Source organism: Anoxybacillus sp. FSL W8-0382 (assembly GCF_038003845.1).
Taxonomy (GTDB): Bacteria; Bacillota; Bacilli; order Bacillales; family Anoxybacillaceae; genus Anoxybacillus; species Anoxybacillus flavithermus_G.
Genome location: NZ_JBBOPX010000001.1, coordinates 2,532,002 through 2,762,687, shown reverse-complemented (window position 1 = coordinate 2,762,687; position 230,686 = coordinate 2,532,002). Strand labels below are relative to the sequence as shown.

Below are 230,686 nucleotides of genomic sequence, written 5' to 3'. Positions count from 1 at the left end.
AATTGTCGTAGGTGAACGTCGCTTTCGAGCGGCACAACTAGCAGGATTAAAAACTGTCCCGGCCGTTGTACGTGAACTTTCGGATGAAAAAATGATGGAAATTGCATTGCTTGAAAATTTACAGCGTGAAGACTTAAATCCGATTGAGGAAGCGACAGCATATCAATTATTGCTTACAAAATGCAAATTGACGCAGGAAGAGTTGGCGAAACGATTAGGGAAGAGCCGTCCACATATTGCCAACCATCTACGCCTTCTTTCACTTCCAAGTGATGTGCAACAAATGATTGAAGAAGGTACATTATCGATGGGGCACGGTCGAGCATTACTTGCATTAAAAAACAAACAAAAACTTTCAGCGGTTATTGAACGAGTTATTCAACAATCGCTCAATGTTCGCCAACTTGAGGCGCTTATTCAACAATTGAATGAAAATGTTCCACGTGAAACATTGAAAAAGAAAGAAGAGAAAAATATATTTTTAACGCAAAGCGAAGCGCTGTTACGCGAACGGTTAGGAACGTCAGTATCCATTAAAAAACATCGAAAAAAAGGGAAAATTGAAATCGAATTTTTCTCTGAGGAAGATTTAACACGTATTTTACAATTGTTGAACGCATATGACGAATATATGGATGAATGAGGGATGTGAAACATTTTGGTTTTGCTCGGTACGGTTGTGAACGGCATATGTATTCTTATTGGAGCACTGTTAGGGGCCATATTTCGGAATATTCCTGAACGCATAAAATCAACGGTAATGAGTGGGATTGGGCTTTCTGTCGTCGTTCTTGGTGTCAAAATGGGATTAGAAAGCAATCAGTTTTTAATTGTAATTATTAGTTTAGTTGTCGGTGGGGTATTAGGAGAAATATGGGACATTGAAGAAAAACTCGAAAGGCTAGGGAAATGGGTGGAGAAACGAGCAGGATATGGAGCAGAAGGAGCGATTTCTAAAGGATTTGTGAGCGCTACGCTCCTGTTTGTCGTCGGTTCGATGGCCATTGTCGGTGCGTTACATAGCGGGTTAAGAGGTGATCATCTCGTATTGTATACAAAGTCGATTTTGGACGGCTTTGCGAGCATCATCTTAACCGCTACGTTTGGCATCGGTGTTATTTTTTCCGCTATTCCTGTTGTCGTTTATCAAGGCTCCATCGCCTTAATGGCTACGCAAATCGATCGGTTCATTCCGCCAAGCGCCCTTGAGGCATTTATCGCTGAATCGACCGCGACAGGCGGAATTTTAATTGTTGCGATCGGATTGAACATGTTGAATCTTACATCTGTTCGTGTAGCGAACTTATTGCCAAGCATTTTAGTCAATGCCTTGATCGTTGCGTTTATGCATGTGTTATTCGAATAACTTATATTTCAGTTCATTTGTCTGCAATGATGCAAGCCGCTGATGTTTCTTTAGTTGCATACCTGCTTCATAAATACCTGTGGCGATCGTTTCCGCCATACTCATGACTAAATGAAGTCTCGTGTTTTGTAATACGAAAAATTCCATAAATCCACTCACATTGACGATCCCAGTAATGTGAGCATCGCCGACAGACGGGAGATTTTTATTGACAGCCGCCCCTGGTTTTAATGACCCTTTTTCAACTGTGACCATCCCAACGTTTTTCACACGACCAAGGCAAGCATCGACAGCGATGATAAATGAATGTTTATGTTGTTGTTGAATATCTTTTAGTCGATCTTCTAAATTAACAGCATGAATCGGATCTTTTAACGTTCCGTACACATAAAACGGCAACGCTCCTTTTTGTTCCAGCATTGTACCGACAAGTGGTCCGAGCGAATCGCCAGTTGAACGATCTGTACCGATACACATGATGATAATTGGTGTATGTATAGAAGCTGGTAGTAAGCGTAAAATGGATGATGAAAGTTGAACTGCCGCGTTTGGCCCATCGTAAAAAAATTTATTTTGCATATGTCCGTTCCCTCCTCCGGTTAAATAACGTGGTAACAGTATACGGAAAAATGTGAATATATATACATTGGGCGATGTAGAAAGTTCGTGCGCTACAAATGTAAGCAAAATACTGTTACAATAACTTATGCGCAAACAAAGAAGCTTGTATAGGTTATTTTGCTACAGCGGAGGTGGCTTGAATGGAGCAAACGAAAAAAATATATGACCGTATTGTTGAACAAATATTAGAAGGTGACTGGCTCGTCACAGTTGGTGTTAGCTTGTTTAAAATCATAGCGATTATTTTATTGGCTTCGATTTTGTTAAAGGTGATCAAATTGACGATTACCAAATTTTTCGCCGTTCGTCAAAAGGCGCCGATTCGGTTATCGGAACGAAGAGAAGCAACGTTAATGCGACTGCTGAACAATATGGCGACGTATACCATTTACTTTATTACGTTTGTGATGATTTTAGACGCTGTAGGCGTCGATATTCGTGCGATTTTAGCGGGAGCTGGAATCGTTGGATTGGCGGTTGGATTTGGGGCGCAAAACCTTGTTCGTGATATTATTACAGGATTTTTTATTATCCTTGAAGATCAGTTTGCCGTCGGAGATTATGTGCGCATCGGAACATTTGAAGGGCATGTTGAGGAAATCGGATTGCGCACAACGAAGTTAAAAAGTTTTACAGGTGAAGTGCATATTTTGCCGAATGGAACGATTACACAAGTGACGAACTTTTCTTTGAATAATAGTGTGGCAGTTGTCGATGTAAGTATTGCGTATGAAGGTGATTTAGAGCAGGCAGAGGCTGTTATTCGCGAAGTGTTAGAGGAAATGCCAAGTAAATATGAAGACATCGTCAGTCCACCAGAGTTGTTAGGAGTACAAAATTTAGGACCGTCTGAAGTGGTCATGCGCATTACATGCGAGACGAAGCCGATGCGTCATTGGCACATCGCACGTGCGTTGCGAAAAGAGATTAAGCTTCGCTTGGACGAGCGTGGAATTGAAATCCCGTTTCCTCGTTTAGTTCTCTATAGTCGCGAACAACAAGCGGAACGTGCTTAAACAACGGAAAGGAGTGTGCTATATTGAATAAGGAGTATGGCATGCATGATATCGTTGAAATGAAAAAGGAACATCCTTGCGGTACAAATCGCTGGAAAATTATTCGGATGGGTATGGATATTCGAATTAAGTGTGAAGGATGCGGTCATAGCGTATTGCTGCCGCGAAAAGAGTTTGAGAAAAAAATGAAAAAAGTGCTCATAAAGCACGAGGAATAGACGAAGAGAGGAGTTTCATTATGGGTTTAACAGCAGGAATTGTTGGTCTTCCGAACGTCGGAAAATCAACGTTATTTAATGCAATCACAAAAGCGGGCGCTGAGTCTGCAAACTATCCGTTTTGTACGATCGAACCAAACGTTGGCATTGTTGAAGTGCCAGATGAGCGTCTAAAAACATTGACGGAATTATTTAATCCAAAACGTACGGTTCCAACTGTATTTGAGTTTACGGATATCGCAGGAATCGTGAAAGGTGCAAGTAAAGGTGAAGGATTAGGAAATAAGTTTTTATCGCACATCCGCCAAGTTGATGCCATTTGTCAAGTTGTGCGATGCTTTGCTGACGAAAATATTACGCATGTGGCGGGGAAAGTAGACCCGATTGCTGACATTGAAACAATTAACTTAGAACTTATTTTTGCTGATCTAGAGACGGTAGATAAGCGGATAGATCGCGTTGGGAAAATGGCAAAACAAAAAGATAAAGAAGCAGTATTTGAATATGACATTTTAAGTCGCTTGAAAGAAACATTCGAAGCAGGAAAACCAGCTAGAACGCTTTCATTTACGGAAGAAGAAATGAAAGTCGTGAAGCAATTGCATTTATTAACGATCAAACCGATGTTATACGTCGCTAACGTCGGAGAAGAAGATTTAGCGGATCCGAACAGCAATGAGTACGTGCAACAAGTAAAAGCATTTGCGAAAGAAGATAATGCAGAAGTCATCGTTGTATGTGCTAAAGTTGAGGCGGAGATGGCGGAGTTAGATGATGAAGAAAAAGAGTTATTTTTACAAGAACTTGGCATTGAACAATCAGGATTAGACCAACTTATTCGTGCATCATACAGCTTGCTCGGGCTTGCTACGTACTTCACAGCGGGCGAACAAGAAGTGCGGGCATGGACGTTCCGGAAAGGAATGAAAGCACCGCAATGTGCGGGAATTATTCACTCTGATTTTGAACGAGGATTTATTCGTGCAGAAACGGTATCATATGACGATTTAGTTGCGGCAGGATCGATGGCGGCTGCGCGTGAAGCAGGAAAAGTACGACTAGAAGGAAAAGATTATGAAGTGCAAGATGGCGATATTATTCATTTCCGTTTTAACGTCTAATCTTGCATATGGACGACGTTCATGATATAATCATCAAATGTGAGTAATGATATATTGCTCCTTGCTCTGTAGAGAGCCGTGTAGACCAAAAGGAGGTGACTGTGTCGTGATGAGAAAGTACGAAATTATGTACATTATCCGTCCAAACATGGAAGAAGAAGCGAGAAAAGCAGTTGTTGAACGTTTTAACAACGTTTTAACTGAAAATGGCGCGGAAATTACGAACGTAAAAGAATGGGGTAAGCGTCGTCTCGCTTATGAAATTCAAAAATTCCGTGACGGTTACTACATGATTTTAAACGTTGTTGCGAAGCCAGCGGCAGTTCAGGAATTTGACCGTTTAGCACGCATCAGCGAAGATATCATTCGTCATATCGTCGTGAAGGAAGAAGAATAATTTCCTCATGAATAGGAGTGGTTCTGATGATTAATCGCGTAATTCTCGTCGGAAGACTGACGAAAGATCCAGAATTACGCTATACTCCAAATGGAGTTGCTGTTGCCACGTTTACGCTAGCGGTGAACCGAACATATACAAACCAACAAGGTGAACGTGAAGCAGATTTTATTAACTGTATCGTTTGGCGCCGACAAGCTGAAAATGTGGCCAACTACTTGAAAAAAGGTAGTTTAGCTGGAGTAGAAGGTCGAATTCAAACGAGATCGTACGAAAACCAAGAAGGAAAACGAGTATATGTGACAGAGGTTGTCGCCGATAGCGTGCAGTTTTTAGAGCCGCGAGGTGGCGGTGAGCAACGTGGCATGGCATCAGGCAGCTATGGCGAGCCGTTTCCATTTGGATCAAATCAGAACCCGAACCAAGGACGTAACAGCGGATTTAGTCGAATTGATGATGATCCATTTGCGAACGATGGACAACCAATCGACATATCGGATGATGATTTGCCGTTTTAATATAATATTAATTGGAGAAAGGAGGATATATGATGGCAGGACGTAAAGGTGGACGCACAAAACGTCGTAAAGTTTGCTACTTTACAGCAAACGGAATTACGCACATCGACTACAAAGATGTAGACACATTAAAGAAATTCATTTCTGAGCGCGGTAAAATTTTACCTCGTCGCGTAACAGGTACGAGTGCAAAATATCAACGTAAGTTAACGATTGCGATTAAGCGTGCTCGTCAGATGGCTTTACTACCATACGTTGCGGGCGAATAAAAAGAGAAAGCAGTAAGGGGGACGGAGCCTTACTGCTTTTTGTTTTCAAGGAGGGAAAAAGATGAAAAACGCTCGTGTATTGACGGAAGGAGCGGTGCAACTTGCCATTTTTACAGTGCTCCTTTTACTTAGTTTATATATGCCGGTTTTTGGAATGGTCACTACGTTTTTTTTGGCGATCCCCTTTCTTTTATTTACGATGCGCCATACATATAAAAATGGCTTGCTTTTACTTGCTGCATCATTTGTCCCATCCATTTGGTTCGGTTCGTTTTTGTCTATTCCGATGACGTTTATGTTTGCAAGTAGCGGAGTTGCGATGGGGCATGTTTGGCGCAAAAAGGGTGGAAAATATGCTGTTTTACTTGTTGGCACCCTTTCTTTTTTACTTAGTATGATTATAATTTATGCGGGCTCTGTTTTGTTTTTCGATATTCACATTGGCAAACAAATTGAAGAAATAATGCAACAATCATTTCAAAGTGCAAAAGCGGTGTTAGAGCAACTAGGACAGCCGGTAAATGAGCAGTTTGAAAAAACGATGAAACAAACGATGGACGTTGTCATCGATTTATTGCCGACTGCGTTCGTTTTCGCCGCTGCATGTTTTGCTTGGATTACTCAACAAGCTGCCTTACCTATTTTAAAACGCTTAAACATGCCGATCGGTAATTGGCAGCCGTTTCGCGAGCTCGTTTTACCGAAAAGTTTGTTATGGTACTATTTAGCGGTTATGCTTTTGTTATTTTTCCCAATCGAGCACGGTTCATTTCCTTATGTTGCGTTGCTTAATTTGTTTCAAGTTTTACAGCTACTTATGACCATTCAAGGATTTTCGTTCGTTTTTTATTGGATGCACCATAAAAAAATGGGGCGTAAAGGCGCTATTGCCATTGTCGTTCTATCGCTATTTTTCCCTTTTTTACTTCACCTCGTGCGAATATTAGGTATAATTGATTTAGGATTTGATTTACGAAAGAAGCTGAAAGATTAATGATGCAAGGAGCTGACGTTCATGTCGAGTTTATATGAAAAGCAGAGGCATCGCTATCCCTTGTATGTTTTAATCGGTATTACGTTTGTACTGCTTATCATTGTTACGTATTTTGAATGGATGATTGGGATAGTCGCTGCTGTGCTCCTTGGCCCTACGTTATTTCACGTATTTCGATCGTATAAAGTTGCTCAAGAGGAAATTGAAGATTACATTTCTACTCTCTCTTACCGGATAAAAAAAGTTGGGGAAGAAGCGTTAATGGGGATGCCAATTGGTATTATGCTCATTAACGATGAGTTAGAAATTGAATGGACGAACTCTTTTTTATCTTCTTGTTTCGGAGTGGATACGCTCGTTGGACAATCATTATATGATGTTGCTGAGCAACTCGTTCCACTCATAAAAACAGAGGCAACAGAAGAAGTCATTACATTTCGTGATCGAACGTTTAAAGTCATTATTCGCCGAGAAGAACGATTGCTTTACTTTTTTGATATTACCGAGCAAGCACAATTAGAGCAAAAATATGAGCAGGAAAAAATCGTATTAGGTGTCATTTTCCTTGATAATTACGATGATGTGACGCAAGGGATGGATGATCAAACGAAAAGCCAACTCAATAGTCAAGTGACATCCATCTTAAATAGATGGGCGAGCGAATATGGTCTATTTTTGAAACGGACATCATCGGACCGCTTTGTTGCTGTGTTAAACGAACATATTTTACAGCAACTCGAAAAAAATAAATTTTCTATTTTAGATGAAGTGCGTGAGCAGACAGCGAAAAATCATGTGCCGTTAACACTAAGTATCGGAATAGGGACAAACTCCCCGTCTTTGCCAGAACTCGGTACGTTAGCACAGTCTAGTTTAGATTTAGCGCTTGGACGCGGTGGTGATCAAGTCGCGATTAAACAACCGAATGGAAAAGTAAAATTTTATGGTGGCAAAACGAATCCGATGGAAAAGCGGACAAGGGTTCGAGCTCGCGTTATATCACATGCATTGAAGGAGCTCATTTTAGAAAGTGAACAAGTGTTTATTATGGGGCATAAATATCCTGATATGGATGCGATCGGTTCGGCGATCGGTATTTTAAAAGTGGCTCAAATGAATGAGAAAGAAGCGTTTATTGTTATTGATACGAGCCGAATTGATTCCGGTGTACAACGATTGCTTGAAGAAGTGAAAAAGCAAACGGAGCTCTGGTCGCGGTTTATTTCCCCCGAGCAAGCGTTAGAGTTGGCGACAGAAGATACGTTGCTTGTTGTCGTAGATACGCATAAACCTTCGCTCGTTATAGAAGAACGGTTGTTGTTACGATTAGATCGGGTTGTTGTGATTGACCATCATCGTCGTGGCGAAGAGTTCATTGAAGATCCGATTCTCGTATATATGGAGCCATATGCTTCGTCTACATCAGAGCTCGTAACAGAATTGTTACAATACCAACCAAAGCTTTCAAAATTATCTATGCTCGAGGCAACAGCTTTGCTAGCAGGCATCGTTGTCGATACGAAAAGTTTCACATTACGCACAGGATCAAGAACGTTTGATGCAGCTTCATATTTACGCGCACAAGGGGCGGATACGACACTTGTCCAAAAACTGTTAAAAGAAAATATTGAGCATTACATTAAGCGTGCTAAAATAATTGAGAACGCTATCATTGATGAGCACGGGTTTGCGATTGCAAAGGGAAGCGCCAATGAAACATATGATCCCGTTTTAATTGCTCAAGCAGCGGATACGCTATTATCTCTAAATGGTGTTGTCGCTTCGTTTGTTATTTCGAAGCGAAACGATCAAATGATCGGAATTAGTGCCCGTTCGTTAGGAGATGTGAATGTGCAGTTAATTATGGAAAAACTTGATGGTGGTGGTCATCTCACGAATGCGGCCACTCAGCTTGCCAATATTACAATCGATGAAGCAGAAAAGCGATTGAAGGAAGCCATTCGAGAATATATTGCAGGAGGTAAGGACACATGAAAGTGATCTTTTTAAAAGATGTGAAAGGAAAAGGAAAAAAAGGGGAAGTAAAAAACGTTGCTGATGGTTATGCGCAAAACTTTTTATTTAAACAAGGATTAGCGGTCGAGGCAACCCCAGCCAACTTAAAAGCATTAGAAGCGCAAAAAAATAAACAAAAGAAAGAAGCGGAAGAAGAGTTAGCGCGAGCGAAGCAACTGAAAGAAAAAATTGATACGTTAACCGTCGCATTGTTTGCGAAAGCTGGTGAAGGTGGTCGTCTATTCGGTTCAATTACGAGCAAGCAAATTGCGGAGGCGCTTCAGCAACAACATGATATTAAAATTGATAAACGAAAAATTGAATTAGATGACGCCATTCGAGCGCTTGGCTATACAAATGTACCAATTAAACTTCATCCAGAAGTAACTGCTACATTAAAAGTACATGTACAAGAGCAAAAGTAATGAAATGTGATTTTATGCCGGATTTTTTCCGTGCATATAATCACATTTTTCTTATGAGAAAGGACGGTGAGCGTACATGACAGACATATTTGCTGATCGACTCCCCCCACAAAATATCGAAGCTGAACAAGCTGTGCTCGGAGCGATTTTACTAGAGCCATCCGCGCTCACAACCGCTTCAGAAATATTAATTCCCGAAGATTTTTATCGAGCGGCACATCAAAAAATTTTCCGAACGATGTTACAACTATCTGATCGTGGCGAGCCCGTTGATTTAGTGACGGTTACATCGGAACTAGCAGATGCAAATGCGCTTGAAGAAGTAGGAGGCGTGTCATATTTAACAGAACTTGCCAATTCCGTTCCAACAGCGGCGAATGTGCACTATTATGCAAAAATTGTAGAAGAAAAATCCATTTTGCGCCGTTTAATTCGCACGGCTACATCGATTGCTCAAGACGGTTATACGCGTGAAGATGAAGTCGAAGATGTGTTAAATGAAGCTGAACGTAAAATTTTAGAAGTATCGCAACGAAAAAATACGACGGGATTTCAAAATATAAAAGATGTGCTTGTTCAAGCGTATGACAACATCGAAATGCTTCATAACCGAAAAGGTGAGATCACGGGAATTCCAACAGGTTTTATTGAACTTGATCGAATGACAGCAGGATTTCAACGAAGCGATTTTATTATTGTTGCTGCTCGTCCGTCTGTCGGGAAAACAGCGTTTGCATTAAATATTGCCCAAAATGTGGCGACACGTACAGGTGAGAACGTGGCCATTTTCAGCTTAGAAATGGGAGCACAACAGCTTGTGATGCGTATGCTTTGTGCAGAAGGAAACATTAATGCGCAAAACTTGCGGACCGGCAAACTTACGCCAGAAGATTGGGGAAAGTTGACGATGGCGATGGGAAGTCTTTCGAATGCTGGTATTTTTATTGACGATACGCCGAACATTCGTGTTAGTGAAATTCGTGCCAAATGCCGTCGCTTAAAACAAGAACAAGGACTTGGTATGATATTGATCGACTACTTGCAGCTCATTCAAGGAAGTGGACGCAATCGTGAAAATCGTCAACAAGAAGTATCGGAAATTTCCCGCTCGCTAAAAGCGCTAGCTCGTGAATTAGATGTTCCTGTTATCGCTTTATCTCAGCTTTCGCGTAGCGTGGAGCAACGTCAAGATAAGCGACCGATGATGTCTGACTTGCGCGAATCGGGAAGTATTGAACAAGACGCGGATATTGTTGCTTTTTTATATCGTGATGATTATTACGACAAAGAATCAGAAAACAAAAACATTATCGAAATTATTATTGCGAAACAACGGAACGGTCCTGTTGGTACTGTACAACTTGCTTTTGTAAAAGAGTACAACAAGTTTGTCAACTTAGAGCGCCGCTTCGATGATGCAAACGTTCCACCTGGAGCTTAATTTATACGAATAAAAAACATAAATGAATATATAAACGTTCGGTTTTTTATTGATTTTTCGTAGTTGATTTGGTACACTTACTATGTTTGGAATTGATGAAGCGGAGGTGCTCGCTATGTCTTCAGTTGTTGTTGTTGGAACACAATGGGGCGATGAGGGAAAAGGAAAGATTACAGACTTTTTATCACAGCATGCAGAAGTGATTGCGCGATATCAAGGTGGAAATAACGCCGGACATACGATTGTATTTAACGGCGAAAAGTATAAATTACATTTAATCCCTTCTGGTATTTTTTATAAAGATAAAATTTGTGTGATTGGAAATGGAATGGTTGTCGATCCGAAAGCGCTCGTGCAAGAATTAGCGTATTTGCATGAGCGTGGTGTAAGCACAGACAATTTACGCATTAGCAATCGCGCACATGTGATTTTGCCTTATCATTTAAAGCTTGATGAAGTAGAAGAAGAACGAAAAGGGGCTAACAAAATCGGAACGACGAAAAAAGGCATTGGCCCTGCTTATATGGATAAAGCGGCACGTGTCGGCATTCGAATCGCAGATTTGCTCGACCGCGAAGTGTTTGAAGAAAAATTAGCGCGCAATTTAGCAGAGAAAAATGTGCTTTTTGAAAAAGTGTACGGTGTTGAAGGATTTAAATTAGAACACATTCTTGATGAATATTACGAATATGGACAGCAAATTGCCAAATATGTTTGTGACACATCTGTCGTATTAAACGATGCACTTGATGAAGGGCGACGCGTTTTATTTGAAGGCGCGCAAGGCGTTATGTTAGATATTGATCAAGGAACGTATCCGTTTGTTACGTCATCAAATCCTGTTGCTGGTGGGGTTACGATTGGTGCAGGTGTTGGTCCGACAAAAATTAAACATGTTGTTGGTGTAGCTAAAGCATATACAACACGTGTTGGTGACGGTCCGTTTCCAACAGAGTTAAACAACGAAATTGGTGATCGCATTCGTGAAGTAGGTCGTGAATACGGAACGACAACCGGGCGTCCACGCCGTGTCGGTTGGTTTGATAGCGTCGTTGTTCGTCATGCGCGTCGTGTTAGTGGAATTACAGATTTATCATTAAACTCGATCGACGTGTTAACAGGTATTGAAACGTTGAAAATTTGTGTTGCTTATCGTTACAAAGGACAAATCATAGAGGAGTTTCCGGCGAGTTTGAAAGTATTAGCGGAATGTGAGCCGGTATATGAAGAATTGCCGGGATGGACGGAAGATATTACGGGTGTAAAAAGTTTAGACGAGCTTCCAGCTAATGCACGTCGTTATGTTGAGCGCATTTCGCAATTAACGGGTATTCCGCTTTCGATTTTCTCGGTCGGACCAGACCGCTCTCAAACGAATGTTGTCCGCAACGTATATGCATAAGAAAAACGTCGATGACTCGTTCGTCGGCGTTTTTTTAAAAAAACTATTGTCTTATTACTAATTATATAATAGAATAATAGATGTCTGTTGAAATACGGTTCCGTGGTGTAGGGGTTAACATGCCTGCCTGTCACGCAGGAGATCGCGGGTTCGAATCCCGTCGGAACCGCCATTTTTATTGAAATAGCAATGCGATAAAAATTGGGAAGTTAGTTATACATATGGCTCGGTAGCTCAGTCGGTAGAGCAAAGGACTGAAAATCCTTGTGTCGGCGGTTCGATTCCGTCCCGAGCCACTTGCAAGCATAGATACGTATATGTGTCTATGCTTTTTTGTTTTATAATGGTGACATGGTACACTATATGTAAATATGCCTTTGGGGAGTGAACGTACATGGAAAAAAAAATTTTAGTTGTCGACGATGAAAAGCCAATTGCTGATATTTTGCAATTTAATTTAAGAAAAGAAGGGTACGACGTACATTGTGCATATGACGGTGTAGAAGCGCTGCAAAAAGTAGAAGACATTCAACCGGATTTAATTTTATTAGATATTATGCTACCTCAAAAAGATGGCATGGAAGTATGTCGTGAAATTCGTAAAAAATACGATATGCCTATTATTATGCTAACAGCAAAGGACTCTGAAATAGATAAAGTGCTTGGGCTAGAACTTGGCGCAGACGATTACGTGACGAAACCATTTAGCACACGCGAGCTGTTAGCGCGCGTCAAAGCGAATTTACGTCGCCACCAACAAAGACAAGAACAAGATGTAAAAGAAATGAGCGAAATAAAAATTGGTCCGCTCACGATTCACCCAGATGCTTACACGGTATCGAGACGAGGAGAACAAATTGAGTTAACCCATCGAGAATTTGAACTACTTCACTATTTAGCAAAGCATATCGGACAAGTGATGACGCGCGAACATTTACTGCAAACGGTATGGGGATATGACTATTTTGGCGATGTGCGTACCGTGGATGTCACCGTTCGACGTTTGCGTGAAAAAATCGAAGATAACCCTTCGCACCCGACATGGATTGTAACAAGACGAGGGGTCGGGTATTACTTACGAAATCCGGAACAGGAGTAACCGCATGAGAAAAGTGAGCATATTTCAATCGATTCATGTGAAATTTGCCTTGATTTACATTTTACTTATTTTAATTGCGATGCAAATTATTGGGGCTTATTTTGTACGTCAGTTGGAAGCGCAGCTTGTTGAAAACTTTAAAAATTCATTAAACGAGCGCGTTATTTTACTTGCTTATAACATTGAACAAGAAATGAACAAAGAACGCGATAAAAAGAGTCCGACGATCGAGGAAGAAATTCGTTCTATTTTACAAGACTTCGTTTCGCAAGATATTTCCGAAGTGCGCGTCATTGATCATAAAAGTAAAGTGTTAGGGACATCGAACCCATATAATCAAAATATTGTCGGAAAGCGCATGACAGACTTATTAATTAAACGAACGTTAGTGGCCGGTGAAATGACAGAAAAAATGCGCGTTGACCCGAAAACAGGTCATCGCATGTATATTTCTTCTACGCCTATTAAAGTGAAAAATGAAATTAAAGGGGCGATTTATGTCATCGCCTCGATGGAGAACGTTTTTGCGCAAATGAGGCAAATTAATAACATTTTAGCGACTGGAACGGGCATTGCTTTAGTCATTACGGCGTTATTAGGCATTTTATTAGCACAGACGATTACACGACCAATTTCAGATATGCGTAAACAAGCATTGGCAATGGCAAAAGGTAATTTTTCTCGAAAAGTAAAAGTGTATGGATACGATGAAATTGGACAACTCGCGCTCAGTTTTAACAACTTAACGAAAAAATTGCAAGAAGCGCAAGCAACGACAGAAGGAGAGCGACGTAAATTAGAATCGGTATTAACACATATGACAGATGGGGTTATTGCAACAGACCGAAAAGGACGAATCATTTTAATTAACGATGCCGCCCTCAACATTTTAAATGTTTCACGTGAAACAGTGCTTTCAGCACCGATTGTGACGGTATTAGGATTAGATGAACAATATACGTTCGAAACGTTAATTGAAGAACGTGAAACGTTAATTTTAGACTTTAGTACGGACGACGAAATGTATATTTTGCGCGCTTCTTTATCTGTCATTCAAAAAGAAAAAGGGCTTGTGAATGGCTTAATTGTCGTACTGCATGACATTACAGAGCATGAAAAAATTGACCGTGATCGTCGCGAGTTTGTAGCCAATGTGTCCCATGAATTGCGAACGCCGTTAACAACGATGCGCAGTTATTTAGAGGCACTGGCGGACGGAGCGTGGCGAGATGAAGAAATTGCTCCGAGATTTATTGAAGTGACACAAAACGAAACAGAACGAATGATTCGTCTCGTTAATGATTTGTTACAGCTTTCTAAGCTCGACAGTAAAGACTATAAATTGAAAAAAACACGTGTACATTTTATTCCATATTTCCATAAAGTCATTGATCGATTTGAATTAACAAAAAAAGAAAATGTTTCGTTTGTTCGTGACTTTCCAGATGAAAAAATAATTGTTTATATGGATGAAGATAAAATTACTCAAGTGCTTGATAATATTATTTCGAACGCGCTTAAATACTCGCCACAAGGCGGAACAATTACGTTTCGTGTTGAAAAAGTAGAAGATTACATTCAAGTAAGTGTGAAAGATGAAGGAGTCGGCATTCCGAAATCCGATTTATCGAAAATTTTTGAGCGTTTTTATCGTGTCGACAAGGCACGTTCGCGTAAGCTCGGCGGAACAGGATTAGGTCTTGCGATTGCAAAAGAGGTTGTCGTTGCACATGGTGGGCGTATTTGGGCAGAAAGTCAAGAAAGAAAAGGGACAACCATTTACTTTACTTTGCCGATTGAACAACAGAAAAAAGGATGAAAACGATGAAATACGAAACGATCAAGTCAATTGTATTGACGATTCTTGTATGTACGAGCGTTTTTTTAACGTGGAGTTTATGGACGTATCAACCGAAATATGATTTCATCGAAAACGCAAAATACATTCAAAATGTTCCTGTCAGTAATGTCGCCGTTGATTATGGCACAGTCATTCAGCCTCGTTATATTTTCATTCATAAAAATGAACAACATTATGGGATAACACATCATTCGGACATTTATAAATTTATGAAAGAGATGAAAAATTGGACATTCGATCATTTCGAAAACATATCAAGCACGATAAAGAAAGAACAATTTCTTTCCAGGCGTGTTGATTAACCAATAATATCCATAAAAAACATAGAAAAAAGAGCACCTTTCCTGTAGAATGTAAGTAACAACACAAACAAACCTAGGAGGTGCTCTCTATGCACAAGCATACCACACTCCCAAATTTGATGCAAAAAATTGTTTCTGATGAAGATCTCCAGTCGATTACCGAAGCCGTTGGCTACCATGACACTTCGCGGACGTTTACGGTGCGCACGTTGGTTGATTTTTTTCTGCTGGCGGCACTTCACGAATGGAAAAGTTTCCGTCATGGTGCCGATGTGGCGAAAATGTACGGATTGCCGACGTTTCATTACTCGACGGTTTCTAAGAAAGCGAAAGAAGTTCCGTACGAGGTGATGAAGCGCTTATTTGCTTTGGTTGTTTCTAAGTGCAATCGCCAAACCCGCCGTTCGCTTCGCTTTCCAAAAGCATTGCGTATAGTAGACTCCACGACCGTCACCGTGGGGAAAAACCGCCTGACATGGGCACCCTATCATGGGGAACGATCCGGAGTGAAAATGCACGTCGCGTATTCCCCTGAGCAACAAATGCCGAGCGACATCGTAGAAACCGTAGGGTTGCGCCACGATGGACCGGTGGGAGAGCGGCTCACAGACGTACAAACGGTTCTTGTCGAAGATCGAGCGTACTTTAAAATTGAACGCCTCGATCGGTTTGTCGAACAGAAGCAACCGTTTGTGATTCGGATGAAAGACAATGTCGAGATCCATCAAAAAAAGAGCCTAAAGCGCCTTTCTTCCTCCTCTTCTTCTATTGTGGCGGATTTTACTTGCCAGTTAGGAACGAAACAATGTCGTTCCAAAAAGCGCCATCGCGTCGTGATCTTTCAGGATGCGAACGGGCATGAAATCCGTGTGGTCACGAACGTCTTAGAGGCATCGGCGGAAAAGATTGCCGAGATGTATCAAGAACGTTGGACAGTGGAAGTGTTTTTCCGATGGATCAAGCAATATCTAAACGTTCCGACCTTATTTGGCAACAACGAGCATGCGGTATACAACCAACTTTTTGCGGCATTTATCGCTTATGTGTTACTGAGATGGCTATATCATCGAACGGAAAAACGGACAACCTCGTCCCTTACCTTTCTTTCGTTTGTCCGTCGTTTTTTCTCTGGGCAACTTCCTCTCGAATGGAAATCCGAGATGGCAGCTGTCTTATTTGAGTATGCCCGAATATATGGGAGGAGTATGCCTAATTTTGGATAATCAACAGCCGTGATTTCTTTCCTTTATCCGTGGAAAAGGAAAAATTGAAATTATTTATCCCGATGACATACCGATTGAAATGTATCGAACGATGTTTCAGTTTGAAGATCAAGATGTCGAAAAAGTTCAGTTCGATCGCATCATCATTCCGATGAATGAAAACGAAGGAGAGGTGACTGTCTATTTCGTATCTGTCAATGAAAAGCGTATATATAAAGCGGTTGTTCAAGATGCAGCAATCGAAAATTTGAAACAAACATATTATGCGCGGGCAGAACGTTATACCCCGTTTTTATCTTATGACATTAGCGAAACAAAATCGTTGTTTTTACCAGCGCGTCCGCTCGTATTAAACCGATTGCAATATTATATGGATGAGTTAAGTACAGATCGTTTTAAAGATGCATTATTTACAGACCCAAGTTTTGTGAAAAAAGATGTACTCGATTTTGGCGAGGAATACACAGATGGATCACGCTTAATGGACGTTGATTTATCTAAAAAATTACTGTTGTACGTCAATCCAGCAGCTCGTGGTGAAACACAAACGTTTGACCCAACTATTTTGCAAAAAAGTATTGATTTTGTGAACGATCATGGCGGTTGGACAGACACGTATTATTTTGATCGCTTAGACGAAAACGGGAGAAAAGTAACTTTTCGTTTGTTCGCCAATGGCTACCCTGTATTTAATCGTTACGGAATGGCGGAAATTGTGCAAATATGGGGGGAAAACGAGATTATAAATTACCAACGTCCGTTATTCACATTAGCGATTCCCGACCGCGTGAGTTTGCCAATTACACTTTCGTCTGGATACGAAGTCATCGATCAGTTGAAAAAACAAAAAAATATTCAACATGAATTTATTGACGACATTTCAATTGGCTACGAACTTGTTCGCGATTCAGAGCGAGAAAATATCGTCGTTTTAGAACCATCTTGGTATTGTTTGTATAACGGAACGTGGCGGAAAATTGTGATGACGACAGATGAACGAAGAGGGGATATCATTGGATTGGAGTAAAACGAAAACCATTTTTATTATTACATTCCTCATTCTTGATATATTTTTAGGTTATCAATTTATCCAGAAAAAAAATAGTAGCCAGCTTGATGTCATTTTAGAAGCGACAATCGAGGAACAGCTCGAAGCGGATGGCATTACATATGTCGATTTACCAAAAGAGATCACAAAATCGACATATGTGAGTGGGAAAAGTAAAACATTCACAGAAGATGAAGTGAAAAAATTAACGAACCAACAAGTCGAAGCTGCAAATGAAACGGTGCTACAAGCCCATTTTATTAAACCCATTCCCCTACAAGACCCGAAAGATGGCTATCGGTTAACGGAATTTTTAAAGCAAAATATAATTGCTGGTGATCAATATACGTTTTGGAAATATGATGAGCATTTACAAGCGCTCATTTATTTTCAGCAATATGACGGAAAAACAATTTATAAAAATATGAGCAGTATGTTACTTATTTATGTGAACGACAAAAATGAGATGGTCGGTTATGAACAAACATTGCTCATCGACTTAGAAAAGGATGAGAAAAAGCAAGAGATTTTACCAGCGATTAAAGCGTTAGAAACGTTGTATAAACGAAATTACTTAAAGCCGGGCGATCGAGTAACAAAAATCGATCTTGGCTATTATGCACTTGTCCAATTTACTGCTTCGCAAGTATTAACACCGACGTGGCATGTTGTTGTGAATGGAGAAACGGATTATTATGTCAAATGCATTTGAAGGACAAGTGATTAGTGATGAAAATAAAGTGTTGGAGTGAATTAGATGAGGTTTAGCGTTCTAGCAAGTGGTAGCACAGGAAATGCCTTTTATGTAGAAACGGAACGTGAACGATTGCTTGTTGATGCTGGATTAAGCGGGAAACAATTAGAACAACTATTTGCCGACATTGATCGTCATATTGAAGATATAACCGGTGTTTTAGTAACGCATGAACATAGCGACCATATTAAAGGACTAGGTGTGATCGCCCGTAAGTATTGCCTCCCGATTTATGCGAATGAAAAAACGTGGAGAGCGATGGAAAGTCTTATTGGTGATATCCCATCTGAACAAAAATTTATTTTTCCGACAGGTTCTGTTCGTACGTTCGGAGATTTGGATGTGGAATCGTTCGGTGTGTCTCACGATGCTGCAGAGCCGATGTTTTATGTGTTTCATTATGAAGGAAAAAAGTTAGCTCTCATTACAGATACAGGATATGTGAGTGAACGCGTGAAAGGTGTCATTCGGCATGCCGATGTATTTGTATTTGAAAGTAACCATGATGTAGAAATGTTACGTATGGGAAAATATCCTTGGAACATTAAACGGCGTATTTTAAGCGATGTTGGACATGTATCGAATGAAGACGCAGGTCTCGCTCTAGCAGATGTCATTGGTGACAAAACAAAGCGCATTTATTTAGCGCATTTAAGCCAAGATAACAATATGAAAGAATTAGCACGCATGACGGTCGCTCAGACGCTTGAAAGAAAAGGGATCATTGTAGGGGAATCTTTTCAACTGTACGATACAGATCCGGCTCGTCCAACGGAGCTTATTTCTGTATAAATTTCATCGTTTTTTCACCAATATATTGTATGTATATCATTAGATTAGGTAGTTAGGAAAAAAGAGTATTATAATGAAAAAGGGAGCAACATGTTATAAAGAAAGGATGGGTGAAAGATGGGTTATTATGATGATCATTATGAACATATTCGTCAAAAACAAAAAGGAAATCGTAGAGGAACGTTCTTAGCAGGTTTTGTTGGAGCTGTATTAGGTGGAATGCTTGTTATCGTTGCCGTTCCTTCTTTAGTGAAATGGGATGTCTTGCCTTATGAGCTCGAACAAACGGAAGAAAAACAAGTGACTGTAACAGAGCAACCAAAAGTAGATAAAAGTGTAGCTGTCGATGTTGTGACTCAAGTAACAAAAGCGGTGAATAGAGTATCGGATGCTGTTGTTGGCATTGTCAATATTCAAGAGGCGAGCTTTTGGTCGGAAGGTGGAGAAGCAGGAACTGGTTCGGGGGTCATTTATAAAAAAGAAGGAAATAAGGCATATATCGTAACGAACCATCACGTTATTGAAGGTGCAAGTCGTGTGGAAGTAAGTTTAAGCGACGGAGCAAAAGTACAAGCGCGCCTGCTTGGAAGCGATGTGTGGACGGATTTAGCTGTATTAGAAATCGATGCGAAACATGTCACAAACGTAGCCGAATTTGGCAACTCCGACGTCGTAAAAGTAGGAGAACCGGTCATTGCGGTCGGAAACCCACTTGGCTTGCAATTTGCAGGTTCTGTGACACAAGGAATTATTTCTGGCGTAAATCGTACAATCCCAATTGATATTGATCAAGACGGTATTCCGGATTGGCATGCAGAAGTACTACAAACAGACGCTGCCATTAACCCAGGAAACAGTGGGGGCGCACTCGTAAATATCGAAGGTCAAGTCATTGGAATCAACTCGATGAAAATTGCCCAAGAAGCTGTGGAAGGAATCGGATTATCGATACCGATTAACTATGCCAAACCAATTATTGCGGATTTAGAGAAGTTTGGGCAAGTTCGCCGTCCGTATATGGGCGTAGAATTGCGCTCGTTAAGTGATATTCCAGCCTATCATTGGCAACAGACGCTTCATTTGCCTCCTAACGTCACGGAAGGAGTAGCTATTTTACAAGTCGAACCGGGATCACCAGCTGCCCAAGCTGGTTTGCGTGAATTTGATGTCATTGTGGCATTAGATGACGAAAAAATTGCCGATGTGATCGCGTTAAGAAAGCATTTATATAATCGCAAACAAATTGGCGATACGATGAAAGTAACATTTTACCGTGATGGCAAAAAGAAAACAGTCACATTGAAATTAGCAAAACATTCGTTATAATGAAACGTCAGGGAATTCCCTGTCGTTTCATTCATGAATAAGGAGTGATGCATTGTGTGGAAATGTTGTGAACAACATGTTGAACTCGCTATTGATATGTATGTGGATGAAAAACAACAAGCACCTGAAATATCAACAATTTCTGTGGATAAAAAAGAAGAAATATGCGATTTTTGTGAACAACGCGCTGTATATATAGTAGGGAACTAATGTTTCTACACAATATGTGGATTCGTGTTGTGGATATGTGGATAAAACTTGTGGATATTATGTTTGTAAAGTGGGGATCACTTGTGAATATATACATTATTGCCGTGGGTAAGTTAAAAGAGAAATATTTAAAACAAGGCATCGAAGAGTATATGAAGCGCTTATCAACATATGCGAAAATGGACATCGTTGAAGTAGCTGATGAAAAAGCGCCAGAACAGTTAAGCGAACAACAAATGGAGCTCGTCAAAAAGAAAGAAGGCGAGCGTATTTTAGCAAAAGTTACGGATGACATGCATGTGATCGCCTTAGCGATTGAAGGAAAAATGATGTCTTCTGAGCAGTTCGCTCAAACGCTTGATCGGTTAGCGACATATGGAAAAAGCAAAATTGCTTTTGTCATCGGTGGGTCGCTCGGCTTAAGCGATGACGTCATGAAACGGGCAAACGAATCGCTTTCGTTTTCAAAAATGACCTTTCCACATCAACTCATGCGTCTTATTTTAACCGAGCAAATTTACCGCGCATTCCGTATCAATCGCGGAGAACCGTATCACAAGTAAAATAAGCGGCCGAATCCAGCCGCTTATTTTACCCCTTTCATAAAGCTTTCAATTTTTGGTGAGATGATGAAAAGAATGAGGCTAAAGACGATGGCGATTCCACCGATCGTTCCGAAATAAGCCATTTCTGTTTCTGGTGTATAAAACTTTACGATTTGCGCGTTAATCGCTTGAGCGGCTGCGCTTGATAAAAACCATAAGCTCATCGTTTGAGCTGAAAATGCCGCTGGAGCGAGCTTTGTCGTTGCCGATAAGCCGACCGGTGATAAACATAGCTCACCAAACACAACGATTAAGTAGCTTAGCACGAGCCAAAGAGGGCTCACTAATGAGTCGTTTCCACCGAGATAAGCCGGCAATAAAATGACGACAAACGATAACCCAGCAAACAATAAAGCTAAAGAAAATTTCTTTGGAATGGATGGTTGTTTATCTCCTAGCTTCACCCATAGCCAAGCGAAAATCGGCGCAAACGTAATAACAAACAACGGATTCAACGATTGGAACCAAGCTGGTGAAAGATCGATACCAGCAAAATGTAACTGCGTTCGTTTATCTGCATACGTTGCTAAAATAGTGGAACCTTGTTCTTGAATCGACCAAAACATCGCTGATGCGATGAATAACGGGATATAAGCAATAATGCGTGAACGTTCCACATCTGTCGTTTTCGGACTACGATACATTACGACGAAATAAATCGTTGGAATGACGATACCGAAAATGCCAACGAGTGAGACGAACAAATCGATCGTTAATATATTCATTGATGAGCCGATGAAAACGAGTAAAGCGATGATCGCTGCGCCAATTGCTCCCCATGTGAACACTTTTTTCTTTTCATCTGCAGATAATGGGTTTGGTACATGCGTTCCCGCAAGACCGAGATTTTTCTTTTTCGTTGCGACAAATACGAGAAGTCCGAAAAACATTCCGATCGCGGCAATCCCAAAACCGAGATGGAAATTATATTTCATGCCAACCGTTCCGACAACGAGCGGAGCTAAAAAGGCACCGAGGTTAATCCCCATGTAGAAAATGCTAAACCCCGCATCGCGACGGTGGTCCCCTTCAGCATATAAATCTCCAACGACGCTTGAAACGTTTGGTTTAAGCAATCCTGTCCCAAGAACGATTAACACCATCGAAACAAAAAACATTGTCACACTTCCCGGAACAGCTAGAGCAATGTGGCCGAGCATAATTAAAATGCCCCCGTAAAACACAGCTTTTGCCGTTCCAAACAATCGGTCAGCAACCCATCCGCCAATGATTCCTGACATATAAACGAGAGAACCGTAAATCGACATAATTGCCAGAGCAGTCGTTTGATCCAGCCCTAAACCGCCCTTTGATACTTCATAGTACATGTAAAACACGAGAATGGCGCGCATGCCATAGTAGGAGAAGCGCTCCCAAAACTCCGTAAAAAATAATGTAAAAAGTCCTTTTGGGTGGCCGAAAAAACCGCGTTGGGGAACGCTCTCGATCATGCGTTGTCTGCTTTGTGACATAACGAAACCCCTTCCATTTTTGAAAATAATAACTTTTATTTTCTGTATTTTCTATATGAAGCCAATCCTTAGTAATAAAAAGGCTTCACAAATAATGATTTTAAAACAATATACAGATTAAGTAAATAAAAAATTCTAAAATAATATAAGAGGATAGCTTTTCGCCATCCTCTTATTTGCGATGCATTTTAAACTGTAAAAACAATTCATTGTAATACGCAAGCGTGCTTTTACCGGGGTTTTCATATACTTCAAGCTTATCAGCAAGCTGTTCACTTGGATAAAAACGTTCGTCTTCAACGATCTCTTTCGGCAAGTATTCAAGCGCTTTTTTATTTGGTGTCGAGTAGCCGACGTATTCGGCATTTTGGGCAGCGTTTTTCGGGTCAAGCATAAAGTTAATAAATTGATGAGCACCTTCAATGTTTTTCGCTGTCTTTGGAATGACCATATTATCAAACCATAAATTTGTTCCTTCTTTTGGGATCACATAATCAAGCCGTTCGTTTTCCCACATGATTTCTGCCGCATCTCCCGACCAAACAATGCCGATGGCTGCCTCTTCATTTGCAAGAAGCATTTTAATTTCGTCACCAACGATCGCTTTTACGTTTGGCGTTAGCTTATCGAGTTTTTGTTTTGCTTGTTGTAAATGAGCCCTGTTCGTATCGTTCAGGGAATAATGCAAACTATTTAACGCCATGCCCATAATTTCGCGTGCGCCATCGATGAGCAAAACTTGATTTTTAAACGATGGATCCCATAAATCGTTCCAACTTGTAATTTCTTTTCCACCAAGTAGTGCGCGGTTATAGACGATGCCGAATGTTCCCCAAAAGTAAGGAATGGAATGTTCATTGCCCGGATCGAATGACAAGTTCAAAAAACGTTCATCAATATAGCGTAAGTTTGGGATTTTCGAATGATCGATCGGCAACAATAACCCTTCCTCTTTCATTTTGCTGATGGCGTATTCTGACGGCACAGCGACATCAAATGTCGCGCCACCTTGGGAAATTTTTGTCATCATTGCCTCGTTCGAATCAAACGTTTGGTAAATGACTTTTAATCCGGTTTCTTTTTCAAATTTTTTAATGAGCGCAGGATCAATATAATCGCCCCAGTTATAAATCGTTAACGTATTATTTCCGCCGTACCCTTCAGATGATTCGATCATTTTTGTCGCATAAAGCAAACTAAAAGAGGCGAGCCAAACAAGCACAAAAAGCGACAGTAATTTTTTCATTTTTTCCCCCCCTTAACGCTAGCACGTTGTGTCATTATGTAATACACAACGACGAGGAAAAGCGTAAATAAGAAAAGAAGGGTAGATAAAGCGTTAACTGATAACGAAATCCCTTGACGCGCACGTGAATAAATTTCAACAGACAACGTCGAAAAGCCATTGCCCGTCACGAAAAACGTGACCGCAAAGTCATCAAACGAGTACGTGAGCGCCATGAAAAAGCCGGCAAAAATGCCTGGTGTAATGTATGGGAGGACGACTTTCGTTAAGACGTTCCATTCGTTTGCCCCTAAATCGCGTGCTGCATCGATCAACGTCGGGCTCATTTCCTGCAGCTTTGGCAACACCATTAACACGACAATCGGAATGCTGAAAGCGATATGAGACAATAAGACAGACGTAAATCCGAGCTGAATGCCCGCAATCGTAAATAAGATCAGGAACGATGCCCCGATAATGACGTCAGGGCTGACGATTAAAACGTTATTTAGCGTAAGCAACGTTTGCTTCCAGCGATGTTTTGCATAATAAATGGCGATCGCTCCTAAAACGCCAATGATTGTCGCAAGCGATGACGATAATAAGGCAATAATAATCGTATGCAAAACGATAATAAGCAAGCGTGTATCAGCAAACACTTCCTTATACCAGTCAAGCGTAAACGATTCAAAATGATGCATCGTTCCGCCGCTGTTGAACGAGTAGTAAATTAAATAAAATATGGGCATGTATAACACGAAAAACACAAACGCTAAATAGAGGCGAGAAACTTTCATTGTCTCACCCCCCATTTTTTATTTCCTGTTAAAGCCATGATGCCGGCCATGGCAATCATTAAAAAGACAGCGATTGTCGCACCCATTCCCCAGTTTTGCGTCACGAGAAAATGCTGCTCGACAGCGGTGCCGAGCGTAATGACGCGGTTTCCAGCGATTAATCGCGTCAACATAAAGAGCGAGAGCGACGGAATGAACACTGCTTGACAGCCTGCTTTCACGCCATCAAGCGTAAGCGGAAAAATGACGCGACGAAATGTCGTCCATTCGCTTGCTCCTAAGTCGCGCGCTGCATCGATCAAAGAAGGGTTTAATTTTTCAAGCGCATTAAAAATCGGCAAAATCATAAATGGGATAAAAATATAAACAGATACAAAAACAAAACTAAAGTCCGTAAACAATAGTTGTTTCGTTCCAATTCCAATCGCTTCAAATAGTGCATTGACTGCCCCATACGTGCCAAACAAACCGAGAAAGGCGTATGCCTTCAACAATAAATTGACCCATGTCGGTAAAATAATAAGCAATAACCATAGCTGCTTATGCTTCGTTTTCGTTAACAAATAGGCAGTCGGATAAGCGATAAGAAGTGAGCATGCTGTAATTAAAAATGCATACCAAAACGAATTTAATGTCATTCGTAAATAAACTGGCGTAAAAAAAGTTTGATAATTGACGAGCGAGAAATGTCCTTCGATATCGAAGAACGAATAGTACACAATAAGAATAATCGGCGCAATGACGAACAAACCGATCCATAACCAATACGGGATGGCATAAGCGTAGCGGCGCATGTTATTCCCCCCCGCTTCTTTTCATAACATGGATAGCTTCTGGCTCAAAATGGAGGCCGATTTCTTCCCCGATTTCTGCCTTTTTCGTCGAGTGAACGAGCCACTCGTTACCATATGCATCATAACAACAAAGCTCATAATGTACACCGCGAAATAAAACAGAATCAACACGCACGCGCAACTTGCCGCGTTCAGCGGTTGTTAATTCTAAGTCTTCAGGGCGAATGACAATATCGACTCGTTCATTTTTCGCAAACCCGCGATCGACGCACGTAAATTGTTGATTCGCAAACTCTACAACGAAGTCATCAATCATCGTCCCGACAATGATGTTTGACTCCCCGATAAAATCAGCGACAAAGCGATTGACGGGCTCATCGTAAATGTCTTTTGGCGTGCCGCGTTGTTCAATTTTTCCTTTGTTTAACACGAAAATTTCATCAGACATCGCAAGCGCTTCTTCTTGATCGTGAGTAACGAAAATAAACGTAATACCGAGCCTCCGCTGCAATTCACGCAACTCATATTGCATCTCTGTTCGAAGCTTTAAATCGAGCGCAGAAAGCGGTTCATCTAGCAACAGTACGTCCGGTTCGTTGACGATGGCGCGAGCGATGGCGACGCGCTGCCGTTGTCCCCCTGACATTTCATGAATCGCGCGTTGCTCGTATCCTTCTAAGTTGACGAAACGAAGCGCTTCTTTTACTTTTCGTTCAATGTCTGCCTCCGGTATTTTTTTAATACGTAAGCCAAAAGCGACGTTTTCAAATACGTTTAAGTGAGGAAAAAGTGCGTAATCTTGAAACACCGTATTCACTCGTCGTTTATTTGAAGGCACGTGGTTTATCCGTTGGCCATGAAAATAAATATCGCCTTTTGTCGGTTCGATAAAACCAGCAATTAAGCGGAGAATGGTCGTTTTTCCGCAGCCGGACGGACCGAGAAGCGTATAAAATTTCCCGCGCTCGATGTCAAAACTAACATCATCAAGCACAGGGAGATCATCATCGTATTGTTTTGTGACATGGTTAAAGCGAATGATGACGCGATCGTCCATTTTGTTTTTCCCACCTCATTTATCCATTTTTTAAGTCCATTATGAACGATCATTTTATATTCAGCAACATTTTATTGAAGCGCGTGCGTATAAGACAAAACCGATCGGATCCACCTCATATGTTTGTAATTTTTTACGACCGATTCGAGCTGTTTTTGTATTTCCTTTGCGAGCAATTTTTCAACTTTCTCCTTTCATTATACATCCCCTTCAATCCGCTGGAGCGGTTCGATGGCAGGTCCTTCTAAAACTTTTCCGGTAAAACAAAAGCGAGAGCCATGACATGGGCAATCCCAAGAGTGTTCACTGTTGTTCCATTCAAGCTCGCACCCCATATGTGTACAAGTCGTGTCGACGACATAAAGCGTACCTTGTTCGTCGCGGTATGCACCTGCCCGTTTTCCGTCTACATTGACTACAGCTCCTTCTCCTGGCGATATGTCGCGAGGGGTACGAAGGGCGTATTCAAGCTTTCCGGTTAAGAAATGTTTAGCGACATCGATTCCTTCTGTCACGAAGTTTTGAAGCGATGGATGAGCGATAAATCGTGACGGCGTAAATAGATGGGCATAGCTGTTCTCTTTTTGCAACGTTAAATCGGTTAAAAGGTGGGCTGCGACAGTGCCTGTCGTCATTCCCCACTTTCGATATCCTGTCGCGACAAGCACGTTTGGATAACTAGCACGGACAGGGCCGATGTAAGGAAGATGATCTAACGTTACTAAGTCTTGTGCTGACCAACGATATAATACATTTGATAATCCAAACGTGTGGTTACAAAATGACTGTAATGCTTCGTAATGTTGCATCATGTTTGTTCCTTGTCCGACTTTATGCGACTCGCCTCCAATCAAGAGAAGCGGTCTGTTGTTCAGCACGGCAGATCGAAGCGAGCGCTTTGGCTCATTTGCGCTTAAATACATGCCTTGCAATCGTTCATGCGACTCGACTGCAATAACGTATGACCGTTCGGCATGTAAACGAGCAAAATAAAAAGAAGGATCAAAAAATGGAAAGTGAGTACAAATGACAACGGTGTCACAAGTGATCGTTGCTCCATTTTTCGTTTGTACAACCGGTCTTGTCGATGTCTCAATATGTTGTGCAACGGTTTGTTCATAAAAAGATGCCCCATGTTTGACAGCGAGTTCCACTAATGTTTTTAAATAATGGAGCGGATGGAATTGCGTTTGGTTGCGCATCATGATTGCACCTTGAACGGAAAAAGGAAGCGACAGTTGGTCGACATATGCTCCGTCAATGCCGATCGTTTCATACGCTTTCCACTCTGCTTCGAGCGCATGTAATTTTGTTTCTTCTGTCGTATACACGCATGCGTCTTCAATCGACAAGTCGCAACGAATGTCGTTTTCTTTCACTATGTGTATAATCTCGTGCAAAGCTTTTTCATTTGCTTCGTAATATTTCCGAGCGTTCTCTTCCCCGACATGTGAAATAAGTTCGTGGTAAATAAGATCGTGCTGGGCAGTAATTTTTGCCGTCGTATGCCCTGTTGTGCCGTTACATAGCCGGTCTGCTTCGATGACAGCGACACGCACGCCTTGTTTAGCGAGCAAATAAGCGGTTGTAATACCTGTTATTCCTCCACCAATAATTGCTACATCCGTTTTAATCGGCTTTGTCAAAGGCGGAAAGGATGGTATTGTTGTTGTTTGTAGCCAATACGATTGAGACAACCTTGGTAAAGACATGAGTTTGTTCCTCCATATCCATGTTTTTCTTAATTTTCCCCAAATCGAAAAGTTTATGATGAACATTTGTAAAGATGATAAAATGGAAATAGACGAGTATAGAAATGTTTTTACAACATAACGTAAGAGGGAGAGTTAAAGTGAATAAAGATGCAAGTGTTCGTTTACAAGATAACATCGTATTAGAGCATTACGGACTGAATGAACTGCATTTAGAGTCTGTCCGCCATTATCGCGAGCAGTTTGCGAAAGTAAAGCCAAACCACCCATGGAACGGTTTAGAAACGAAAGATTTTTTATATAAGATTGGAGCATGGGGAAAAATACGAAACACAAGCAAAGAGGGTCTCACACTCGCAGGACTTCTTATGTTTAGCGAAGAGCGAATGATTACAGAAGTTTTACCACAATATTTTTTAGAATATCGCGAATATGATGACGATATGCTTTGGTCAAATCGTTTCACATCCCAAGACGGAACGTGGTCGGGAAATATTTACGATTTTTATTTTAAAGTAATGAACGAGCTAAAAGATGGATCAGAAGCTGAAAAAGAAGCTATGCATGAGGCGCTCGTTAATGCGATTGTTCATGCCGATTACAACGGTGATGGGGGCATTATTGTCGAACGGCAACGCTCATATGTGCAATTTTCTAATCCCGGGCTTTTCGGTATTCCTTTAGAACAAGCATTTAGCGGCGGTGTTAGCCATTTGCGTAATCCGAATGTGTTTAAAATGTTTATTTACATTCATTTTTGCAAACGAGCTGGAGTCGGTTTGAAAACGATCGAAACGATTTGCTTGCAACAACCTGTCATTGATCAATACGATTTCCAGGAGCGGACGGTCATAACATTACCAATCGTGTCCTTTCCAGAAAGACATAAACAAGACGATGATCTAGAGATGATATGTGATTGGTCAGACAATCTAGAGCTAGCCGACTCCATAAATAACGACGAAAACTCCTATAATAGCGACGAAAACTCCATAAATAGTGAGTTAGAGTCCATAAATAAAGAGTTAGAGTCCGTAAACAAAGAATCTAACTGCGTAAATAGCGGACCTAACTCCGTAATTAGCGAAAATAACTCCTGTAATAGCGACCAAAACTCTATAAATAATCTAACCAACTCCGTAAATAATGAAGAAGAAACGAATATCGATCAAGAGCTCTGGAGTATTGCTGAGATTGCGCGTAAGAAAAAAAGGCTTGCACCGGCAAAGATGGAAGAAGTCATTTTGCAACTATGTGCCCATCGGCCATTAATGTTAAAAGAATTAGCTTATTTATTAGATCGAACGCCAGACGGGCTGCGCAACAATTATTTAGGAAAGTTATTAGCGGAAGGGAAAATGCGTTTGAAGTATCCAGAACAACTGAATCACCCGAGACAGGCATATATAACGAATAAGTAATATTCATGATTTGTTCAATGTTTCACAATCTAAAAATAAAAAATCATGTTACAATGATGGTAACAACAGAAAAGTTGAGGTGACGGCTGATGCTTATATGTGAATGGAGAGACTTTTCGACAGATGCAGAAACATATACATTGGGATTATTCGAAAAGATGATTGGCGATGAATTTGAAGCGATGATGTTTGAAGATGATCAAGATATTCCTTCTTATATATGGACGGTTAACTACGTCGTGATCGTTAAACGGAATACGCGTATGTACAACGATATTTCGTTTACGAAGATTCCACGCAATCCCGTATGTGAATAGCTGCTTCTTTTCCAAGAAGCAGTTTTCTTACAAAATACATTTGCTCAATATTTCACAAAGTTGACACACACAAACAAAACCTAATTCATTAAAATAAAAATGTGAAAACAATCACATTTTTATTTTCAACTAATTTGTGAATCTTTTCACAAAAATGATTATGGGAGGGGCTTATATGGCTGTGGAGGAAAAAGTATTAGACCAAAAGAAAGAAGTTACAAAAATGATTGATACGCTCGTTGCTAATGCTCAAAAAGCGCTTAAAGCGTTTCGTGATTACGATCAAGAAACGATTGATCATATTGTTAAACAAATGGCGTTAGCTGGGCTTGATAAACATATGTATTTAGCGAAACTAGCCATTGAAGAAACAAAGCGCGGCGTGTATGAAGATAAAATTATTAAAAACATTTTTGCGACAGAATACATTTATCATAACATCAAATATGATAAAACCGTCGGCGTTATTCGCGAAAATGAACAGGAAGGCGTCATTGAAATTGCAGAGCCAGTAGGCGTCATCGCCGGGGTAACCCCAGTCACGAACCCGACTTCAACAACAATGTTTAAAGCGCTCATTTCTATTAAAACGCGCAATCCAATCATTTTTGCGTTCCACCCATCTGCGCAAAAATGTAGCAGTGAAGCAGCACGTATTTTGCGCGATGCAGCCATTGCTGCGGGTGCGCCAGAACATTGTATTCAATGGATTGAAACTCCTTCTGTCGAAGCGACGCAACAATTGATGCATCACCCTGGTGTTTCGCTTATTCTTGCGACAGGTGGAGCAGGCATGGTGAAAGCGGCATATAGCTCAGGAAAGCCAGCATTAGGGGTTGGACCTGGTAACGTGCCTTGCTATATTGAGAAAACAGCAAATATTAAACGCGCGGTGAACGACCTTATTCTTTCAAAAACGTTTGATAACGGAATGATTTGTGCATCTGAACAAGCGGTCATTATTGATAAAGAGATTTATGATGCGGTGAAAAACGAAATGATCGCAAATAAGTGCTATTTCTTAAACGAAGAAGAAAAGAAAAAAGTTGAAAAGCTTGTTATCAATGAAAATACGTGTGCAGTCAATCCGAATATTGTCGGTAAACCAGCATATGAAATTGCAAAAATGGCCGGTGTGGACGTTCCAGTTGATACGAAAATTCTTGTCGCAGAATTAAAAAGCGTCGGTCCGCAAGAGCCGCTTTCTCGTGAAAAATTAAGTCCTGTATTGGCGTGCTATAAGGTGAATAGCACAGAAGAAGGGTTAAAACGAGCAGAAGAAATGCTTGAGTTCGGTGGACTTGGCCACTCCGCTGTCATTCATTCAGAAAATCAAGACGTCATTCTTGAATTCGGTAAGCGAATGAAAGCAGGACGAATCATCTCTAATGCACCATCTTCACAAGGGGCGATCGGTGATATTTACAACGCATACATTCCGTCATTGACGCTCGGTTGCGGTACGTTCGGAGGCAACTCGGTTTCGACAAACGTCGGTGCGACACATTTAATTAACATTAAAAAATTAGCGAGAAGGAATGTAAACATGCAATGGTTTAAAGTTCCGCCAAAAATTTACTTTGAAAAACATGCGACACAATATTTAGCGAAAATGCCAAACATCTCACGTGCCTTTATCGTTACAGACCCAGGTATGGTGAAGCTCGGCTATGTCGATAAAGTGTTATACTATTTGCGTAAACGTCCAGATTATGTGCATTGCGAAATTTTCTCAGAAGTTGAACCAGATCCATCAATTGAAACAGTGATGAAAGGTGCCGACATGATGCATGCGTTCCAGCCAGACGTCATCATCGCGCTCGGCGGTGGTTCGGCGATGGACGCGGCGAAAGCGATGTGGCTGTTCTATGAACATCCAAATACCGACTTTAATGGCTTAAAACAAAAGTTTTTAGATATTCGTAAACGCGTATTTAAATATCCAAAACTCGGTCAAAAAGCGCAATTTGTCGCGATTCCAACAACGTCTGGTACAGGTTCAGAAGTGACATCGTTTGCGGTCATTACAGATAAGAAAAATAACGTCAAATATCCGCTCGCTGATTATGAGTTAACACCAGATGTCGCCATCGTTGACCCACAATTCGTCATGACGATGCCAAAACATATTACAGCGGATACAGGTATGGACGTATTAACACATGCGATTGAAGCGTACGTATCGAACATGGCGAACGACTATACAGACGGATTAGCATTAAAAGCGATTCAACTCGTCTTTGAATACTTGCCGCGCGCATATAAAAACGGCAACGATGAAGTCGCGCGTGAAAAAATGCATAACGCATCAACGATCGCTGGTATGGCATTTGCGAACGCATTTTTAGGCATTAACCATAGTTTAGCGCATAAACTTGGGGCAGAATTCCATATCCCACACGGACGTGCGAACACAATTTTAATGCCGCATGTCATTCGTTACAACGCGCAAAAACCGAAGAAGTTTACAGCGTTTCCGAAGTATGAACATTTCGTAGCTGATCAACGTTATGCTCAAATTGCTCGCCTGCTTGGATTGCCAGCAAAAACGACAGAAGAAGGTGTCGAAAGCCTTGTTCAAGCAATCATTAAGCTCGCGAAAGAACTCGATATGCCGCTAAGCATCGCAGCTACAGGTGTGAAAAAAGAAGAGTTTGAAAGCAAAGTCGAACAACTCGCTGAATTAGCGTTTGAAGATCAATGTACAACAGCCAATCCAAAATTGCCGTTAGTGAGCGACCTCGCTGACATTTATCGTCAAGCGTATAAAGGGGTTTAGCAGTTAGTTAAATACGGAAGAATTTAAAGTTGTTCTTCTGTCAAGTATAGTATTTTATATGTGTGACCCGTGGTGCTAGATAAAATCGAGTAAGCATAAAAATAGCTCTTGCTTGTGGATGTCCTGTAGAATGAAAGTGCGATCCAACATTCCGATCCAACATTCGAAAGGAGAATCCTCATGCAAGAGCACTTTCGTTTTACTACAGATCAAGCGAAGATTCAAAAACAATATGCAGTCATTTTCTTTTTTGTTTCTGCCCAGCTGTCACAAATTCAATTCTATCTTCAACGTCGCAATCGTCATTTGGCGAAACAAGAAGACGCGGTGATCATGGCCATTCATCTTTTGGGAAAGCTACTTGGCTGCTCTTCCGAACGCGCATGGCATCGCTTTGTGGAGGGAAATTTATTTACCGATGGGCAGTTTATCGAACGATCCCGATACAATCGCCGTTGCCGAGCGCTGCGCTTTGCGATCAAATGGATTCGTCATGAACTAGCGAAACGTGGTCAACACCATGCCTATGCGGTAGTAGATAGCATGCCACTCGAGTTGTGCCATGCCGCAAGAATGTACCGTGTCAAACGATTCCAAGGGATCGCGGACATCGGACTTTGTGCGTCGAAAAAGCAGTGGTACTATGGGTTTAAGTTTCATCTTCAAGTGACCGACCAAGGACTACCTATGGGATACGTGGTAACGGAGGCGTCCTGTCACGATCGAACCGCAGCGGAAACCGTCATGACTCAAATTCCTCACCCCTATTCATACAGGGGCTACATTTTATAGTTCAATCATTCCTTCCTTTATTGCTTTGACGACTGCACCAACACGAGAATCAACACGGAGCTTTTTTATAATTGAAGAAACATGGTGTTCTACTGTTCTCTTACTTACATTCAATGAATTACTAATGTCTTCATTCGTTTTATCTTGAGCAATTAATTTTAGAATAATTAGCTCCATTTTTGTTAGCGGGGTGTTGCTACTTTCATCTATGTTGCTCGGGAAAAATGAAAACCCTTGATGTGCTTGTCGAATGGCAGTTGCTAAATGAAGAATCGAATCTTCTTTTGTAACAAATGCGGAAGCACCCGCTTGTTTAGCAGCGCGTATGTACTCATTATAATTGTAGCCGGATAAGACGACCACGTGGCGATCTGGATACAACAATTTTATCTTTTTTGTCCATTCTAAACCATTCCCGTCTTTTAAACGAATATCCATAACAACAACATGAGGATTTAACGTTTCGATTGCTTCTTGTAAACAAGATAACTGCAAAACTGTGCCAACAATTTTTATATCCTCTTCTCTTTCGAGTAATTCTGCCATGCCGTCCATCACAAGTATATGATCATCGACTAATAGCACTCTAATCATCATATTTTTCCACCTCGTCAAATGGAATCATTATAAAAATTCTCGTGCCAAGTTGTTGGTCGGAATAAATATCCCATCTTCCGCCTAACGTATGTAGTTGCTTTTCAACTGAAGCTAATCCGAAGTGATGTTGTTTAATTGCGTCATATGTGTTTATAGGGATAGAAAACCCTTTCCCATCATCTTCAACAGAAATGTGCAAAATATCATCTTCTTCGCATATGGAAATAATGATGGATGTAGCTTCTGCGTGTTTGACAGCGTTATAAGTAAGCTCACGAATAATCCGGTAAAGAGTGACTTGCAATGTCGAAGGAATAATTCGTAATCCTAAGTCATAATACACTTCAATATCAAGATGACTCTCCATGCGAATTTTATTTCGTAACTCATATAAGCTATTTTCTAAGCCTATATCTTCAACAAACATCGGATATAAATGTTCACACATGTTACGTACTTCACGAATTTTACTTTGTAATAAATTGTGAATTTGTTTCTCGCTTTCTTCATTTTTTCCCAATTGAATCCTTTGCCAAATGGCGATAAGCCCTTGCAATATTTCATCATGCAAAAACATGGCAAGCTTCCATTTTTCATATTCTTGAATGGAATATGCCTGTTTATTAGTCAAACGATCCGTTGTTTGTTCTGTTCGGTGTGTGAAGTACACTTGAATAGTTTGATATATAGTAATAGAAAAGATAAGAAATATGTTTACAGGAAATAAAGGGATATGGTGATCGATCACTAACAGTACAACATTACAAATAATTAAACTTATACATAAAACGGCAATTTTTCTACCCATCTTCTTTGCAGCAACACGCCAATTTGCAATCCCTTGCTTAGTTAATAAGTATGAAAGAACTAGAGGAAAGAAAATCATACTTGTTAGCGTGTAATAAAACGAAAGAAACGAAACACCAAATAACATGTTTGGAAGGAGGCTTAAAAGTATAACAGGTGAAAATGATAAACATAGTCCAACAATAAGTACAAACAATTCGTTTTTTATTTTTTTCGAGTTCGAGCGAAGATGGAACGTAATTAATGCGACGCATGTGCCAACAGCCATAACAATATTTAGTACGATAAACAATCGAGCAATGGTTTTTATAGATGTCTCATCTGCAGCTACACTTCCTCCAACATAAGTGACGAAACAAATGATACTCGTCCACTTTGTAATAGAGGAAACATAGTGGAAAGTTCTTGGTCTCGTTGAACTTGGAAAATATTTAAAAAATTCGAGAAGTGCGTAAGGCGCTAAACAAACAGCGAAAGCTTCAACCATTTGTGCTGTCTGCACACCTCGACTTGAAGGAATGGCAGATATGATTGCAATGGCACTAACACACATTAAAGCAAAAAAACGTTGTACAACGATGGATGTTGGTTTTTGAATATACGTATATTTACCAATTAACAAGAAAAACATCCCGATGAATAGAACAATATAATACGGGTGTTTCATATATTTTTCATGTGATTCGATCAAAATATAAGTAATAAGGAGAAGTGAGAAAAACCAAATCATTGTAAAATGTCTATTCATTGTATCACGAACTTTCTAAGTATGTTTTTAGTTCATAAATGGCTTCTTGTTTTGTTGGAAAGCAAATTTCTACTTGTTTTATTGCACGTTTCATGTATATATCAGAGAGAACAAAACAGTAGTCCAATGCCCCCGTTTTTTGTATATAATTTCTTATTAATGAAATATGGTCTGTAAAATTAGGGCAATTTAGTTTGTTCAATAACCACCCATTATCATGCATCAAACTGTATTCTAAGGCCTTAATAAGAGGCAAAGTCGCTTTTTTACATGTCAAGTCATTTTTTTGGTCACGAAACTTACGCAAGGAAGCCCCTGCCTTTAGGCACGACGAGGAATTGCACCTTACGCAAGTTCCGCCCCCCCTTTCCATAAGCATATCCGTCAAATCGCTGAATGACTTGGACATATCTATAATTTATTCCTTGTGCGATACGCTTTCCGTCCTTGCCTTTAATATCGAAACTTCCAGTCTTTCTACATGCGACTTCGCCAAACCAAACGCCTTGATATTTCCCTCTTGGGACAACAGCCTTAACCATGTCCCCTGTTTGGAAGCCAAAGAAGAACTTTTGTCTTGCAAGATAACCTCTTGGGAAGCCATATCTATCTAGGTTTGTACGAGAGCGACTACCACGCCCTTTTGCCTTGATAAATAACACTTCTTTTGTTTTGAAATATAAGTGATTTGTTGTGCTTTCGCCTACACAACAAGCGTCAAAATAATGTGTTTTCGGCAAGTCTAAACGAATACGATTCATTTTTGTTCGTGCACCTGTTCCACACTCGACATCTAATCCTGTCTGCTTTAACACTTCATACGCTTTCCATCTTGTCGAGTTGATAGCACTTGCATCCTTTAATGATTCTTTGACTTGCTTTTGAATGTGCGGATACCCGAATTCTTCTGCTGTCTTACTTCCTTTGCGCTGATTACAGTCATGACAGGCAAGACATAGGTTATCCACTCGGTCTGTTCCACCTCTCGATTTTGGAATGATATGCTCCACTTCAAGTGGAACATTTTCTTTTCCGCAATAACAACACTTCCGCCCAAACTTTTCAAGCAAATACTCCCGTACTTCATATCCTTGTAGCGTGCCTTGTTGATACTCTACACCATTGATTTCAGGATTTCGCATGAGTTGCGTGTCGAATTTGGCATTTTCGTATGATATATACCCAATGGGGCATAACTTCTTTAGGCGGTTAACCCATGTTTGGATATTTTGCACACGACTCTCTAGTGATGACGGCAACCACCCCTCCTTTCGCTTGCGGTTCAGAAAGCGTGGTTTTCTGTATCTTGTTTTTCGATTTCGTCTTGCTCGACGAAAAGCACGCCTTTTATCTATTCTTTCCTTGATGTCTGTGCGATGGTCAAGTTGCCCTAACCATACCACTTCTTGTCCTCGCAAAATCGCTAATCCTGTATGCCTGCTTCCATAGTCGATTTTTAGCCGATATGTTGCTTTAATTTCTGATTCGTCTACTGATTTTTTCAAGATGATGGTAAATGGAAATCGCCTGTAAATCGCCGCCTTCCCTTGTTTCAACAGCTTTCTTGCAACTGCTTCGTGACAAGGAGCAAGCGGACGTTTGTTTGTGTCTAACACAAAAACCATAGGGTTCTCCCCTTTCCTCTGCATAAAGCAGGTCATATTCTCCTCGACCATGTTATAGATGCTTGTTATGTGCAAGACACTAGCGCTACCCACCACGCTTGTTTAACCTTGCACGACAGAGGAACGGGCTGGAGAAGCACCCGAACGTGTCATGACATCTATAACGTAGGCTCTGTTTCAAGCCTTGGTCTGGTCAACATGGGGCTTACAAGCCCATGACTTTAGTCATTGGGTTGTTGACATAAAATATCCTTTGCATCATTACGCAGTTGACCACTTATTCCAATATATGTTGCAATATCGTACCACTTGTACGCCAAAGAACCAGCTCCTAGTTGACAAACAAGTCTTGTTAATGATGATGATTTTTGCGAGATTAGTTTAAAATATTGTTCTTCTGTTGGAACGGATGTGTCAATAGTAAAGTGCAAATCGCTCCATTGTCCATTACATGCTTCCTTCAGTTCTTTCATCATGCGACATATTTCTCTTTTTAAGTTTCGAGGTGTATGCAAAGCAATTAAATGTATGGCCTCGACAAATAATGTATTAGCTATCGTAATCATTTCACCCATAGATGCGTGTTCTCTCACATTATTGTTTTTTTCTTCGTCTGCAATATCATCAAATAGATCTGTTGCTAAAATTAAAAATTCAATGGCAACAGCATATGGAATAACCATTTCAGTTTGTACATGGTTGTGAAATTTCGCGATATAAGTATAGAACTCCCCCCAGCAAAAACGTGTATGTTCATGAAATAATTTTCCAGGGGAATGGAGTAAAAATTGAATACGTTCACATATTTCTTTTTGAATGAGAGAGTATTCGTCTAAATAGTGCAGCATAAATGACTGCATTTCTCTTCTTCCTATATAAGTCAAAGCCACTGATCTCCTTTTTCTTTAGTTATCCCTTGATTGTTAAAATACTCTGTAAGTGAAAGAAACGCGTCAGAAGAAAGCTGTACTCTTGCGTTATCCCAGTCTTCTTGTGTAATAACTTTTTTCGTATATAGCTGCTGAATAACTGTCCATAAGTTCTTTTCCATCTCTTATCTTCCCCTCTTTTTATACAAAATTCTACTTTATAATGAAACATTTGTCATTTATTTTTTGAAAAATAGGTATTTTCCGGTATGAGTAAAATGTTTGTGGGAGAAAAAAAGACAGGTTCCTGATTTGGTATAATAAGGAACCTGTCAGATATGTAAGCAAAATAGATGAAAAACGGGCTCTCCTCCTGGTAAGGTAGTAAGTGTGAAAAAAAAATACAACCAAAGAAAGGAGTGGAGCCCATGCAGGATTATATCACAAACGGCTTGACATTAAAAGAGATCGAACAGTCTTTATTTAGACATATGCAAAAACAATATGGTCATCTCCTTCAACAGGTGTTGGAGGAGATCGACCGCACATTGGCAGAACAGCGGGACAAGAAACGATATGCGCTCAAAGATAAGCGGACGATCCGACTCCAAACGCTATTTGGAGAGGTGGAAGTGAAGCGAAACTACTACTTTGACCGTGAAAAAAAGGTGTATACGTCTTTACTCGATGTCTTTCTTCAGTTCGATGGGGCGCATGGAGTGAGTCCGCTATTAGAGGAGACAGCGATTCATCTCGCCGTGACGGGTTCTTCGTATCGACAGGCTGCGCAGTCGCTTGAAAAGCTGGTGGGGTATGCATGTATGAGTCACGAAACGATTCGCCAGTCCATCATCGAGGCAGAGGTGGAAGGGCACCGTGCGATGGAGAAAAAAGGGCGCGTGTTTTTTATCGAAGCAGACGGGTTGTACGTGAAACGTCAACGAAGCCGCATCAAAGGAAAAGAAGAAAAGATCATCACGATTCACCAAGGATGGGAGAAAAACGGGAAACGCGTATCCTTAGTGAATCGACGGTATATGGTTCATCAAACGAATGAACCGATTTGGGAAGCTGTAGAGAATTTTCTGATGAAGGAATACAGCTATGATCCGTTTGAGGATTGGGTGGTCATCAATGGAGATGGAGCCCCATGGATTACAGCGTGTCGAGAATATTTCGGGGACAGGGGGTACTTTCAGCTTGATCGGTTCCATGTGGCAAGAGAGATTCGTCAATTGTTCCGAGGTCATGCGAGATATCGGGTGATTCGAAAGAAGTTAGCATCATGGGATGAAGAAGGTGTGTTACGAGAACTCACAAGTGCCATCGGTACGTTAGAACATGAGGAGAAGGAAAAGCAACTCGAGGCGCTTGTTCGTCGAATCGAGGAGATACCAGGATGTTTACGTGACTATCGCGTATGGTTGAAGGAAAAAGGGATTGACACGACAAACATGAGGGCGATGGGGAGTGCGGAAGGAACGATGCATGTGTTTGCGAAACGAAGTAAAAACGGTCGAAGTTGGAGGGATGCAGGGATTGAAGCGATGTTGCGAGCGATCGTCGCGATAAAAGATACGTTACTCATTCGGACACGCGATGGAGTGATGTATGGCGTGGAAGAACGAGAAGAAACGAAACGAGAAACGATCGTGAAAAAGGCACTGAAGCGCGTGCAAACGCAAATGACAGAAGTGGTACGAGATAACATCCCATACCTTCGCCAATCTTCAGGGACACCGATTTACGAGGCATTGCAAGCATTGAAAGGTTTTTAAAACGAGAGAAAACGCACATACCTACAGGATGAGAGTAAGTAAAAGCGCTTACATATAACGATTTTATAAAACCATATATAACCAAAAAAATCGGTCGAGAAAAAAATCTCCCACAAAGTCTTGACTCAAACTATTTTCCGCAATGAAATTTGCGGAAAATACGGATATGATAGGATGGAAGTTTGTGATAGACTGAAAGCGAGCCGGCTCAGAAGAGAATATTTCGTAAGGGAGGATGTTGAATTGAAAATGAAGACTAAGACTGCCCTTGCATCTTTAGGTCTTTGTACGGCTTTACTATCAGGTGCGCATGTATATGCTGAGGTTCAGAGCGGGATATTAGAATACAAAGGTTTGCAAGCAAATTATAAGTTGGATGTTGATTGGAATTTATTTGATAATGATAATGCAGTAGCGGAGACAAAATTTGTCAATCCTAAGAGTGGTTACAAAGTAGCTGTAAGGTTAGAAATGTGGAAAAATAATAAAATGCAAGGATACAAATATCAAGAGGATAAGGAATGGGCTCAAGCAACTTACTCTTGGACAGGTGTAGATGTCTATCAAAGTCGCCATTCCATTAATGATACAGCTACGAACAAAGAGTTAGTTGTCCGTTCATTACGTGATGATTGATACCTTCTGTAAAGCGAAAATAAATAAGCCTAATGCTTATTTATTTTCGTTTCATTTTGATTTATCGTGTTTGTGGAAGGTGGTTTTTATATGTCCTTTCAATCTTTTAAGAGTCAATGGCGTGCTCATCCATTTACAACTGCCTTTGCCGTTTTAGGTTTAGTTATATCACTACTGATGATTTCAATCGGTATTTCTAGCATAAATTATTCTCATTTACTTCAAAGACAGCTTGAACAGTATGCTCCGCCACATGCAACAAAGCTAATGGTGACATTTTCACATGAACCAACATGGAATGATCTTTTTCGATTGTTTGACAATATAGATCAGGAAACAGGGATTATATTAGAAGGTGTGGCTCTTTTGCATGATGGCATGCCTATCATGGTGACCCTGGAACATGTAAGGGAGTCTGTTGAGCCCCGTCTACCTATAAAGGAAGGACGTTATTTTACTGAGAAAGAAATAAGAACGGGAGAGAAAGTAGCTCTTATAGGATCCGAATGGGAAAAAGATACAACGATCATTGGGAATGAGCGCTATATTGTCTTATCGGGTGAGCGATACAAGTGTATTGGGATAATTGGGCTAACGGGAGAAAATTCAAGATTATTGGATTCACAAGTTCTTATTCCAATGACGTCATTACCCCCGAGTGTTATTAGTAAATTATTAAGTCAGCAGCAAATTACATTGACACTCTATAATGCTAAAAAAGATACGTACAAGGATGAAAAATCTATTCGTATGCAAGCAGAGAAGTTATTTCCACAAGCAAGCATTGATTCTTTTCCATACGAAGCACAGTTATCGTTCCGAATTGATATTGGTGATCGCCTAATGCTTATCGTTCTTATTTACTTACTTTCTTTAGTTAATGTTGTGAATTTATCGTTTTATTGGGTACAAGAGAGAATATATGAAATTGGAATAAGGAAAGCGTTCGGATATACGAATCGCGACATCGTTTTTATGATTTTTAGTGAAATGGTTGTATTATGTAGTATTGCAGTCGTTTTTGGGTATGGTGTGCAATGGCTATTTCAGCATATATTTGAAAAATGGGTAGGATTCCCATTACGCATTTCTTTGTTGCACTTTTCAGCAGCAATTGGATTTGTTTTTTGCTCATCACTAATTGCAATTATCGTTCCAGCTTTTCGTGTTTTTCGTGTGCAACCTATTCATGTCATACATAAAAAGTAGAAATTGAGGAGATAAAAAATGAAGTATATGCTACTCAATTTGAAAAGCATGTGGCAAAGAAAATGGATCATAGTATTAATGATCGTTCAACTCATTGTATCATTTTGGGTCATCAATCATGCGCTGATCACAATCGAGACAATTCGTTATCAACAAAAACAACTATTTTCTGTTACGCATATGAAAGAAGAAACGACCATTCGATTGTTTATTCCAGATGGTGACGATAGTCAATGGTTTGTAGAGAGATTTCGCAAACTTGAAAAATTTATAAAAACAATACCAAATGTAAAGGGATACGGATCTTTTGAAGAAACGACGATTAGTCCACAAAACTTCGTAAATAAAAAACGATACATGCGAAAAAATGAACAATTGTATGCAAATACTCGTATGGAATCATATACAGATAGTACAAAAATTATATATTTCGACTATGACATATATCGTCTTTTTTCAAAGTTTCAATTAATGAAAGGAAGGGAACTAAGCAAAGAGGACTTTGAGAAAACAAACAAAGATGTGATTCCTATTTTAATAGGATATGATTATCACGATGTATTTCACATTGGAGATCGGTTTCAAGCTCTAGCTGGATTAGGAGAGAATGCGTTTTTTGTTACATACGAAGTCGTTGGGATATTGGAACAAGGGGCGAAATGGTTATCCGCCAATGATTATCTTATTGATCACGCGAATGAGCTAGATCGTTTTTTTGTCGCTCCATATTTTCCTGAGGAAAGAGATGGAAGACCGATGGATGTTGCAGTGCGGCTAAACAACCTATTTTTGCAGTTATCTGATAAGCGGGAGTTTTCATCTGTCGAGAAAACTATCGAACAGAAAGGGAAAGAGCTTGGTATTTATCCGACGTTAAAAACAATTTCCAATGAGATGAAAGAGTATAAAAATAATACAAAACAAAGCGCCCGATTTACTTTTATGGTTGGCTTGTTTTTCGTTGTTGTTACACTCATTGGGGTAATTTCTGTGATGATATCTTCTATCCAAGCACGTAAATACGATATTGGGGTCATGATGGTGACTGGGGCAAGCAAACGTGATATCAGGCGAATAGTTGTGATGGAATTGTTTTTACTTGTGATGACTTCAGCCATTATCGGTGTTGTGCTAAGTTATTGGACAGAATGGCAAGATACATTTTTTGAATATAACATTCGTTTGCAAGCGTTCACTTGGTCGTTGTACGTAAAAATTATGGTTGTTTCATGTTTTATAGTTTTGCTATCTTCATTTATTCCACTTTGGAACGTAAATAAATTAGTATTGCGCAATTTGGTGGAAGGGAGGGAATAAATAGATGTTCATTGAATTACAAAATGTAACAAAAATATATGGTAAGGATGAATACGCGACGAAGGCACTAAGTCAGGTAAGTCTACAAATTGAACGTGGAGAGTTTATTTCAATTATGGGACCTTCTGGATCGGGAAAATCGACTTTATTAAATATTATCGGATGTATGGATGTCCCGACAGAAGGAGTATATCGACTTGAAGGGGAAGATGTAACGAGATTAAATGACAGACAGCTAAGCGATATTCGCAATAAAAAGGTTAGCTTCATTTTCCAACAATTCGCATTAATGACAAACTTCACTGTATTTGAAAACGTTGAACTCCCATTATTAAAACGAAACATGTCAAAAAAGGAGCGACGCGAAAAAGTTGAATATTACTTAAACAAGCTTGGCATTTTTCATTTGCGACAAAAGAATGTTTCTAAGCTATCGGGGGGACAAAAACAACGTGTTGCCATTGCAAGGGCGATGGTAGCGGAAACGAACATCGTTTTAGCTGATGAACCGACAGGATCGCTTGATCGTCAAAATGGTGAGAAAGTAACGGAGCTCCTTCAACAAATGAACGAAGAGGGGAAATGTATCATTGTCATTACACATGATGAAAAAATAGCTTCTTATGCTAATCGGATGATTTATCTTAGTGATGGATGCATTCAGCTAGATAAGGGAAAGGGGTAGTGTGAATGAGCAAAAAGTTGTTGCTTTTGTTCGGCAGTCTTACGTTTATTGTTTTGTTAGGCATATTGTATTATACGTTCATATACAAAGAGACATTTGAATCATCCGCAGAAGGATTATTTTTACCTGAACAGTATGAGGAAAAATATCGTGTTTTCGAAGCAACCATTGAGGTGAATAAAATAAAGTACGAAAAGTTGCATATTGACCATCGCATTCAGCTCAAAGGCGGTAGTTTGACATATGAGCTGTACGATCCAAAAGGAAATATCATCGATCGAGGAGAAGTCACGGCTACGCAACCGTTAAATAAGCAATTGAATATAACACCACAAAAAGGAGTATGGAGGGCGAAATATTACACAAACAAAGATACAGATGGAAAATATATACTCTTATTAAAAAGCATTGAATGAGACGGTCGCGCTTCGATGGTTGTTCTTTCGTAACTATTCACCCCGATAGTAGTATGTAAAGAAACCCAACACAAATAGGGCATCCCCGTAATAGAAAATGCCCTAAGTGGTAGAAAGAACGCGATAGAGCGTGTCACCCGTCAACAGAAGACATAACGAATCCCACACGTTTTTTTCGTGTTTCGTCAGTGTGGAAACGATGCTTCTTGTGATACAAAAAGACTGGGCGAATGTTTCTTCGCGAAACGTACCCGAAATGTTCTCTTTGACTTTAACCATGCGAAGATCGCGTTCGGCTTGGTTGTTGTCAAAGGGAACATGTACTTCACGTAAGAAACGCAACGCTTCTTCCTTTCGTTTCTGAAGCCGTCGAACAAAAGCGAGTGCTTTTTTCGGAAGAGGCGTCGCCGTTTCCAATCGGTGTTGTGCTCTTTCTAGGATGCGATCATACACTCGTTCCCATCGTTTCGCTTCTTCTTCGGAAAGCGCACCGTGATGAGCTTCGACGGCCTGTTTGGCGGCTAACAGAAACGTCGTCATGCGCGATGCCCATGTATGCCCTTGTTCGATGAAGCCTTTTAACTCACGCAAATGATGGGTGTGACAAAGGGCATGGGTGACTTGCGTGTATTTTGGATACGTACCGAATCCATCGTGCATCATCGTCCCTTGATACCGCGGAAGAATCCCGATATCATCGGTCGCTTTCTTTCCACGAGAAACGTGAGGAGCCAAGTACGTATATTTCGATGTACACGCGACATGCACCCATGCGAGTTTCCCATTGATGCGCAAACTCGTTTCATCGACATGCAGGATGTTGGATTCAAGTAAGTCGTCTTCGATGATGTCCATATTTGATTCCAGCGCTTCGCGTCCTCGTTTCACCATATTGGCAAGAGTTCCCGTACTAATCGAGTGTTGATATAACGCTTCGATTGTATCACTTAAACGCTTGTACGGGATCAATTGGATATGATGTAAATAAACAACGAGCGCAGTAAGGCGTGGACCGTATTGCACATGATTCGTGACATGGGATGGGAATTCGGCTTGTTGCACGCATCGACAATGCGGACACGATTTCACTTCACGTTCATGTTGTGTCACCTCGATCGCCACAGGAGGGACATCAAACACTTGACGGATATCGACTTTGAACGGTTTGACGTCACGCAAAGAAACCCCACATCCTTGACACGTATGCACACGGTGGACGACACGATGATGTGGATGTTCCACTTGACGGAGCGTCGTTCCTTGATGTCCTTCTTGTCCGCCTGGCTTGTTGCCAGATGGTTGACGAGAAGAACGTGTGTTGGCAAAACGGTCAGAAGATGGGGGCAAATGGCTATTGGAGCTGTTTTTTTTCGTGCGTGCTTCCAGCTCTTGAACACGGTACTTCAGTTGTTCATTTTCTTTGCGTAGCTGTTTGTTTTCTTTCAACAGTTGCTCAATGACTTGTTGTTGGTGAGTAATGAGCTGCTTTTGTTGTTGGACTTTGCTGATTAAGCTTTCAACTGTAAATACAGCTTGTTGTACCGTCAACATGCGATTCACCTCCTTGTCTATCAATATTCACATCATGGACAGGAAAAGCAAAAAATATTCAGCTCACTTTATGATGTGGCTGAATAGTTACGTTCTTTCAATAGAAATATATTTGTTTAATAAACATGTATGGGAGGTACCTGTAAGAAACCTCTTTTTTTATTTTTAAAAATTTTATAGATAAAACTTTTTGCATATGTAGATTGTCCTTAATTATAGAAGATGATGCGCATCATCGAGTAAAAAGATTGGAGGAAGCTATAGTACTATGACGGGTGAAAGGAATGAGCAACATATCATTGATTTTATTATGCAAAATCAAGAGCGGTGTTATAGACTTGCGTACAGCTACGTACAAAACGAGCAAGATGCGCTTGACGTTGTACACGATTCAATAGTGAAAGCTCTTCGCTATTCAAAGACATTGAAAGATATCGGATCTCTAAAGACGTGGTTTTATAAAATTGTCGTTCATACATCACTCGATTACTTAAAAAAAAGAAAGAAAATGTACGTTTCTGATTGTAAAGTAGAAAAATGGTATTTGGTAGACTATTCCACTTCTCTGTGCGTCACGGAAGCGATATCTATGTTATCACCTATCGAACAAACAATTATCAAGCTACGATTTTTTGAAGATATGAGAATTGAAGATATTTCTGAAATTCTCGACATGAACAAAAGTACTGTAAAAACAAAACTGTATGCGGCTCTAAGAAAAATGAAAGGAAAGGTGAGCGAATCATATGAAACGGATAAATGATTGGAAAAATGAGTATGAGCGCATTTCGATTCCTCCACTATTGAATGAAACTGTAAATAAAGCTGTTTTGCTTCATCACAAAAAGCGCTCAAGAAAAAAGGTTGCTAAAATGTTTTTTTTATCAGCAGCAGCAATTGTTTTTTCATTTGTGGGAGCTGTCAACGCATCGCCTTCTATGGCAAAAGCGATGGTTAGAGAGCTGCCCATATTAAGAGATATTATTAAGGTAGTGACTTTCTATTCTATCCATTTCGAAAGTGATAATGAAAAATACGCTGTGCATATGAGTACACCACATATCGAAGGACTGGAAAACGAAAAGTTGTCAAATTTTTTGAATGAGAAGTACATATTGGAGAATAAACAATTATATGATCAGTTTATGAAAGAAATCGATGAAATAAGAAGGAGCAGTACACAAGTCAATCGGTCTCTTGATATGGGATATGAGATAAAAACAGATGATGATGGAATTTTATCTATTGCTAGATATGTAACTGAAGTAGCTGCTTCCGCGTCTACTAAGATGCGTTTCGATACCGTTGATAAAAGAAGAGAGATTTTAATTACTCTTCCTAGTTTATTCAAAAATGATGAATATGTGAATGTCATTAGCAGATATATTAAAAAGAAGATGATGGTAGATATGAAGGAGGATGAAAATAAAGTATACTGGATTGATCAATTTACAAATATAGATCCGAATCAATCGTTTTATATCAACAAAGACCGCAAACTTGTCATCGTATTTGATGAGTATACAATCGCTCCGGGATATATGGGTGTGCTAGAGTTTGTTGTCCCGACAGAGCTACTAAAGCACTTGCTGGTTAGCAACGAATATATCTACTAATGGAAGTGGTTTAGAGATGTGTCCCTTCTTTTTGTTTATGGTACACTAATAGGGGAAAGCGAGGGACGGATGGTGAAACAAACGAAGACGAATGCTGTGCGCATGCTCGATCGCGCACGTGTGCCATATGAATTGCTCACTTATGACTATGACGATGGGCAAATTGATGGGAGATCGGTTGCGAAAAAAATTGGACAACGTGAAGAGATTGTATATAAAACGCTTGTGACAAAAGGGACGAGCGGACAACTTTATGTGTTCGTCATCCCTGTCGCAGCGGAGTTGGATTTGAAGAAAGCGGCGGCTGTTGTCGGTGAAAAAAGCGTGCATATGTTGCCTGTGGCGGACATTGAAAAAATGACAGGGTATGTGCGTGGCGGTTGCTCGCCAATTGGGATGAAAAAACTATATGCCACATATGTCGACGAATCGGCGCTTTTGCACGAGCAAATCATTGTGAGCGCAGGGAAAATCGGCATGCAAATGAAACTTTCTGTTCAAGACTTATTAAAGTTGACAAATGGGAAAACCGCACATGTCATTAAAGTGTAGGAGGGTTGACGCATGCGAATGGCAAAAGAGGAAGAACAACAATGGTTAGCACAACGTATAGAAGAAGGATTGTTAACTGACGACAATCGCTTGCTTTGGGAAATGATTTTGCCAAGTCGCTTAAAGCGGATGTACGATGTGTTAAGCGAACGGACGAGGTACATTACCATTTTGACGGAAGCGGTAGACGACCCACACAATCAAGCAGCCGTGTTGCGTTCAGCGGAAGCGTTCGGTATTCAAGACGTTCATGTCGTCACCGGAACGGCTCCATTTGAACCGAATAAATGGGTGACGCGACATGCGGACAAATGGTTAACCGTGCATAAACATTCATCGATTGAGCGGGCAATTCACCATCTCCAACAAAACGGCTATCAAGTATATGCGAGTTATTTAGGAGAAGGAACAATTCCGCTTGAACAAATTGACGTAGCGAAGCCGACAGTGCTTTTGTTCGGAAATGAGCATCGTGGCGTATCAGAAGAGGCGCTTGCTTTGGCAGATGGAAAGTTCGTCATTCCGATGAATGGATTTGTGCAAAGTTTCAATATTTCCGTTGCAGCAGCTATTTCTCTTTACGATGTGACGAAGCGGGCGAAACAAGTGGTGAACGAGCGCTATCATCTGTCGCTAGCGGAAAAGAAAGAAATATATGAACATTGGATGAAGCTTTCACTTAGCCCACGACTAAGAAAAATGGTGGAAAGTCAAATGGGAGGACGCAATGATTAAAGCAGTTATTTTTGATTTAGATGGCGTCATTGCAGATACGGTTGAGCTATATTATATCGCGACAAAACGTGTCGCCGATGAAATCGGAGTGCCGTTTGATCGACAGCTCAATCAAAAGCTTCAAGGTATGAGCAGACAGGCGATGGTTGAGGCGCTTCTTGGAGAAAAGGCGCGTGAATGGTCGGAAGAAGAAAAGCGAGCCCTTGGCGACCGGCGCGGTCAATATTATCGTGTGTTGATCGAGCAATTGTCGCCGAGCGACGTGTTGCCGGGAATGTGGGATCTTCTTTGCGACATTCAGCGCGACGGCGTCCCGATGGCGCTCGCATCGTCAAGTTCAAATGCAAGTGTAGTTGTTGAGCGGCTTGGTGTGCGTTCATTTTTCGACGTCATCGTCGACGTAAAAACAATTACGCGCATGAAGCCCGATCCAGAAATCTTTTTAACGGCCGCTAAACATCTTTATGTCGATCCGCGCTTTTGTGTTGCCATTGAAGATGGTGAGGCAGGAATGAAAGCGATTAAGCAAACAAATATGTTTTCCGTCGGTATCGGGAATCATTTAGCATCTTTATCTCCAGACTGGCTCGTGCAACAGACAACACAATTGACGTGGGACGAGTTAAAAAAACGGTTTATGCAAAAAGCTGGTCAATGACGACCAGCTTATTTTACGCCTAATATTTGTTTTGCTTTTTCAACACTTTCTTCTGATGGTGTCGGGATGCCTTCAAGCGGATACGTCAGTCCGAGCGCTTTCCATTTGTATACACCTAGTTGATGATATGGGAGCACTTCAATTTTTTCGACGTTGTCTAATGTGCGAATGAATGCAGCTAAGCGACGTAAATCTTCTTCATCGTCTGTGACGGTTGGAACGAGCACATGACGAATCCAAACGGGTACGTTTCGCTCTGATAGTAGGCGCGCAAACGCTAAAATATGTTCATTCGTTTTTCCTGTTAGTTTACGATGTTTTTTTTCATCGATATGTTTTAAATCTAGCAAAATTAAATCCGTATACTTCAGCAACTCATCTAGCTTTCGTTGGAACGTTTCTTCCTCGGTATAACAGCCGCCTGAAGAATCAATCGTTGTATGAATGCCAAGCTCTTTACATCGTTTAAATAATTCAATGAGAAAATCGATTTGTAAAAGCGGTTCGCCACCGCTGACCGTTATTCCACCACCGGATGCTTGCATAAAAGGCAAGTATGTTTGGGCATCAGCGATGATTTCATCGACGGACATTTGCTTTCCTTTGCCAATTTCCCACGTATCTGCGTTGTGGCAATATTGACAACGCAATAAACAGCCTTGGGTGAAAATGACATAACGAATGCCAGGACCATCAACTGTTCCGCACGATTCAATCGAATGAATAAATCCGTTCATGATGTTTGCCTCCTAGGTAGAAAGCTCCCACGCATCGTGGGAGCTTCCGCGTCACATTGTTTCATGGAACGTCCGATTAATGACATCAATTTGTTGTTCACGTGTTAATTTAATAAAGTTCACCGCATAACCTGATACGCGAATCGTTAGTTGCGGATATTTTTCAGGATGTTCCATCGCATCGAGCAACGTTTCGCGGTTAAAGACGTTGATGTTCAAATGGTGACCGCGTTTTTTAGCATATCCGTCTAAAATTGCCACAAGGTTTTGAACGCGTGTTGCATCATCTTTACCGAGTGCTTTTGGCACGATTGAGAACGTGTTTGAAATGCCATCTAATGCATATTCATACGGTAATTTTGCGACAGAGCTTAACGACGCAAGCGCACCTTTTGTGTCGCGGCCGTGCAACGGGTTAGCGCCAGGTGCAAACGGTTCGCCTGCGCGACGGCCGTCAGGTGTATTTCCTGTCTTTTTCCCATAGACGACGTTTGACGTGATTGTTAAGATCGATGTTGTATGTTTTGAATCGCGATACGTTTTATGTTTGCGCAATTTTGTCATAAAGCGCTCAACAATATCGACTGCAATTGAATCGACGCGATCATCGTTGTTTCCATATTTCGGGAAGTCGCCTTCAATTTCAAAGTCGACCGCTAAGCCATTTTCGTCGCGAATCGTTTTTACTTTTGCATATTTAATTGCGCTAAGTGAGTCAGCGACGACAGAAAGACCAGCAATTCCCGTTGCCATCGTGCGCATGACGTTTGTATCATGAAGCGCCATTTCAATGCGCTCATAACAATATTTATCGTGCATGTAGTGGATGACGTTTAACGTATTAATGTACAACTCAGCTAGCCATTCCATGACGTTGTCAAATTTGCGCATCACTTCATCGTAATCTAAGTATTCAGATGTGATTGGCGCAAATTCTGGACCGATTTGCACTTTTAATTTTTCATCTACGCCGCCATTAATCGCATATAATAATGCTTTCGCAAGGTTTGCGCGCGCGCCGAAAAATTGCATTTGTTTACCGATGCGCATCGCGGATACGCAGCACGCAATGCCGTAGTCATCGCCGAACTCAGGGCGCATTAAATCGTCATTTTCATATTGGATAGAGCTTGTTTGAATCGACATTTTCGCGCAATATTTTTTGAACGCTTCTGGTAATTTTGTCGACCAAAGAACCGTTAAGTTTGGTTCTGGCGCTGGACCTAAGTTATCAAGCGTATGCAAGAAGCGGAATGAGTTTTTCGTCACAAGCGGACGGCCGTCAATCGCGACACCGCCGATCGACTCGGTTACCCACGTTGGGTCGCCGCTAAATAGCTCATTATATTCTGGTGTTCGCGCGAATTTGACGAGGCGTAACTTCATAACGAAATGGTCAACGAGCTCTTGTGCTTCCCGTTCTGTTAATGTCCCTTCTTGCAAGTCGCGTTCGATATAAATATCTAAAAACGTAGAAACGCGACCTAAACTCATTGCTGCACCGTTTTGTTCTTTAATCGCCGCAAGATAAGCGAAATATAACCATTGGAACGCTTCGTGTGCGTTGCGCGCCGGCTTTGAAATATCGTAGCCGTAGCTTGCCGCCATTTCTTTTAGTTCTTGGAGGGCGCGAATTTGCTCTGCTAGTTCTTCGCGGAGACGAATAATGTCTTCGCTCATTGTACGCGCACCTGTATTTCGTAAGTCTTTTTTCTTTTCTTCAATTAAACGATCAACGCCGTATAAAGCAACGCGGCGATAGTCTCCGATAATGCGGCCGCGTCCATAGGCGTCAGGAAGCCCTGTAATGATGCCTGCTTTGCGCGCCGCTTTCATTTCGTCCGTATACACGTCAAATACGCCTTGGTTATGCGTTTTACGATATTGAGTAAAAATTTTCTTTACGTCATCGCTCACTTCATATCCGTAAGCTTCGCACGCCTGCTCCGCCATGCGAATGCCACCAAATGGCATAAGTGCCCGTTTAAACGGTTCGTCTGTTTGAAAACCGACAACTTTTTCAAGTTCTTTATTTAAATAGCCAGGTCCGTGCGATGTAATGGTCGATACGATTTCCGTATCCATATTGAGAACGCCGCCTTTTTCGCGTTCAAGTTTTGAAAGTTTCATCACTTGTTCCCAAAGTGTTTTTGTCGCTTCAGTTGGACCTTGTAAAAACGATTCATCCCCTGTGTAAACGGTTACGTTATTTAAAATAAAATCGCGAACGTCAATTTCTTTTTTCCACTTATCGCCTTTGAACGTTCTCCAAGCGTCCATTAAAGCTTCGTTCACAGTAAGTAGCGCCATCATAATCTCCTCCCAATCATTATCATTAAGGAATAGTACCCCCTATATAAAGAATACTACTTCTTTACAAAGATGGAGGGATGAAATGATGACAAATTTGTGAAATGTTGATCAAAAACATTTTCTAAAATAAATATTTTTCAAAAAATTATTTTTATAAAATTTGTTGCATAAAAAATAAAAAGCTGATAATATGTGAAACATGAAGAACATAGCATGTTTATACAAAGATACTCATTGTTTTACAGCAAATAGTAAGGGGGAGTAACAATGATAAAAAAAGGAATGATTGCAACACTTGTTTTTATACTTATGTTCGCGCTTGTCGGATGCGGCGGTTCGACAGAAAAGACGACATCAAAGGAACAGAAAAAGAAAATTACCGTTGTGACAAATCCATCATTTGCGCCGTTTGAGTACATGGATAAAGGAGAAATTGTCGGTTTTGATATTGATTTATTAAAAGCGGTAATGGACGAGGCTGGACTAGAATATGAATTAAAAGGCATCGGTTGGGATCCGTTATTTGCAGCCATTCAAGGAAAAACAGCGGATATGGCCGTTTCCGGTATTACGATCAACGATGATCGGAAAAAAACATACGACTTCTCTATTCCGTACTTTGAATCGACACATATGATTCTTGTCAAAGAAGGAAGTTCGATTAAAAGCGCGAAAGATTTACAAGGAAAAGTAGTCGGTGTGCAAAACGGGACAACAGGACAAGAAGCGGTTGAAAAAATTTTAGGAAAAGAGAATAAAAATATTAAAAAGTTCGAGGATACAGTCGTCGCAATTATGGACTTATTAAACGGCGGTGTGGAAGCTGTTGTGACGGACAATGCTGTCGCAAACGAATATATAAAAAATAATCCAGATGCAAAAATCGTGGCATTTGAAGATCCAGATCATTTTGAATCCGAATTTTACGGTTTTATGTTCCCGAAAGGTAGCGAACTCAAACAAAAAGTAGACGAAGCGTTGAAAAAAGTCATTGAAAATGGCACGTATACAGAAATTTATAAAAAGTGGTTTGGCACAGAGCCGAATATTGAATCATTACAACAACAGCAATAACATGGATGTAAAAGTTGCGTAACTGTCCCCGGTTACGCAACTTTTTCAAAGGGAAAGGTGAGACATATGGATTTTCGTTTTGATATTGTAGTTGAATATGCGCCGTTCTTTCTTAAAGGGGTATTGTGGACGATCGGCCTATCATTAGTCGGTATCGTCTTTGGTACGGTGCTCGGGTTAGTGATTGGGCTTGGAAAAATGGTTCAAAACCGCTTCATTCGTCTTCCGTTTGATTGGTACGTTCATTTTTTCCGTGGCACGCCATTATTTGTACAAATTTTACTTATTCATTTCGGTGTGATGCCTATTTTTACCTCTCAACCGAATCCTCTCGTATCAGGAGCGATTTCCTTATCTTTAAATGCCGCTGCGTATATCGCAGAAATTTTTCGGGCCGGCATTCAATCGATCGATCGTGGTCAAATGGAAGCAGCTCGCTCGCTCGGTATGACACATGTACAAGCGATGCGTTACATCATTTTACCGCAAGCGATTAAGCGAATGATTCCGCCGCTTGGCAACGAATTTGTCGTTCTTATTAAAGATTCATCACTTGCAGCAATTATTGCGGCACCTGAGCTTATGTATTGGGGACGAGCGATGCAAGGGCAATATTATCGCGTTTGGGAGCCTTACTTAACTGTTGCCCTTATTTATTTAATTCTCACTCTTTCGCTAAGCAAGTTGCTACACTGGTTAGAAAGAAGGTATGATGCATGATTCAAGTGACCAACTTAAAAAAATCGTACGGATCGCTACATGTGTTAAAAGGAATTGACGTGCATATTCGTGAAAAAGAAGTTGTCGTTGTCATTGGTCCTTCCGGTTCAGGAAAATCGACATTTTTACGTTGTTTAAACATGCTTGAAGATTTCGATGAAGGCGATATTATCATCGATGGATTTCGTTTAAAAGATCCGAAAACGGATTTAAATAAAGTGCGCGAAGAAGTAGGAATGGTATTTCAACGATTCAATTTATTTCCGCATATGACGGTGCTGGATAACATCACACTCGCCCCGATGAAAGTGCGCAAATGGCCAAAGGAAAAAGCGGAAGAAAAAGCGCTACAATTGCTTGCGAAAGTCGGTTTACAAGATAAGGCGAACGTATATCCAGATTCATTATCAGGTGGACAGGCACAGCGTGTCGCGATCGCTCGTGCGCTTGCGATGGAGCCGAAGGTGATGTTATTTGACGAGCCGACGTCTGCGCTCGATCCCGAAATGGTCGGGGAAGTGCTTGCCGTCATGAAACAACTAGCAAAAGAAGGAATGACGATGGTCGTCGTGACACATGAAATGGGATTTGCTCGTGAAGTTGGGGATCGTGTGCTCTTCATGGACGGTGGAGTGATCGTAGAAGAAGGAACGCCACAACAAATTTTTGATGCGCCACAACATGAGCGAACGAAGTCGTTTTTATCCAAAGTGTTATAGGAAAAAGGTGTCCAGTTTGTCAAGACACCTTTTGTTTTTTTATGCTAATAGTTGCTTTTCCAAAGCTACTTCGACCGGAACGTAATCGTAACCGAGGTCGCGTGCGACTGCTTCGTATGTGATTTCTCCGTTTGCGACGTTTACACCGAGGCGTAATGCCGGGTTGTCCGCAACAGCTTTTTGCACGCCCTTGTTTGCAATTTGTAGTGCGTACGGCATTGTGACGTTTGTCAATGCGAGTGTAGAGGTGCGTGGAACCGCCCCTGGCATGTTCGCGACTGCATAGTGAACGACGCCGTGCTTCACGTATGTTGGGTTGTCGTGTGTTGTCACATGGTCGCTCGTTTCCGCAATGCCACCTTGGTCGATCGCTACGTCAACGATGACAGAGCCTGGTTGCATCGCTTTTACCATTTCTTCTGTCACAAGTTTTGGCGCTTTCGCCCCAGGAATTAATACGGCACCGATCACAAGGTCGGACTCGGCGACAGCTTGCGCGATGTTCATTGGATTAGACATAAGCGTATTAATTTGGCTTCCGAAAATATCATCAAGTTCACGTAAACGTTCGGCGCTTAAGTCGATAATTGTTACGTTTGCGCCTAAGCCGATCGCAACTTTCGCAGCGTTTGTTCCAACGACACCACCGCCGATAATCGTTACTTTTCCACGACTAACGCCAGGAACGCCTGAAAGAAGAATTCCTTTTCCGCCTTTTGGTTTTTCAAGGAATTGTGCACCGATTTGTGCTGCCATGCGTCCTGCTACTTCGCTCATCGGTGTTAAAAGTGGCAACGTACGACCAACTTGTACTGTTTCATAAGCGATCGCAATGACACCCTTTTCTTTCAATGCACGTGCCAACTCTGGCTCAGCAGCAAGATGTAAGTATGTGAATAGCACTAATCCTGGACGGAAATACTCGTATTCGCTCGGTAGCGGCTCTTTTACTTTCATAACCATATCCGCTTGCGCCCAAACGTCTGCAGCGCGCTCAATGATTTGTGCCCCTGCATTCACATATGCTTCATTTGTAAAACCGCTTCCAACTCCTGCATCTTTCTCAATGATAACAGTATGTCCATTGCTGACAAATGACATAACGCCAGCAGGTGTAATGGCAACACGATTTTCGTTATTTTTAATTTCCTTTGGAACACCAATAATCATAAGCTGTTTCCCCTTTCATGTTGTCTTTTTGTATTATCTACAGTATAAACGGTTTTTATCATTTGTTGTTTGTTAAGAAGGGAGAAAGAAAAAACGAGCTTTTGTGGATTTCCACAAAAGCTATGTTGTCCGATATTTGTCTAATTTCATATCGATATATAGTTTCACTTTTTCGCTCATGTTCCCTAGGTCGATGTTTCCGATTTCATTGATTCGCTTCAGACGGTAAGCGAGCGTATTCGGGTGAATATTGAGCGTTTTCGCCGTTTCGTTGACGTTGCTGTCACAGTCGAGATACGTTTCGATCGTCTCAACTAAGTTTGTATGATGCTGTGCATCGTATTGTTTCAGCTTTTCGAGTGCTGCGTTGTGGAAATCCCCATGTCGTTTTTTCTCAAAAAGTAAATCAAAAAATTGATACATGCCTAGATGTTGATAACTTTGAATATTCGCAAGTTGATGAGGAAAGGCGCGTTTCATTTTCAATACCGTTTGCGCTTCTTCGTAGCTTTTAGCAATTTTTGTATAGCATTCATATACATTTCCGAATGCTCCCATCATAATGTCAACGCGAAATCGTTCTTTCATTTGCGTCATAAATGAACGGAAAAATCGTTCAATATGTACTTCTCCATAGACGTTCGAACTTGGCGCAACGAGCACAATTAACCGCTGATGATCAATCGTATAAAGCGGAATAGCGAGTTGTTGCGTCGTTTTTAATAAGTAATCAATTTGCCGCTCTACTTGCGTTTGAATGTGTTGTTGAAATTGAAAAATGCCGACAGAAAAAAACGGATACACATGTACGTTTAGTTGATGGCATTGTTCAACGATGTCATGGGAAGATGAAAAATGTCCGGTGAGTAGTTTCCAAAAAAACTCTTGAATGCGCTCTTCTTTTTTATGTTTGCGAATTTGTAATTGCAACAATAAATTTTTTGCTGCTTTCGCTGCTTGTTTTAACAAATCAAACTGATGTTCTGTCCACGGCTCATTCATTTCAATTGCCCAAATAAATCCGAGCACCTCTTTATTTTTCCAAATCGAGATAGCGATGCGATTGCCTAGCCCTACTTCTGAAATTTCGGCGACACGAACAGGCTCCTCACTTTGTAAAAGTTTTGGAATCACCCCTTCGCGCCATAAACTATTAATGACGCGCTCGGGCACACGACGATGAATGATGGTCGCTGTACGGGCGGGATCGGTATAATGCTCATGTCCACTGTAAGCAATTAAGCGATGGTTTGCATCTTCAATCGTAATCGGACATTGCAATAACTCGCTCACACGATCGGCAAACTCCTCTAAACTTTCAAAATGAGTGGCAAAAGGGTTCACAAACATCCACTCCGTTTCGTATGTTGTTTTACGATCATTGTAGCACGTTTTATTTTTGTGCGTTGCATTTGCATAATTAAACGTATTACGATGGAATGGGAGGGATGATGATGAAGCAAGGAGTTATTAGTCTTGGTGAAGCGTTAATTGATTTTATTCCGCTCGATGCAACAAATCGGGTTTACCAAAAAAGTCCTGGTGGGGCGCCAGCGAATGTCGCGGTCGGTGTTGCACGGCTCGGTGTTCCAGCGACGTTTTTAGGGAAAGTTGGTCGCGATGTATTAGGCGTTTTTCTAAAAGAAACGCTTGATGCATATGGAGTGAATACATCTTTCCTTCAATTTAGTGATGATGTTCGCACAGGTGTCGTTTTTGTAACGTTAGCTGAAAACGGAGAACGAAGCTTTGATTTTTACATTAATCCGAGTGCCGATCGCTTTTTAAGCGAAAAGGAAGTGGATGAGTCGTTATTTTTGACGCATCGCATTTTCCATTTTGGTTCTATTTCACTTATTAGCGAACCAGCACGAAGCGCGACAAAGCGGGCTGTTATGTTAGCTAAAGAAAATGGAATGATCGTCTCGTATGACCCGAATTTACGTCTCGGTCTGTGGGAAAACGAACAACAAGCTCGCGAAATGATTATATCTATGTTAACTGAAGCGGACGTATTGAAAATTTCCGAAGAGGAATTGACATTTATTACAGGGGAAGAAGATATTCAAAAAGGTGTAGATGCCCTTGCTTCCTACAACATTCCACTTATTGTCGTCACGCTAGGAGAAAACGGAAGTTATGCGTTCACGAGGGAAGGATCGGTATTTACCCCAGCGCTTAAAGTAGAGGCGGTGGATACGACAGGGGCAGGAGATGCGTTTGTTTCCGGTATGCTTTATTGCTTGCATGAGCAAGAAGGGGCGATCGACGACTTGTCGCTTGCGGAAGTTGAACAAATGGCGCGTTTTGCGAGTGTTTCAGGGGCGCTAGCTGCATCAACAAAAGGGGCGATGACAGCTTTACCGACGCGTGATGAAGTCGAACGAATTTTACGAGAAGGTTGGTCGAAATAATAGAAATTATGTTAAAACTTTTGCTTGTCAAATGATCAACTGCTTTCGTATGATGAAAGAAAAGGGAGTATTCCTTCAAATATGGAAGGTTGCTCCTTTTTCATTCAATGACAAAAGGTGATGAAGCGATGGAGCAAGATAAGTTAAAAAAAGTAGTGGAAGCAGCGAAATTGTATTATTTACTAGACTACAATCAAAACGATATTGCGAAAAAGCTTGGCGTATCGCGGCCGACGGTGTCACGTTTACTACAACAAGCAAAAGAAGAAGGAATTGTAGAAATTAAAATTAATGATCCTGCCGAAGATATTCAACAGCTAGCAACACAACTTGAACAAAAGTTCAATTTAAAAAAAGCAATTGTTGTATCCGTTCCTGAACATCAAGATGGCATTATTAAAAAATATTTAGGGAAAGAGGCGGCTGAATATTTACGTTCGATTGTAAAAGACGGAGATGTCATCGGCGTCACATGGGGGACGACGCTGTATCATGTTGCGTTACAGCTTAAACATAAGCATGTGAAAGACGTCAAAGTCGTTCAATTAAAAGGTGGCGTCAGCTTGTCGGAAACGAATACGTTCGCTTCTGATATTTTACATTTGTTTGGAAGCGCATTCAATGCAACGGTACATCACTTGCCTCTCCCGGCCATCGTCGATCATGTCGTTGTTAAGCAGGCAATGGAGGCAGATCGCCATATTCGCAAAATTCTCGATCTCGGTCGACAAGCGAATATTGCTGTATTTACGATTGGATCAATTAAATCGGAGTCGCTATTGTTCCAGCTTGGTTATTTTACAGAAGAAGATTTGCAAACGATTTATTCAAAAGCAGTCGGTGACATTTGTTCACGCTTTTTTGATCAAAACGGAAAGCTATGCAGCGAGGAGTTAAATGCCCGCACGCTTGGCATTGAGTTAGAAGAGTTGAAAAATAAGGAATACTCGATTGTGATTGCGGGAGGTATTCATAAAGTGGCAGGCATATACGGAGCATTGAAAGGAAAATATGCAAACGTATTAGTAACAGATCAATTTACTGCCGAATGTTTGTTAGAAAAAGAATAAAAAACGACAAACGGGGGAAAAGAAGAAAGCCCCCTTTATTTATGCAAAGAAGGAAGAAAGATGGAGCAAAAACGTGAATTTTATTTTACGTTTGTTCATGCTAACGTTTACATATGTTCGTTTTCCTGTTATATTGATGATGTAATCAAAAATTCAACTTAGTAAGATGATTGTAGCTATATTTATTTAAAAATAGGGAGGAACGAATGGTCAACTACCCCCACTTAGCTAACGCTTGAAGTGAGGGCTTGCAACTCCCCAGAAGTGCAAACGGATTTCGTCCTCCTTCCTTGACTTGGGGTTGCATCAGGGGCAGGTTGACGACTACCCAACGACGCAGGTCATGCCTGCATCGTTACCGATTCTCTCGGTGTGTCTGTTGGCAGTACTTGGCTTCCACACACAACAGACGGACCTACGCTCGATGTTTTACGGTTACAACGTTTCCTGTAACCAACTCCATACATCGAGTAGCAGTTATTGGAGTGCCTTTATTGAACGGTTTTCTCCACGCCTTTATTATATCATACACAAAAGAAAGGGGGAACGCGCATTCCTCTCCCACTTACTCCCTTTGGTCGTTGAAGTGGGAGTCTCCTGCGCGAAATAGGATGAACATTGCCCGTATGATTGATCATACGTTATTAAAGCCAGAAGCGACGAAAGTGCAAATTGAAAAGTTAGTAGAAGAAGCGAAAAAGTACGAATTCGCATCAGTATGCGTTAACCCAACGTGGGTAAAGCTTGCTGCTGAACGTTTGCAAGGAACAAAAGTAAAAGTATGTACCGTCATTGGCTTCCCGTTAGGAGCGACAACGCCAGAAGTGAAAGCTTTTGAAACAAAACAAGCGATTGAAAATGGTGCGCAAGAAGTCGATATGGTCATCAATATTGGTGCGTTAAAGGATGGTGACGATGATCTTGTAGAGCGCGACATTCGTGCGGTCGTCGAGGCTGCAAAAGGAAAAGCGTTAACAAAAGTTATTATCGAAACAGCGTTGTTAACAGATGAAGAAAAAGTGCGCGCATGCGAAGTTGCTGTTCGCGCAGGCGCTGATTTTGTGAAAACATCAACGGGATTTGCCAGCGGCGGTGCGACAGTAGAAGATGTCGCATTAATGCGCAAAACGGTTGGTCCAAATGTCGGTGTGAAAGCATCTGGCGGTGTGCGCAGCGCAGCGGATGCAAAAGCGATGATTGACGCTGGAGCAAATCGGATCGGTACAAGTTCTGGACCTGCTATTATGGAAGGAACAACTTCAAACGAAGCATACTAATGGAGGCATTCGCATATGAAAGAAGTATTACTAAGCTTACTTGCTGGGCTTGTCGTTGGAATTTTGTTTAAATTTTTACGTTTGCCGTTGCCAGCCCCGCCTGTGTTGGCAGGAGTGATAGGGATTTTTGGCGTATATTTAGGTGGCGTCGTCGCTGACTGGTTAATGAAGACGTTTTTTAACTAAATAGCCCAAGAAGGGATGATCAACAATGAATAAACAACTATTAATTGAAGCGGCAAAACAAGCGAGAGAGCGGGCGTACGTTCCGTATTCAAAGTTTAAAGTTGGGGCAGCGCTATTAACGAAAGATGGGAAAGTGTATGGAGGTTGCAACATCGAAAACGCATCATACGGTTTATGTAACTGTGCTGAACGTACAGCTTTATTTAAAGCGTACTCAGAAGGAGACCTTGAGTATGCGATGTTAGCTGTTGTTGCGGATACGGAGCGTCCTGTTCCGCCATGTGGCGCATGCCGTCAAGTCATTGTTGAATTGTGTGACCCGAATATGCCTGTCATTTTAGCCAATATGAAAGGCGATGTACAGGAAACGACGGTGAAAGAACTTCTCCCTGGAGCTTTTTCAAAAGAAGATTTGCGATAAGCGTCGGCTTTTCCGACGCTTTTTGCATTGATACATAACAAAAAAGGAAATATAATCGTGTAGAGGATAATTTGACAGCTGACAACGGAGGTGTGACATGAGTCAAGATGTATCAAGAAACAAGTTGCTTTGGATCGCGGGGCTTGGATGGTTGTTTGATGCGATGGATGTCGGGATGCTTTCATTCATTCTTGCGGCTTTGCAAAAGGAATGGGGATTAACAGCTGAGCAAATGGGTTGGATTGGGAGCGTGAACTCGATCGGTATGGCCGTCGGTGCTCTTGTGTTTGGATTGTTAGCTGATCGTATCGGTCGAAAGCAAGTATTTATTATTACGCTTTTATTATTTTCGATCGGAAGCGGCTTATCTGCTTTTGCGACAACGTTAACGGTATTTTTAATTTTACGCTTTTTTATCGGTATGGGACTTGGCGGTGAACTTCCGGTTGCTTCCACGCTCGTATCGGAAAGCGTACCCGCTCATGAGCGCGGGAAAGTTGTCGTTTTATTAGAAAGCTTTTGGGCAGGTGGCTGGCTATTAGCTGCGCTCATTTCATTTTTCATTATTCCGACGTACGGTTGGCAAATGGCACTCATTTTAGGGGCTTTACCTGCGTTATACGCCATTTATTTGCGTATTAACTTGCCCGATTCACAAAAGTTTATTGCGGTAAAAACGGCAGAACGTCGTTCTGTTTGGCGCAATATCGCAGACGTATGGGCAAAACCTTATGCGAAGCAAACGACGATGCTTTGGATTTTATGGTTTGCGGTCGTCTTTTCGTACTACGGCATGTTTTTATGGCTGCCGAGCGTGATGGTGATGAAAGGATTTAGTTTAATTAAAAGCTTTGAATATGTGCTAATTATGACGTTAGCGCAATTGCCAGGTTATTTTAGCGTCGCGTGGTTAATCGAACGCATCGGAAGAAAAGCGGTGCTCATTATTTATTTAGTTGGGACAGCGTTAAGCGCTTATTTCTTCGGAAATGCCGAGTCGGTTGCGATGTTAGTGACGTTTGGAGCGCTGTTATCATTCTTTAATCTCGGCGCATGGGGAGCGCTTTATGCCTACACGCCAGAACAATACCCAACGGTTATTCGCGCGACAGGGGCAGGCATGGCCGCTTCATTTGGACGTATTGGTGGCATTTTAGGACCGCTTCTTGTCGGTTATCTCGTTGCACAAAAAGTATCAATTACGATGATTTTTGCTGTATTTTGTATCGCGATTTTCATTGGTGCACTTGCCGTTCTTTTCCTCGGCAAAGAAACGAAACAACAAGAACTCGCATAATCATTCGAAAAGAAGCTATAATGGTATCATTGTAGCTTCTTTTTTGAAAGGGGATTTTCTTTTGGGCGTTTCTGTAGTTATTGCGACATATAATCGGCTACTTCCGCTGGCAGAATTGCTAGAGTCGTTAAGCAAACAAACGTATAAGCCAACGCAAGTTATTATTGTCAACGATGGGGGCTCATCGGTACAAGCTGCTGTCGATGCATATCCTGAGCTTTCTATTGAGCTCATGGAATTAAGCGAAAATGTCGGGCACGTCGAAGCTCGGAATATCGGTGTGCGTGCGGCGACAGAAGACTTTATTATGCTGTGTGATGATGACGATTTACTATTGCCGTGCCATATGGAGCGAATGATTGCAAATATGAACGACGCGGACTTTGTATATAGCGATGTAGAAATTTTTCATTATCGCACGGAAAATGGTATGCGTATACCGACCGATCGCTTTTTATTTGCATATGAATATGATTTACAAGCAATGCGTACATTTTCGACGTATGTTCCTTCAGGGAGCATGTATCGGCGCACCATTCATGATGTAATCGGGTATTTTGATTCATACGTTCATAATTATTGGGATTGGGATTTCTTTTTACGTGTAGCGAAAGAGTTTTGTGTCAAACGCGTACCGACAGCGAGTGTTCTTTATGCTTTTTCCAATGAAGGAGATCATTTATCGAAACAAATGAATGAAACGAGACAAATGTATTTAAACCGATTAAGTGAAAAACATGAACTTGGCAACCTACCAACGAAAAACTTTTGGCTCCTTTTATCAGAGCCGGATGTGCAAAAACGGCAAGCAAAGAGTGAAGTCATATGGGATGGTGAACCGTTTCGTTCGCGGCTCGCTCATCTCGTTCGTTGTTAGGGGATATGTACAGAGTCTTTGCGAAGGCTCTGTTTTTTTGTTTATAGAAAAAGGAATAAAGAAGAAATGTGTCGAAAAACTAACAAGGTTAAGTAGTTTCTACTTGACAAATAAAAATTACTATATGATAATTTATATCGAATTATAATTGTTATAATTTGATTTGTCAGTCATATTTTCTATATGGCTGGATCATACTACTAACATACAAAAAAATGATGCAGGAGGATGATGAAGCATGTCATTAGTAGGAAAACAAGTACAACCATTTAAAGCGATGGCGTACCATAACGGTGAATTTATCGAGGTAACAGAAGAAAACTTAAAAGGAAAATGGAGCGTCGTTTGCTTCTATCCAGCAGACTTTACGTTCGTTTGCCCAACAGAATTAGAAGATTTACAAAACGAATATCCGAAATTAAAAGAGTTTGGTGTTGAAGTATACTCTGTTTCAACAGATACACACTTCACGCATAAAGCATGGCACGATCATTCGCCAGCTATTAGCAAAATTGAATACGTAATGATCGGCGACCCTTCACAAAAATTATCACGCATGTTCGAAGTGCTTGATGAAGAAACAGGTCTTGCGCAACGCGGTACGTTCATTATCGATCCAGACGGTGTTATCCAAGCAGTTGAAATTAACGCTGACGGCATCGGTCGCGACGCAAGCACAATTGTAAACAAAATTAAAGCTGCACAATATGTGCGCAACAACCCTGGCGAAGTATGCCCAGCAAAATGGCAAGAAGGTGGGCAAACATTGAAGCCAAGTCTTGACCTTGTAGGTAAAATTTAAGGAGGCTTACGTCAATGGTATTGGATGCTGAAATTAAAGCACAGCTCGCCCAATATCTACAATTGATGGAAAATGACATTGTGTTAAAAGTGAGCGCGGGAGACGATTCAGTTTCCCGCGATATGCTTGCTTTAGTCGATGAGCTTGCAACGATGTCATCGAAAATCAAAGTAGAAAAAACAACGTTAGAGAGAACGCCAAGCTTTAGCGTCAATCGCGTTGGCGAAGAAACGGGCGTTGTGTTCGCAGGAGTGCCTTTAGGACATGAATTTACTTCCCTCGTGCTTGCGTTGCTTCAAGTGAGTGGACGTCCGCCAAAGGTCGATCAAGCGGTCATTGATCAAATTAAAGGTTTACAAGGAACGTACCGTTTTGAAACATACGTCAGCTTAACGTGCCATAACTGTCCGGACGTCGTTCAAGCATTAAACGTCATGAGCGTACTAAATCCGAATATTTCACATACGATGATTGATGGAGCAGCATTTAAAGAAGAAGTCGAACAAAAAGACATTATGGCGGTGCCAACTGTCTTTTTAAATGGCGAACCGTTCGCAAGCGGTCGGATGTCGCTTGAAGAAATTCTTGCGAAGTTAGGAAGCACGCCAGATGCTTCAACGTTCGCAAACAAAGACCCGTTCGACGTGCTTGTCATCGGTGGCGGACCTGCCGGTGCAACAGCAGCCATTTATGCTGCGCGTAAAGGCATTCGCACGGGAATTGTCGCTGAACGTTTTGGTGGTCAAATTTTAGATACACTAGGCATTGAAAACTTTATTAGCGTCAAATATACAGAAGGTCCAAAGCTCGCGGCAAGCCTTGAAGAACATGTGAAACATTACAATGTTGACATTATGAACTTGCAGCGTGCGAAACGGTTGGAAAAGAAAGACCTCATTGAAGTTGAACTTGAAAACGGCGCCGTTTTAAAAAGTAAAGCGGTCATTATCGCGACAGGTGCGCGTTGGCGCAATCTCGGCGTCCCTGGCGAAGCGGAGTTCAAAAATAAAGGGGTTGCTTACTGCCCGCATTGCGACGGTCCGTTGTTCGAAGGAAAGCATGTCGCGGTCATTGGCGGTGGTAACTCTGGGGTCGAAGCGGCAATTGACCTGGCGGGAATTGCTAAGCATGTGACCGTTCTTGAGTTTGCGCCAGAATTAAAAGCGGATGCTGTGTTGCAAGATCGTTTGTACAGCTTACCGAACGTAACAGTCATTAAAAATGCGCAAACGAAAGAAATTACAGGTACAGACAAAGTAAACGGTCTCACATATATTGATCGCGCAACAGGCGAAGAGCACCATATTGAACTTCAAGGTGTATTCGTGCAAATCGGGCTTGTACCGAATACAGAATGGTTAGAAGGAACGGTAGAGCGCAATCGCTTCGGTGAAATTATCGTCGATAAACGCGGTGCAACAAACGTTCCTGGTGTCTTCGCTGCTGGCGATTGTACAGATAGCGCATATAAACAGATTATCATTTCCATGGGCTCAGGCGCAACAGCTTCTTTAGGTGCGTTTGACTACTTAATTCGGAATTAACCGGTTTCCCTCCCCTTGACGCTCGTATTGTCGTTTGATACAATATTAGCCAAACGAAATACAGGTGCAACGATGAAAGATGGATAGTAGCTAAGATCGTTCTTTTATAGCGAGCTAGGGAGGGTGGAAGCCTAGCAAAGACGCTTAGCGAAACGGCAGTCTGGAGTTGCTTCACGCAAAAAGTGGATGCGTTACGCATCAACTAGGGTGGAACCGCGGGAGTTACGCTCTCGTCCCTAGGCGAAAGGCCTAAGGACGAGAGCGTTTTTTGTTTACACTTCGTAAGAGGAGGATGAAATATGTCGGTAACGATGGATCAAATTGTGGCACATGCGAAACATCGCGGTTTTGTTTTTCCTGGCTCAGAAATTTACGGCGGGTTAGCGAATACGTGGGATTACGGTCCGCTAGGGACAGAATTAAAAAACAATATTAAGCGCGCATGGTGGAAAAAGTTTGTCCAACAATCGCCGTACAATGTCGGATTAGATGCAGCGATTTTAATGAACCCGCGCACGTGGGAAGCGTCAGGTCATTTAGGGAACTTCAACGATCCGATGATTGACTGTAAACAATGTAAAGCGCGTCACCGGGCAGACAAACTTATCGAAAGCGCCCTTGAAGCGAAAGGCATTGAAATGGTTGTCGATGGGCTTCCATTTGAAAAAATGGAGCAGCTCATTCAAGAGCACGACATCGCTTGTCCGGATTGCGGCAGTCGCGACTTTACGAACATTCGCCAATTTAACTTAATGTTTAAAACGTTCCAAGGTGTGACGGAATCGAGCGCGAACGAAATTTATCTTCGTCCTGAAACGGCACAAGGCATTTTTGTAAACTTTAAAAACGTGCAGCGGACAATGCGCAAAAAATTGCCGTTTGGTATTGCGCAAATCGGAAAAAGTTTTCGGAACGAAATTACACCTGGAAACTTCACATTCCGTACGCGCGAATTTGAGCAAATGGAGCTTGAATTTTTCTGCAAGCCAGGAGAAGAATTGCAATGGTTTGATTATTGGAAACAATATTGCGAACAGTGGCTTTTATCGCTTGGCATGAAGCGTGAAAACATTCGTTTGCGCGATCATTCCGAAGACGAACTATCTCACTACAGCAACGCGACAACAGATATTGAATATAAGTTCCCGTTCGGTTGGGGCGAGCTATGGGGCATTGCATCGCGCACCGATTACGATTTGCGCCGTCATATGGAATATTCAGGAGAAGATTTCCATTACCTCGATCAAGAGACGAATGAGCGTTTCATTCCGTACTGCATTGAACCTTCACTCGGTGCAGACCGCGTGACGCTTGCCTTTATGATTGATGCATATGAAGAAGAACAACTTGCGGACGGCACAACGCGTACCGTCATGCATCTTCATCCGGCATTAGCGCCGTACAAGGCCGCGATATTGCCGTTATCGAAAAAGTTATCAGAAGGTGCACGTGAGATCTTTGAACAATTGTCACAACACTTTATGGTTGATTACGACGAGTCAGGATCAATCGGTAAACGTTATCGCCGCCAAGATGAAATTGGTACACCGTTCTGTATTACGTATGATTTCGACTCAGAACAAGATCAAATGGTAACTGTGCGCGATCGCGACACGATGGAACAAACACGCATTCCAATTGTACAATTAAAAAGCTTCTTGGAAGAAAAAATTCAGTTTTAGACGAAAACAGGCTATCCTATGTAGTAGGGTAGCCTTTGTATTAGAAAGGAGTGAAAAGATGAGCATATTGAAAAACGATTGGGCTCCTTTATTAGAAGAGGAGTTTCAAAAACCGTATTATTTGAAGTTGCGTCAGTTTTTAAAAGAAGAATATCGAACGAAAACGATTTATCCCGATATGCACGATATTTTCAACGCCCTTCATTACACGCCATATGCCGATGTGAAAGTCGTTATTTTAGGACAAGATCCGTATCACGGGCCGAATCAAGCGCACGGATTAAGTTTTTCTGTCAAACCGGGCGTCGCTTTGCCTCCGTCACTATTAAATATTTTTAAAGAGCTACACGATGACCTCGGGTGTTATATTCCAAACAACGGTTATTTATTAAAATGGGCGAAGCAGGGAGTGTTATTGTTAAATACGGTATTAACGGTACGGCAAGGGGAAGCAAACTCGCACAAAGGAAAAGGATGGGAACATTTTACGGATCGCATCATTGAACTTGTGAATGAAAAGACGGAGCCGGTCGTCTTTATTTTATGGGGGCGTCATGCCCAAGCGAAAAAAGCGCTCATTACAAATGAACATCATTATCTTATTGAAGCCCCGCATCCGAGCCCACTTTCAGCCGCGCGAGGCTTTTTCGGCAGCCGCCCGTTTTCGAAAACGAACGCGTTTTTACAACGAACAGGGAGAGAGACGATTGACTGGCAAATCGAAAACATTTGATACTCGAATAAACTGTTATGCATGCAAACATTTTTACGTCACGTGGGACCCGCAGCTGCCGCGCGGTTGTCGTGCGTTCGGTTTTAAAAGCGTCGCGTTGCCGTCTATTGTCGTTAAGCAATCATCTGGCGCGCCTTGCATGAAGTTTGTAAAAAAAGGACATAAGGGGAGAAACGGATGAGTTCGTCGCGCTCTATCGTCGTTTCCGTTGTGGCGATGCTCTTCGCCATTGCTGCAGGAACGATAGGGTTTATGTTTTCTGAGCAATTAACGTTTTTTGATGCTCTTTGGTTGACTGTTGTTACGATTTTAACGGTTGGCTATGGCGATACAGTTCCACAAACGTTTTATGGGAAAATGTTTGCACTGATCATTATTCCCGTCGGTATTAGCATCGTGACATACGCGACAGGGGCGGTTGCTTCGATGATGATGGAAGGGGAATTTTCGAAAACAGTGCGGAGGCGAAAAATGAAAAAGAAAGTTGAAACGATGAGAAATCATATTATCGTATGTGGGTATGGACGAGTGGGAGAACAAGTCGTGCGCGAGCTTGTCAAAAACGGGACACCTGTCGTTGTTATTGAGCGAAACACGGATTGGCTCGAAGAAATGGACGACCCTCTTCCGTGCGTCGAAGGGGATGCGACAGAAGATGACGTATTGATCGCGGCAGGCATTGAACGGGCGGCTGGCTTAATTGCCGCGTTGCCATCTGATGCTGATAACGTCTTTATTGCCTTAACAGCAAAAGGAATAAACCGCGACATTCAAGTTGTCGCGCGTGCCGAACGAACGGAATCGGAAGAAAAATTGCGACGTGCTGGTGCGGACAAGGTGATTAACCCTTCGTTTTTGGGCGGCCGGCGCATGGCGATGACGATGTTAAAGCCTGTGAGTGTCGATTATGTTGATACGATTTTTCATGACCATGCAGAACAATATGCGATTGAAGAAATTACGATTGAACCTCATTCCCCATTTGTCGAGACATCTGTTCGCGATCAAGCGGTGCGTACGCGCTTTGGTGTGACGATTATTGCCATTCAACGTCAAAACGACATTATTGGCAATCCGATGCCAGAGGAGCGATTTTATGTTGGAGATGTCATCATTGTATTCGGTGAGAAACGAGCATTAGATGCGTTTGAACAGGCAGTAAACAAAAAGTAAGCAGCCATATCGGCTGCTTACTGTAATGCATAAATTCTCGCTTCGTGTGGGCGCATATGAAGCGTCGTTCCTTCTTCTTTGACGTCTGTATAGTTGCCGAGCAAGAGGCGGCGACTTGCAGAGCTGATCTCTTCTGGCAATGTATATACGTTGTCGCTGTCGCAATGATTTAAAACGATAAGCCAGCGAACGCCATCGAGCTCGCGTGTATAAGCATAAATATACGGCTCATTTTCTGAAAGATCGCGGAACGTGCCGTACACCATTACCGGATTTTGTTTGCGTAATTGAATAAGCTTTTTATAGTAATAATATACTGAGTTTGGATCAGCTAACGCTTGTTTCACGTTAATTTCTTTATAATTCGGATTCACTTTTAACCAAGGCGTTCCCGTCGTAAATCCTGCATGTTCGCTATCGTCCCACTGCATTGGTGTCCGAGAATTATCGCGGCTTAATAGCTGCAAGCTTTCTAGCACTTCTTTCGGATCGCGACCTTTCGCGACTTCTTCCGCATATTTGTTTTTCATCGCAATGTCGTTATAGTCATCAATTGAGTCAAATTTGACGCCCGTCATGCCGATTTCTTCTCCTTGATAAATGTAAGGCGTTCCAGGCAACGTATGCACGAGCGTAGCGAGCAATTTCGCTGATTCAACACGGAACTGTTTATCGTTTCCGTAGCGCGTCACTTGTCGCGTATGGTCGTGGTTGTTTAAAAATTGTGAGTTCCATCCTTTCCCCCACAACCCTTCATACCAACGTTTTTGAATTTGTTTAAAGCGAATCGGATCCCATGTCGGCATTTCGTCACATACTTCAAAATGGAACAGCGTATGTAGCTCGTTTCGGTCTTCTCCAACATATTTCAACCCTTCTTCTGGCGACACGAAAGCGACTTCACCGACTGTGAAAATATCATAATGCTTTAACACTTTTTCATGCATTTCTTGCAAGTAATCGTGCACGCCTGGGTTGTTTGTTAAATAGCGAATGTCATATGGATTTTCGGCATCAGGAAATCCTTCAGGTTTGGCAAGCAAAGCAATCGCATCTAAACGGAACCCGTCAATGCCTTTATCTAACCAAAAGCGCATCATTTTATAAATTTCTTCACGAACTTCTTTATTTTCCCAATTCAAATCTGGTTGTTCAACTGCAAAGGAATGGAAGTAGTATTGCCCTGTTTTTTCATCGTATTCCCATGCGGACGGTGTAAAGTACGAACGCCAGTTATTTGGCTTGTCACGCCATATGTACCAATCGCGTTTCGGATTGTCTTTTGATGAACGAGACTCAATAAACCAAGGGTGTTGATCGGATGTATGGTTTACGACAAGGTCCATAATTAATTTCATTCCACGTTGATGCACTTCGTGAAGCAGGCGATCAAACGTCTCCATATCCCCTGCTTTATCCATAATGCGATAATAGTCTGAAATGTCGTATCCGTTATCTTTATCTGGTGACTCGTAGCACGGATTGAGCCAAATGACATCGACCCCTAAATCGTGAATGTAATCGAGCTTTTGAATGAGTCCTTCTAAATCGCCGTATCCATCGCCGTTTGAATCAAAAAAGCTTCGCCAATATACTTGGTATACGACAGCTTCTTTCCACCATGTCCGTTTCATTTGTTGTCACTCCTTTGTCCAATTAAAGCGTTTTCAATTTGAAAAGTTGCTATGTATAAGATACCATTGTCTTAAGGGAAAAAGGAAGACGGGAGTGAAAACGTTTTGAACATATTAGTGACACATGTGTTAACAAAAATGGAAGAAGAAATTGCAAAAGCAAAGCATACGTCGTCACCGCAGACGATGCGTGAGCATATGTATGCCGTTCGTGCATTGTGTGACGTTATTTTACAACAGCCGCCAGCGAACACGTCAACGATTGTTGCCACGCAGCCGACAACAAAAGAACGATTAGACATTGACGGCGATGCAAACGGATCATCATTACTTGATTTTTAGGGGGAATGAACATGAAACTATTTACAATTATCGCTTCCATTAGCGCAGCATTATGTGTCGCGCTCGGTGCATTCGGAGCGCATGTGCTCGAAGGGAGAATTCCAGAGCGATATATCGACACGTGGCAAAAGGCGGTTCAATATCAAATGTTCCACACGATCGGTTTGTTTATTGTTGCATTACTTGCGACAAAATGGCCGAACGTGACGCCGGCTGGTTGGTTGATGCTTGTGGGAATCGTTTTATTTTCAGGCAGTTTATATGTACTGAGCTTGACGCAAGTAAAAATACTTGGAGCGATCACGCCGTTTGGTGGCGTATCGTTTATTATCGCTTGGCTACTTTTAGCGTATGTGGCGATGAAACATATGTAAAACGAGGCGTGCTTGACGCCTCGTTTTTAACGTGGAGCATATGTGCTTAATCCACCACCCGATGCAAATGGATATTCATAATTAATTTCTTCATCAAATGTCACATAGTCGAGATAAATCATCGGCAATAAATAGCGCATGCCTGTTTGTGGATCACTTAAAATAAGATGGTCGCGTCCAGCTGCTTCAATGGCGCCGCGGAAAATTTTCGCATTCCATTCACGATTGTTTTCAAACGTCGCATAAACTGTGGCGATTTTACCTTTGTTTAGGCGCAAAATGTTTTCAATGTACGACTCTTCAATCGGGAGCATCCCCGGTAGCGGTTGGCTTGCGGTCGTTGGTGTTTGCATCGCTCCCGTTTGGGGCGTAAACGTTGGTGTAGGCAACCCAAATGGATATGTTGGCATTTGGTACGGATAGTAGTAAGGATATGCATAATAAGGAACTTGTTGTCTTTCTTCACTCATACTAATCCCTCCCTTAAATTAATATACACGTGGACAATCCGAGCGAGTTGGCGCGTAAAAACAATGAGATTTGAAGCGACCGGTATTCCATTGATTAAACCATCGTGCTGGACAAGGACCATCTGGTCGGAAAAACCAAAGCGCATTCGTTGCTGGATGAAATCGCTCACCGCGAATGACACGACGGGCAAGGCGCATGTCTTCTTCGCGGGCACGTTGATAAAAATACCCTTTTTGTACAGCTTCAAATCCCCCAGGACTTTGGAATACCATTTGTCGAATGGTACGCAGTCCAATAAAATCTAGACAGTCTGCGATGACTCGATTAATTCCTACGTTCCCTACCATCAACATGCCGAGTTGACCATCTTCTTCTGCTTCTGCCCGCATGAGACGCGCAAGCAGTTTGACCTCTTCTTCTGTATATGCAACAACAGCCATCCCTTCACCTCGCTTTATGGAAATCGCTATTAACCTATGATGAAACATGCGAAAATGTGAGGAAAGTCGTCATTGTTATATGTATGAGATCCATCATAAAAAAAGACCTCCAAATCGGAGGCCTATACATGTAAAAACGATTGTATTTTTTCCTTTGGCAAGATGTTCCCAACAAAAAACGAGCCAAACTCACCAAATCGTGCGCTTACTTCATCGAAACGCATTTCGTACACAAGCTTTTTAAACTGAAGGACATCGTTTGAAAAGAGAGTGACGCCCCATTCGTAGTCATCAAAGCCGACAGAGCCCGTAATAATTTGTACGACTTTTCCTGCGTATTTTCGTCCTGTCATGCCATGTGCGCGCATTAAATTGCGGCGTTCTTCCATCGGAAGCATGTACCAATTATCATTTCCTTGACGACGCTTGTCCATTGGATAGAAGCATACGTGATTTGTTTTCGGTAAAATCGGATATAAACGGCGGCGCACTTCTGGGTTTTCATACGGATCGCCAGCTTCTGCCGGCAAATAGTTGCTTAGCTCAACGACAGAAACGTATGAATACGCAGGGATGAGATATTCAGCTAACTTTGTTTTGTTGATTGCTGTTTCAATTTCATGAAGTTCTTCCATCGTCGGACGTAAAAGCATAAACATGACGTCCGCTTTTTGCCCCATAATCGTGTAAATGGCGTGACTTCCCTCTTTAGCCGCTTCCGTTGTTTCCCATTTTTCCACTAGCGTTAAAAACTCATGAATTGCTTCTTGGCGCTCTTCGTTTGTGAGCGTCTTCCAAGCCGCCCAATCAACCGTGCGAAAATCATGCAGGCAATACCAACCGTCTAACGTTTGTGCTGCTTCGCTCATATGTCACACTCCTCGTATAGTATGTTTAGAAAGATTTTTAAATCGAATTTCCAGTTGGATATGCTCCTTGACAATCGCATATGTGTAAGTGATTTGCCCACGGGGGAGGGGCGCGCCCCTCCCCCGTGGATGGCACTACATCGGGGTTGGACTTTTCGCGATGTTCTTGGATAATGGTCTTAGGATCATCGGGGACACTCTTCTCTCTCCTGTAGCTTTGACTACTTAGAAAGTCTGTCTCCCCGGCTCCTGTTCGGACTTCTAACCCGCAGGCTGTTCCCGTTGGTTTCCCATGCTGGAAGGAGCAGCTTCCAGGCAGCCCATGGCCCAACGTGAGTTCTCATATGCGAGGGTGACTGGTCAACAGGCGCGGTCCGGGGGCATCCCGAAGAGTCCCAACCCCACGATCCTACTACGATTGGAGGTGATCTCATGAAACTCTACGTCGGGATTGACGTGAGCTCAACGGACTTATACACGTGTATCATGGATCAAGAAGGAAACACGTGCGCCCAATTCAAGGTGGACAATCATCTCCTTGGCGCGACCTTCCTTCGCGATCAAATCCTCCTGTGGGCCAACAAGCTCCAACCATCCGAAATTCTCATCGGGATGGAAGCCACTTCGGTCTACAGCTGGCATCCAGCGATGTTTTTCCACCAACAGGAGGAGCTGAAGTCTTGGAATGTCAAGGTGTTTACCATCAATCCAAAGCTCATTCGCAAATTTAAAGAAGCGTACACTGACTTGGATAAAACGGACGGCATCGATGCGTGGATCATCGCCGATCGGCTTCGCTTTGGCCGTTTGAAAGTGACAGCTGTCATGCAAGAACAGTTTATCGCCCTTCAACGGCTCACGCGCATGCGCTATCATCTCGTCCATCAGCTGACTCGGGAAAAGCAGTACTTCCTCCAACACTTGTTTTACAAGTGCAGTTCCTTTACCCAAGAGGTGGACAGCTCCGTGTTCGGACATGCCATCTTAGAGCTTCTTCTCGAGTCGTTTAGCTTAGACGAAATCAGTCAGATGGACGTGCAACAGCTCGCTGACTTCTTGCGCCAAAAAGGACGCAATCGCTTTGCCGATCCGGAATGCATCGCCAAGTCCATTCAAAAGGCGGCTCGTTCGTCGTATCGGCTTTCCAAATGTGTCGAGGATTCCATCGACTTGCTTTTAGGGCTATCGATTCAATCCATCCGTAGCCTTCAAGCGCAAATTAAAGAGCTAGATAAAGCGATTACTCGCCATTTGGAAGGCATCCCAAATACGTTACAAACGATTCCCGGCATTGGTCCGGTCTACGCCGCTGGCATCTTAGCCGAAATTGGACAAATCGAGCGCTTTGACAACCAAGCCGCCTTAGCAAAGTATGCAGGTTTGACTTGGTCTAAGCACCAGTCCGGTCGGTTCCAAGCCGAGGAGACTTCCCTCATTCGTTCCGGCAATCGCTATCTCCGTTACTACCTAGTGGAGGCTGCCAACTCGGTACAACGGCATGATGCGTCGTTTCGCACCTATTACCGGAAGAAGTATGAGGAAGTACCAAAGCACCAACACAAACGAGCCCTCGTCCTCACCGCTCGAAAACTCGTGCGTGTGATCGATGCGCTGCTACGCAACGGTCAAATCTACACGCCAAGAAAGGGGGAAGATCGATAGGGGTATCGATCTAACTGATTTTGCATTAAAACCCAGTTAATGACATAAGACAAGACTGGGCTTCTTAAGTATTGCCTTTTTTCGGGTCATCGGACAATCGAATTTCCAATTTCGATGATTTTTCACCTTGACATATTACCGCAGGACTTTTGTATGTACTGTTAAAAATTTTATCATATGTGTTTCGTTTATGACAAACCGCACTATTTCAATCGTTTGTGAATGAGGAAAGCGATGACCATGACTATTCCGCCGACGATCGTGATTGTTGTAAAATGTTGTTCAATAAATGATTTCGCTTGCGCACCTAAGATGAAAATAATAAGACCTTCAGCGAAAAAGCGCGCTCCGCGGCCGATGAACGACCAAAAAAGCAACGTGCGAATGCTTATGTTCGAAATGCCCGAAAAAATCGTAAACACTTTATACGGAATTGGGGTAAATCCTGCGATGACAATCGCCATCGCTCCGTATTGTTGAAAGTATTGTTCTACTTTGTCCATTTTTTCATCAGAAATAAAATAACGTAAAATCGGTCTGCCGAATTTTTTTCCAATGTACCACCCAAGCAGTGCGCCAAAGACGGAGGCGATCGTTGTTAAAAAAGAAAACCATAGCGCCTTTTCCGGCTGAGCGATGCTTAACGGGATTAATAACACATCAGGTGGAATCGGGAAAAAAGAAGATTCAGTAAACGAAACGATGACGAGACCAATGACGCCAAACTCAAGCAACCATTGTTCAAGGTGATGAATCCATTGTGACATACGTAACGCTCCTTTGTATTGTGCATGTTTTTTAACAAATATATCACTTGAAATAAAAAAACAGAATTATTATAAAAAAAAGACTATTTTCGTTTGCGGCGTAATTCATTGCTTTTCGTCTCAATAAGAGTATTCTAATAGATAGACGAATTTTTTTAAACTAAGGAGGAACATTTCGTGAGTGATTTATTTGCAGCCTTAAAACAAAAGGTGGCAGGGAAAAATGTAACGATCGTGTTTCCAGAAGGATTAGATGAACGTATTTTAACAGCTGTCGGACGTCTAGCGACAGAAAATGTATTACAGCCGATTGTCATCGGCGATCAAGAAGCTGTCGTTCAAAAGGCGAAAGAGCTCGGCTTGACGTTGGAAAAAGTAGAAATCGTTGATCCGCGCTCATATGAAGGAATGGATGAAATGGTGGCGGCTTTCATTGAACGCCGAAAAGGGAAAGTCACAGAAGAAGATGCTCGCAACATTTTACTTGATGAAAACTATTTTGGCACAATGCTCGTCTATATGGGAAAAGCGCACGGTCTTGTTAGCGGCGCCGCGCATTCGACGGCAGATACTGTACGTCCCGCGCTACAAATTATTAAGACGAAACCGGGCATTCGTAAAACGTCTGGCGTATTCATCATGGTGCGTGGCGATGAAAAGTACGTGTTTGCAGATTGTGCCATTAACATCGCTCCAGATAGCCAAGATTTAGCAGAAATCGCTGTAGAGAGTGCACAAACAGCGAAAATGTTTGATATTGAGCCGCGTGTAGCGATGCTTAGCTTCTCAACAAAAGGGTCAGCCAAATCGCCAGAGACAGAAAAGGTCATTGAAGCGGTGCGCCTTGCAAAAGAAATGGCGCCAGATTTAACGCTCGATGGCGAGTTTCAATTTGATGCGGCGTTCGTACCTTCAGTTGCGAAAAAGAAAGCGCCTGATTCTGTCATTCAAGGCGATGCCAACGTTTTTATTTTCCCGAGTTTAGAGGCGGGAAATATCGGCTACAAAATTGCCCAACGTCTCGGCAACTTTGAAGCGGTCGGTCCAATTTTACAAGGATTAAATCAACCGGTAAACGACTTATCGCGCGGATGTAATGCCGAAGATGTGTACAAATTATCGCTTATCACAGCAGCGCAGGCGCTAGCGGCGATGGAATAATGAGCGAATTGTTGCGACAACAAACGTGGCGCATTATCGATCATTCGAGTCTCGGCTCATTGTTTGATGCTAAGCAGTCATTTGCATTCGATGATGCGCTTTGCGAATCGGTCGGTAACGGTCATTCACAACCGATTGTTCGCTTATGGGTGCATCATCATACCGTTGTACTCGGTATTCAAGATACGAAATTACCGCATATTGAGAGAGGACTCGCCTACTTACATGAACAAGGGTGGCATACGATCGTTCGCAACTCCGGTGGGTTGGCGGTCGTACTAGATGAAGGGGTTTTAAACGTTTCACTTATTTTTCCTGATACAAAAAAAGGAATTGATATTGATCGAGGATATGAGGCGATGGCGACACTCATTGCGCGTATGTTGCCAGAAGCGTATGTGCAAACAGGGGAAGTTGTCGGTTCGTATTGTCCGGGAAGCTTTGATTTAAGCATTGATGGAAAAAAGTTTGCAGGTATTTCACAGCGGCGCATTCGAGGTGGTGTCGCGGTGCAAGCGTATATATGTGTAAGTGGAAGCGGCGCCGCAAGAGCGGAGTGGATTCGCCAATTTTATGAGCGCTCGCTGGCAGGAAAACAAACGAAGTTCACGTATCCGACGATCGTTCCGCATACGATGGCGTCGCTTAGTGAATTACTCGGCAAAGAAATGACCGTTTCATCACTCATCATCCGCCTATATGAAACGCTTCAATCGTTTGGAAGTACGCTTGCGCCATCATCGCTTACCTCGGAAGAATGGGAGCGATATTACATGTATTTTCAGCGCATGATTGACCGTAATGAGATGATGTTGCCGAAATAAAAAAGCTGTCGCATCGGACAGCTTTTTTATTCAGCAATTTTTTCGAGTTTCTCTAAATTTCCGTTACGATCCATTTTAAAAATAGGCGCTTTAAACTCATCTTCTGAAATCTCGATTTGTCTTGCCCGATTAATGATGCGAGCCATCGTTCCGTAATCTTCGCGCAATTCTTCATTTTCTTTTTGTAGTTTTGTAAATTGTTGTTCTAGTTGTTTATGTTGTTGTTGTAGTTGTTCAAGTTCAAGCTTGAGCTGTTTATTTTCGATTAGTGCCGTTTCTTGCCCGACGTACGATTGCTTTAAGGAATGTAAAAAAGCAATGACATGATCGAGCGTTAAATGATTCGTCTCAACATGTTCATATGCATTTATCTCGACTTGTAACGGTTCCATTCCTAACTCCTCAAGTGAAGGAACAGGTGGTGTATAGAGCGGTCGCTTTCGCAAGGCATGCTTATTTCCGAGTGCTCGTTGTCTTTGTTTCCGAAACTTTTTCGCCATTTGTAATGATTCTTCATATTGTTGGCGGACGACTGCATTCCAGCGAAACCCGCATGCCGCTGACGTACGATTCAACTTATCGCCCACTTCTTCAAACGCATTTAATTGCGTGCTCCCTTCGCGCACATGGCGAAGCACCGTTTCAGCTAGCAATAAATCTTCTTCTTCAGTCCAAGCATCTTGTCGTTTTTTTGTCATGAAGAAAACCCCTTTCGCATTCTTTTACTTTTATAATCACCAAAAAAGGAAAAAGATATACTATTTTTCAAAGGAAATAGGTATGAGTAAAATGTTTGTGGGAGAAAAAAAGACAGGTTCCTGATTTGGTATAATAAGGAACCTGTCAGATATGTAAGCAAAATAGATGAAAAACGGGCTCTCCTCCTGGTAAGGTAGTAAGTGCGAAAAAAATACAACCAAAGAAAGGAGTGGAGCCCATGCAGGATTATATCACAAACGGCTTGACATTAAAAGAGATCGAACAGTCTTTATTTAGACATATGCAAAAACAATATGGTCATCTCCTTCAACAGGTGTTGGAGGAGATCGACCGCACATTGGCAGAACAGCGGGACAAGAAACGATATGCGCTCAAAGATAAGCGGACGATCCGACTCCAAACGCTATTTGGAGAGGTGGAAGTGAAGCGAAACTACTACTTTGACCGTGAAAAAAAGGTGTATACGTCTTTACTCGATGTCTTTCTCCAGTTCGATGGGGCGCATGGAGTGAGTCCGCTATTAGAGGAGACAGCGATTCATCTCGCCGTGACGGGTTCTTCGTATCGACAGGCTGCGCAGTCGCTTGAAAAGCTGGTGGGGTATGCATGTATGAGTCACGAAACGATTCGCCAGTCCATCATCGAGGCAGAGGTGGAAGGGCACCGTGCGATGGAGAAAAAAGGGCGCGTGTTTTTTATCGAAGCAGACGGGTTGTACGTGAAACGTCAACGAAGCCGCATCAAAGGAAAAGAAGAAAAGATCATCACGATTCACCAAGGATGGGAGAAAAACGGGAAACGCGTATCCTTAGTGAATCGACGGTATATGGTTCATCAAACGAATGAACCGATTTGGGAAGCTGTAGAGAATTTTCTGATGAAGGAATACAGCTATGATCCGTTTGAGGATTGGGTGGTCATCAATGGAGATGGAGCCCCATGGATTACAGCGTGTCGAGAATATTTCGGGGACAGGGGGTACTTTCAGCTTGATCGGTTCCATGTGGCAAGAGAGATTCGTCAATTGTTCCGAGGTCATGCGAGATATCGGGTGATTCGAAAGAAGTTAGCATCATGGGATGAAGAAGGTGTGTTACGAGAACTCACAAGTGCCATCGGTACGTTAGAACATGAGGAGAAGGAAAAGCAACTCGAGGCGCTTGTTCGTCGAATCGAGGAGATGCCAGGATGTTTGCGTGACTATCGCGTATGGTTGAAGGAAAAAGGGATTGACACGACAAACATGAGGGCGATGGGGAGTGCGGAAGGAACGATGCATGTGTTTGCGAAACGAAGTAAAAACGGTCGAAGTTGGAGGGATGCAGGGATTGAAGCGATGTTGCGAGCGATCGTCGCGATAAAAGATACGTTACTCATTCGGACACGCGATGGAGTGATGTATGGCGTGGAAGAACGAGAAGAAACGAAACGAGAAACGATCGTGAAAAAGGCACTGAAGCGCGTGCAAACGCAAATGACAGAAGTGGTACGAGATAACATCCCATACCTTCGCCAATCTTCAGGGACACCGATTTACGAGGCATTGCAAGCATTGAAAGGTTTTTAAAACGAGAGAAAACGCACATACCTACAGGATGAGAGTAAGTAAAAGCGCTTACATATAACGATTTTATAAAACCATATATAACCAAAAAAATCGGTCGAGAAAAAAATCTCCCACAAAGTCTTGACTCAAACCAGGAAATAGATGCAGCTTGCATTGTTTGTATATAAGCGTTAGAATACTCGTTAGCGAAAAGGAGTGAGGACGGTATGCAAAATGAATTTCGCGTCTGTGACGATTGCCAAGCAACGAATTTAAAAACGTTGTTGCCAAGGTTAAAAAAGTTGGATCCGAACGCCACGATTGAAATTGGCTGCCAATCATATTGCGGTCCAGGTCGAAAAAAAGTGTTTGCGTTCGTCAACAATCGTCCTGTATCAGCGATGACGGAAGATGAATTAATTGAAAAAATTGCTGCGAAGTTGAAAAAATAAGGTGGCGGTTACCGATCAAGGGGCATTCTATGCGAGAGGAATGCCTTTTTTGTTTGATTTTGGTATATGTCATTGAAGGAAGTCTTTGTTTTTTTCATAGAACGCTCTATAATAAAGCTATGTTATGGACGGAAGAGAGGGAGAGAGATTGTATCCCAACGAAAAGTTAAGCGAAGAGAAAGTGTTTAAAGATCCGGTGCATCGGTATGTGCATGTGCGAGATAAAGTCATTTGGGATTTAATTGGTACAAAAGAATTTCAACGGCTGCGCCGCATTAAACAGCTCGGTACGACGTATTTGACGTTTCATGGCGCGGAGCATAGTCGCTTTAATCATTCGCTTGGCGTTTATGAAATTGTCCGTCGCATCGTTGACGATGTGTTCGCCGGTCGACCGGATTGGGATGAAAACGAGCGCTTGCTTTGTTTATGCGCTGCGCTTTTGCACGATTTAGGACATGGACCGTTTTCACATTCGTTTGAAAAAGTGTTTCATCTTGATCATGAACAATTTACGCGCGCGATTATTTTAGGCGATACGGAAGTAAACGCGGTGCTTCGTCGTGTATCGTTTGATTTTCCGAAAAAAGTGGCGGAAGTGATTGCGAAGACGTATGAAAATAAGCTTGTCGTTAGTCTCATTTCAAGCCAAATTGACGCCGATCGTATGGACTATTTATTGCGCGATGCATACTATACAGGCGTCAGCTACGGGCATTTTGATATGGAACGTATTTTGCGTGTCATGCGCCCACGTGAAGAACAAGTCGTCATTAAACGAAGCGGCATGCATGCGGTAGAAGACTACATTATGAGCCGATATCAAATGTATTGGCAAGTATATTTCCATCCCGTCACGCGTAGCGCCGAAGTCATTTTGACGAAAATTTTGCACCGTGCGAAACATTTATATTTAGCTGGTTATACATTTCAAACACCTCCTGTTCATTTCCAATCTCTTTTTCATGGAAATATGCAACTAGAAGACTACTTGAAACTGGATGAAGCGGTGACATTATATTATTTTCAACAATGGCAAGATGAACGAGATGCGATTTTAAGCGATTTATGCTGTCGATTTATGCATCGTCATTTATTTAAATACGTCGAATTTCAACCGACGAATGAGGAAATGAAAAAGCTAGTGGAATTGACGACGTTGTTTAAAAAAGCAGGCATTGACCCGGATTATTATTTAGTCGTTGATTCTTCATCGGATCTTCCTTACGATTTTTACCGCCCGGGAGAAGAAGAGGAGAGGCTTCCGATTTATTTGTTAATGCCGAATGGGGAGTTGCGTGAATTATCGCGGGAATCAACGATTGTTGATGCGATTTCCGGGAAGCGTCGCACCGATCATAAATTATATTTTCCGCAAGATTTTCTCGATGATTTATCGACGAAACGAAACGTGAAGAAAAAAATTAAACAACTTTTATATGAATAGGAGATGAGGGCGTTGCTTTTCGAGCATGCGAAAATGTTGAAAGCGTTAGCAGCAGTAGGGGAAATTGTCGGTCGAAAAAAACTACAAAAAATGATTTACATTGCGAAAAAGATGAAGTTTCCTTTTTATGAAAAGTTCGATTTTCATTTTTACGGTCCGTATTCGGAAGAATTGACGTTGCGTATGGAAGAGTTATGTAACGTTGGCTTTGTGCAAGAAATGAAAGAAAAAAAAGGCGGTTACTATCAATATCGTTACGTGTTGACGGAAGCGGGCGAGCAGTTTTTGACGCACTATCATTTGGACATGCCTGATTTAGACGTTTGTTTACGCAGTTTAAATGAACAAAGTGCAAGATTTTTAGAGCTAGTTTCGACGATTTTATATTTTGAAGATTTAAGTAAAGATGAAGTGAAAGAAAAAGTATTTACATTAAAAAGCAAGCAGCGATATACGGAAGAAGAAGTGGAAGAAGCGTATCGTTACATCGAGCAGTTGCGTGCACAAGCGTACATAAAAAGCTGACCCCCACAGGTCAGCTTTCGTCGCTTAATCGCTTTCCGCCAATCGCATAATGATTTTTCGACATTTCTTCAATAAAGACGACAATTTTTTCTTTCGGTGCACCTGTCGTTTCCGCAACGGCTTCTGTTACTTTCTCAACGAGCGCTCGTTTCTGTTCTTCTGTGCGTCCTTCAAGCATTTTTACTGTTACATATGGCATCTCCACCGCCCCTTTCCTCTTCATTCGACAATCGTTATTATACCACTCATCGACCGTTATCAGTAGTGCTTTCCCTTGTTTTTCGTGTATAATAATCAAAAAATGAAAAAAGTTTGAAAAGGAGAAGAAACGTGGACCAATTTTTAGCATATCCGCTTCGAGAAATACCGTATGTTGTTTTGGCGCTTGCGATTGCATTTTCAGTCCATGAATTTGCCCATGCCTACGTGGCGTATAAATTTGGCGATCCGACGGCAAAGGAGCAAGGGAGGCTGACGCTGTCGCCGCTCGCCCATTTAGACATTCTCGGAACGTTGCTTATTTTCATTGCCGGATTTGGTTGGGCGCGTCCGGTGCCGGTCAATCGTGGCTATTTCCGTCATCCACGTGTGGCGGGTATTCTCGTTTCTGTCGCTGGCCCGCTCAGCAATTTGTTGCTTGCGGCTATCGGTTTTGCTTTATGGTATGGAATGATTCGCATCGGCATATTTGACTTTATTCCAATATGGTTTCGAGACGGGTTGTATCAGTTTTTTGAAATTTATATCGGATTGAATATTTTACTGTTCGTTTTTAACTTATTGCCGTTTCCTCCGCTTGACGGGTATCGCATCATCGAAGATTTAGCGCCGATGCATATACGTGCCAAAATGACACAATTTGAAAATTATGGAGCGCTCATTTTTTTAATTCTTATTTTTACGCCATTAGACCAATATACGATTCAACCGATTTTTCATGTCGCTATTCCAGCGGTTGCCCAATGGTTGCAAGGCATATTCTCAACGCTTATTTTGTAAGGAAAGGATGATCGATCGTGGAAGAGAAAAAAAAGCCGATGTTTAACATTATTAAAAAAGAGCCGAAAGTGCACGGAACGTTTGGTACAGGGGTGCTTAGTTTGGCGAACGTTTCTCCTGTCATTATCGATGTTGAAGCAGGCGAAGCGTTTATTGATATGGGAGCGATGCATGCGCGCAGCGTCGTAGAGAAAGGCATTAAGTTCACACCAAATCGTGATGAAGTGCCAAACGGCAAGCCTTATTGGCTCGTCTGGGTAACGATTGATCAGGCGGAAGAAGGGGCGTATTATGCCGGGGTGACGGCATGCGAAATGACGGTCGATCGCGAGGCGCGTCGCGGATATAAATCGCTTCCCGAACATGTGAACCGCATGGACAAATCGTTAAAGCGTCATATTATTGTCGATCATATGGATGCGCGGTCAAAAGAGGTGTTAGCTTCGTTTTTACAACAACATAACCGCGACATGTGGGAACGCTCAAGCGAGGAGTTAAAACGTCAGCTTCAAAATCATGGATAAAATGTGACGGTTTTGTGAACGGAAACCTATGTATACTTGTCGTTGAGTGGGAAAAGGAGTAAACTAAAAGTACAAATGTAACACATGATAAAACTAGGACGCATAAACGCCCAAGCACACGCGCTTGGGCGTTTATGTTTAAAACCAGTCGAACAGTCGCTTAAACCATGAATCTTTTTCTTTTTTCTTTTTCTTCTTTTTCTTTTCTGCCGGATGGTCTTTGCAGTAGTCTGTCGGTTCTGTACCGACGACATAGTAGCTTAATCGTTTTGTCGGACAAGCGGTTGTCGCAAGTTCCCCGCTATGAGGATCGACATATACGCCAATGACGCCTTCTGGCGGTTCGAATGTCGCGACTTTTCTTCCGCGTAAACTATCTTCCATAAAATTGACCCAAATATGTTTGGCGTATTGTTTTTCGTCTGTGCGATCAATCGTTTCATCTCGGTCATATCCCGTCCAGACGGTTGTGACAAGTTGTGGTGTGAAACCGATCATCCAACTATCTGTTTTCGTCGTCCCAGATTTTCCAGCATACGGACGGGTCATGCGCGAAATAATCGATTGTCCCGTCACAGACGCATAATCGTTAAGCGTTGGATCAAACATGCCTGTCATTAAATGTGTCGTGACGAAAGCGAGCGCTGGATCAAGTATTTGTTCATCGTTTGATTGTTGTTCATATAGCACTTTTCCTTCGAAGTTTGTCACTTTTTTAATAAATACAGGTTCGACCTTTTTTCCACCGTTGGCGATAATGCTGTAGGCGCGTGCCATATCCATCACCTTAACGGGCGACGTCCCGAGGGCGAGCGATGGCACTTGTTTCAGTTTGCTTGTAATGCCAAGTTGTTTCGCGATGGCGACAAGCTTGTCTTGTCCGAGCAACAAATGCGTTTTTACGGCATAGACGTTGTCAGATAAGGCAATCGCTTGAGCGAGTGTAATTGTATCGTTCGCGTAATAGTTGTTAAAGTTGCGCGGTGCATATGTCGAACCGTCTTCAAGTGTAAACGTCGTTGGTTCGCTACGTAACAACGTTGATGGGGTAAACCCATGTTGCAGTGCAACGTAATATAAAAACGGTTTGAATGTTGAACCGGGTTGTCGCTCTGCTTGTGTGGCCCGATTAAATGGACTTTTCTCATAGTCACGCCCTCCGACAAGTGCTTTCACTTCACCTGTTTTCGGCTCCATCGCGACAAGCGCCACTTGAATGTTAGACTGCGAATGAATCGTTTCTTTTATTTTTGCTTCTGCGATTGCTTGCATGTCGATATCGAGCGTTGTATATACGCGCAATCCGCCCATTTCAATCGTTTCTTCATCGAATCCGAGCGTCGTTTTTAACATTTGTTTGACCGCATCTTGAAAATACGGGGCGATCGTTTTTGTTTTCATATGCTCGCCGTTTGAAAAATGAAGCGGTTCATTTGCTGCTTTTTCGGCTTCTTTCTCGGATAAAAATTTTGCCTCGACCATCGAATGTAAGACAATGCGTTGCCGCTTTTTTGCTCGTTCCATATCGACAAGCGGCGAATAGTAGCTCGGGCCTTTCGGAATGCCTGCGAGCATCGCTGCTTCCGCTACGGTTAAATCGCGGGCCGATTTTCCGAAATAAAAGTTTGCGGCTGCCTCAATGCCGTATACACCATGTCCGTAATAAATGGTGTTTAAATATCCTTCTAAAATGTCGTTTTTTTCGTAGTTTGCTTCCAGTTGAATCGTATATAGTGCTTCTTGTATTTTTCGCCACCACGTCTTTTCGTAGCTTAAAAATAAGTTGCGTGCATATTGTTGTGTAATGGTGCTTGCTCCTTGCACTTTCGCCATTGCTTTAATATCTGCGATGATTGCCCCAGCGATGCGCTTCAAGTCGAAACCGTAGTGGTCAAAAAATTTTCGATCTTCCACCGCAATCGTCGCTTCAATGGCGTGTTGAGACATATCGGATAGTTTTATCCAATATCTTTTTCCTCCGTAATGATTTTCACCAATTTTCGTTCCGTCTTCTGCATAAAAAATTGTGGATTGCGGAACGGCTAAAGGGGGAGGGCCTTTCCATTTCGCAAATATAATAAGCCCGGCGATCGTGAGTGTGCATAACAAGCTAGCAACAAAGGCGAACAAAAGAAAGAGTCGCATATATTTAAACGTTCGTTTCCATCGTTCGATGGCAATCGTCTCCATAGCCATCACCTCATTTTTTACGTTTACAATTTAGTATAAAAACATTTTTATTTTTTTAAACGTTTTCTAGCAATTTTTACTTGAAATTTTGCTAGATTGCTCTATACTTTTTCATGTTTAGCATTTTATTTTTCGGGCATGATGAGCGGTGCATTATTGACGAAAGGGTGTTCAATATGGAACTTTGGTTTACTGAAAAACAGACGGACAACTTTGGGATTACAGCACGAATTAAACGCACTTTACATACAGAGCAAACAGAATTCCAAAAGCTCGATATGGTCGAAACAGAAGAATTCGGGAACATGCTTATTTTAGACGGAATGGTGATGACAACGCAAAAAGATGAGTTCGTCTATCATGAAATGGTGGCGCACGTTCCGTTATTTACGCATCCGAATCCAGAAAACGTTCTTGTTGTTGGTGGCGGAGACGGCGGTGTCATTCGTGAAGTGTTAAAACATCCGAGCGTGAAAAAAGCGACGCTTGTTGAAATTGACGGCAAAGTGATCGAGTATTCGAAAAAATATTTGCCGGAAATCGCCGGTCAATTGGACGACCCACGCGTTGAAGTGAAAGTAGATGACGGCTTTATGCATATTGCGCAAAGTGAAAACAAATATGACGTCATTATGGTTGACTCGACAGAACCTGTTGGCCCAGCGGTGAATTTATTTACAAAAGGGTTTTATGCAGGCATTGCGAAAGCGTTAAAAGAAGACGGTATTTTTGTTGCGCAAACAGACAACCCTTGGTTTAAAGCAGATTTAATTCGCACCGTTCAACGTGATGTGCGCGAAATTTTTCCGATTACGCGTTTATATATCGCAAACATTCCGACGTACCCAAGCGGTATGTGGACGTTCACCCTCGGTTCGAAAAAGTATGATCCGCTTGAAGTAAGCGATGACCGTTTCCATGACATTGAAACGAAATATTACACAAAACAGCTTCATAAAGCGTGCTTCGTATTGCCGAAATTCGTTGAAGACTTAGTGAAGTAAGGGGGGAAGACGATGCGGTTTGATGAAGCTTATTCTGGCAACGTATTTATTAAAAGTCATCCGAACTTTGAAGAAAGCCAAGCGGTCATTTACGGGATGCCGATGGACTGGACAGTTAGCTACCGCCCAGGCTCTCGTTTCGGTCCAGCACGCATTCGCGAAGTGTCAATCGGGCTTGAGGAATATAGCCCATATTTAGATCGCGAGCTCGATGAAGTGAAATATTTTGATGCAGGGGATATTCCGTTGCCGTTTGGCAACGCGCAACGCAGTTTAGATATGATTGAACAGTTTGTTGATCGCGTGTTAGAAGCTGGGAAATTTCCGCTCGGTCTTGGCGGCGAGCATTTAGTGTCTTGGCCGGTCATGAAAGCTGTATATAAAAAGTATCCAGACTTAGCGATTATTCATATGGATGCTCATACGGATTTGCGTGAGCATTACGAAGGCGAGCCGTTGTCGCATTCCACGCCAATTCGCAAAATTGCTGAGCTCATTGGGCCGAAAAATGTATATTCTTTCGGTATTCGTTCTGGAATGAAAGAAGAATTTGAATGGGCGAAACAAAACGGCATGTACATTGCGAAATTCGATGTGCTTGAACCGTTAAAAGAGGTGCTCCCAACGCTTGCAGGCCGCCCGGTATATGTAACAATCGACATTGACGTATTAGATCCAGCGCATGCGCCAGGGACGGGCACAGTCGATGCGGGCGGCATTACGTCAAAAGAGCTATTAGCTGCCATTCACGCCATCGCTCGTTCAGATGTGCGCGTTGTCGGAGCAGATTTAGTTGAAGTTGCACCTGTGTATGACCATTCTGAACAAACAGCCAACACAGCAAGCAAACTCGTGCGCGAAATGCTTCTCGGTTGGGTGAAATAAAGATCAATCCCTGTCGGTGAGACAGGGATTTTTCAATGGGGAAGGAAAGTATAAAATTTTACGATAAGGAGGCTCACTGTCTAGCTCCAATTCCCACCAGTGTCGTGTGTTTTGTCCTCTTTTTTGGTTGTAACATATTCACTGTAGGAAACAAGGGCAATACTTTTTTATCTTTAGGTAGTTTTGTTTATCGTTTATTATGATGAATAATAAAGTTGACGAGTGAACTCCTTTTTATGTCTTTATTAATCTTAGAGTAATTTTCTACAAACAAAACAAGTACACGATATAAATAGTAACCGATCCAAATACCGAATGTATTCATTAAAATGTCATTAATATCTACAATTCGTTCGGAATATGATGTTAGAATAAATTGAATTAGCTGTAACCCTTCAATGACAAGAGGAACAAGTAAACTCCAAAGGATCTTTTCTTTGGAGTTTACTTTTTTTATAAAAGGAAATATGATCCCAAAAGGAACGGTCATAAAAATATTCAGTATATAATTGATAGGTGAGCGATGTAGGTTAATAAAAGGTACCACATTTATTATTTCATCTATGTTTTGCTTAAAGGAATTGCCAAGAAACAAGGTGATAGGGAATTGTGTATATTTAATTAATAAACATATATAAAGAAAGAAAGATGATAAAAAAAAGAATCGTATACGTTCTTTTCTGAACTTTATCCATATAAACATAACACCCATGGCAAAAAAAATAACAAAAAGCGGTCCTTCGAAATATATTCTCATAAAATACCACCTTAAAAGAAATGGTTTTAATAAAAGGTTTAGAGAGTTTCTATGGTGTAGATAATTTGCCGCTACCGACTATTTTCCACCCATTATTGCTTTTTACTATAACTAAATAGTATTTTGAAGAATTAGAATCTAATTTTGATGGAAAAGATTCTTTTATTTTTGACACATTACTTTTATCATTGTTTTTTGATACATAATGATTCACACACCCGTAGCTAGTATCAAACCCTGTTTTTTCTCTGTAAAGACAATAAGTTACTGTTTCTCCTGGCGGGGTGATGCCATCAGCCCAGTTTTCTTTGCTGCCGTTGTAAAAAGCGTGACCATCTATTGTAGCTGTTCCTTTGTTTAAAGTGTGATATATTCCGTTAGCCTTTCCATCAACTATATAAACAGCATTATAAGAGTACGAAGAGGATATTGCCGATACAATGATGGGAGTTAGCATCACAATCGATATGAGTAACATCATAGATATTGTAAAAATTCTTGGTTTCATCATTCGCCCTCTTAAAATTTCTTTCATTTTCCTGCTTCATTATTATAAACTTTTTTCTATACATGTATATCCTTATATTCCACAATTTTTTATTTTAAGTATTTGTATATGTTTTATAGAAAATGGACAATTGTTATTTTCTTACGTTTGGTAAAAATAAGGGCTCTTTACCGAAAGTTGTACTTGACTATTTCAGGACACCTCTTCCCTATACTTATGAGGAAAAATAAGGAAAAATATTTTTGGACACGAAGCCTCAAAAAATCCCTCTCTTTTCAAGTGTATGTTGTGGTGATGAAACAAAATAAAGTGAAACTTGTCAGTTTTGCACATAGAAAAGTACAGATAAAATGTTTGGGAAAGAAAAAATGCGCAACGAACTTTGGATCATTGGCGAGCTATTGCATGTATGCGCCTCTTTTTCTATACTTAACTACAGTCATAACAACAGCAAGGATGTGGGGAAGGTGAACGGAACGCCTATACAGCTCAAGCACGTAACAGAAATTCGGGACGGGGCACGAAAAGAAATTGTTGTCATTGAGGCAAATGGTTTATACTACTTAAAAGGAGACGCAACGTATGTAACGTTTGAAGAGACGTATGAAGGAGAAACGATCAAAAACGTCGTGAAAATTGCCAATGATGAAGTGGTCGTCCTTCGCTCCGGTGCGATCTCGATGCGCCATACGTTTCGCAAGCAGTCGGAAACGATCGGTACGTACGAAAGCCCGATGGCGCGCTGGGAAATGAAAACAAAAACAGAACAAGTATCGTATCAGTATAACGAGAAAACGAAAAAAGGGCAGTTGTTTTTTTCTTACATACTTCACTTATCTGGTAAACATGTCGGTCGTCATGCGGTGACGATTTCGTTTAAGGAGGCAAAAAAATGAACATTGTTGAACAAATGAAACAAAAGTTAAAAGAAGAAATCAGGGAAGCAGTCATTCGCTCAGGGGTTGCGACAGAGGCAGACGTTCCAAACGTCATTTTAGAGACGCCGAAAGATAAAGCGCACGGCGACTATTCAACAAACGTCGCGATGCAACTCGCGCGCGTTGCAAAAAAGGCACCACGTATGATTGCGGAAGACATTGTCCGCCATTTTAACGGTGAAGCTGTGTTCGTGAAAAAAGTGGACATTGCTGGACCAGGGTTTATTAATTTTTACATGGACAATCGCTATTTAACAGAACTCGTTCCAACCATTTTACAAGCAGGGGACGCATACGGCGAAACAAACGTCGGCAACGGTCAAAAAGTGCAAGTTGAGTTCGTCTCCGCAAACCCGACAGGTAGTTTGCATTTAGGTCACGCACGTGGAGCAGCGGTTGGTGATTCGTTATGCAACATTTTGAAAAAAGCAGGCTTTGACGTGACGCGCGAATATTACATTAACGATGCGGGCAATCAAATTGTCAATTTAGCAAAGTCGGTAGAAGCGCGTTATTTTCAAGCGCTTGGCATTGATAAAGATATGCCAGAAGACGGCTACTTCGGTGAAGATATTATTGAACTAGGGAAAAAATTAGCAGAAGAACATGGTGACAAGTTTGTCGCGCTCGATGAACAAGAGCGACTTCAACAGTTTCGCGAGTACGGATTAGCGTTTGAAATGGATAAAATTAAAAAAGATTTAGCGGACTTCCGCGTCACGTTTGACGTATGGTATTCGGAAACGTCTCTTTACCATAATGGAAAAATCGAGAAGGCGCTTGAGACATTGCGCGAAAAAGGACATATTTACGAACAAGACGGCGCGACATGGTTCCGTTCGACGACATTCGGTGACGACAAAGACCGCGTGCTCATCAAACAAGATGGCACGTACACATATTTATTGCCGGACATTGCATACCATCAAGATAAACTTGAGCGCGGATTTGAAAAAATTATTAACATTTGGGGAGCCGATCATCACGGTTACATTCCGCGCATGAAGGCGGCGATCGCTGCGCTCGGATACGACCCTGATGTATTAGAAGTTGAAATTATTCAGCTTGTCAGCTTGTATCAAAACGGTGAAAAAGTGCGCATGAGTAAGCGGACAGGAAAGGCTGTTACGCTGCGCGACTTGATGGAAGAAGTTGGATTAGATGCGACGCGTTATTTCTTCGCGATGCGTTCATCGGATACGCATTTAGATTTCGATATGGACTTAGCGGTGTCGCAATCGAATGAAAACCCTGTGTATTATGCACAATATGCCCATGCGCGCGTATGTAGCATGCTTCGTCAAGGAGAAGAACAAGGGTTATCTTATGATGGCGAACTATCTTTTACGTACGAATTAGCGGAAAAAGAAATTGACTTGTTGAAAAAGCTAGGGGAGTTTCCTTCAGCTGTTGCTGAAGCGGCGGTGAAGCGCTCACCACATCGGATGACGAACTACATTTTCGAGCTCGCTTCTGCGCTGCATAGCTTTTACAATGCGGAAAAAGTGCTTGATGCAACGAATGTTGAAAAAAGCCGCGCTCGCCTGGCGCTTATGAAAGCTGTACAAATTACATTGAAAAATGCGTTAGCGCTTGTTGGTGTACATGCACCGGAAAAAATGTAATGCAAAAGAGGGTGTCCCCAATAGGGCACCCTTTCTCATTACAACAATGGAGACATCAAAGTCGCAACGCCTTCTTTTAGTCGGTCAAGCCAAGGCAGCTTGCGAAAATATTCCGCTGTCAATAATGTAGATGTGTCGATGTCGCGAGCGATCGTTTGTTTCACATATTGAATGAACGGTTTGTCATATATGTAACAATTCATTTCGTAGTTGATGAATAAACTGCGATGATCGAAATTCGCTGTGCCGATATCACATATATCGTCATCGATGACAATTACTTTTGCATGGTAAAACCCGTTATAAAACTGATAAATACGAGCTCCGGCACGAAGAAGCTGACGAAAATAAGGATATGCGGCTTCTTTGACGAGTGGATGATCCGCTTGCATCGGTACAATAATCGTCAGTTGAACTCCTCGTTTTATCGCTTCAAGCAGGGCATTCATAATTTTTTTACTCGGAATAAAATATGGTGTCCCGATGATGATTTCTTGTTTTGCTTGTTTAATGAGCTGAATAAATTCTTCCTCTAGATATTTTCCATCTGTCGGAAGAAAGCGATGTTTCATCGCCCCTTTTTGAAGAGGTGGAAAATATCGCTCACTATTTCCAAACGATTGTCCTGTTGCTTTTGTCCAATCTTCTTGAAACTGTCGTTGCAAATCATGAACCCCTTCTCCCATAATTTTTAAATGATAGTCGCGCCAATGGCCAAACTTCGGATCTTGTCCGATATATTCTTTTCCGATATTAAACCCGCCCAAATAGCCAATTTTCCCATCAATGACAGTAATTTTGCGATGGTTTCGCTCATTTAGTTTATAGAAAAAAAACGGTAATGCCGGGCGGTTTGCAAAGGCAAATTGCCCGCTTTTTTGTCGGACGGAAGGAGGCAATCCGAAGCTTCCAACCCAATCGACAAGGAGGCGCACTTCTACTCCTTCATTTACTTTTTGTTCAAGTAAAGAAAAAAATCGTTGCCCCATTTTATCATCGCGCACGATGTAAAATAAAATGTGAATGTGATGTTTCGCTCGTTCCAACTCGGCGAAATAGTCATCAAACAGCTCCTCTCCGGCTGTAAATAGCGTGATGTCGCTTTGTCGTTCGACACCGATTTTTTTTCGCGATGTCGTTTTTGACACTTTATCGCCCCATTTATAATCGAGCAAAAGAAGAAACAATAAAATAATAGCAACTATGAGCCAGCTCATGCCCCCACTCCTTTCATTGTTGTAGTTTTCCCAAAAAGAAAATAAAAAATGAGAAAAAATATTGACTGAATGCTCATTCATTATATAATGAAAGTAAGTTTGTTCAGAAAATTTATTTTATTTTTACAACAAAGGGGGAAGGGTATTGTGCTTTGGTTGAACTGGATTGCTTTTTTACTTGTGACAGCGTACGCCGTTCATTTATTTGTGTATCTCGTGAAAACGCGCATTGCGTATATTAAGTTAGGGAAAAAAGTTGAGTTTGATGGAAAAGTGAAAGAGCGTCTACAAAACATATGGGTGAACGTCTTTGGGCAAAAAAAGCTGTTAAAAGACAAAAAAAGCGGGATCATTCACGTCATATTTTTTTACGGCTTTATTCTCGTTCAGTTTGGAGCGATTGACTTCATCATTAAGGGGCTTGTCCCGGGAGCGCACTTGCCGCTTGGGCCGCTTTATCCAGCGTTTACGTTTTTCCAAGAAATCGTCACATTGCTTATTTTAGTGGCAGTGTTATGGGCGTTTTATCGCCGTTACATCGAGAAGCTCGTCCGTTTAAAGCGAGATTTGAAAGCAGGGCTTGTCCTTATTTTTATCGGTGGACTAATGCTTTCGGTGTTATTCGGTAACGGCATGAGCCGCATTTGGCATAACGAAGGGACGTCGTGGAGTGAGCCCGTCGCTTCTGCCATTGCGCTTGCGTTTAGTTGGGTAGGGGAAACAGGAGCAGCGGTATTGTTTTTTGTCGCTTGGTGGGTGCATTTGCTTATTTTATTAACGTTTTTAGTGTACGTGCCACAATCAAAACACGCCCATTTAATCGCTGGGCCAGTTAACGTCTTTTTCAGCCGATTAACGAGACCGAAACTTGAAAAAATCAACTTTGAAGATGAGACACAAGAATCGTTTGGCGTCGGGAAAATTGAAGACTTTAAGCAAACGCAACTTATTGATTTATATGCCTGTGTCGAGTGCGGGCGCTGTACGAACATGTGCCCAGCAACGGGGACAGGGAAAATGTTATCACCGATGGATCTTATTTTAAAATTGCGCGACCATTTAACAGAAAAAGGTGCAGCCATTACATCGAAAGCTCCTTGGGTGCCGACGTTTGCGTTTGCGAACACAAAAGGAAACCAGCTCGCTTTTATGGCACAAGGAATGCAAGAACAAGCGGCAACGATTGAAATGCCGAACTTAATTGGCGATGTCATTACGGAAGAAGAAATTTGGGCATGTACGACGTGTCGCAACTGTGAAGACCAATGCCCAGTTATGAATGAACATGTCGATAAAATTATTGATTTGCGTCGTTACCTCGTATTAACAGAAGGAAAGTTAAACCCAGATGCACAACGGGCGATGACAAATATCGAACGTCAAGGAAACCCATGGGGACTCAATCGCAAAGAAAAAGAAAATTGGCGCGAGTTGCGTGAAGATGTCCGCATTCCGACAGTAAAAGAAATGCAAAAAGCAGGGGAAGAATTCGAATATTTATTCTGGGTTGGTTCGATGGGTTCATTTGATAATCGAAGCCAAAAAATTGCGTTAGCCTTTGCGCGTCTGTTAAATGAAGCAGGCGTGAAATTTGCGATTTTAGGAAACAAAGAGAAAAACTCGGGCGATACGCCGCGTCGTTTAGGAAACGAATTTTTATTCCAAGAATTAGCGACAGCCAATATTGCCGAATTTGAAAAAGCGGGCGTGAAAAAAATTGTGACGATCGACCCGCATGCGTATAACACATTCAAAAACGAATATCCAGATTTCGGTTTTGAGGCGACCGAATCCGCGTTTGTATTCTGGATTAGATGACATCATTCAAAAACGAATATCCAGATTTCGGTTTTGAGGCGGAAGTATATCACCATACAGAGTTACTAGCAAAGCTTGTTGAAGAAGGTCGTCTTGTCCCGAAATATGAAGTAAACGAAGTCGTGACATTCCATGATTCATGTTATTTAGGTCGATATAACGACGTATACGATGCACCGCGTCAAATATTGAAAGCGATTCCGGGCGTGAAACTTGTTGAAATGGAACGCCATCGCGAAACAGGCATGTGTTGTGGCGCTGGTGGTGGGTTGATGTGGATGGAAGAAACAACAGGCACCCGCATTAACGTCGCGCGCACAGAACAGGCGCTAGAAGTGAATCCGACAGTTATTAGCTCTGGCTGTCCGTACTGTTTAACAATGTTATCAGATGGTACGAAAGCAAAAGAAGTAGAAGAAAAAGTTGGCACGTATGATGTGGCGGAGTTGTTAGAAAAGGCGGTATTTGGACCTGTTCATTAAAAATTCTAAAAAAAATAAATAGTTTTATTTTTTAAGACATTTTCAGTATAATGAAAACAATAGGAAGGTGTGCGGCTTGTCGTGCGCCTTCTTTGCCCGTCCATCATTGAACGAGCGTTCGCTCAATATTTTTGAAAGGGCTTTCTTATTATAAAAAGGGGGAGAAACATGGGGAAAACGGTCATTGTTAGCGGGGTACGTACACCTTTTGGAAAGTTTGGTGGCGGTTTAAGCGCATTGAGCGCAGCGCAGCTTGGAGGTATCGCGATCAAAGAGGCGCTCGTGCGCGCAAACGTTCGTGCAGAAGATGTCGATGAAGTCATTTTCGGCACGGTATTGCAAGGTGGACAAGGGCAGCTCCCATCGCGACAAGCCGCAAGAGAGGCAGGCATTCCGTGGGAGACGAAAACGGAGACGATCAACAAAGTGTGCGCCTCAGGAATGCGTAGTGTTACGCTCGGCGATCAAATCATTCGTGCCGGGGATGCGGACGTCATCGTTGCAGGTGGAATGGAATCGATGAGCAATGCGCCGTATATATTACCGAAAGCGCGTTGGGGATTGCGTATGGGCGATTCGACAGTAAAAGATTTAATGGTCTATGATGGATTGACATGTAGTTTTACAGGTGTGCATATGGGTATTTACGGAAGTGACACAGCAAAAGAGTTAGGTATTACGCGCGAAGAACAAGACCGCTGGGCGTATCGCAGCCATCAATTAGCGATTGCAGCGATCGAAAGCGGCAAATTTGCTGAAGAAATCGTCCCTGTTTCTATTCCACAACGAAAAGGGGAACCGATCACGGTAGCGGTGGATGAATCACCGCGCAAAGATACATCGCTTGAAAAATTAGCGAAACTTGCGCCCGTATTTGATCCAACGGGCACGATTACAGCAGGAAATGCGCCGGGGGTAAACGATGGAGCAGCCGCACTCGTATTAATGAGCGAAGAACGCGCGCAAAAAGAAGGGCTCACGCCACTTGCGACAATTGTAGCCCATACGGCGGTTGCGATTGAAGCGAAAGATTTTCCGAAAACACCAGGCATCGTCATCAACGAATTGTTGCGTAAAACAGGCAAAACCGTAAACGACATTGACTTATTTGAAATTAACGAAGCGTTTGCTGCTGTCGCTTTAGCAAGCATGAAAATTGCCGACTTGCCAGAAGAAAAAGTAAACGTCAATGGCGGCGCGATCGCGCTCGGGCATCCGATCGGGGCGAGCGGAGCGCGCATTATCATTACGCTTATTCACGAATTAAAACGTCGCGGAGGCGGCACTGGCATCGCAGCGATTTGCAGCGGTGGCGGTCAAGGCGATGCAATTATGATTGAAGTCCATTAATGGGGGATAGGGACATGAAAGTGACCGTCGAAGCGGTACAAATTTTCGGAGGCAACGGTTATACCGAAGACTATCCGGTTGAGCGGTTATTCCGCGATGCGAAAGTATGTGAAATTTACGAAGGAACGAGCGAAATTCAGCGGCTCGTCATTAGTAAACATGTGTTAAGGGGGATGGGGAAATGAACTTTCAATTAAGCGAAGAACATGAAATGATTCGAAAAATGGTGCGCGATTTTGCGAAAAATGAAGTCGCGCCGACAGCGGCCGAACGCGACGAAGAAGAGCGATTTGATCGCAGCATTTTTAATAAAATGGCGGATCTCGGCTTAACAGGCATCCCATGGCCAGAGGAATACGGCGGCATCGGTAGCGACTATTTAGCATACGTGATTGCTGTTGAGGAACTGTCAAAAGTGTGCGCATCAACAGGAGTAACGCTTTCTGCTCACATTTCATTAGCGAGTTGGCCAATTTATAAATTTGGGACAGAACAACAAAAACAAACGTATTTACGGGCGTTAGCGACAGGGGAAAAGCTTGGGGCGTACGGTTTGTCTGAACCAGGAGCAGGTTCTGACGTGTCAGCGATGAAAACGCGTGCGGTGCGTGATGGTGATCATTACGTATTAAACGGTTCAAAAGTATGGATTACAAACGGTGGAGAAGCGGAAATTTATGTCGTTTTTGCGGTGACAGATCCAGAGAAAAAGCACCGCGGCATTAGCGCATTTATTGTTGAGAAAGGAACGCCTGGTTTTTCGATCGGGAAAAAAGAGAAAAAGCTCGGTATTCGTTCATCGCCAACAACGGAGCTCATTTTTGAAGATTGTCGCATTCCGAAAGAAAATTTGCTCGGTGAAGAAGGAGAAGGATTTAAAATTGCGATGATGACGCTTGATGGCGGTCGAAATGGTATCGCAGCGCAGGCGGTTGGCATCGCGCAAGGGGCGTTAGATGCAGCGGTAGAATATGCGAAAGGACGTATTCAATTCGGCAAGCCAATTGCAGAACAACAGGGCATTGCCTTTAAACTAGCTGATATGGCAACTGCCATTGAAGCTGCGCGCTTACTAACGTATCAAGCGGCGTGGCTCGAATCAAACGGCTTACCGTACGGAAAAGAATCTGCGATGGCGAAATTGTTTGCAGGGGATACAGCAATGAAAGTCACCGTGGAGGCGGTACAAATTTTCGGTGGCTACGGTTATACGAAAGACTATCCAGTCGAACGGTTTATGCGCGATGCAAAAATTACGCAAATTTATGAAGGCACGCAAGAAATTCAACGCATCGTCATTTCAAGAATGTTGACGAAATAGGAGTGATGTGATGAAAAAACGTGAAGTGCCCGCGTCTGTGAAAGACGAACGGCTTGTGAAAAAAAGGCGCAATCAAATGATAAAAGGGGCGATTTCGCTATTTAAGCAAAAGGGGTTTCATCAAACGACGACGCGCGAAATTGCCCGCGCTTCTGGTTTTAGCATCGGAACGTTATACGAATACATTCGCAAAAAAGAAGATGTTCTTTATTTAGTGTGCGATCGGATTTACGATGAAGTGCGCGATCGTATGGAGCAGGCAATCGATACGACAAAAGGGGATTTAGACGGTTTAAAATTAGCGATTAATTACTATTTCCGTGTCGTTGACGAGCTGCAAGACGAAGTGCTCGTCATGTATCAAGAGGCAAAGTCGCTCGGCAAAGAATCGCTTCCGTATGTGCTTAATAAAGAATTGCAAATGGTTGCGATGTTCGAACATATTTTACGACGTTGCGTAGACAATGGGGTATTTTCATTAACGGAGCGAGAAATTCAATTGTTTGCACATAACATTTTCGTTCTCGGTCAAATGTGGGGATTCCGTCGTTGGGCGTTGAAAAAAATGTATACGCTCGATGAATATATTGAATTGCAAACAAAGCTATTGCTTGAAGGCATTATGAAGCGGTAGCGAAAGGGGATGGGAGAAACATGGCTCACATTTACCGTCCAAAACATCACATTCGCTTTGTGACGGCGTCTAGTTTATTTGATGGGCACGATGCAGCCATTAACATTATGCGTCGCATTTTACAAGCAAGTGGAGCGGAGGTCATTCATGAAAGCGTTGTATGAAGTCGGTGGACAATATCGCCGCAATATGTAATGTCGGGGGGATGTCCCGACATTTTTTTTTGGCAACCGTCTAGCATAAAGTAAATGAATTTGTTTATAATGAATGGTATGGATTTTTGTTGTTTTCATACGTTGGAGAAAGGGAGTGCGGAAAGTGAGTTTGGAGCAATACTCTCAAGAACAATTGCGAGAGATGTCTTTCGTCGAACTTGCGTATTTGCTATTGTGTGAGAAAAAACAGACGGTGTCATTTCAAGAGATGATCGAGCAACTCGTCGCGATAAAAGGGTTATCCGAAAGTGAAGTAAGTGCACGACTAGCGCAGTTTTATACAGATTTAAACGTCGACGGCCGGTTTATTTGTGTTGGGGAAACGGCTTGGGGCTTACGCTCGTGGTATCCATATGATCAAACAGAAGACGAAGCGGTGCCTGTAGAACGCGTGAAGAAGAAGAAAAAAGTGGCGGATGACTTTGATGACTTTGATGACATGGTCGATGAGGACGAATTAGTATATGACGATTTAGATGAGGAATTATTGGGCGATGAAGAACTGTTAGACGACGATTTTGCATTAGATGAAGATGAAGAAGTGATTGACGACTTATTAGACGAAGAACTAGATTTAGACGATGAACCGATTGATGAAGAGCTAGAGGTCGTCGATGAAGAATTAGAGGATGAAGAATTAGAGTTAGAAGAAGATGAGGAATTATAACCTTGACTTTTTACATCGATATATGTAGAATTCTGTTTGGGCTCTTTTCATAGAGATACGTTCGCTCCCTTACTAATTTGTAAGTGGAGCGTTTTTATTTTTCCCCGAATTCGCACACACTGTAACTATTCCAAATGAGTTGAGGGGGAAGGTTTCATGACCAAATATATTTTCGTAACAGGTGGCGTTGTATCATCGCTTGGGAAAGGAATTACGGCTGCTTCACTTGGTCGCTTACTAAAAAATCGCGGCTTAAAAGTGACCATTCAAAAATTTGATCCGTACATTAACGTTGACCCAGGAACGATGAGTCCGTATCAACATGGAGAAGTGTTTGTCACAGATGACGGGGCGGAAACGGACTTAGATTTAGGTCATTACGAGCGCTTTATTGACATTAATTTAAACAAATACAGCAACGTCACAACAGGAAAAATTTATTCCACCGTATTGAAGAAAGAACGTCGCGGCGATTATTTAGGAGGAACGGTACAAGTCATTCCGCACATTACAAATGAAATTAAAGAGCGCGTCTTTCGCGCAGGTCGCGAAACGAATGCGGACGTCGTTATTACAGAAATCGGAGGGACAGTTGGCGACATTGAATCTCTTCCGTTTTTAGAAGCGATTCGTCAAATAAAAAGCGACGTTGGCCGTGAAAACGTGATGTACATTCATTGTACGCTTGTCCCATATATTAAGGCAGCAGGTGAGATGAAGACAAAACCGACGCAACATAGCGCCAAAGAATTGCGCAGCCTAGGCATTCAACCGAACGTGATCGTCGTGCGCACAGAAATGCCGATGTCCCAAGATATGAAAGATAAAATCGCCCTATTTTGCGACATCGATCCGAAAGCGGTCATTGAAGCGCGTGACGCTGACACGTTATACGCTGTTCCGCTTATGCTTCAAGAACAAAAGTTAGACCAAATCGTTTGCGAACATTTAAAACTAAACTGCAACGAAGCGGATATGACAGAATGGATCGCGCTCGTTGAAAAAGTGCGCAACTTATCCAACAAAACGACGATTGCGCTTGTTGGAAAATATGTTGAACTACAAGATGCGTACATTTCTGTCGTCGAAGCGTTACGTCATGCGGGATATGCGTTTGATACGGATGTCGATATTCGTTGGATTAACTCCGAACATGTTGATCGGGACAACGTGGCGCAATTGCTGCAAGGAGTAAACGGTATTCTCGTTCCAGGCGGATTTGGCGATCGCGGCATCGAAGGAAAAATTGAAGCGATTCGCTACGCTCGCGAACAGCGCATTCCGTTCCTTGGCATTTGTTTAGGTATGCAGCTAGCATCCGTTGAGTTTGCCCGCCATGTCGTCGGCTTAAAAGGTGCACATTCAGCGGAAATCGATCCAAGCACACCGCATCCAATTATCGATTTATTGCCGGAACAAAAAGACATTGAAGATTTAGGTGGAACGCTTCGCCTCGGCTTATATCCGTGCAAGCTTGTAGAAGGAACGAAAGCGTATGATGCGTATCAAGATGAAGTCATTTATGAGCGCCATCGTCATCGTTATGAATTTAATAACGAATATCGTACGATGATGGAAGAGAACGGCTTTATGTTTTCAGGTACAAGCCCAGATGGCCGTCTTGTAGAAATTATTGAGTTAAAAGATCATCCGTGGTTTGTTGCGGCGCAGTTCCATCCAGAATTTACATCTCGTCCGACGCGTCCACAGCCGCTTTTCCGCGAATTTATTCGCGCATCGTTAGAAAAATAAAGGAGGATGTCCGATATGGGCATCCTCTTACTCGTATTCTGCGACAATTTCTTGCGTCATGAGCGCTAAACTATGATAAGCGAATAAAGCGGCAATCGCAGAAGGAAAGCCAACGCGTGTACCATCTTCTGTTGGAACGAGCGGCTGTTTTAAACATAAATCAATATGCACATCGACGTAATCAACAAGTGTTTGTGTCGTTTCTTCTATGATGGATGACATACCGATTGTCCATATGTTTTGTTCTTGAAGTTGTTTAGCGATGCGAATGGCTTCTTCATTTGTACAAAAGCGCGAAACGATAAGCACGCGATCAGCGGTTGTTACTTCGTTTATATCTAGCCGTTTTACGTTTGGTAGCTTTTCAGCTCCATAAAGCGCCTCCGCAACAACTGCTTCCATTTCATCGATGCCGTAAATAAAAATCGTTCCGCTACTAATGACTGCCTGTGCAAGTAAGCGGGCAGCATCTTCAAACTGCTCTTCTTCTTGCGCGCTTATTCGTTGAAACACCCCAGCAAGCTGTGTCGATAATATTTTTAACATGGTGAATCCCCTTCCCATGCGACGTTGTCTATGGTGTTCATTATATTAAAAAATAAAAAAATGATCAAAATCCGAACATGAAGCAGGATAAATGGTAAAAATTTCGAAGTAATGATACGATAATAAAGATAGGAGCTTTACATGTCAACTACCCCCACTTAGCTAACGCTTGAAGCGGGGGCTTGCAACTCCCCAGAAGTGCGAGCGGACTTTGTCCTCCTTCCTTGACTTGGGGTTGCATCAAGGGGCAGGTTGACAACTACCCAACGATGCAGGTCATGCCTACATCGTTACCGATTCTCTCGGTGTGTCTGTTGGCAGTACTTGGCTTCCACACACAACAGACGGATATACGCTCGATGTTTTACGGTTACAACGTTTCCTGTAACCAACTCCATACATCGAGTAGCAGTTATTGGAGTGCCTTTATTTAACGGTTTTCTCCACGCTTTTATTATATCATACACAAAAGAAAGGGGGAACGCGCATTCCTCTCCCACTTACTCCCTTTGGTCGTTGAAGTGGGAGTCTCCTGCGCGAAATAGGATGAAAATAGAGAAAATAGAGGTGTTGATATGGCGGGGAAGGTTTTAATTGTGGACGACCAATTTGGCATTCGTATTTTATTAAACGAAGTATTTCAAAAAGAAGGGTACGAAACGTATCAGGCAGCTAATGGTGTTCAGGCGCTTGATTTGTTTGCGAAACATTCCCCCGACTTAGTGTTGTTAGATATGAAAATCCCGGGCATGGATGGGGTTGAAATTTTAAAGAAGATGAAAGAGATGAATGAAAACGTCAAAGTCATCGTGATGACAGCCTACGGCGAACTAGATATGATTCATGAAACGAAAAAGCTCGGTGCGCTGACACATTTTGCGAAACCTTTTGACATAGATGATATGCGTGATGCAGTGAAAAAATATATTCGTTAACCATTGACAGCTTTTTGAACTTTTTTCACAAAGTTTCGTTCGTTTCGGTGAATAATGTTGATGTGTGGAAACAAAGTTTGTTATTCTTATAATGTACATACTATTCGAGGTCGTCTTGTATAAAATTGTCGTATTTTGGTCATTGTACATGTGAAAGGCGCTTTCGGATAGTGAACAATGGCTAATTTAAGGAGGATTTAACGATGCCTTTAGTTTCAATGACGGAAATGCTTAAACAAGCATTGGCAGGCAAGTATGCGGTCGGTCAATTCAACATTAACAACTTAGAATGGACACAAGCGATTTTAGCGGCAGCCGAGGAAGAAAAGTCTCCTGTCATTCTTGGTGTGTCTGAAGGAGCAGCTCGCTATATGGGCGGCTTTAAAACGGTTGTAAACATGGTCAAAGGATTAATGGAAGACATGAACATTACTGTTCCTGTTGCGATTCACCTTGACCACGGTTCTAGCTTTGAAAAATGTAAGGCGGCGATTGATGCTGGATTTACATCTGTTATGATCGACGCATCACATCATCCGTTTGAAGAAAACGTTGAAATTACATCAAAAGTGGTGGAGTACGCTCATGCGCGCGGCGTCTCTGTTGAAGCTGAGCTCGGAACAGTCGGCGGACAAGAAGATGACGTCGTTGCAGAAGGAATCATTTATGCAAATCCAGATGAGTGCGAGGAGCTTGTGAAGCGTACAGGCATCGACTGTCTAGCACCAGCGCTCGGTTCTGTACATGGTCCATATAAAGGAGAGCCAAAACTAGGATTTAAAGAGATGGAAGAAATTCGTGATCGTACAGGTGTACCGCTCGTATTACATGGTGGAACAGGTATCCCGACAGAACAAATTCAACGCGCTATTTCGCTCGGTACATCAAAAATTAACGTCAATACAGAAAACCAAATGGCGTTTACAAAAGTGGTGCGCGAAGTGTTAGCGAAAGACGAAAAAGTGTACGATCCGCGCAAAATTCTTGGCCCTGGCCGCGATGCGATTAAAGAAACAGTCATTGGCAAAATGCGCGAATTCGGTTCTTCCGGCAAAGCGTTGTAATACAAGCCGCACCGTTTCAGCGTTTGCTGAAGCGGGCGGTTTTGTTTCATTCCATTTTGAAAGCGTTTAGGAGGTTGGAAATCATGAAATTTTTTATTGATACAGCGAACATTGATGAAATTCGCCATGCTCACGAACTTGGCATTTTAGCGGGGGTAACGACCAATCCGAGCCTCGTTGCCAAAGAAAACGTATCATTCCACGATCGTCTTCGTGAAATTACTTCTCTCGTTTCAGGCTCCGTTAGCGCTGAGGTGATTGCAACAGATGCAGAAGGAATGATTGCAGAAGGAGAAGAGTTAGCGAAAATTGCTCCAAACATTACAATTAAAGTGCCGATGACGCCAGAAGGATTAAAGGCGGTCAAAGTATTTAGCGAAAAAGGAATTAAAACAAACGTGACGCTTATTTTTAGCGCCAACCAAGCGTTATTAGCGGCGCGTGCTGGTGCAACGTACGTCTCTCCATTTTTAGGACGCCTCGATGATATCGGTCATAACGGCTTAGACTTAATCGAAACGATCGCAAACATTTTTGCGATTCACGATATTGAAACGGAAATTATCGCCGCATCTATCCGTCATCCACAACATGTGACAGAAGCGGCATTAAAAGGGGCGCACATCGCGACAGTTCCTTACAACGTGTTGATGCAACTGTTTAAGCATCCACTAACAGATCAAGGCATCGAAAAGTTTTTAGCAGACTGGAATAAAGCGAACCAAAAATGATGATCGAACCGTTTTCCGTCGCGTTTTAGTATTTGCTTTGCGAGAAGGGAGACAAATATGGAAAAGTTAAAAATCGTTGGCGGTGACTTTCTTCGAGGCTCCGTGCGCATTAGCGGGGCGAAAAATAGCGCCGTCGCGCTCATTCCAGCCGCTATTTTAGCAAACTCACCTGTAGTCATTGAAGGATTGCCGAACATTTCAGACGTTCATGTGCTCGGACAATTAATCGAAGAAATTGGCGGTGCTTTTCATTTCGATGAAAACGAAGTCGTCATCGATCCGTCACATATCGTTTCTATGCCTTTGCCGAACGGAAAAGTAAAAAAATTACGTGCTTCCTATTACTTGATGGGTGCGATGCTTGGACGGTTTAAAAAAGCGGTCATCGGTCTTCCCGGTGGTTGCCATTTAGGGCCGCGTCCAATTGACCAACACATCAAGGGCTTTGAAGCGCTTGGGGCGAAAGTGACAAACGAACAAGGTGCCATTTATTTACGAGCGGAAGAGCTTCGCGGGGCACGCATTTATTTGGACGTCGTTAGCGTTGGGGCGACAATTAACATTATGTTAGCTGCCGTCTTGGCGAAAGGGAGAACGATTATTGAAAATGCGGCAAAAGAGCCAGAAATTATTGACGTTGCGACGCTATTGACAAACATGGGTGCGCGCATTAAAGGGGCAGGAACAGACGTCATTCGTATTGACGGCGTGGAACAGTTGCACGGTTGCCGCCATTCCATTATTCCGGATCGCATTGAAGCAGGAACGTATATGATTATCGGTGCGGCTATGGGGAAAGAAATGATTATTGACAACGTCATTCCGCAACATTTAGAGGCTGTCATTGCAAAAATGCGTGAAATGGGCGTTGTTGTCGAAACGAGCGATGACCAAATTTTTGTTGCGACGAAAGAACATCTTCGTGCTGTCGATATTAAAACGCTCGTTTATCCGGGCTTCCCGACCGATTTACAACAGCCATTCACTTCACTATTAACGAAAGCATCCGGGACGAGCATTGTGACAGATACAATTTATAGCGCCCGATTTAAACATATCGATGAGTTGCGGCGCATGAATGCGAACGTAAAAGTCGAAGGGCGTTCAGCGATCATTACAGGTCCATCCCGACTGCAAGGAGCGAAAGTGCGTGCGACCGATTTGCGTGCAGGAGCTGCACTTGTGGTCGCGGGATTAATGGCCGAAGGGGTTACAGAAATTACAGGGTTGGAACATATTGACCGTGGCTATAGCAACTTAGTTGACAAACTTGTCAACCTTGGTGCAACAGTTTGGCGCGAACAAATGACAGAGCAAGAAATCGAACAACTAAAGAACACATAATGCAACAAAGGGGAGAGGGAGAAACGATGGAAAGAAGTTTATCGATGGAGCTTGTCCGTGTAACAGAAGCCGCAGCACTAGCTGCAGCGCGCTGGATGGGGCGCGGTAAAAAAGATGAAGCGGATGAGGCGGCCACTTCTGCGATGCGCGATGTATTCGATACAGTCCCGATGAAAGGAACGGTTGTCATCGGTGAAGGGGAAATGGATGAAGCACCGATGTTATACATTGGGGAAAAGCTTGGCAACGGTTACGGCCCGCGCGTCGATGTCGCAGTCGACCCGCTTGAGGGAACAAACATTGTCGCCTCTGGTGGCTGGAATGCGTTAGCGGTCGTCGCTGTGGCGGATCATGGTAACTTGCTTCATGCGCCAGATATGTACATGGATAAAATTGCTGTCGGACCGGAAGCGGTCGGCATGATTGACATTAACGCTCCGATCATTGATAATTTAAAGGCAGTTGCCAAAGCAAAAAATAAAGATGTGGAAGACGTTGTAGCGATCGTTTTAAACCGTCCGCGCCACGAACGCATCATTGCCGAGTTGCGTGAAGCGGGGGCGCGCATTAAGCTTATTAATGACGGCGACGTTGCGGCGGCGATCAATACAGCGTTCGATCATACAGGGGTAGACATTTTGTTCGGTTCAGGCGGTGCACCAGAAGGGGTATTAGCCGCTGTTGCGCTCAAATGTCTCGGTGGAGAAATACAAGGAAAACTATTGCCGCAAAACGATGCGGAGTTGGAACGATGCAAAAAAATGGGGCTAGATGTGAACCGTGTATTGCGTATGGAGGACCTTGTGAAAGGAGACGACGCTATTTTTGCGGCGACGGGTGTGACTGACGGCGAATTGTTACGTGGGGTACAATTTAAAGGGGCATATGGCGAAACACACTCCATCGTTATGCGGGCGAAGTCAGGAACCGTTCGTTTCATTGAAGGACGCCATAGCTTGAAGAAAAAGCCGAACCTTGTTATGAAGTGATCGCGAGATGCGCGAACTTTTTGCGCTCTCGCTCTTTTTCTATTGATTGACAATATGAAAAAAGGGTAAAATAGTCGTGTTATGTCCCTTCTCATCATCTTTTCATCTTCGCTTTTTCCATCCAAAGAGAAATTCATCAAAATAAATAAAAGAGTGGTGTAAGTATGGAGTTAGGAGATTTAACGATTGCAAAGCTAGAAAATATGACCATTAAAGAGCTATATGAATTAGCTCGCCAATACAAAATTTCATATTACAGCAAACTAACAAAAAAAGAACTAATTTTTGCGATTTTAAAAGCGCGCGCAGAACAAGACGGCCTCTTTTTTATGGAAGGCGTGCTTGAAATTATTCAATCAGAAGGATTCGGCTTTTTGCGTCCAATTAACTATTCCCCTAGTTCGGAAGATATTTATATTTCCGCATCGCAAATTCGCCGCTTTGATTTGCGCAACGGTGATAAAGTTTCAGGAAAAGTGCGGCCGCCAAAAGAAAACGAACGATATTTCGGCTTATTGCACGTCGAGGCTGTAAACGGTGAAGACCCAGAAATCGCGAAAGAACGCGTCCATTTCCCAGCGCTCACACCGCTTTACCCAAGCCGTCAAATGAAGCTCGAAACGACGCCAGACAAGATATCTACCCGCCTCATCGATTTAATTGCTCCGATTGGATTCGGTCAGCGCGGCTTAATTGTCGCACCGCCAAAAGCAGGAAAAACGATGTTATTAAAAGAAATCGCTAACAGCATCACAACGAATCACCCTGATGTTGAACTGATTGTCTTGCTCATTGATGAACGCCCAGAGGAAGTGACGGACATTGAACGTTCTGTATCAGCCGATGTCGTCAGTTCCACGTTTGATGAAGTGCCAGAAAACCATATTAAAGTGGCGGAGCTTGTGCTTGAACGTGCGATGCGTCTTGTTGAACATAAACGTGACGTTGTCATTTTAATGGACAGTATTACCCGTTTAGCGCGCGCATACAACTTAGTCATTCCTCCAAGCGGACGCACGCTTTCGGGAGGAATTGACCCAGCGGCATTCCACCGTCCGAAGCGGTTTTTCGGGGCGGCGCGGAACATTGAAGAAGGGGGCAGTTTAACGATTTTAGCTACCGCTCTTGTTGATACAGGGTCGCGCATGGATGACGTCATTTACGAGGAATTTAAAGGAACAGGAAACATGGAGCTTCATCTTGATCGCTCATTAGCGGAAAAACGGATTTTCCCTGCCATTGACATTCGTCGTTCAGGTACGCGAAAAGAAGAATTATTAATTCCAAAAGAACATTTAGAAAAATTATGGGCGATTCGTAAGACAATGTCAGATACGCCAGACTTTATTGAGCGTTTTATTCACCGACTAAAGCAAACAAAGACAAACGAAGAGTTTTTTGCGATGTTGGATGAAGAGTGGAAAACAGCCGGAAATTTAAAACGGTTATAAATGGATAGTTGCAAAACAACGGAACGGTTGTTATAATTTTATCATGTGTGTTTTTCATTGCATATAAACTCTGTTTCGAAAAGATTCAGGGCGGAAGGAGATGAAATGAGATGAAAGCAGGAATCCATCCAAACTATAAAAAAGTGATGGTTAAATGTGCGTGTGGAAACGAGTTTGAGAGCGGTTCTGTTAAAGACGAAGTGCGCGTAGAAATTTGCTCAGCGTGCCATCCATTCTACACAGGACGTCAAAAATTCGCTTCTGCTGCAGGACGTGTTGATAAATTTAACAAAAAATACGGCCTTAAGTAATCCGTATGTCATGAAAACAGGCAAGCGAACATTTTTCACTTGCCTGTTTTTTTCGTGAAAGCTTGAAAGAAAGGGGACGCCCTCATGTATGTTATGAAGCAATCCGGCTGGCTTGAAGTCATTTGCGGCAGCATGTTTTCGGGAAAATCAGAGGAGCTCATTCGTCGTGTACGCCGCGCGCAGTTTGCGAAGCAAGAAGTGAAAGTGTTTAAGCCAGCGATTGATAATCGATATAGTGAAGAAGCAGTCGTTTCCCATAACGGGACGTCTGTTATTGCCATTCCGGTGTCATGTGCATTAGACATTCGCAAGCATATTACTGCGCATACGGACGTTGTGGCAATTGATGAAGTGCAATTTTTTGATGAACGTGTCGTTGACGTCGTGCAACAGCTTGCTGATGAAGGATATCGCGTCATTGTAGCTGGATTGGATCAAGACTTTCGTGGTGAGCCGTTCGGTCCTGTTCCAACGTTAATGTCCATCGCCGAATCGGTAACAAAACTACAAGCTGTTTGTACTGTCTGTGGCTCTCCCGCATCGCGCACGCAGCGGCTCATTGACGGACGTCCTGCATCTTATTATGATCCTGTCATTTTAATCGGTGCGAGCGAATCGTACGAACCACGTTGCCGCCATCATCATGAAGTGCCTGACCACCCAGCGAAAAATAAAACAAGTACAGAAACGGCGACTCGTCCATAAGTATGAGTAAAATGTTTGTGGGAGAAAAAAAGACAGGTTCCTGATTTGGTATAATAAGGAACCTGTCAGATATGTAAGCAAAATAGATGAAAAACGGGCTCTCCTCCTGGTAAGGTAGTAAGTGAGAAAAAAATACAACCAAAGAAAGGAGTGGAGCCCATGCAGGATTATATCACAAACGGCTTGACATTAAAAGAGATCGAACAGTCTTTATTTAGACATATGCAAAAACAATATGGTCATCTCCTTCAACAGGTGTTGGAGGAGATCGACCGCACATTGGCAGAACAGCGGGACAAGAAACGATATGCGCTCAAAGATAAGCGGACGATCCGACTCCAAACGCTATTTGGAGAGGTGGAAGTGAAGCGAAACTACTACTTTGACCGTGAAAAAAAGGTGTATACGTCTTTACTCGATGTCTTTCTTCAGTTCGATGGGGCGCATGGAGTGAGTCCGCTATTAGAGGAGACAGCGATTCATCTCGCCGTGACGGGTTCTTCGTATCGACAGGCTGCGCAGTCGCTTGAAAAGCTGGTGGGGTATGCATGTATGAGTCACGAAACGATTCGCCAGTCCATCATCGAGGCAGAGGTGGAAGGGCACCGTGCGATGGAGAAAAAAGGGCGCGTGTTTTTTATCGAAGCAGACGGGTTGTACGTGAAACGTCAACGAAGCCGCATCAAAGGAAAAGAAGAAAAGATCATCACGATTCACCAAGGATGGGAGAAAAACGGGAAACGCGTATCCTTAGTGAATCGACGGTATATGGTTCATCAAACGAATGAACCGATTTGGGAAGCTGTAGAGAATTTTCTGATGAAGGAATACAGCTATGATCCGTTTGAGGATTGGGTGGTCATCAATGGAGATGGAGCCCCATGGATTACAGCGTGTCGAGAATATTTCGGGGACAGGGGGTACTTTCAGCTTGATCGGTTCCATGTGGCAAGAGAGATTCGTCAATTGTTCCGAGGTCATGCGAGATATCGGGTGATTCGAAAGAAGTTAGCATCATGGGATGAAGAAGGTGTGTTACGAGAACTCACAAGTGCCATCGGTACGTTAGAACATGAGGAGAAGGAAAAGCAACTCGAGGCGCTTGTTCGTCGAATCGAGGAGATGCCAGGATGTTTGCGTGACTATCGCGTATGGTTGAAGGAAAAAGGGATTGACACGACAAACATGAGGGCGATGGGGAGTGCGGAAGCAACGATGCATGTGTTTGCGAAACGAAGTAAAAACGGTCGAAGTTGGAGGGATGCAGGGATTGAAGCGATGTTGCGAGCGATCGTCGCGATAAAAGATACGTTACTCATTCGGACACGCGATGGAGTGATGTATGGCGTGGAAGAACGAGAAGAAACGAAACGAGAAACGATCGTGAAAAAGGCACTGAAGCGCGTGCAAACGCAAATGACAGAAGTGGTACGAGATAACATCCCATACCTTCGCCAATCTTCAGGGACACCGATTTACGAGGCATTGCAAGCATTGAAAGGTTTTTAAAACGAGAGAAAACGCACATACCTACAGGATGAGAGTAAGTAAAAGCGCTTACATATAACGATTTTATAAAACCATATATAACCAAAAAAATCGGTCGAGAAAAAAATCTCCCACAAAGTCTTGACTCAAACCGTCCATAAGGGCGAGTTTTTTCGTATGATCGTTTATGATATAATGAAAAGTCGAGGTGAGAAAAATGTTCGATCGTTTACAAGCGGTAGAAGCCCGTTATGAAAAATTAAATGAACTATTAATGGATCCAGATGTGTTAAATGATCCGAAAAAGTTGCGTGATTACTCAAAAGAGCAATCCGATTTAGCTGAGACTGTCCAAACGTATCGTGAATATAAAACGGTGCGTGAGCAGCTTGCGGATGCGAAAGCGATGCTTGAAGAAAAGCTCGATCCAGATATGCGCGAAATGGTGAAAGAAGAAATTAGCGAACTAGAAGAGCGTGAAGAGCAGCTTGTTGAAAAGCTAAAAGTATTGTTGCTTCCGAAAGATCCGAACGATGATAAAAACGTTATTATGGAAATTCGCGGAGCGGCAGGTGGAGAGGAAGCAGCGCTTTTTGCAGGCGATTTATACCGCATGTACACGCGCTATGCCGAGTCGCAAGGATGGAAAACAGAAGTCATTGAAGCACATCCGACAGGACTTGGCGGTTATAAAGAAATTATTTTTATGATTCAAGGAAAAGGAGCGTACTCGAAGCTGAAGTTCGAAAACGGTGCCCATCGCGTCCAGCGCGTACCAGAGACGGAGTCAGGCGGACGTATCCATACGTCGACAGCGACGGTAGCGTGCTTGCCGGAGATGGAAGAAATCGAAATTGAAATTAACGAAAAAGACATTCGTGTCGATACGTTTGCTTCGAGTGGGCCGGGGGGCCAGAGCGTCAACACGACGATGTCAGCGGTTCGTTTAACGCACATTCCAACAGGAATTGTCGTCTCGTGCCAAGACGAAAAGTCGCAAATTAAAAATAAAGAAAAAGCGATGAAAGTATTGCGTGCGCGCATTTACGATAAATACCAACAAGAAGCGCGTGCAGAATACGACCAAACGCGCAAACAAGCCGTTGGAACAGGAGATCGCTCCGAGCGCATTCGCACATACAACTTCCCGCAAAACCGCGTGACCGATCATCGCATCGGCTTGACGATTCAAAAGCTTGATCAAGTGTTAGAAGGAAAGCTAGACGAAATTATTGATGCGCTCATTTTAGACGATCAATCGAAAAAATTGGAGCAAGCGAACAATGAGCAGTAAAATATATGAAGTCCTTCAATGGGCTTCTTCTTTTTTCCGAGAGCACGGCAAAGAAGCAACGGCTGCAGAATGGTTGTTGCGCCACCACTTACAAATGACGCGCGCGCAACTATTTGCTTCGTTGCGTGAACCAATCGATGAAACGAGCAAGCGAACATTTATCGCCGATGTAAAAAAACATGCACTTGAACATATACCGATTCAATATTTAATCGGGTATGAACAGTTTTACGGTCGAACGTTTATCGTGAATGAACACGTACTCATTCCGCGTCCAGAAACGGAAGAGCTCGTCGCCCACGTACTTGCACGTACGACCGAGCAGCCCCTTCGCCTAGTTGACGTCGGAACAGGGAGCGGGGCGATTGCCATTACGTTGGCGTTAGAGCGGCCAACATGGCAAGTGTATGGCATTGATATTGCCGTCCGCTCGCTCGAAGTGGCTAAACAAAATGCCGAAAAGCTTGGCGCTCACGTGCATTGGCTCGAAGGGGACTTACTTAAGCCGATCATTGAAAAAGGGATAACGGTTGATATCGTCGTTTCCAATCCGCCATACATTCCATCGCACGAAATTTCGACGCTATCGCCCGTCGTACAAAAAGAACCGCTCCGTGCACTTGTCGGTGGCGAAGATGGTTTGTTGTTTTATCGTCGCTTGATGGAACAACTGCCACATGTAGTTACCTCGCAAGCACTTATTGCATTTGAAATCGGTCACGGTCAAGGTCGAGCTGTTCAAGCGATGTTGCAACATGCATTTCCTTCTGCGCGTGTGGATGTGATGTGTGATATAAACGGCAAGGAGCGCATCGTCATCGCCGATCTCGCTTCCGAGTAACATCGGAAGCTTTTTTATATTTTTTCATTTTCATAGTTTATGAAACTCCTTTTCTGGTTACAATGCATAACAAGAAAGGGGAGGTAAACGATGAACAAATACGTTATGATGGTATATATAACAATGGTGATGATTGGTGCGCTTGTGACGATATATGGACAACAAACGGAAGCGCAAAGAGATGTTGTCATTCCAAATGAAGCGGTGCGGCTACGCATTTTAGCAAATAGCGATGCACCAGCTGATCAAGCGTTAAAACGTGCCGTTCGCGATGCGGTAAACGATCAAATTACAACATGGGTGAGCGATTTAACGTCATTTGAAGAAGCAAAACGAGTAATTGCCGAACATATACCGGAAATTGAACAAACCGTTGCTCGCGTTCTTCAAGAAAAAAAGAGCGATCAGTCGTACAAAGTGACGTTTGGGCGTGTATCGTTTCCGACAAAAATATATGGATCGTACATATATCCAGCAGGTGAGTACGATGCGGTCTTAATTACGCTCGGCAAAGGTGAAGGGGCGAATTGGTGGTGCGTTTTATTTCCACCGCTCTGTTTTCTCGACTTTTCCACAGGTGAAGCCGTTCGTCCTGCGGAAAAACGAGTCGAACAAAAGACACAAGTTGAACAAATGGAGGAACAGCCGCTCGTTGTTGAAGATGAACAGCAAGTAGAAGTGAAATTTTTCGTTGCAGAAGTATGGGAAAAACTTATGCAATAAACATATCCACAAATTTATCAACAAAAACGGGTTAATTATCCACAATTTGTGAACAAATGTTGTGTGTTTTTTGCGAATGTTTTATACTCATTGAAGAATTTGTTGTAAAATGCTTATGAGCGGTCGATAAAAAATAAGCAACTTGGAATATTTATGAGGTGAAAACGTTGAAGACACGCATATTTTTTGTGGATAAAAATGTGGATGAGTTAAACAGTTGTCCACAAGTGAAACAGGCCGCAGCGTATTTACAACGAGGCGAGCTTGTTGCGTTTCCGACAGAAACGGTGTATGGTCTTGGAGCGAACGCCATGTCCACAGCAGCTGTGGAAAACATTTTTGTAGCGAAAGGGAGACCGAGCGATAATCCACTTATTGTTCACATTGCGACAACGGAGCAGTTGCATGATATTGCTTGCGACATTCCTCCTGTTGCATACACATTGATAGAGCATTTTTGGCCGGGTCCGCTCACGCTCGTTTTGCCGAAAAAAGATGCTGTTTCTCCGCGCGTTACTGCCGGTTTGAACACGGTAGCCGTGCGCATGCCGAACCATCCGATCGCGCTTGCCCTTATCCAAGCGAGCGGTTTGCCTATTGCTGCACCGAGTGCGAATCGTTCAGGAAGACCGAGTCCGACGACGGCGAAACATGTGCTCGACGACTTAGATGGACGGATTGCAGCTGTTGTCGATGGGGGAGCGACAGGTGTTGGAGTTGAGTCAACGGTTATAGACTGCACGTCAGCCATCCCGACCATTTTAAGGCCGGGCGGTGTGACAAAAGAAGAAATTGAACGGGTGATCGGAGCTGTGGATATCGACCGCGCACTTGTGGAAAAAGAGGCTGTGCCGAAATCTCCAGGGATGAAATATACACATTACGCCCCGAAAGCTCCGCTCGTCGTTGTGTATGGCTCACCGTCATTTTTACAACAAGTTGTGAATGAAAAACGAGCGAGTGGATTTACTGTAGGAGTGTTGACGACGGAAGAGCGGCGCGATACGTATGAAGCTGATGTCGTTATTGCGTGCGGACGACGAAGTGATTTACGAACGGTGGCAAAACAGCTTTATGACGCGTTACGAGCGTTTGATGAAACACATGTACATTTCATTTATAGCGAGGCGTTTCCGAACGAAGGCATCGGGGTCGCTATTATGAATCGATTGTTAAAGGCAGCTGGCTATCAACAAATGATGGAAAAATGATGTCTAAACTCCTTAGGGTGTGCATATGTTAACGTGAGGGCACGTCCTAAGGAGGCATTTGTATGATTGGGGAAATGATCACATTAGCGATGATGGCATTTGCGTTGGGGATGGATGCATTTTCCGTCAGCCTTGGCATGGGAATGCTTCGACTTCGTCTGAAGCAAATCGCCTATATTGGATTAACGGTCGGTTTTTTCCATATTGTCATGCCTTTAATCGGGATGGCGATTGGGCGATTGTTATCTGTCCGGCTCGGCCATATGGCGACATACATCGGCGGAGGATTGCTGCTTATTCTCGGCATACAAATGGTCATCGCCTCCTTTCGTCATGAACAAGAACATTGGCTGAGACCGGTCGGTATCGGTTTGTTTGTATTTGCATTTAGCGTTAGCCTCGACAGTTTTTCCGTCGGGTTAAGTTTAGGGATTTATGGAGTAGAAATGGCATTAGCGGTCATAGCGTTCGGATTGACGAGCATGATGTTAACGTGGATGGGGTTGCTTCTTGGGCGCCGCTTTCAACGTTGGCTAGGTACATATAGCGAGGTGTTAGGCGGAGCCATTTTGCTTTTGTTTGCTTGTAAACTATTATTTCCGTTATGAGCTGGGATTTTCCAGTTCTTTTTTCTTTCGTTTAGTCTATATTTTGTCCTGCTGCTTACTTTATAATAATAGTAAACATGAGGGAAATGATGAGAGGTGTACGTTGTGAGCCAAACGAACGTTTTATTTGTATGCACAGGAAATACGTGCCGCAGTCCGATGGCAGAAGCGCTGCTTAAGCATAAGCAGCTACCGCATGTGCAAGTGAGGTCAGCGGGCGTTTTTGCGTTTGAGGGGAGCGATGCGTCACAACATGCGAAAGCGGTGCTTGCTGAAAAGGGGATTCATATTCAGCACCAATCGTCGTTATTGACGAAAGAGCATGTTGACTGGGCGACGTACATATTAACGATGACCGAAAGTCACAAGCAACATGTGTTGTCTCGTTTTCCGGAAGCAGAAGGAAAAACGTTTACGTTGTACGAATTTCTTGGTGACAGCAAAGACGTTATCGATCCATTTGGGGGCTCGATTGACGTGTATCGTCAAACGCGCGATGAGCTCGAACAAGCGATCGAAAAGCTACATGAAAAGCTATAAAGCAAGGGGGCTGTATGATGGGGGGAAAATACACATTTAGCTTACAAAAAAAGCTAGTTATTTTTACAACGGTATTAGCAATCATTACGTATTCAACAAGCGCCTTTTATATTTATGTGCTCTATGACTACGTCAAACAATGGCTTCCCTTTGGGGAAAATACGTTTACCATTTTAACGCTATTGTTCGGTATTTTTTGGTCTGGTGTATTGGCATATTATGCGGCGCGGTTCATTACGAAACCGCTTTCTCAACTTGAACAAGCCGTGTTAAAAGATTCAGCAATTAGCGAAAAGCAATGAATCGTCGCTCGATGTTGTACGTCGTTTAGAAGATCATGCGAAAGAAGTCGGTCAAATCATTTCCCTCGTCGGAGATATTGCCGGACAAACAAATTCATTAAATAGTGAAAAGACCGTCTCGAATCGTTAAAATGAAAAGAGACGGTTTTTTCTTTACACAAACAAGGAGGGGTTTAAACGTGAAAGTAGCAATCGCATCAGACCATGGTGGCATTCGCATTCGCGAGGAAATTAAAAAACTAATGGATGAAATGGGAATTGAATATACAGATTTTGGATGTGAATGTGAAACGTCGGTCGATTATCCAGACTATGCGTTGCCAGTAGCGGAGAAAGTGGCGAATGGCGAATTTGACCGCGGAATATTAATTTGCGGAACAGGTATTGGCATGAGTATTGCGGCAAATAAAGTGAAAGGCATTCGTTGTGCGCTCGTTCATGACGTATTTAGCGCAAAAGCGACGCGCGAACATAACGACAGCAATATATTAGCGATGGGCGAACGCGTCATCGGACCGGGATTGGCGCGCGAAATTGCCAAAGTATGGCTGACAACCCCATTTGAAGGAGGTCGTCACGAAAAACGTATTCAAAAAATTTCCGCTTATGAAAACGAGCAATAAAGGTGGGAGTATCGTGACGGACATGGAACAATGGCGTAGTCAATGGCAAAAGGCGCTTGCTGAGTTTCGTGCACAAGTGCCGCTAACGAATCATGACGTTGTCGTCATTGGTTGCAGCACAAGTGAAGTCATTGGAGAAAAAATCGGAACAGCCGGAACGATGGATGTGGCGGCGATGTTGTTTCAAGAATTAAAACGATGGCATGAGGAAACAGGGGTTCAGCTTGCATTTCAATGTTGTGAACATTTAAACCGGGCATTAGTAGTGGAACGACAAACAGCTGTGACAAAGCAGTTGGAAATTGTGAGCGTCATTCCTGTTCGCAACGCGGGTGGCGCAATGGCGGCATACGCATATACGCAACTTCATGATCCTGTTGTCGTTGAACATATTCGAGCAGATGCGGGCATTGATATCGGTGCTACATTAATTGGCATGCATTTAAAACACGTGGCGGTTCCTGTCCGTACATCGATTAAGCAAATCGGACATGCGGTCGTTACATTTGCAAAAACGAGACCGAAGCTCATCGGAGGAGAACGCGCCGTCTATTCAGAAGAAAAGGCGAACAAATCATGTTCGATCGGTTAAATTTGTTCACTTTTTCATTTGAAAATGTGTTAAGATAAAAAAGAATATTCACAATTTAGGGGAGGATTGTCAATGAGTCGCTTGTCACAGCAAGATCCGAAAGTATTTCAAGCCATTCAAGATGAATTAAAACGACAACAAACAAAAATTGAACTGATTGCATCAGAAAACTTCGTTAGTGAAGCGGTGATGGAAGCGCAAGGATCCGTGTTAACGAACAAATATGCAGAAGGATATCCGGGACGCCGATATTACGGCGGTTGTGAACATGTTGACGTCGTAGAAGAGCTTGCGCGCGAACGTGCAAAACAATTGTTTGGAGCTGAGCATGCAAATGTTCAGCCGCATTCAGGAGCACAAGCGAACATGGCTGTCTATTTTACAGTTTTACAACACGGGGATACAGTGCTTGGCATGAATTTGTCGCACGGAGGGCATTTAACGCACGGAAGCCCGGTGAACTTTAGCGGTGTACAGTACAATTTCGTTGAATATGGCGTCGATCCAGAAACGCATCGCATTAACTATGATGACGTTCGCGAAAAAGCATTAAAACATAAACCGAAATTGATCGTTGCTGGGGCAAGCGCATATCCTCGCACGATTGACTTTGCGAAGTTTCGTGAAATTGCGGATGAAGTGGGCGCATATCTCATGGTTGACATGGCGCATATCGCGGGGCTTGTGGCGGCAGGTTTGCACCCGAACCCTGTTCCTTACGCCCATTTTGTGACGACAACGACGCATAAAACGTTACGCGGTCCGCGCGGAGGAATGATTTTGTGCCAAGAGCAGTTTGCGAAACAAATTGATAAAGCGATTTTCCCAGGCATTCAAGGGGGTCCGCTTATGCACGTCATCGCCGCGAAAGCAGTCGCGCTCGGCGAGGCGTTACAAGATGACTTTAAAACATATGCCCAAAATATCGTGAACAATGCTAACCGTCTAGCCGAAGCTTTAACGGCTGAAGGGTTTACGCTCGTCTCTGGCGGAACGGACAACCATTTATTGCTCGTTGACCTCCGTTCCATCGGATTAACAGGAAAAGTCGCTGAAAAAGTGCTCGATGAGATCGGTATTACAGTCAATAAAAACACGATTCCATATGACCCAGAAAGCCCGTTTGTCACAAGTGGCATTCGCATCGGTACAGCAGCGGTGACAAGCCGCGGATTTGGGCTTGAGGAAATGGGTGAAATTGCGCGCATCATCTCGCTTGCGCTCAAACATAAAGACGATGAGCAAAAATTAGAAGAGGCGCGCCAACGTGTTGCCGCATTAACCGAAAAATTTCCACTGTACGTATAAGGTGTCCATCGGGGCACCTTTTTCTTTAAATCGTAAGTTGAATCCTCGTTTGTTTTTATGTAAAATTTACAAGAATGCATATGAAAAAAAAGGGGCGACTGACATGAGTAAAGTGTACGTATTTGATCATCCGTTAATTCAACATAAGCTTACATACATTCGCGACAAACATACAGGAACAAAAGAGTTTCGCGAGCTTGTCGAAGAAGTGGCGACGCTTATGGCGTTTGAAATTACACGCGATTTGCCGCTTCAAGAAGTTGAAATTGAGACGCCTGTCAGCAAAGCGAGAGCGAAAGTGATCGCAGGGAAAAAATTAGGTATCATCCCGATTTTACGTGCAGGAATCGGAATGGTAGACGGCATTTTAAAGCTCATTCCAGCTGCTAAAGTAGGTCATATCGGATTGTATCGCGATCCAGAGACGTTAAAGCCGGTTGAATATTACGTGAAGCTTCCGACAGACGTCGAAGAGCGCGACTTTATTGTTGTCGATCCGATGCTTGCGACAGGGGGATCAGCTGTTGAGGCGATTCATGCGCTCAAAAAACGCGGGGCGAAAAACATTAAATTTATGTGTTTAATCGCCGCACCAGAAGGAGTCGAAGCGGTACAACAAGCGCATCCAGATGTCGATATTTACATTGCTGCATTAGACGAAAAATTAAACGATCACGGCTATATCGTACCAGGTCTTGGCGATGCTGGCGACCGTCTATTCGGAACGAAGTAAGGTGGGCATCATGAACAAACGAAAAGTGATGACGATTTTTGGGACGAGACCGGAAGCGATTAAAATGGCTCCGCTCGTGCTAGAGTTGCAAAAATATGAAGATATTGAGTCGATTGTAACTGTGACAGCACAACATCGCCAAATGCTTGATCAAGTGCTCGATATTTTCGGTATTCAACCACATTACGATTTAAACATTATGAAAGAGCGTCAAACGCTTGTCGATATTACGACAAGAGCGCTCGCTGGCCTAGACGACGTCATGAAAAAAGTAAAGCCCGACATCGTGCTCGTCCACGGCGACACGACAACGACATTTGTCGCGAGTCTAGCGGCATTTTACAACCAAATTGCTGTTGGGCACGTGGAAGCAGGACTTCGAACATGGAATAAGTACTCTCCGTTTCCAGAAGAAATGAATCGCCAATTAACGGGCGTATTAGCTGATTTGCACTTTGCTCCGACCGCGAAAGCAGCTGAAAACTTGCGCGCAGAAAATAAGCCAGAACAATCCATTTTCATTACAGGGAATACAGCGATTGATGCATTAAAAACAACGGTGCGTGAAGCGTATACGCATTCGATTTTACAAAAAGTTGCAGGAGGTCGGATGATTTTATTGACAGCGCATCGTCGTGAAAACCTTGGTGAACCGATGCGCAATATGTTCCGGGCGATTAAACGGCTCGTAGACGATTACCGCGACGTTCAAGTTGTTTATCCCGTTCATTTAAATCCGGTCGTTCGCGAATTGGCGAATGATATATTAGGAGACGATGAACGCATTCATTTAATCGAGCCGTTAGATGTCGTGGATTTCCATAACTTCGCAGCCCGTGCATATATGATTTTAACCGATTCAGGCGGCGTTCAAGAAGAAGCCCCTTCGCTTGGTGTGCCTGTCCTTGTGCTACGCGATACAACGGAACGCCCAGAAGGCATTGAGGCAGGAACGCTCAAGCTAGCTGGAACGGATGAACAAACGATTTATGCGCTAGCAAGTGAATTATTAACAGACGAAAGAGCATACGAGCAAATGGCGAAAGCGTCAAACCCGTACGGTGATGGGTGGGCATCAAAGCGGATTGTTGAAGCGATTCGTTATTATTTCGGGCAAAGCGCTGTTCCGCCGACGCCATTTCAACACGAAAAAGGGATGTGATGACGCATCCCTTTTTTCTACCAAAAATTTTCCCTACTTTTGTGACCGAACGCATTGACATCACGTTTTCACTATTGTATGCTTACAAAGGGACAAAGATAACCTTTTTAAAAATACAGTAAATTCTGAAAATTAAAAGTGAGGCTTTCGTATGCGACCACATGAGCGCCATCCGTTTCGAGCGATCGGTTTGATGACGGCCATCTCTTCCCAGCTTGTCGGTTCCGTTTTAGTTGGGATTTTTGGCGGGCGTTTTGTCGACGAACGTTTTGGCACCGAACCGCTTTTTTTAATTGTCGGTTTGCTTCTCGGTTTGGCGGCTGGTATTTACGCGATGATTCGCCTCATTCGCTCATTTTTTTCAGGGGAGGAAAAATGAACGAGTTACAGCAACATTGGCGACGTCACAAATCATACATACTATATTTGCTGGCGGTTTATGTGCTTGGGTGGGCATTCACTCCCTATTCGCAAGCGTTTTCAAGTTTGTTTCTCGGAACGGTCATCAGCTTATATAACGGCTGGACGATGGTGCGAAAGGTCGAGCGTTTTGGACAAGCGGTTGCGTCTGGACAAAAAGCACGCTCGCTCGGCATGATGTCGCGCATGGCTGCGGCTGCGCTCGCTGTTTTTATTGCTTTTCGCTGGCCAGAGCAGTTTTCTATTGGGTGGATCGTATTGGGATTAATGACATCTTATATTGTCATTATAATAGATTTCTTTTTCCAAAAAACAAAAGGGGAAGAGAGGTGAGTACAGATGCATCACGAAGCTCCTTTATACACGTTGTTTGGCTTAACATTTAACTTAGCCAACGTATTAATGATTACGGTTACATCCGTCATTGTGTTTGTCATTGCCGTATTAGCAACACGCAACTTAGCGATGAAGCCAACGGGAATGCAAAACTTCCTTGAGTGGGTCATGGATTTTGTCAAAGGAATTATTAAAAGCAACATGGATTGGAAAACGGGCGGACGCTTTCATATGCTTGGCATGACGCTCATTATGTACATTTTTGTAGCGAACATGCTCGGTCTTCCGTTTTCGGTCGTCATTGACAATAAGCTATGGTGGAAATCACCAACCGCTGATCCGGTTGTGACGTTAACGTTGGCAACGATGGTTGTGGCGTTATCGCACTATTACGGCATTAAGCTTAACGGCTTTAAAGAATATGCGAAAGGGTTCGTTAGCCCGATGCCAATTTTGTTCCCGCTAAAAATCATTGAAGAGTTTGCGAACACATTAACGCTTGGTCTTCGTTTATACGGAAACATTTTCGCGGGTGAAATTTTGTTGGCGCTCTTAGCGGGAAGTTTAGCGACAGGAGTCGGCGGAACGATTGCGGCGATTATTCCAACGCTCGCATGGCAAGGCTTCAGTATTTTCGTCGGCGCCATCCAAGCGTTTATTTTCACAATGTTAACAATGGTTTATATGGCACACAAAGTGAGTCATGACCATTAATTTTCATACACATTCATTTCAACATAAAAAAATTGAAGGAGGACTTTTCAAATGGGTGTATTAGCAGCTGCAATTGCAATTGGTTTAGCGGCACTTGGTGCTGGTATTGGTAACGGTTTAATCGTATCTCGTACAGTGGAAGGAATTGCACGTCAACCAGAGGCGCGCGGTATGTTACAAACAACAATGTTCATCGGGGTAGCGTTAGTTGAGGCGATTCCGATCATCGCGGTTGTTATCGCGTTCATGGTTCAAGGTCGCTAGAACTGAGCGCTCGTTCGAGACGAGCTATAACTGCATACGGAAACGAAACTCGTTCAACAATGGCGAAGATCATTCCATGAGAACCTTCGCCATTCCTTTATGTTCGTACGCACACGTTCCGATCATTCGGGCGATTTTTGAAGGGAGTGAAACGCGCGGTGGTAAACATGTTTGTATTAGGTGCTGGGTTCAACGGCGGTGATATCGCATTCCAATTACTCATGTTCCTCTTGCTCATGTTCTTGCTACGTAAATATGCATTTGTGCCGTTAATGGGCGTCATGAAACAACGTGAAGAGCATATTGCGAACGAAATCGAGCAAGCGGAAAAACATCATCAAGAAGCGAAAAAGCTTGCAGAAGAGCAACGTGAATTAATGAAAAAATCGCGCCAAGAAGCGCAAGCGCTTATCGAAGAAGCACGCAAGCTTGGTGAAGAGCAAAAAGAACAAATCATTCAAGCAGCGCGTGCTGAAGCAGAGCGCTTAAAAGAAGCAGCGAAAAAAGAAATCGCACAAGAAAAAGAGCAAGCGATGGCGGCATTGCGTCAACAAGTTGCTTCCTTATCCGTACTTATTGCATCGAAAGTAATTGAAAAAGAATTGAGCGAACAAGATCAAGCGAAGCTGATTAGCGAGTACATTCAAGAGGTAGGAGAAAGCCGATGAACAAACAAGTCGTAGCGAAACGATATGCGTCGGCACTTTTTGAAATTGCGAAAGAACAGCAGCTTCTTGATCAGCTCGAACAAGAACTTCGCGTCGTCAAACAAGTGTTTGCACAACATGAAGCGCTTCTTTCTGTGCTCAATCATCCAAAAATTGCGCTAGCAAAAAAGAAAGCGCTCATTGAAGAAGCGTTTGCGAACATTTCGACGGTATTAAAACATACATTAATGTTGCTTTTAGATCGCCATCGCATCGACATCGTCAGCGATTTGGCAGATGCGTTTATTGCACTAGCAAATGAAGCGCGCGGTGTAGCTGAGGCGATCGGCTATTCCGCTCGTCCGTTAACAGAAGATGAAACGAATGCGCTAGCAGAAGTGTTTGCGAAAAAAGTCGGCGTCGACACGCTTCGCATCACAAACATCATCGATAAAGATGTGATCGGTGGCGTAAAAGTGCGCATTGGCAACCGTATTTTCGACGGAAGCGTCAGCGGAAAATTAGCAAGATTACAGCGACAGTTAACTCGCTAACATTTATAGATAGGGGTGAAATGCATGAGCATCAAAGCGGAAGAAATTAGCGCGCTGATAAAAAAGCAAATCGAAAACTATCAGTCTGAAATCGAAGTGAGCGATGTCGGCACAGTCATTCAAGTCGGTGACGGAATCGCTCGTGCTCATGGCCTCGACAACGTCATGTCAGGAGAGCTTGTTGAGTTTGCCAACGGCGTCATGGGATTGGCGCTAAACTTAGAAGAAAACAACGTCGGTATCGTTATTTTAGGACCGTACACAGGCATTAAAGAAGGCGACGAAGTACGCCGTACAGGTCGAATTATGGAAGTGCCAGTCGGTGAAGCGTTAATCGGTCGTGTCGTAAACCCATTAGGACAACCAGTTGACGGGCTTGGTCCAATCGAAACGACAGCAACTCGCCCGATTGAAAGCCCAGCGCCTGGCGTCATGGATCGTAAATCTGTTCATGAGCCATTACAAACGGGAATTAAAGCGATTGACGCGCTTGTGCCAATCGGTCGCGGTCAGCGTGAGTTAATTATCGGAGACCGTCAAACAGGTAAAACGTCCGTTGCGGTAGATACAATCATCAACCAAAAAGGGAAAAACATGATTTGTATTTATGTGGCGATCGGACAAAAAGAATCAACCGTTCGTAACGTCGTTGAAACGTTGCGTAAATACGGGGCATTAGATTACACAATCGTCGTTACAGCGTCTGCGTCACAACCAGCTCCGCTTTTATTCTTAGCGCCATATGCGGGCGTAACGATGGGCGAATACTTCATGTACAAAGGACAACACGTTCTCGTTGTATATGATGATTTATCAAAACAAGCAGCAGCTTATCGTGAGCTTTCGTTATTATTACGCCGTCCGCCAGGTCGTGAAGCGTATCCGGGTGACGTATTCTACTTGCATTCTCGCTTGCTTGAGCGCGCAGCAAAATTAAGCGATGCAAAAGGTGCAGGTTCGTTAACAGCGTTGCCTTTCGTTGAGACGCAAGCGGGCGACATTTCAGCATACATTCCAACGAACGTCATTTCTATTACAGACGGACAAATTTTCTTGCAGTCTGATTTGTTCTTCTCTGGTGTGCGTCCAGCGATTAACGCCGGTCTTTCCGTATCGCGCGTCGGTGGGGCAGCACAAATTAAAGCGATGAAAAAAGTATCAGGTACGTTGCGTCTGGACTTAGCGGCATATCGTGAGTTAGAGGCGTTCGCACAATTCGGTTCCGACCTTGATAAAGCGACACAAGCAAAACTTGCTCGCGGTGCGCGCACAGTTGAAGTGTTAAAACAAGGTTTACATGAGCCGCTGCCAGTGGAAAAGCAAGTAGCGATCATTTACGCGTTAACGCGCGGCTTCTTAGATGACATTCCATTAGAAGACATTCGCCGCTTTGAGAAAGAGTTCCATGCATGGTTAGATAAGGACGAAAACGGTCAAAAGCTAATGGAGCATATTCGCACAACAGGCGATCTTCCAAACGAAGAAGACTTCAATAAAGCAATTGAAGCGTTCAAAAAGACGTTTGTTGTATCCGAGTAACAAAAGTAGAGTGGAGAGCGGAACAGCATGGCTGTTCCGTCCCTTTCAACAATTGAGCGAAAAAGGTGGTGAAACCTTTGGGAGCATCGTTACGCGATATTAAAGCGCGCATTAATACGACAAAAAAGACGAGCCAAATTACGAAAGCGATGGAAATGGTCTCGGCCTCAAAGTTAAACCGTGCTGAACATAATGCGAGATCGTTCACGCCGTACATGGAAAAAATTCAAGAAGTCGTCGTGAGCGTTGCACTTGGCAGCAATGACGCTTCTCATCCGATGCTTGTAAAGCGCCCGGTAAAAAAGACGGGATATTTAGTCATTACATCTGACCGCGGTTTAGCTGGCGCCTACAACAGCAACGTGCTTCGTGCCGTTTTTCAAACGATTCAAGAGCGTCACCGTTCAACAGAGGAATATGCGATCATCGCAATCGGCCGCGTCGGTTTAAATTTCTTTAAACGCCGCAACATCCCGGTAGCTTTACATATTACCGCTTTGCCAGACCAACCGGTGTTTGCGGATATTAAAGAAATTGCGAACAAAACAGTAAACATGTTTGCAGATGGCACGTTTGATGAGTTGTATATGTTTTACAACCATTTCGTCAGTGCCATCCAACAAGATGTCACAGAGAAAAAGCTATTGCCATTAACGGATTTAGCTTCCGATAAAAAGTTAACGACATACGAATTTGAGCCGTCACAAGAAGAAATTTTAGAAGTGTTGTTGCCACAATATGCAGAAAGCTTAATTTACGGTGCATTGCTCGATGCAAAGGCGAGCGAGCATGCAGCGCGGATGACAGCGATGAAAAACGCAACAGACAACGCAAAAGAATTGATTCGGACGCTTACACTTTCTTACAACCGTGCCCGTCAAGCAGCGATTACGCAAGAAATTACAGAGATTGTGGCCGGAGCGAACGCATTGCAATAACGTTGATTAGCAGTTAGGAGGGAAAACGATGGCAAAAGGACGCGTTATTCAAGTTATGGGTCCTGTTGTAGACGTCAAGTTCGAAGACGGACACTTACCTGCGATTTACAACGCCCTAAAAATTAAACATAAAGCGCGTAACGAAAAAGAAGTCGATATCGACTTAACGTTAGAAGTAGCCCTTCACCTTGGGGACGATACAGTACGCACAATTGCGATGTCAACGACAGACGGATTAGTGCGTGGCATGGAAGTTATCGATACAGGAGCACCAATTTCTGTTCCTGTCGGTGAAGTGACGCTCGGACGTGTATTTAACGTACTAGGGGAGCCGATTGACTTAGGAGAAGAAATCCCAGCAGACGCTCGCCGCGATGCAATCCACCGTCCGGCACCAAAATTCGAACAGCTTTCAACACAAGTTGAAATTTTAGAAACAGGGATTAAAGTCGTTGACTTGCTTGCACCTTATATTAAAGGTGGAAAAATCGGTTTGTTCGGTGGTGCAGGGGTAGGAAAAACGGTTTTAATTCAAGAGTTAATTAACAACATCGCGCAAGAGCACGGTGGTATTTCCGTATTCGCCGGCGTTGGTGAGCGCACGCGCGAAGGAAACGACTTGTACCATGAAATGAAAGACTCTGGCGTTATTAACAAAACAGCGATGGTATTCGGTCAAATGAACGAGCCGCCTGGAGCACGTATGCGCGTCGCATTAACAGGATTGACGATGGCGGAATATTTCCGTGATGAGCAAGGACAAGACGTATTGTTCTTCATCGATAACATTTTCCGCTTCACGCAAGCAGGTTCAGAAGTTTCCGCCCTATTAGGACGCATGCCTTCAGCGGTAGGTTACCAACCAACGCTTGCGACAGAAATGGGTCAATTACAAGAACGTATTACATCAACAGCAGTTGGTTCGGTTACATCGATCCAAGCGATTTACGTACCAGCGGACGACTACACAGACCCAGCGCCAGCGACAACGTTCGCACACTTAGATGCAACGACAAACTTAGAGCGTAAATTATCTGAGATGGGTATTTACCCAGCGGTAGACCCGCTTGCATCAACATCTCGTGCGCTTTCTCCTGAGATTGTTGGAGAAGAGCATTACCAAGTTGCTCGTAAAGTACAACAAACGTTGCAACGCTATAAAGAATTGCAAGACATTATTGCGATTCTCGGTATGGATGAGCTTTCAGAAGAAGATAAACTTGTCGTTCATCGCGCTCGTCGCATTCAGTTCTTCTTGTCGCAAAACTTTCACGTTGCTGAACAGTTTACAGGACAACCAGGTTCATACGTTCCTGTAAAAGAGACAGTTCGTGGCTTTAAAGAAATTTTGGAAGGAAAATATGACCATCTTCCAGAAGATGCGTTCCGCTTAGTCGGCCGTATTGAAGAAGTAATTGAAAAAGCGAGAAAAATGGGCGTAGAAGTTTAATAAGGGACCGAGGAGGATTTTCCATGAAGACGATTAAAGTCAGTGTCGTAACTCCGGACGGCCCAGTATATGAAGCGGATGTGGAAATGGTGAGCGCTAAAGCGCAAAGCGGCGAACTCGGCGTGTTGCCAGGGCACATTCCGATGGTCGCACCGCTAGAGATTGGCGCAGTTCGTTTGAAAAAAGGAAACGCAACTGAGCTTGTCGCGGTGAGCGGTGGCTTTTTAGAAGTTCGCCCTGATCGCGTCACGATTTTGGCGCAAGCAGCGGAACGAGCAGAAGATATTGATGTGGCGCGTGCAAAAGCGGCGAAAGAGCGGGCTGAACGCCGTCTGCAAGCAAAACAAGAAGATATTGATCATAAGCGGGCTGAGCTAGCTTTACGTCGCGCGCTCAACCGTTTAAATGTCGCGAATCGCAACTTTTAACCCTAAGAGCATCGTCTCTTAGGGTTTTTTGTTATTAGAAAGAGGGGGGTGTTTTTCTTGTTTTTGGAACAAGTTTTATCGACACATATGTGAAGAAGTGATATAATGTTATCGGTTACAGTCTTAATAGTGTGACGTTTTCGAAAAATGTGTATAAAGTCACAAAGGGGTGGGGCATCGTTGAACGTTTATGTAAACAGTTATGTAGTCGTCTTTGTGTTTCTTTGTTTAGGTATTTTACTTCCGATCGTTGCGCTCACAGCAGGACGTTTTCTTCGTCCACATGCGCCAAATGCAGCGAAGCAAACGACATACGAAAGCGGATTGGATCCATTCCACGATTCGCGCGTGCAATTTAACGTGAGATATTACATCTTTGCGTTGCTGTTCGTCATTTTTGATGTAGAAACTGTATTCTTATATCCGTGGGCGGTGGCATTTGAAAAGCTCGGTGCATTTGCCATCATCGAAATGCTTATTTTCGTCGTCATGTTGTTGATTGGGCTTGTGTATGCTTGGAAGAAGAAGGTGTTAAAATGGATGTAAAATTGTTGAACGTATCAGATCAGGAAATGGAAGAAATGCGCCGCAATGTGTTTTTAACGACATTAGAACAGTTAAAAGCATGGGCGCGCAGCAACTCGTTATGGCCACTCACGTTTGGTCTTGCCTGTTGTGCGATTGAAATGATGGGAGTCGGTTCTTCACATTACGATTTAGATCGCTTTGGATCTTTTTTCCGTACGTCACCTCGTCAATCTGATGTCATGATCGTTTCAGGTACAGTCACGAAAAAAATGGCGCCAATTGTTCGCCGCTTGTACGATCAAATGCCTGAACCGAAATGGGTCATTGCGATGGGATCATGCGCAACTGCAGGTGGTCCGTACGTGAAGTCGTATTGCGTCGTCAAAGGTGTCGATCAAATCGTCCCTGTTGATGTATATATTCCGGGCTGTCCGCCAAACCCAGCTGCCCTTATTTATGGCATTAATAAGTTAAAAGAGAAGATTCGCTATGAAGCAAAAACAGGAAAGAGGGTGCTGTAAATGAGCGATGAAAAAGATTTACAGCAACTAAAAAGAGAAGCGGCCGAACGGGCGAAACAATTAGCAAAAGAGAGATTGGCAGCAAAACAAGCAGCCGAACAAACTGAGCCGACGCTCGAACAGGAAGATGATGTTGCGCTTGCGAAGAAAAAAGCAGCAGCAGCGAAAGCGAAAGCCGCAGCATTGGCGAAACAAAAAGCAGCAGAGACAGGGGACTTAAGCGAAGAAGAATTAGCGAAGAAAAAAGCGGCAGCAGCAGCGAAAGCGAAAGCTGCAGCAGCAGCAAAAGCAAAAAATGCAGATGTCGCTGAACAAAAAGAGGAAACACCGTCGCCAAATCAGCCATATCTCGACAAATACGTCAAAGTGATTGAACAACATCTCGGAAAAGACGTGTTAGAAAACGCTTACATCAATCGTTTGTCGAAAGACGTACCGACACTCGTTGTGAAAAAAGATACATATTTTAAAGTGGCTGAGTTTTTAAAATATAATGAGCAGCTAAGTTTTGATTATTTATCGGAGTTGCACGGAACGGATTTTCAAACACATATGGAAGTGTACGTGCACTTGTATTCTTATAAAAATCGCCAGTCCGTTGCGTTGAAAGTAAAAATAGATCGCGACAATCCGGTCATTGACTCGCTTGTTCCGCTTTGGCCAGGGGCAAATTGGCCAGAGTGCGAAGCGTACGATTTACTTGGCATTCGTTTTGAAGGCCATCCAAACCTCATTCGCATTTTCTTAGGGGAAAATTGGGTCGGCTATCCGCTCCGGAAAGATTACGAACCGTACGATATGGAGGGTTAGAGCGTGCTGAGAACAGAGGAGATGCTTTTAAACGTCGGACCGCAACATCCGAGCACGCATGGCGTGTTTCGCCTCGTGCTGAAAATTGATGGGGAAATAATTAAAGAAGCGACTCCCGTCATCGGTTATCTTCATCGCGGGACAGAAAAAATTGCGGAAAATTTGCAGTATACACAAATCATTCCGTACACAGATCGCATGGACTATTTATCGGCGATGACGAACAATTACGTTATTTGTCACGCAGTAGAAACGATGATGGGTATTGAAGTGCCAGAGCGCGCAGAATATTTACGTGTTTTAGCGATGGAGCTTGGCCGCATTGCGAGCCATCTCGTTTGGTGGGGTACGTATTTGCTTGATATTGGTGCAGTCAGCCCGTTTTTATATGCGTTTCGTGAGCGGGAAATGATTATTAATTTATTAAACGAACTATCAGGCGCGCGCCTAACGTTTAACTACATGCGTGTCGGCGGCGTGAAATGGGATGCGCCAGATGGATGGATCGACAAAGTGAAACAGTTCGTTCCATATATGCGCAAGCAACTAGAAGGCTATCATGAGCTCGTTACAGGAAATGAAATTTTCCGCAATCGCGTCATCGGAGTCGGAAAGTATACGAAAGAAGAAGCGTTAGCATATTCATTAAGTGGGGTCAATTTGCGTTGTACAGGTGTAAAATGGGATTTACGAAAAGATGAGCCGTATTCTATTTACGACCGATTTGATTTTGACGTGCCTGTTCGTACGGAAGGTGATTGCTTCGCCCGTTATGAATGCCGTCTTGCTGAAATTGAGCAATCGCTCCGCATTATTGAACAGGCGTGTGAACAGTTTCCGGATGGCGGTGAAATTATGGCGAAAGTGCCGAAAATTATTAAAGCGCCACCGGGCGAGGCGTATGTGCGCATCGAGTCGCCGCGCGGAGAAATTGGGTGCTACATTGCGAGCGACGGGAAAAAAGAGCCGTACCGCTTAAAATTCCGTCGACCGTCATTTTACAATTTACAAATCCTTCCGAAACTATTAAAAGGGGAAAATATCGCAAATTTAATTGCGATACTTGGCGCGATTGATATCGTGCTTGGGGAGGTCGATGGATGATGATGGAACAACTTTTGCAGTCGACGCCAAGCTGGACGAATGTCGCCATTTTCTTTGCGATTGGCGTTGGACTATTGCTCGTTGTATTAGGATTTGTCACGTATGGCATTTTAGCGGAACGAAAAGTGATGGGATTTATGCAAGGCCGTATCGGTCCGAACCAAGTTGGAGGACGCTGGGGGTTGCTGCAAACGGTGGCTGACGTGTTAAAGCTATTGTTAAAAGAAGATACGATTCCAAAAGCAGCCGATCGCCCGTTGTTTATTTTAGCACCGGTCATCGCGTTTGCCCCTGCGTTTATGGTGCTTGCCGCACTGCCGTTTACCGATGCGTTGCAATTTGCTGACATTGGCGTAGGGCTATTGTATTACATCGCTGTTTCCGGATTAACGACAATCGGGGTCGTGACAGGTGCGTGGGCATCGAACAACAAATATGCGCTACTTGGAGGCATGCGCGCAGCTGCGCAAATGATTTCATACGAAGTGCCTCTCGTCATGTCTGTCATCGGTGTCATTTTGTTGGCGGGAAGTTTAAACTTAAACGACATTGTCGAGGCGCAAAAAGATGTTTGGTTTATTATCGCGCAGCCGATCGGATTTCTCGTTTTCCTCATCGCCGCTGTGGCAGAGTTAAACCGGACGCCATTTGACTTGCCGGAAGCAGAATCGGAGCTTGTTGCAGGATTCCATGTTGAATATTCTGGCTTCCGTTGGGCGTTTTTCATGCTTGCAGAGTACGTATACTTTTTTGCGATGGCAGCTTTAACAACTGTTCTTTTCTTAGGGGGATGGCATCCGCTTCCGTTTCTCGATTTTATTCCAGGAGCGGTTTGGTTTGCGTTAAAGTTTAGTTTAGTCGTCTTTTTATTCATTTGGTTCCGCATTACGTTTCCGCGTGTGCGTGCCGATCAATTGATGGAGTTTGGCTGGAAAGTGTTATTGCCAGTTGCGCTCGTCAACATTTTTGTGACAGCTCTTGTGAAACAACTATTTTTTTAAATAAAAAGGTGGGTGGGCAGAAATGCTCGGTTTAATGAAAGGATTAGCGTATACGCTGAAAAACTTAACAAAAGAAAAAGTGACGTACGATTATCCGAACGAACCGCTTCCGCTTCCGGATCGCTTTCGCGGCATTCAAAAGTTTTATCCGGAAAAATGTATCGTTTGCAACCAGTGCGCAAACATTTGCCCGACCGACTGTATTCAATTGACGGGCAAAAAGCATCCGGACCCGACGAAAAAAGGAAAAATTATTGATACGTACGACATTAACTTTGAAATTTGCATTTTATGCGATTTATGTACCGAAGTGTGTCCAACAGAGGCGATTGTCATGACGAACAACTTTGAATTAGCGGAATATAGCCGCGATGAGTTATTTAAAGATTTAACGTGGCTTGATGAAAACGATACGAACGTGCGGAAGGTGAATAAGCCATGAGTGGACAATATATTGCGTTTTTCGTTCTTGCGCTCATTGCGCTTGGCGGCGGCATTTTTATGTTAAATTTAAACAAAGTCGTCCATATGGTCGTCGCCCTTGTATTTACGTTCGTCAGTCTCGCCGGCATTTACGTACTTTTATCAGCTGAATTTGTCGCAGCTGTTCAAGTGCTTATTTACTCTGGCGCCATTACAATCATTATGTTATTTGGCATTATGTTGACGCGCCACCAAGATGACGGACAATCGACAGGAAGCCCGCTTCGTAAAGCGCTCGCGTTGCTCGGTACGGTAGCATTCGGTGCGGTTATGTACATCGGCATTCGCACGCTTGATTTCGGTACGGAAGCGGTTGGACTTCATGACAAAAATACGGAACAAATCGGAATTGCGATGTATTCGAAATATGTCATTCCGTTTGAACTGACATCTGTATTATTGCTCGTTGCTCTCGTTGGCGCGGTCATTTTAGCGAAAAAAGATGATAAGGAGGCGGGAGAATGAGCGTACCGTTATCCGCCTATCTCGTATTTGCGCTTCTGTTATTTTGCATCGGGTTGTATGGGGCGCTAACAAAACGCAATACAGTAATCGTGCTCATTTGCATTGAACTTATGTTAAATGCTGTAAACGTCAATTTAGTCGCATTTAGCAAGTACGGCGTAAACCCAGGCATTACAGGGCAAGTGTTTTCGCTCTTTACGATTACTGTTGCAGCGGCAGAAGCAGCGGTTGGATTAGCCATTTTAATTGCGCTATACCGCAATCGCAAAACGATTCATATTGATGAAGTCGATTCGATGAAACGATAAAGGATGGGAAACAAAGGGGTTATATATAAATGCACCTGAAAAAGGGGATGATTGAACGATGATGGAAAACGCATGGCTCATACCGCTTTTTCCGTTCGTATCGTTTGTTGTGCTGCTTGTCGTTGGCAAGCAGTTAAAAGAACGAAGCGCGTATGTCGGGATGTTGTTGACGTTTCTTTCGCTCGTTTTGGCTCTCGGAACGTTGTATGAGCGATGGACGGCATCAACATATAAACAAGCATACACATGGCTAACAATCGGGGATGTGGATATAACGGTCGGCTTTGAAGTGAACGCATTAAATGCATTAATGCTCGTTGTTGTGTCGCTTGTTAGTTTTCTCGTACATACGTATGCGAAAGGATATATGCACGGTGATGAGCGCTTTCCGGTATTTTACGCATATTTAGGCTTGTTTACATTTGCGATGCTCGGGCTCGTCGTATCACCAAACTTACTGCAAACGTATATCTTTTGGGAGCTTGTCGGTCTCGGCTCGTTCTTATTGATCGGATTTTATTTTTACAAAGAAGAAGCAAAAGCTGCAGCGAAAAAAGCGTTTATTATGACGCGCATCGGGGATGTCGGCTTGCTGATCGGCATGATTTTATTATTCCTTGAAGTAGGCAGCTTTGAATATGAAGCCATTTTTGCCGCGTTACAAAACGGAAATATATCGACTACAATCATCACGTTAAGCGCCATTCTTATTTTTATTGGCGCTGTCGGAAAATCAGGTCAATTTCCGCTTCATACGTGGCTTCCGGATGCGATGGAAGGTCCAACGCCTGTATCAGCGTTAATTCACGCTGCAACGATGGTCGCGGCTGGGGTATATTTAGTGGCGACATTGTTCCCGCTTTATGAAGCGAGTGAAACAGCGATGACGACCGTCGCTTACGTTGGAGGATTTACCGCTATTTTTGCGGCATCGATCGGTCTTGTGCAAACGGACATTAAACGCGTGCTTGCATATTCCACCGTCAGCCAGCTTGGCTATATGATGTTAGCGCTCGGTTCCGCAGGTTATGTTGCAGGTGTCTTTCATTTAATGACGCACGCCTTTTTTAAAGCGCTCCTCTTTTTAGCTGCAGGTAGCGTCATTCATGCGGTGCATACGCAAAACATTGAACAAATGGGCGGATTATGGAAAAAAATGAAATGGACCGCTCCACTCTTTTTAATCGGAACGTTAGCGATTAGCGGGTTTCCGTTGTTCTCAGGCTTTTTCAGCAAAGATGAAATTTTAATTGCCACGTGGACGCACGGACATGTCGGTCTATTTGTTGTTGCTGTTATTGCGGCCTTTTTCACAGCGTTTTATATGTTCCGCTTATTTTTCCTTGTATTTGCAGGGGAAGCGCGAACGAACGTCCACGACGTTCACGAATCACCAATGGTTATGGTGCTTCCGATGATTGTGCTCGGCGTGCTTGCTGTCGTTTCTGGCTACGTCCAAACACCGTGGGGAGCGTTTTTAGGCGAATGGTTGACGGAAGGAACGAACTGGCATGCACATGCGGAAGGACCGAGCTGGATTATGATTGTTGCGACTGTTGTTTCTTTATGTGGCATGGCTTTTGCGTGGCTCATATATGGCAAACGTGCGATTGCGCGCGACTGGCTATCGTCACGTTTCCCAATGACGTACAACGTGCTTATGAATAAATATTACGTCGACGAGTTTTACGGACTGACTGTCACGCGCGCGACCGCATTCATCAGCTTGTTGTTTGAATACATCGATCGTTTCCTCGTCGAAGGAATAGCTCGGTCGCTTGCAGCAGCTACGCGCGGTATCGGACGAATCGGTTCGCGTCTACAAAACGGTCAAGTACAAATGTACGGCACAGTAACGATTGTCGCTTTAGCGATTCTCGTCGTCATTTTTGCGGTGACAGGGGGGTATTTATAATGCAGCCATACTTTTTATCGCTCTTAATTTTCTCCCCGCTTTTAGGCATACTCGTTCTTTCGCTCTTTCCGAAAGAACAAGAAAAAGCGATCAAATGGCTCGGCGTGTTAGCGACGCTGCCATCGTTATGTTTATCGCTGTTTGCGTTTTGGCAATATCGAAACGGCTATGATATAAGCAAGTTATCGGAAAAGCGATCGTGGATTCAATTTGGCGAGTTTCCGTTTTTGAAAGAAACGGATTTTACGGTCGCGTACGAACTGCACGTCGACGGTTTTGCGCTCGTGATGATCGTGTTAACGACAATTTTAGCGACGCTTGCGGCGATTGCTTCTACGTCTATTCAAAAAGAATGGAAAGGATATTTTCAACTATTTTTACTGCTTGAAATCGGTATGCTCGGCGTATTTGCGGCAAGCAACCTCGTTCTCTTTTTCATCTTTTTCGAATTGACGCTCATTCCGATGTTTTTCTTAATCGGAAAATGGGGATATTTCGAAAAAGAAAAAGCAGCGTACAGCTATTTAATCTATAACGGTCTTGGTTCAGCCGTCTTATTGATCGTCATTGCGGTATTGTTTGCACGTACCGGTACATCGAATATAGCAGAGTTGCGTTACATATTAACTAACTCATCGGTACAAACGATTTCGCCAATTTCCGACGATCTTCGTTACGGATTGTTTATCGCCTTGCTTGTTGCATTTGGGGTAAAATTGCCGATCGTGCCGCTCCATCGTTGGATGTTGCGCGTGCACGTACAAGCGCCGCCGTCTGTCGTCATGCTGCACGCAGGGGTTTTGTTGAAAATTGGTGCTTTTGGTCTCGTTCGTATCGCCCTCGGATTATTTCCTGGGCAATTCCAGCAATTTTCGACATGGCTCATCGTTTTAGGAGTTGTAAATTTATTGTATGGTGCGTTTTTAGCACTTAGACAAACCGATTTTAAAATGGTACTTGCTTACTCGAGTGTGTCACATATGGGGATTGTATTGATCGGTCTTGGTTCGCTAAACGAGGCAGGAATACAAGGAGCTATTTTCCAAGCGGTGTCACACGGATTTATCGCGGCGTTCTTATTCTTCTTCGTCGGGGTCATGTACGAAAGAACGCGTACAACAACGCTTGCTCGTTTAGGAGGGTTAGCGAAGACGATGCCGTATGCATCAGGATTTATTCTTGCTGGAGCGATGGCTTCGCTTGGGTTGCCGGGGACGTCAGGATTTATTAGCGAGTTTATGGCGTTCGTTGGTGCATTTCAAGCCGAGCCTTGGCTCGCTGCGATCGGTACGCTCGGTATTATTATGACCGCGGTATATTTGTTGCGAGCTGTACTTCATATGACGTTTGGGCAAACAGCGGTGACGAGCGTTCGCGATTTACGTGGTATCGAATGGGTGCCAGCCATTAGTTTACTGTTACTCATTATCATCATCGGGGTATATCCGAACGTGTTGGCGATGCCGCTGCAGACGACGATTGAAACGATGATGAACGGGTTAGGGGGTTGATGAGATGGATTTTGAAACATTACTTAGTTATCAATGGGGCGTCATGATGCCGGAATTTATTATTCTCGGCGTAGCCGTCGCGCTCTCGCTCATCGACCTATTTATTCCAGAAAATCGCAATCGGCAGCTGCTTGGCTTATTTGCTTTCGTTGGCGTCGCCGTTTCGTTCGTATCGTTGCTTGGGTTATGGACGAGTGATGTTACATCCATTTTAGATGATACGTTTCGCCTCGATTCGTTTGCGAAATCGTTTAAAGCGTTATTGCTCATCGGTAGTGCGCTCGTGTTACTTCTTGCGATTCATTACGAACCGAATGAGCGCATCGCCTACCGTGGCGAATTTTATTACTTATTTTTAACGGCGCTTCTCGGCGCGATGATGATGGCATCAAGCGGCGATCTCATTACATTGTTTGTCGGTCTTGAACTATTGTCGATTTCCTCTTATATTCTCGTCGCCATTCGGAAAAAACATACGTTAGCGAATGAAGCGGCGTTGAAATACGTCATTACAGGAAGTATCGCAACAGCCATTACGTTGTTCGGAATGAGCTACATATTTGGCTTTACCGGGTCGACAAATATAAAAGAAATTGCCGTACAACTTGCGAGTACGTCCGATGAAAATCATCAATACGTTTTATCGCTCGCCTTTTTGCTCACGTTTGTTGGATTATCGTTTAAATTAGCATCCGCTCCGTTTCATATGTGGGCGCCTGATGTATATCAAGGTGCAACGACGCCCGTTGTTTCGTTTTTAAGCGTTGTTTCTAAAACAGCTGGATTTGTCATCGTGTTGCGCGTCATTGTTTCCGTCTTTGCGCAAACGCCAGCCGGAAGTTCCGCTTCCATGTTGATGACGCTTGCGCCATATATCGCTTTTTTAGCAGGAGCAACGATGATTATCGGCAATACGATTGCCCTTCGACAACGAAACGTGAAGCGTATGCTCGCATATTCAAGCGTGGCGCATGCTGGATATGTATTAGTTGCTTTTGCGAGCTTGTCGATGTTTATGTTTGAAGCGATTTGGTTTTACTTATTAGCATATGTATTTATGACGATCGGTGCATTTGCTATTTTGCAAGTCGTTTCTCAACATCATGATGATGAAGATATAAGCATATTTGCCGGTTTGTACCGCCGCTCGCCGCTTATGGCGATTGCGATGACAATCTTTTTACTATCGCTTGCAGGTATCCCAGGGACAGCTGGATTTATCGGGAAAATGAATATTTTCCTCGGGGCGTTTATCGTCGAGCCTGCTCATTATGTGCTCGCGTCGATTATGGTGATCACAACGGTCATCTCTTACGTATATTACTTTGGAATTTTCGTCCAAATGTTTTTCCGACCAGTCGAACATACGCACCGATTAGAGTGGCCACCTGGGGTCATTGCGGTTGTCGTTATTTGTGTCATCGGCACCGTTTTATTAGGGGTGTTTCCAAACATCGCTTACGATTTCCTTGCACCGTTTGAACATTTTAGCGATTTTCTTCAATAAGACGTATAATGGAAGGGGTTTACCCTTCCATTTTCTTTTGTGAAAGGAGGAATAAACGTGGAAGTATTTGGACAAGAGGCGTTAATTAGTTTACTTTCTCATTTATTTTTTATTACGGTGACGTGGTGGACGTTACAAGCGGTTCGACTTGAAGTCATTTTCAAACCAAATCGTATCATTCAAGCGCGCGTCTTTTACATTTTAATTACGATTGCTATTGGCTCATTAGTGAGCAACTTCTTTTTAGATTATTTACGCTGGTCGCGTCAGTTGCCATTTTTACTTTAAACGCGAGCGTTGTCGATTTTTTTCACGTATGTTCCCTTCCGATCTGGCAACAATAAAGCTAAGGAGAGGAAGGGGAAAAAAGATGAGAAAAAGATGGTTGGCACTCGTTATTTTTTGTTTGTTATTAAGTGGTTATCGGATGTATGATGGTGAACGTGTCGAAAGAGAAATAACGAAAATAAACGACATGCTCGGCGTATTTGACGCTCATCATATTTACCTCAAACGATGGAACGTCTACGCCAAAGAGCAAGTGCTCACGACAGACCCTCACAACTGGATCCAACAATACGTGAGAACATGGTCCTCTTTTCGTTGGACGGTTGAACCGCACAAGATGATTGGCAAACGTGAAACCTCCGCTTACGTTGAAACGATTCAACTTATCACGAACGCTCATCATCCAGCTGTCCTTGTTTTATACGAAGCAACCGGTTCAACGTGGAATAAACAACTCGAACGCACGCTCGTCCGACAAACGACAAAATTATTCGAAAAACCTACATTTTTTACTTGTATTACAGGGGAATTCGATGGTAAGATGAAAGGTGTTTTGTTTGACAAGGCGGTTCGCTTGCTTGCTTCATTTCAAGCGCAACCGATCGAATCATTGCGTGAAGAGACATTTGTCTCCCTCTCAGCATATACTGAGCAGTGGAAGACATCACTTTCTGTCGGACAACAACAAATGAATCTTCAACTGGCGTTACGACAAAACGGATTGGGCGCGCGAACGACCGTTGTCATTGGCACCCCAATCATTACATCTGAATATTAATATAGAGACTTTGGACGCGGAGGGGAATGCCTTGGAAAAAATCATCGTCCGCGGCGGGAAGCGGTTGAGTGGCACAGTGAAAGTGGAAGGTGCGAAAAACGCTGTGTTGCCTGTCATCGCCGCAACATTATTAGCGAGTGAAGGAAAGAGCGTCATTTACGATGTACCTGAACTCTCCGATGTATATACGATTAGTGAAGTGTTGCGTCATTTACAAGCGGACGTAACGGTTGGCAACAACAAAATTGTCGTTGATGCATCTGGAGAGCTAACGATTGAAGCACCTTTTGAATATGTACGAAAAATGCGCGCATCTGTATTAGTGATGGGACCGTTGCTTGCGCGTAAAGGCCGCGCGCGCGTGGCGCTACCGGGCGGCTGTGCGATCGGCTCACGACCGATTGACCAACATTTAAAAGGATTTGAAGCGATGGGTGCAACGGTGAAAATCGGCAACGGTTTTATCGACGCAGAAGTGAATGGAAAATTGCGCGGTGCGAAAATTTATTTAGACTTCCCGAGCGTTGGTGCGACGGAAAACATTATGATGGCGGCCGTGTTAGCTGAAGGCACAACGATCATTGAAAACTGTGCGAAAGAACCAGAAATCGTTGACTTGGCAAACTTTTTAAACGCCATGGGTGCGAAAGTGCGCGGGGCTGGAACAGGCACGATTCGCATTGACGGTGTTACTACATTATATGGTGCCGAGCATACAGTTATTCCTGATCGCATTGAAGCCGGAACGTTTATGATTGCCGCTGCCATTACAGGCGGAAACGTCCTTGTACAAGGTGCGGTGCCAGAACATTTAACGTCGTTAATCGCAAAGCTCGAGGAAATGGGTGTCACGATCGTTGAAGAAGATAACGGTTTGCGCGTCATTGCGCCAGACAAATTAAAAGCGGTAGACGTCAAAACGATGCCGCATCCCGGCTTTCCAACAGATATGCAATCACAAATGATGGCGCTATTGATGAAAGCAGAAGGCACAAGCATGGTAACCGAAACGGTATTTGAAAAACGCTTTATGCACGTCGAAGAATTTCGTCGCATGAATGCTGACATGAAAATTGAAGGCCGTTCGGTCATCATTAATGGCCCATGCAACTTGCAAGGGGCGGAAGTAGCCGCAACGGACTTGCGTGCAGCTGCTGCGCTTATTTTAGCCGGGCTAGCGGCGGAAGGATATACGCGCGTAACGGAGCTGAAGCATTTAGATCGCGGTTACGTTCGTTTTCATGAAAAGTTAGCCGCTCTAGGTGCTGACATCGAGCGTGTCCGCGAGGATGTCGATACGGCACAAACACAAATGACAGACGTTGGATGAACATAAAAGCGACCGTTTGCGGAGGCGAATGGTCGTTTTTTGCATATATGCTTGTCCCCTCGCATACAGTTTAGTAATGACAAAGGGGGGATCGGATTGCGACAATGGATCATCGCAACAATAACACTATTTACACTTATTTTACTTATTCCTGCGTTAGTCGTTTTAGCGTTTGGGGAAAAGCAGAGCATACCCCTTTCGGCCGAACCGAAGCACGTTCAAGCGCGCGATGAACCGATCGTGGAAGTGGCGGTATACCGAAGTAAAGAAAAGAAAGTCGAACGGCTTCCGCTTGAACAATATGTCATCGGCGTCGTAGCGGCAGAAATGCCAGCGGAATTTGAAATGGAAGCGCTAAAAGCACAAGCGCTTACCGCAAGGACGTACATTGTTAAACAGCTTATGCATAAACAGACGATTGAACTGCCAGAAGGGGCGAACGTCACCGATACGGTCATGCATCAAGTGTATTATAACGAAGAACAGTTAAAACAACTATGGGGCATGAGTTACGAATGGAAAATGAAAAAAATTAAAGAAGCGGTCGAGGCAACGAGAGGGCAAATTTTAACGTACAACAACGAGCCGATTGAAGCGGCGTTTTTTTCGACAAGCAATGGCTATACGGAAAACTCAGAAGCGTATTGGCAAAACGCGTTTCCGTATTTAACGAGCGTTGAAAGCCCGTGGGATGAACAGTCGCCAAAGTTTTACGAACAAATGACAATATCCGTTCGCGAATTTGAACAACGGCTCGGTGTGAAACTGCCAAAAGACGGATCCGTTGGCAAAGTGCTTGCACGCACGCCGGGAAAACGCGTCGCTCTTGTTGATATTAACGGGAAACAGCTCACTGGCCGTGACGTGCGCGAAAAGCTGCAGTTAAAATCAACTGATTTTACGTGGGAGAGGAAAGGAAATAACATCGTCATTACGACAAAAGGATACGGTCACGGCGTCGGGATGAGTCAATACGGTGCGAACTTTTTAGCGAAACAAGGAAAAACGTATAAAGAGATTGTCACATATTATTATCAAGGGGTACAAATTCACGATCTTTCACTTGTCGCTTCAAAATTTTGAAGCGGCAAATTTTTTTATTTTTACGTGTATAAATGCGCTTCTTTCTGTTCACAATGGTTGCTGAGGTGATGAACATGAAAGAAGAAAACAAAAAAGTTTCAAAGTTGTTCCGTAAACGTTGGGTTGTTCCTTCCGTTTATTTGTTAAGCGCAGCGCTCATTTTAACAGGTGTGCTTTGGTTCCAAAGCAAAACAAACGACATCGTCCAACCGCCTGTTGATGAGCAAACAGAACAAGGAACGGCGGTGAATGAACAAGAATCTGTTCCGGTACAACAAGCGGTTGAACAAATCATTATGCCTGTCCTTGATCCAAACGCTGTTGAAATCGCTAAACCATTTTACGATTTTCAAGCATCAGCCGAAGAACAAGAAGCTGCTCTCGTCTCTTATAATGATGAATATTATCCGAACAAAGGTGTCGACATCGCGATGAAAAACGGCGAAAGCTTTGATGTGACCGCATCGTTAAGCGGAACGGTCATTAAAGCGGAGAAAGATCCGCTCTTTGGCTACATCGTTCATATTCAACATGATCGCGGCGTTGTAACGGTATATCAATCATTAAAAGACGTACAGGTGAAAACAGGCGATACAGTAAAACAAGGACAAGTGATCGCAAAAGCGGGCACAAGCGAGTTTAATAAAGAAGCAGGCGTGCACGTCCACTTCGAAATTCGTAAAGATGGGCAAGCGGTCAACCCTGTCGCTTACTTCGATCAACCGCTAAGCGCATTAGAAAACAAAGAACAACAAACAACGGAACAGCAAGAAACGAATCAAGAAAAAACGAATGAACAACAAAGTGATCCGTCAAGTACTGTTCCAGATGCTTCGATCGGAATGGCAAGAACATGAACAGATGGGCAAAATGCTCATCTGTTCGCTTTTTTATGGCATATATTTTCTTCCTTCCTAATACACTATTACAAACTTGAACAACGAGGGTGTTTGAGGTGAGATGAACGATTAATAGATGAGCTTGACGACTTTGTTATGAGCGAGTAAACGCCACTGCGATCAACGCCTTATACGTCTCATTTCACACTTCTCACATCCAACTTAGGGAGGGCGAGCAGTGTGCACGATTACATCAAAGAGCGTACAATCAAGATTGGCAAGTATATCGTGGAGACGAGAAAAACCGTTCGCGTCATCGCGAAAGAGTTCGGTGTGTCTAAAAGCACCGTCCATAAAGACTTAACGGAGAGGCTCCCGGAAATTAACCCCGAATTAGCGAATGAAGTAAAAGAAATTTTAGATTACCATAAATCCATTCGCCATTTGCGTGGAGGAGAAGCAACGAAGAAAAAGTATAAAAAAGAAACCGAGCAAGCGACGTAAATTTCTCGTTCCCCTTGCGAAAAATGTACTCTTTTTCGTTATCGTTGTGGTAGAATATTTTATTAGGAGAAATGGCAAGGAGGAACATATATGTTTTTCGCAAGGGATATCGGCATCGATCTCGGCACGGCGAACGTGTTGATTTATGTAAAAGGGAAAGGCATCGTATTGAACGAACCTTCCGTCGTTGCGATTGATCAACATACAAAGCGGGTGTTAGCGGTAGGGGAAGAAGCGTGGCGCATGGTTGGGCGCACGCCTGGGCATATTGTTGCCATTCGTCCGTTAAAAGACGGGGTGATTGCAGATTTTGAAATTACGGAAGCGATGTTGAAACATTTTTTAAGCAAACTCAATTTAAAAGGATGGTTTGCTAAACCGCGCATTTTAATTTGCTGTCCAACAAACATTACGTCCGTCGAACGAAAAGTGATTAAAGAAGCAGCGGAAAAAAGCGGAGGCAAAAAGGTATATTTAGAAGAAGAGCCGAAAGTGGCAGCGATCGGTGCGGGAATGGACATTTTCCAGCCTTCAGGGAACATGGTGATCGACATCGGTGGGGGCACAACGGACGTTGCAGTATTATCGATGGGTGATATCGTCACATCCGCATCCATTAAAGTAGCGGGCGATAAATTTGACCAAGAAATTTTAAACTATATTAAACGAGAATATAAACTACTAATCGGTGAGCGAACAGCGGAAGAAATTAAAATCAATATCGCGACTGTTTTCCCGAATGCGCGCGATGAAGCGATGGACATTCGCGGCCGCGATTTAGTAACAGGCTTACCAAGAACGATTACGATTCGCTCCGGTGAAATTGAAAAGGCGCTACGCGAAACGGTATATACGATCGTCCAAACAGCAAAAAGCGTCCTTGAGCGCACACCGCCAGAACTATCAGCCGACATTATTGACCGCGGCGTTTTCTTAACAGGAGGTGGGGCATTGCTTCACGGCATCGACCAACTGCTTGCGCAAGAATTAAAAGTACCGGTCTTTATTGCGGAAAATCCGATGGACTGTGTAGCGATCGGCACAGGATTAATGCTTGATAACATCGACAAAGCTCCATATCGTCAACCCGTATAGGTACCATTGGGAAATGGTACCTATTCGCTTTTTCCCCACATTTCTTTTATAATGAAAGTAGTGTAAAAACGGTGAGGGGGAGTTTTATGTTTCGCGGACTATATACAGCAGTCTCAGGCATGCTTTCACAACAACGCCGCATCGAGATGATGACGAACAATATCGCAAATGCGAATACGCCGGGCTACAAAGCTGATCAAGCATCGTTGCGAGCCTTTCCAGAGATGCTAATGCACCGCATTCAACAAACAACGATTCCGACAGAAAAAAAACTCACATGGCGCGATCGGACGTACATTGGTCCGCTATCGACAGGGGTGTACGTGCAAGAACTTGTGCCGAACTTTGCGCAAGGAGATATACGCGAAACAGGAAACAACACTGATGTAGCGATTGTCGATGGGACAGGCACATCGTTTTTTACAGTACAAAATGAAGCCGGCGACGTGCGCTACACACGAAACGGTCATTTTACGATCGATGCCGACGGTTTTTTAACGACGACAGACGGCTTGTACGTGCTCGATGAAACAGGCAACCGTATTCAAGTGGGCGATGAACAGTTTACTGTACTTGAAGACGGAACGATCACAAAAGACGGCGAACAAATTGCTCGCCTTCGCATCGCTTATGCCGAAAATGTGCAAACGCTTACGAAAGAAGGGAACGGTTTATTTCGAGCCGAACAAGAACTTCCGCCTGCTGACACGTATACAATTCGTCAACAATATATGGAACGTTCAAACGTCGATTTGTCTCGTGCGATGACAGATATGCTTTCAGCTTACCGAGCGTTTGAAGCGAACCAAAAAATTTTACAAGCATATGATAAAAGTATGGACAAAGCGGCAAACGAAATCGGCCGCTTAAGGTAGGGGGATGACGATGCTTCGGTCAATGATTACTGCCGCCAACACGATGAACCAACTACAACAACAACTAGACGTCATTAGCCATAATATCGCCAACGTCAATACGACCGGGTTTAAAAAACGCGATGCCGTATTTGGTGAATTGCTCGCCCAACAGTTTACGAACTTGCTAAAAACGGACGAAGCGCCTCGTCTGACGCCAGCAGGTGTCCGCCTCGGTGTCGGCGCAAAAGTTGCGTCCACCTATATGCAAATGAAACAAGGTTCGATCGTAAAAACAGATCGTCCACTTGATCTCGCTTTGACGAAAGAAGGGCAATTTTTCCGCATCGCCGTCGATGGCGACATTCAATATACGCGCGATGGTGCGTTTTACCTTAGCCCGTCCGCAAACAATCCAGACGAACTTATGGTTGTAACAGCTGATGGTTATGCGGTGCTAAATGAAAACGACGAGCCGATTACTGTCCGCGACGGTTTTAAAGACATTCAAGTCACCCAAAACGGCACGATGCAATTCATTGCGCCAAACGGAGACATCATGCAGACGGTAAACATCGGGGTATCATATATCACCCGCCCGCAACTTATGCAAGCGCTTGGCGATAACCGTTTTGCTTTCCCAAATGGGCTCAATGTGGAAGACGCAACAATCAACTTAGCTGGCAATAATCGCAACGACATTTCATTACAACAATACGCCCTAGAACAATCAAACGTGGAGCTAGCGACAGAAATGAGTGAACTGATGATTACGCAACGGTCATATCAGCTTAACGCTCGTGCGATTACGCTATCGGATCAAATGATGGGGCTAATTAACGGCATTCGTTCGTAGAGAGGGAAATCATTATGGAAGAAAAAAAACAAAAACGCTCGCTTCGCCGTCCGCGCCGTCGCCTTATTCCGATTTGGCTTCGTTTAGTGATCGTGTTCGTTCTCGTTCTGTTAAGTGGGATGATCGGAGCGATGGTCGGCTACGGTGTAATTGGCGAAGGAAACGCATGGGATGCGTTAAAACCAGCGACGTGGCAACATATTGTCGATTTAATCGAAAAACAGTAGTGGACAGACCACTTCAAAACGTGATACATTGAAAAAAAGGCGGAAGGGAGATCCTTCCGTTTTTTTATCATACTGACAGAGAAGACCCTCCACTTCCATAAGTGGGGGATGAATCGGTCATTTTTTGTTTAAAAAAAATCAAAATACTCTTGAATGGATGGTAGTCTTTGGCATATCCTAATAAAGAGGAGGTGAAACTGTGAAAGAGGTCACGATGACGATTAAACTGCCATTATTCGAACCTACCAAATTGAAACAAGAGATGTATCAAACGATGAGAAATGAGTTTTCAAGGCTCTTAAACCGTGCGGTGGATATCAAACGAACAAATCCAAAAATCGCTGTCACCGACATTGATAAACTTTTAAAGCAGGATAGTATTCTTCCAACCACGACCCAACAAGAAGCGAGAAAACTCGCCTTAAGTCGATATGATGATTGGAAAAAGAATCAAAAAACAAAAAGTTTTCCTCGTTTTAAGGAAAAACAAACGATTCTCTTTAACAATCAAAACTGGCATTTTCGATATGATAACGGGTATTTAAAACTCGGAATCCCCACCATCGAAGGAAGATTGACGTTAGAGAAATATGTCCCTGTTCGAACGAACGAATATACGTCATTTTGGGTTCATTTTTTGTTAAACGGGGAAATGGATAAAACCAACAAGTATTATGACTCATCCTTCGAACAAATTATTGACATCAAAAAAGGAAACGGTCAACTGTATGAAAAGAAAAAACGTTGGTATTTTGCGTTTTCGATTACCTTGACGGTCAAAGAAAAGGAAAATACAGACGAAACCGAAAAATCAGTCGGGGTTGACCGTGGACTTCGCATGATTGCCGTGGCAGGTTGTGGACAAACTGGAGAATACAAAATCTTCAACGGTCGATATCTTGGACATATTCGAAGAAAATACCACCGTCTTCGTAAACAACTTCAAAAAGCGAAGAATATGAAAGCGTTAAAACGGCTTGAAAATAAAGAACAACGAGTCATCGATTATTGGAATCATGTCATCAGTAAAAAAATCATCCGATTTGCCGAGCAAATCGGAGCAAAAACCATCAAACTAGAAGATTTAAGCGGTATTCGAAAAATGAAAAAACATTGGAAACAAAGTAATAGAAACATTCATTCGTGGGCATTTTACGATTTGGAAATCAAAATCCAATATAAAGCAAAATTAAAAGGGTTGAAGGTCGAATACGTTGACCCTTACAAAACAAGTCAAGGATGTTTCCAATGTGGAAAAGTCAAAAAGACGAACCGAAGAGGACCGCTCTATACATGCTCGTGTGGCTACAAAAAACAGGCAGATGTGAACGCCAGTTTCGTGATTAGCACACGACCATCCATTGCGGGGTAACCCGCTGACAGGGATTCTATGCCCTTGTCAAGGCACATGACCGTGCTGGACACCTAGCCGATGAGGTCGAACCGTCTGGACACCATAGGTTTCCATGCGGATGAGATGGAGGTAACGGTAACCAATGAACCCCCTCACCGAAGGTGAAACGTGGGAATCCCCCACTTCAACCTTTTGGTAAGTGGGGGAGGAGGTCAAAAAGGAGGAATTCGTATGCTTGATATTCAACAAATTCAACAAATTATTCCACATCGCTATCCGTTTTTACTCGTTGATCGCATTGTTGAAGTGGAAGAAGGAAAACGCGCCGTCGGCATAAAAAACGTGAGCGCCAACGAACAATTTTTCGTCGGCCATTTTCCTGAATATCCGGTCATGCCTGGCGTATTAATCGTCGAAGCACTTGCGCAAGTGGGAGCTGTCGCGATGTTAATGAAAGAAGAAAACCGCGGTCGCCTCGCCTTTTTCACCGGCATTGATAACTGCCGCTTTAAAAAGCAAGTAAAGCCGGGCGATCAATTACGATTAGAAGTCGAAATGATTCGTTTTAAAGGTGCAATTGGCAAAGGAAAAGGCATCGCCACAGTCGATGGTGAGCTCGTATGCGAAACAGAAATGATGTTTGCGCTCGGTCAACAACCCAATGACTAAAGTCATGGGCTTGTAAGCCCCATGTTGACCAGACCAAGGCTTGAAACAGAGCCTACGTTATAGATGTCATGACACGTTCGGGTGCTTCTCCAGCCCGTTCCTCTGTCGTGCAAGGTTAAACAAGCGTGGTGGGTAGCGCTAGTGTCTTGCACATAACAAGCATCTATAACATGGTCGAGGAGAATATGACCTGCTTTATGCAGAGGAAAGGGGAGAACCCTATGGTTTTTGTGTTAGACACAAACAAACGTCCGCTTGCTCCTTGTCACGAAGCAGTTGCAAGAAAGCTGTTGAAACAAGGGAAGGCGGCGATTTACAGGCGATTTCCATTTACCATCATCTTGAAAAAATCAGTAGACGAATCAGAAATTAAAGCAACATATCGGCTAAAAATCGACTATGGAAGCAGGCATACAGGATTAGCGATTTTGCGAGGACAAGAAGTGGTATGGTTAGGGCAACTTGACCATCGCACAGACATCAAGGAAAGAATAGATAAAAGGCGTGCTTTTCGTCGAGCAAGACGAAATCGAAAAACAAGATACAGAAAACCACGCTTTCTGAACCGCAAGCGAAAGGAGGGGTGGTTGCCGTCATCACTAGAGAGTCGTGTGCAAAATATCCAAACATGGGTTAACCGCCTAAAGAAGTTATGCCCCATTGGGTATATATCATACGAAAATGCCAAATTCGACACGCAACTCATGCGAAATCCTGAAATCAATGGTGTAGAGTATCAACAAGGCACGCTACAAGGATATGAAGTACGGGAGTATTTGCTTGAAAAGTTTGGGCGGAAGTGTTGTTATTGCGGAAAAGAAAATGTTCCACTTGAAGTGGAGCATATCATTCCAAAATCAAGAGGTGGAACAGACCGAGTGGATAACCTATGTCTTGCCTGTCATGACTGTAATCAGCGCAAAGGAAGTCAAACCGCAGAAGAATTCGGGTATCCGCACATTCAAAAGCAAGTCAAAGAATCATTAAAAGATGCAAGTGCTATCAACTCGACAAGATGGAAAGTGTATGAAGTGTTAAAACAGACAGGATTAGATGTCGAGTGTGGAACAGGTGCACGAACAAAAATGAATCGTGTTCGTTTAGACTTGCCGAAAACACATTATTTTGACGCTTGTTGTGTAGGCGAAAGCACAACAAATCACTTATATTTCAAAACAAAAGAAGTGTTATTTATCAAGGCAAAAGGGCGTGGTAGTCGCTCTCGTACAAACCTAGATAGATATGGCTTCCCAAGAGGTTATCTTGCAAGACAAAAATTCTTCTTTGGTTTTCAAACAGGGGACATGGTTAAGGCTGTTGTCCCAAGAGGGAAATATCAAGGCGTTTGGTTTGGCGAAGTCGCATGTAGAAAGACTGGAAGTTTCGATATTAAAGGCAAGGACGGAAAGCGTATCGCACAAGGAATAAATTATAGATATGTCCAAGTCATTCAGCGATTTGACGGATATGCTTATGGAAAGGGGGTGGCGGAACTTGCGTAAGGTGCAATTCCTCCCCGTGCCTAAAGGCAGGGGCTTCCTTGCGTAAGTTTCGTGAAAAATAATGCATAATCGTCTCCTTTCTGGGCATGTTATAAGTGATTACATATAAGACAGAAAGGAGACAGAAGATGAAAGCAAAATGGCTACTCAAACTACTTAGCGCGCTCATCGCCATCATGGTCATCACCGGTTGCAATAACGACGATACCGATAACGATATGAACAATCAAGAAGAGATGCAACCAGGCGAAGATACAAATGAAGGCGTCGGTGACGATGAAGACGATGCTGTGCCAGATGAAGAAGACGCCGTTGAAGATGCGGAAGATATGAATGACGCAGACAATACGGACGAATAAACGTAAGAGGATTCCTCTTACGTTTTTTTATTCCCTCCTTTCCTATAATACGTAACAAAGTTATAAAACAACTTTGTCAACATTCTTTTTTTATGGTACATTAACGGTTGACGATTATTATATGGAGGGTTTTTGTATATGTTAAAACAGCTTCCTCATCGCATCAAGATGAACATCACGCTGTCGATTAAAAAAGTGTTTGAACAATATATGGCAACAATCGGCTGGGACGAAACAAAATATGATGCTGCAGCGTTCATGGAACAATGGCGTCATTATTTATACAATGAAGCGACATGGTTTGCGGAATTAGACGATACGATTAAAACAAACCCACACTTTCATGAACAACTTGCCGACCGCATTAACGAAATTATTGACCAGCTCGTCAATGAACCTCCAACGGACGAACAAATTGCCGAAATTAACCGTCTCGTTGAACGGCTCGGCATCGATGATTTCCCTTACGGCTGTAAACTAGAAGCAAAATATCATATCGAACGTCTCCAACATGAATTAAAAAAAAAGAAAAGCTGACGAAACGAGCGAGTGAAAAGCAACGAAAGCTGGCAGAAATTTTATATTATCAAGCGTATGACCGTCCGCTTCCAGAACGCGACTATACGGTTGCTGAAATGAACAATATTATTGCACAGGCGAAACAAATCATTGCACAAGAAGAAAAAGACGAAGAAATCATTCACTAACCGGCAGAACATGGCTCTGTCGGTTTTCTTTTTCGTGGAAATAATTTTATAAAAAAGGTAGAAAAACGGAATTGTTTGTCGGTATAATGAAGCTAGTGAACGTTTTTGTCGAAAATATGTGTTTTATAGGAGGACGCCATGGAAGAGACGATTAGCTTACGAGAATTATTTCAGACGTTGCGCAAACGTGCGTGGCTTATTGTAGCGATTACCGTCATTGCGACGATGACAAGCGGGATCGTTAGCTATTTTGTGTTGACGCCAATTTATCAAGCATCAACACAACTGCTCGTCAACCAAGCGAAAAACGAACAACCAATCTACAACATTAGCGAAATTCAAACGAACTTGCAGCTTATTAATACGTATAACGTCATTATGAAAAGCCCAGCCATTTTAGATATTGTAAAAGATGAACTCGATTTAAATATGTCGATTGAAGAGCTTAATGAAAAAATTAACGTCACAAGCGAAAAAGATTCACAAGTTGTTAACGTAACAGTCGAAGATCCCGATCCGTATATGGCGGCTGATATTGCCAATACCGTTGCAAGCGTGTTTCAACGTGAAATCGTGAAAATTATGAACGTTGATAACGTCAACATTTTAGCAAAGGCAGAAGTAAAAGAGCAACCTGTTCCGGTGAAACCAAAGCCGCTATTAAACATGGCGATCGCTTTCGTCGTTGGCATGATGACAGGTGTTGGTTTAGCATTTTTACTTGAATATTTAGATAATACGATTAAAAACGAACAGGACGTCGAGAAATTGCTTGAGCTACCTGTGCTAGGAGCTGTCACAACAATTGATGAAGAAGGAAAAGAAGCAAAAGCGTTACAAGCGAAAAAGCAAGTAAGAGGTGAGACGGTTGGTTCTTAAAAAGAAAAAGCGAATATTTGAGCGTACAATGCGCTCACTCATTACAAAAACAAATCCAAAATCGCCAATTTCTGAACAATATCGGACGATTCGAACAAACATTCAATTTTCTGTCGTTGATCGTCCATTGCGCTCGATTATGGTCACCTCTTCTGCCCCTGCAGAAGGAAAAACAACAACTGTTGCCAATTTAGCGGTCGTTTTTGCGCAACAAGGAAAAAAAGTGCTTCTTATTGATGCCGACTTACGTAAACCGACAATCCATTATACGTTTCGAAAAGATAACTACATCGGTTTAACGAACGTATTAACGAAACAAGCTACACTTCAAACAGCGGTGAAAGAAACGGATGTGGAAAACTTATTCGTGTTAACGAGCGGTCCGATTCCACCAAACCCAGCTGAATTGCTTGGTTCTTCTGCGATGGAAGAACTATTAGCGGAAGCGTATGATCAGTTTAATGTTGTTCTTTTTGATACACCGCCCGTTTTAGCGGTGACAGATGCGCAAATTTTAGCGAATCAATGTGATGGAACGATTCTTGTTGTCCATAGTGGAAAGACAGAAATTGAAGCTGCACAAAAGGCGAAAGAACTACTCATTAACGCAAAAGGAAAGCTGCTCGGTGTCGTGCTGAATCAAAAGAAGCAAAAAGAAAGTAGCTATTACTATTACTACGGCAACAAATAGACAAAATTCGACAAAAATTGTATATTGCGTAATACGATTTTCCTATGTTAGTATGAATTACATACGAGGAAATTGTCGAAAAATATGAGAAAAATTTCTTTCATGTCGATAGATCAAAGGGGGGATTGTGATGATTGACGTTCATAGTCATATTTTGCCGTCTGTCGATGACGGGGCGAAAACGCTCGCTGATGCAATTGAGATGGCAAAAGCAGCTGTTGCGGAGGGAATTACAACAATCATCGCCACCCCCCATCACCGCAATGGAGCGTTTGAAAACGATAAATCGTCCATTATGGAACACGTTTATGCATTGAATGAAGCGTTGCAATACCATCGCATTCCCCTTTCTGTTTTACCCGGGCAAGAAGTACGCATTTATGGGGAATGGCTAGACGGTTATCGAGACGGTGATATTTTACCTCTCGCAGAAACGAAGTACGTTTTAATCGAGCTACCAAGCAATCACGTTCCGCGTTACACCGAGCAGTTGTTGTTCGATATTCAGCTGCAAGGTCTCGTCCCTATTATCGCCCATCCGGAGCGAAATAGCGAGCTGATCGAGCACCCAACGAAGCTATATGACCTTGTGAAAAAAGGAGCATTGACACAGCTGACTGCGGGAAGTATCGCTGGTAAGTTCGGCAAAAAAATTAAGAATTTTTCCTTGCAAATCATCGAAGCGAACTTAGCTCATTTAATCGCATCGGATGCACATAATACGACGTCACGGACATTCCATATGCGCGAAGCGTACGACGTCATTCAAAAACAGTTCGGCTCGCAAGCAGTATACGTTTTCCGTGAAAACGCCGAACTGCTTGTCGCGAACGAGACGTTGTATAAAGATGCACCAGAGCGAATTAAGAAGAAGAAGTTTTTAGGTATTTTCTAAGTTTTATATGTTCCCAATACATCGTGTGGATTAGTTATGCTTTGCTGGTTTCGTACGTTTGTCGATATCAGCTTTCTTTTTTCGATAGACACCGAATGACGGTTGTCTACATGTTTCGGTGATGTCTCCTTACCGTTATCAACGGGGGCACTCGGCTGTGCTGTGGGTGGGGACGATGACGGTCTTGCCACCTTAGACGCCTGTCGTCGATGGTGCGGTGTGAGGGTGGGTTAGATGCCCAATGCTAACCTTGTTTTTTGTTTATGTCTCTTTTTTGCCGTGTTATAATGAGAGAAACGGCAGAGGAGGGATACGAATGAGCCAAGAATTAAAAGCTTTGCTTCGCTCTGTGTTAAAAGAAGAACTGCAACCTGTTCATGAGCGATTAGAACGTGTTGAACAAACGCAACAAGAGTTACAACGCGGTCAAAAAGCACTAGAAAAGAGTGTTGCTCAAATCCAGCAAGATGTAACAGAGCTACAAGTAGGCCAGCGAGCATTAGAGAGCACAGTTGCTCAAATTCAACAAGACGTCGCACAGTTACAAGCAGGCCAACAAGCATTACAACAAGACGTCGCACAGTTACAAGCAGGCCAACAAGCATTACAACAAGACGTCGCACAGTTACAAGCAGGCCAACAAGCGTTACAACAAGACGTCGCACAGTTACAAGCAGGCCAACAGGCGTTACAACAAGACGTTGCACAATTACAAGCAGGCCAACAAGCGTTACAACAGGACGTCGCACAACTGCAAGCAGGTCAACAAGCATTACAACAAGATGTTGCACAATTACAAGCAGGTCAACAAGCATTACAACAAGACGTCGCACAGTTACAAGCAGGCCAACAAGCGTTACAACAAGATGTTGCACAATTACAAGCAGGTCAACAAGCGTTACAACAGGATGTTGCACAGTTACAAGCAGGTCAACACAAGCTAGAAAATGATATGGGCGAAATGAAACAGTCACTTGGAAATATGGAACAGACACAGGAGAAGATTCTCGAAGAGTTACGCATATCAAAAAACAACCAAGCATTAGTGCTAAATGATTTGACAAGCATAAAAAAATCAATGGATGTGACGGTTGCTTATTTGCAACGTAGATCCGACGTAATGTTTGATAAAATGATCGAACATGAAAAAGAAATTTTAAATTTAAAAACACGTCTACCAAACTAACTCCCAATGGGAGCTATTTTTTTGTACATCGACGTATATGTTATGCATATATAACATGTACGTGGGTGTACAGTTTAGGAAGCGAGGGATCTATGTGAAAAAAGTACGAAAAGCGATCATTCCAGCTGCCGGACTCGGCACACGATTTTTACCAGCGACAAAAGCGATGCCGAAAGAAATGCTTCCGATTGTCGATAAACCGACGATTCAATACATCGTCGAAGAAGCGATTGAATCAGGCATTGAAGACATCATTATCGTCACAGGAAAAGGAAAACGCGCAATTGAAGACCATTTCGACCATGCGTTCGAGCTCGAACAAGCTTTACTAAAAAGCAACAAACACGACTTGCTTGAAAAAGTAAAAGAACCGTCCAAAGTCGACATTCATTACATTCGTCAAAAAGAACCGAAAGGACTTGGCCATGCCGTCTGGTGCGCCCGCAAATTTATCGGCGATGAACCGTTTGCGGTGCTGTTAGGCGACGACATCGTCCAAGCCGATACCCCTTGTTTAAAACAGCTCATGAACGAGTTTGAACAAACGCATAGCTCGATCATCGGCGTCAAACAAGTTGCTGATGACGAAACGCATCGATACGGCATTATCGATCCACTTGATAAAAAAGGACGACGCTATCAAGTGAAACAATTCGTCGAAAAGCCAGCGCCAGGCACTGCACCATCGAACTTAGCCATCATGGGTCGGTACATACTCACGCCAGAAATTTTTCTCTTCCTAGACAAACAAGAAACCGGTGCCGGCGGTGAAATTCAACTGACCGACGCGATTCAAAAGCTAAACGAAATCCAGCGCGTGTTTGCGTATGAGTTTGAAGGAAAACGCTACGACGTTGGGGAGAAGCTTGGGTTTATTCAGACGACGATTGAGTTTGGGTTACAAAACGAAGAGATTAAGGATGACTTATTAAAATTTATGGAGCGGATCATTCAACAACATCAACAGTCATAAGCACGATGCTTATGATTTTTTTGTGGAATCGGGGGTGAAAAGATTGGGTGTTAGTCCTCAAGAGAATCGTTCTTTGATAAAGCAAAACGAAACGGTTAGGATTAACTACACAGAAAAAGCAGAAGTGAGTATATATCCGTACATAAAAAGAGGCATGGACATTTTATTTGTGCTTCTCGCAACTCCGTATGAGTAAAATGTTTGTGGGAGAAAAAAAGACAGGTTCCTGATTTGGTATAATAAGGAACCTGTCAGATATGTAAGCAAAATAGATGAAAAACGGGCTCTCCTCCTGGTAAGGTAGTAAGTGTGAAAAAAAAATACAACCAAAGAAAGGAGTGGAGCCCATGCAGGATTATATCACAAACGGCTTGACATTAAAAGAGATCGAACAGTCTTTATTTAGACATATGCAAAAACAATATGGTCATCTCCTTCAACAGGTGTTGGAGGAGATCGACCGCACATTGGCAGAACAGCGGGACAAGAAACGATATGCGCTCAAAGATAAGCGGACGATCCGACTCCAAACGCTATTTGGAGAGGTGGAAGTGAAGCGAAACTACTACTTTGACCGTGAAAAAAAGGTGTATACGTCTTTACTCGATGTCTTTCTCCAGTTCGATGGGGCGCATGGAGTGAGTCCGCTATTAGAGGAGACAGCGATTCATCTCGCCGTGACGGGTTCTTCGTATCGACAGGCTGCGCAGTCGCTTGAAAAGCTGGTGGGGTATGCATGTATGAGTCACGAAACGATTCGCCAGTCCATCATCGAGGCAGAGGTGGAAGGGCACCGTGCGATGGAGAAAAAAGGGCGCGTGTTTTTTATCGAAGCAGACGGGTTGTACGTGAAACGTCAACGAAGCCGCATCAAAGGAAAAGAAGAAAAGATCATCACGATTCACCAAGGATGGGAGAAAAACGGGAAACGCGTATCCTTAGTGAATCGACGGTATATGGTTCATCAAACGAATGAACCGATTTGGGAAGCTGTAGAGAATTTTCTGATGAAGGAATACAGCTATGATCCGTTTGAGGATTGGGTGGTCATCAATGGAGATGGAGCCCCATGGATTACAGCGTGTCGAGAATATTTCGGGGACAGGGGGTACTTTCAGCTTGATCGGTTCCATGTGGCAAGAGAGATTCGTCAATTGTTCCGAGGTCATGCGAGATATCGGGTGATTCGAAAGAAGTTAGCATCATGGGATGAAGAAGGTGTGTTACGAGAACTCACAAGTGCCATCGGTACGTTAGAACATGAGGAGAAGGAAAAGCAACTCGAGGCGCTTGTTCGTCGAATCGAGGAGATACCAGGATGTTTACGTGACTATCGCGTATGGTTGAAGGAAAAAGGGATTGACACGACAAACATGAGGGCGATGGGGAGTGCGGAAGGAACGATGCATGTGTTTGCGAAACGAAGTAAAAACGGTCGAAGTTGGAGGGATGCAGGGATTGAAGCGATGTTGCGAGCGATCGTCGCGATAAAAGATACGTTACTCATTCGGACACGCGATGGAGTGATGTATGGCGTGGAAGAACGAGAAGAAACGAAACGAGAAACGATCGTGAAAAAGGCACTGAAGCGCGTGCAAACGCAAATGACAGAAGTGGTACGAGATAACATCCCATACCTTCGCCAATCTTCAGGGACACCGATTTACGAGGCATTGCAAGCATTGAAAGGTTTTTAAAACGAGAGAAAACGCACATACCTACAGGATGAGAGTAAGTAAAAGCGCTTACATATAACGATTTTATAAAACCATATATAACCAAAAAAATCGGTCGAGAAAAAAATCTCCCACAAACTCTTGACTCAATCAGAACTACTGATGAACAGTTTGTATCAAATTTATGTTAAAATGAATATAAGATTTATACAAAAAGGAACGATTAGCATTGTTGAGAGATGTTAGTGATTGGGAACGGATCGGATATGGTAGAAAAAGCACATTGGAGAAAGAGGAATTGATATCTCCAGAGAAAATACATTATCTTATAAAATATCCTCGACAATTTAAAGAAGGAGTTTCTTGGGAGGATATTACAGAATTAATTGCTGCTGAAATTGGAGCTATATTTGGTTTGGAAATGATGGATGTGGAAATTGTAACAAGGAATGGTAGAAGAGGATGTCTTCTGCGAAATTTTGTAAAAGAATATGATGCAAAAATGGCTGAAGAAGGCGGAGTTTTATTATCAGCACTAGTAGATGATTATACGAAGCTCCAAGAATCCTCATTGAAGGGCATGGAACTTATTGATGCTGGATTCAAAATAATGAGGGAGTTTGCATATTGGAAGGCCATAAAATCAGAATTTATAGATATGCAATTGTTTGATATTCTTATTGGCAATCAAGATAGGCACCCATTTAATTGGAAATTACTATTTCTCGAAACAGGAGCAAAGTTCTCCCCCATTTATGATAACGGTGTTTCCTTAGGTTTTCGATTTGATGATGAAAAGCTCATGCAAATGGTTTCGAATCCCCAAGAAATGAACAAATATACCGAGAAAACAAAGGTTAAGGCGGGTATATTTGAAAAGAAAAAAGTCAAAGCTAAAGACTTGTTAACATATATTAGTAAAAACTTTACAGATGAGTTTAATCAAAGTATCCAAAAGTTAGTTGAATTTGATTTAATAAGGTATTCTGATTTTATTCAATCATTAGATATTTTAAGCGAGGCACAAAAAGACTGGTTATTGAATATAGTGCCTTTTCGAAGAAAGAAAATATTGGAGTGGATTGGAAGGGATGATCAATAACATGAAAAAAGTTCATACACTTTTAGTGGTTTGGCAAAATCCTAAAACCCGTTCTTTTTATCATATAGGAACTCTTTCTCATTATGATGGCTATTATGAGTTCACTTACACCTATAATGCCTCTGGTCACGGAAAACTGAAAGATGCATTGAATAACGGGTATATGTTGCATCCAGCTTTCCCAGACCCAACTAAAATATATCGATCAAAGGAGCTGTTTCCGGCGTTTGAACGCCGATTGCCGTCACCAGATCGTGCGGATTTTAAAGCCATTTTGTCCGATTTAGGTCTGGATGAGAATTCCACTAAGATGGACCTGCTTCAACAAACACGTGGGCGGTTAGCCAGCGACACTTATTCTTTTGAGCAACCGCTGCGTCTTGAAGACGATGGAAAGCTGTGTGTCAGCTTTTTTGTTCATGGCATGCGCTATCAAAATCTTCCTCAAAATTGGGCAACATGGCTAGCCATTAACGAAACGTTGAAATTGGTACAAGAACCAACAAACGCTTATGACCCTCATGCTGTTGCTATTTATACTCATGGGGGGAAGAAGCTTGGATATGTTCCAGCCTTTTATAGTAAGGCCATCTTTTCCTTGTTAGAAAATGGAGTGAACCCTTCTGTTCGTGTTGTGTATATGAATGAAAAATCAACACCTCATTGGTGGCTGAAAGTAGCCTTTGAGTGCGAAATTCCTTCTTTCCAAGAGGCAACATTGGATGAATTAGATCCTGTTATGGGATAATACTTGTCGTGCTCCGGATTTTGTCAGAGATTTAACATTAGCGGGGATAGCTTGGTCATTGCCATGGATATTGATAACCTCGGCAACGGCTTAGGTTTATTCCGCCAAAGAAGTGATGGAAACATGTGAAAAAGTCACTGCCGCAAAGCCATCATTGAATCCACCGCCCGCCGCCCGGGCGACCCGGCGCGCCTTGTTGCATCCTCGCAAAAAATTTATGAAGAACTTGCTGGAAAGCAGAACATTCGTCGGAACAAATCATCGAAAGCGCGTGGAAATGGCATAAATACAGAGTCTCCTGTTGAACAAGTTTCAACAGGAGATTACTTTTCTGCCACTGTATGTCGCTTTATGTTGGGGTTATTCGGCAACTGTCGAAGCCCTTCCAATTCCGCTTTCAGTATCTCCAACAGTTTCTTTTACTCTTGTCTTGACGTTCATCTTCTTTTGAACTGTACACCAACATATAGCACTGACACCCCTCGCTATCTCCAGTGGTGATCTCTTTGACATATAAATTTCTCAAACTTGGTAGTATCGGTTGCGACAGTTTATCTTTTCTTTCGGGGCGTCCTTTCCGGATCGCATTTTCCCACACATGATATAATGTCTGCCTAGATTTTAAGTTTTGCTGACTACAAATTCCACCCATAAATCGCTTTTAAATTTACTTTGTTATCAGAATCCAACTCATATTTCGCACCTTGGTAGGGCGGAACAAAAGGATTTTTTATTCAGTTTTTTAGAATAACTTTTAAACCAACACCAAAAGCGATGGTATCCTTTTTTTACCATCGTTGGTCGTTCTTTATCCCATTAGACGTAAATGCTCTCGTCCATCCCTAATCCTTGCAGAATCCTTCGCTGCTCGTACGTGAGCGGTTGACCTAACGCGCGTTGAATTCGTCCATCCGGCAGTTCCAACAGGACGACTCTGACATACCAAAACAATTGAAAAATCGCTTGTCCGGTCGGTCGGGTCAGTTTCCGGCCTCCCGCGCCCTTTAATGGGTGTTCCGGGGTGATGAACTGACGCACCCGGCGCTGGAAGACGCGGTAAATCGCCAAGGCCAACAGAAACAAATAGCCCAATACCGCGACCCGTTCCGGTTTTTTTACGTAAATCTCATCCGTAAAGAACGGGTCTTTCAAGAAAGAGAAGTTCATTTCCACCGAGATTTGGCCTTTATACAACTTCAAGATCTCTTTCGCATCCATCGGTTGACCTTTCCATTCCTCCGGAACTGTCGTGACAAGGACAAACCGGGACGCTTTCCGTCTCGCCTGTTCCCACGCATCTTGGTCGAATTCCACGTTCAAGCGAAGGGCGTACAGCGTTTCCATGTCCGGTTCCGCCCCTTTTTTCGGACGTCCGCGCCGTTTTTTCGGACGCACGATCGCTTCGACCGACGCCTCGACGCGATGGAACCGGAGACGAAGGGACGCCTTTAGAGACGCTAGGGCTTGTTCGGCGTCTTCCCGGCACGAAAACAGACGGCTTTCCCACTGGGTTTGTTTCTGCCGAAGAAGCTCTGCTTCTTGGTTTCGCTCTTTTTCGAGCGTCTTTCCTTTTCGTTGGTCGAGCGCGCTGGATTCAACGACGATCAACCGGACCGAATGACCTTCGTACGTCGATGTCGTTTCCCACACCCGGTAGGTGGCTCCGTTTTTCTCCGCTAAGGAGAACGGATCGCTCCACGGCGTGTCTTGGGCATCAGCTTTAGCCAGCGCGGTTTTGACGATCCGGAGCGAAGAAGGGCCTCTTGTGATCAAAAAGGCGTTGGCGGCCTTCGTTTGCGCCAGTGTGTCTTTCGTCATGGCGGCAGAATCGGCAACATAAATCCATTCATCTTCGATCTTCGCCTGCTTCAGCTGTTTCTGCACACGGGACAACACCTCGGGATTCCACGTCTTATCCGGCAGGTTGCCGTCGTGTACATCGCCATAAAACGGGATGCCATCCTCGTTGCCAATCAGCCCAAATCCGATCTGCTTTTGCCAACGATGATGCCGGTTGTAGCCATGCGTAATCTGCAAGGCATCCGGCGAGGCCGATTCATACGCGCCATAAACGGTCTTGTCCGTCGTATCGGCGTGGAAGACGCGAAGAGAGAGGCCTTCTTTCTTGTAGATCTGCACGAGGCAAGACGAAAGGACTTGATGGATATTCGCCTCATACAGGCGATCCAAATGACGCGCGATGGCATCGTCGTTGAACCAAGACGGCTCCAGCCCTGGCCGAATCAGCTTCGGCAAATCGATGTCATGCGCCCATTGTTCCAAATGAACGAGCGCTTGCCGGCCGCTCAAGATATCCAGAACGATTAGTTTGACGATATCGCTGGCTCGAGTTTGGCATTGCGGATCCACGGGAACGAGACGATCAATCAACTGAGGAAGGTCAAGATCTTTGAACAGGGCGCTTATTATATTCAAATAAGAACTTTCATAAATGGCCCGAATTTGAACGTCCATGATGAGCAAACTCCTTTGCTTTCCTTGTATTCCAAGGTTTTATTCGACAGGAAGATAAAAAAATCCTCCCGATTTTTGTCGAGAGGGTGCGAAATGTGAGGTATAAGGAACATCTTTTTCCGTTTTTGCATAATCGATTAGGTGTTTGGAAAATATAGTTTAGTGAGAGAAATCGGTGCAAATAAGGAAGTGAGATGATGAAATGAGTGGACCGTCACTACGGAAATTGGAAGCGCACCGTTCTATTCATCATGGCGCCTTTGTCGAAGCGAAGCGCCTGACAGAGTTGTTGGAAACATTGTATGCCGATGGGCGTTGTGGGCATGCCGCTGAAGTGGCGGATGCCCTTAGGTTTGGTGCCTGTCACCACCCGAGGACAGATGTCTCGTTAAGAAGAAAATGCGCATATTTCTTACTTCAAACATCGTCAGCGGATCATCGGTGTTGGTCAAAGCAGCTAAAATCTCTGTATGGCCGATAAAAGGAACATTGGCAGCTTTCAGCGACTCTTTATTGATCGGTGTGGTTGCTAAAGCTGATAAGCTTCCATTTAATTCCAAACGAACAGCCGTTTCAATATATTCATAGGCTGCCTTGCCACATTGTGTTTGGACTTTTCCCATTTCAAGGGTGTCCACATTTACATTGTTCAGTGAAATAACATCAATCGTTCCGTGTTCATACTTCCCTTCGATCTTCTGTGTCGAAGGAAGCGAAGATCGACGGAGATGGGAAACATTGACCAATCGATTGCACGAACATTGAAATGGGCAAGAAAATTAGTGATTGATATATTGCTGAAAAGAGAAAATGCCATTGCGTTTGACCCACCTTAATAAAGAGAAATGTTTAAGCAGCAATTTGCTAAATCAGGCTGCTGTTTTTTGTGGTATGAGTAAAATGTTTGTGGGAGAAAAAAAGACAGGTTCCTGATTTGGTATAATAAGGAACCTGTCAGATATGTAAGCAAAATAGATGAAAAACGGGCTCTCCTCCTGGTAAGGTAGTAAGTGCGAAAAAAATACAACCAAAGAAAGGAGTGGAGCCCATGCAGGATTATATCACAAACGGCTTGACATTAAAAGAGATCGAACAGTCTTTATTTAGACATATGCAAAAACAATATGGTCATCTCCTTCAACAGGTGTTGGAGGAGATCGACCGCACATTGGCAGAACAGCGGGACAAGAAACGATATGCGCTCAAAGATAAGCGGACGATCCGACTCCAAACGCTATTTGGAGAGGTGGAAGTGAAGCGAAACTACTACTTTGACCGTGAAAAAAAGGTGTATACGTCTTTACTCGATGTCTTTCTTCAGTTCGATGGGGCGCATGGAGTGAGTCCGCTATTAGAGGAGACAGCGATTCATCTCGCCGTGACGGGTTCTTCGTATCGACAGGCTGCGCAGTCGCTTGAAAAGCTGGTGGGGTATGCATGTATGAGTCACGAAACGATTCGCCAGTCCATCATCGAGGCAGAGGTGGAAGGGCACCGTGCGATGGAGAAAAAAGGGCGCGTGTTTTTTATCGAAGCAGACGGGTTGTACGTGAAACGTCAACGAAGCCGCATCAAAGGAAAAGAAGAAAAGATCATCACGATTCACCAAGGATGGGAGAAAAACGGGAAACGCGTATCCTTAGTGAATCGACGGTATATGGTTCATCAAACGAATGAACCGATTTGGGAAGCTGTAGAGAATTTTCTGATGAAGGAATACAGCTATGATCCGTTTGAGGATTGGGTGGTCATCAATGGAGATGGAGCCCCATGGATTACAGCGTGTCGAGAATATTTCGGGGACAGGGGGTACTTTCAGCTTGATCGGTTCCATGTGGCAAGAGAGATTCGTCAATTGTTCCGAGGTCATGCGAGATATCGGGTGATTCGAAAGAAGTTAGCATCATGGGATGAAGAAGGTGTGTTACGAGAACTCACAAGTGCCATCGGTACGTTAGAACATGAGGAGAAGGAAAAGCAACTCGAGGCGCTTGTTCGTCGAATCGAGGAGATACCAGGATGTTTACGTGACTATCGCGTATGGTTGAAGGAAAAAGGGATTGACACGACAAACATGAGGGCGATGGGGAGTGCGGAAGGAACGATGCATGTGTTTGCGAAACGAAGTAAAAACGGTCGAAGTTGGAGGGATGCAGGGATTGAAGCGATGTTGCGAGCGATCGTCGCGATAAAAGATACGTTACTCATTCGGACACGCGATGGAGTGATGTATGGCGTGGAAGAACGAGAAGAAACGAAACGAGAAACGATCGTGAAAAAGGCACTGAAGCGCGTGCAAACGCAAATGACAGAAGTGGTACGAGATAACATCCCATACCTTCGCCAATCTTCAGGGACACCGATTTACGAGGCATTGCAAGCATTGAAAGGTTTTTAAAACGAGAGAAAACGCACATACCTACAGGATGAGAGTAAGTAAAAGCGCTTACATATAACGATTTTATAAAACCATATATAACCAAAAAAATCGGTCGAGAAAAAAATCTCCCACAAAGTCTTGACTCAAACTTTTTTGTGATAATATTCTAAATAAAGAAGGGAGGAGTGTAGAATGAGAGAAGAAGAGTTTCGAAGATTCTTAATGAACGACAGCAATATAAAAAGCAAGTAACTATTCATCCCGATAGTAGTATGTAAAGAAGCGCAACACAAATAGGACATCCCCGTAATAGAAAATGCCCTAAGTGGTAGAAAGAACACGATCGAGCGTGTCACCCGTCAACAGAAGACATAACGAATCCCACACGTTTTTTTCGTGTTTCGTCAGTGTGGAAACGATGCTTCTTGCGATGCAAAACGACTGCGCGAATGTTTCTTCGCGAAACGTACCCGAAATGTTCTCTTTGACTTTAACCATGCGAAGATCGCGTTCGGCTTGGTTGTTGTCAAAGGGAACATGTACTTCACGTAAGAAACGCAACGCTTCTTCCTTTCGTTTCTGAAGCCGTCGAACAAAAGCGAGTGCTTTTTTCGGAAGAGGTGTCATCGTTTCCAATCGATGTTGTGCTCTTTCTAGGATGCGATCATACACTCGTTCCCACCGTCTCGCTTCTTCTTCGGAAAGTGCACCGTGATGGGCTTCGACGGCTTGCTTGGCGGCTAACAGAAACGTGGTCATGCGCATCGCCCACGTATGCCCTTGTTCGATGAATCCTTTTAACTCACGCAAATGGTGGGCATGACAAAGGGCATGGGTGGCATGTGTGTATTTCGGATACGTACCGAACCCATCGTGCATCATCGTCCCTTTGTATTGTGGAAGAATCCCGATCTCATCCGTTGCTTTCTTTCCACGAGAAGCGTGAGAAGCCAAGTATGTATATCTCGATGTACACGCGACATGCACCCATGCGAGTTTCCCATTGATGCGCAAACTCGTTTCATCGACATGCAGGATGTTGGATTCAAGTAAGGCGTCTTCGATGATGTCCATATTTGATTCCAGCGCTTCGCGTCCTCGTTTCACCATATTGGCAAGGGTTCCTGTACTAATCGAGTGTTGATATAACGCTTCGATTGTATCACTTAAACGCTTGTACGGGATCAATTGGATATGATGTAAATAAACAACGAGCGCAGTAAGGCGTGGACCGTATTGCACATGATTCGTGACATGGGATGGGAATTCGGCTTGTTGCACGCATCGACAATGCGGACACGATTTCACTTCACGTTCATGTTGTGTCACCTCGATCGCCACAGGAGGGACATCAAACACTTGACGGATATCGACTTTGAACGGTTTGACGTCACGCAAAGAAACCCCACATCCTTGACACGTATGCACACGGTGGACGACACGATGATGTGGATGTTCCACTTGACGGAGCGTCGTTCCTTGATGTCCTTCTTGTCCGCCTGGCTTGTTGCCAGATGGTTGACGAGAAGAACGTGTGTTGGCAAAACGGTCAGAAGATGGGGGCAAATGGCTATTGGAGCTGTTTTTTTTCGTGCGTGCTTCCAGCTCTTGAACACGGTACTTCAGTTGTTCATTTTCTTTGCGTAGTTGTTTGTTTTCGTGACGCAAATGTTCATTTTCTTGAACGAGTTGATGAATGAGCTGTTTTTGTTGTTGAACTTTGCCGATTAAGCTCTCAACTGTAAATACAGCTTGTTGTACCGTCAACATGCGATTCACCTCCTTGTCTATCAATATTCACATCATAGACAAGGAAAGAAGAAAATATTCAGCTCACTTTATGATGTGGCTGAATAGTTACAAAAGCAAAGTGAAAGCAGTTCATTCAAGAGTAGCAAGGGCTTTAAGGGTCGAACGAGAGCTGAACGTCAATTTAGATGATATTGTGAAAAATGATGAAGCCATGTATCATTTGTTGCTGCAAATTCAAGAAAGGCTTAATGATAAGCTATATCATAATGCTTATCAAAATGCGGTGCGAAAATATTATTTGTTTGTGAACGGAAAGGAGTTTCCGAGATTAAGGCGATACCTGAATCCGTGATGGTTGGAAATCAACTTTGATTTTGGTGTTAGTTCTATGGATATATGATCCATACATCCCTTTTTTTGATGATTCCCTGCACCACTTTCATGTTTGAAAACGAGATAAATCCTCTTTTATGGAGATACAAACCAAAAAAGAGACAAAAAAAGTACAGGGGGGAGTGATGGATATGAGTACCCGAACATCTGTTTGTTATCTTGCCTCTTTCCATTTTTGATACACATTCAGTAGGAGTATACTGTACCCACTCCTTCGCGTCAGTTTCATCCAGATCTGTCGTGATCGGCGGACGAGTCGACCTGCCATCGTGATCACCGTCTGAATGATCGTCTTGATGCGGCGGCGTTTCACTTTATGATGTAATGGATGTCTCGGATCGCTTAATAGATCTTGTCCAATCAGGCGAAGAAGGTTGTACACGAATGCTCCCATGACTAACACGAGCGCATTCGTTTTCATCTTCCCTGATGGAAGTCGCTCTAAATCTAAGTCGCTTTTCAGTTCGCTATGAAACTGTTCGCATGTCGCATGATCGTGATACAATGCGAGCACATCACTCATTCGAACATGCTCGTATCCTTCGAGGCGCACCCAGTAGCTTTCGACTTCGTAATCAGGAACGAGCATCAGCTGTCCATTTCGTTCCATCGTTCGTTCCGTCACTTGGGTGACTTGAACGTACGTATACGTGTGTCCATCGATTGCTGCTGTCTGTGGAAGGCATAACTCATACGTTTGTACTCCTTCTGTTTGTCCATCATCGACGCGTCTGCCCTTTTGCGAAGCGATCTGGAACCAAAGCGCTTTCGATTCTCGGCGTAAGTTTCGCTTGATGACAAAGTCCACGTCTTCCTTTAGACATACGTGCACATTCGCTTCCGCATCGTTTCCTGCATCCATGCGGACAAGCAGACGAGACGAGGTCAGCGGACGAGCTCGACGGATAGCGGTAGTTAAAAACGAAGGCATGTTGTCTTGTACATGTTGTTTCCCTGGACGCAGCTCGGCATGAACGATATACCCTTCCTTCCCTGCGTACGCAAACAACGGCGTAAAACCGTCAAATCCTTTATACGTTCGACTCACTCCTTCTTTTTTCGTATCGGAGTTATCAAATGGGGAAGCATCTATATCAAGGGGAAGCCATGTCGTTTTCCCTTTCGTCCAACAAGCGGACAAGGTAGCGTGTTGTCGAACCAACAGACGCATCGATTCCTCCCAAATGATGGTTTCGGTCATCGGGAGACAAGCGAGCTGATCGAGACGCTGTCGCAACGTTGGGGAGGAAGGTACGTGCCGAATGCCCATTGATGTCGAAAAGATATCGTCCTGACGATACGCTTCGATATGATCAAAATCCGTTTTTCCTGTGGCAAGCAAGCCGATCATCGAGCGAATGACGTCGCTATGGGAAATGTGCACATCTCGACGAACCGTTGGGAGCCGAAGTGCGTTTACTCGTTTATCCAGCTTCGTTTGGTGCAGTAAGTAGCCCACGAGAGCAAGCCCAGCACTTGGAGTAATCGCTTCATCTGTCAATACAAACCGAATCGGGAAATCTTTCATCACATTCACCTACTTGATGAAGAATCGTCAACGTCGTTTTCCCTTATCGTATCAACGGTTTGCGACCATTGTAAAGATGTTTTGTCACGGATTCAGGGCGATATTAACAAGATGCAGTCAGAGTTTGCGGGTAACTATTCAGCCCGTACATAGAAAAAATTTACGAGAGCCGGTTTGTTCGTACCTTCCTTGTCTATACGAATTACCATCATAGACATGGGAGGTGAACACAATGGCAAATGTTGCTTTTGGCTTCCAAGAAGCGGTCTTCACACTCGAAAGCATGGTGGCAAACATCGAACGTCAAGCCCAGACCATCGAAAAACTCATCAACGAAAATAAACAGTTAAGACAAGAAAACCAGCAATGGAAAGCACGTATTGCAGAATTAGAAGCCCGTACGAAAAAAACAGTACGAATAGTCATTTTCCGCCGTCCTCTGACCGGTTTGGGGCGAAATCTCCTTCTAGGTTTGGTGCCTGTCACCACCCGAATTGTTTGAAGGAACGCGGTATTATTCGCATGAAGAAGGTTGGAGCGTATCGGATGAGCTGTTTGCAAACTGTCTTTGCTTGCCATCGGGTTCAAGTATGACGATTGAGGAACAACAACGAGTTATTGATGTAATTACAAGCCTCTTGCTTAAATAGGTGGGCGGCTGATTTTTTTATTGCATCGAGGGATGAAAGTGCAGACAAAAGCCGTACAAATAGAAATCGAGCAATTTAAACGCATTTTAATTGAAGCGTACGAACGAGGGCAGTCGAATGAAGTGACAGCCAAAGAGATGGTTCAAGAATTGGCATAGAAGTTATGTGTAGATGGTGAAAAATAAGTTATTATTAGATTTTATAGGAATTTAATACTGTCACGTTTTTTAATTGTGTGTCTTTTCATCCGTTTGCTAACAATTAAAACAAACGTGAAAAATCTTTTTCTAAACGATTGCAGGATATTTTATTTTTAGATCGAATAGTCTTAATATTCTGTATATTTTTTATGGGATGATAAGGGGATGGTTAGTTTGAATAGGCCATTGAAAATAATCATTCTAGCTATTACACAAACATACGAGCGTTACTGTGTTGCAGGGATGACTGAACGTGGACAATGGATCAGACCATTGCCCCCTGATCATCGTTTTTGGGCAAGCTACAAATATGATGATGGTACGTTCATTAAGCCGGGAGACATATGGGAGGTCACCGACTATGTCAAATATAATGATCCTACTTCACCGGGGCATACGGAAGATATTCGAGTACTGAGCTATGAATCCTTATACAAATGCGGGGAATTAAACAATACTGAACTATGTGCATTTGTTAAGCAGCATCTCGAAAGTGAGCAAACACTACATGATACGCTAAATGCTAACGGACGATCGTTATGTTTAATCAAAGTGGATGATATTTGGAAAATAGAAGGAGCGAACCGTATTTGCTTTACAATGAATGCCAAAGAATATCGGAACAATACTTATAAAGAAGGTTATCCGGTAACAGATTTAAAATGGCGTTCCGTTTTTCGCTCTCATCGCTCGATATCCTTTAAAGGGTTTCAAAATTTATATTTGTGTATCGGATTGGCACGAACAGAACCGAATAAGAATATTACACGTGAATATCCGATGGTTATTAGTATTATCACAAATCCCTTTGTGGATTATCCGCCGCAATACCCATAATGGAAGTGGATATTTACGCTTGCTTAATGGTATACTTAATGTAAAAAGAAGGGGGAATGGTGAATGAGGGAACTAAAGGGAAAGTTATACACCTCAAATATCGAAGGATTAAAGTATGCGCCCCCTCATGCAGAAATATGGCAAATTACACGTGCTGGTCATAATATCACAGGTGCTATTGTTGTCCGTAGTTTGTCACCTTCCCCTCAGTTGTTTGAGCGTTACCTAAGGGAGTGGAAAGGGACACAAACGAATGAGTGGTGGCCTTTATATGAAAATGCCTTTCTTTCTGAACTAAGAGAAGAAGAAAAGCTAAAGTCGCTCCGAGATATTTATAAAAAATTGCTTCTAGGGAAAGATATTGTACTCCTTTGTTTTTGCCCGGATCATCGTTATTGTCATCGCCGTTTAGTGGGGGAGTTTTTTAAGCCGTATGGAGTTGAAGCGGTGGAGTTAAATCCTATGAAAACAGAGCAATTAAGTTTGTTTTAGGTGAGTGAAAAAATGAAAGCGAAAATTTGCACAATTGGGTTTGCGAAGAAACCGTTGCGAACGTTTGTGGAACTTTTAAAACAAGCAAATGTTCAAGTAGTTATTGACACACGTTTGCATAATACGTCGCAATTATCGGGATACGCTAAAAAAGACGATTTAGCATTTATTTTAGAAATATTAGGTATTGGTTATATTCATGATCCCCTTCTTGCCCCCACGGAGGAAATTCTCAAAGCGTATAAAAACAAGGAGATGGCTTGGGGAGATTATGAGGAGAAATATGTAGAGTTATTAAAAATGAGAAAAGTAGAGCAGTCCCATCAAGATCTCATCGCAAAGAAAACGGTTTGTCTACTATGTAGTGAACACGCCCCACATTACTGTCATCGTCGTTTATTAGCAGAGTACTTGCGAAAATTTTATTCGGATATAGAAATTGTTCATTTAATGTAGAGAATGAAATTAGTTATAAAAGGATGTACAAACTTTCTCTTCCCCTTCGTCGAGCTATATGATATCCTTCACATGAAAATAACTTCATGATAAGAGGAAGATGTAGATGAAATCGGAACGAAAAAGGGTAAAACGTATATGGATCGGAGCAATTGTTTTATTTCTTGCGTTGGTAGGGGCGTATGCATTTTCTGTTTACTATAAACTACAACAAACGATCAGCGAAATACACGAACCTATTCAACGTGAACATTCAGAGAAACGCCCAGAGGAGCTATCATTTACAAAGCAACAACCGATCTCGATTTTGCTTATTGGGGTAGATGAACGAAAAAATGATCGCGGTCGGGCAGATTCGTTAATTGTGATGACAGTAAACCCGAAAAAGCAGTCGATAGAAATGGTAAGCATTCCGCGAGATACACGCACATTGATTGTCGGTAAAGGGAAAGAGGACAAAATTAACCACTCGTATGCTTTTGGCGGGGTGGAAATGACGCTTGCGACAGTTGAACAATTTTTAGACATTCCAATTGATTATTACATTAAAGTGAACATGGAAAGCTTTAAAGATATCGTAGATGCCGTTGGTGGTGTTACAGTAAATAATGCTTTTGCATTTGAATATGAAGGAGAGTCGTTCCCTAAAGGAGAAATTACTCTAAATGGAGAAAAGGCATTAAAATACGCTCGTATGCGCTATGAAGACCCACGTGGCGATTTTGGCAGACAAGATCGCCAAAAACAAGTGATTGAGGCCATTATTAAAAAAGGAGCTAGCTTCTCTTCTCTTACAAACTATGGTGACATACTTGAAGCGATAGGAAAAAATATAAAAACAAATTTGACATTTGACGACATGAAACAAATTCAAGCGAACTATAAAGAAGCACGACGTCATATCGAGCAGCTACACATACAAGGAAAAGGTCAAAAAATAAACGGGATCTACTATTTGATTGTACCAGAGGAAGAACGTATAGCCATTTCGCAACGGTTAAAGGAGCATTTGGAGATACAGAAAAGGGGCTGACCGAAAAGACCGCTAAAAAGCGGACTTTTGAGTCAGCCCTAAAAAATGCATTTATTTGAATTTGATTGTTGCTAGTCTTCCGTTTACTTCCTCTATATCAAAATATTCCGGATCAAAGTCGTCTCCGTACCATTCATCATACCACTCGAGAAACTCTTCCCGTTCTTGTTTTCTTGTATCGTTTTGCATCATATCAATTACATCTTGGTAGCCCCAAACGCCACCGACATCTTCTGGTGGGCATGCTCGTTTTCCTTTAATGCAAATGGGATGTGGCAATGGTTCCGTTCGTTTTTCAATTTTTTCTAATGTAATAACATGATCCCAATTGTCCCCAAAGTCATACGTATATAAAACTTTGTCTTTTTCTTGACTTAAATATGTTTTTATCCGCACTTTTTGAGAATTGAGCATATCTTTCCAAGGGTGTGAAAAATCATCCAGAGGATGTGGTACATCGATGATCGCGTCGCCCGTTTCAAATTGATATAAGTGATAGTTTTTCCAACCCATTGCTTCTTGAATGATCAGATGAAGTTGATCGAATGTAATATTGCTTGGAATAAGTACACGTCGCCAAATGGGAGGACGAATACCACGCAAGGCGATTTTTAATTGGTAAACGGTTTGTTTTTTCTGCAACACTTTCTCCTCCTTTCTTTTACTATAATGATAGACGAGTTTCTATGTTTTTATAAGAGAAATCTTTCATTTTTTTCGATAGCCGTATCGTGCAAAAATGCTCACGTTTGTGTAAACTGAAAAAAAACGTGCACGGAGGTTGGCTATGAACATTGTCGTTGTCGGAACAGGATATGTGGGCTTAGTGACAGGTGTGGCGCTTGCGCATATCGGACATCGGGTGACATGCGTTGATGTCGATAAAGAAAAAGTTGAGCGGATGCGACAAGGGATCTCACCGATTTATGAGCCGGGCATTGAGCCGTTAATGAAAGAAAATATGGAAGCGAATCGGTTGTTTTTTACGACAGATGGTGCGAGTGCATATCAGGAAGCGGATGTGATTTATATCGCGGTCGGCACGCCTGAAAATGAAGATGGCTTTGCGGATTTAACATATTTAAAGCAAGCGGTGAGAGACATTGCTTCGGCGGTGACGAAAGACGTGATCGTCGTCACGAAAAGTACGGTGCCAGTTGGGACAAATCATGAAATACAACGTATGTTTAAGCAGCTCGTTCCACATGTGCATATCGATGTCGTATCAAATCCAGAATTTTTGCGTGAAGGGTCTGCGATTCATGATACGTTTCATGGCGACCGCATTGTGATCGGTGCGGATGATGAACGGGCAGCAGCGGTCGTTGCCGATATTCATCGGCCATTTGGCATTCCGATTTTTCACACGGATATTCGCAGTGCAGAAATGATTAAATATGCTTCAAACGCCTTTTTGGCGACGAAAATTAGTTTTATTAACGAAATTGCGAACATATGTGAAAAAGTTGGGGCAGATGTTGAACAAGTAGCAGCGGGAATGGGAATGGATCAACGCATCGGTTCATCGTTTTTACGCGCAGGTATCGGTTACGGCGGGTCTTGTTTTCCGAAAGATACGAAAGCGTTAGCGAAAATTGCGGCAAATATTGATCACGATTTCGAATTGTTGAAGGCAGTGATTGAAGTAAACAATAAGCAACAACGCAAGCTAATTGAAAAAGCGAAAAAAAGATTTGGGCATCTCGCAGGGAAAAAAATCGCTCTTCTCGGTTTATCGTTTAAGCCAAATACAGACGATATGCGGGAAGCTGCATCGCTTGTCGTTGCGCGCGAGCTGCTTGCGGAACAGGCAACTGTTGTTGCTTATGATCCGATCGCGATGGGGAAAGCGGCACATGTGTTGCCGAAGGAAGTCATATATGCAAGCAGTGTGGAGGAGGCGTTACAAGATGCTGATGCGGCAATGATTTTAACGGAATGGGATGAATTTCGCCAGCTGGACTTATCTGTATACGTTAACGAAATGAAAACGCCGATTATTTTTGATGGGCGCAATTGTTATGCGCTTCACGATGTAGCGCGCTACCCAATTGAATATTACTCGATCGGACGAAAACCGATAACGAATATAAAATAACTCCATCTTTCCTATATATGTCAACAACCCAATGACTAAAGTCATGGGCTTGTAAGCCCCATGTTGACCAGACCAAGGCTTGAAACAGAGCCTACGTTATAGATGTCATGACACGTTCGGGTGCTTCTCCAGCCCGTTCCTCTGTCGTGCAAGGTTAAACAAGCGTGGTGGGTAGCGCTAGTGTCTTGCACATAACAAGCATCTATAACATGGTCGAGGAGAATATGACCTGCTTTATGCAGAGGAAAGGGGAGAACCCTATGGTTTTTGTGTTAGACACAAACAAACGTCCGCTTGCTCCTTGTCACGAAGCAGTTGCGAGAAAGCTGTTGAAACAAGGAAAAGCAGCGATCTACAAACGCTATCCATTTACGATTATTTTAAAAGAAATTGTCGATAATTTTCGACCGAAAACACCGTATCGGCTCAAAATCGATCACGGAAGCAAACACACAGGACTTGCGATTTTGCGAGGACAAGAAGTGGTATGGTTAGGGCAACTTGACCATCGCACAGACATCAAGGAAAGAATGGATAAAAGGCGTGCTTTCCGTCGAGCAAGACGAAATCGAAAAACTCGATACAGAAAACCACGTTTTCTTAATCGTAGGAGAAAAGACGGGTGGTTGCCGCCATCACTAGAGAGTCGCGTGCAAAATATCCAAACATGGGTTAACCACCTAAAGAAGTTATGCCCCATTGGGTATATATCATACGAAAATACCAAATTCGACACGCAACTCATGCGAAATCCTGAAATCAATGGTGTAGAGTATCAACAAGGCACGCTACAAGGATATGAAGTACGGGAGTATTTGCTTGAAAAGTTTGGGCGGAAGTGTTGTTATTGCGGAAAAGAAAATGTTCCACTTGAAGTGGAGCATATCATTCCAAAATCGAGAGGTGGAACAGACCGAGTGGATAACCTATGTCTTGCCTGTCATGACTGTAATCAGCGCAAAGGAAGTAAGACAGCAGAAGAATTCGGGTATCCGCACATTCAAAAGCAAGTCAAAGAATCATTAAAAGATGCAAGTGCTGTCAACTCGACAAGGTGGAAAGTGTATGAAGTGTTAAAACAAAGCGGATGCGAAGTAGAGTGTGGAACAGGTGCACGAACGAAAATGAATCGTATTCGTTTAGACTTGCCGAAAACACATTATTTTGACGCTTGTTGTGTAGGCGAAAGCACACCAAATCACTTATATTTCAAAACAAAAGAAGTGTTATTCATTAGAGCAAAGGGGCGTGGTAGTCGTTCACGCACAAACCTAGATAGATATGGCTTCCCAAGAGGTTATCTTGCAAGACAAAAGTTCTTCTTTGGCTTCCAAACAGGGGACATGGTTAAGGCTGTTATCCCAAGAGGGAAATATCAAGGCGTTTGGTTTGGCGAAGTATCATGCAGAAAGACTGGAAGTTTCGATATTAAAGGTAAGGACGGAAAGCGTATCGCACAAGGAATAAATTATAGATATGTCCAAGTCATTCAGCGATTCGACGGATACACATATCGAAGGGAGGGAATGAACATTGCGTAAGGTGCAATTCCTCCCCGTGCCTAAAGGCAGGGGCTTCCTTGCGTAAGTTTCGTGATAAAATTGAAGTGTATGACAAGGAAAGGAGATATTGTATGATTTTAGTCGTTGGTGGTGCGGGATATATCGGCAGCCATGTGGTAAAGAAATTAGTTGAAACGAAGCCGATCGTCGTGCTCGATAATTTATCGACAGGGCATCGTCATCTCGTGGACAAACGAGCGGTATTCGTTCATGGCGATTTAGGCGATCGGACGACGCTTGTACGCATTTTTGAAAAATATCCAATCGATGCGGTGATGCATTTTGCGGCGAATAGTTTAGTAGGCGAGTCGGTCGTTGAGCCGATGAAATATTATAAAAACAATGTCGCAGCGACGCTGACATTATTGGAAACGATGATGGAATATGGTGTCAAACGTTTTATTTTTTCATCGACAGCGGCTGTATACGGCATTCCAAACGTTGATCTTATTACGGAAGATTGCCCGACAAACCCAATTAATCCGTACGGTCGCTCGAAATTAATGATCGAGCATATGCTTTCAGACTTTGCCTCGGCGTACGATTTACGCTACGTCGTGTTGCGCTATTTCAACGCGGCAGGTGCGCATGAAAGCGGTGAAATCGGGGAAGATCATCATCCGGAAACGCATTTAATTCCGCTTATTTTGCAACATTTGCTCGGATTGCGTGATAAAATTTCGGTGTTTGGCACAGATTACGATACGCCAGATGGCACATGTATTCGCGATTACATTCATGTGACCGATTTAGCGGAGGCGCACATTCTCGCGCTGCACGCCCTTCTTTCGGACGAGAAAAAGACAGCGACATACAATCTTGGCAACGGGCTCGGATATTCGGTTAAAGAAGTGATCGATATGTGCGAGCGTGTGACGGGGAAACAGGCGACGATCGAATATACGGAGCGCCGCCCGGGAGATCCGGCTCGACTCGTCGCCTCGTCTGAAAAAATTGCTCGTGAACTTGGCTGGAAAGCGACGCGCTCGCTCGAAGACATTATCGCAAGTGCATGGCTTTGGCATAGAAAACAAAAATAAACAGCCGGTCGCGTCGGCTGTTTATTTTTTTCGTTCTTCTAGTTTTTTGGCCATTTGTTCAAGCAGTTTTTCCCATAATGTTTGTTGCTTCGTTCCTTTTTTCTTTGCCATATTTCACCTCATGAAAGCGTAAATAGTTCACGTAATTGTTCGTTGGACAGTTCGGTAATCCACGTTTCACTTTGGATGAGCTGTTCATTGAGCGACTGCTTTTTCTCAAGCATATCATCAATTTTTTCTTCAATTGTGCCGGTTGTAATGAATTTATGCACATGAACAAATTTCGTTTGCCCGATGCGATATGCTCGGTCTGTCGCTTGGTTTTCAACGGCCGGATTCCACCAGCGGTCAAAATGAATGACGTGGTTGGCGGCTGTTAAGTTTAGCCCTGTTCCGCCCGCTTTGAGCGATAAAATGAATATATGAAACTGTCCGTTTTGAAATTGTTCAATCATTTCATCGCGCGTTTGTTTTGGCGTGCTGCCGTTTAAAAAGACGACCGTTTCTTTTAGATGAGAAGCAAGAATATGTTGAATCATCTCGCCCATTTGAATGTACTGGGTAAAGATTAAGCAACTTTCCCCGTTTTCGCGAATTTGCCCGACAAGTTCAAGCAGCTTTTCTACTTTATGCGATCGCTCGACGATTTGCTTCGGATGTTTTTCTTTTAAGTATAGTGCTGGATGGTTGCATAGTTGTTTTAAGCTGTTTAACATTTGTAAAATGATGCCGCGTCGCGCAAACCCATCGACTTGTTCGAGTTTTTCAAGCGACTGTTGCACAATTTGTTCATATAAGGATGCTTGCTCGACGGTGAGCGGGCAATATTCTTTTTGTTCGAGTTTATCCGGCAAGTCGAGCGCAATACGTTCGTCTGTTTTTGTTCGCCGCAATAAAAATGGACGAATAAGCTTTTGTAAACGTTCGGTCGCTTGCTTATCGCCATTTTTCTCAATTGGAGTCGCAAATTGGCGCTGAAACTCGGTTTGCGATCCTAAATAGCCCGGATTTAAGAAATGGAAAATGCTCCAAAGTTCGTTTAGTCGATTTTCAATCGGTGTGCCGGTGAGCGCAATTTTATGACGCCCTTTTAGTTTACGAATGGCACGCGCTTGTTTCGTTTGGGCATTTTTAATGTTTTGTGCTTCATCTAAACAAATGACATCCCAATCGATGCTTGCGAGGTCGTCGAAATCTAAATGAGCCAAACTGTATGATGTAATGACAAGATCACAGCTTTTTGCTTTTTCGATAAACGTATCTCCATGTCCACGAGTGGATCCGTGATGAACGTAGACGGTTAAAGACGGAACGAATTGCTGACATTCTTTTTGCCAATTGCCGATGACGCTCGTTGGACAAATAAGTAAAGCAGGGCCGTTTCGTTTCTCGTTTTCTTTCACATAGGCGAGATAGGCTAGCATTTGTATCGTTTTCCCAAGACCCATATCGTCTGCTAAACAGCCACCAAAACCGAGCTGGCGTAAAAAGATGAGCCAGTCGACGCCTCGCTGTTGGTATGGACGTAACGTGCCATGGAACGTGCTCGGAATGGTGACGTTTGGGATATGGTCAATGTTTTTCATTTTTCGTACGAGTGTGGCAAACGAGCGATTTAGTTCAATGTCAATCGCTTCATCGTCTTCATGTTGTTCGTTTGTTTTTTCCGCGAGCGTTTGCATCAGCACGTCACGAAGCGATAAACCTTCTTGTTTCGCTCGTTTCATTAGCTTTTGTACGTGTTGAATGACGGCAGGGTCAAGTTGCACCCATTGATCGCGAATGCGCACGAGGCGGCGCTTTTGTTCGACGAGTTCCGCGAATTGCTGCTCCGTTAGTTCGATGCCGTTTGTAGCGATGCGCCAGTCGAAATCGACGAGTGCATCAAGCCCGAATACAGATGTCGCCGATGATTTCACTCGTGCTTTTACACGAAGGCGCGCTTGTTTGACGACTTCCCACCATTCTGGAACAATAACGCGCACACCCGCTTCGGTGAGTTCGATTGTCGCTTCCACTAAAAAGCGCAACGCTTCTTCTTCGTTTAGTTGCGTGCGCAGCGCCCCATTTTCGCTTAGCCATGGAACGATCGTTTGCCAGCGTTGTTGAGCTCGTTCGATATGGTTAGCGTACGCTTGCCAAGCTTTCGGCATATGCGGATACACGGTGATGTCGTTTGTTGTTGCGTCGATGAGCACCGTTTCGAGCGGCCACGCCCCTCCGTCTTCCTCTGGTTCGTTTAAACGAATGGCGACGATAAATGGTGGGCGGTTTTTGTCCCAGCCGATTTCTGTTAGCCATTCGTGCTCGTCTATAAATGGTGTAGCGTCGCCTGAAATAAGCGGATATGTTTCAATGATTTGTTGCCACGTTTGTTTTAGCTCCACGTCCGATTGAATCCAGTCATTGATTGCTTCGGAACGCCAAACGGATACGAATGGATGATCGTCCGCTTCTGTTCCTTTCCATCCGAAGCGCCCGTTTTTCCATGCTTCAAAGTCAGGCATAAACTGCTTTTGTTCGATATGTCCCATGATTTGTTTTGCCCATGTTTGAAATTGTTTGCTTTGTTCGTCCCATATCGTGTCGATGAATGCGTTTGTCGATGGATAAGCAAAAAACGTAAGCGCCTCCCATGGCGAAAGAAGGACGCCAATATGGTTTCCGATTGTATCAACTGTCGCAAATGTCCCGTAAAACGTTTCTTCATGCCAACAAAAGACGAGCTCTTTCCACTCATCTGGGTGCGCATCATCACTATAAATGAAAAACTGTTTCTGTTCTTCAAGCCAGCGGCTTTTTAGTTCAAGTTGCATCATATGAATTTCCCTTTCCGTAATAAATCTTGAAAGGCACGTAATCGTTTTGTTTGTTCAGCGAGTTTTGTAATATATGTTTCCCAGCGAGGCATTTGTTTTAAGGCGCGGTAATGGGCGCGCAGTTTTCGTAAATGTTTTATTGCTTGTTCATATGCGCTCCGATTTTTTTGTTCAATATAATGCATAATCGTTTGGTGATACAAAGGAAGAACGAGCGAACGATCCGCTTGTTCGACTGCTTTTAAATGGAGCGGGTGAATCATATCGACGGTTGTTTTTTCAAGCATATATAATTCAATAAGCTCTTTCCATTTTTGTTCATCAAATAAGTAATCGATGTACGTATAAAAGCTGTACGGAAGCAGCTTTTGAAGAAGCTGTTCGTACCGTTCGGTTTGTTCATTTTTTGTAGCGATACGATATTGGACATAGGCAGATAATACATGTTGAACAAACCACTCACGTTCGGTGATATGAAGCGAATATAAGTATGTTTCCACATTTTGTTCGAGACGATGAAACCACTCTACTCCACGTTGAATTTGTTTTTTGGCAAATGACATATGCATAAAACGGACGATATGTTCCGTTGCTAAGTATGGAAACGGTTCAATGAGCTGATACGCACGATGATCGTTTTCAAGCAAAAACGATACATAAGAAGCTGCGCCGATAAATGGTATTTTTTCTTCTACGGTTTGTTTCTTATTCAACTGTTCAATCGCCCATGTACATTCCTCTTGGCGATATGTTTCGTCGGTCAATACGGTTGTCCATATGATTTCGTATACATCTAATATTTGTCTAAAGTACGTTAATTCGCCTGACAATACGTTTCTTACGTATGGGATAGTAGCGTATAAAAGTTGTTCATGGCTTTTTGTACGCGGTTTTTTCGCTAAATTTATGAGCGCTTGTTGTACGGTTGAAGAAAATTGTTCCACATGTCGCTCTTGCATGATCGCGAAGTAGCCCCATGATTTTTGCGGAATATGAACAAGTTTAATAAATGTAAATAAGGCGGCATGGACATAATATAAATGGTCTAAAAACGATGCTTTAGATGTCGGACGTTCAAATGTTGGGAAAAACGATTGAACGAGCCTGCGCATATGTTCTTCTTCCGTTATATTGTATAGCGGGATGCGGCGATATTTTTCTTCAAACGATTGCCACCACGCGTCAACGATATTTGCGTTGTTTGACGTATTGCTTCTATTTTTCTCGTTTAGCTTCTGTTGCTGAACGGTTTGTTGTTTCACTTGTACGTCTTTTTGTTTTTCATTGCTTTCGGCTTTTTTTCGTTTTGTCGCTGGTTCTTTCCATGTTCTAATTAAATTCCCGACTGCATCAATTTGATTGTATGCATATAAAAATAACGCAACATTGTGCGGACATAGACCGACGGTTGTGCAAGTGCATGATGATCCTGCCGCCTGCTTTAACCGAAAAGATGGCTCATATGTATGTCCCTTATCTGTTACTTTCCCTTTCAGCACATTGTCCTCAATTGTCACGTTATACACATGCCCAGTACGGTACAATTGCCATGCTCGTTTAATGATGTCGCTATGTTTTTTGTACGGTAGCAGCTTCATCAAGCGTTCAGCCGCTTTTGTCATCACTTCGGACGATAGCATCGTCTGCAACATATGTAAATTACTCCTTTTCGTTCATTTGTCCTCATTTTAGCATGCTCTCTATTTGTTTACAAATAGTGAGTAAAGGGATATAATAATCATATATTTGAAAAAGTGAATGTAAAATAGGTTTTTTTAGTTTTTAAAAAATATTTTTATCTTTAAATGAACGTAAGAAGGTGGACGAATTGAGAAGAAAACCGTTTGAGCCCCCAATGTTACCGTTGCAAGATGGCGTGATAGACCAATTGAAGTTTATCCACGAACTAATTGACGCGAACAAAAGCATTGTAGAATATGAAACAATGTTAAAAAACTCTAAATTACATCCGAAATTTTTACTTCGACCAGTTATGTTGAAAGAAGCTGTTCAATCAACAAAGCTCGAAGGAACACAGGTGACATTGGATGATGTCATGGAAGTAGAAGCGGAAACGAAGAAAGTAAATAAAGATATTCAAGAGGCGTTAAATTATTATGAGGCACTAATAAAAGGGATGGATTTTTTGCAGCGCATTCCACTTTCCAATCGTTTATTTAAATATTTGCATGAAATTTTATTATCTAATCATGTGAGAGGTGCTAATCGCGCGCCAGGAGAGTTTAGAAAAATTCAAAATTTCATTGGACCAGAAGGGTGTACCATTGAAACGGCAACATATGTTCCACCGGAACCTCACCTTGTTTACGACTACATGAGCAATTTGGAAAAGTATATAAACGAACCAAAAGACGATTTTGATGAACTTATTCGTGTTGCGATTATTCACGCGCAATTTGAAACGATTCACCCTTTTTTAGATGGGAATGGAAGAATTGGACGTATCTTAATTCCTTTATACTTGTATAGTAAAAAAGTGATTGAGTTTCCAAACTTTTTTATTAGTGATGTACTGGAGCGGGATAAACATAAGTATTACCGTTTTTTAAATGAGATACGATATGAAGGGAATTGGAATCAATGGATTCGCTTTTTCTTACAATGTATAAAAGTACAGGCGAAGAAGAATGTCCAGCTTATTCAAGATATAAACGAGCTATACGAAAGAGATTTAGATGTAGCAAGTAAATTGATCAACAGTAGCCATGTTCGTCATATAATGAATGTCATGTTTCAACGTCCGATTTTTACAGTCAAAACTATTGTCGAGCTGACAGGCATGAGCGAAAGTACTGTCCGAAGATATGTGAACAAATTAGAGCAACATCAATTAATTTTCTCAAATGGAAGAATGCGCTCGAAAACATATTATTATTATAACTTACTTGACTATCTTCGCTAAATTTTCAGTGGAGAACGTAAGAGGAGCATTTCATTATGAATGTTTCGGATCAGCTAGTCGGCCACAAGACACGATCCCCCTCATTAGTATGGGAGGGCTTTTTTGTTGTACAGAAGGGGAAAAAGTGATAAAATGGTATTAATATTTCCATATATAGAAATAGAAAGGGTCTGAATGATGACTAAAACAAATCGTATGATATGGTGGGGTCTTGTCGTTGCATGGTGTGCGCTTATTTACTATTTTACCGAGTCTCCGCTATTTACCGGGGAGCAAACAGCGCAATGGATTCGTCGTTTTCTTGAATATGTTGGCATTCATACGAACCATCCTGTGAGCGACGGATTATTTTCATGGAATCTTATTGTTCGAAAATGTGCGCATATGACGGTATTTGGAATGTTTGCGTTTTTTGCATGGAAAGCAACGGCTTCATACCGTGTCGCTTGGTTGTTGACGCTTTTTTGCGCCATGTTCGATGAATGGCATCAATCGTTTCAACCGAAGCGAAAGGCGCTATTTTCTGACGTCATCATCGATATGATCGGGGCGACGATTGTGATCGGGGCGACGATTGTGTTATGGATGGTTTGGAAGGCGAATAAGCGAGCATAGACGCTCGCTTATTTGTCAGCAGGAAATACAATGCCTGTTTGTTTTCTTGCTTCGTCCATCACTTTCATTGCCGCAAGCGAATGGGCGTGTGAATTAATTGTAGATTCCTTCTCTCCCCGTTCGATGAGTGACATAAATTCAAGCGCCTCATAGTACATCGGCTCGTACGGTTGCGGAACGGTGACGTCTTCAATGCGCCCGTCACGGTAATGAATATGTACGCGCGTTGGTGTATGAATCGCATCGATGACGATTGTCCTTTCTTCTCCTTGAATTTCGGCAGGAGCATACGAGTTTGCGATTTTGGAATACATAACGATCGCATCCATCTCGCCGTAATCGAGCATGATGCTTCCTTCGCCATCTACACCCGACGATAGGCGAACGCTATGGGCTTGAATGGCTTTCGGTTCGCCAAACAAAACAACGAGCGGATATAAACAATAAACGCCAAGGTCCATCAATGCGCCGCTTGAAAAGGCAGGGTTAAAGGCGTTTGCGACTGTTCCTTGCTTAAATGCATCGTAGCGCGAAGAATATTGGCAATAGCTTGCGACGTAGCGACGGACGCGCCCGATTTTCGGCAAATGGTGTTGAATCGCTTGAAAGTTTGGTAAACACGTCGCCTTCATCGCCTCCATCAACACGACACCATTTTTTTGTGCCGCCTCAATCATCGCTTCCACTTCTTTGGCGTTAGAAGCGAGCGGTTTTTCACAAATGACATGTTTGCCGTGATTCATAAGCGTGATTGCTTGTTCGGCATGAAACGCATTTGGACTTGCGATATATACCGCATCGACGTTTTTGCTTACTGCAAGTTCATGTAAGTTTGTAAACGTTTCGGTTGCCCCTGTTTTTTCAGCAAAGGCGTTTGCGGTTTCTTTTTGTCGAGAATAAACAGCTTGTAAATGAAACGAAGGCACTTGTTTGGCCGCGCGAATAAACGCTTCTGTAATCCAATTTGTTCCGATTGTTGCAAAGCGAATCATTCATTTTCTCTCCCTTTGATATATGTCCAACCATCTTGTTGGTACACTTTTTCTTCTTTCATTAATCGTCCAAGCGCGCGTTTAAATGCCGCTTTGCTCATATGAAAGCGGGTTTGAATGTCTTCTGGGTCGCTTTTATCGCTATATGGCATCGCACCGCCACGGCTTTCAAGGTAGTTGTAGATCGTTTCTGCATCTGTTTGTAAACTTTCTTGTTTGCGCGGAAGTAACGAAACGTTAATCGTCCCATCTTCTTTCACAGCGATGATGCGCCCTTCGACAAGTTCACCGAGGCGTGGTTCTTGTCTTCGTTGTGATTCGTGAATAAATCCGATATATCCGACATCTGTAATGAGAAACGATCCTGCTTTAATAAGGCGATAAATGCGTCCGCGCACGTTCGTGTTGAACGCAGAAGCGGGAGCGGGAACGCTTATTTGTTTCATCGTTTCTTCATCCGCGAGTTTCGCGAGGAGGCGACCTCGTTTATCTACTTGAAGCGAACAGTATAACTGATCTCCTTTTTCCGGCCAAAGTGTCGGAATGGACGGTAAGTCATCGACCGATAATAACACGTCTTTTTCAATGCCGATATGAACGAAAACGCCGAGCTGTGGTACGACGTCGACGACTTCAACCCAACCGTATGATGACGTCGTAATGAGCGGGCGCTTCATCGTTGCACGCATCCGTCCATCATGATCGTGATATAAAAATACGGTCACATCATCCCCAACTTGTAACTCGCCTTCACATTGACTTTCATGAAGTAAGGCGCTTTCTTTTCCATTCGTGACGATGTAGCCGAACGGTTTTTGTTCTTTTACTTGCCATATTACGATTTGTCCAATCATTGCTCTCTTCCTTTTTTATAGCGTTTAATGCTTATTCTACACGATTGCAAGGAAAGACACAAAGGGATGTATCTTCTTTCCTTTTGACGTGTTACAATAAAGAAAAAGTGTTGAGGTGGGGAAAATGAGTAAAGTAGCACGAAATGCGTTATGTCCGTGCGGAAGTGGAAAAAAGTATAAACATTGTTGTGGGAATAATGTTGTGTCGATGCATGAGCTTATCGATCAAGACGTTATTCACCATATGCACGATCTCATTCACTATGCTACATTTGAACACGAATCGTTTTTGTATCGAACGGTTCAAAAACATATGATCGTAGAACAAACGGACGAAGATACAACACCTGTGTTTCGCTTTTTCATTAGTATGTGGGCAATGTTTTTCAAAAAGGATGCACATGGGATGACGATTTTCGATTACTATTTGCGCACGCTTCGTAAGCAGGCAATTCGGCCGACTGTATATAGCATCATTCAGTCGTGGCGTCAAGCGTTCCCAACGTTTGTTTGCATTGATGAATTGCGCGATTCGTATGTTGTCGTAACAGATTTATTAACTGGGGAAACGAAACATATGAAACTACTTGATATGCCGGATGAGTTCGAGTTGGAAGAAGGACAAGCGTTGGCAGGAATTTTTGTACCACATGGTCAATATATCGCTTGTTTTGGAACATTTTTTCCTCTCCCGGTCGTTTTAACCCGTCCGTTATACGTATACATACAAGATGTTTGGAAAGCATGCGGCGAACAATATGAACGATGGATTGAGACGTATCCAGAAACGTTTCAAAAATCATTACGTTTAACGATGTTTGACGTCGAAAGTTTATCGCCAAAACAAGAACAAGTGTTTATATTATTTGAACAAAACTTTCCGAAAAAAGATTTGTCCATTCTTGATACCGCTCGTCTCATTTGGGTGGAATATTGTCGTCTGTACAATCCGACGATTCGAAAGCCAGAAGTGTACGCAGCAGCGCTTCATTACATTATGGCTGATGCGATTTTGCATGAATGGATTCCACAAAAACAACTTGCTGAGCAATACGGCATTTCTGCGAGTACGTTATCGAAACGGATCGATACGTTTTACGATGCGTTTGAAGACATTGCCGAACAAATTCACGACCAACTTGATGACTTATTTACTGACTGGGATGATGACGACTGGGATGAAGATGACTGGGATGATGACGACTGGGACGATGAGGACATCTTTGAAGTATGTGAAGATTGTGATGAAGAGTAAAAGGGAGCGAATCGGCTCCCTTTTTTTAAATGAGTTCAATATCTTCTAAAATCATGCTTGCAAAAAAGCCGCTGATGTGATGAAGTGCTTCAAGCACCGCTTTTGGATCGGCATGGAAAAAGTCTTTCATCATCGACTGATTTTGTTCATGAATAAATGCGAAAATGAAATCTGTCTTGATTCGATTGCTTAGTAAGACAGGGCAATAGCTCAGTTCAAGCTTACGTTTTATATTTCCTTCGTCGCCGAAATGTTTGCGATATACTTCACGCAACGTTGGCAATTGTTCTTGAATTTTTTCATGCGCATCTGTTAACCATGCTTGCACGGCTTCAGCAGGTGGAAATTGTTTATGAAGCAAAATGAGCTCAAAGATTTTGTTTAATGCAAAGCTTGACTCTGTCGCAAAAGCGACGTTCGTCAACAATAACGAAACGTATTCTTCTTCTGTTTTTGTTTCCATGCGCATTTTCATAAAAATTTCTAATATTTCCGAGTGTACTTTCGTCTTCGTCCAATCTTTTGTTAATTGTTGAACGAGCGCCATCACCGTTCGATTGACTGTGTCATTTGTCCATTCCATCGCGAATGCAACCCTTTCTTTTGCATGTATGTATACCATTACTTTACCAATGTTATGACAAAGAAGAAATAGTCAATTGTTATATTCATGTGATATGATTAATAATGTTGTCGAATGATCGAAGCGAAGGAGAGTTTTTTATGTCGTTTCAAACGATTCACATACTCGGAGTTCCGTTTGTTCGTGCGACAATGGATGAAATGATGTCCGTCATTCATGCGCACGTCAAACAACAAAAGCCTTGTTTTATCGTGACGGCCAATCCTGAAATTGTTATGAAAGCAAATGAGGAACCGACATACATGGCGACCATTCAGCAAGCGGATTACGTCGTCGCGGATGGCATCGGGGTCGTGAAAGCGGCTGAACTGCTCGGAACGCCGCTTCCAGAGCGAGTGGCTGGCTACGACTTGCTTTGCCGCTGTTTGCAGCTTGCTGATGAGCATGAATATCGCGTATATATGATCGGCGCAAAAGAAAAAGTTGTACAAGCGGCAGCGAAACATGTGCGTGACCGCTATCCGAACGCTCGTTTAGTCGGAGTACGCAACGGCTACTTCGATTGGAACGATGAAACGATCATCGAAGAAGTGAAGCGAGCCGAACCGGATTTTGTTTTTGTCGCGCTAGGCATGGGGAAACAAGAACAATGGATTGCCGAACATATACAGACAGTCGGACGTGGTGTATGGATGGGCGTTGGCGGAAGCTTCGACGTGCTTGCTGGAGTGGTCAAGCGCGCCCCTGAACTATGGATTCGTCTCCATTTAGAATGGTTGTATCGACTGTTAAAACAGCCGACGCGAGCGAAGCGGATGATGGCGTTGCCGCGCTTTGCGTGGACGATTTTAAAGCAGAAGGTTGTTAGAAAATGAGCCAGTCATTTGTGAAAGGGACGATCATTTTAACACTCGGCACGATCATCTCGAAAGTGCTTGGCAGCATTTTTCGCATTCCGTTACAAAACATTGCGGGAGATAAAGTGCTCGGCATTTTTAGTCTCGTTTATCCGCTCTATATGGTTGCGCTCATTTTATCGGTTGCGGGCATTCCGATTGCTGTATCGAAATTAATTTCCGAAGCGCGCGCGCAGCAAAAAGAAGATGAAGTGGCGCGTCTCGTGCAGACGGCGAGCGTGTTGGCATTTAGTTTCGGCGTGCTCAGCTTTTCGCTCCTTGCAGGAGGCTCCTCATGGATCGCCCAAGCACTAGGTGGCGAGGAAGCGCAATGGGCGATTATCGTCGTCAGTACAACGTTACTTATCTCGCCGTATATGGCTGTATATCGCGGCTTTTTCCAAGGGCTCGAAGATATGAAGCCGACAGCTACGTCGCAAGTACTTGAGCAATTTGTGCGCGTTACTTTTATTTTACTTGTTGCTTTTTATATGGTGAAAGCTGCATACCCTGACGATATAATCGCCGGAGCAATTATGATTGGCTCGCCGCTTGGGGCGTTTGCAAGTCTCGTATACTTACGGGCGCTGTATGCCCGCTCTCCTTACCGTCCGAAACGTGTGAAACTAACGCGCACGCAGTGGATGGAGACGAGCAAGACGATTTTAACGTTATCTATCCCGATTGCGCTCGGTGCGCTTGCGATGCCATTTTTAAATTTAGTCGACTCGCTATCTGTTCCGCTCGCGCTTCGTTCATATGGCGTAGGAACAGACGAAACGAGCTATTTATTTGGGCTGTATAGCCGTGGAACAGCCCTTGTGCAAATTGCAACCGTATTTTCATCTTCGCTTGTGCTCCCGCTCATTCCGCTGTTAAGTAAACAGCTAGCAAAAGGGGAAATAAACCGAGCACAGCAAACGATCGAACAGTCGTTTCGTCTATCCCACTTTTTATCATGGCCCATGGCGGCAGGACTCGCCGCTTTAACCGTTCCGCTCAACGTCGCTTTGTTTACAAATGACGAAGGAAGCGCGACGATGGCGGTCGTGTTGGCAAGTTCCATATTCACCTCGCTCGCTTTGCTTGGGACAGGCATTTTACAAGGTATTGGCGAGTCGAAACGAGCTGCTTTCATTATTTTAATAGGCTGTCTCGTGAAATGGGGGACAAACATATTGTTCATTTCTTGGTACGGCTTAATTGGTGCCGGCATTTCGACGTTTGTCACATATGCGTTTATTACATGGATGAACCACGTTGCGATTCGCCGTCACATATCGCTTTCGTTTTGGAATCGAAAGGTCATCGTCTATGTATTTGCCTCGCTTGTTATGGGCATCGGCTTATTTCTCATTTCCCCAACGTGGGGAAGAATGGCGTCGCTCGTGTATGTAGCGATTGCAACAATTGGTGGTGGTTTATTCTATATTGGAATCGCACTTGCGCTCGGTGGAGTAACGCTTCAAGAGCTTCGCCAATGGTTGAATCAAACAAAGAAGGGATGAAACACGTGAAAAAATGGTTGTTGATTATCATCGCGCTTTCGCTCGTGCTCATCGCTCCAGCGGTAGGCAAGCGTCATCAAGTAGAATGGGACAATCGAACGTATGAAATGATAATGCCATATGATGAAATCGAAGCATGGTTGCAAGAAGAAAAAGAAGAAGACGTATGGAAGCAATTGAAAGAAGCTGGGTTAACGACGGTGAGCGTTGAAGCAGAAACGCTCGAGTCACTTGGAAAATCCGGGCGTGTTCTGTTGATAGAGATGAGCGAGTTTAAACGTATGCTTATTTTTGCAAACGAAAATGTCGCTCATCTTCCTTCGCGTGGGCTTGTCGTTTATCCGCTCGATGAAACGTTCCCGCTTGTTTCATCGCTCGAAGCGATGTTTGGCGATGACGTTCAAGCGACGCAAGCAAATGGAAAAACGTATTATATAATCGAAGGAAATGCGAAAAAAATCAAGCGTGTTCCATTAGGATATGATGAAATGAAAATCGCTCATCTCATTGAACAAGGCTTAATGGTTGTGCTCCGTATTCCAGATGCACGTGATATGAACGAAGCGAGTGTACATGTACTTCAACAAATTGAAGCGTTAAAAAATGAACATACATCTAAGTTGTTGCCGACAGGAGAAGAAGTGGCCGGCTACCCAACAGATGTCACAAAATGGGGGGAAGTCTGGAAAGAAGCAGGATATGCTTTACTGTCAACAGAGTTTTACGAAGCGAAAGGGTTGACGGCATTAGCAAAAGCGATGGATATGCACGTTGTTCGTTTACATAGTTTAAATTTAGAGCAGCGAAAGCCAAATGAAGCGGTTGATGTAGCGATTCGTGCGATTAAAGAGCGCAACATTCGCGCCCTATTTATTCGCCCGTATACATCCGAAGAAATAGCACAAAATATTGAAAAAACCGTTTCCGTCATGAAACAAATTGTTCAACATATGCCAAGCCACTATACGCTCGGAAAAAGTGAACCGTTCGCACCAATTGAACGTTCGTCTATTGCCACAATTGGATTTGTGATTGGGGCGACTGCTTTCGTTTTTCTTGCGGTTCGTTCGCTCGTGTCGCCAATGATGGCATCGCTTGCCGCCGGCGGAGCTCTCATTTTAGGCATGGCAGGTACGGTGTTAGCAATCGATTTGGCATTGAAAGCACTAGCCTTGCTCGTTGCTATCATTACCCCAATATATGCCTCTAAACCTTCTTCCGTCCAAGAAGGATGGCGTGGTACATTTATGGCGTATGGTCGTGCGATTGCCATTTCGTTTGTCGGAATTAGTTGGATTGTGACGATGCTGTATGGAAATGAGTATATGGCTTATGTCGGTGAAGGGTTTCGTGGGGTGAAACTTGTTTACGTCGTTCCGCTTGTTGCCATGGTCGTACTCGTTTTACCTTGGATCATTCGAGAGCCGCTTCTTCCTTTTATGAAGCGACTATGGAAGCATCCGATTACTGTCGGACATGTCGTGCTTAGCTTGATCATTTTCGCTCTGTTGGCGTATTACGTCTTGCGCTCTGGCAATACAGGAACGGCAAGTGCTCTTGAACTAGCAGCGAGACAAAAGTTAGAAGAATGGTTGTACGTACGCCCACGCACGAAAGAGTTTTTGCTCGGTTTTCCAGCTTATTTGCTTGCGTTATTTGTCATCAATAAGCAAAAGCAGCTAGGGGCGATCCTCCTTGTCGTTGGGACAATCGGATGGTTGTCGATGATCAATACATTTACACATTTGCATATCCCACTTTTTATTTCATTTGTTCGCACAATGTATAGTCTTGGACTTGGGCTATTTATTGGTATTGCCCTCATTTATGTATATAAGTGGGTATGGAAAAAGGTGATACGATGAACATTGTACTATCTGGATATTACGGTTTTCATAACGTCGGCGACGAAGCCATTTTATATGCGATCATTCAAGCGCTTCGGGCGCATGATCCACATGTGCAAGTGACCGTGCTTTCAAACGATCCTGAATTTACAAAACAAACATATGGGGTTCATGCGGTAAATCGTTGGCGAATCGGTGACATCGTTCAGGCGCTCCGTCAAAGCGATGGGTTAATTAGCGGTGGCGGAAGTTTGCTTCAAGATCAAACAGGATGGCGCAGCATTCCGTACTATACGGGGATCATGCAAATTGCCAAATGGCTTGGCAAACCGGTCATGGTGTACGCACAAGGCATGGGTCCTGTCAACAACAAGCCAAATCAATGGTTGATGAAATGGACGTTAAATCAAGTCGATCGTCTTACGGTGCGCGATGAACCGTCTGCACAACTATTAAAAACGCTAGGTGTAACGAAACCGATTACTGTCGTACCTGATCCGGTGATGGGACTAGAGCCGCCGACAACGCCAACAGTTTGGTGGCAACAACAGTCGTTTACACGTCCGGTCATTGCTGTTTCCGTACGGGATTGGACGCGCGGTCGCGATTTTGAAAGAAAAATTGCCGTCGCGCTTGACCGTTCGATTGAAGCAGGTTTTGATGTTGTATTCATCCCGATGCATGGACATCATGATGATCAAACGTCCCGTCGTGTGTTAGCGATGATGAAAGAGCGCGCCGTCGTTGCTCCTTATGATGCAAGCATTGAAGAAAAAATGGCGATGATCGCAAGTGCTGACTTGCTTGTCGGGATGCGTTTACATGCGTTAATTTTTGCGGCGGTCGTTCATACACCGTTTATTGCTTTATCATACGATCCGAAAATTGATGCATTTGCCGAGCAAGCAAACCAACCGGTGTTTGCGCATGTCGAACGAGACGACTGGGACGGTGAAGCACTATTTTCATATATTCAGCAATGTATGAACGAACGAGAAGAGCGAAAAGAAGCGATGATTCAAGCTGTCGCACCGCTCCAACAAACAGCCCAACAAACGGCCAAAGAAGCGCTCGCTTTGTTAAAGCGCAACATTTAGAAAAAAAAGGAAAACAATTTACTGTTTAGTCCCGGACATTTTCCGGGATTTTTATTGTTAAAATTATGAAAATTCATTATAATAATAGCGAACATATATTTGTGAGGGGGAGTTTGGATGGAACGGATGGAAGAGTACATGATTATGGAGGAGACAGCTGCACTTGTGCCACAATATGATTCATACGGCCGGCTTGGGACGATCGTTTACGAATTGTACAACACGTACAAAGTAGAGCAATCGCCGAAAGAGATTATACAACAAAGCTGCCGTTACTACGGAAGTACATATGAAGGAAAAGTTCACGCGGCAAAACATATTCTCGGCATTCGGCAAATGGTTCCGATCTCCGTTTGTGAAGCGCTTCGGCTCTACTTCTTTCCAACATGTTCTCCTGACAGCGATCGATGCATATGGATTGCACCATCCCACATCAAGATGATACAACCGTATGAGAAAAAGAAAACGAAAGTCATTTTAAAAAATAAACAAGAACTCATTGTCGACATCCAAAAAGGAACGTTGGAAGGAAAAATGTATAAAACAGCGATGCTTATGGTTACTTTACAACAAAGAATGATGAATAACTATGAAAAGTAGTGTATAATATTTCGAGGATAAAAAAGAAAAGAGGACCATTATGCGAACGTTGCGAGGACATCATTTATTATGCGTACACGGCTTCCAAGGCATGGGATATAGTGAATCGTTCGTCGAAAAGATGACTGAAATCGTTGCGTTTATGCGCGATGACCGTACGGATGGCCCGATTCGCGTCATCGCCGCCCTTGATGAAGCGTGTTATGCGTGTCCCCACCATGGAGTAGACCGTTGCGAGGCAGATGAACAATCGAACGATCATGTGCTGACGATGGATCGGCGTGTACTAAACCATTTACAGCTCAAAGAAAACAAAGTGTATATGAAATCTGAGCTCATTGAACGAACGAAGCAAGCGGTTGAACCAGATGATCTAGATGTGCTTTGTGCTGGCTGTTCATGGCTATCGTATGGTGTGTGCAAAGAAGGAATACGAAAATTGAAAAATTTTTCTGACAAAAGAGATTGAAGATGTGCTATGATAAGGAAATAAAAATAGAAAGAAAGGGTTATGGCATATGAAAGTAGCAAAATTCGGGGGAAGTTCTGTTGCCAATGCACAGCAATTTCAAAAAGTAGCCAACATCGTCACATCGGATGATGCGCGCAAATTTGTCGTCGTCTCTGCGCCGGGAAAGCGATGCAAAGATGATACGAAGATGACAGATTTATTAATTACGCTTGCAAAAAAAGTAATTGAACATGACATATACGAAGGGGTGCTTGCGCAAGTTGTCGCACGTTATGATGAAATCGTCACCGATTTACATTTATCACGTGACATTTTAGACGTCATTTCGGCAAGCTTACAACAAATGATTGATACGTATCGCGATCAACCAAAGCGCTTGCTTGATGCATTAAAGGCGAGCGGAGAAGATAACAATGCGAAGCTGATGGCACACTACCTTCGTCAGCTCGGTTATGAAGCGCACTATGTCAATCCGAAAGACGCCGGCATTTTCGTCACAGATGAGCCGGGCAATGCACAAATTTTACCTGAGTCATATGAGCAACTGGCAAAATTAAAGGAAAGAAGCGGCATTTTAGTTATCCCAGGCTTTTTCGGCTATTCGCGTTCAGGGCATATCGTCACGTTCCCACGCGGCGGTTCGGATATTACGGGTTCGATCGTTGCGGCAGGAGTTGGCGCTGAACTATACGAAAACTTTACCGATGTCGATTCCATTTATTGCGTCAATCCGTCGATCGTGGAACATCCGTGCCAGCTGAGAGAATTAACATATCGTGAAATGCGTGAATTGTCGTATGCCGGTTTCTCGGTGTTTCACGATGAAGCGCTTGAACCTGTGTATCGCCGTGGCATTCCGGTATGCGTGAAAAATACGAACAACCCGGAAGCGCCGGGGACGATGATCGTCGCAACGAGAGACCATCGCGATCGCCCTGTAGCAGGTATCGCAAGCGATACAGGCTTTTGCAGCATTAACGTCAGCAAATATTTAATGAACCGCGAAATCGGATTTGGGCGCCGTCTACTACAAATTTTAGAAGATGAAGGTATTTCATACGAACATACGCCATCAGGCATTGACAATATGTCGGTCATTTTACGCGAAGAACAATTAGCTGGCGATGTGGAACGCCGCGTACTAGACCGCATTGTGAAAGAATTGCGTGTCGATGAAGTATCGATTGAACGCGATTTAGCGCTTATTATGGTCGTTGGGGAAGGGATGGAGCGGAGCGTCGGTATTGCGGCGAAGGCTACAGCTGCATTTGCCCGCGCCAACGTCAATATTGAAATGATTAACCAAGGTTCCTCAGAAGTAAGCATGATGTTTGGCGTCAAAGCGGATGCGGTTGAAAAAGCGGTGCGCGCCTTATATGAAGTATATTTCTAATCGTATAAAAATGGAATAATCGAACAAAATAACCATAGCACACATAAGGGAGGAAAATACATGCGCGTGCTATGGTTATTTGTTTTTTTAGTTGCCACACCTGTGCAAGCAGCCATTTCCGAAGAGGCGCTACAACAATACGTACAAGACATCGGTTGGACGATGGACGATTTAACGCGCTATTTAGCGAAATGGAATATGACGATCGAAGATTTTTCTTCATTGGAGGCGTTAAAAGAGCAATTAGGCACACCCATCACGCCTGATCGGCTTGATGCCCTATTACAGCGTTATGAAATGACGCAAGAAGAAGCGGAAGCGCTTCTCGGACAATTTGGCGAACAACTGCAACAATATACGTTTATTGAAGATTTAGCATATGCCTTATCGTTTTACCGCGATCGTTACGATACGATGCAAGCGATGACCGATATTTTAGCGACGATTGGACTAACGGAAAACGAAATTCGAGGATTAATTGAACGTACTCCTCTGTCTGCGAAACAAACGCTTGAACGCCTTGACGACCAAATACAAACGCTTGTGCTGCGTGACTTATCCAAACCGCTAACGAAAAAAGAGCGGGAAGCCATGCTCACCTTTTGGAACGAATGGCTGTCGCTGTATCGTCTGCAAGCGAAAGTGTTTGAAGTAAACGAACATGGGCGAAAACCGATTTCGTTTGAACAAATAGAAACAGCGACAGCCCCTGTCGTTATGGAATGGTATGATGAAAGAGGAAATTTCGTAGCCGATTTATATATTCCGTCTGAACGGCTGAATTCGAGCGTGTTGATTGATGCAAGCGAACAACTTGCACACATTGGGAAGATGGCACTTGATTTAGAAAGCGGTTTGCTTGTTGCGCGAATGCCGAAAACTGCTTCTTCGTACGGGATGAACATATTGATCGGTGTCGCTCTACTCTTTGTGAGCTTCGTGTTATGGAAGAAGGGAAAACGATGCGAGCCGTTGCGATAGCATGTTTTCTTTTTAGCGCATCGTTCATTTGGACAAATGCGTTCGGTTGGTATAAAGCGTATGAAGCGGTAAAACGGAGCGACCAACCTACTGTACAACAAGGTGATGTGATCGGCACGCTTTTTATGCCGAAACTAAACATATCCATGCCGATTTATGAAGGATTGCAACAGTTAAATAAAGGGGTGGCGCTCGATGAACGAAGTGCGCTTCCGGGGAAAGGTAATCATACGATTTTAGCAGGGCATCGCGATACGGTATTTCGTCAGCTTGGCGACATTCAACGAGGAGACGAGCTAGTCATTCGCACGAACGATCAAACATGGACGTACGTCGTTCAACATATTCGCATCGTCAAGCCAGATGATAAAACGGTGCTCGTCCCAAAAGCGCATCCGACGCTTACGTTAATTACATGTTATCCGTTTCGCTGGATCGGGGATGCGCCGAATCGATACGTTGTCATTGCCAAACAAAAAGGGGCTGGATAATCAGCCTCTTTTTGTATGCATGTGTTCTTTAAATTGTTGCAGAAGCGTTTCACCGTGTAGTCTACGGTGAACTAAATCTTCAAGCACAACTTCAGCTAAATTCGACCGTTTGACGAGCGTCGCATCCATTAGTACACTCATTCGTTCACTCATTATCGTTATCGAGCGAACGGTCGCACGTACATGGGCAGGATCGTTCGTTTTGCGTGAAATGGTCACAAGCGCATCAAACGTTGCTCCGCTTTCTTTTAACGATGTAAATAGCTCGCGGTATGTTTGCTCGACGTACGCTTCGATCAGCCACTGCTTGTTTTCATCTTCTTTATTGATTATTAACCCATCAATAAGTGGAATATCTTGCTTTTGTTCATGCAATAGTGTGAGGGCAACCAGCTTAAATGTTTTCACCGCATCCACCTCGCAACAGTAGTTGCCTTTATTATATCATATGAAGAATATGTAACAAAAAAAGAAAAGAAAAAGTAAAAATTGAATTTTCGGCTACTTTTTTTGCGAGAAATGGCTGAAAAACGGCGAAAAAATAAAAAAATCGGCTTGAAAATTAAAAAATCGAAATTTTACATCATTTTTGTATTTTTGTATCATATAGACCGAGGAGGTGATAAAAAGCAATTCCTCTCAACTTCCTTCCAAAATGTGTCCTCTTACTGCTCCCTCACAGTTTGGCTAGCATCCTCTCCGCTAGCCTCTTTTTTTCAATTGACCAACTATGGTCGGAGTGGTATGCTAGGGGTAAAAATGAAAGGGGTGAATGAAACGTGGAAAGCCAAGTGTTACAAGCAGTGAAAGAATTGCTTTATGAAGTACGTGAAATGCGTGGGGAAATAGAAAACTTGAAACAAGAGATGCAAAGCTTTAAGCAAGAAATGCGCGCAGAGATGGAAAGCTTCAAGCAAGAAATGCGCGCAGAGATGGAAAGCTTCAAGCAAGAGATGCGCGCAGAAATGGAAAGCTTTAAGCAAGAAATACGCGAAGAAGTAAAAGAACTGCATGTGCGCATCGGAAAGTTAGAAACAAAAGTGGACAAGCTGCATGACAAATTTGAACTGCACGCACAAAAGCAATGGCAAACGGAAGCAGATGTATATCGTTTAAAAAAATTAATCGGCATTGAATAAAGGGCAGAAAACGCCCCTTTTTTATTTCAATGCTTCAATCATTTCATCGATCATCTTTATGACGATCTCTTCCAAACGTTTGCGTTTATGCGTCGGTAATGACTGCAACGCATATAATCGTTTCGCAAGCTCCGGCTGTTCATTGATGTAGCGAATAACGGATAACTGCTCATCGCTCATGTCATTTGTCCCGTATGCCAATCGTACTTCTTGCAATAGTTGTTCATCTGTCGGGTGTTTACCGAGCAAAAAATCAGTGCTGACGAGAAATAAATCACTCATGTCGATAATCGACTGCAAATCAGGAAGCACTTCACCGTTTTCCCATTTACTCACTTTCGAACGAGACACGTTTAATCGCTGTGCCAATTGTTCTTGCGTCCAATCGTGTGCGTTGCGCAAACGCCTAATTTGTTCTCCGATATGTTGTAACATCATCTTCCACCAAATTCCCTTTTTCTTTTTACGATAGAAGAAGAAAGGGGGATTGTTTGTTCTTTTTGAGAACAAACAAACAAAATGTTCGTTTTCAGAACAAAAATAAACAGTCTTTTTGTCGAAAAAAGTTGAATGAATATTCGAAAAATGTAAAAATATACATTGGAAAAACTTGAGGGGGATGATGAATGATGAATATTTATTTTTCCAATTTCATTGTTCATGAAGCGAAAAAAAGAGGGAAAACGTGTGAGGTGCTTATTAAAGAAAAGCCGAATCCTCCATTTTATGAATCTCGCACAATCGAACCCATTCACTTTTCTGACTCACTTCAGTTTATTTCACCGATGAACAAGCGGCCTCTTGAACCGATGCGCTACCGCATGATTACGTGTACAACAAAAGACGATTTATTTTTATTTTTTAAAACGGTAGATGATCAATTAATGATTGTCATTACGTTTTTATTTGGAAAAGGAAAAGTGCAAATATGTGTACGGCGTTGGAATGACCACGAGAAGTGTTACATCCCCGCATCGATGAATGACCTCACAGCTGCTGAAGAACGAGCCATCTTATGTACTTTCCGCTCAGTTTCTATTCGTTCTGGGCAGAAAATTCAATATTGTTTATTTTGAACGTGTGAGGGAAGGGAATATATGCTTGTCAACAAAAAATTTATACCAAAAAAACTAAAAATATGTTTGTTAAACATAAAAAATGATGCTAAAATATAACCATAGTACTATTTCCTTCTGTTTATAATAGAGAGCGGTTGGTGGCCAGAGGCAAAGAAAAAGGGGCTGATGAATTTCATCAGCCCCTTTTTCTTTATAAAGGGATAGGAAAGTATAAAATTTTGGATGCAGGGAGATGTCTAGCTCCAAGTGCTATCGGCTCGAGTCGCTCCGTCCCACACTGCGGCGGCGACAGCCTCCTCGGTGGGACTCGTGCGCTCTTCGCCGATAGGCAAGCACTTTGCGCTTTTCTTATTGTGGAATATAGGCTCGCCATGTAGAGAAATCAACTGTTTCTTTTTGGACGAGTGATTTTGGAAAGATAAACGTCCACGGTTTGCTTGTATTTGCTTTTACTTCCAACTGCAATGTAAACGCTCCGCGTGCAACAATATCTCCTGATGCATCTTCGACAGCTAATGGCATTTGCTCGAATGTAATGTTTTTGTCGCTACCATTGCGAATCAGTAACGTGACGACTAAATCTCCCTCTTCGTTCATGCGGGCTTGCAATCCCATCACGTTCACTTCGCTTTGTTTCGGTGGGGTAAGCGAACGAACGAGTTGCTCGAGTTTTTGTTTATCTTCTTCTTTTAAATGTTGCTCCCAACTTTCTTCTAAATCTAGTCGATGTGGCTTTTTTAATTCAAACGCTAACTTCCATCCTGTTTCTGGAATATGTTCTGTATATAAGTCACTTGTTGTAAATACAAATCGCCACGGGCGACTGCTTTTTGGTGGAATGTCGCCAAGTTCGTGCATTGGAAATATTTTTCGCCCGATTACTTTCCCATCCGGTCCAATTAACAACAGTGGTGTTTGCTCAAAACGAATCGATCGATCCAAACTGTTTCGCACAAACGCTGTAACAACATAACGATCCCCTTCTTTTTTCCATTCAATTCCTGATAGTGATACTTGATTTTTTTTCAATGGCGGCAGTTCGTTATTAACGTATTGAAAATAATATTTTTGTTCGGTCGTTAGCGACATGAGCGGATGAATCGATAATGTCGTATGCACGTCTTCATCTTGTTGTTCACTTGCGCCGTCAAATAATTGCTCTGCTTGAACGGTGCTATCTTCCCCTTGTTTTTTCTTTTTGAAAAATGGAAACATCGTTCCATCTCCTTTCCTCAATTTAAATAAGTAGCTGGGCAAGTTGTTGGGAAGCATCTTTTTCTAAACGATGGTACATAAGTGTAAAGAGTTCCAACCCTTCTTTTGCATATTGGCGAATCGGATCTTCTTGTCCGTAATAGCGCAACCCAATTCCTTCCTTTAATAGTTCCATTGCCTCTAAATGTTTTGTCCAATGAAAGTCGATAAGCGAAAGCAACGCCCGTTGAAGCGCCCATTGTTGTTCTTCGGTGTACGGGCATGAAGAAACGCGCTCTTTCCATGTTTCAACGGCTCGTTGAACGATCGTTTCCACTTCTTGTTGTTCGACCACACCAACTATATCAATTTGTTCGTTTGTGACGATGCGAACTGTTTCTACTAAACGCGCAACATCCCATTCTTCTGGAATGGCATCTTCTGGACACGTATAAGCTATTTCTCTTTCTAAAAACGACGGAACCATGTTGACAACAATGGCTACGACATCATTCGCCTCTAGCACGCGATTGCGCAGCGTATAAATGGTGCGGCGTTGCTCGTTTAGTACGTCATCGAGCTTTAAGTTATATTCGCGCATCGAGAAGTTGCTTCCTTCACAAATGCGCTGTACGCGGTTAACAAATTCATGCACGTCTTTGTTTAACACTTCGCCTTCTTCATTTACACGAAGCGACTTTTTCATTTTCTCCAGCTCCTCTTTGGCGAAGCGGCGAAACATATCATCTTCGAGCGAAATGAAAAATTGCGAACGACCGGGATCACCTTGGCGGCCAGCGCGTCCTTTTAGCTGATTGTCAATGCGGCGGCTTTCGTGGCGCTCTGTACCAAGGACGTATAAACCGCCAAGCTCAGCGACTCCTTCCCCGAGCATAATGTCCGTCCCCCGCCCAGCCATATTTGTCGCAATTGTAATTTGCCCCTTTTGACCAGCACGTGAAATCAGCTCGACTTCTTGCTCAACGCTTTTCGCATTCAGCAATTGGAACGGCAGCCCTTCTTCCGCTAAATATTTCGCCATTTTTTCCGATTGTAAAATGGACGTTGTCCCAATGAGTATCGGTTGTCCTGTCGCATGCACGCGCTTTGCTTCTTTGGCGACTGCTTTATATTTTGCATCGATGGTCGCAAAGACGCGGTCAGGCAAGTCTTGACGGATAACAGGGCGGTTTGTTGGAATTTGTACGACATCCATTCCATACAACGTTTGAAACTCTTTTTCTTCTGTTTTCGCCGTCCCTGTCATGCCGGATAAAATCGGATAAAGACGGAAATAGTTTTGAATCGTAATCGATGCTTGAATTTTGTTTTCTTCGGTTAGTTCGAGACCTTCTTTTGCCTCGATCGCTTGATGAAGCCCGTTGCTTAAACTGCGTCCTTCCATCGGGCGGCCGGTAAACATGTCAATAAGCAATACTTTTCCGTCTTTGACGATATAATCAACATCGCGTGTAAACATGACGTATGCGCGCAACGCTTGAATGACGTAATGATATAACACTTGATGTTCAAGGTCATATAAGTTGTCGATTCCGAATCCTTTTTCAATCTTTTCAATGCCTTGCTCGGTTAAGTTAACGGTTTTTGTTTCTTCATCGTATTCGTAATCTTCATCGCGAACGAAATGTTTCACGATACGGGCGCATAAGTAGCTTAGTTCCGAGCTTACGCCTGTTTTACCCGCGATAATGAGAGGGGTTTTCGCTTCGTCAATTAATACGCTATCGACTTCATCGATAATCGCATAATGAAATGGGCGTTGGACACGATCAGCGACGCTATACACCATATGATCGCGCAAATAGTCAAAGCCAAACTCGTTGCCGACACCGTACGTAATATCGGCGTTGTATGCTGCTTTTTTCTCCTCTAGTGTCATTTGTGGCAAATTTAAGCCAACCGTCAGCCCTAGAAACTCATGAATTTTTCCGATTAAGTCACGGTCACGACGAGCTAAATAGTCGTTGACAGTAATGACGTGCACCCCTTTTCCTTCAAGGGCACGCAAATAACTTGGGGCGGAAGCAACGAGCGTTTTTCCTTCTCCTGTCGCCATTTCTGCGATATTTCCTTCCGCAAGCACAAGACCACCGATGAGTTGAACGTCAAAATGGCGCATGCCCAGTACACGTTTCGATGTCTCTCTCACGGCCGCAAACGCTTCTGCTTGTATATCAAATACCGTTTCGCCACGCTCGAGCCGTTGTTTAAACTCGCTTGTTTTTGCGCGCAGTTCGTCATCTGTCAACGCTTCAAATGTCGGTTCAAGCTCGTTGATACGCGCAACGATTTTGTAGTAGTTTTTAAGTTTTCGTTCATCGCTGTTTACTAGTTTTTTTATGTAAGACAACATGGGGAACCTTCTCCTTCGCTGTAAATCAAATCGTTTCAACGTACAGTATACCATTGTTCTCAAAATGTTTCACGACCCGGAAAATATTTCTTTACTTTTTGTTTGTTAGATGATATTGTGAGTTTATTAGGACAATTTATCAAAATATGAAACTTTTTTTCGTTAATAGCAGGTGTATTTACCTTCCGTGGCGAATACATATGTTACATTCTTGTTACATTCTTGTTACATTCTCTTTAAGGAGGCTTTTTTATGAAAAAATGGAAGAAAACCGCATTATCGATTAGTTTAGCTTCATCACTTATCGTACCAACGTTCGCCCAAGCGTCGACGGAAGCGCCAATCGAACAGTGGAAAAAACAAACGACGACAGCATCGGCTTCACTTGCGTACAAAAAGTTCGAAGATGCACAAAACCAAGTGAGCACCGATACGCTCATCGTAAAGTACAATAAAAAAATTCCAACGGCGGTACATCGTAGTTTAGGAGCGACATTAAAACAGTCGTTTCCGCAACTAGGATATGATGTTGTGACAGTGAAAAAAGGGAAAAGTTTGCAAGAGGTAATGAGAAACTATGCGAAATTAAAAGCCGTCAAAAGCGTGACCCCAAGTTTTACATACAAACGGCTCGGTTCCCTTGATCCGAAAGCAGACCATATGTATTTACTGTCGCTGTTAAATGTGGACAAAGCGATCAAGCTCGCGGGAAAACATAGCGTGACTGTCGCGGTCATTGATACAGGTATGGATACGAAACATCCAGAGTTAAAAGGACACCTCCTTCCTGCTTACAATGCGATGAACCCAGCAGGTGCGCCAATCAAAGACGTGCACGGGACACATGTCGCAGGCATTATCGGTGCCAATGCTAATAACGGTGTTGGGGCGCATGGTGTGAATCCGAACGTAAAAATTTTACCGATTGACGTGTTTGGTGGGGGACTTGGAGCGAACGATTATACGATCGCCCAAGGTATTTTATATGCGATTGAAAAAGGGGCAAAAGTCATTAATATGAGCCTTGGCGGCTATTTTAGCTCACCGATTTTAGAAGAAGCTGTTCAAAAAGCGATTGATGCAGGCATTACCGTCGTTGCCGCAGCAGGAAACGACGCGACCGATATGTATTCCACTCCAGCTGCATATGAAGGTGTCATTAGCGTGGGGGCAACCGACAGCAAAAATAAACTTGCTGAGTTTTCAAACTATGGCCCGTCCGTTGACCTCGTTGCACCGGGGGCGGACGTATATAGCCCGATTTACGACCATGCGAAAGGCTCGTCTTTTGCAGAGCTAAGTGGAACGTCGATGGCATCACCCGTCGTTGCAGGCGTAGCATCGCTTCTTTTATCGAAATATCCGAATTTAAAACCATATCAAGTGGAATGGATTTTAGAGCGCACCGCAACGGATTTAGGTGAAAAAGGATACGACTTAACGTACGGCAACGGCCTAGTCAATCCAGTTGCAGCGCTACAATATAACATAAAAAACGTACCGCAACAAGAAAAATGGAACGATGAAACGATTTTAGCAAAAGCGCCAGTCATTGATGCGAAAGAACTGTATGTGAAACAAGGTTCGTTCACAAAGCCAGAGGAAATGCATTGGGTGAAAGTAAACGTCCAACAAGGTGAAAGCGTGCAAGCGCTATTAGAAGGAGCAGAGACGTACGACTATAAGCTCGTTTTCCGCTTCTATCCTGAAGGAAAAACAACGTCTGAAAAGCCGATTCAAGTGAATGACGGCCGCGCAGGTGAAATGGAAGCGAAACTATTCACAGCAAAACAACCAGGTGTGCTTGCGATCGGAGTCACAGATGCGAACGGCAACTACAATTTACAAGGAAAGTCAACATATACGTTAGCTGTCCAGTCGTTTACAGAACTTGCGGACGATGGCTTGACGAAAGAAAACCCAGCGACGATTGAACAATTACCGTTTTCTTTAGAAAACTTAACGTTCGTTCCAGAAAACAATGAAAGCGACCGCGACTACTTCCAATTTACCGTCGCAGAGCCGACAACCGTGAAGTTTCAACTGTCTCCTGTGCCGGGCATCGACTCTTCTTTACACGTATATGTAGCGGAAGACTTGTATCGTCCAGTCGATCCAGATGCGAAATATGAAGAAATACCGTTCCCGATCGCGTCAGGAAACAACAACGGCGTCGGCAAAGGGGAGACGATGACGTTTGAAGCGCAACCGGGCGTCGAATATGTGCTCGAAGCGTCAAGCGAACCGATGGACGGATTTTATCCAATGGTGCCTGATATGGCAATGTCAAGCAACAAAGTAAAAGAAGCAACCGCTTCAGCAATCCCGTATCAAATAAGCGCCGAGGCGATTACGCTCCCACAAGATGAAGACAGCCTCCCAGCACGTGAACCGATGTCGTCGGAAGAAGGGGCTGTGGAACAAGCCAAAAAAGCGGCCGTCAATATGCGCAAACCAGACGACATCATTACCATTGGCGATGACGGAAGCTGGAGCTACTTTGAAAACAAACAAGTCGCACAAATTAAAGAAAATGCTCTACCTTACAACATCGGCGATCGCGCCGAGGCGTTTATTCAATTTAGCTACGACCAAGATTTTTACAAGTTAACGGTACCGAAAACAGCGATATATCAATTTTCATTCGCAACACCTGACGATATGATGCCGTCAGCCGTTTTGTTTGAATACGATGAGAAAAAAGACGATCTTGTGCCAGTCAACCCGTTCTACCCATTCGATTCGATGACAGGGAAAAAACAATCCGACTGGACGCTCATTCTCGAAGAAGGAAAAACGTATTACATGTCAGTACAAAATGACTACTATCGACCAGTTGCCGATCCGTATGTCATCACATCGAAAAAATTGCTCGACGCACCGACAGATAAAAACGAAAAAAATAACGAACCAATTCAAGCAACCGTTATGAACGTCAATGATGTGAAAAAAGGAAACCTTGTCCTTCCAAACGACAGCGATTACTATTACTACAAACATCAGAAAGCGACCGAACTGTTGACGTTTTATGCAAAACCAAGCAAACAAAACGCATCGCTTCCGAAAGCGTTGCGCGGCACATTAATTCCAATCGTATCTGTTGTTGAAGATACGAACGGAAATATGACGATTGACGAGGACGAATACAATAAAGCTGTCACGTTTTATCCAAACGATCGGAGCCCGTTATACGACGTAAACGGTTCGTTCCGAGCGAAGAAAAATGTCGGATATTTCTTTATCGTCAATCCGCTTATGAGGGATGGATTGTTGCTTCAGTCGTATAACTTTGGTATTCAGTCGCTCAATAAAAAAGATGAAGATGCATCATCTGTCATGAAAAACAATGTGCCGTCCAAACCGCTTTCGCTAAATAAAAAAGGAAATACGTACGAAGCGAAAGGGTATATGAACGTTGTTGATTACGGCGACAAAGACGCATACAAATTCGTCGTTGCAAAAGACGGCACATTTACATTTAAACTCGATGTACCAGGCACGATGGATGGCGTTATCTCCATTTTTGATGCGAAAGGACGGGTCGTTCAAACGTACGACTATTACGGTGATGGCGATGCTGAAATCGGCACGCTATCTTTGAAAAAAGGAACGTACTATGTCGTCGTCGAAGAATCGCTTGCTCGGCCAAACGCCAACCCATATACGCTCTCGATTATAAAAAATAGATGACATAAAGGCTGTCTGTAATTAGGCAGCCTTTATCATTTTCCAGCTACGTGATGTACGAAACCGTGTTAAGATAAATGTAGATTGATAGAATGAGGTGGTCGATATGCGTCGTATGCCGTTCGTCTTGTTTATGTTCGTTTTTTTGTTCTTTTTTCAAACGCCAGCGCATGCCGATGTCGTTGATTTAACGAATAAAGCGAAAGCGCAAGCGTATGAAGATTACTATCCGCTCATTGCGCGCTATAAAGGAACGAGTGGCGTCATATTTGAAAGCTATAGCGTCTATTGGAATGCAACGAAGCTTGCCCAACTTGAGCAAGAGTTATTAAAAAATAAACATGGGACGGAGCTTTCGTTACTCGGAAGCGTAAAAGTTTTCCCAGACTATCCCGCAGGCGAAAGCATGCTCGGACAATATTTTGCGCAATTACAGCGTTATTTCGCGTCGTCCAGCCGACAACAAAAGGATTTAATCGCGGTTCAGCGACGTTACGTGTCCAATACGGAACAATCGGTTCGCTTGTTTCTACACCGCCACTTTTTCCGGACGTCGTTGGGGAGGAATTGCAAGAGGCTGCACAATTATTATCGGAACGAGGGATTATCTCAGGATACCCTGATGGAACGTTTCGTCCAAACGAACGGCTACTCCGCCGCCATGCCGCGCTTATGCCGATTCGTGAACTGAAGTTAACGCTTCCTGAAGGATATGTCGTGAAAGCAAAAGACGTCAAACCGACCGATCCGTGGTATAAAGAGATGGCGATTGCCGAAGCATACGGATTGCTTACAGGATATAACGGAAAGCTATATCCGAACGATTATATTACTCGCGCCCAAATGGCAACGATTTTAACGAGGGTATATGCCGATGTGTACGAACAGCCGAAGACGAATCAACCGTTTGTCGATGTTCCTTTTTCTCACTGGGCGTATGAGCCAATTAATACGCTTTTTTATAATTGAATTACGATCAACAATCCGTATCGCCCGAACGACGTGGTGACACGCGGACAGTTTGCCCTCTTTTTAAAGCGAACGCTCGATAAAAAATAGCGAGGAAGGCTTGTCCTTCCTCGCTATTTTGCATTCATCGCACGATAGAAAAATACTGCAAATTGCGCACGTGTTACTGTCTCTTTCGGACGAAACGTTCCGTCTTCGTAGCCGTTCGCGATGCCTGATGCGACAAGTTTTTCAATCGCATCATACGCCGCATCTGTTTCTTTCACATCGGTAAATGGCACATCCGCCCCACGCTTCAACTTCCATGCTTCCGCAAACCACATCGCTAATTGTTCGCGCGTTAACGGTTCATCGGGTTGAAACGGCTTATTGTTTCTATCGACAATATTTTCTTTCGCAAGGGCGTTCACCGCACCGACAGCCCAATGATCGCTCGGTACGTCAGAAAACGTTTCTTTCCGATTGTTCATGTTGAAGTTAAAGTACGTTGCGATCAGCCCGGCAGCTTCTGCGCGCGTCATCACTTCATCGGGCTTAAAGTAGCTTTTCGCATATCCAAGCACCATTTCTTTTTTACCTAACGCCTCAATTTCTTTACTTGCCCAAAAATCGTTTCCGACATCTTGAAACTGCCCAGCAGCCTGCACGTATGCAAGCACGCGTCTTGCTCCTATGTATCGCTTTTTATAGTAAGAGTCGTCTAATGAGGTGACCGTAATGCCTTTGGATGAGCTCGCGTGAATAAATTGATTACCTCCAATATAAACACCTGCATGCGACGGCCCTTTTTTATACGTCTCAAAAAAGACGAGATCACCGACTCGTAAATCTTCTTTCTTTACTTCGCTTCCTTGTTTATATTGTTCCGCTGTCGTGCGCGCTAACGTCACGCCAAGTCTGCTCATCACATGGCGCGTAAACCCCGAACAATCAAACCCCTTTTCCGAACTTCCACCGAATTGGTACGGCACCCCAACATATTTTTTCGCTAGTGGGATGAGCCGATCGTAGCTTTCGCTTGCATAAGCGAAGGAAGGGAAAAGAAAAAACAAAAGCAATGCTGAAACAAACCGCCTCACCCGTCACACCTCGCTCCGTCATTATTTTTATATTTCGACATTTTTACACAATTCCAAGTGTATCATAAATAGGAGAATCGTAACTTTACAGTTATGTAACAAAAGTTTTTGTCAAAAAGTTACGTAGGGAGGTATTGAAAAAAGTCGAACATTAGGTAAAATGGTGAATAGGTGGAAGACTACAAAGAAAAGTCATTCAAAAAATGGTTGACTTTAATTATGGAAAAAATTATAATGTAGCTTGTAGTCGTTCACTCGCTAAGTTTAAGAGTTTTATAGAGAGAACATACATATCTCTTAAATTTAGCTAAACTTAAATAGAAAGAGAAACAAAAGGAGGAAATATGTCGATGGCTTACCAACCAAAGTCTTATCGCAAATTTTTAGCTGGTACAGTCTCTGCAGCAGTTGTTGCTTCAGCGATCGCACCAGTAGCAAGCGCGTCTTTCACAGACGTAGCAGGAAGCGTGCATGCAGATGATATCGCAACATTAGTTGCAAAAGGGTACATTAAAGGATATGCAGACGGTACATTCAAACCAAACAAACCGTTAACACGCGGTGAAGCTGCAATCATCTTCTCACGCATTTTAAAAGATGCAGGTGTCAAAGCTCCTGAGCAAGGTGCAGGCTTCCCAGACGTTCCAGCGAGCAAAGCTGAATTAGCAGAAGCTGTTGCGATCGTGAAAGCTGCTGGCGTCATGGGTGGAGACGAAAAAGGAAACTTCAACCCGAACGCAAACATCACTCGCGAGCAAATGGCGAAAGTCGTTGTTGAAGCGTTCAAATTAACAAAACCAGCAAACTACACAACAAAAATTACGGACCTTGACAAAGCTGGCTCATGGGCGCGTGAGTACATTCAAACATTAGAAGCAAACGGTGTAACGAAAAACACAGAATTTGCACCAAAACAAAACGTCACACGCGGTCAATTCGCTTCATTCGTTGTACGTGCGATGAATGTGAAAAAAGAAGTTTCCGCAGCTGATATCACAGCGGTAAAACTTGTTGACGAAAAAACATTAGAAGTAACATTCAACGGCGAATTGAAAGAAGTGAAAAAAGAAGACTTCGCCATCCAAGGCGTTGAAATTGAGTCTGTATCGATCAAAGCTGCAGCAGCTGCTGAAGCAAAAACAACAGTTGTTGTGATCAAAACAAAAACAGCGTTACAAGAAGGCAAATCTTACAGCGTATCTTACAAAGGTCAAACAACAGACAAAGCGAAAGTTAATGTACCTGTTGTAACGCCTAAGGTTGAAAGTGTAAGTGCGAATAACCTTAAAAACATCGTAGTTAAATTTAACAGAGAGGTAGAGAAGAAAACTATCACTTCTTCAAATGTTAAAGTATACGATGGTAACACATTGTTATCAGGCGTAACTTTAAACTTATTAGACGATAACAAAACATTATTAATTACAAACAATGGTAGCTATTCTCAATTAAAAGAATACAAAGTTGTAGTAGAAAACGTTGAAGTTAAAGGCGATTCTACTAAGAAAGTTGAGAAAGCAGAGAAAACTGTATCTGTAGTAGATACAACTTTGCCTACTGTAGAAAGCGTAACTGCTACATCTCCAAAAACATTAGAAATTGTGTTCTCTGAGCCAATCCAAACTGGTAGCGGTGCTGGTCAATTCCCGACTTCAGCAGCTGTGCTAACAGATATTGTTCAAATCGATGGTATTAATGCGTATGCAACTCCAACTCTTACAGACATCGATACTAAAAACAAAGTAGTTTTAACTCTTAACACAGCTTTAACTGCTGGTAACCATAAGATTAAAGTTGCAAATCTTAAAGATTATGCAAACTTACCGATTGCAGCAAAAGAATTTACTGTAAACATTCCAGCAGATACAACTGCTCCTGAAGTAACTGCTGTAGAAGTATTAAACAAAGATAAAGTAAAAGTTACATTCAACGAGCCAGTTGACAACGCTACTGTACAATCTAACTTAGCAAACATTAAAGTAAACGGAACCGCTGTAACAGCTGCTACTGCTAAAGAAGGCGGTAAAGTTTACGAGTTAACTTTAGGTTCTTCTTTAAACCTTGCTGCGGTTGTAGAAGCTAAACTTGAATACAAAGGTATTAAAGACAACTACGGTAACGAAGTGAAAGACGCTAAAACATTCACTTTCAAAGCTGTAGATGATACAACAGCTCCAACTGTAACAGATGTAAAAGTAAACTCTGACAACACTATCGAGGTTACATTCTCTGAAGATGTTACAGGTTTCACTGGAACAAATACTGTTGAATTATATGATAAAGACAACAAAAAGCTTTCTAACACTGTAACAGTTGCTAAGAAAGTGATTGACGGTGTACCAAGCGATAAGGTTTATGTATTAACAATCACAGATGGTTCATCATTATCTGGTGCCCACACTATTAAGATTTTAAAAGACAATGTAACAGATTTAAGCATTCGTACAAACAAATTTGCAGAAGCTACATTCCCTGTTACATTAAATGATAAAGTAGCTCCAACTATCACAAAAGTTGAGTATGTAAATGAAACTGCTGGAACAGATTTCAACTCAGACGCTGACGTTAAAGATAGCAAGGTAACTATCTACTTCAGCGAAGCAATGGATGTTGCTACATTAACAAATAAAGCTAACTACTTAATTAACGGTACTCCGTTAGCTGATGTTCCTGGTACAGTTACATTAACACCAGCAGGCGACAACAAATCAGTAACAATTATTGTGAACAGTGGTTCTTCTGATACTCAATTAACGTTTGCTAATAACACTGATTTGCGTGTCATTGCGGTTAAAGATGCTGCTGGCAATACTTTATCTAGCACACAAGTAAACGCTAACCTTGGCGCAGCAGGATTAATTTCTGAATTCGTATCAGCTCCTGCGTTTACAACAGCTGTTGATAAAGTTGAAGTTATCAGCAAAAACCAATTAAAACTTTACGCTAAGTCTGGCTACCTATTTAGCGGAATTGATGCTAACAAAATTAAGTTCACTGAAAACCAAAGTGCAACTGGTTTGATTCCAGGTTTACAAGTAACGGCAGTATCAATTGCAGCTGATGGTAAGACTGCAACATTAACATTAAATAACAACGTAACTTCTAATGGTAAATTCGATGGTTCAGATGCTGACACAACTGCAAATGTTGTATCTCTATATGCTGATGCAGATGCAATCACATTAACTAATGGAGCTAAAACAGCAGCCCTTGTAGCTACTAGCGGCTTAAACGTAATCGATAAAACTGCTCCATCTATCAGCACAGTAACTAAAGATGCAACAAATGCTGACACAATCGTATTAACATTTGACGAACCAGTTTCGTTCTCTAACCCTGTAGGTTTAGCAGGTGACTTAGTAGTTAAACTTGCAGACGGTACAGTTCTTAACCCTGCAGCTGGTGACTACACTGTAGCTGACTCTGCCTCAGGTGACGAAAAACTTGAGATTAAGATTGTTAAACCAGGCGTTAAGGATGCTAATGTTACTGTTGAGCTTAAAGATGGTCGTTACATCACAGATTCAGCTTCAAACGTTGCAACTACATTTACTGTTAAAGATGTAATGGACGGAGATAACAAGGCTCGGATTACTGAGAAAACTGCTCCAACCAAAGCAGTTACTGCTGATTCTGACTGGTCTACTGCTGGTCAAGTAACTATTAAGTTCTCTGAACCTGTTAAAGGCTTTACAATTAAAGATATTACTGCTGTTAAGGCTTCTAAAAAAGAGACATTAACATTTGGAACTGATGCTTCAGTTACTGCAGTAGACCCAGATAGTAATGGATATGCAACTACTTGGGTTGTTAACTTTGGTAAAGATGCTAATGTTACTCTTGCAACTATCGATACAGTTAGAGTTGATGCTACTAAGGTGCTTGATTTAGCTGGCAACCCTGCAGGAACAACAGGTGCATTTATAACATTTACTGCTAAATTACCGATTGCAGCAAAAGAATTTACTGTAAACATTCCAGCAGATACAACTGCTCCTGAAGTAACTGCTGTAGAAGTATTAAACAAAGATAAAGTAAAAGTTACATTCAACGAGCCAGTTGACAACGCTACTGTACAATCTAACTTAGCAAACATTAAAGTAAACGGAACCGCTGTAACAGCTGCTACTGCTAAAGAAGGCGGTAAAGTTTACGAGTTAACTTTAGGTTCTTCTTTAAACCTTGCTGCGGTTGTAGAAGCTAAACTTGAATACAAAGGTATTAAAGACAACTACGGTAACGAAGTGAAAGACGCTAAAACATTCATTTTCAAAGCTGTAGATGATACAACAGCTCCAACTGTAACAGATGTAAAAGTAAACTCTGACAACACTATCGAGGTTACATTCTCTGAAGATGTTACAGGTTTCACTGGAACAAATACTGTTGAATTATATGATAAAGACAACAAAAAGCTTTCTAACACTGTAACAGTTGCTAAGAAAGTGATTGACGGTGTACCAAGCGATAAGGTTTATGTATTAACAATCACAGATGGTTCATCATTATCTGGTGCCCACACTATTAAGATTTTAAAAGACAATGTAACAGATTTAAGCATTCGTAAAAACAAATTTGCAGAAGCTACATTCTCTGTTACATTAAATGATAAAGTAGCTCCAACTATCACAAAAGTTGAGTATGTAAATGAAACTGCTGGAACAGATTTCAACTCAGACGCTGACGTTAAAGATAGCAAGGTAACTATCTACTTCAGCGAAGCAATGGATGTTGCTACATTAACAAATAAAGCTAACTACTTAATTAACAGTACTCCGTTAGCTGATGTTCCTGGTACAGTTACATTAACACCAGCAGGCGACAACAAATCAGTAACAATTACTGTGAACAGTGGTTCTTCTGATACTCAATTAACGTTTGCTAATAACACTGATTTGCGTGTCATTGCGGTTAAAGATGCTGCTGGCAATACTTTATCTAGCACACAAGTAAACGCTAACCTTGGTGAAGCGGGATTAATTTCTGAATTCGTGTCAGCTCCTGCGTTTACAGAAGCTGTTGATAAAGTTGAAGTTATCAGCAAAAACCAATTAAAACTTTACGCTAAGTCTGGCTACCTATTTAGCGGAATTGATGCTAACAAAATTAAGTTCACTGAAAACAAAAGTGCAACTGCTTTGATTCCAGGTTTACGAGTAACGGAAGTATCAATTGCAGATGATGGTAAGACTGCAACATTAACATTAAATAACAACGTAACTACTGATGGTAAATTCGATGGTTCAGATGCTGACACAACTGCAAATGTTGTATCTCTATATGCTGATGCAGATGCAATCACATTAACTAATGGAGCTAAAACAGCAGCCCTTGTAGCTACTAGCGGCTTAAATGTAATCGATAAAACTGCTCCAACCAAAGCAGTTACTGCTGATTCTGACTGGTCTACTCCTGGTCAAGTAACTATTAAGTTCTCTGAACCTGTTAAAGGCTTTACAATTGAAGATATTACTGCTGTTAAGCCTTCTACAAAAGAGACATTAACATTTGGAACTGGTGCTTCAGTTACTGCAGTAAAACCAGATAGTAATGGATATGCAACTACTTGGGTTGTTAACTTTGGTAAAGATGCTGATGTTGCTCTTGCAACTGTCGATACAGTTAAAGTTGATGCTACTAAGGTGCTTGATTTAGCTGGCAACCCTGCAGGAACAACAGGTGAATTTATAACATTTACTGCTAAACAATCGTAATGGAATAAGTGCCCTGTTACTGTGAAAAGCTCTGCGGAGAGAAATCTCTGCGGGGCTTTTCTTTTTGCCTTGGTACGGTGCCTGTGCACTGCGATCCGAAAGGTAGACAGTATAAATTCAGTTAACGTGAAGGAATCAGAGCGAAACAGTTCTGATTCCTTTCCTTTTCTCGTCTTTTTTCAGTGTCTCATGGTCCGGTGCCTGTCACCTGTCGAAGGGTGTCGGAGATTGATAGAGACAGAGAGTCAGTCATAGTTGGCTCTCTGTTTCTTTTTCTGTTATACTCGTGTAATCATAATTTTTATGTTTCGCAATACAATATAGTTAGGTGCACCTCTCGTCTTTTTTGTATGAATAAGCGTGCCTGTCACGCCCCGAAGATTGTCGAAGATTGATAGAGACAGAGAGTCGTTAGTGGCTCTCTGTTTCTTTTTCTGCATTTTGAGGATGCTTGTTCCCGCAGAGCACCTAGAGAAGTTGCCGAACCCGCTGCTTTTAGAGGCACTAATGTACGTGGATGCAGAAGGATACGAATGGATTGCCGAAGTGGTCGTCAATGAGGAGACGAGAAAGAAGCTGTACGAAGTGTGGATAAAGAACGGAGAGCCAATCGCTTACGAAATATATGTCTAAGATTGGCGGATGTTCGTCCGAGAATCTCACGGCTAGACCAAATGAAAGGGGAAGGGAAAATGGCAAAATACCATCGCACCATCATTGACGGAGTGCCGTACTATCGGGAATACAGCTACGGAATGGCAATCTATTTATTAGAAAAAAAGTTGTTCAGTATTCCCTAATTATAAATTATTGTGTTTCAGTAGCATAAATGCTATCATATGTGTAATAATATTATGTAAAGGGTAGAGGATGTTGTTTGAGGTAATATACACAGGAAATGTAAAGGAATTTGAAAATTATCTCTTGAATAAGGCAGAGCAAGAACTTAGACAAAAAGGTCATTCGGGTATATGGTGTCATGTTGCTGATGTATATGCAAGGCAACTTACGATTATTCAACATAATCCATATCCTTCTGATCCAGAGGACAACAGCTTTCTGGACGATATAACCCCTCCATCATTGAAACATCTTAGCATGAATACTCGTTATGATAATTTTTACAGATGGGGTATAAGGGGTGGAAGAACTGGAAATCACAGGATTATATTTGCGATCCACAATTTTTCAAAAGTCATACTGCTCCATTATTTCGACAAGCAGTATAATGGAGCGATAAGACGAGAGGATATTGTGCCTGCCGAATCAGCATATGAAAGTTATTGCGCTTTTGATCCTTACCTTTATTGATCAACTGGGAGGGAAAAAGAATGAGTGATTTTTTTAAGAAATATGCAGCCATTCGAGGCGAGCAGCATGTTCAAAAACTTCAATTAGAGGGAACTATAGCTTCACAGATCAAAACAAGACGGAAGCAGCTGAATATGTCTCAACAGGAACTTGCAGACCGTATTGGAGTTCCAAAATCCACGATTGGGAGAATTGAAGCGGGGCTTACAAGCCCTAGAGTAGAGACACTTTTTAAAATCTCGCAGGCATTGAATACCCCTTTCATCATTGATGGTACAAGTAGACAGGATCATAACTTGCATGTTCAAGTTTAGCGCATAATTAATACGCTTATATTATCGAAGCAGTTCCTTGCTAACATTGACTGTTACCATCGTCGTCTATATAAACAAAAAGAAATAACCGTCCCCCCTCGACCAAAGGTGTGAAACGGTTATTTCTTTTTTATCTGTTACACATCTAAAGGTCAGCCGCTCTTCTTGCGGCATGTAGTTGCCTGCTGAGCGTTTGCGGCGCTCAGCTTTTTTAGTTTATGAAATATCTGCTTATATTATACAAATGATATCGCTGGTTTGGCAAGTGCGTGCCAGTCACCTGTCGAGAGAAATTTTTCTTTTGATGCAGGATTTTCGCTGTTTTTGTCGAAGGGATATGGCGAGAAAGTTCGTGTGAGGTGAGGTGTGTGGGACGGGCGAGGCGGATATGGGTGCCGCGTTTGTTTTATCATATCGTTTGTCGTGGGAATCGGCGTGATCCGTTGTTTAAAGAAGCGAATGATTTTCGTGCGTTTTTGCATATCCTCGAACAGCTTCATGAAAACATTCCGTTTGAAATTGCTTCATATTGTTTTATGACGAATCATTTTCATCTTCAACTTCGCTCGCAACAACAATCCATTTCCAAAGTCATGGCACTGGTTAACAAACGATACGCCAACTATTACAATACACGTTACGGGTTAACTGGTCATGTGTTTGAAAAGCGTTACTTCAGTAAAATCATTGACGATGACGCTGGGATGTTAGAAGTCAGTCGCTATATTCATCTTAACCCTGTCGAGGCACGTATGGTGCATCTTCCCGAACATTATCGCTGGAGTAGTTTCCACTTTTATCACCAATCTACCTCATTGCCTTCGTTTATGAACATTGATGTACTCCTTCGTTACTTTTCTGGAACAATGAATGAAAAAAAGAAAGCATATGTGCAGTTTGTGAAAGAAGATGTTGTACCGAACTGTGTCAAGGAGGAATAACATGAAAGTTTGTAGCATTGGCTTACGCGGGATGGAAGGATACCGTGTGCAAGTGGAAGTGAAAGAACTGCCGGGAATGCCTTCAGTTGTGATTGTCGGATTGCCCGATACATCGGTAAAAGAAGCAAAGGAACGAGTCATTGCGGCATTGCATGCGTTTGGATGTGATGTCATGAATCAAAAACTTGTCATCCATCTGTCGCCGCCCGAGCGAAAAAAACAAAGCCCGATGTTTGATTTAGCAATGGCGATTGGTATTTTAAAAGTAAAAGGAAAACTCGAACAACCAATTCCGTCACATATCGCATTTTTAGGCTCATTGTCATTAGACGGAACGATTCAGTCAGTAGATGGCATGTTGCCAGCTATTTTAGCTGCCAAAAAACTCGGCTTTCAACAAGTATATGCCCCATATGATCCGACATTTCCCTTTCAATACCTGCAGCATATCGATTGTGTTTTTGTTCAAACATTAGATCAAGTAATGCAATGTTTACAAGGTCAACCAGTATTATTTTCGATGAATCATCTCCCTTCAGCTGTCGATCCACCTCAAAAAACTCATCGTGATTTTGAACATATCATCGGACATGACTACGCCAAGTATGCACTTGAAGTTTCTGCTGCAGGAGAACATAACGTGTTAATGATCGGACCACCAGGGTGTGGGAAAAGCCTGTTAGCCGAAACGTTTCCAACGATTTTACCGCGCCTTTCCGATGAAGCGCAGTTGGAAGTACTTAGTTTATACCAACTCGCAGGAGAAACGAAAAACGATTCCTCTCCACCGTTTCGTCATCCCCATCATTCAACATCTTCTATAGCATTGATTGGAGGAGGGACGCAGCCGAAACCAGGGGAAGTTTCGCTTGCCCATCGTGGGGTATTATTTCTTGATGAAATGGCAGAGTTTACGAAAAAGACGTTGGACATGCTTCGACAACCGCTAGAAACAGGCAACGTTACGATTAGCCGCGTTTCGTCGACGGTGACGTATCCAGCACATTTTATTTTGATCGGGGCGATGAATCCATGCCCATGCGGCTATTTCGGTTCGAAAAAACGCTATTGCATATGTAGCCCAAAACAGATCCACGCCTATCGTCAACGCGTCTCCGGACCGATTTACGACCGCATCGATATATTGTTATCGTTAGAAGCAGTAGATTTGACTCAAAAATCAAAGCAAGTAGACTGTTCGGAAACGATTCGTCGCCGTGTGGAAGCTGCGCGTTTCCGGCAATTCGAACGATATGGGGAAGAAATAACAAACGGCCGTGTGCCGATGGACGTGCTGCTTGCGAAAAGTCCGCTAACGAAAGGGCAACAACAACTGCTTCAACATTGGGCGGCTATGAATGACTGGAGCAACCGCGTGCAAACAAAAATCGTTCGCCTTGCTCGCACCATTGCCGATTTAGCAGAAGCGGAAAACATCACCGATGAAGCATTATGGAAGGCGATGGCGTTTCGGAGAATAAAAGAAGGACGTCAAGAAAGGAATATGAAGGAAGGATGTTGAGTGGAGATAGGGAGAGTGATTGGCTGCCTATGTTTATTTCATGAAAAATTTGTAGTAAAATAAAGGGAAAGGAAGTGTAATGATGAGCGAGCAAACGGATATTGCATATAATAACTATGATATCATATTCCGTAACATGACTGCTCAATTTAAAGAAAAGGTTCTGGATTTCTATGGGATTCGGACTGCTCCGATTGTTCGGGTAGAAGCAACGGATTTGCCGACTATTGCGGTTAATGATCGAAGAATGGACTTTCTATTTTTGCTTGCAGATGATACGTATTTGCATCTTGAGTTTCAAACGACGTTTGATGAGAAAGATTTGGATCGATTTCTTCAATATGATGTGAGTGCGTATGAAAGGTATAAAAAGCCTATTAAGACAGTAGTCATTTATGGAGCCGATGTGGAAAAAGTGTCAGAACAAAAAAGCTACGGTTCTGTTCAATATGAGGCACAAGCGGTGTTGATGAAAAAATATAATGGTGATGCCATTATTCAAAATTTGTGGACGAAAGTCGAGAATGGGGAAGAGCTTACGGATCTAGATGAGCTGCATCTCATTTTCCTCCCATTAATGCGAAGTTCCCTCAATCGTTCCGAACGAGCGATTGAAACAGTAGAAATTGCGAAACGGATCAAAAATGAGGAAAAACAAGTACGTTTATTGGCAACGATTATTGCGGTTTCCGACAAGTTTATTGATAAGGAGTATGTAGAAAAACTAATGGAGGTGTTAAGTATGGCGAGAGTGATCCGAATGGCGGAAGAAAGAGCAAGAATCAATGAAAGCCAGCAGGCAATAAAAAAATATTTAAGCGCAAGATTAGGTTTGGAAAGTAAACCGATGCAAAACAAAGTAGACCTTATTACTGATTTGTATTTGTTGCATCACTTATTAGATGATTTGTATCGAGCGGAGAAGAAAGAAGAAATGGATTATTTAATTGATGTCGTATTAGAAAAACAAAAGAATATGGGGTAGGGTAGTGTGCCTGTCACGCCCCGAACGCCCCGAAGTTTGTCGAAGTTTTATAGAAACAGGGATAGGGTGCCAGTCACCTGTCGAAGTCGCAATGTAGAAGTAGAGGTTTAAAGCATTCGTTTATTCGGGTGCTTTTTTTAAATTGAAGCGATTTGCGAATAAACAACGTATTTTTGGATTTTTTGAAGGAAATAATTCATTTTCATAGGAAATTAGCGATATATTCATATAAATTAAATGAATTTTGTGGTATAATCTCTTTAGAATAGGCGTACACTATGCCTCTAAGGGGGTGTGGTTGTATGTGTTGGGAGGAGGAAAAGGATATGGCAACTGCTCAGAGAGCAAATAACGAAAAATTATCATTTATGGACGACATAAAATCAATAATTAGAACAAATATGAAGAAAAAAGGTCTGACACCTGCTGAAGCGAGGAAGTCTTTAGGAATTAAGAAATATGAAAAGAAATAACATTAAAGCAGTTCTTGATACAAATATTTTTATTGCAGCTTGGTTTGAAGAATCTACAGAATGTGAAAAAATACTTGAATTAGTAAAAAACCGGAAAATAAGACTTCTATTCGCTCAGGACACTATTGGTGAATTGATTTATTTGGTTAAAAATTTTGCTCGTTATAATATCGATGATGTGTCTGAAAGAATTTTATTGTTGAAATGGATTGTGGAACTTTTTTATTATTCATTATCGATTAATACCATGAATGTTCAAATTGAAAAATCTAATGATGAACATGATGATATGTTTTTAAAATGTGCTATTGCAGGTAATGCGGATTATTTAATAACAGATGATATGAACCATGGTCTACATGAAAGAGAATTTGATTTTTTAAAGGTATATACATCAAAAGATTTTGTAAAACAATATGAAGAAGAACATGGGGATATAAAATTACAGTCGTCTTAAGATGGCTTTTTTTTTTGAACGTTGCCAGTCACCTGTCGAAAAAATTTTTATTGCAATGCAGGATTCGAAAAAGTTTGCGTGAGGTGAGGTGTGTGGGACGAGCGAGGCGGATATGGGTGCCGCATTTGTTTTATCATATCGTTTGTCGAGGGAATCGGCGTGATCTGTTGTTTAAAGAAGTGAATGATTTTCGCTACACCTGTACCGACCACATTTGTTGGCAACAAAGCGGTCATCAAGTCATTGACGAACTCGACATACGTCGTCGTTGAAGGAACACATACATTTGGCGACATCAAGCAACATTGGGCGAAAGGATATATCGAAACATTGGCAGCTAAACAGCTTGTGAAAGGTATGACAGAAACAGCATACCGACCAAATGAGCAGATGACACGTGCCCCAGTTTGCTGTGTTGCTTGTACGTGCATTAGCATTGCCACATGAAACATATAACGAAAGGGAGGCCTCCGATATGGAAGCCTCCCTTTACTTCACCGTCGAAACTTCAACCCCAAGCGGCAGAGCGGCTCCGCCTGCATGCATCAGTTCAAGTGAAAGAACGTCTTGGTTTGAGAAAACAGTATAATCGATATAGGCCGATTGGGTAATCGGTTGGAGCGGTGGGATGAGATAAACAACCCCGTTTATTTTCACAGCTCCACAATAAGCCCCGCCGCGACCGCTAAAACGAAGGCGAATCGTTTTTATTTCCCCTGTTTCATTTTGAATCGGAAGCGATAGACGGTATGTTAAGCCGTAATGTCCTGGATTGTGTACCGTTTCGCTCGGATGGCTTAATGCATTGGCTACTGAAAGTAAATGGTCCGTTTTTCCGTTTGATATACTGTAAGCAACAGGTTCACCATCGATTGTATATGTCGGCAATGTTGCTTCTAATGTTGTCCCTTTCCATACGCCGCGCGGATGGGTTGCATAAGAATCAATCGGTGCGAGCGTAGGGGAAATGGTTGAAAAATTAGCTGCTGCACTTGTCACCACCGTGCGAATACGATAATTTGCTATGCCGCTTTCTTGTTGGACGGTAAAGTCATATAAAAATCCGAGCAGTTGGTTGTTTGAGACGTCAAATGCTTGAATGACCGCGCTCGTTCCTGCTTTCACTTCCACTGCTTGAGCAGTTGCGAGCGATTGGCGCAATATCGCTTCGGCAAGTGGCAACCCGACATCGTAATACCCCCAGCTATTTGGACTTGTGCGGTATGTTCCTTTTATATTCGTTACTATTATGTCGTTTGCTGAACGATTATCAATAATCATTGCGACAGTGACGCGCGTGCCTAAGTTATTGACGTGCCAGCCAAACACGCGATGGTCCATTGCTTGAAATGAACCTTGTACGTCGTCAAGCGCTAATGTTGCTTGTCCAAGCGGCACAGTAGTAGCAGTTAACACTTCTGGATTGTCGCTTATTAATAGACGCCGTCCATCTGCCATGCTTGGCGTTGTGACGTGTTGTGGAACAGTAATGGGAGCTTCGGTAATCGGTAGCAATGGACTACGAAACGTTGTTCGTGGGATAGAGAAATATAAATCGTTATTTCCGTTGCGAGTCATTTGTGCACCAAAAACAGTCATCACCCATGAAGCCGATACGTACCATTCATCGTTTAGTCGAATGGGAGCAAGTGGTGCGACGATTTCATGATCATCAACGACTAATTGTTTTTTTCCTGCCGTAATTGTCATTTGTCCACGAGATAAGCGAATGCGCATCGTCTCATCTGTTTCGATCCAGTCGACATTGACATCAATGGCCGTCAGTAGTTTCTTTAAGGGAAGATATGTATATACTCCATCGGTCATGGCGTTGTTTGTTATTTTCGTTTCGTTTACGTACACCGCCCCGGCACTTGTCTGGAGAGTTGACCAAGAGAGGCGCACCTCTTTTCCTGTCCATTGCACATTCGCATCGAGCGCTTCAGCGATAAAACGAATCGGTACAAGCGTGCGTCCTTTGTAAATGATCGGCGGGGCATCAAGTGTAACGGTTTGATCGTTGATGGTCGCTGTCGATGATTGAACGGTAAGAAAAATGACCTTTTTATTTTTTTGAACAGTCACTTGTTTTGTATTTGCATTCCAAAAAACATTCGCTCCTGTTGATTGGGCAATTGCTCGAAATGGCACAAGAATACGATTGTTCACCATGATCGGTGAAGTATCTGTTTGTAGCACTTTCCCGTTTGAGATGATAGGGATACGTACCGTTCGAACATTTGTCGCCTCGGCGGATGTCGCCATAGTTAAAAAACTAATGAAGGCAACAAGTACATATGTAATCATTTTTTTAAACAAAACTACCACTCCTTTCTAGCACATTATACCATACGATTTCCTTTTGTCACGTATTTTGGGATTTGAAGTAAAAAAGACGCCCGTTTGGACGTCTTTTATTGATTCACGACTGTTATTCTTCCTTCAACAGTTGGGATCGGCTTGTTCGATTGCAAGTAGTTCATAACAACGGTGCTTAGCAGCTCGCCGCTATCGAACTCAATCGTGCTTGATTTGAACATATCGTAACCGTCGCCGCCTTTGGCGATAAAGTCATTTGTTGCGACAGTATATGTTTTCGTTTCATCAAGCGGCTGTCCGTTAATTTGAACGGATGTAATGCGCGATCCGGCTGGTTTCGTGGCATCGAATGTAAAGCGAATGCCTGAGACGTGCGGGAAGCCGCCGTTTTGTTCTGGGTACAGGCGAACACCATGTTCAAGTGCTTTTTTCAAATCGGCGCCGCTCATTGATACTTTCACAAGTGTGTTTGCAAACGGCAACGTTGTTAAAATGTGATTGCGCGTCACATCGCCTTTCGGAATGGAAGCGCGAATGCCGCCGCCGTTCGTTAGAGCGACATCCGTTTGAAGCGCTTGGCGCATCGCATCGGCGATAAGGTTACCAAGGTTCGTCTCTTTTGTGCGTACGTTTGCACGCTCGCCGTCTAAGTTGACGTCGATTGTTGCGATTACTTGTTGCAATGTGGAATCCGTCGTATTTTTGTACGTGTCTACGATGGAGCGGATCGCAGCATCCTCTTGTTTTGTCGCATGATCGCGATATAAGAAACCGTTGACGCCGATTAGCTTACCTTTATAAAACAATAAATTTGTTTGTCCGAGCGCTTTTCCGTATTCGAACGCTTGCGAAACGTATGCGTATTTAAACTTTTTTGGTGCTTCAATCGTATCGTGGCTATGACCGCCGAGAATGACATCGACACCCGATACGTTGTTTGCCAGTTTTTCATCTGTTTGTAAACCAGAGTGTGATAGGACGACAATATGGTCGACTTTTCCTTTTAATTCACTTACAAGTTGTTTTAACGTCGCTTCTTCATCAGCGAATGTAATGCCGACGATGCCAGCAGGGTTCGTTTTGACTGCTGTGTCTGTCGCAGTTAAACCGACAAGGGCAATTTTTTTATTGCCGACTTGCTTAATTGTATAAGCAGGTAAAAATGGTTTTCCATCTTTGTAAATGTTTCCGCTGACGACTGGGAATTGAGCGGCTTGCTTTAGCTCAAGCAAACGATTTTGACCATAGTTGAAATCGTGGTTGCCCGGAACCATCGCATCGTATTTCATCGCATTCATTAAGTCGACGACAGCTTGTCCACTATTTAAGTTGACATATGTCGTGCCGTGGAACGTATCCCCTAAATCGACAAGGAGTGTTTGTTTATTTTTTTTACGCGCATCTTGGGCAATTTTAGCGATTTTAGCAAAGCCCATTTCGCCGTTTTTTTCGTTCGCAATAATGCGGCCATGTGTATCATTTGTATGAATGAATGTAATTTTTTCAATGTTTGTTTCGTATCGTTTTAAAATCGCTTTCGTTTGTTCAGCTGTGAGCCATTGTTGCGGTCGAATCGTTTTGTCGCTATATCCTTGAAGTAAGCCGAGGTGAAGGGCTGCAGAGAGCGATTGTTGCGCCCAAGGTTTTGTTGTTGCTCCGTCTTTGTACAATTTAAAGACGTTCGTTGCGTAATGATGGCGAAGCTGTAACGAACGAATGAGAAAGACATACGCTTGTTCACGCGTTATTTTTTCGTTTGGTGCAAATGTCGTTTCTGTCTTTCCGTTTGCGATGCCAAGACGAATGGCCGCTTCGACGTAAGGAGCAAGTTGCGGATCAACGTCTGTAAAAGGAAGATCTTTCACTTCGCTTTTGATATCAACACCGAGCGTTGTGATGAGCCGTTGCACAAACTCCCCGCGCGTGACATATTCGCTTGCTTCCGATGCTTGTGGCTGGAGAACAAAGGCAACAGCAAACATACAAGCAAGCATCATCCATTTTTTCATTTTGTGCATCTTTTTTCCTCCTCTATGTAATTCTTACTCTATTAAATTATAACTCATATTTCGCACCTTGGTAGGGCGGAACAAAAGGATTTTTTATTCAGTTTTTTAGAATAACTTTTAAACCAACACCAAAAGCGATGGTATCCTTTTTTTACCATCGTTGGTCGTTCTTTATCCCATTAGACGTAAATGCTCTCGTCCATCCCTAATCCTTGCAGAATCCTTCGCTGCTCGTACGTGAGCGGTTGACCTAACGCGCGTTGAATTCGTCCATCCGGCAGTTCCAACAGGACGACTCTGACATACCAAAACAATTGAAAAATCGCTTGTCCGGTCGGTCGGGTCAGTTTCCGGCCTCCCGCGCCCTTTAATGGGTGTTCCGGGGTGATGAACTGACGCACCCGGCGCTGGAAGACGCGGTAAATCGCCAAGGCCAACAGAAACAAATAGCCCAATACCGCGACCCGTTCCGGTTTTTTTACGTAAATCTCATCCGTAAAGAACGGGTCTTTCAAGAAAGAGAAGTTCATTTCCACCGAGATTTGGCCTTTATACAACTTCAAGATCTCTTTCGCATCCATCGGTTGACCTTTCCATTCCTCCGGAACTGTCGTGACAAGGACAAACCGGGACGCTTTCCGTCTCGCCTGTTCCCACGCATCTTGGTCGAATTCCACGTTCAAGCGAAGGGCGTACAGCGTTTCCATGTCCGGTTCCGCCCCTTTTTTCGGACGTCCGCGCCGTTTTTTCGGACGCACGATCGCTTCGACCGACGCCTCGACGCGATGGAACCGGAGACGAAGGGACGCCTTTAGAGACGCTAGGGCTTGTTCGGCGTCTTCCCGGCACGAAAACAGACGGCTTTCCCACTGGGTTTGTTTCTGCCGAAGAAGCTCTGCTTCTTGGTTTCGCTCTTTTTCGAGCGTCTTTCCTTTTCGTTGGTCGAGCGCGCTGGATTCAACGACGATCAACCGGACCGAATGACCTTCGTACGTCGATGTCGTTTCCCACACCCGGTAGGTGGCTCCGTTTTTCTCCGCTAAGGAGAACGGATCGCTCCACGGCGTGTCTTGGGCATCAGCTTTAGCCAGCGCGGTTTTGACGATCCGGAGCGAAGAAGGGCCTCTTGTGATCAAAAAGGCGTTGGCGGCCTTCGTTTGCGCCAGTGTGTCTTTCGTCATGGCGGCAGAATCGGCAACATAAATCCATTCATCTTCGATCTTCGCCTGCTTCAGCTGTTTCTGCACACGGGACAACACCTCGGGATTCCACGTCTTATCCGGCAGGTTGCCGTCGTGTACATCGCCATAAAACGGGATGCCATCCTCGTTGCCAATCAGCCCAAATCCGATCTGCTTTTGCCAACGATGATGCCGGTTGTAGCCATGCGTAATCTGCAAGGCATCCGGCGAGGCCGATTCATACGCGCCATAAACGGTCTTGTCCGTCGTATCGGCGTGGAAGACGCGAAGAGAGAGGCCTTCTTTCTTGTAGATCTGCACGAGGCAAGACGAAAGGACTTGATGGATATTCGCCTCATACAGGCGATCCAAATGACGCGCGATGGCATCGTCGTTGAACCAAGACGGCTCCAGCCCTGGCCGAATCAGCTTCGGCAAATCGATGTCATGCGCCCATTGTTCCAAATGAACGAGCGCTTGCCGGCCGCTCAAGATATCCAGAACGATTAGTTTGACGATATCGCTGGCTCGAGTTTGGCATTGCGGATCCACGGGAACGAGACGATCAATCAACTGAGGAAGGTCAAGATCTTTGAACAGGGCGCTTATTATATTCAAATAAGAACTTTCATAAATGGCCCGAATTTGAACGTCCATGATGAGCAAACTCCTTTGCTTTCCTTGTATTACAAGGTTTTATTCGACAGGAAGATAAAAAAATCCTCCCGATTTTTGTCGAGAGGGTGCGAAATGTGAGTTATAACAAGTTTTTTCACTAAAATGTTAAAAAACTATTATTTTTTAGTTAAATCTCTATTTTTATGAAGTTGAAATTTTTGTCTATTCTTGTCGAAATGGACGCGATACAATGGAAGTACGTAGGAGGGAATTTCATATGAGTAGATGGTTATGGCTATCATTTATTTTTCTTTTTATCCCACAAGTCGTTTGGGCGAGTGAAAAAGAAGAATGGATCGTTCAAGTTCGCCACACCTCGGACGTTCGACATCTTCAACCGTACGTTGTGGATACGATCGGGACGTTTGTGAAAGTGGCGGTAACAGAAGAAGAGCGAGAAAACATATCTCGTTTACCGTTTGTGTTAAACATGGAGAAAAACGACATCAAACGAGCGGCTGTCGATGATCCGTTGTTTTCGGAGCAGTGGTCTTTAGCGGTGATTGATTGGCATATCCCCTCGCTAACATCTATGAATCGGCTAATTGGTAAACAGATGATTGTTGATGGACGAGAATACGTGTACGATGGTGAATCGTTTGAAGGGGAACATATCGTCATTGCGCTCGGAGAAGAAACATTATCTCGCCTTTCTGTCACAGTCGATCATATCGAAGGATCGTGGCGTATACAGGTGAAAGATGAAACAGGGGCGATGTTAGGGGAGAACGAAGGAGAACTTGCTCGTCTGGATGTTCTTCTCTCTCGCCCTTCCTCAACGGTTCATTTATATGTTATGGCACCAAATTGGACGAATCGTCCGCGCATCGTGGAGTTGAAAGGGGTCAATCATGTCATTGTGGCGATTGTCTCGATTCGGGCGTTGTACAACATGAAGATTTGAACGATCATGTGCTGTATAGTGTAAGCGTTGATTATGCAGAAAAAAACGTTATGCGGATGATACGTTTGGGCATGGGACACATGTAACGGGCATTTTAGCTGCGGTAGGGAATAATGGAAAAGGAATAGCGGGGCTCATTGGAGATGCGCCGATTGATATTTTGCCAATTAAAGTGTTAGATCGTTACGGCGTAGGCGGTGATTTTGAAATTGCAAAAGGAGTGAAATATGCCCTCGATCATGGCGCTTCTGTTATTAATTTAAGCTTAGCCGGTCAAGGAGAGACGGAAGTGTTAAAAGCGATCATTGAAGAAGCTGTAAAACGTGGCGTGCATGTCGTTGCGGCAGCTGGCAATAGCCATATGGCAACAACAAACGTTTACCCTGCTAGCTATCCAGGGGTGATTACTGTAGCAGCGATTAATCGGCAACAAGCTCCTCTTTCTATTTCAAACTACGGTTGGGAAGTAGATGTTAGCGCTCCGGGAGATTTTTTATGGAGCACTTATATATCTGGCTATCGTACGATGCGCGGCACGTCGATGGCAACGCCGCACGTGTCCGCTCTGTTAGCTGTACTGCGTGCGACATACTCGGAAGAAGATGCGCTTCAACTTCGCAAACGTTTATGGAAAACAGCAAAAGATGTGCATTGGAGAGGATATGATATGTATACCGGATATGGGATGATCCAATGGCAACAAGCACTTGCGTTATCGGCTCCACTAGGTATCGATTGGCTCAATTTACAACCGGGGCAGCCTATCGAAAAAAATCGCACGTATATTTTAGCGTTATCCTCTCCATTTGTCGGGAAACAAGGTCACCTTTTTGTGAATGGAAAGCTCGTTTGTTCGTTTAACGTAGATAGGGAAATGATGTCGTTTCGCTTGTTTGATCTGGCGCAACAACAAGGCGATATCGCCGTCGTGATCACGGACGATCAAAAGCGGGTTGTCGCCTCTGACGTTCGCCTCGTCCCGATTCGTATGACATCGTTTTCCGATGTGAACAGAACGCATTGGGCGTATGATGCGATTACACAAGCAAAGCAACGAGGAATGATACGTGGATATCCGGACGGTACGTTTCGTCCACACGTTTCTCTCACTCGTCGGCAAAGTATCATTATGCTTTATCGTCTGCTTAGTTGGGAGGCGCCGTCTGTATTGCGCTCTCCTTTCAGTGACGTGCCGCTCACATCAACAGATGCGCTAGCGGTCGTGACAGCTGCAGAAAAAGGAGTGGTAAAAGGAAGTGGGGGACGCGCACGTTTAGATGAACCGTTGACGCGTGGACAGATTGCCCTATTGCTTACGCGTGCGTTGCAACTTGACAATGAGCCAATTCGTTCTGTTTATCCATTCCAAGACGTGACGCAACGAGATGTGTGGCTTGCCGTGCAATTGTTAGCGGAACGAGGATTAATTGCAAAACATGCTTTTTTCCGTCCGAATGATCCAGTCACGAGAGCACAAATGTGTGCCATAATCGTGCGAGTGTCGACACTAATTCGACAATATCCGACAAAATCAGCATAAAAAAAAGCCCCGCCATTTCCAAATGACGGGGAGGCTGACTTAGCAACCAAAACCTTATCGCATAAGTAAGTATAGCCGTTTTTTCAAAAAAAACACTACAAAAATAATAACTTTGTTGTATATTTTTGTCGTTTTGTGTCGTTGTTTGTCGAAAAAGATCGACACGTTTGTCGAAAAGAAAATATGCTTGATTGGGTATGGAAAAGGTTAGAATTGTTTGTTATGCTTAAGAATAGAAAAATGTCGAAAGGGAGAAGAACATGCTGGGGAAACGACACGTATATTGTCTAATTATCGTTTTTCTTGCTTTGTTTTCTGTTGCTTCACCTAGTTGGGCGAATACGGAACTAAAGCAAGCAGAGCGATTCGTTGATGTCACGGACGATCATTGGGCAAAAAATGAAATTGAATTTTTAGCAAATGAGCAAATTATTAACGGGTATTCAGTTGGGCAAATATCAGAGTTTCGTCCAGCGCAATCGGTGACGCGAGCAGAAGCAGCAAAAATGATCGTCAGTGCGCTTGGACAAACGGAGTGGAAAGACGGAGCATTGCCGTTTCAAGACGTTCCACCAAATCATTGGGCGCGTGGTTGGATTGCACGTGCAGTACAGCTTGGCATTATGGGGGGAGACGGCACGGCGAATTTTCGTCCGGACGCCGGATTGTCCCGTGCAGAAATGAGCATCGTGTTAGTCAATGCTTTTTCTTTGCCGAGCAAAGGGGCTGCTGTTGAATCTGCTGCGGTGTTTAAAGACACAGCAAGACATTGGGCGTTAGCGCACATTAATCGTTTGTATTATCATGGGATTGCGAACGGAAGTGATGGGAAATTTTTTCCGAAAGATGCTATTTCTCGTGCTGAGTTTGCGACGTTGTTAGCGCGAACGATTAATGATCAGTTCCGTTTGCCGTTGCCGGATTTAATTGAACAAGGAAAAACAAATATTCAAGGAACGGTGACGACAGCTACACTAAATGTTCGCCAAACGCCATCAGCAACAGGGACGCTTGTCGGAACGTTGAAAAGAGGACAAGTTGTTGATGTGTACGATATAAACGGATATTGGGCAAAAATTGCGTATAACGGTCAGTTTGCTTACGTGCATAAAACGTATGTAAAATTGCGAAATATCGCAGGCTCTCCTGTGAAAGGACGCATTATTGTCGTTGATGCAGGACATGGTGGAAAAGACACAGGGGCTATGAGTGGAGGAGCGAATGAAAAAACGGTTGTGCTCGGAGTGGCAAAATGGCTAAAAGAAAAGCTTGAAAAAGCCGGTGCGACGGTTGTAATGACAAGAGAGACGGATGTGTACCCGACGCTACAAGATCGTGTTGATATGGCGAAAGATAACTATGCGGAAATGTTTGTCAGCATTCATACAAATTCGGCAACGAACACAAGCGCCAAAGGTGCTGAAGTATATTACGATTCATCGACAAATCCGAATGCCGAAGAAAGTAAAAAATTAGCGCAATACATTCAAGAGGAGATTGTGCGCATGGCGAATATGGTCGATCGTGGCGTGAAAAATAACAGGCTGTATGTGTTGCGCAACAATAGTGTGACGAGCGTGCTTGTAGAACTTGGATTTATTTCTAACGCTGAAGATCGCGCGAAATTAACGTCAGCCGAATATCAAAATATATATGCCGAAGCGATTTATCAAGGAATTGTGAAATATTATACGTCGCAATAGAGGGGGTGACATGGTGAAAAAATGGATTCTCTCCGTTGTTTCTATTAGCATGCTGTTGTTAGCAGCGTGTGAGCAGGAACATGCGGGGGCAAGTGAAGAACAAGAAATTGCGACAGCACCATGGACAGAACAGCAGTTGGCGGATACAAATAGCCGTTTGAATGAAATCGATGACAAAATGAAACAATTGGAGCAGGAGTTAGCTAAAATAAAAACAGCTGCCGATTCTCCGCAAGTGTTTAAAGACGTACCGATTAATCATTGGGCGTATGTCTCCGTCACTCGTTTATACCGTCAAAATATCGTTGGGGGTGTGGGTGATGGTTTGTTCGCTCCAAATCAAGCAATTACGCGCGCGCAAGCAGCTGCTATGCTTGTTCGAGCGTTTCAACTGCCGCTATCGACTAAGCCATCGGTTTTCGTGGATGTTCCCGATTCCCATCCATTTGCTCGTGAAATTATGACGGCGTACGAGGCAGGCTTTGTCGGAGGGTACCCAAACAATCGCTTTGCGCCAAAAGAGTCGATGAAGCGAAAACATATGGCAATGATTATTCAACGTGCTTTTCGTTTGCAAGCCACATCTGCTTCGTATGCTAGGTATAAAGATGTAACGGAAAACACACAAGGTGCGTTAGAAATTCGTATCATTTCCCAACACGGCATTGCGGAAGGGGATAACGGTTATTTTTATCCAGAACAACCGACAACTCGCGCTCATTTTGCAATATTTATGGATCGAGCGCTACAAAAAAATAAGTAGGCTGTGTACGAACACAGCCTACTTTATTTTTTTTACTTCAATGCCTTTATAATAGTACTTTAAAATTTGATCGTATGTGAACCCTTTTTCAGCCATAGAGCGGGCACCCCATTGGCTCATGCCGAGTCGATGTCCCCAGCCATTGCCTGTGAACGTAAATTCCGTTGGAGCGGTCGGATAGTACATCGTTTCGTTTTCTGTCCGAATCGAAGCATTTCCTGTTGCGATCGTCGTTTGTCCGCTAGTTGTTTGGAGCGCATAGCCGGCGATATGATCAACTGTCTGCTCGGATCCGTCTGCTCGTTTAATTTTCACGTTTGCATTTCCTTTTACATCAAAGGCAATACTTTTTAGTGAGACGCCAAAAAACGAACGAAACGCATCAGATGACGACACGAATGAAGGGCGAGCTTGGACGACTCGCTTTTGCCCTGTTGCAGCATTGTACACTGTTGCTTCCACTTGTTGAACGCTTCCGGCATTCGTTCTTTGTGTAACGCGAAGGGATACGACTTGTTCGTTTGTTAACTTAAATCTTGATGATACAGTGCTTGTCGCAACTTTTGTATTCCATCCGTAGTGTGGGTTGCTTGGATGGCGATCGTACGGATCGGCAACGGAACGGATGTAAGGAACGTCCGAGCTCCATACGTTCTCGCTATTTTCCGTATTTCCACCAGAGCTTGAGTGAAAATAAGCAGAAATCGGTTCATTTTGGTATGTCGCATATACACCGGCTGTTTCATTTACTGCCGCAGTAGAAGAAGCTTGTTCTTTCGACTTCCCGCCATATACTTGGCTCGCTACTGTCATTTGCAAAAACGACGTATTTTTTAATTGGGCATACGCATAGCTACGCGCCGCCACAGCTTGTGCTTTTAGCGCCTCTTTATGCCAAGATGATGGCATTTCTCCAGGGACGACACCTTTTAAATAATCTTCCATATCTAACGTATTAAATAAGTTTGGTGCTGTCTTCCCAGGAGTGATCTCGAATGAACCGCGATATATGACGGGCGCAGACGTGCCTCCTGCTTGTTGAATGCTGCTGATAGTGACGTCATGTTGTTCG

General features: G+C 43.0%; 225 protein-coding genes, 2 tRNA genes, 8 pseudogenes and 1 other annotated feature (2 of these 236 cut by a window edge). Of the genes and pseudogenes, 186 read left to right on the top strand and 49 right to left on the bottom strand.

The window, feature by feature from the left end; all coding sequences use genetic code 11:
- Together NSS60_RS14620 and NSS60_RS14615 are read left to right on the top strand one after the other, a co-directional pair.
- A protein-coding gene (locus NSS60_RS14620) for a ParB/RepB/Spo0J family partition protein (protein ID WP_004893254.1) crosses the window boundary here: on the top strand, window positions 1–643 show its 3' portion. 221 nt of this gene lie to the left of the window's left edge; only the last 643 of its 864 coding nucleotides appear in the window; its start codon lies beyond the left edge, outside the window; its stop codon occupies window positions 641–643.
- Window positions 644–658: 15 nt separating this feature from the next.
- A complete protein-coding gene (locus NSS60_RS14615) occupies window positions 659–1,366 on the top strand; it encodes a DUF554 domain-containing protein (RefSeq protein WP_004893252.1) in 708 nt (235 codons plus the stop codon).
- Here the strand turns inward: NSS60_RS14615 and yyaC are convergent.
- Entirely contained in the window at window positions 1,355–1,945 is a 591-nt protein-coding gene (gene yyaC, locus NSS60_RS14610; RefSeq protein WP_004893248.1) for a spore protease YyaC, read from the bottom strand. The two genes, NSS60_RS14615 and yyaC, sit on opposite strands and share 12 nt — an antisense overlap.
- A 182-nt stretch (window positions 1,946–2,127) precedes the next feature.
- On the opposite strand from yyaC, the gene NSS60_RS14605 reads away from it, so the two are divergent.
- The 23 genes from NSS60_RS14605 to rlmH all read left to right on the top strand — a co-directional run bounded on the left by NSS60_RS14605 (window position 2,128) and on the right by rlmH (window position 20,982).
- The gene (locus NSS60_RS14605) at window positions 2,128–3,003 is read left to right on the top strand and encodes a mechanosensitive ion channel family protein (protein ID WP_064213887.1); all 876 of its coding nucleotides are present in this window, start codon (window positions 2,128–2,130) and stop codon (window positions 3,001–3,003) included.
- 41 nt (window positions 3,004–3,044) lie between these two features.
- Window positions 3,045–3,221, top strand: coding sequence for a DUF951 domain-containing protein (locus tag NSS60_RS14600; RefSeq protein ID WP_194947791.1), 177 nt, complete (start codon window positions 3,045–3,047; stop codon window positions 3,219–3,221).
- 20 nt (window positions 3,222–3,241) lie between these two features.
- Entirely contained in the window at window positions 3,242–4,342 is a 1,101-nt protein-coding gene (ychF, locus tag NSS60_RS14595; RefSeq protein WP_004893236.1) for a redox-regulated ATPase YchF, read from the top strand.
- A gap of 109 nt (window positions 4,343–4,451) precedes the next feature.
- Window positions 4,452–4,739: a 30S ribosomal protein S6 gene (gene rpsF / locus NSS60_RS14590; protein ID WP_004893235.1), complete on the top strand. Its 288-nt coding sequence runs from the start codon at window positions 4,452–4,454 to the stop codon at window positions 4,737–4,739.
- A 26-nt stretch (window positions 4,740–4,765) separates the two neighbouring features.
- The gene (gene ssb / locus NSS60_RS14585; RefSeq protein ID WP_004893233.1) at window positions 4,766–5,257 is read left to right on the top strand and encodes a single-stranded DNA-binding protein; all 492 of its coding nucleotides are present in this window, start codon (window positions 4,766–4,768) and stop codon (window positions 5,255–5,257) included.
- 29 nt (window positions 5,258–5,286) lie between these two features.
- A complete protein-coding gene (gene rpsR / locus NSS60_RS14580) occupies window positions 5,287–5,526 on the top strand; it encodes a 30S ribosomal protein S18 (protein WP_004893230.1) in 240 nt (79 codons plus the stop codon).
- A gap of 61 nt (window positions 5,527–5,587) precedes the next feature.
- Window positions 5,588–6,520, top strand: a complete 933-nt coding sequence (locus NSS60_RS14575; protein WP_004893228.1) for a YybS family protein — start codon at window positions 5,588–5,590, stop codon at window positions 6,518–6,520.
- Between the two features lie 21 nt (window positions 6,521–6,541).
- A complete protein-coding gene (locus tag NSS60_RS14570) occupies window positions 6,542–8,515 on the top strand; it encodes a DHH family phosphoesterase (RefSeq protein ID WP_340720941.1) in 1,974 nt (657 codons plus the stop codon).
- Window positions 8,512–8,961: a 50S ribosomal protein L9 gene (gene rplI / locus NSS60_RS14565; RefSeq protein ID WP_004893223.1), complete on the top strand. Its 450-nt coding sequence runs from the start codon at window positions 8,512–8,514 to the stop codon at window positions 8,959–8,961. The genes NSS60_RS14570 and rplI overlap by 4 nt, the downstream gene beginning before the upstream one ends.
- Window positions 8,962–9,037: 76 nt before the next feature.
- Window positions 9,038–10,402 (top strand): replicative DNA helicase, encoded by a 1,365-nt coding sequence (gene dnaB / locus NSS60_RS14560; protein ID WP_004893221.1) that lies wholly within the window; start codon window positions 9,038–9,040, stop codon window positions 10,400–10,402.
- A gap of 115 nt (window positions 10,403–10,517) precedes the next feature.
- Window positions 10,518–11,804: an adenylosuccinate synthase gene (locus NSS60_RS14555; RefSeq protein ID WP_004893216.1), complete on the top strand. Its 1,287-nt coding sequence runs from the start codon at window positions 10,518–10,520 to the stop codon at window positions 11,802–11,804.
- Between the two features lie 96 nt (window positions 11,805–11,900).
- Window positions 11,901–11,976: transfer RNA gene (locus tag NSS60_RS14550), tRNA-Asp, on the top strand.
- 51 nt (window positions 11,977–12,027) lie between these two features.
- Window positions 12,028–12,100, top strand: a tRNA-Phe gene (locus tag NSS60_RS14545).
- Between the two features lie 98 nt (window positions 12,101–12,198).
- Window positions 12,199–12,903 (top strand): response regulator YycF, encoded by a 705-nt coding sequence (gene yycF, locus NSS60_RS14540; protein ID WP_004893214.1) that lies wholly within the window; start codon window positions 12,199–12,201, stop codon window positions 12,901–12,903.
- Between the two features lie 4 nt (window positions 12,904–12,907).
- A complete protein-coding gene (walK, locus tag NSS60_RS14535; protein ID WP_004893213.1) occupies window positions 12,908–14,722 on the top strand; it encodes a cell wall metabolism sensor histidine kinase WalK in 1,815 nt (604 codons plus the stop codon).
- 5 nt (window positions 14,723–14,727) lie between these two features.
- Window positions 14,728–15,066: a two-component system activity regulator YycH gene (gene yycH / locus NSS60_RS14530; RefSeq protein WP_340720940.1), complete on the top strand. Its 339-nt coding sequence runs from the start codon at window positions 14,728–14,730 to the stop codon at window positions 15,064–15,066.
- Window positions 15,067–15,155: 89 nt separating this feature from the next.
- Complete coding sequence (locus NSS60_RS14525) at window positions 15,156–16,289, top strand: IS4 family transposase (protein WP_064214037.1); 1,134 nt, start codon at window positions 15,156–15,158, stop codon at window positions 16,287–16,289.
- Between the two features lie 25 nt (window positions 16,290–16,314).
- Window positions 16,315–17,316 carry a YycH family regulatory protein gene (locus NSS60_RS14520; RefSeq protein WP_340720962.1) on the top strand — a complete coding sequence of 334 codons (1,002 nt, stop codon included), beginning with the start codon at window positions 16,315–16,317 and terminating at the stop codon, window positions 17,314–17,316.
- Window positions 17,303–18,049 (top strand): two-component system regulatory protein YycI, encoded by a 747-nt coding sequence (locus NSS60_RS14515; RefSeq protein ID WP_004893211.1) that lies wholly within the window; start codon window positions 17,303–17,305, stop codon window positions 18,047–18,049. The genes NSS60_RS14520 and NSS60_RS14515 overlap by 14 nt, the downstream gene beginning before the upstream one ends.
- Before the next feature lie 45 nt (window positions 18,050–18,094).
- Complete coding sequence (locus tag NSS60_RS14510) at window positions 18,095–18,883, top strand: MBL fold metallo-hydrolase (RefSeq protein WP_004893210.1); 789 nt, start codon at window positions 18,095–18,097, stop codon at window positions 18,881–18,883.
- Between the two features lie 117 nt (window positions 18,884–19,000).
- Window positions 19,001–20,209 carry a S1C family serine protease gene (locus NSS60_RS14505; protein ID WP_004893207.1) on the top strand — a complete coding sequence of 403 codons (1,209 nt, stop codon included), beginning with the start codon at window positions 19,001–19,003 and terminating at the stop codon, window positions 20,207–20,209.
- Between the two features lie 54 nt (window positions 20,210–20,263).
- Entirely contained in the window at window positions 20,264–20,419 is a 156-nt protein-coding gene (locus NSS60_RS14500; protein ID WP_004893206.1) for a CxxH/CxxC protein, read from the top strand.
- A gap of 83 nt (window positions 20,420–20,502) precedes the next feature.
- Window positions 20,503–20,982 carry a 23S rRNA (pseudouridine(1915)-N(3))-methyltransferase RlmH gene (gene rlmH / locus NSS60_RS14495; protein WP_192949113.1) on the top strand — a complete coding sequence of 160 codons (480 nt, stop codon included), beginning with the start codon at window positions 20,503–20,505 and terminating at the stop codon, window positions 20,980–20,982.
- A gap of 23 nt (window positions 20,983–21,005) precedes the next feature.
- Here rlmH and NSS60_RS14490 read toward each other — a convergent pair whose 3' ends face one another.
- The 6 genes from NSS60_RS14490 to NSS60_RS14465 all read right to left on the bottom strand — a co-directional run bounded on the left by NSS60_RS14490 (window position 21,006) and on the right by NSS60_RS14465 (window position 28,081).
- The gene (locus NSS60_RS14490; RefSeq protein WP_004893204.1) at window positions 21,006–22,496 is read right to left on the bottom strand and encodes a peptide MFS transporter; all 1,491 of its coding nucleotides are present in this window, start codon (window positions 22,494–22,496) and stop codon (window positions 21,006–21,008) included.
- A 172-nt stretch (window positions 22,497–22,668) separates the two neighbouring features.
- Entirely contained in the window at window positions 22,669–23,742 is a 1,074-nt protein-coding gene (locus tag NSS60_RS14485; protein WP_004893202.1) for an ABC transporter substrate-binding protein, read from the bottom strand.
- On the bottom strand, window positions 23,739–24,518 hold the full coding sequence (locus NSS60_RS14480) for an ABC transporter permease (protein ID WP_230456238.1): 780 nt from the start codon (window positions 24,516–24,518) through the stop codon (window positions 23,739–23,741). Before NSS60_RS14480 ends, NSS60_RS14485 begins: the two co-directional genes overlap by 4 nt.
- Complete coding sequence (locus NSS60_RS14475) at window positions 24,515–25,312, bottom strand: ABC transporter permease (RefSeq protein ID WP_004893200.1); 798 nt, start codon at window positions 25,310–25,312, stop codon at window positions 24,515–24,517. Before NSS60_RS14475 ends, NSS60_RS14480 begins: the two co-directional genes overlap by 4 nt.
- A gap of 1 nt (window position 25,313) precedes the next feature.
- On the bottom strand, window positions 25,314–26,369 hold the full coding sequence (locus tag NSS60_RS14470) for an ABC transporter ATP-binding protein (RefSeq protein WP_004893199.1): 1,056 nt from the start codon (window positions 26,367–26,369) through the stop codon (window positions 25,314–25,316).
- Between the two features lie 197 nt (window positions 26,370–26,566).
- Window positions 26,567–28,081, bottom strand: coding sequence for an FAD-dependent oxidoreductase (locus NSS60_RS14465; protein WP_004893198.1), 1,515 nt, complete (start codon window positions 28,079–28,081; stop codon window positions 26,567–26,569).
- 140 nt (window positions 28,082–28,221) lie between these two features.
- On the opposite strand from NSS60_RS14465, the gene NSS60_RS14460 reads away from it, so the two are divergent.
- The 4 genes and pseudogenes from NSS60_RS14460 to NSS60_RS14445 all read left to right on the top strand — a co-directional run.
- Window positions 28,222–29,502, top strand: coding sequence for a transcriptional regulator (locus tag NSS60_RS14460; protein WP_035019043.1), 1,281 nt, complete (start codon window positions 28,222–28,224; stop codon window positions 29,500–29,502).
- An 89-nt stretch (window positions 29,503–29,591) separates the two neighbouring features.
- The gene (locus NSS60_RS14455) at window positions 29,592–29,819 is read left to right on the top strand and encodes a hypothetical protein (RefSeq protein ID WP_004893192.1); all 228 of its coding nucleotides are present in this window, start codon (window positions 29,592–29,594) and stop codon (window positions 29,817–29,819) included.
- A 175-nt stretch (window positions 29,820–29,994) separates the two neighbouring features.
- Complete coding sequence (adhE, locus tag NSS60_RS14450) at window positions 29,995–32,598, top strand: bifunctional acetaldehyde-CoA/alcohol dehydrogenase (RefSeq protein WP_004893191.1); 2,604 nt, start codon at window positions 29,995–29,997, stop codon at window positions 32,596–32,598.
- Window positions 32,599–32,778: 180 nt separating this feature from the next.
- Window positions 32,779–33,384, top strand: a pseudogene (locus tag NSS60_RS14445) (IS982 family transposase); the annotation flags it as partial.
- Here NSS60_RS14445 and NSS60_RS14440 read toward each other — a convergent pair.
- The 6 genes from NSS60_RS14440 to NSS60_RS14415 form a co-directional block, all read right to left on the bottom strand.
- Window positions 33,385–33,987 (bottom strand): response regulator transcription factor, encoded by a 603-nt coding sequence (locus NSS60_RS14440; RefSeq protein ID WP_004893188.1) that lies wholly within the window; start codon window positions 33,985–33,987, stop codon window positions 33,385–33,387.
- Window positions 33,977–35,425 carry an ATP-binding protein gene (locus tag NSS60_RS14435; protein WP_230456264.1) on the bottom strand — a complete coding sequence of 483 codons (1,449 nt, stop codon included), beginning with the start codon at window positions 35,423–35,425 and terminating at the stop codon, window positions 33,977–33,979. Before NSS60_RS14435 ends, NSS60_RS14440 begins: the two co-directional genes overlap by 11 nt.
- Before the next feature lie 121 nt (window positions 35,426–35,546).
- Entirely contained in the window at window positions 35,547–35,849 is a 303-nt protein-coding gene (locus NSS60_RS14430; protein ID WP_035019041.1) for a hypothetical protein, read from the bottom strand.
- Window positions 35,842–37,167, bottom strand: a complete 1,326-nt coding sequence (gene iscB, locus NSS60_RS14425; RefSeq protein ID WP_192949543.1) for an RNA-guided endonuclease IscB — start codon at window positions 37,165–37,167, stop codon at window positions 35,842–35,844. The genes NSS60_RS14430 and iscB (NSS60_RS14425) overlap by 8 nt, the downstream gene beginning before the upstream one ends.
- A 221-nt stretch (window positions 37,168–37,388) precedes the next feature.
- On the bottom strand, window positions 37,389–38,027 hold the full coding sequence (locus NSS60_RS14420; RefSeq protein ID WP_230456236.1) for a class 1 isoprenoid biosynthesis enzyme: 639 nt from the start codon (window positions 38,025–38,027) through the stop codon (window positions 37,389–37,391).
- Between the two features lie 20 nt (window positions 38,028–38,047).
- Complete coding sequence (locus NSS60_RS14415) at window positions 38,048–38,218, bottom strand: hypothetical protein (protein ID WP_003397145.1); 171 nt, start codon at window positions 38,216–38,218, stop codon at window positions 38,048–38,050.
- Between the two features lie 246 nt (window positions 38,219–38,464).
- Here NSS60_RS14415 and NSS60_RS14410 point away from each other — a divergent pair, with 246 nt between their 5' ends.
- The 6 genes from NSS60_RS14410 to NSS60_RS14385 all read left to right on the top strand — a co-directional run bounded on the left by NSS60_RS14410 (window position 38,465) and on the right by NSS60_RS14385 (window position 44,077).
- Entirely contained in the window at window positions 38,465–39,814 is a 1,350-nt protein-coding gene (locus NSS60_RS14410; RefSeq protein ID WP_075039588.1) for an ISLre2 family transposase, read from the top strand.
- Between the two features lie 249 nt (window positions 39,815–40,063).
- Window positions 40,064–40,450, top strand: coding sequence for a hypothetical protein (locus NSS60_RS14405; RefSeq protein WP_035019298.1), 387 nt, complete (start codon window positions 40,064–40,066; stop codon window positions 40,448–40,450).
- A 90-nt stretch (window positions 40,451–40,540) separates the two neighbouring features.
- The gene (locus NSS60_RS14400) at window positions 40,541–41,659 is read left to right on the top strand and encodes an ABC transporter permease (RefSeq protein ID WP_340720939.1); all 1,119 of its coding nucleotides are present in this window, start codon (window positions 40,541–40,543) and stop codon (window positions 41,657–41,659) included.
- An 18-nt stretch (window positions 41,660–41,677) separates the two neighbouring features.
- Window positions 41,678–42,976, top strand: a complete 1,299-nt coding sequence (locus NSS60_RS14395) for an ABC transporter permease (RefSeq protein ID WP_035019039.1) — start codon at window positions 41,678–41,680, stop codon at window positions 42,974–42,976.
- Between the two features lie 4 nt (window positions 42,977–42,980).
- The gene (locus NSS60_RS14390) at window positions 42,981–43,661 is read left to right on the top strand and encodes an ABC transporter ATP-binding protein (RefSeq protein ID WP_340720938.1); all 681 of its coding nucleotides are present in this window, start codon (window positions 42,981–42,983) and stop codon (window positions 43,659–43,661) included.
- Window positions 43,662–43,666: 5 nt separating this feature from the next.
- Window positions 43,667–44,077, top strand: a complete 411-nt coding sequence (locus NSS60_RS14385; protein ID WP_004893178.1) for a hypothetical protein — start codon at window positions 43,667–43,669, stop codon at window positions 44,075–44,077.
- Between the two features lie 102 nt (window positions 44,078–44,179).
- Here the strand turns inward: NSS60_RS14385 and tnpC (NSS60_RS14380) are convergent, their stop codons facing one another.
- Window positions 44,180–45,628, bottom strand: coding sequence for an IS66 family transposase (tnpC, locus tag NSS60_RS14380; RefSeq protein WP_340720937.1), 1,449 nt, complete (start codon window positions 45,626–45,628; stop codon window positions 44,180–44,182).
- A 268-nt stretch (window positions 45,629–45,896) separates the two neighbouring features.
- On the opposite strand from tnpC (NSS60_RS14380), the gene NSS60_RS14375 reads away from it, so the two are divergent.
- The 5 genes from NSS60_RS14375 (at window position 45,897) to pgmB (ending at window position 49,189) form a co-directional block, all read left to right on the top strand.
- Entirely contained in the window at window positions 45,897–46,391 is a 495-nt protein-coding gene (locus tag NSS60_RS14375; RefSeq protein WP_004893176.1) for an RNA polymerase sigma factor, read from the top strand.
- Window positions 46,375–47,244, top strand: a complete 870-nt coding sequence (locus tag NSS60_RS14370; RefSeq protein WP_004893175.1) for a DUF3298 and DUF4163 domain-containing protein — start codon at window positions 46,375–46,377, stop codon at window positions 47,242–47,244. Before NSS60_RS14375 ends, NSS60_RS14370 begins: the two co-directional genes overlap by 17 nt.
- A 69-nt stretch (window positions 47,245–47,313) precedes the next feature.
- Window positions 47,314–47,796, top strand: a complete 483-nt coding sequence (gene ybaK / locus NSS60_RS14365) for a Cys-tRNA(Pro) deacylase (RefSeq protein WP_035019037.1) — start codon at window positions 47,314–47,316, stop codon at window positions 47,794–47,796.
- A gap of 18 nt (window positions 47,797–47,814) precedes the next feature.
- Window positions 47,815–48,531, top strand: coding sequence for a TrmH family RNA methyltransferase (locus NSS60_RS14360; protein WP_004893170.1), 717 nt, complete (start codon window positions 47,815–47,817; stop codon window positions 48,529–48,531).
- On the top strand, window positions 48,524–49,189 hold the full coding sequence (pgmB, locus tag NSS60_RS14355; RefSeq protein ID WP_004893169.1) for a beta-phosphoglucomutase: 666 nt from the start codon (window positions 48,524–48,526) through the stop codon (window positions 49,187–49,189). Before NSS60_RS14360 ends, pgmB begins: the two co-directional genes overlap by 8 nt.
- An 8-nt stretch (window positions 49,190–49,197) precedes the next feature.
- Here the strand turns inward: pgmB and pflA are convergent, their stop codons facing one another.
- Complete coding sequence (gene pflA, locus NSS60_RS14350) at window positions 49,198–49,926, bottom strand: pyruvate formate-lyase-activating protein (RefSeq protein WP_004893168.1); 729 nt, start codon at window positions 49,924–49,926, stop codon at window positions 49,198–49,200.
- A 51-nt stretch (window positions 49,927–49,977) separates the two neighbouring features.
- Window positions 49,978–52,206 carry a formate C-acetyltransferase gene (gene pflB / locus NSS60_RS14345; protein ID WP_413432318.1) on the bottom strand — a complete coding sequence of 743 codons (2,229 nt, stop codon included), beginning with the start codon at window positions 52,204–52,206 and terminating at the stop codon, window positions 49,978–49,980.
- A gap of 300 nt (window positions 52,207–52,506) precedes the next feature.
- On the opposite strand from pflB, the gene NSS60_RS14340 reads away from it, so the two are divergent.
- From NSS60_RS14340 to NSS60_RS14330, 3 genes are all read left to right on the top strand, one after another.
- Complete coding sequence (locus NSS60_RS14340) at window positions 52,507–53,313, top strand: basic amino acid ABC transporter substrate-binding protein (protein WP_004893166.1); 807 nt, start codon at window positions 52,507–52,509, stop codon at window positions 53,311–53,313.
- A gap of 66 nt (window positions 53,314–53,379) precedes the next feature.
- The gene (locus NSS60_RS14335) at window positions 53,380–54,033 is read left to right on the top strand and encodes an amino acid ABC transporter permease (protein WP_004893165.1); all 654 of its coding nucleotides are present in this window, start codon (window positions 53,380–53,382) and stop codon (window positions 54,031–54,033) included.
- A complete protein-coding gene (locus NSS60_RS14330; RefSeq protein WP_004893164.1) occupies window positions 54,030–54,752 on the top strand; it encodes an amino acid ABC transporter ATP-binding protein in 723 nt (240 codons plus the stop codon). The genes NSS60_RS14335 and NSS60_RS14330 overlap by 4 nt, the downstream gene beginning before the upstream one ends.
- Window positions 54,753–54,791: 39 nt before the next feature.
- On the opposite strand, the gene ald is transcribed toward NSS60_RS14330, so the two are convergent.
- Together ald and NSS60_RS14320 are read right to left on the bottom strand one after the other, a co-directional pair.
- Window positions 54,792–55,922, bottom strand: a complete 1,131-nt coding sequence (ald, locus tag NSS60_RS14325; protein ID WP_088223573.1) for an alanine dehydrogenase — start codon at window positions 55,920–55,922, stop codon at window positions 54,792–54,794.
- Between the two features lie 120 nt (window positions 55,923–56,042).
- Window positions 56,043–57,272: a PucR family transcriptional regulator gene (locus NSS60_RS14320; RefSeq protein ID WP_004893161.1), complete on the bottom strand. Its 1,230-nt coding sequence runs from the start codon at window positions 57,270–57,272 to the stop codon at window positions 56,043–56,045.
- Between the two features lie 98 nt (window positions 57,273–57,370).
- Between NSS60_RS14320 and NSS60_RS14315 the strand changes: the two genes are divergently transcribed.
- The 13 genes from NSS60_RS14315 to NSS60_RS14255 all read left to right on the top strand — a co-directional run bounded on the left by NSS60_RS14315 (window position 57,371) and on the right by NSS60_RS14255 (window position 69,398).
- Complete coding sequence (locus NSS60_RS14315) at window positions 57,371–58,336, top strand: aminoimidazole riboside kinase (RefSeq protein ID WP_035019035.1); 966 nt, start codon at window positions 57,371–57,373, stop codon at window positions 58,334–58,336.
- Between the two features lie 128 nt (window positions 58,337–58,464).
- A complete protein-coding gene (locus tag NSS60_RS14310; RefSeq protein ID WP_004893156.1) occupies window positions 58,465–59,406 on the top strand; it encodes a sugar-binding transcriptional regulator in 942 nt (313 codons plus the stop codon).
- 611 nt (window positions 59,407–60,017) lie between these two features.
- A complete protein-coding gene (gene deoC, locus NSS60_RS14305) occupies window positions 60,018–60,683 on the top strand; it encodes a deoxyribose-phosphate aldolase (protein WP_004893153.1) in 666 nt (221 codons plus the stop codon).
- A gap of 15 nt (window positions 60,684–60,698) precedes the next feature.
- The gene (locus tag NSS60_RS14300) at window positions 60,699–60,869 is read left to right on the top strand and encodes a XapX domain-containing protein (RefSeq protein WP_004893151.1); all 171 of its coding nucleotides are present in this window, start codon (window positions 60,699–60,701) and stop codon (window positions 60,867–60,869) included.
- A 25-nt stretch (window positions 60,870–60,894) separates the two neighbouring features.
- A complete protein-coding gene (locus tag NSS60_RS14295; RefSeq protein WP_004893149.1) occupies window positions 60,895–61,290 on the top strand; it encodes a cytidine deaminase in 396 nt (131 codons plus the stop codon).
- A 97-nt stretch (window positions 61,291–61,387) separates the two neighbouring features.
- Entirely contained in the window at window positions 61,388–62,587 is a 1,200-nt protein-coding gene (locus NSS60_RS14290) for an MFS transporter (protein ID WP_004893147.1), read from the top strand.
- 61 nt (window positions 62,588–62,648) lie between these two features.
- Window positions 62,649–63,464: a glycosyltransferase family 2 protein gene (locus NSS60_RS14285; protein WP_004893146.1), complete on the top strand. Its 816-nt coding sequence runs from the start codon at window positions 62,649–62,651 to the stop codon at window positions 63,462–63,464.
- Window positions 63,465–63,702: 238 nt separating this feature from the next.
- Window positions 63,703–64,266 (top strand): alkyl hydroperoxide reductase subunit C, encoded by a 564-nt coding sequence (gene ahpC / locus NSS60_RS14280; RefSeq protein WP_340720936.1) that lies wholly within the window; start codon window positions 63,703–63,705, stop codon window positions 64,264–64,266.
- A gap of 14 nt (window positions 64,267–64,280) precedes the next feature.
- Window positions 64,281–65,810 carry an alkyl hydroperoxide reductase subunit F gene (gene ahpF, locus NSS60_RS14275; RefSeq protein WP_004893139.1) on the top strand — a complete coding sequence of 510 codons (1,530 nt, stop codon included), beginning with the start codon at window positions 64,281–64,283 and terminating at the stop codon, window positions 65,808–65,810.
- Window positions 65,811–65,873: 63 nt separating this feature from the next.
- Window positions 65,874–66,051 (top strand) — a binding site (T-box leader).
- 58 nt (window positions 66,052–66,109) lie between these two features.
- Complete coding sequence (locus NSS60_RS14270) at window positions 66,110–67,492, top strand: glycine--tRNA ligase (protein WP_004893138.1); 1,383 nt, start codon at window positions 66,110–66,112, stop codon at window positions 67,490–67,492.
- A gap of 58 nt (window positions 67,493–67,550) precedes the next feature.
- Window positions 67,551–68,225: a uracil-DNA glycosylase gene (locus NSS60_RS14265; protein ID WP_004893137.1), complete on the top strand. Its 675-nt coding sequence runs from the start codon at window positions 67,551–67,553 to the stop codon at window positions 68,223–68,225.
- Window positions 68,200–68,406, top strand: coding sequence for a hypothetical protein (locus tag NSS60_RS14260; RefSeq protein ID WP_035019033.1), 207 nt, complete (start codon window positions 68,200–68,202; stop codon window positions 68,404–68,406). The genes NSS60_RS14265 and NSS60_RS14260 overlap by 26 nt, the downstream gene beginning before the upstream one ends.
- A complete protein-coding gene (locus NSS60_RS14255) occupies window positions 68,403–69,398 on the top strand; it encodes a potassium channel family protein (RefSeq protein ID WP_004893135.1) in 996 nt (331 codons plus the stop codon). The genes NSS60_RS14260 and NSS60_RS14255 overlap by 4 nt, the downstream gene beginning before the upstream one ends.
- 17 nt (window positions 69,399–69,415) lie before the next feature.
- Here the strand turns inward: NSS60_RS14255 and NSS60_RS14250 are convergent, their stop codons facing one another.
- Window positions 69,416–71,032: a glycoside hydrolase family 13 protein gene (locus tag NSS60_RS14250; RefSeq protein ID WP_004893134.1), complete on the bottom strand. Its 1,617-nt coding sequence runs from the start codon at window positions 71,030–71,032 to the stop codon at window positions 69,416–69,418.
- 105 nt (window positions 71,033–71,137) lie between these two features.
- On the opposite strand from NSS60_RS14250, the gene NSS60_RS14245 reads away from it, so the two are divergent.
- Window positions 71,138–71,374 carry a YwdI family protein gene (locus tag NSS60_RS14245; RefSeq protein WP_004893132.1) on the top strand — a complete coding sequence of 79 codons (237 nt, stop codon included), beginning with the start codon at window positions 71,138–71,140 and terminating at the stop codon, window positions 71,372–71,374.
- 11 nt (window positions 71,375–71,385) lie between these two features.
- Entirely contained in the window at window positions 71,386–71,748 is a 363-nt protein-coding gene (locus tag NSS60_RS14240) for a DUF423 domain-containing protein (RefSeq protein ID WP_004893131.1), read from the top strand.
- A 26-nt stretch (window positions 71,749–71,774) separates the two neighbouring features.
- On the opposite strand, the gene gerQ is transcribed toward NSS60_RS14240, so the two are convergent.
- The 3 genes from gerQ to hemQ form a co-directional block, all read right to left on the bottom strand.
- The gene (gene gerQ, locus NSS60_RS14235; RefSeq protein ID WP_004893130.1) at window positions 71,775–72,218 is read right to left on the bottom strand and encodes a spore coat protein GerQ; all 444 of its coding nucleotides are present in this window, start codon (window positions 72,216–72,218) and stop codon (window positions 71,775–71,777) included.
- Window positions 72,219–72,236: 18 nt separating this feature from the next.
- Entirely contained in the window at window positions 72,237–72,659 is a 423-nt protein-coding gene (locus NSS60_RS14230) for a cell wall hydrolase (RefSeq protein WP_004893128.1), read from the bottom strand.
- Window positions 72,660–72,781: 122 nt separating this feature from the next.
- Window positions 72,782–73,528, bottom strand: coding sequence for a hydrogen peroxide-dependent heme synthase (gene hemQ, locus NSS60_RS14225; protein WP_004893127.1), 747 nt, complete (start codon window positions 73,526–73,528; stop codon window positions 72,782–72,784).
- 432 nt (window positions 73,529–73,960) lie between these two features.
- Here hemQ and NSS60_RS14220 point away from each other — a divergent pair, with 432 nt between their 5' ends.
- The gene (locus tag NSS60_RS14220) at window positions 73,961–75,190 is read left to right on the top strand and encodes an IS110 family transposase (protein ID WP_064214420.1); all 1,230 of its coding nucleotides are present in this window, start codon (window positions 73,961–73,963) and stop codon (window positions 75,188–75,190) included.
- A 203-nt stretch (window positions 75,191–75,393) separates the two neighbouring features.
- Here NSS60_RS14220 and NSS60_RS14215 read toward each other — a convergent pair whose 3' ends face one another.
- Window positions 75,394–75,957: a YqaA family protein gene (locus tag NSS60_RS14215; protein WP_064213862.1), complete on the bottom strand. Its 564-nt coding sequence runs from the start codon at window positions 75,955–75,957 to the stop codon at window positions 75,394–75,396.
- Window positions 75,958–76,134: 177 nt separating this feature from the next.
- On the opposite strand from NSS60_RS14215, the gene pta reads away from it, so the two are divergent.
- The gene (gene pta / locus NSS60_RS14210) at window positions 76,135–77,118 is read left to right on the top strand and encodes a phosphate acetyltransferase (RefSeq protein WP_004893126.1); all 984 of its coding nucleotides are present in this window, start codon (window positions 76,135–76,137) and stop codon (window positions 77,116–77,118) included.
- Window positions 77,118–77,942, top strand: a complete 825-nt coding sequence (locus NSS60_RS14205; RefSeq protein WP_004893125.1) for a lipoate--protein ligase family protein — start codon at window positions 77,118–77,120, stop codon at window positions 77,940–77,942. Before pta ends, NSS60_RS14205 begins: the two co-directional genes overlap by 1 nt.
- A gap of 26 nt (window positions 77,943–77,968) precedes the next feature.
- On the opposite strand, the gene NSS60_RS14200 is transcribed toward NSS60_RS14205, so the two are convergent.
- On the bottom strand, window positions 77,969–78,640 hold the full coding sequence (locus NSS60_RS14200) for an RsfA family transcriptional regulator (RefSeq protein ID WP_004893124.1): 672 nt from the start codon (window positions 78,638–78,640) through the stop codon (window positions 77,969–77,971).
- A 239-nt stretch (window positions 78,641–78,879) separates the two neighbouring features.
- On the opposite strand from NSS60_RS14200, the gene NSS60_RS14195 reads away from it, so the two are divergent.
- The 4 genes from NSS60_RS14195 to NSS60_RS14180 all read left to right on the top strand — a co-directional run bounded on the left by NSS60_RS14195 (window position 78,880) and on the right by NSS60_RS14180 (window position 82,632).
- On the top strand, window positions 78,880–80,229 hold the full coding sequence (locus NSS60_RS14195; protein WP_088223306.1) for an ISLre2 family transposase: 1,350 nt from the start codon (window positions 78,880–78,882) through the stop codon (window positions 80,227–80,229).
- Window positions 80,230–80,435: 206 nt separating this feature from the next.
- Window positions 80,436–80,660, top strand: a complete 225-nt coding sequence (locus NSS60_RS14190; RefSeq protein ID WP_003397078.1) for a DUF1450 domain-containing protein — start codon at window positions 80,436–80,438, stop codon at window positions 80,658–80,660.
- A gap of 124 nt (window positions 80,661–80,784) precedes the next feature.
- The gene (locus NSS60_RS14185; protein WP_035019026.1) at window positions 80,785–82,107 is read left to right on the top strand and encodes an HD domain-containing protein; all 1,323 of its coding nucleotides are present in this window, start codon (window positions 80,785–80,787) and stop codon (window positions 82,105–82,107) included.
- Between the two features lie 12 nt (window positions 82,108–82,119).
- Window positions 82,120–82,632: a YwgA family protein gene (locus NSS60_RS14180; RefSeq protein ID WP_004893122.1), complete on the top strand. Its 513-nt coding sequence runs from the start codon at window positions 82,120–82,122 to the stop codon at window positions 82,630–82,632.
- A gap of 10 nt (window positions 82,633–82,642) precedes the next feature.
- Here NSS60_RS14180 and NSS60_RS14175 read toward each other — a convergent pair whose 3' ends face one another.
- Window positions 82,643–82,831 (bottom strand): 2-hydroxymuconate tautomerase, encoded by a 189-nt coding sequence (locus NSS60_RS14175; RefSeq protein ID WP_003397075.1) that lies wholly within the window; start codon window positions 82,829–82,831, stop codon window positions 82,643–82,645.
- 131 nt (window positions 82,832–82,962) lie between these two features.
- Between NSS60_RS14175 and NSS60_RS14170 the strand changes: the two genes are divergently transcribed.
- Both NSS60_RS14170 and NSS60_RS14165 read left to right on the top strand, forming a co-directional pair.
- Entirely contained in the window at window positions 82,963–83,631 is a 669-nt protein-coding gene (locus NSS60_RS14170) for a site-2 protease family protein (protein ID WP_340720934.1), read from the top strand.
- Window positions 83,632–83,648: 17 nt separating this feature from the next.
- Window positions 83,649–84,155: a YwhD family protein gene (locus NSS60_RS14165; RefSeq protein WP_004893119.1), complete on the top strand. Its 507-nt coding sequence runs from the start codon at window positions 83,649–83,651 to the stop codon at window positions 84,153–84,155.
- A 138-nt stretch (window positions 84,156–84,293) separates the two neighbouring features.
- Here the strand turns inward: NSS60_RS14165 and NSS60_RS14160 are convergent, their stop codons facing one another.
- Window positions 84,294–86,345, bottom strand: a complete 2,052-nt coding sequence (locus NSS60_RS14160) for a transglycosylase domain-containing protein (RefSeq protein WP_340720933.1) — start codon at window positions 86,343–86,345, stop codon at window positions 84,294–84,296.
- 176 nt (window positions 86,346–86,521) lie between these two features.
- Between NSS60_RS14160 and speE the strand changes: the two genes are divergently transcribed.
- Window positions 86,522–87,349, top strand: a complete 828-nt coding sequence (speE, locus tag NSS60_RS14155) for a polyamine aminopropyltransferase (RefSeq protein WP_004893116.1) — start codon at window positions 86,522–86,524, stop codon at window positions 87,347–87,349.
- A gap of 12 nt (window positions 87,350–87,361) precedes the next feature.
- Entirely contained in the window at window positions 87,362–88,234 is an 873-nt protein-coding gene (gene speB, locus NSS60_RS14150) for an agmatinase (RefSeq protein WP_339172028.1), read from the top strand.
- A gap of 187 nt (window positions 88,235–88,421) precedes the next feature.
- Here the strand turns inward: speB and NSS60_RS14145 are convergent, their stop codons facing one another.
- Both NSS60_RS14145 and NSS60_RS14140 read right to left on the bottom strand, forming a co-directional pair.
- Window positions 88,422–88,937: a VanZ family protein gene (locus NSS60_RS14145; RefSeq protein WP_230456263.1), complete on the bottom strand. Its 516-nt coding sequence runs from the start codon at window positions 88,935–88,937 to the stop codon at window positions 88,422–88,424.
- 103 nt (window positions 88,938–89,040) lie between these two features.
- A complete protein-coding gene (locus NSS60_RS14140; RefSeq protein WP_340720932.1) occupies window positions 89,041–89,499 on the bottom strand; it encodes a hypothetical protein in 459 nt (152 codons plus the stop codon).
- A 458-nt stretch (window positions 89,500–89,957) separates the two neighbouring features.
- On the opposite strand from NSS60_RS14140, the gene NSS60_RS14135 reads away from it, so the two are divergent.
- On the top strand, window positions 89,958–90,395 hold the full coding sequence (locus NSS60_RS14135) for a DUF1934 domain-containing protein (RefSeq protein ID WP_340720961.1): 438 nt from the start codon (window positions 89,958–89,960) through the stop codon (window positions 90,393–90,395).
- Window positions 90,392–92,062, top strand: coding sequence for an arginine--tRNA ligase (argS, locus tag NSS60_RS14130; RefSeq protein WP_340720931.1), 1,671 nt, complete (start codon window positions 90,392–90,394; stop codon window positions 92,060–92,062). The genes NSS60_RS14135 and argS overlap by 4 nt, the downstream gene beginning before the upstream one ends.
- 38 nt (window positions 92,063–92,100) lie before the next feature.
- Here argS and cls read toward each other — a convergent pair whose 3' ends face one another.
- Window positions 92,101–93,279 carry a cardiolipin synthase gene (gene cls / locus NSS60_RS14125; protein ID WP_340720930.1) on the bottom strand — a complete coding sequence of 393 codons (1,179 nt, stop codon included), beginning with the start codon at window positions 93,277–93,279 and terminating at the stop codon, window positions 92,101–92,103.
- Window positions 93,280–93,366: 87 nt separating this feature from the next.
- Here cls and NSS60_RS14120 point away from each other — a divergent pair.
- The 8 genes and pseudogenes from NSS60_RS14120 (at window position 93,367) to NSS60_RS14085 (ending at window position 101,518) form a co-directional block, all read left to right on the top strand.
- A pseudogene (locus NSS60_RS14120) lies at window positions 93,367–95,579 on the top strand ((Fe-S)-binding protein).
- Between the two features lie 168 nt (window positions 95,580–95,747).
- A complete protein-coding gene (locus NSS60_RS14115; RefSeq protein ID WP_340720929.1) occupies window positions 95,748–96,929 on the top strand; it encodes an acetyl-CoA C-acetyltransferase in 1,182 nt (393 codons plus the stop codon).
- A gap of 14 nt (window positions 96,930–96,943) precedes the next feature.
- A pseudogene (locus tag NSS60_RS14110) lies at window positions 96,944–97,114 on the top strand (acyl-CoA dehydrogenase family protein); the annotation flags it as partial.
- On the top strand, window positions 97,111–98,250 hold the full coding sequence (locus NSS60_RS14105; protein WP_340720928.1) for an acyl-CoA dehydrogenase: 1,140 nt from the start codon (window positions 97,111–97,113) through the stop codon (window positions 98,248–98,250). The pseudogene NSS60_RS14110 and the gene NSS60_RS14105, both read left to right, overlap by 4 nt.
- Window positions 98,251–98,260: 10 nt before the next feature.
- On the top strand, window positions 98,261–98,884 hold the full coding sequence (locus NSS60_RS14100) for a TetR/AcrR family transcriptional regulator (protein WP_004893074.1): 624 nt from the start codon (window positions 98,261–98,263) through the stop codon (window positions 98,882–98,884).
- A gap of 20 nt (window positions 98,885–98,904) precedes the next feature.
- Window positions 98,905–99,048, top strand: a complete 144-nt coding sequence (locus NSS60_RS14095; protein WP_340720927.1) for a hypothetical protein — start codon at window positions 98,905–98,907, stop codon at window positions 99,046–99,048.
- A gap of 103 nt (window positions 99,049–99,151) precedes the next feature.
- The gene (gene rpoE, locus NSS60_RS14090; RefSeq protein WP_445290612.1) at window positions 99,152–99,766 is read left to right on the top strand and encodes a DNA-directed RNA polymerase subunit delta; all 615 of its coding nucleotides are present in this window, start codon (window positions 99,152–99,154) and stop codon (window positions 99,764–99,766) included.
- 156 nt (window positions 99,767–99,922) lie between these two features.
- The gene (locus tag NSS60_RS14085; protein ID WP_340720925.1) at window positions 99,923–101,518 is read left to right on the top strand and encodes a CTP synthase; all 1,596 of its coding nucleotides are present in this window, start codon (window positions 99,923–99,925) and stop codon (window positions 101,516–101,518) included.
- Between the two features lie 27 nt (window positions 101,519–101,545).
- Here the strand turns inward: NSS60_RS14085 and NSS60_RS14080 are convergent, their stop codons facing one another.
- On the bottom strand, window positions 101,546–102,064 hold the full coding sequence (locus NSS60_RS14080) for a DUF2529 domain-containing protein (RefSeq protein WP_004893067.1): 519 nt from the start codon (window positions 102,062–102,064) through the stop codon (window positions 101,546–101,548).
- A 575-nt stretch (window positions 102,065–102,639) separates the two neighbouring features.
- Between NSS60_RS14080 and NSS60_RS14075 the strand changes: the two genes are divergently transcribed.
- From NSS60_RS14075 to NSS60_RS13750, 66 genes and pseudogenes are all read left to right on the top strand, one after another.
- On the top strand, window positions 102,640–102,999 hold the full coding sequence (locus NSS60_RS14075; protein WP_004893064.1) for a response regulator: 360 nt from the start codon (window positions 102,640–102,642) through the stop codon (window positions 102,997–102,999).
- A gap of 203 nt (window positions 103,000–103,202) precedes the next feature.
- The gene (locus NSS60_RS14070) at window positions 103,203–104,063 is read left to right on the top strand and encodes a class II fructose-bisphosphate aldolase (RefSeq protein ID WP_004893063.1); all 861 of its coding nucleotides are present in this window, start codon (window positions 103,203–103,205) and stop codon (window positions 104,061–104,063) included.
- A gap of 83 nt (window positions 104,064–104,146) precedes the next feature.
- Window positions 104,147–104,794, top strand: coding sequence for a fructose-6-phosphate aldolase (gene fsa, locus NSS60_RS14065; protein ID WP_003397044.1), 648 nt, complete (start codon window positions 104,147–104,149; stop codon window positions 104,792–104,794).
- Window positions 104,795–104,851: 57 nt separating this feature from the next.
- Window positions 104,852–106,138: a UDP-N-acetylglucosamine 1-carboxyvinyltransferase gene (locus NSS60_RS14060; protein WP_340720924.1), complete on the top strand. Its 1,287-nt coding sequence runs from the start codon at window positions 104,852–104,854 to the stop codon at window positions 106,136–106,138.
- Window positions 106,139–106,164: 26 nt separating this feature from the next.
- Window positions 106,165–107,127: a class II fructose-bisphosphatase gene (glpX, locus tag NSS60_RS14055; RefSeq protein ID WP_004893061.1), complete on the top strand. Its 963-nt coding sequence runs from the start codon at window positions 106,165–106,167 to the stop codon at window positions 107,125–107,127.
- 164 nt (window positions 107,128–107,291) lie between these two features.
- Complete coding sequence (gene rho, locus NSS60_RS14050; RefSeq protein WP_004893060.1) at window positions 107,292–108,578, top strand: transcription termination factor Rho; 1,287 nt, start codon at window positions 107,292–107,294, stop codon at window positions 108,576–108,578.
- Between the two features lie 110 nt (window positions 108,579–108,688).
- Window positions 108,689–108,889 (top strand): 50S ribosomal protein L31, encoded by a 201-nt coding sequence (gene rpmE / locus NSS60_RS14045; protein WP_003397039.1) that lies wholly within the window; start codon window positions 108,689–108,691, stop codon window positions 108,887–108,889.
- Between the two features lie 84 nt (window positions 108,890–108,973).
- Window positions 108,974–109,594, top strand: a complete 621-nt coding sequence (locus NSS60_RS14040; RefSeq protein ID WP_340720923.1) for a thymidine kinase — start codon at window positions 108,974–108,976, stop codon at window positions 109,592–109,594.
- 159 nt (window positions 109,595–109,753) lie between these two features.
- Window positions 109,754–111,103, top strand: a complete 1,350-nt coding sequence (locus tag NSS60_RS14035; protein ID WP_339172569.1) for an ISLre2 family transposase — start codon at window positions 109,754–109,756, stop codon at window positions 111,101–111,103.
- Between the two features lie 196 nt (window positions 111,104–111,299).
- A complete protein-coding gene (prfA, locus tag NSS60_RS14030; protein ID WP_003397036.1) occupies window positions 111,300–112,376 on the top strand; it encodes a peptide chain release factor 1 in 1,077 nt (358 codons plus the stop codon).
- Window positions 112,366–113,217, top strand: a complete 852-nt coding sequence (gene prmC, locus NSS60_RS14025; protein WP_004893040.1) for a peptide chain release factor N(5)-glutamine methyltransferase — start codon at window positions 112,366–112,368, stop codon at window positions 113,215–113,217. The genes prfA and prmC overlap by 11 nt, the downstream gene beginning before the upstream one ends.
- A 90-nt stretch (window positions 113,218–113,307) precedes the next feature.
- Entirely contained in the window at window positions 113,308–113,940 is a 633-nt protein-coding gene (gene spoIIR, locus NSS60_RS14020) for a stage II sporulation protein R (protein WP_340720922.1), read from the top strand.
- Between the two features lie 167 nt (window positions 113,941–114,107).
- On the top strand, window positions 114,108–115,151 hold the full coding sequence (locus tag NSS60_RS14015) for an L-threonylcarbamoyladenylate synthase (protein WP_192948581.1): 1,044 nt from the start codon (window positions 114,108–114,110) through the stop codon (window positions 115,149–115,151).
- Between the two features lie 62 nt (window positions 115,152–115,213).
- Window positions 115,214–115,759, top strand: a complete 546-nt coding sequence (locus NSS60_RS14010; protein ID WP_340720921.1) for a manganese efflux pump MntP — start codon at window positions 115,214–115,216, stop codon at window positions 115,757–115,759.
- A gap of 105 nt (window positions 115,760–115,864) precedes the next feature.
- Entirely contained in the window at window positions 115,865–116,299 is a 435-nt protein-coding gene (locus NSS60_RS14005; protein WP_340720920.1) for a low molecular weight protein arginine phosphatase, read from the top strand.
- A gap of 17 nt (window positions 116,300–116,316) precedes the next feature.
- Window positions 116,317–116,574 (top strand): annotated as a pseudogene (locus NSS60_RS14000) (methyl-accepting chemotaxis protein); the annotation flags it as partial.
- Between the two features lie 206 nt (window positions 116,575–116,780).
- Window positions 116,781–117,224, top strand: a complete 444-nt coding sequence (gene rpiB / locus NSS60_RS13995) for a ribose 5-phosphate isomerase B (RefSeq protein ID WP_091700071.1) — start codon at window positions 116,781–116,783, stop codon at window positions 117,222–117,224.
- A gap of 22 nt (window positions 117,225–117,246) precedes the next feature.
- Complete coding sequence (locus NSS60_RS13990; RefSeq protein ID WP_422108671.1) at window positions 117,247–117,816, top strand: TIGR01440 family protein; 570 nt, start codon at window positions 117,247–117,249, stop codon at window positions 117,814–117,816.
- 72 nt (window positions 117,817–117,888) lie between these two features.
- Window positions 117,889–119,124, top strand: coding sequence for a serine hydroxymethyltransferase (gene glyA / locus NSS60_RS13985; protein WP_340720918.1), 1,236 nt, complete (start codon window positions 117,889–117,891; stop codon window positions 119,122–119,124).
- A gap of 103 nt (window positions 119,125–119,227) precedes the next feature.
- Window positions 119,228–119,857 carry a uracil phosphoribosyltransferase gene (upp, locus tag NSS60_RS13980; RefSeq protein ID WP_003397013.1) on the top strand — a complete coding sequence of 210 codons (630 nt, stop codon included), beginning with the start codon at window positions 119,228–119,230 and terminating at the stop codon, window positions 119,855–119,857.
- Window positions 119,858–119,867: 10 nt separating this feature from the next.
- Window positions 119,868–121,019 (top strand): non-hydrolyzing UDP-N-acetylglucosamine 2-epimerase, encoded by a 1,152-nt coding sequence (wecB, locus tag NSS60_RS13975; protein WP_340720917.1) that lies wholly within the window; start codon window positions 119,868–119,870, stop codon window positions 121,017–121,019.
- 151 nt (window positions 121,020–121,170) lie between these two features.
- Window positions 121,171–121,398, top strand: coding sequence for an AtpZ/AtpI family protein (locus NSS60_RS13970; RefSeq protein ID WP_004893022.1), 228 nt, complete (start codon window positions 121,171–121,173; stop codon window positions 121,396–121,398).
- The gene (locus NSS60_RS13965) at window positions 121,395–121,772 is read left to right on the top strand and encodes an ATP synthase subunit I (protein ID WP_004893016.1); all 378 of its coding nucleotides are present in this window, start codon (window positions 121,395–121,397) and stop codon (window positions 121,770–121,772) included. Before NSS60_RS13970 ends, NSS60_RS13965 begins: the two co-directional genes overlap by 4 nt.
- Before the next feature lie 6 nt (window positions 121,773–121,778).
- A complete protein-coding gene (gene atpB, locus NSS60_RS13960) occupies window positions 121,779–122,489 on the top strand; it encodes a F0F1 ATP synthase subunit A (RefSeq protein ID WP_004893014.1) in 711 nt (236 codons plus the stop codon).
- Window positions 122,490–122,540: 51 nt separating this feature from the next.
- Window positions 122,541–122,753, top strand: a complete 213-nt coding sequence (atpE, locus tag NSS60_RS13955; RefSeq protein WP_003253662.1) for a F0F1 ATP synthase subunit C — start codon at window positions 122,541–122,543, stop codon at window positions 122,751–122,753.
- 167 nt (window positions 122,754–122,920) lie between these two features.
- Window positions 122,921–123,421: a F0F1 ATP synthase subunit B gene (atpF, locus tag NSS60_RS13950; protein ID WP_035019291.1), complete on the top strand. Its 501-nt coding sequence runs from the start codon at window positions 122,921–122,923 to the stop codon at window positions 123,419–123,421.
- Window positions 123,418–123,954 (top strand): F0F1 ATP synthase subunit delta, encoded by a 537-nt coding sequence (locus NSS60_RS13945; RefSeq protein ID WP_340720916.1) that lies wholly within the window; start codon window positions 123,418–123,420, stop codon window positions 123,952–123,954. Before atpF ends, NSS60_RS13945 begins: the two co-directional genes overlap by 4 nt.
- Before the next feature lie 24 nt (window positions 123,955–123,978).
- On the top strand, window positions 123,979–125,493 hold the full coding sequence (gene atpA / locus NSS60_RS13940; protein ID WP_004893009.1) for a F0F1 ATP synthase subunit alpha: 1,515 nt from the start codon (window positions 123,979–123,981) through the stop codon (window positions 125,491–125,493).
- A gap of 77 nt (window positions 125,494–125,570) precedes the next feature.
- Complete coding sequence (locus tag NSS60_RS13935) at window positions 125,571–126,431, top strand: F0F1 ATP synthase subunit gamma (protein ID WP_004893008.1); 861 nt, start codon at window positions 125,571–125,573, stop codon at window positions 126,429–126,431.
- 28 nt (window positions 126,432–126,459) lie between these two features.
- Window positions 126,460–127,881 (top strand): F0F1 ATP synthase subunit beta, encoded by a 1,422-nt coding sequence (gene atpD, locus NSS60_RS13930; protein ID WP_004893005.1) that lies wholly within the window; start codon window positions 126,460–126,462, stop codon window positions 127,879–127,881.
- A 23-nt stretch (window positions 127,882–127,904) separates the two neighbouring features.
- Entirely contained in the window at window positions 127,905–128,309 is a 405-nt protein-coding gene (locus NSS60_RS13925) for a F0F1 ATP synthase subunit epsilon (RefSeq protein WP_003396996.1), read from the top strand.
- Between the two features lie 147 nt (window positions 128,310–128,456).
- Complete coding sequence (locus NSS60_RS13920; protein WP_035019004.1) at window positions 128,457–128,855, top strand: NADH-quinone oxidoreductase subunit A; 399 nt, start codon at window positions 128,457–128,459, stop codon at window positions 128,853–128,855.
- Complete coding sequence (locus NSS60_RS13915; protein WP_003396994.1) at window positions 128,846–129,358, top strand: NuoB/complex I 20 kDa subunit family protein; 513 nt, start codon at window positions 128,846–128,848, stop codon at window positions 129,356–129,358. The genes NSS60_RS13920 and NSS60_RS13915 overlap by 10 nt, the downstream gene beginning before the upstream one ends.
- On the top strand, window positions 129,359–130,168 hold the full coding sequence (locus NSS60_RS13910; protein ID WP_004892996.1) for an NADH-quinone oxidoreductase subunit C: 810 nt from the start codon (window positions 129,359–129,361) through the stop codon (window positions 130,166–130,168).
- A gap of 3 nt (window positions 130,169–130,171) precedes the next feature.
- A complete protein-coding gene (locus tag NSS60_RS13905; protein ID WP_004892993.1) occupies window positions 130,172–131,272 on the top strand; it encodes an NADH-quinone oxidoreductase subunit D in 1,101 nt (366 codons plus the stop codon).
- The gene (gene nuoH, locus NSS60_RS13900; RefSeq protein WP_004892991.1) at window positions 131,272–132,273 is read left to right on the top strand and encodes an NADH-quinone oxidoreductase subunit NuoH; all 1,002 of its coding nucleotides are present in this window, start codon (window positions 131,272–131,274) and stop codon (window positions 132,271–132,273) included. Before NSS60_RS13905 ends, nuoH begins: the two co-directional genes overlap by 1 nt.
- 22 nt (window positions 132,274–132,295) lie before the next feature.
- Complete coding sequence (gene nuoI, locus NSS60_RS13895) at window positions 132,296–132,715, top strand: NADH-quinone oxidoreductase subunit NuoI (RefSeq protein WP_003396988.1); 420 nt, start codon at window positions 132,296–132,298, stop codon at window positions 132,713–132,715.
- On the top strand, window positions 132,712–133,221 hold the full coding sequence (locus NSS60_RS13890; protein WP_004892987.1) for an NADH-quinone oxidoreductase subunit J: 510 nt from the start codon (window positions 132,712–132,714) through the stop codon (window positions 133,219–133,221). The genes nuoI and NSS60_RS13890 overlap by 4 nt, the downstream gene beginning before the upstream one ends.
- The gene (gene nuoK, locus NSS60_RS13885; RefSeq protein WP_004892986.1) at window positions 133,218–133,529 is read left to right on the top strand and encodes an NADH-quinone oxidoreductase subunit NuoK; all 312 of its coding nucleotides are present in this window, start codon (window positions 133,218–133,220) and stop codon (window positions 133,527–133,529) included. The genes NSS60_RS13890 and nuoK overlap by 4 nt, the downstream gene beginning before the upstream one ends.
- 58 nt (window positions 133,530–133,587) lie before the next feature.
- Window positions 133,588–135,444, top strand: coding sequence for an NADH-quinone oxidoreductase subunit L (gene nuoL, locus NSS60_RS13880; protein ID WP_004892983.1), 1,857 nt, complete (start codon window positions 133,588–133,590; stop codon window positions 135,442–135,444).
- Window positions 135,444–136,955, top strand: coding sequence for an NADH-quinone oxidoreductase subunit M (locus NSS60_RS13875; RefSeq protein WP_004892981.1), 1,512 nt, complete (start codon window positions 135,444–135,446; stop codon window positions 136,953–136,955). Before nuoL ends, NSS60_RS13875 begins: the two co-directional genes overlap by 1 nt.
- Before the next feature lie 4 nt (window positions 136,956–136,959).
- On the top strand, window positions 136,960–138,462 hold the full coding sequence (gene nuoN / locus NSS60_RS13870; RefSeq protein ID WP_004892980.1) for an NADH-quinone oxidoreductase subunit NuoN: 1,503 nt from the start codon (window positions 136,960–136,962) through the stop codon (window positions 138,460–138,462).
- Window positions 138,463–138,519: 57 nt separating this feature from the next.
- Window positions 138,520–138,750 carry a DUF1146 family protein gene (locus NSS60_RS13865; RefSeq protein WP_164875846.1) on the top strand — a complete coding sequence of 77 codons (231 nt, stop codon included), beginning with the start codon at window positions 138,520–138,522 and terminating at the stop codon, window positions 138,748–138,750.
- Between the two features lie 82 nt (window positions 138,751–138,832).
- A complete protein-coding gene (locus tag NSS60_RS13860) occupies window positions 138,833–139,528 on the top strand; it encodes a YwmB family TATA-box binding protein (protein ID WP_004892978.1) in 696 nt (231 codons plus the stop codon).
- A gap of 31 nt (window positions 139,529–139,559) precedes the next feature.
- On the top strand, window positions 139,560–140,858 hold the full coding sequence (murA, locus tag NSS60_RS13855; protein ID WP_064213965.1) for a UDP-N-acetylglucosamine 1-carboxyvinyltransferase: 1,299 nt from the start codon (window positions 139,560–139,562) through the stop codon (window positions 140,856–140,858).
- A gap of 96 nt (window positions 140,859–140,954) precedes the next feature.
- Window positions 140,955–141,941 (top strand): stage II sporulation protein D, encoded by a 987-nt coding sequence (gene spoIID, locus NSS60_RS13850; protein WP_064213966.1) that lies wholly within the window; start codon window positions 140,955–140,957, stop codon window positions 141,939–141,941.
- 74 nt (window positions 141,942–142,015) lie between these two features.
- The gene (locus NSS60_RS13845; RefSeq protein ID WP_240672274.1) at window positions 142,016–142,798 is read left to right on the top strand and encodes a M23 family metallopeptidase; all 783 of its coding nucleotides are present in this window, start codon (window positions 142,016–142,018) and stop codon (window positions 142,796–142,798) included.
- A 222-nt stretch (window positions 142,799–143,020) separates the two neighbouring features.
- Window positions 143,021–143,284 (top strand): sporulation transcriptional regulator SpoIIID, encoded by a 264-nt coding sequence (gene spoIIID, locus NSS60_RS13840; RefSeq protein ID WP_003396966.1) that lies wholly within the window; start codon window positions 143,021–143,023, stop codon window positions 143,282–143,284.
- A 90-nt stretch (window positions 143,285–143,374) separates the two neighbouring features.
- The gene (locus tag NSS60_RS13835; protein ID WP_004892967.1) at window positions 143,375–144,379 is read left to right on the top strand and encodes a rod shape-determining protein; all 1,005 of its coding nucleotides are present in this window, start codon (window positions 143,375–143,377) and stop codon (window positions 144,377–144,379) included.
- Window positions 144,380–144,465: 86 nt separating this feature from the next.
- Window positions 144,466–145,254, top strand: coding sequence for a flagellar basal-body rod protein FlgF (flgF, locus tag NSS60_RS13830; RefSeq protein WP_004892963.1), 789 nt, complete (start codon window positions 144,466–144,468; stop codon window positions 145,252–145,254).
- A 10-nt stretch (window positions 145,255–145,264) separates the two neighbouring features.
- Entirely contained in the window at window positions 145,265–146,089 is an 825-nt protein-coding gene (locus NSS60_RS13825; protein WP_340720914.1) for a flagellar hook-basal body protein, read from the top strand.
- A 14-nt stretch (window positions 146,090–146,103) separates the two neighbouring features.
- Window positions 146,104–146,316, top strand: a complete 213-nt coding sequence (locus tag NSS60_RS13820; protein ID WP_004892959.1) for a DNA-directed RNA polymerase subunit beta — start codon at window positions 146,104–146,106, stop codon at window positions 146,314–146,316.
- Window positions 146,317–146,515: 199 nt separating this feature from the next.
- A complete protein-coding gene (locus NSS60_RS13815) occupies window positions 146,516–147,688 on the top strand; it encodes an RNA-guided endonuclease InsQ/TnpB family protein (protein WP_340720913.1) in 1,173 nt (390 codons plus the stop codon).
- 213 nt (window positions 147,689–147,901) lie between these two features.
- Window positions 147,902–148,339 (top strand): 3-hydroxyacyl-ACP dehydratase FabZ, encoded by a 438-nt coding sequence (gene fabZ / locus NSS60_RS13810; RefSeq protein ID WP_192948879.1) that lies wholly within the window; start codon window positions 147,902–147,904, stop codon window positions 148,337–148,339.
- 221 nt (window positions 148,340–148,560) lie between these two features.
- Window positions 148,561–149,841, top strand: a complete 1,281-nt coding sequence (gene iscB, locus NSS60_RS13805) for an RNA-guided endonuclease IscB (protein ID WP_340720912.1) — start codon at window positions 148,561–148,563, stop codon at window positions 149,839–149,841.
- A 128-nt stretch (window positions 149,842–149,969) separates the two neighbouring features.
- Window positions 149,970–150,200 carry a hypothetical protein gene (locus NSS60_RS13800; protein ID WP_088223560.1) on the top strand — a complete coding sequence of 77 codons (231 nt, stop codon included), beginning with the start codon at window positions 149,970–149,972 and terminating at the stop codon, window positions 150,198–150,200.
- A 138-nt stretch (window positions 150,201–150,338) separates the two neighbouring features.
- Entirely contained in the window at window positions 150,339–150,737 is a 399-nt protein-coding gene (locus tag NSS60_RS13795) for a hypothetical protein (protein WP_004892947.1), read from the top strand.
- 308 nt (window positions 150,738–151,045) lie between these two features.
- Window positions 151,046–151,786, top strand: a complete 741-nt coding sequence (locus NSS60_RS13790) for a YveK family protein (RefSeq protein WP_340720911.1) — start codon at window positions 151,046–151,048, stop codon at window positions 151,784–151,786.
- Window positions 151,776–152,477, top strand: coding sequence for a CpsD/CapB family tyrosine-protein kinase (locus NSS60_RS13785; RefSeq protein WP_445290611.1), 702 nt, complete (start codon window positions 151,776–151,778; stop codon window positions 152,475–152,477). Before NSS60_RS13790 ends, NSS60_RS13785 begins: the two co-directional genes overlap by 11 nt.
- Window positions 152,478–152,607: 130 nt before the next feature.
- Window positions 152,608–153,372 (top strand): tyrosine-protein phosphatase, encoded by a 765-nt coding sequence (locus tag NSS60_RS13780; RefSeq protein ID WP_340720910.1) that lies wholly within the window; start codon window positions 152,608–152,610, stop codon window positions 153,370–153,372.
- 316 nt (window positions 153,373–153,688) lie between these two features.
- Window positions 153,689–154,558, top strand: a complete 870-nt coding sequence (locus tag NSS60_RS13775) for a hypothetical protein (RefSeq protein ID WP_340720909.1) — start codon at window positions 153,689–153,691, stop codon at window positions 154,556–154,558.
- A gap of 94 nt (window positions 154,559–154,652) precedes the next feature.
- On the top strand, window positions 154,653–155,531 hold the full coding sequence (galU, locus tag NSS60_RS13770) for a UTP--glucose-1-phosphate uridylyltransferase GalU (protein ID WP_192949119.1): 879 nt from the start codon (window positions 154,653–154,655) through the stop codon (window positions 155,529–155,531).
- Window positions 155,532–155,878: 347 nt separating this feature from the next.
- On the top strand, window positions 155,879–157,228 hold the full coding sequence (locus NSS60_RS13765) for an ISLre2 family transposase (protein WP_075039588.1): 1,350 nt from the start codon (window positions 155,879–155,881) through the stop codon (window positions 157,226–157,228).
- Window positions 157,229–157,436: 208 nt separating this feature from the next.
- The gene (locus NSS60_RS13760) at window positions 157,437–158,309 is read left to right on the top strand and encodes a HipA domain-containing protein (protein WP_035018968.1); all 873 of its coding nucleotides are present in this window, start codon (window positions 157,437–157,439) and stop codon (window positions 158,307–158,309) included.
- 1 nt (window position 158,310) lies between these two features.
- A complete protein-coding gene (locus NSS60_RS13755) occupies window positions 158,311–159,057 on the top strand; it encodes an HIRAN domain-containing protein (RefSeq protein ID WP_004892836.1) in 747 nt (248 codons plus the stop codon).
- A gap of 69 nt (window positions 159,058–159,126) precedes the next feature.
- Window positions 159,127–159,362, top strand: a pseudogene (locus NSS60_RS13750) (UDP-glucose 4-epimerase GalE); the annotation flags it as partial.
- 511 nt (window positions 159,363–159,873) lie between these two features.
- On the opposite strand, the gene NSS60_RS13745 reads toward NSS60_RS13750, so the two are convergent.
- Both NSS60_RS13745 and NSS60_RS13740 read right to left on the bottom strand, forming a co-directional pair.
- Window positions 159,874–161,532 (bottom strand): IS1634 family transposase, encoded by a 1,659-nt coding sequence (locus tag NSS60_RS13745; RefSeq protein WP_088223227.1) that lies wholly within the window; start codon window positions 161,530–161,532, stop codon window positions 159,874–159,876.
- Between the two features lie 374 nt (window positions 161,533–161,906).
- A pseudogene (locus NSS60_RS13740) lies at window positions 161,907–162,224 on the bottom strand (4-hydroxythreonine-4-phosphate dehydrogenase PdxA); the annotation flags it as partial.
- Between the two features lie 356 nt (window positions 162,225–162,580).
- On the opposite strand from NSS60_RS13740, the gene NSS60_RS13735 reads away from it, so the two are divergent.
- On the top strand, window positions 162,581–163,930 hold the full coding sequence (locus NSS60_RS13735) for an ISLre2 family transposase (RefSeq protein ID WP_075039588.1): 1,350 nt from the start codon (window positions 162,581–162,583) through the stop codon (window positions 163,928–163,930).
- 303 nt (window positions 163,931–164,233) lie between these two features.
- Here NSS60_RS13735 and tnpC (NSS60_RS13730) read toward each other — a convergent pair whose 3' ends face one another.
- Window positions 164,234–165,682, bottom strand: coding sequence for an IS66 family transposase (gene tnpC, locus NSS60_RS13730; protein ID WP_340720593.1), 1,449 nt, complete (start codon window positions 165,680–165,682; stop codon window positions 164,234–164,236).
- A 529-nt stretch (window positions 165,683–166,211) separates the two neighbouring features.
- The gene (locus NSS60_RS13725) at window positions 166,212–167,585 is read right to left on the bottom strand and encodes an IS1380 family transposase (protein ID WP_088223305.1); all 1,374 of its coding nucleotides are present in this window, start codon (window positions 167,583–167,585) and stop codon (window positions 166,212–166,214) included.
- Between the two features lie 232 nt (window positions 167,586–167,817).
- On the opposite strand from NSS60_RS13725, the pseudogene NSS60_RS13720 reads away from it, so the two are divergent.
- The 5 genes and pseudogenes from NSS60_RS13720 to tagU form a co-directional block, all read left to right on the top strand.
- Window positions 167,818–168,056: pseudogene (locus tag NSS60_RS13720) on the top strand (DUF6444 domain-containing protein); the annotation flags it as partial.
- A gap of 553 nt (window positions 168,057–168,609) precedes the next feature.
- On the top strand, window positions 168,610–169,272 hold the full coding sequence (locus NSS60_RS13715; protein WP_064214392.1) for a dual OB domain-containing protein: 663 nt from the start codon (window positions 168,610–168,612) through the stop codon (window positions 169,270–169,272).
- 63 nt (window positions 169,273–169,335) lie between these two features.
- Entirely contained in the window at window positions 169,336–169,764 is a 429-nt protein-coding gene (locus NSS60_RS13710; RefSeq protein WP_004892819.1) for a DUF488 family protein, N3 subclade, read from the top strand.
- A 12-nt stretch (window positions 169,765–169,776) separates the two neighbouring features.
- The gene (locus NSS60_RS13705; RefSeq protein ID WP_035018959.1) at window positions 169,777–170,220 is read left to right on the top strand and encodes a DUF488 domain-containing protein; all 444 of its coding nucleotides are present in this window, start codon (window positions 169,777–169,779) and stop codon (window positions 170,218–170,220) included.
- A gap of 106 nt (window positions 170,221–170,326) precedes the next feature.
- Window positions 170,327–171,253 carry a polyisoprenyl-teichoic acid--peptidoglycan teichoic acid transferase TagU gene (tagU, locus tag NSS60_RS13700; protein WP_004892816.1) on the top strand — a complete coding sequence of 309 codons (927 nt, stop codon included), beginning with the start codon at window positions 170,327–170,329 and terminating at the stop codon, window positions 171,251–171,253.
- A 51-nt stretch (window positions 171,254–171,304) separates the two neighbouring features.
- Here the strand turns inward: tagU and NSS60_RS13695 are convergent, their stop codons facing one another.
- On the bottom strand, window positions 171,305–171,898 hold the full coding sequence (locus NSS60_RS13695) for a plasmid pRiA4b ORF-3 family protein (protein WP_004892813.1): 594 nt from the start codon (window positions 171,896–171,898) through the stop codon (window positions 171,305–171,307).
- A 142-nt stretch (window positions 171,899–172,040) separates the two neighbouring features.
- Between NSS60_RS13695 and NSS60_RS13690 the strand changes: the two genes are divergently transcribed.
- The 3 genes from NSS60_RS13690 (at window position 172,041) to galE (ending at window position 175,953) form a co-directional block, all read left to right on the top strand.
- Window positions 172,041–173,351, top strand: coding sequence for a UDP-glucose dehydrogenase family protein (locus tag NSS60_RS13690; protein WP_088223532.1), 1,311 nt, complete (start codon window positions 172,041–172,043; stop codon window positions 173,349–173,351).
- Between the two features lie 260 nt (window positions 173,352–173,611).
- Complete coding sequence (gene iscB, locus NSS60_RS13685; protein ID WP_088223531.1) at window positions 173,612–174,892, top strand: RNA-guided endonuclease IscB; 1,281 nt, start codon at window positions 173,612–173,614, stop codon at window positions 174,890–174,892.
- Window positions 174,893–174,984: 92 nt separating this feature from the next.
- Window positions 174,985–175,953 carry a UDP-glucose 4-epimerase GalE gene (gene galE, locus NSS60_RS13680; RefSeq protein ID WP_004892806.1) on the top strand — a complete coding sequence of 323 codons (969 nt, stop codon included), beginning with the start codon at window positions 174,985–174,987 and terminating at the stop codon, window positions 175,951–175,953.
- Between the two features lie 119 nt (window positions 175,954–176,072).
- Here the strand turns inward: galE and NSS60_RS13675 are convergent, their stop codons facing one another.
- Together NSS60_RS13675 and NSS60_RS13670 are read right to left on the bottom strand one after the other, a co-directional pair.
- A complete protein-coding gene (locus tag NSS60_RS13675; protein ID WP_081254061.1) occupies window positions 176,073–178,769 on the bottom strand; it encodes a DEAD/DEAH box helicase in 2,697 nt (898 codons plus the stop codon).
- Entirely contained in the window at window positions 178,769–180,424 is a 1,656-nt protein-coding gene (locus tag NSS60_RS13670) for an SWIM zinc finger family protein (RefSeq protein WP_004892801.1), read from the bottom strand. Before NSS60_RS13670 ends, NSS60_RS13675 begins: the two co-directional genes overlap by 1 nt.
- 176 nt (window positions 180,425–180,600) lie before the next feature.
- Here NSS60_RS13670 and NSS60_RS13665 point away from each other — a divergent pair, with 176 nt between their 5' ends.
- Together NSS60_RS13665 and NSS60_RS13660 are read left to right on the top strand one after the other, a co-directional pair.
- Window positions 180,601–181,695 (top strand): Fic family protein, encoded by a 1,095-nt coding sequence (locus tag NSS60_RS13665; protein WP_004892798.1) that lies wholly within the window; start codon window positions 180,601–180,603, stop codon window positions 181,693–181,695.
- A 177-nt stretch (window positions 181,696–181,872) separates the two neighbouring features.
- Window positions 181,873–182,310 carry a VanZ family protein gene (locus NSS60_RS13660; protein WP_035018952.1) on the top strand — a complete coding sequence of 146 codons (438 nt, stop codon included), beginning with the start codon at window positions 181,873–181,875 and terminating at the stop codon, window positions 182,308–182,310.
- Between the two features lie 8 nt (window positions 182,311–182,318).
- Here NSS60_RS13660 and NSS60_RS13655 read toward each other — a convergent pair whose 3' ends face one another.
- Window positions 182,319–183,302, bottom strand: coding sequence for a Gfo/Idh/MocA family protein (locus NSS60_RS13655; protein ID WP_340720908.1), 984 nt, complete (start codon window positions 183,300–183,302; stop codon window positions 182,319–182,321).
- A complete protein-coding gene (locus NSS60_RS13650; RefSeq protein WP_064214381.1) occupies window positions 183,299–184,156 on the bottom strand; it encodes a CvfB family protein in 858 nt (285 codons plus the stop codon). The genes NSS60_RS13655 and NSS60_RS13650 overlap by 4 nt, the downstream gene beginning before the upstream one ends.
- 124 nt (window positions 184,157–184,280) lie before the next feature.
- Between NSS60_RS13650 and NSS60_RS13645 the strand changes: the two genes are divergently transcribed.
- Window positions 184,281–185,411, top strand: a complete 1,131-nt coding sequence (locus NSS60_RS13645; RefSeq protein WP_064214380.1) for a YecA family protein — start codon at window positions 184,281–184,283, stop codon at window positions 185,409–185,411.
- Window positions 185,412–185,436: 25 nt separating this feature from the next.
- Here NSS60_RS13645 and NSS60_RS13640 read toward each other — a convergent pair whose 3' ends face one another.
- Window positions 185,437–186,033 (bottom strand): hypothetical protein, encoded by a 597-nt coding sequence (locus NSS60_RS13640; protein WP_192951521.1) that lies wholly within the window; start codon window positions 186,031–186,033, stop codon window positions 185,437–185,439.
- Window positions 186,034–186,134: 101 nt separating this feature from the next.
- Between NSS60_RS13640 and NSS60_RS13635 the strand changes: the two genes are divergently transcribed.
- The 9 genes from NSS60_RS13635 to NSS60_RS13595 all read left to right on the top strand — a co-directional run bounded on the left by NSS60_RS13635 (window position 186,135) and on the right by NSS60_RS13595 (window position 195,279).
- Window positions 186,135–186,869: a WecB/TagA/CpsF family glycosyltransferase gene (locus tag NSS60_RS13635; RefSeq protein WP_088223527.1), complete on the top strand. Its 735-nt coding sequence runs from the start codon at window positions 186,135–186,137 to the stop codon at window positions 186,867–186,869.
- Window positions 186,866–188,398 carry a putative polysaccharide biosynthesis protein gene (locus tag NSS60_RS13630; protein ID WP_064214377.1) on the top strand — a complete coding sequence of 511 codons (1,533 nt, stop codon included), beginning with the start codon at window positions 186,866–186,868 and terminating at the stop codon, window positions 188,396–188,398. Before NSS60_RS13635 ends, NSS60_RS13630 begins: the two co-directional genes overlap by 4 nt.
- Window positions 188,371–190,263: a DUF5693 family protein gene (locus NSS60_RS13625; protein ID WP_064214376.1), complete on the top strand. Its 1,893-nt coding sequence runs from the start codon at window positions 188,371–188,373 to the stop codon at window positions 190,261–190,263. Before NSS60_RS13630 ends, NSS60_RS13625 begins: the two co-directional genes overlap by 28 nt.
- Complete coding sequence (csaB, locus tag NSS60_RS13620) at window positions 190,260–191,342, top strand: polysaccharide pyruvyl transferase CsaB (protein ID WP_064214375.1); 1,083 nt, start codon at window positions 190,260–190,262, stop codon at window positions 191,340–191,342. The genes NSS60_RS13625 and csaB overlap by 4 nt, the downstream gene beginning before the upstream one ends.
- A 117-nt stretch (window positions 191,343–191,459) precedes the next feature.
- Window positions 191,460–191,942 carry a competence protein ComK gene (locus NSS60_RS13615; RefSeq protein WP_064214374.1) on the top strand — a complete coding sequence of 161 codons (483 nt, stop codon included), beginning with the start codon at window positions 191,460–191,462 and terminating at the stop codon, window positions 191,940–191,942.
- 40 nt (window positions 191,943–191,982) lie between these two features.
- Window positions 191,983–192,411, top strand: coding sequence for a DUF1284 domain-containing protein (locus NSS60_RS13610; RefSeq protein WP_064220796.1), 429 nt, complete (start codon window positions 191,983–191,985; stop codon window positions 192,409–192,411).
- 49 nt (window positions 192,412–192,460) lie between these two features.
- Entirely contained in the window at window positions 192,461–193,807 is a 1,347-nt protein-coding gene (locus tag NSS60_RS13605; protein WP_064214372.1) for an aspartate kinase, read from the top strand.
- Window positions 193,808–193,867: 60 nt separating this feature from the next.
- Window positions 193,868–194,788: a processed acidic surface protein gene (locus tag NSS60_RS13600; protein WP_004892768.1), complete on the top strand. Its 921-nt coding sequence runs from the start codon at window positions 193,868–193,870 to the stop codon at window positions 194,786–194,788.
- The gene (locus tag NSS60_RS13595) at window positions 194,770–195,279 is read left to right on the top strand and encodes a class D sortase (protein WP_004892766.1); all 510 of its coding nucleotides are present in this window, start codon (window positions 194,770–194,772) and stop codon (window positions 195,277–195,279) included. The genes NSS60_RS13600 and NSS60_RS13595 overlap by 19 nt, the downstream gene beginning before the upstream one ends.
- On the opposite strand, the gene NSS60_RS13590 is transcribed toward NSS60_RS13595, so the two are convergent.
- Window positions 195,280–195,687 carry a YwpF-like family protein gene (locus NSS60_RS13590; RefSeq protein WP_340720907.1) on the bottom strand — a complete coding sequence of 136 codons (408 nt, stop codon included), beginning with the start codon at window positions 195,685–195,687 and terminating at the stop codon, window positions 195,280–195,282.
- 371 nt (window positions 195,688–196,058) lie between these two features.
- Here NSS60_RS13590 and NSS60_RS13585 point away from each other — a divergent pair, with 371 nt between their 5' ends.
- Window positions 196,059–196,418: a DUF1640 domain-containing protein gene (locus tag NSS60_RS13585; RefSeq protein ID WP_004892763.1), complete on the top strand. Its 360-nt coding sequence runs from the start codon at window positions 196,059–196,061 to the stop codon at window positions 196,416–196,418.
- A 21-nt stretch (window positions 196,419–196,439) separates the two neighbouring features.
- On the opposite strand, the gene NSS60_RS13580 is transcribed toward NSS60_RS13585, so the two are convergent.
- Window positions 196,440–196,853 (bottom strand): helix-turn-helix domain-containing protein, encoded by a 414-nt coding sequence (locus tag NSS60_RS13580; protein ID WP_035019283.1) that lies wholly within the window; start codon window positions 196,851–196,853, stop codon window positions 196,440–196,442.
- 191 nt (window positions 196,854–197,044) lie between these two features.
- Between NSS60_RS13580 and NSS60_RS13575 the strand changes: the two genes are divergently transcribed.
- Window positions 197,045–197,494, top strand: a complete 450-nt coding sequence (locus NSS60_RS13575; protein ID WP_004892759.1) for a hypothetical protein — start codon at window positions 197,045–197,047, stop codon at window positions 197,492–197,494.
- A 351-nt stretch (window positions 197,495–197,845) separates the two neighbouring features.
- Here the strand turns inward: NSS60_RS13575 and NSS60_RS13570 are convergent, their stop codons facing one another.
- Window positions 197,846–198,712 carry an accessory Sec system S-layer assembly protein gene (locus tag NSS60_RS13570; protein WP_004892754.1) on the bottom strand — a complete coding sequence of 289 codons (867 nt, stop codon included), beginning with the start codon at window positions 198,710–198,712 and terminating at the stop codon, window positions 197,846–197,848.
- 22 nt (window positions 198,713–198,734) lie between these two features.
- Window positions 198,735–201,065 (bottom strand): accessory Sec system translocase SecA2, encoded by a 2,331-nt coding sequence (gene secA2, locus NSS60_RS13565; RefSeq protein ID WP_340720906.1) that lies wholly within the window; start codon window positions 201,063–201,065, stop codon window positions 198,735–198,737.
- 252 nt (window positions 201,066–201,317) lie between these two features.
- Between secA2 and NSS60_RS13560 the strand changes: the two genes are divergently transcribed.
- The 3 genes from NSS60_RS13560 (at window position 201,318) to NSS60_RS13550 (ending at window position 205,721) form a co-directional block, all read left to right on the top strand.
- Window positions 201,318–204,755 (top strand): S8 family peptidase, encoded by a 3,438-nt coding sequence (locus tag NSS60_RS13560; protein WP_340720905.1) that lies wholly within the window; start codon window positions 201,318–201,320, stop codon window positions 204,753–204,755.
- A 103-nt stretch (window positions 204,756–204,858) separates the two neighbouring features.
- Window positions 204,859–205,443 (top strand): hypothetical protein, encoded by a 585-nt coding sequence (locus NSS60_RS13555; RefSeq protein ID WP_340720964.1) that lies wholly within the window; start codon window positions 204,859–204,861, stop codon window positions 205,441–205,443.
- The gene (locus NSS60_RS13550) at window positions 205,356–205,721 is read left to right on the top strand and encodes an S-layer homology domain-containing protein (RefSeq protein WP_230456262.1); all 366 of its coding nucleotides are present in this window, start codon (window positions 205,356–205,358) and stop codon (window positions 205,719–205,721) included. The genes NSS60_RS13555 and NSS60_RS13550 overlap by 88 nt, the downstream gene beginning before the upstream one ends.
- Window positions 205,722–205,834: 113 nt before the next feature.
- On the opposite strand, the gene NSS60_RS13545 is transcribed toward NSS60_RS13550, so the two are convergent.
- Entirely contained in the window at window positions 205,835–206,800 is a 966-nt protein-coding gene (locus tag NSS60_RS13545; protein WP_340720904.1) for a C40 family peptidase, read from the bottom strand.
- Window positions 206,801–207,150: 350 nt separating this feature from the next.
- Between NSS60_RS13545 and NSS60_RS13540 the strand changes: the two genes are divergently transcribed.
- From NSS60_RS13540 to NSS60_RS13490, 11 genes and pseudogenes are all read left to right on the top strand, one after another.
- Window positions 207,151–212,514 carry an S-layer homology domain-containing protein gene (locus NSS60_RS13540; RefSeq protein WP_340720903.1) on the top strand — a complete coding sequence of 1,788 codons (5,364 nt, stop codon included), beginning with the start codon at window positions 207,151–207,153 and terminating at the stop codon, window positions 212,512–212,514.
- Between the two features lie 447 nt (window positions 212,515–212,961).
- A complete protein-coding gene (locus tag NSS60_RS13535; protein ID WP_340720902.1) occupies window positions 212,962–213,147 on the top strand; it encodes a hypothetical protein in 186 nt (61 codons plus the stop codon).
- Between the two features lie 237 nt (window positions 213,148–213,384).
- Window positions 213,385–213,825 (top strand): hypothetical protein, encoded by a 441-nt coding sequence (locus NSS60_RS13530; RefSeq protein ID WP_064221009.1) that lies wholly within the window; start codon window positions 213,385–213,387, stop codon window positions 213,823–213,825.
- Between the two features lie 20 nt (window positions 213,826–213,845).
- Window positions 213,846–214,139, top strand: coding sequence for a helix-turn-helix domain-containing protein (locus NSS60_RS13525; RefSeq protein ID WP_064214363.1), 294 nt, complete (start codon window positions 213,846–213,848; stop codon window positions 214,137–214,139).
- Window positions 214,140–214,507: 368 nt separating this feature from the next.
- Window positions 214,508–215,080, top strand: coding sequence for a transposase (locus NSS60_RS13520; RefSeq protein WP_088223520.1), 573 nt, complete (start codon window positions 214,508–214,510; stop codon window positions 215,078–215,080).
- A 1-nt stretch (window position 215,081) separates the two neighbouring features.
- Complete coding sequence (locus tag NSS60_RS13515; RefSeq protein WP_192949105.1) at window positions 215,082–216,602, top strand: YifB family Mg chelatase-like AAA ATPase; 1,521 nt, start codon at window positions 215,082–215,084, stop codon at window positions 216,600–216,602.
- Between the two features lie 82 nt (window positions 216,603–216,684).
- Window positions 216,685–217,587, top strand: a complete 903-nt coding sequence (locus NSS60_RS13510) for a hypothetical protein (RefSeq protein WP_192948850.1) — start codon at window positions 216,685–216,687, stop codon at window positions 217,585–217,587.
- 326 nt (window positions 217,588–217,913) lie between these two features.
- Window positions 217,914–218,060: a hypothetical protein gene (locus tag NSS60_RS13505; RefSeq protein WP_155116438.1), complete on the top strand. Its 147-nt coding sequence runs from the start codon at window positions 217,914–217,916 to the stop codon at window positions 218,058–218,060.
- Window positions 218,047–218,517: a putative toxin-antitoxin system toxin component, PIN family gene (locus NSS60_RS13500; protein WP_004892729.1), complete on the top strand. Its 471-nt coding sequence runs from the start codon at window positions 218,047–218,049 to the stop codon at window positions 218,515–218,517. Before NSS60_RS13505 ends, NSS60_RS13500 begins: the two co-directional genes overlap by 14 nt.
- Before the next feature lie 92 nt (window positions 218,518–218,609).
- Window positions 218,610–218,708: pseudogene (locus NSS60_RS13495) on the top strand (transposase); the annotation flags it as partial.
- A complete protein-coding gene (locus tag NSS60_RS13490; protein ID WP_004892726.1) occupies window positions 218,701–218,964 on the top strand; it encodes an S-layer homology domain-containing protein in 264 nt (87 codons plus the stop codon). The pseudogene NSS60_RS13495 and the gene NSS60_RS13490, both read left to right, overlap by 8 nt.
- Before the next feature lie 42 nt (window positions 218,965–219,006).
- On the opposite strand, the gene NSS60_RS13485 is transcribed toward NSS60_RS13490, so the two are convergent.
- The 3 genes from NSS60_RS13485 to NSS60_RS13475 form a co-directional block, all read right to left on the bottom strand.
- The gene (locus NSS60_RS13485; protein ID WP_128356493.1) at window positions 219,007–220,845 is read right to left on the bottom strand and encodes a stalk domain-containing protein; all 1,839 of its coding nucleotides are present in this window, start codon (window positions 220,843–220,845) and stop codon (window positions 219,007–219,009) included.
- 86 nt (window positions 220,846–220,931) lie between these two features.
- Window positions 220,932–222,854, bottom strand: a complete 1,923-nt coding sequence (locus NSS60_RS13480) for a 5'-nucleotidase C-terminal domain-containing protein (RefSeq protein ID WP_064221013.1) — start codon at window positions 222,852–222,854, stop codon at window positions 220,932–220,934.
- Between the two features lie 170 nt (window positions 222,855–223,024).
- Window positions 223,025–224,683 (bottom strand): IS1634 family transposase, encoded by a 1,659-nt coding sequence (locus NSS60_RS13475; RefSeq protein WP_088223227.1) that lies wholly within the window; start codon window positions 224,681–224,683, stop codon window positions 223,025–223,027.
- Between the two features lie 238 nt (window positions 224,684–224,921).
- On the opposite strand from NSS60_RS13475, the gene NSS60_RS13470 reads away from it, so the two are divergent.
- The 4 genes from NSS60_RS13470 to NSS60_RS13455 all read left to right on the top strand — a co-directional run bounded on the left by NSS60_RS13470 (window position 224,922) and on the right by NSS60_RS13455 (window position 229,614).
- The gene (locus tag NSS60_RS13470) at window positions 224,922–225,608 is read left to right on the top strand and encodes a hypothetical protein (RefSeq protein ID WP_230456224.1); all 687 of its coding nucleotides are present in this window, start codon (window positions 224,922–224,924) and stop codon (window positions 225,606–225,608) included.
- 91 nt (window positions 225,609–225,699) lie between these two features.
- Window positions 225,700–227,148 carry a S8 family peptidase gene (locus NSS60_RS13465; RefSeq protein WP_340720959.1) on the top strand — a complete coding sequence of 483 codons (1,449 nt, stop codon included), beginning with the start codon at window positions 225,700–225,702 and terminating at the stop codon, window positions 227,146–227,148.
- Window positions 227,149–227,408: 260 nt separating this feature from the next.
- On the top strand, window positions 227,409–228,851 hold the full coding sequence (locus NSS60_RS13460; protein ID WP_340720901.1) for an N-acetylmuramoyl-L-alanine amidase: 1,443 nt from the start codon (window positions 227,409–227,411) through the stop codon (window positions 228,849–228,851).
- Between the two features lie 10 nt (window positions 228,852–228,861).
- Complete coding sequence (locus tag NSS60_RS13455) at window positions 228,862–229,614, top strand: S-layer homology domain-containing protein (RefSeq protein WP_004892717.1); 753 nt, start codon at window positions 228,862–228,864, stop codon at window positions 229,612–229,614.
- Between the two features lie 18 nt (window positions 229,615–229,632).
- Here the strand turns inward: NSS60_RS13455 and NSS60_RS13450 are convergent, their stop codons facing one another.
- Window positions 229,633–230,686 carry the 3' portion of a SpoIID/LytB domain-containing protein gene (locus NSS60_RS13450; protein ID WP_004892714.1) on the bottom strand. 296 nt of this gene lie beyond the right edge of the window, so the window shows 1,054 of its 1,350 coding nt (coding positions 297–1,350); its start codon lies off the right edge, out of view; its stop codon occupies window positions 229,633–229,635.

Bases quoted from the DNA above. Each gene is read 5' to 3' on its own strand.
- atpB (WP_004893014.1), top strand. From the start codon at position 121,779: ATGCATCACGAAGCTCCTTTATACACGTTGTTTGGCTTAACATTTAAC.
- NSS60_RS14410 (WP_075039588.1), top strand. From the start codon at position 38,465: ATGCAGGATTATATCACAAACGGCTTGACATTAAAAGAGATCGAACAG.
- NSS60_RS13650 (WP_064214381.1), bottom strand. From the start codon at position 184,156: ATGATTGGACAAATCGTAATATGGCAAGTAAAAGAACAAAAACCGTTC.
- NSS60_RS13990 (WP_422108671.1), top strand. From the start codon at position 117,247: ATGGAACAATGGCGTAGTCAATGGCAAAAGGCGCTTGCTGAGTTTCGT.
- NSS60_RS13600 (WP_004892768.1), top strand. From the start codon at position 193,868: ATGCGCGTGCTATGGTTATTTGTTTTTTTAGTTGCCACACCTGTGCAA.
- NSS60_RS13655 (WP_340720908.1), bottom strand. From the start codon at position 183,302: ATGATTCGCTTTGCAACAATCGGAACAAATTGGATTACAGAAGCGTTT.
- NSS60_RS14230 (WP_004893128.1), bottom strand. From the start codon at position 72,659: ATGGCTGTTGTTGCATATACAGAAGAAGAGGTCAAACTGCTTGCGCGT.
- glyA (WP_340720918.1), top strand. From the start codon at position 117,889: ATGAGTCGCTTGTCACAGCAAGATCCGAAAGTATTTCAAGCCATTCAA.
- NSS60_RS13860 (WP_004892978.1), top strand. From the start codon at position 138,833: ATGAGAAAAAGATGGTTGGCACTCGTTATTTTTTGTTTGTTATTAAGT.
- atpE (WP_003253662.1), top strand. From the start codon at position 122,541: ATGGGTGTATTAGCAGCTGCAATTGCAATTGGTTTAGCGGCACTTGGT.
- NSS60_RS14605 (WP_064213887.1), top strand. From the start codon at position 2,128: ATGGAGCAAACGAAAAAAATATATGACCGTATTGTTGAACAAATATTA.
- NSS60_RS13915 (WP_003396994.1), top strand. From the start codon at position 128,846: ATGGATGTAAAATTGTTGAACGTATCAGATCAGGAAATGGAAGAAATG.
- NSS60_RS13780 (WP_340720910.1), top strand. From the start codon at position 152,608: ATGATTGACGTTCATAGTCATATTTTGCCGTCTGTCGATGACGGGGCG.
- NSS60_RS14185 (WP_035019026.1), top strand. From the start codon at position 80,785: ATGGACGGAAGAGAGGGAGAGAGATTGTATCCCAACGAAAAGTTAAGC.
- NSS60_RS14295 (WP_004893149.1), top strand. From the start codon at position 60,895: ATGAATAAACAACTATTAATTGAAGCGGCAAAACAAGCGAGAGAGCGG.
- NSS60_RS14255 (WP_004893135.1), top strand. From the start codon at position 68,403: ATGAGTTCGTCGCGCTCTATCGTCGTTTCCGTTGTGGCGATGCTCTTC.
- pgmB (WP_004893169.1), top strand. From the start codon at position 48,524: ATGATTAAAGCAGTTATTTTTGATTTAGATGGCGTCATTGCAGATACG.
- NSS60_RS14385 (WP_004893178.1), top strand. From the start codon at position 43,667: ATGAGCAAAAAGTTGTTGCTTTTGTTCGGCAGTCTTACGTTTATTGTT.
- NSS60_RS13690 (WP_088223532.1), top strand. From the start codon at position 172,041: ATGAACATTGTCGTTGTCGGAACAGGATATGTGGGCTTAGTGACAGGT.
- NSS60_RS14400 (WP_340720939.1), top strand. From the start codon at position 40,541: ATGTCCTTTCAATCTTTTAAGAGTCAATGGCGTGCTCATCCATTTACA.
- csaB (WP_064214375.1), top strand. From the start codon at position 190,260: ATGAACATTGTACTATCTGGATATTACGGTTTTCATAACGTCGGCGAC.
- NSS60_RS14370 (WP_004893175.1), top strand. From the start codon at position 46,375: ATGAAACGGATAAATGATTGGAAAAATGAGTATGAGCGCATTTCGATT.
- NSS60_RS14330 (WP_004893164.1), top strand. From the start codon at position 54,030: ATGATTCAAGTGACCAACTTAAAAAAATCGTACGGATCGCTACATGTG.
- NSS60_RS14320 (WP_004893161.1), bottom strand. From the start codon at position 57,272: ATGTTTGTGAACCCTTTTGCCACTCATTTTGAAAGTTTAGAGGAGTTT.
- iscB (WP_088223531.1), top strand. From the start codon at position 173,612: ATGGTTTTTGTGTTAGACACAAACAAACGTCCGCTTGCTCCTTGTCAC.
- NSS60_RS13705 (WP_035018959.1), top strand. From the start codon at position 169,777: ATGAAAGCGAAAATTTGCACAATTGGGTTTGCGAAGAAACCGTTGCGA.
- NSS60_RS13605 (WP_064214372.1), top strand. From the start codon at position 192,461: ATGAAAGTAGCAAAATTCGGGGGAAGTTCTGTTGCCAATGCACAGCAA.
- NSS60_RS14390 (WP_340720938.1), top strand. From the start codon at position 42,981: ATGTTCATTGAATTACAAAATGTAACAAAAATATATGGTAAGGATGAA.
- wecB (WP_340720917.1), top strand. From the start codon at position 119,868: ATGAACAAACGAAAAGTGATGACGATTTTTGGGACGAGACCGGAAGCG.
- NSS60_RS14075 (WP_004893064.1), top strand. From the start codon at position 102,640: ATGGCGGGGAAGGTTTTAATTGTGGACGACCAATTTGGCATTCGTATT.
- NSS60_RS13530 (WP_064221009.1), top strand. From the start codon at position 213,385: ATGTTGTTTGAGGTAATATACACAGGAAATGTAAAGGAATTTGAAAAT.
- NSS60_RS14195 (WP_088223306.1), top strand. From the start codon at position 78,880: ATGCAGGATTATATCACAAACGGCTTGACATTAAAAGAGATCGAACAG.
- fsa (WP_003397044.1), top strand. From the start codon at position 104,147: ATGAAATTTTTTATTGATACAGCGAACATTGATGAAATTCGCCATGCT.
- NSS60_RS14360 (WP_004893170.1), top strand. From the start codon at position 47,815: ATGGCAAAAGAGGAAGAACAACAATGGTTAGCACAACGTATAGAAGAA.
- NSS60_RS13580 (WP_035019283.1), bottom strand. From the start codon at position 196,853: ATGTTACAACATATCGGAGAACAAATTAGGCGTTTGCGCAACGCACAC.
- NSS60_RS14140 (WP_340720932.1), bottom strand. From the start codon at position 89,499: ATGAAACCAAGAATTTTTACAATATCTATGATGTTACTCATATCGATT.
- iscB (WP_340720912.1), top strand. From the start codon at position 148,561: ATGGTTTTTGTGTTAGACACAAACAAACGTCCGCTTGCTCCTTGTCAC.
- NSS60_RS14340 (WP_004893166.1), top strand. From the start codon at position 52,507: ATGATAAAAAAAGGAATGATTGCAACACTTGTTTTTATACTTATGTTC.
- rpsF (WP_004893235.1), top strand. From the start codon at position 4,452: ATGAGAAAGTACGAAATTATGTACATTATCCGTCCAAACATGGAAGAA.
- NSS60_RS13875 (WP_004892981.1), top strand. From the start codon at position 135,444: ATGCAGCCATACTTTTTATCGCTCTTAATTTTCTCCCCGCTTTTAGGC.
- NSS60_RS14440 (WP_004893188.1), bottom strand. From the start codon at position 33,987: ATGATGATTAGAGTGCTATTAGTCGATGATCATATACTTGTGATGGAC.
- NSS60_RS14095 (WP_340720927.1), top strand. From the start codon at position 98,905: ATGGCTCACATTTACCGTCCAAAACATCACATTCGCTTTGTGACGGCG.
- rplI (WP_004893223.1), top strand. From the start codon at position 8,512: ATGAAAGTGATCTTTTTAAAAGATGTGAAAGGAAAAGGAAAAAAAGGG.
- galE (WP_004892806.1), top strand. From the start codon at position 174,985: ATGATTTTAGTCGTTGGTGGTGCGGGATATATCGGCAGCCATGTGGTA.
- rho (WP_004893060.1), top strand. From the start codon at position 107,292: ATGGAGTTAGGAGATTTAACGATTGCAAAGCTAGAAAATATGACCATT.
- NSS60_RS14480 (WP_230456238.1), bottom strand. From the start codon at position 24,518: ATGAAAGTTTCTCGCCTCTATTTAGCGTTTGTGTTTTTCGTGTTATAC.
- NSS60_RS13755 (WP_004892836.1), top strand. From the start codon at position 158,311: ATGAAAAAAGTTCATACACTTTTAGTGGTTTGGCAAAATCCTAAAACC.
- NSS60_RS13460 (WP_340720901.1), top strand. From the start codon at position 227,409: ATGCTGGGGAAACGACACGTATATTGTCTAATTATCGTTTTTCTTGCT.
- NSS60_RS13510 (WP_192948850.1), top strand. From the start codon at position 216,685: ATGAGCGAGCAAACGGATATTGCATATAATAACTATGATATCATATTC.
- upp (WP_003397013.1), top strand. From the start codon at position 119,228: ATGAGTAAAGTGTACGTATTTGATCATCCGTTAATTCAACATAAGCTT.
- NSS60_RS13820 (WP_004892959.1), top strand. From the start codon at position 146,104: ATGGAAGAAAAAAAACAAAAACGCTCGCTTCGCCGTCCGCGCCGTCGC.
- NSS60_RS14145 (WP_230456263.1), bottom strand. From the start codon at position 88,937: ATGTTTATATGGATAAAGTTCAGAAAAGAACGTATACGATTCTTTTTT.
- NSS60_RS13965 (WP_004893016.1), top strand. From the start codon at position 121,395: ATGAACGAGTTACAGCAACATTGGCGACGTCACAAATCATACATACTA.
- atpD (WP_004893005.1), top strand. From the start codon at position 126,460: ATGGCAAAAGGACGCGTTATTCAAGTTATGGGTCCTGTTGTAGACGTC.
- rpsR (WP_004893230.1), top strand. From the start codon at position 5,287: ATGATGGCAGGACGTAAAGGTGGACGCACAAAACGTCGTAAAGTTTGC.
- NSS60_RS13555 (WP_340720964.1), top strand. From the start codon at position 204,859: ATGCGTCGTATGCCGTTCGTCTTGTTTATGTTCGTTTTTTTGTTCTTT.
- secA2 (WP_340720906.1), bottom strand. From the start codon at position 201,065: ATGTTGTCTTACATAAAAAAACTAGTAAACAGCGATGAACGAAAACTT.
- ahpC (WP_340720936.1), top strand. From the start codon at position 63,703: ATGTCATTAGTAGGAAAACAAGTACAACCATTTAAAGCGATGGCGTAC.
- hemQ (WP_004893127.1), bottom strand. From the start codon at position 73,528: ATGAGCGAAGCAGCACAAACGTTAGACGGTTGGTATTGCCTGCATGAT.
- pflA (WP_004893168.1), bottom strand. From the start codon at position 49,926: ATGAACGGATTTATTCATTCGATTGAATCGTGCGGAACAGTTGATGGT.
- ahpF (WP_004893139.1), top strand. From the start codon at position 64,281: ATGGTATTGGATGCTGAAATTAAAGCACAGCTCGCCCAATATCTACAA.
- NSS60_RS13670 (WP_004892801.1), bottom strand. From the start codon at position 180,424: ATGTTGCAGACGATGCTATCGTCCGAAGTGATGACAAAAGCGGCTGAA.
- NSS60_RS14070 (WP_004893063.1), top strand. From the start codon at position 103,203: ATGCCTTTAGTTTCAATGACGGAAATGCTTAAACAAGCATTGGCAGGC.
- NSS60_RS14415 (WP_003397145.1), bottom strand. From the start codon at position 38,218: ATGGAAAAGAACTTATGGACAGTTATTCAGCAGCTATATACGAAAAAA.
- yycF (WP_004893214.1), top strand. From the start codon at position 12,199: ATGGAAAAAAAAATTTTAGTTGTCGACGATGAAAAGCCAATTGCTGAT.
- flgF (WP_004892963.1), top strand. From the start codon at position 144,466: ATGTTTCGCGGACTATATACAGCAGTCTCAGGCATGCTTTCACAACAA.
- NSS60_RS14575 (WP_004893228.1), top strand. From the start codon at position 5,588: ATGAAAAACGCTCGTGTATTGACGGAAGGAGCGGTGCAACTTGCCATT.
- NSS60_RS13455 (WP_004892717.1), top strand. From the start codon at position 228,862: ATGGTGAAAAAATGGATTCTCTCCGTTGTTTCTATTAGCATGCTGTTG.
- NSS60_RS13560 (WP_340720905.1), top strand. From the start codon at position 201,318: ATGAAAAAATGGAAGAAAACCGCATTATCGATTAGTTTAGCTTCATCA.
- NSS60_RS14175 (WP_003397075.1), bottom strand. From the start codon at position 82,831: ATGCCATATGTAACAGTAAAAATGCTTGAAGGACGCACAGAAGAACAG.
- NSS60_RS13890 (WP_004892987.1), top strand. From the start codon at position 132,712: ATGAGTGGACAATATATTGCGTTTTTCGTTCTTGCGCTCATTGCGCTT.
- NSS60_RS14080 (WP_004893067.1), bottom strand. From the start codon at position 102,064: ATGTTAAAAATATTATCGACACAGCTTGCTGGGGTGTTTCAACGAATA.
- NSS60_RS13945 (WP_340720916.1), top strand. From the start codon at position 123,418: ATGAACAAACAAGTCGTAGCGAAACGATATGCGTCGGCACTTTTTGAA.
- yyaC (WP_004893248.1), bottom strand. From the start codon at position 1,945: ATGCAAAATAAATTTTTTTACGATGGGCCAAACGCGGCAGTTCAACTT.
- NSS60_RS13845 (WP_240672274.1), top strand. From the start codon at position 142,016: ATGAAAGAAGAAAACAAAAAAGTTTCAAAGTTGTTCCGTAAACGTTGG.
- prmC (WP_004893040.1), top strand. From the start codon at position 112,366: ATGAGCAGTAAAATATATGAAGTCCTTCAATGGGCTTCTTCTTTTTTC.
- fabZ (WP_192948879.1), top strand. From the start codon at position 147,902: ATGCTTGATATTCAACAAATTCAACAAATTATTCCACATCGCTATCCG.
- NSS60_RS13925 (WP_003396996.1), top strand. From the start codon at position 127,905: ATGAAGACGATTAAAGTCAGTGTCGTAACTCCGGACGGCCCAGTATAT.
- NSS60_RS13525 (WP_064214363.1), top strand. From the start codon at position 213,846: ATGAGTGATTTTTTTAAGAAATATGCAGCCATTCGAGGCGAGCAGCAT.
- NSS60_RS13745 (WP_088223227.1), bottom strand. From the start codon at position 161,532: ATGGACGTTCAAATTCGGGCCATTTATGAAAGTTCTTATTTGAATATA.
- NSS60_RS14300 (WP_004893151.1), top strand. From the start codon at position 60,699: ATGAAAGAAGTATTACTAAGCTTACTTGCTGGGCTTGTCGTTGGAATT.
- ald (WP_088223573.1), bottom strand. From the start codon at position 55,922: ATGATTATTGGTGTTCCAAAGGAAATTAAAAATAACGAAAATCGTGTT.
- NSS60_RS13515 (WP_192949105.1), top strand. From the start codon at position 215,082: ATGAAAGTTTGTAGCATTGGCTTACGCGGGATGGAAGGATACCGTGTG.
- NSS60_RS13825 (WP_340720914.1), top strand. From the start codon at position 145,265: ATGCTTCGGTCAATGATTACTGCCGCCAACACGATGAACCAACTACAA.
- yycH (WP_340720940.1), top strand. From the start codon at position 14,728: ATGAAATACGAAACGATCAAGTCAATTGTATTGACGATTCTTGTATGT.
- NSS60_RS14420 (WP_230456236.1), bottom strand. From the start codon at position 38,027: ATGCAGTCATTTATGCTGCACTATTTAGACGAATACTCTCTCATTCAA.
- ybaK (WP_035019037.1), top strand. From the start codon at position 47,314: ATGGTGAAACAAACGAAGACGAATGCTGTGCGCATGCTCGATCGCGCA.
- adhE (WP_004893191.1), top strand. From the start codon at position 29,995: ATGGCTGTGGAGGAAAAAGTATTAGACCAAAAGAAAGAAGTTACAAAA.
- NSS60_RS14435 (WP_230456264.1), bottom strand. From the start codon at position 35,425: ATGTTTTTCTTGTTAATTGGTAAATATACGTATATTCAAAAACCAACA.
- NSS60_RS13595 (WP_004892766.1), top strand. From the start codon at position 194,770: ATGCGAGCCGTTGCGATAGCATGTTTTCTTTTTAGCGCATCGTTCATT.
- nuoI (WP_003396988.1), top strand. From the start codon at position 132,296: ATGCTCGGTTTAATGAAAGGATTAGCGTATACGCTGAAAAACTTAACA.
- NSS60_RS13675 (WP_081254061.1), bottom strand. From the start codon at position 178,769: ATGCAACTTGAACTAAAAAGCCGCTGGCTTGAAGAACAGAAACAGTTT.
- NSS60_RS14510 (WP_004893210.1), top strand. From the start codon at position 18,095: ATGAGGTTTAGCGTTCTAGCAAGTGGTAGCACAGGAAATGCCTTTTAT.
- NSS60_RS14600 (WP_194947791.1), top strand. From the start codon at position 3,045: ATGCATGATATCGTTGAAATGAAAAAGGAACATCCTTGCGGTACAAAT.
- NSS60_RS14470 (WP_004893199.1), bottom strand. From the start codon at position 26,369: ATGGACGATCGCGTCATCATTCGCTTTAACCATGTCACAAAACAATAC.
- NSS60_RS13535 (WP_340720902.1), top strand. From the start codon at position 212,962: ATGCTTGTTCCCGCAGAGCACCTAGAGAAGTTGCCGAACCCGCTGCTT.
- NSS60_RS13575 (WP_004892759.1), top strand. From the start codon at position 197,045: ATGATGAATATTTATTTTTCCAATTTCATTGTTCATGAAGCGAAAAAA.
- NSS60_RS14250 (WP_004893134.1), bottom strand. From the start codon at position 71,032: ATGAAACGGACATGGTGGAAAGAAGCTGTCGTATACCAAGTATATTGG.
- NSS60_RS14465 (WP_004893198.1), bottom strand. From the start codon at position 28,081: ATGTCTTTACCAAGGTTGTCTCAATCGTATTGGCTACAAACAACAACA.
- dnaB (WP_004893221.1), top strand. From the start codon at position 9,038: ATGACAGACATATTTGCTGATCGACTCCCCCCACAAAATATCGAAGCT.
- nuoK (WP_004892986.1), top strand. From the start codon at position 133,218: ATGAGCGTACCGTTATCCGCCTATCTCGTATTTGCGCTTCTGTTATTT.
- NSS60_RS13505 (WP_155116438.1), top strand. From the start codon at position 217,914: ATGGCAACTGCTCAGAGAGCAAATAACGAAAAATTATCATTTATGGAC.
- prfA (WP_003397036.1), top strand. From the start codon at position 111,300: ATGTTCGATCGTTTACAAGCGGTAGAAGCCCGTTATGAAAAATTAAAT.
- gerQ (WP_004893130.1), bottom strand. From the start codon at position 72,218: ATGAGTGAAGAAAGACAACAAGTTCCTTATTATGCATATCCTTACTAC.
- NSS60_RS13540 (WP_340720903.1), top strand. From the start codon at position 207,151: ATGGCTTACCAACCAAAGTCTTATCGCAAATTTTTAGCTGGTACAGTC.
- NSS60_RS14215 (WP_064213862.1), bottom strand. From the start codon at position 75,957: ATGTCACAATGGATTCATCACCTTGAACAATGGTTGCTTGAGTTTGGC.
- NSS60_RS14010 (WP_340720921.1), top strand. From the start codon at position 115,214: ATGATTGGGGAAATGATCACATTAGCGATGATGGCATTTGCGTTGGGG.
- argS (WP_340720931.1), top strand. From the start codon at position 90,392: ATGAACATTGTTGAACAAATGAAACAAAAGTTAAAAGAAGAAATCAGG.
- NSS60_RS14505 (WP_004893207.1), top strand. From the start codon at position 19,001: ATGGGTTATTATGATGATCATTATGAACATATTCGTCAAAAACAAAAA.
- NSS60_RS14455 (WP_004893192.1), top strand. From the start codon at position 29,592: ATGCTTATATGTGAATGGAGAGACTTTTCGACAGATGCAGAAACATAT.
- NSS60_RS14270 (WP_004893138.1), top strand. From the start codon at position 66,110: ATGTCGGTAACGATGGATCAAATTGTGGCACATGCGAAACATCGCGGT.
- NSS60_RS14525 (WP_064214037.1), top strand. From the start codon at position 15,156: ATGCACAAGCATACCACACTCCCAAATTTGATGCAAAAAATTGTTTCT.
- NSS60_RS13615 (WP_064214374.1), top strand. From the start codon at position 191,460: ATGGAACGGATGGAAGAGTACATGATTATGGAGGAGACAGCTGCACTT.
- pflB (WP_413432318.1), bottom strand. From the start codon at position 52,206: ATGGACGCTTGGAGAACGTTCAAAGGCGATAAGTGGAAAAAAGAAATT.
- rpmE (WP_003397039.1), top strand. From the start codon at position 108,689: ATGAAAGCAGGAATCCATCCAAACTATAAAAAAGTGATGGTTAAATGT.
- NSS60_RS14040 (WP_340720923.1), top strand. From the start codon at position 108,974: ATGTATGTTATGAAGCAATCCGGCTGGCTTGAAGTCATTTGCGGCAGC.
- NSS60_RS13490 (WP_004892726.1), top strand. From the start codon at position 218,701: ATGATTTTCGCTACACCTGTACCGACCACATTTGTTGGCAACAAAGCG.
- NSS60_RS14205 (WP_004893125.1), top strand. From the start codon at position 77,118: ATGAGCGAATTGTTGCGACAACAAACGTGGCGCATTATCGATCATTCG.
- NSS60_RS14100 (WP_004893074.1), top strand. From the start codon at position 98,261: ATGAAAAAACGTGAAGTGCCCGCGTCTGTGAAAGACGAACGGCTTGTG.
- NSS60_RS14105 (WP_340720928.1), top strand. From the start codon at position 97,111: ATGAACTTTCAATTAAGCGAAGAACATGAAATGATTCGAAAAATGGTG.
- NSS60_RS13800 (WP_088223560.1), top strand. From the start codon at position 149,970: ATGAAAGCAAAATGGCTACTCAAACTACTTAGCGCGCTCATCGCCATC.
- NSS60_RS14395 (WP_035019039.1), top strand. From the start codon at position 41,678: ATGAAGTATATGCTACTCAATTTGAAAAGCATGTGGCAAAGAAAATGG.
- tnpC (WP_340720937.1), bottom strand. From the start codon at position 45,628: ATGTTGACGGTACAACAAGCTGTATTTACAGTTGAAAGCTTAATCAGC.
- atpF (WP_035019291.1), top strand. From the start codon at position 122,921: ATGTTTGTATTAGGTGCTGGGTTCAACGGCGGTGATATCGCATTCCAA.
- NSS60_RS14085 (WP_340720925.1), top strand. From the start codon at position 99,923: ATGACCAAATATATTTTCGTAACAGGTGGCGTTGTATCATCGCTTGGG.
- nuoN (WP_004892980.1), top strand. From the start codon at position 136,960: ATGGATTTTGAAACATTACTTAGTTATCAATGGGGCGTCATGATGCCG.
- glpX (WP_004893061.1), top strand. From the start codon at position 106,165: ATGGAAAGAAGTTTATCGATGGAGCTTGTCCGTGTAACAGAAGCCGCA.
- NSS60_RS14190 (WP_003397078.1), top strand. From the start codon at position 80,436: ATGCAAAATGAATTTCGCGTCTGTGACGATTGCCAAGCAACGAATTTA.
- NSS60_RS14490 (WP_004893204.1), bottom strand. From the start codon at position 22,496: ATGTCACAAAGCAGACAACGCATGATCGAGAGCGTTCCCCAACGCGGT.
- NSS60_RS14160 (WP_340720933.1), bottom strand. From the start codon at position 86,345: ATGGAGACGATTGCCATCGAACGATGGAAACGAACGTTTAAATATATG.
- NSS60_RS14220 (WP_064214420.1), top strand. From the start codon at position 73,961: ATGAAACTCTACGTCGGGATTGACGTGAGCTCAACGGACTTATACACG.
- NSS60_RS13635 (WP_088223527.1), top strand. From the start codon at position 186,135: ATGTCGTTTCAAACGATTCACATACTCGGAGTTCCGTTTGTTCGTGCG.
- NSS60_RS14555 (WP_004893216.1), top strand. From the start codon at position 10,518: ATGTCTTCAGTTGTTGTTGTTGGAACACAATGGGGCGATGAGGGAAAA.
- NSS60_RS14200 (WP_004893124.1), bottom strand. From the start codon at position 78,640: ATGACAAAAAAACGACAAGATGCTTGGACTGAAGAAGAAGATTTATTG.
- NSS60_RS14265 (WP_004893137.1), top strand. From the start codon at position 67,551: ATGAGCATATTGAAAAACGATTGGGCTCCTTTATTAGAAGAGGAGTTT.
- NSS60_RS14485 (WP_004893202.1), bottom strand. From the start codon at position 23,742: ATGAAAAAATTACTGTCGCTTTTTGTGCTTGTTTGGCTCGCCTCTTTT.
- NSS60_RS13660 (WP_035018952.1), top strand. From the start codon at position 181,873: ATGACTAAAACAAATCGTATGATATGGTGGGGTCTTGTCGTTGCATGG.
- NSS60_RS13835 (WP_004892967.1), top strand. From the start codon at position 143,375: ATGTTTTTCGCAAGGGATATCGGCATCGATCTCGGCACGGCGAACGTG.
- NSS60_RS13475 (WP_088223227.1), bottom strand. From the start codon at position 224,683: ATGGACGTTCAAATTCGGGCCATTTATGAAAGTTCTTATTTGAATATA.
- nuoL (WP_004892983.1), top strand. From the start codon at position 133,588: ATGATGGAAAACGCATGGCTCATACCGCTTTTTCCGTTCGTATCGTTT.
- NSS60_RS14405 (WP_035019298.1), top strand. From the start codon at position 40,064: ATGAAGACTAAGACTGCCCTTGCATCTTTAGGTCTTTGTACGGCTTTA.
- speB (WP_339172028.1), top strand. From the start codon at position 87,362: ATGCGGTTTGATGAAGCTTATTCTGGCAACGTATTTATTAAAAGTCAT.
- NSS60_RS13610 (WP_064220796.1), top strand. From the start codon at position 191,983: ATGCGAACGTTGCGAGGACATCATTTATTATGCGTACACGGCTTCCAA.
- NSS60_RS14290 (WP_004893147.1), top strand. From the start codon at position 61,388: ATGAGTCAAGATGTATCAAGAAACAAGTTGCTTTGGATCGCGGGGCTT.
- NSS60_RS14335 (WP_004893165.1), top strand. From the start codon at position 53,380: ATGGATTTTCGTTTTGATATTGTAGTTGAATATGCGCCGTTCTTTCTT.
- NSS60_RS14115 (WP_340720929.1), top strand. From the start codon at position 95,748: ATGGGGAAAACGGTCATTGTTAGCGGGGTACGTACACCTTTTGGAAAG.
- NSS60_RS13735 (WP_075039588.1), top strand. From the start codon at position 162,581: ATGCAGGATTATATCACAAACGGCTTGACATTAAAAGAGATCGAACAG.
- NSS60_RS13640 (WP_192951521.1), bottom strand. From the start codon at position 186,033: ATGGTATACATACATGCAAAAGAAAGGGTTGCATTCGCGATGGAATGG.
- walK (WP_004893213.1), top strand. From the start codon at position 12,908: ATGAGAAAAGTGAGCATATTTCAATCGATTCATGTGAAATTTGCCTTG.
- atpA (WP_004893009.1), top strand. From the start codon at position 123,979: ATGAGCATCAAAGCGGAAGAAATTAGCGCGCTGATAAAAAAGCAAATC.
- NSS60_RS13920 (WP_035019004.1), top strand. From the start codon at position 128,457: ATGTGTATAAAGTCACAAAGGGGTGGGGCATCGTTGAACGTTTATGTA.
- NSS60_RS13775 (WP_340720909.1), top strand. From the start codon at position 153,689: ATGAGCCAAGAATTAAAAGCTTTGCTTCGCTCTGTGTTAAAAGAAGAA.
- ssb (WP_004893233.1), top strand. From the start codon at position 4,766: ATGATTAATCGCGTAATTCTCGTCGGAAGACTGACGAAAGATCCAGAA.
- NSS60_RS13910 (WP_004892996.1), top strand. From the start codon at position 129,359: ATGAGCGATGAAAAAGATTTACAGCAACTAAAAAGAGAAGCGGCCGAA.
- deoC (WP_004893153.1), top strand. From the start codon at position 60,018: ATGAACATTGCCCGTATGATTGATCATACGTTATTAAAGCCAGAAGCG.
- ychF (WP_004893236.1), top strand. From the start codon at position 3,242: ATGGGTTTAACAGCAGGAATTGTTGGTCTTCCGAACGTCGGAAAATCA.
- NSS60_RS14570 (WP_340720941.1), top strand. From the start codon at position 6,542: ATGTCGAGTTTATATGAAAAGCAGAGGCATCGCTATCCCTTGTATGTT.
- NSS60_RS13765 (WP_075039588.1), top strand. From the start codon at position 155,879: ATGCAGGATTATATCACAAACGGCTTGACATTAAAAGAGATCGAACAG.
- iscB (WP_192949543.1), bottom strand. From the start codon at position 37,167: ATGGTTTTTGTGTTAGACACAAACAAACGTCCGCTTGCTCCTTGTCAC.
- NSS60_RS14035 (WP_339172569.1), top strand. From the start codon at position 109,754: ATGCAGGATTATATCACAAACGGCTTGACATTAAAAGAGATCGAACAG.
- NSS60_RS13625 (WP_064214376.1), top strand. From the start codon at position 188,371: ATGGTTGAATCAAACAAAGAAGGGATGAAACACGTGAAAAAATGGTTG.
- NSS60_RS14475 (WP_004893200.1), bottom strand. From the start codon at position 25,312: ATGCGCCGCTACGCTTATGCCATCCCGTATTGGTTATGGATCGGTTTG.
- NSS60_RS14375 (WP_004893176.1), top strand. From the start codon at position 45,897: ATGACGGGTGAAAGGAATGAGCAACATATCATTGATTTTATTATGCAA.
- NSS60_RS14315 (WP_035019035.1), top strand. From the start codon at position 57,371: ATGATGATGAAGCAAGGAGTTATTAGTCTTGGTGAAGCGTTAATTGAT.
- NSS60_RS13500 (WP_004892729.1), top strand. From the start codon at position 218,047: ATGAAAAGAAATAACATTAAAGCAGTTCTTGATACAAATATTTTTATT.
- NSS60_RS13790 (WP_340720911.1), top strand. From the start codon at position 151,046: ATGGAAGAGACGATTAGCTTACGAGAATTATTTCAGACGTTGCGCAAA.
- rpoE (WP_445290612.1), top strand. From the start codon at position 99,152: ATGGTATGGATTTTTGTTGTTTTCATACGTTGGAGAAAGGGAGTGCGG.
- speE (WP_004893116.1), top strand. From the start codon at position 86,522: ATGGAACTTTGGTTTACTGAAAAACAGACGGACAACTTTGGGATTACA.
- NSS60_RS13470 (WP_230456224.1), top strand. From the start codon at position 224,922: ATGAGTAGATGGTTATGGCTATCATTTATTTTTCTTTTTATCCCACAA.
- NSS60_RS13725 (WP_088223305.1), bottom strand. From the start codon at position 167,585: ATGAAAGATTTCCCGATTCGGTTTGTATTGACAGATGAAGCGATTACT.
- tagU (WP_004892816.1), top strand. From the start codon at position 170,327: ATGAAATCGGAACGAAAAAGGGTAAAACGTATATGGATCGGAGCAATT.
- NSS60_RS14060 (WP_340720924.1), top strand. From the start codon at position 104,852: ATGGAAAAGTTAAAAATCGTTGGCGGTGACTTTCTTCGAGGCTCCGTG.
- tnpC (WP_340720593.1), bottom strand. From the start codon at position 165,682: ATGTTGACGGTACAACAAGCTGTATTTACAGTTGAGAGCTTAATCGGC.
- NSS60_RS13645 (WP_064214380.1), top strand. From the start codon at position 184,281: ATGAGTAAAGTAGCACGAAATGCGTTATGTCCGTGCGGAAGTGGAAAA.
- NSS60_RS13570 (WP_004892754.1), bottom strand. From the start codon at position 198,712: ATGTTTCCATTTTTCAAAAAGAAAAAACAAGGGGAAGATAGCACCGTT.
- NSS60_RS13630 (WP_064214377.1), top strand. From the start codon at position 186,866: ATGAGCCAGTCATTTGTGAAAGGGACGATCATTTTAACACTCGGCACG.
- cls (WP_340720930.1), bottom strand. From the start codon at position 93,279: ATGAGCTGGCTCATAGTTGCTATTATTTTATTGTTTCTTCTTTTGCTC.
- NSS60_RS13970 (WP_004893022.1), top strand. From the start codon at position 121,171: ATGCGACCACATGAGCGCCATCCGTTTCGAGCGATCGGTTTGATGACG.
- nuoH (WP_004892991.1), top strand. From the start codon at position 131,272: ATGATGGAACAACTTTTGCAGTCGACGCCAAGCTGGACGAATGTCGCC.
- NSS60_RS13480 (WP_064221013.1), bottom strand. From the start codon at position 222,854: ATGCACAAAATGAAAAAATGGATGATGCTTGCTTGTATGTTTGCTGTT.
- NSS60_RS14240 (WP_004893131.1), top strand. From the start codon at position 71,386: ATGAAACTATTTACAATTATCGCTTCCATTAGCGCAGCATTATGTGTC.
- NSS60_RS14310 (WP_004893156.1), top strand. From the start codon at position 58,465: ATGGAGCAAGATAAGTTAAAAAAAGTAGTGGAAGCAGCGAAATTGTAT.
- NSS60_RS13795 (WP_004892947.1), top strand. From the start codon at position 150,339: ATGTTAAAACAGCTTCCTCATCGCATCAAGATGAACATCACGCTGTCG.
- spoIIR (WP_340720922.1), top strand. From the start codon at position 113,308: ATGAACAAATACGTTATGATGGTATATATAACAATGGTGATGATTGGT.
- NSS60_RS13710 (WP_004892819.1), top strand. From the start codon at position 169,336: ATGAGGGAACTAAAGGGAAAGTTATACACCTCAAATATCGAAGGATTA.